The organism is Pseudomonas sp. GW821-FHT03A09, from assembly GCF_059421065.1.
Window position 1 is genome coordinate 1 of the sequence record NZ_JBWKUX010000009.1, and the last position, 229,786, is coordinate 229,786.

The following is a 229,786-nucleotide window of genomic DNA, read 5'->3' on the forward strand; positions in this document are numbered from 1 at the left end:
GTTTAAAAAGGAGTTTTCCGTTTCGACTGCGCCGGAAGTGGGGCGAATTATAGACAGATATAATTCGCCGTCAACACCTAATTTGGATTTTCTAACAAGTAGCTCAAAACACCCTCACCCCTCCCCTCTATCTATATAGAAGAAAGAGCCTCAAGTGAACACGACAATAAAGAGAGAGGGTGGACAACACGCCAATCAGCGAACACCTATAGCTAGATGCCCTGAATATAGATGGTGTCCCAGGGCCGGTTCGAACGGCCAACCTTCCCCTTAGGAGGGGGATGCTCTATCCAATTGAGCTACTGGGACAAATACCCACCGCCAAACCAAAAGCCCAGCGACGGACGGCGTGCATGTTAACGGCCAAGGTAGGTTTTGTCATGTCGTCCGTAGGCTTTTCGAGTGTAGGCCGATCCCTGTACAAACAATCGAGCTTTCACCCTGCAAAGCCGAGCCATGAATGACATCGTGCAAATTGCATCAACCCAAAAAGCCATCATTGCAAATTGCAATCATACGACCGTTAAAAACAAACACAACTCATTGATTTTGATGAAATAAAGTATTGGCATGACATCTGCTGTATCCCCCTTCACAAAGAAGCCAACCTGACAAAACCCTCAGTGGAGAAGATGACCATGAGCAGCGCCGTCCTGTTAGCCCTCAACACTGCAGCCCTGGCCGTGCTGGTGACTTTTCATTTCCAGCCTACCAACGACCGAAGCACAACACAGATCAGCCAAGTTTCTCCGCACTACCTTCAACAACGCCCGCAATTGGCAGTAATGAGCGCCAAACCATCCCCTCCCATTCACCTGACCCAAGACACTCAAACCACAACTGAGTCCGGGCACTGGGTTTTCTAAGGAATCAATCATGTCCAAACCCGCCTGGTTATTCCTCTGCTTGATGCTTTCGACAGCTCTCACAGGTCTCTGTACACGCCCTCATAACGACCCAACCACAGAATTTATCGCCAGTGCAGTGTTCGGTAGCGCGCTGATCCTCACATTGATCAGGGGCCGCCAAATCAAATTCGACCCGATACTGCGCTAGGGCACGCCCGCCTACCTTACGTCGCCTGACGCTAGTAAATCGGCAAACTGCCACTAGTCTTAAGATTGAGGGCAAAAGGCCATATTGCTATAGGATGTGCGCCCTTCAACCCGCTTTCGGCCTGGGCTTGCGCGATGATCAAAAACCCAGATCCCGCGCAAAAAGTTTTCCAACCAGTCCGCAAAATTGCAAATGAGTGCTGGCATAAAGCCTTTAGGCGGTTCAATATTTGTCACAGAATTGACGCCAAGGAAATGTCAAATCTGAGGCATGATGCGGCCTCTTTGCAATTCGGGTTGAACTTTGGTCGTGAGCCTTGTCTTAACACTCATCTTGCGGCCAATTCCAAAAACCGCTCCTCTGAACTAACCGGTTAAATATATGCGCCCATTGAAACAGGCAATTTATTCCAGCCGTACGGCTGACAAGTTCGTCGTACGTCTGCCAGACGGAATGCGGGAACGCATTGCCGAGGTGGCTCGCAATCATCACCGCAGCATGAACTCCGAAATCATCGCACGCCTGGAACAGAGCCTTATTCAGGAAGGTGCGCTGGGCGAAGAGCTGAGCATGCGCCTGGACAGCCCCGAGCTGTCACTGCACGAACGCGAACTGCTACAGCGTTTTCGTCAGCTCTCCCACCGCCAGCAAAATGCTCTCGTCTCGCTTATCGCGCACGACGTTGAGGCGGCCGCAGAAGCCAATTGATCACTCCTTGAAAGCCGAGCCAGCCAAGTGCTGGCTTTTTTTTGCATGGGATTTGGGAAATGAATACAGAAGGGGGGGGCAGAATTGCCCCCCCGCGAGAAAAAGTCAGAGCAGGAAGATTGTCGCCAACCCCAAGAAGATAAAGAAACCGCCGCTGTCGGTCATAGCGGTAATCATCACACTGGCCCCCATTGCCGGGTCGCGCCCCAATCGCGCCAGCGTCATAGGGATCAGCACTCCCATCAAAGCAGCCAACAACAGGTTGAGGGTCATGGCAGCCGTCATCACGATACCCAGCGACCAACTGCCATAAAGCAGGTAGGCCACCACACCGATCACTCCGCCCCACACCAAACCGTTGATCAGACCCACAGCCAACTCTTTACGCAGCAGACGCGAAGAGTTGGCTGTACTCACCTGGTCCAGCGCCATCGCGCGCACGATCATGGTAATGGTCTGATTACCGGAGTTACCGCCGATACCGGCCACAATCGGCATCAGCGCTGCAAGGGCCACTAGCTTCTCAATAGAGCCTTCAAACAACCCAATCACACGCGAGGCGATGAAGGCCGTGATCAGGTTGATAGCCAGCCAGGCCCAACGGTTATGCAGTGAACGCCAGACCGATGCAAAAATGTCTTCCTCTTCACGCAAGCCCGCCATGTTGAGGACTTCGGTTTCACTCTCTTCACGAATAAGGTCGACCATTTCATCGATGGTCAAACGGCCAATCAACTTACCGTTTTTGTCGACAACCGGTGCCGAGATCAAGTCATAACGTTCAAACGCTTGCGCCGCCTCATAGGCATCCTCATCCGGATGGAAACTCACCGGGTCACTGGCCATCACCTCCGCGACTTTCTTCTCTGGATCGTTGACCAGCAGACGCTTAATCGGCAATACGCCCTTCAGGATGCCTTCGTAGTCGACAACAAACAGCTTGTCAGTGTGACCAGGTAGTTCTTTCAGGCGACGCAGGTAACGCAACACCACTTCCAGGCTGACATCTTCGCGGATGGTAACCATCTCGAAGTCCATCAGCGCGCCGACCTGGTCCTCATCATAAGACAACGCCGAACGCACACGCTCGCGCTGCTGGCCGTCGAGAGCCTCCATCAGCTCATGGACAACGTCACGGGGAAGCTCAGGGGCAAGGTCAGCCAGCTCGTCGGCATCCATCTCCTTGGCCGCAGCCAGGAGTTCGTGATCATCCATGTCGGCGATCAGGGTTTCACGGACCGAGTCGGATACTTCGAGGAGGATGTCGCCGTCGCGATCGGCCTTGACCAACTGCCAGAGAGTCAGTCGATCATCCAGCGGCAAGGCTTCGAGGATATAAGCAATGTCGGCAGAGTGCAGGTCGTCGAGCTTACGTTGCAACTCGACGAGGTTTTGCCGGTGAACCAGGTTTTCGACGCGGTCGTGATGCGCGCCTTCCTGGCGATGCGTGAGGTCTTCGACCACGCGCTGACGCTGCAGCAGCTCGATGACTTGAGCCAGTCGATCCTGCAGGCTGTCTTGTGTTTTCTTTACTTCTACTTCGGTCATAGGCGAACTCCACTCCCAGCAGCGGGGCACGCCGGGAGGATCAATCAGTCAATTCATGATTGGTAAAGCGGGGTACTGAGTAACTACTGGGTAAGTCCATGGAGGTATTCCACAAGCCCCGGCGGGGCTGACGGGCGCAATGATACACGCTGCGTACGCTTTTAACGTCAAAAAACTGGAAAGAACAAGCGCTTGCGAGGCAAAGCTCAGCATTGGCCGCATCTATGAACTGCGACGCACCGCCCTGAAAGGAAAACACATGAGGCGAGCGAAAAAGACAACGCTTGCGATAATTCCTACACAAACGCCAGACGGCAAAAAGCCCGCACTAGGCGGGCTTTTTGTTTGTATGTGGTGCACTCGACAGGATTCGAACCTGTGACCGCTCGGTTCGTAGCCGAGTACTCTATCCAGCTGAGCTACGAGTGCAAGTTGTGTTTTTAGACCAGATCACAACTGGTTGAAGCCGAGCCACCTGCATCACTGCAACTAACTCTTAAATGGTGCACTCGACAGGATTCGAACCTGTGACCGCTCGGTTCGTAGCCGAGTACTCTATCCAGCTGAGCTACGAGTGCATTTGTTGCCGCGCATTATAGGCCGTTCAATCTCTATGTAAAGCTATTTTTTCGTTTAATTTCAACCACTTAACGAAAAAACCAGATTGCAACGTACTAAGCAAATAATGGCGGAGAACGGGGGATTCGAACCCCCGACACCCTTTTGAGGTGTACTCCCTTAGCAGGGGAGCGCCTTCGGCCACTCGGCCAGCTCTCCGCAACACGGGGCGTATATTAACCACGTTCATCCCCGTTTGCAAACATAAAAAACGATAAAAATTAAAGGCTTGGTTCTTCGTCCTTCTCTTTCTTGATCCGCAGGTAAATTTCCTCGCGGTGGACGGCCACCTCTTTCGGAGCATTAACCCCAATACGCACTTGATTGCCTTTGACGCCGAGCACGGTCACGGTGATTTCGCCATCACCGATAATCAGGCTTTCTGCGCAACGACGAGTCAGAATCAACATACCTTTCACCTCACGCATTTCAGTTCAGGAACAACAGTCTGCAAAAAAGGCCTTCAATCTACGACCCGAAGGCCATAGTCGTACCGCCTAAGTATTGTCGAGCCCACACAAAAGAACATGGACTCCACAAAAAATGAAAGGCGCGGTAAACCGCGCCTTCCGGGCATTACATCACTCGCCCTGTCGGGCCGGAGCGTCCAGCTCAAAAGCGGTATGCAGCGCGCGTACAGCCAGTTCCAGGTACTTCTCTTCGATCACCACCGAGACCTTGATTTCCGAAGTGGAGATCATCTGGATGTTGATGCTCTCCTTGGCCAGTGCCTCGAACATGCGACTGGCAACGCCAGCATGGGAACGCATGCCCACACCCACGATCGACACCTTGGCAATCTTGGTATCGCCGACCACTTCACGGGCGCCAATCTCGCTCGCGGTGTTCTGCAGGATACGCTCCGCCGCATCGTACTCGTTACGGTGCACAGTGAAGGTGAAATCCGTGGTGTTATCGTGCGAAACGTTCTGCACGATCATGTCGACTTCAATGTTGGCACTACTGATCGGGCCGAGGATCTTGAAGGCCACGCCCGGGGTATCCGGCACGCCACGGATCGTCAGCTTGGCTTCATCGCGGTTGAAAGCGATGCCGGAAATGATCGGCTGTTCCATGGATTCCTCTTCATCAATAGTAATGAGGGTGCCCGGACCCTCTTTGAAGCTGTGCAATACGCGCAGCGGAACGTTGTACTTACCGGCGAACTCTACCGCGCGGATCTGCAACACCTTGGAACCGAGGCTGGCCATTTCCAGCATTTCTTCAAAGGTGATCTTCTCCAGGCGCTGAGCCACCGACACCACACGCGGGTCAGTGGTATAGACGCCATCCACATCCGTATAGATCTGGCATTCATCAGCCTTGAGAGCTGCAGCCAGCGCCACACCAGTAGTGTCCGAACCACCACGACCCAAAGTGGTGATGTTGCCCTGCTCATCCACACCCTGGAAGCCCGCTACAACTACCACGCGCCCGGCTTTCAGATCAGTGCGGATTTTCTGATCATCGATTTGCAGGATGCGCGCCTTGGTGTGTGCACTGTCGGTCAGGATGCGCACCTGACTGCCAGTGTAGGACACTGCTGGCACGCCACGCTTGTTCAGCGCCATGGCCAGCAACGCAATGGTCACTTGCTCGCCGGTCGACACGATCACATCCAGCTCACGCGGCAACGGCTGTTGATCACCGCTGATTGCCTTGGCCAGATCGATCAGGCGATTGGTTTCGCCGCTCATGGCCGACAGCACCACCACCAGGTCATCACCGGCATCGCGGAACTTCTTAACCTTGTCGGCGACCTGCTCGATTCTTTCGACAGAGCCGACCGAGGTGCCTCCAAATTTCTGTACGATCAAAGCCATTTCTAAGCCGCCTCAGCCCGTAAAGGGGCGCCCAATAAACAAATTTTCCAGCACCTAAGCGAGCCCATGACTAGACCATGGGCTCATTCACAGCGCCTTAAATACCAGCCTCGACAAACGGCACGGTCAGGGCCAGGGCCGCGTCCAGGCTGCCGGCGTCTACACCGCCGCCTTGCGCCATGTCCGGACGACCACCACCCTTCCCGCCCACTGCCGCAGCGGCTTGTTTCATCAAATCACCGGCCTTGAGTTGGCCAGTCAGGTCTTTGGTTACACCGGCAACCAGAACGACCTTATCCTCATGGACACCGCCGAGCAGGATCACTGCGCGGCCGAGCTTGTTCTTCAACTGATCGACCAAGGCCAACAGCGCCTTGCCATCCTGACCGTCCAGACGCACAGCCAGCACGTTCACACCCTTGACGTCCAACGCTTGAGCGGACAAATCGTCACCCGCCGCGCTGGCTGCCTTGGCCTGCAACTGCTCCAGCTGTTTCTCCAGCGCACGGTTGCGCTCCAGGACGGCGGACAGTTTGTCGATCAGGTTGTCGCGGCTGCCCTTGACCAGGCCGGCCGCTTCCTTGAGTTGTTCTTCTGCCGCATTGAGGTAGGCCAGGGCCGCAGCGCCAGTTACCGCCTCGATACGACGTACACCGGACGCCACACCGCCTTCGCTGATGATTTTCAGCAGGCCGATGTCACCGGTACGGTTTGCGTGAATACCGCCACACAGTTCCACCGAGAAGCTGCCGCCCATGCTCAGCACGCGCACTTCATCACCGTACTTCTCGCCAAACAGCGCCATGGCGCCTTTCTTCTTGGCGGTCTCGATATCGGTTTCTTCGGTCTCAACCGGAGTGTTCTTACGAATCTCGGTGTTGACGATATCTTCCAGGGCTTTGATCTGCTCAGGCTTGATCGCTTCAAAGTGGCTGAAGTCGAAACGCAGGCGCTGGCTATCGACCAACGACCCCTTCTGCTGAACGTGCTCGCCCAACACCTGGCGCAACGCAGCGTGCAGCAAGTGAGTGGCCGAGTGGTTCAACGCTGTAGCGTGGCGCACGTCGGCATCGACCTGGGTGTCGACCGGCGCACCGACCGTCAAGTTACCCAGCACCAGCACACCGTGGTGCAGGAAAGCACCGCCGGTCTTGGTGGTGTCGCGCACTTCAAAACGACCGGACGTCGAGCTCAGGAAGCCACAGTCACCGACCTGCCCACCAGACTCGGCGTAGAACGGCGTCTGGTCGAGGACCACCACCGCTTCCTCGCCTTCGTTCAACACGTCGACCGACTTGCCGTCTTTATAGATGGCAACGATCTTGGCCGAGCCAACGGTCGCCTTGTAGCCGGTGAACTCAGTAGGCACGTCCACCTTGACCAGGGTGTTGTAGTCCAGGCCAAAGGAGCTGGCGGAACGTGCACGCACACGCTGGGCTTCCATCTCACGCTCAAAACCCGCTTCATCGATAGTCAGCTCACGCTCACGGGCAATGTCGGCGGTCAGGTCCATCGGGAAACCATAGGTGTCGTACAGCTTGAACACGATATCGCCCGGCACCACAGTGCCTTTGAGTTCAGCCAGATCCTGCTCCAGGATCTTCAGGCCGTGCTCCAGGGTCTTGGAGAACTGCTCTTCCTCGGCCTTGAGCACGCGCTCGATGTTTGCTTGCTGCTGCTTCAGTTCTGGAAACGCGTCGCCCATTTCTGCGACCAACGCTGCCACGATCTTGTAGAAGAAGCTGCCGGTGGCGCCGAGTTTGTTACCGTGGCGGCAGGCGCGACGGATGATACGACGCAGCACATAACCACGACCTTCGTTCGACGGCAGCACGCCATCGGCGATCAGGAAGCCGCAGGAACGGATGTGGTCCGAAACGACCTTGAGCGAAGACTGGTTGTCGTTGGCGCAACCAATGGCCGCAGCCGACGCGCGCAGCAAGTTGGTGAACAGGTCGATTTCGTAGTTGGAGTGAACGTGCTGCATCACCGCACTGATCCGCTCCAGGCCCATGCCGGTATCCACCGATGGCGCCGGCAACGGATGCAACACGCCATCGGCGGTGCGGTTGAACTGCATGAACACGTTGTTCCAGATTTCGATGTAACGGTCGCCGTCTTCTTCCGGCGAGCCCGGTGGGCCGCCCCAGATGTCCGCGCCGTGATCGTAGAAAATCTCGGTACATGGGCCGCACGGGCCGGTATCGCCCATGGTCCAGAAGTTATCGGACGCGTAAGGCGCGCCCTTGTTGTCGCCGATACGGATCATGCGTTCGACGGGCACGCCGATTTCTTGGGTCCAGATGTCATAGGCTTCGTCGTCTGTCGCGTAGACGGTAACCCAGAGCTTTTCCTTGGGCAGCTTCAACACGCCGGTGAGGAAGGTCCAGGCGAAGGTGATCGCATCTTTCTTGAAATAGTCGCCGAAGCTGAAGTTACCCAGCATTTCGAAGAAGGTGTGGTGGCGTGCGGTGTAACCCACGTTTTCCAGGTCACTGTTCTTGCCGCCGGCACGTACGCATTTCTGACTGCTGGTGGCGCGGGTATAGGCGCGCTTTTCCTGGCCCAGGAAGCAGTCCTTGAACTGGTTCATCCCCGCGTTGGTGAACAGCAGGGTTGGGTCATTGCCTGGGATCAAGGAGCTGGAGGCTACACGGGTGTGACCTTGCTCTTCGAAGAAGCGAAGGAAGGCTTCACGGATTTCTGCGCTTTTCATTAGGTTCTTCCACGGAGTCTGCGGCCAAAGGCCAGTGCGCAACATCATCAGACGGAGCGACGGCAAAGGGCCGCATTATATCGGCCCTTTGCCGGTGGTACAGCGTGTTTATGCGATAGAAACAGTCAATTAGACGGTCTGCACTGTCATTTTCGGGAAAACTCGACGAATACCTGTGCGACTTGCTCGATCTGCGTCCGGCTGACATCCAGATGAGTGACCATGCGCAGGCGGGACGCGGCGCTCAACTTGATCCCACGTTCGGCGGCAAAGGCCTTCAAGGCCTGGGCCTGTTCGCCGATCTGCACGTAGACCATATTGGTCTGCACTGGCTCCACCTCATAACCAGCCTTGCGCAACTCATCGCCCAGCCATTGCGCATTGGCATGATCGTCGGCCAGGCGCTGCACCTGATGATCCAGGGCATACAGCCCCGCCGCCGCCAGCGAACCCGCCTGGCGCATACCGCCGCCGACCATCTTGCGCAGGCGCCGTGCCTTGGCGATCAACGCCGTGGAGCCGCACAACACCGAACCAATCGGCGCGCCGAGGCCCTTGGACAGGCACACCGAGACCGAATCGAAATGCCGGGCAATCTCTCGTGCGTCCACACCCAGCTTGACCGCAGCGTTGTAGATCCGCGCGCCATCCAGATGCAGGGCCAAGCCATGCTCACGGGTAAACGCCCGCGCCTTCGCCAGGTACTCCAGCGGCAGCACCTTGCCCTGCATGGTGTTTTCCAGCGCCAGCAGGCGCGTGCGGGCAAAGTGGAAATCATCGGGCTTGATCGCCGCCAGCACGTGATCCAGGTCCAGGGAGCCGTCCGCCTGCACTTCCAAAGGCTGCGGCTGGATCGAGCCCAACACGGCCGCACCACCCCCTTCGTACTTGTAGGTGTGGGCCTGCTGGCCGACGATGTATTCCTCGCCGCGCTCGCAATGGGCCATCAATGCCAGCAGGTTGCTCATGGTGCCGGTGGGCACGAACAACGCGGCAGCAAAGCCCAGCCGCTTGGCCAGCTTAGTTTCCAGATGATTGACGCTCGGATCTTCGCCGTAGACGTCGTCACCGCTGGCCGCATTGGCCATCGCGTCCCGCATGCCGGGCGTGGGTTGGGTCACGGTATCGCTGCGCAGGTCGATCACAGACATGAAACTAGCCTCTGAGGGGATGGATAAGTCCTTTTGAAAGTGATTACTGCGGGCAAAGCCACGGGATATCAAGCCCCACGTGCATTCAAATGAATACCAACCAAATAAACCGATATAGCTTATCGATACAGCGGTCGTGCAGTTTTGGAAAAACCGTGTTAAAAACTCTCCGCCGCCAGGGTTCTGGTGGCAACGTTCTCAGGGCGGGGTGCAATTCCCCACCGGCGGTAATTGCACGCAATGTGCATAGCCCGCGAGCGCTTGGCGCCTCGAACTGCTCACGCAGGACGGCGACAAGGTCAGCAGACCCGGTGTGATCCCGGGGCCGACGGTCATAGTCCGGATGAAGAGAGAACGGGATTGGCACCTAAGGGCCGCTTATCGTGCGTACCCTTAAATCCCATTCGATTCATATCGCCCTGTTTTTTTCTTAAACAGGAGTCAGAACATGCAACCCACCGCAATCGACAGCAAAAGCAAAAACCATCACGGCGAGCGCGTCGCGTTTATCCAGGCCTGCTGGCACAAGGATATTGTCGACCAATCCCGCAAAGGCTTCCTCGCCGAAATGATCGCCCAGGGCTACCAGGAATCGGACATCGATTTCTTCGAAGTCGGCGGCGCCTTTGAAATGCCCCTGCACGCCAAACTGCTGGCCAAGACCGGCCGTTACGCCGGTATCGTCGCTGCCGCGCTGGTGGTGGACGGTGGCATCTACCGTCATGAATTCGTGGCCCAATCGGTGGTCAGCGGCCTGATGCAGGTACAGCTGGAAACTGAAGTACCGGTGTTCTCGGTGTCCCTGACCCCGCATCACTTCCATGCCGGCAGCGAGCACCACACTTTCTTCTACGAGCACTTCGTGCACAAAGGTCAGGAAGCCGCGCGCACCTGCGCCGACACCCTGCAAAAGGTGCGTGCCATCCGCCGTAGCGAGCCGCGTGCCGTAGCGGTCTAATCATCACCGCAAAACCAATGTGGGAGGGGGCTTGCTCCCGATGGCAGTATGTCAGTCAACTCATCTGTAGTTGAGACACCGCCATCGGGAGCAAGCCCCCTCCCACATTTAGATTCCGGTAAACCTTGAGACCTATATCAGGCCCACATCCGTCGTCGGCACAATCAAGATTCCTGCCCGCAAACCATTCTTCACTTTCGGGTTGGGGAAGATAATGCGTGCGCCCTCCTCCTCGATCACCCAACGTGTCTTGGCAACGTCTTCGGCCAGTAAATAGCCCTTTTCCAATTCCGAAAAGTTTTCCACATCCGCCGGCAGGTGCATCAGGAACGCATCACTGTGCTTGATCACTTCGCGTGATACCGCAAACAGTTGCAGGCCATCGAGGCTGGCAGTCTCAGGCTCAGTGCCTTCGATGATCTGCTTCAGCCGTGTTTCCAGGCGTGACACGTCCACGCCCTGGTTCTGGCCGAACGGTCGGGCTTTACCCAGTTCCAGTGTGAAAGCCTCGGCGTCCAGTTGCTCGTAGGTGAACGCACTGAAGGTAATTGAAGTCTTGTTCTGCAACAGCACCGCGTCCATACCGGCAGCACGCAAACGCTCCAGCTCACGGCGCGAATGCTGGCGCCCCTCCTTCCACGGGTACAGGGCGAACTGCTCGATCTTCGAGCCACGAATGGCCGTATGCAGATCGTAATGCAGGCGCGAACGGCCAGGCAGGCTGAAGAAACTGCGGGCCAGTTGCTCAAGCTCGGCGGCGCGCATGGCTTCGGGGCCGATGTTTTTTTCATGACGGCCGTTGAACAGCCGGTTGACGTCCAGCTCGAGATAACGCTCACCGCGGCGCATGGCCTCGGGGTTGCCGAACAGGAACAGAATACGGGTGCGGGGTTTGATTTCCCCACGGGCGATGCCATGCAACAGGCGGTCGAGCAGTTCGATCGGCGCCGTTTCGTTGCCATGGATGCCGGACGACAACAGCAGGTCGCTGCCATTGTCCATGGCCTGCGGCGGGCGCACTTCAAGTGCGCCCTCGCTGAGCCAGCGCATCTGCACGCCGTCGACAGTCAGTTGAATTTTTTGCGCCGGTTCGCGACCGGCGAGGGTCAGTTCAAGCAATTTGCCGAGGGCGAGCATACGCAGCTTCCTTAGTGGTTGCAGCCTGGGCCGTGGACGTGATCGTCGTCGCCTTCAACGTCGGCCGGTTCCATTTCCAGTTGCAGGCTCATCAGGTTGGTGGCCAGTGGGCGCATCAACAGGTTGGCGTACTCGGCGTCGCCTTCTTCCACATCCACACCGATCAGCAGTTGGCCACGGCCATCGTGCTGGATCCAGATCTCCTTGCCCTGCCAGACCACGGCGACGCGGGTGCAGGAGGTTTCCAGCTGGGTGCCGTCGGTGTCTTCAAGGATCAGTTTCAGGGTGTCGGTGGTCATAAATAATTCTCTGCCGTGCGGCGTTAATTGATCTGGAAAGGATAAACCGAGCCCAGTTTAAGGATTTGCGTCAGTTCATCCAGTGCCGTCCGGCACTCAAGCAACAATTGCGGGTCAGCCAGGTCGCTTTCACGCAGGCTGTCGCGGTAGTGCTTGTCAACCCACTGGGTCAGCGTGTCGTACAACGGCGCGGTCATGATAACGCCTGGATTCACCGCCGCCAGTTCCGTTTCATTCAAGGCCACGCGCAAACGCAGGCACGCCGGGCCACCGCCGTTCTGCATGCTTTGCTTGAGGTCAAACACCTTCACTTCGCGTATCAGCCCACCGGAAGCGGTCAGGCCCTGCAGGTACTGCCAAACGCGCTCGTTGCCGCGGCATTCCTCCGGCACGATCAGCAGCATCGAACCGTCGGCGCGGGTCAGCAATTGGCTGTTGAACAAGTAGGACCGTACCGCGTCCTCGACACTGACCAAAGCACGGGGCACGCACACCGACTGGAAGTTACCGCCCAGCTTGCCCAACTTGCCGTGTAATTCGGCCAGCATCTGTTCGGTGTTGAGGAAGGCGTCCTCGTGATAGAACAGCACTTCGCCGTTGCCCACCGCGATCACGTCATTGTGGAACACACCGGCATCGATTACCGCCGGGTTCTGCTGGCCGTAGACGACACCCTCATCCTTCAAGCCATGCAGGCGCGCGACGGCCTGGGACGCCTCCAGGGTCTGGCGTGCCGGGTACTTCTGCGGTGCCGGGTAGCGGGTATCGAACGCACTGCGGCCAAACACGAAAAACTCCACCCCCGCCTCGCCGTATTCGCGGCAAAAACGTGTGTGGTTGGCCGCGCCTTCATCACCAAACTGCGCCACAGCCGGCAACGCGGCGTGATGGGCAAAATGCTTCTGGTCGGCAAACATCGCCCCCAGCACACGGCTGGTGGTCGGGTGTTCGATGCTGCGGTGGTATTTGCAATTGAGGTTGGCGGCGGTGAAATGCACCCGGCCGTCAACGGTATCGGCGCTTGGGCTGACAGTGGCGGCGTTAGCCACCCACATGCTCGACGCCGAGCAACTGGCAACCAGCAGCGGCATGGCCTGCTTGGCCGCTTGCTGGATGACTTGAGCATCGGTGCCGCTGAAACCCAGGTTGCGCAAGGCAGCCACGTCAGGTCGTTCCTGTGGCGCCAACACCCCTTGCACAAAGCCCATGTCCATCAGGGCTTTCATTTTCTGCAGGCCCTGCAACGCCGCTTCCTTCGGGTTCGAAGACTGCTGGCTGTTGCTCTGGGACGCGACGTTACCGTAGGACAAACCGCCGTAGTTATGGGTCGGCCCCACTAGACCGTCAAAATTGACTTCATAGGATTTCATCGGCGAGGCTCCACGAACATCTGTTTTTATAGGCATCAAATTACTTGAACACACCACTGACCAATGTGGGAGGGGGCTTGCCCCCGATGTGGGAGTATCAGTGGATACATCTGTGACTGCCCCACCGCTATCGGGGGCAAGCCCCCTCCCACATGTTTAAATCAGTGTTACCCCTGGGGTCAGTGTCGCTGGCAACACCAGGCTCGGGGTCTCAAGCGAGGCCACCGGATACGCGCAGTAATCCGCCGCGTAATACGCACTGGCGCGGTGGTTGCCCGAAGCCCCTACCCCACCGAACGGCGCAGTACTGGCAGCGCCGGTCAGTTGCTTGTTCCAGTTGACGATACCGGCTCGGCTTTCCAGCCAGAACTGCTGGTAACGCGCTTCGGAGTCCGACAACAAGCCAGCGGCCAAACCGTATTGCGTGTTGTTGGCCTCGGCAATCGCCCCGGCGAAATCAGCGTAGCGGATCACCTGCAACAGCGGGCCGAACAGTTCCTCATCTTCGCGCTCGGTCACCCCCGTCACATCGATGATGCCCGGCGTCAGCAACGCGGCCTGATCCTGCGGCTGAGTCATCTCCAACAGTGCCACAGCCCCCTTGGCCAACATCAGTTCCTGGGCGTCCATCAACGCTTTGGCGGCGCCAAGGGAAATCACCGAGCCCATGAACGGTGCTGGTTGCTGGTCGAACGCCCCGACTTCAATTGTCGAAGTGACCGCCACCAGCCGCGCCAGCAACGCATCGCCCCACGCGCCTTCCGGCACCAGCAAGCGGCGCGCACAGGTGCAACGCTGGCCGGCCGAGATAAACGCCGACTGGATGATGGTGTAGACCGCTGCATCCACGTCAGCCACTTCATCCACCACCAGTGGGTTATTGCCGCCCATTTCCAAGGCCAGGATCTTGTCCGGGCGCCCCGAGAACTGCTGGTGCAGGTGGTTGCCGGTGCGGCTGGAGCCGGTGAAGAACAAGCCGTCGATACCTGGGTTGGCCGCCAGCGCGATACCGGTTTCCCGTGCGCCTTGCAGCAGGTTCAACACGCCAGCCGGCAAACCGGCTTCGATCCAGCACTGTACGGTCAGCTCGGCGACTTTAGGGGTCAGCTCGCTGGGTTTGAACAACACGGTATTGCCCGCCAACAACGCCGGGACGATATGCCCGTTGGGCAGGTGGCCAGGGAAGTTATAGGGGCCGAAGACCGCCACCACACCGTGGGGCTTGTGGCGCAATACGGCGGTGGCGTCGCCCAAGGGGCCGCTCTTCTCGCCGGTACGCTCACGGTAGCTTTGCACCGAAATCGCGATCTTGTTGGCCATGCTGGTGACTTCGGTGGCCGACTCCCACAGCGGCTTGCCAGTTTCTTCGCCGATGCAGCGAGCGATTTCATCGGCGCGGCTTTTAAGAGTGGCAGCGAAGGTTTCCAGCAGGCTAATACGCTCTTCCAGCGGGCGTTTGGCCCAGGCCGGGAACGCCTGGCGAGCCGCCTGCACAGCAGACTCAACCTGCTCGGCAGTGGCACCATTACCGGTCCACAGCACCTGCTGGGTCACCGGGTTACGCGACTCAAACCGTTCACCCTGGCCGGCCAGCCAGCTACCTGCGATATACAGCGAATTCATTATTTCGACTCCCGAGCAGCGGACAACGGAACGGCACGCACTTGATCACCCACCACCAGTTGCAGGCGCTTGGCGGTCTGTGGATCGACCACCAGCGTGCCTGCCGCCAGACGGGCTGGAGCCGCAGTGATACGGCACTCCTCGCGCTTACGGTTGTGGATCAGGAACGGCGTGGCGTCGTCCCCCGGCGTGCCAATGGCGAGTACCAGTGACTGGCTGTCGCGCACGGCACGGATCTTGGTGGTTTCACACTCCACCGCAGGGCCGGCGTCGAAGATGTCGACATAGCCCTGGTAGCTGAAACCTTCGCTCTTGAGCATGCTCAGCGCAGGTTCAGTATCCGGATGGACCTTACCGATCACATTGCGCGCGTCTTCAGACAGGAAGCAGCTGTACAGCGGAAACTTCGGCATCAGCTCGGCGATAAACGCCTTGTTGCCCACGCCAGTGAGGTAGTCGGCCTGGCTGAATTCCATCTTGAAGAAATGACGGCCCAGGCTCTCCCAGAATGGCGAGCGACCCGCTTCGTTGGACACACCGCGCATCTCGGCGATGATCTTGTTGCCGAACAACTGCGGGAACTCAGCGATAAACAGCAAGCGCGCCTTGGCCAGCATGCGACCGTTGAGGCCGGTGCGGTAATCGGCGTGCAGGAACAACGAGCACAGCTCGGAATTGCCGGTGAGGTCGTTGGCCAGGAACAGCGTCGGAATCTCGCGATAGATATTCAGCTCCTGGGAAGCGCTGACGGTCAGGCCCACCCGGAAGTTGTACCAAGGCTCACGCAGGCCGACGGCGCCAGCGATGGCGGAAATACCCACTACGCGGCCTTCGTCGTTTTCCAGCACGAACAGGTAATCGGCATCACCGCGCCCGGCGTCGCCGCGAAAGGTTTTTTCCGCCCAGCCAACCCGGTGGGTCAGGCGCTCTTCGTTGGCCGGCAAGGTAGTGAGGCCGGTGCCGGTACTGCGCGCCAGATCAATCAGGGCCGGTAAATCGCTGCTGCGTACGGGACGAACGATCATGCTATCTCCTCAAACGGGCCGCTGCTTGGCAGCCACCCGCGACACTCAATTCTTTAAACCGCGACCAGACGCACGCTCGCGCCTTCGCCAACGCCCAGAGCCTCAGCCGCTGCCAGGTCCAACGTCACCGGTTTTCCGGGCGCGTAGTCCAGCTCCAACATCACCGCGCGGTAATCCTGCAACTGGCCGTTGCTCACCAGGTACTGGCGGCCGACACCCTTGACCATCTCACCGATCTTCACCGGCACCACGCGGCTCTGGGCGATAGAACGAATGCCCGACACCCGTGCGTGCAGCGTCGGGCCGCCGTCGAAGATGTCGATGTAGTGGTCAGTCTCGAAGCCTTCGCGCATCAGGATGTCGAAGGTGATCTGCGCACGCGGGTGCACCTGGCCCATCGCCTCTTGAGCTTCATCCGGCAACAGCGGCACGTAGATCGGGTAGTGCGGCATCAGCTCGGCGAGGAAGGTACGGCTTTTCAGCCCGCACAGGCGCTCGGCAGCGGCGTAGTTGAGGTCGAAGAAGTTGCGGCCGATGGCGTCCCAGAACGGTGAGTCACCGTGCTCGTCGCTGTAACCGACGATCTCGGTCACCACCGAGTCGGCAAAGCGCTCGGGATGGCTGGCGACGAACAACAGGCGGCCACGGGAATTAAGCTCAGACCAGGGCGAACCGACCAGCTCCGGCACCACATAGAAACTGGTGAGCAAGCTGTTGCCGGTAAGGTCGTGGCACTGGGAGAGCACGTGAATCTTGTTGTGGATCTTCAGCTCGCGGGAAGCGTGCACGAAGGTCTCGTTACGGAAACTGTAGAACGGCTCCGAGTAACCGGCCGAAGCGACGATGGCCGAGCAGCCGGCGAGCTTGCCGGTCTCGGTGTCTTCGAGCACGAAGAAGTAGCTCTCTTCACCGTTGAAACTTACTTCAGCGGCGAAGGATGCTTCGCTGGCGGCGATCTTGTCGCTGAGGCGTTCAACATCATCCGGCAAGGAGGTGACACCAATCGGGCTGTCCGCAGCCAGACGCTGTACCTCGCCCAGATCAGCCATTTGCGCGGGGCGCATCACCAGCATGGTGTCACTCCTTAACTCGAAAAACTCATAGGAAAAAATACCGGACAGTTCCTGATTCAACGCAGGTCAAATGTGGGAGGGGGCTTGCCCCCGATAGCAGTCTGTCAGTTGATAAATCAGGTGGCTGACCCATCGCTATCGGGGGCAAGCCCCCTCCCACATGACACGGTCCGGCAAATAAATGTGTATCAGGCTTGCGTCAGTGTTTTCACTGCACGCTCAAAACGGTCCAGGCCTTCCTTGATATCCGCCTCTTCCACCACCAGGCTCGGTGCGAAACGCACCACGTCCGGGCCGGCTTGCAGGATCATCAGGTTTTCTTTCTCGGCCGCGTTGAACACGTCCTTGGCCTTGCCCTTGAACGCATCGCTCAGCACACAACCGAGCAGCAGGCCCATGCCGCGCACTTCGGTGAAGATGCCATATTGCTTGCCTATCTGCTCCAGGCGCGCCTTGAACAGGTCGTGCTTGGCATTCACGCCAGCCAGCACTTCGGGAGTGTTGATCACGTCGATCACCGCTTCCGCCACCGCGCACGCCAGCGGGTTACCGCCGTAGGTGGTGCCGTGGGTGCCGACTACCAAGTGCTTGGCCAAGTCTTCACGGGTAAGCATCGCGGCAATCGGGAAACCGCCGCCCAGGCTCTTGGCGCTGGTGAGGATGTCCGGCACCACGCCGTAGTGTTGGTAGGCGAACAGGTGGCCGCTGCGGCCCATGCCGGTCTGCACTTCGTCGAACACCAGCAACGCGTTGTTCGCGTCGCATAGTTCGCGGGCACCTTGCAGGTAGGCCAGTTCGGCCGGCAGTACGCCGCCTTCACCCTGGATCGGCTCCAATACAACGGCGCAGGTCTTGTCCGACACGGCAGCTTTCAGCGCGGCCAGGTCGTTATAAGGAACATGGGTAATGCCAGTGATTTTAGGCCCGAAACCATCGGAGTACTTGGATTGGCCACCGACGTTGACGGTGAACAGGGTACGGCCGTGGAAGCTGTTCAGCGCGGCGATGATCTCGTACTTCTCAGTACCGAAGCGGTCGAACGCGACGCGACGGGCCAGCTTGAACGCAGCCTCGTTGGCCTCGGCGCCGGAGTTGCAGAAGAACACACGCTCGGCAAAGGTGGCGTCGATCAGCTTATGGGCCAGGCGCAGGGCCGGCTCATTGGTGAAGACGTTGGAGACGTGCCACAGCTTGTTGGCCTGTTCGGTCAGTGCACCGACCAGCGCCGGGTGGGCGTGGCCCAATACGTTGACCGCGATGCCGCCGGCAAAGTCGATCAGCTCGCGACCCGCCTGGTCCCACACGCGCGAACCTTCGCCGCGCACAGGAATGAATGCGGCCGGTGCGTAGTTAGGCACCATGACCTGGTCGAAATCGGCACGTTGCACCGGGGCTTGCTCAACGGACATCGGAGTCTCCTGAAGAGGAACGCCTGCCTGGAACTGGCGGGCGATGCAGGGATTGTAAGGACAGTTTTCAGTGCGGCCTTGTCGCCAAGCGACAACTTCTTATAGCGCCAACCCGCGTTTTTGGCGGGTTTACGCCAATGCGACAAATAGCGTCGCAATGGCGCAGTTTAAACTAACTATCTAGAGCAGGCGGCGGGAAACACGCTGATCTACTGATGCGCTTTACAGCTATTCAGAGTTCCGCCCATGAGCACACCGACGCCTTCCCTTGATACCGTTCAGCCCGACAGCCACTATCACCCGCTGCTAACCGCCATTCCTGACTGGCTCGGCAAGGCCTCCAGTGCCAAACGCCAGGCCTTCTCCCAAGCCAAACCCAAGCCACTGCACGCCAGCGCTGCGCTGCTAGCCGAACTCAAGCGCGTGAACGCCGCCCATTGGAACGCGCAGAACGCAGTAGATGACGCTCTCAAGCAGGTGCAAGACCCAAGGGCATACGCGCGAGGCATTCTGGAAGAAGCACTGCTGACCCGTTACGGTCTAGAACTGGACAGTGAAGCCACCTACTTACGCCTGTACATTCCCCAGACCGTGCCGTGGTTTCCGATCTCCTCCGGCGCCGCGCGCACCTGGACCGTGTCATTGCTGGACGCCGCTCTGCACAACTTCGAGCAAGGCGAAACCGTCGAAAGCGCCTATGAGTCCGACTCAACCTTCATCACCCGCCCCACACCCGGTGGCCAGTTCGACACCTTGCCCGCCATCAAGCAAACGCTCAGCGTCAGTGCTTTCACGCGCCTGTGCCGCGAGCTGGACATTGGTGCGGGCTACCAACGCTACCTGCGCACGCAACTGGGCCTCACCGAACCGGTGAGCGCTGCGCTCATGCAAAACAAAGTCGAGACCAGCCAGAAGGCCGCCCTGCGCGCTGCACTGCACCTCGCTAGAGTTCGCGCCGATATCCAGGACGACTTTGCGCAGCAGGTCGAGGGCCTGCTGCAAGGGCGCAGCGACTTGGCGCTCGGCAATCTGCCGCTGCGCACCCACTGCCTGACGCTGATGGACGCGCCACTAACCGGTATCCTGCTGTTGGCCCCGGATCTGGAAACCACGCGTACTGTGCAGCGCCTGGTTGCCTATGTGCCGGACGACCCGCTGCATCCGCTCAAGGAATACTCATCGCCACTAGCGTTCAAGCAGGAACTCACCCGTCAATTACGTGATGCCGATTACCAGACGTTTTTCAGCCGTTTCGTCCTCCATGAAAGTCGCGGGGTGTTCTTCGCAGACTTGAGCCAGCGCTTGGCGCGCATTACCTGGCACCCGACCGTGCCCGGTAGCAGCCTGGCGCCGTGGCGCAAGGAACCGACTGACGACCCCAAACTACAGTTCGTCACCACCCCGATTCAGGGCGATACCTGGCAACACCTCTATCAACAAAAACTCAATCAGATCCTGAACGATGCGCGCACTCAAGCCGTGTCGACCGCGGAAGTCGATCGCGCCGCGCGATGGGCGCGCTGGGATTCGTTCGTCAATGTGGCGTCGTCGATCCTCAACGCCGCGCTGTTTATCGTTGCACCATTCATTCCCGGTTTGGGCGAGCTGATGCTGGCGTACATGGCCTATCAACTGCTGGATGACATCTTCGAAGGTGTCATCGACTGGGCCGAAGGGCTTGGCAAAGAAGCCTTTGGCCACTTGATGAGCGTGCTGCAATCCTTTGTACAGCTGGGTATTTTCGGCCTGGGCGGCCACATTGGCGTCGCCGAGCTGCGCAAAGTTTTGCCTCAAGAAGTGCTGAACTTCATCGACCGCTTCAAGCCCGTCACTCTGGCCAATGGTGCCAAGCGCTATTGGAAACCCGACCTTACCCCCTATCAACAGAACGTCGAGCTGCCGCCACGCCTGGGTCATGACCACCTGGGCCTGCACCAGATGCGCGGCGAGCCCATGCTGAAGCTGGAAGACAAGCTGTACACCGTGCAAAAAGCTGCAGAGGGTGACGACTATAAGATCAAACACCCTGCCCGCCCCGATGCCTATACCCCACGCCTGCAACACAACGGCGCAGGCGCGTGGCACAGCGAACTGGACATGCCCTTGCAATGGGACGAACCCACCCTGCTGCGCCGCCTGGGGCATGGGGCACGTGGCCTGAGTGAGGCCGACCGGCGCCTGGCCTTGAACCTCAGCGACGTCAAGGAAAACGCCCTGCGCCAGATGCACGTGCAGGGGGAGCCGATACCGCCGCTGCTGGACGACACCCTTGAACGGCTGCGCATCGACCGCGACCTGCAAACCCTGATAGACCGGCTCGACAGCGACAACCCGGCCGACTATGCCCAGATCGACCCCCAGGATGCGCTCCAGTTGCTCACCACGCACGGAAACTGGCCCAGAACCCGCTCCCTGCGCATGCTCGACGCCCAAGGCAATACCGCCTGGGAGTTTGGCGACATGCGCATGCCGGTCGTGCAGATCCACGAAACCCAATTGGCCAATGGAGAACTGCTCAAGGTCGTACTGCAAACCCTGACTCCGGAAGAAATCCGCGACCAGTTCGGCGAAAGCGCCGCTGACCCGCAATTGAGCCTGGAGAATCGGGTCAAGCAACTGCGTAAAAAACTCGGGCGGCTCGCCGAACGCAATCGTACCGACCTGTTCGAGTCACGTTATGCCCAGCAGCAACTGGACCAGGATGCGTCGGCGCAGCAGTTGGCCCAAGCCGCGCCGGGCTTGCCGGCCAAGGTCATTACACACTTGCTGGACCACGCCAGCGGCAATGAACGAGTGGAGTTGAGCCACCAACGCACACCACCGCGCCTGGCAGACCTGGCAAGAGCTGCACTGGCCGAGCTGCGCCTTAACCGCGCCTACGAGGGCCAACACCTGACCATACCCCCCAATCTGGATAGCGAGCGGCTGGCCCTGAACACCCTGAGAGTCCAGCCGGGCTGGTCGCCAAACATGCGCCTTGAAGCCCGCCACCTGACCGCCGACGGGGAAAAGTGGCTGCAAATCGGCGCGGATGACGCGCCGCTTTTACGCACACTGGTGCGCACCGCCGACGGACGTTATGTCCCTCACGACGAAAAAGGTCCGCTGTTCGGCGAAACCGACCTGTATACCGCGACTCTCAACGCTCTGCCCGACGCACAACGCAACGCTCTTGGATTCCACGTCTATCAGGGCTCGGCTCTGCAACAACGCCTGCGGCAACGCCCACTGCCACGCGACGAGTTGCGCCAAGCGCTGACGCCTGAAGTAATCCGCCCACCCCGCCTGGAAACCCTGATCGTGCTGGGAAGCGATGCGGGCTACCCAGTCCAGGTAGGGCCTGTGGCGCTACCGCTGACCCTTGAGCAACGCGCGCGCGCACTGTACCCGGCATTCGACGCTCGACAAATCAACGACGTACTCACCATCTGCACACCCAGCCGGGCGGCACGGCCAACGGCCTCGCGGCACTGGCCGAAGAGTACCGCCAGCTGGACAGTGGCCTGAGTACCTGGCAGCGCCAGGTTATCGTGACCCACCCAGAGACGGGCCAGCCTTTATCTGCGTTCGAGCGCAGCAACGAGCACCAGAATCGGCGCATGATCGCCAAAGAATTACGACGCTGCTGGCGACGCGAAACCGCAGTCGACGACTACTTCGACGACCCCTCCGTCGATGGCCATAGCCTGCGACTGGAGTACCCGATACTCGGCGCGTTACCGGACCTGACAGCAAACTTCAACCATGTGTCGCTACTGACGCTGAGCGGACACCCCCAAACCACTGGCGCCAGCACGTTCATACAACGTTTCCGACAACTGCGTCACCTCTCAGTCAGAGGCTTCAACCTCGGCACCGTGCCAGACGGCATTTTTACCCTGCCGCGCTTGAACTCCCTGAGTTTGAGCAGTTGCCACATCAGCCTGACCCCGGAAAGCCAGACGCGGATTGCCTCGCTACGCAGCTTGCAAACGCTGGAGCTGCATGACAACCCTCTGGGCTTGGCACCCAGTGTCGAAAACATGCCCGACCTGATTCACCTCGACTTGTCGAACACTGGCATCGAGCAGTTGCCGACCGGCGCTTTGACCTGCCCTGAGCTGCAAGTCGCGCTGCTCAACGACAACCAGATCCAGACGCTGCCGCTTGGTTTTTTCGAGTTGCCCCCACACAAGGCCGACACCTTCCTCTTGAGTGACAACCCGTTGTCGCGAGCCACGCTGGAACAGGTCAAGCGCTACTATCAACGCCATGGCACCGCTTTCGGAGCCGACGCATTGCCCTCTGATGCACGCGATGCACATAGCCTGTATCCAAGCCTGGGAGAAACAGAGCTCAACCGATTGATCTACAGCCTGCCAGGCACACTCGAAGACGGCCAAATCGAATTGGCGCGCAGGGCTGCTGAGCTGGAAACACTGCAAGGGCAACTCACCCGGTGGGAACAGGCATCAGGCACTGCACCACAAGAGGTTGCACGGCGAATCGCACTGCGCCGGTTACTGGAAAACAGCTGGCGACGCGAGTTGAGCACCGGCAGCCGACAACGGCACTCGCTGATCATTCCCGGCAACCTGGCTGGCGAACTGCCCACTTTGGACGCTTCGTTCACGCACATTACCTCGCTGACGATCCGAGGCAACGACGTCCCCATCAACGTCGATAGCTTCCTCGACAGCTTTCCCGAACTGAGAGCGATCAGTCTTGATCGAGCGAGACTGGGCGATATTCCACCCGCGATTTGTGCACTCCCCAAACTCGAATTCCTGGATCTGGAAAACTGCTCAGTCCACCTGACGCAAACCAGCCGCGCGAACCTGGAGCGCATGACCCAACTCAAGCACTTGAGCCTGAGCAACAACCCTCTGGGCGAGACAGTGGACTTCAGTCAACTGACACAGCTGACTACCCTGTACCTGCGGGACACCGGACTTTCAGCCGTGCCTCCCAGCCTGTTGACGGAAACACCACGCGACCGCATCGATCTCACCGGGAACAGCATCACTCAACTGCCTCCCGAGCTTTTCGCGCTGCCAGGCCACATCAGCCAAGCATTCGACCTGTCTGCCAACCCACTGACGCGCCAAGCCCTTGAGCAGGTCAAAACCTACTGCCAGCGTACCGATGTGTTTTTTAATATCCAGACACCTGCCATGCAACGTGGCCGCGCCAAACAGCTCTATCCAAAAATGCAGGAAAAAGACCTGAACCAATTGATTTTTGGACTACCCGGCGACCTGGACGGCATTGATAACGCACTGACGGCACTTGAGGCCGACTACCATCAACTAGTCGCCGACCTGCAGCACTGGGTCGACGATATTCCCGCACAACATCCATTGGTTGGCGGTGCGCTTGAGGACGCTATCCGCGTCGAAGAGGAGCTCAATCGCCTGCGCCTGAAGCACCAGCTTGAAAAGGCGTGGCGCCGCGAAACCCCGGAAGACGCAGAAAGCCTGGATGACCGTTTCTCTCACGCCGTAGTGCTCAACGTGCCGATCATTGGCACACTGCCGGTACTGAGGGCACGTTTCGAACATGTGACATCGCTCGAAATCGCAGGAGCATTCACCATCACCGATGTGAATGGCACTCTCACCAGCTTCGGCGCCCTCCGGACCTTGATCGTCAACCATTGCACGCTCCGCGAGTTGCCGCCTGCGATCTTCAACATGCCCCATCTGGACACCCTGGACCTGTCCCACTGCGAGATCAGCCTGACAACAGCCGCGGCCCGCGCACTGGGTGACTTGCATGACCTTGAGTATCTGCACCTGGGTAACAACCCACTGAACAACGCGCCGGACGTCACCCACCTGCAGCAGTTGAATTCACTGCATTTACCGCACACGAAAATAAGCGAAGTACCCGCCGGGGTGTTCCAACTCCCCCTGCTGCAGAACCTCGACCTGAGCCATAACACCATCAAGAAGATTCCGCCGCAGCTGATGGAAATGCTGCAGGTGTTCGACAACGACTCGGATTTGAGAGGCAACCCCTGGTCGCCGAAAAGCCTGAGGCGCTTGCAAGAGTACTACCGGCAGACTGGGATCGATTTCCAGATCCACGAAATTACCGTGGCCGAAAACGGTGCCCCATTGATCCCGGAATCGGACGACGCCATGGATGAGGAGTAACGGTTACCCGCGCTCGGACGGTACAGACGACAGCTCGAACGGGCTGCTGCTGCGCCGCTGGTTGCGGTCTTCACGGGGGGTGGCGCCGAAGAAATTGCGGTAGGCGCTGGAGAAATGCGGCCCCGAGGAGAAGCCGCACGACAGGCCGATCTGGATGATCGACTTGCTGGTTTGCATGAGCATCTGGCGCGCCTTGTTCAGGCGCAGTTCCAAGTAGTACTGACTGGGAACGCGGTTGAGGTATTGCTTGAAGATACGTTCCAGTTGTCGTCGCGACACGCACACATGCTGGGCGATTTCGTCGGTGGTCAGCGGTTCTTCGATATTGGCTTCCATCAGCAACACCGCTTGGGTCAGCTTTGGATGGCTGGAACCCAGGCGGTTTTGCAGTGGAATGCGCTGACGCTCACCGCCTTCGCGGATGCGCTCCACCACCAGCTCTTCGGATACGGCACCGGCCAACTCGGCGCCGTGGTCACGGGCCAGCACCGCCAGCAGCAGGTCGAGTACCGACATACCACCGCAGGCGGTCAGGCGGTCGCGGTCCCAGTCGAACAAATGGCTGGTGGCGATGACCTTGGGGAAGCGCTCGGCGAAATCGTCCTGCCAGCGCCAATGGACCGCGGCGCGGTAGCCGTCGAGCAAACCCAGCTGGGCCAGCGGGTAGACACCGGCCGACAAGCCACCGATCACGCATCCGGCACGAACGAGTTGCTTAAGCGCGGTACTCAATTGCGAGGCGATGGCGGTCGGCGGCTCATCCGCCAACAGGAACAGCTTCTGGAAACCTTCAAGCTTGCCGGCCCACGGTTCGCCCGGTAGTTGCCAGGCACCGTCGCTGGCAGGCTCGGCGAGCAGGAACGACAACTCGTAGACCACATCCGGATGCACCCGCTGGGCAACGCGCAAGGCCTCCTCAGCCAGCGCAAGCGTCAGGGCTTTTGTGCTGGGCCAAATCAGGAAACCAATTTTGTGGGCGGTCATGGAGTGCTATCCGAAGCCAGTAACAGTAATGAAGACAAGGGCTAATGCTAGCCCGGAAACAAACACAAATCTCAAAACAACTGGAGATCAAATGTGGGAGCTGGCTTGCCTGCGATAGCGGTGGGTCAGTGGGCACATCTGTTTCTGATACACCGCAATCGCAGGCAAGCCAGCTCCCACAGGGGATCGAGGCTAAACTCAAGACTGCGAAGCATGCACTAATTCAGTGCACAAAAGCAGTCTTGATTATTTCAAACTGCCGGACAAGAACTGCTGCAAACGTTCGGATTGTGGGTTCACCAGCACTTCACGCGGGTTGCCGCGCTCTTCGACGATGCCTTTGTGCAAAAACACAAGCTGGTTCGACACTTCACGGGCAAAGCCCATTTCGTGGGTCACCACCACCATGGTACGGCCTTCCTGGGCCAGGTCCTGCATCACCTTGAGCACTTCGCCGACCAGCTCCGGGTCGAGGGCCGAGGTGGGTTCGTCGAACAGCATCACCTCCGGTTCCATCGCCAAGGCACGGGCAATGGCCACACGTTGCTGCTCGCCACCGGACATGTGGCCGGGGAACGCATCCTTACGATGGCCCACGCCAACCTTGGCCAAATAGTGCTCGGCCTTTTCACGGGCTTCTTTCTTCGACACGCCCAGCACATGCACCGGCGCTTCCATCACGTTTTCAATCGCGGTCATGTGCGACCACAGGTTGAAATGCTGGAACACCATGGACAGGCGCGAACGCATGCGTTGCAGTTGTTTCGGGTCGGCGGCCTTCATGGCGCCGTCCTTGTTGACCACCAGCTTCAGCTCTTCGTTGTTGAGCAGAATCTTGCCGGCGTGGGGTTGCTCCAGCAGATTGATGCAGCGCAAAAAGGTACTTTTGCCCGAACCACTGGAACCGATGATGCTGATCACATCACCGGCCGCCGCGGCCAGGGACACGCCTTTGAGCACTTCATGACTGCCATAGCGTTTATGCAGGTCTTGGACTTCAAGTTTGTACATGCGGTCGGTTCTCACAAAAACAGGTGGTCAGTCGTTGAGCAAGCGCCCGTGACGCAGCGCTTCGCGCCCCGCCACCTTGGCCAGCCAGAAACCCGCTTGGGCATAACGTAGCCGTTCAACGGCAAACAACACCCCGGACGTGCCCGCGCAGACAATGCTCACGCGGTCGGTCAAAGGATCAATCACTTCAAAAATCGGCTCGCCTTTTTCGATCCAGTCACCGGCTTTACGCAGGTAACTGATCACCCCGGCGTGGGGCGCGAACAACAACTCGGTGCCCTCGAAAGGCACGCCTTCACAAGGTTCGAATTGCGGCGCGGGCCATTCGCCCTTGATAAGACCCTGTTCGGCGAGGAACGCGAGAATACCTTCGGCGTGGAAGATCGCCTCGTCACGCCCGGTGTCGGCCTGGCCCCCCAGTTCCAGCGTAGTCGCCAGGCAAGCCAGTGGAATCTGCGCTTCGGGGAACGCTTGGGACAGACGCAGCCACGGCAGCGAACAGGCTTCATCGAACGAACTGCCGCCGGAGTCTTCCGCCAACAGGCCGACTTTGACATTCAGGTGCGCCGCAAGCGAACGCCACTGCGGCCAGTGCTGGGGCAGCGCGTACATGTGCAACGCGGCTTCTGCGTCGCAATGCAGGTCGAGCACCACGTCGGCGGTGCAGGCGTGGCTCAGCAGGATGCGCTGCATGCCCTGCAACTGGCTGCTCGGTTCGGGCAATGCGTTGAGCGAATCGCTCATGGCCTGGCGGATCATGCGCACGTTGACGTGGGCGTCATCACCCAGCTTGCCTTCGAGCAACGCGGCAACCGGCTCGCTCAACTCGACGAAATCGCGGTTGAAATTCTTGCCGCTGCCCACCTCGAATCGCCCCTGGTGGCTGCCTTGCAGCAGTTGACCCAGGCCCATCGGGTTGGCCACCGGTACCAGCTCGATCACGCCGTTGAGGGCGCCTTGCTGTTCAAGCTCGATAAGACGCTTTTTCAGTTCCCAGGCGGCGCGCATGCCGGGCAATTCATCGGCATGCAGGCTGGCCTGGATGTAGGCCTTGCGTTCGCCCTTGCCAAAACGAAATACGCTCAGCTGACGCTCGCAGCCCAGGTGGCCCCAGGGCAACAGATGATCGATACGTTCCATCTCAATGCTTCCGTGGAGCCAGGTAGCTCAGCCAGCGGCGCTCGGCCAACTTGAACAGGCGCACCAGGATGAAGGTCAGACACAGGTAGAACGCACCGGCCGTGATATAGGCTTCGAACGGCAGGTAGAACTGCGCGTTCACCGTGCGCGCGGCACCGGTGATGTCGATCAGGGTGACGATGGAGGCCAAGCTGGTGGTCTGCAGCATCATGATCACTTCGTTGCTGTATTGCGGCAGCGCACGACGCAGGGCCGACGGCAGCAGGATGCGGCGATACAGCTTGTAGCGCGACATGCCCATGGCCTTGGCCGCTTCGATCTCGCCATTGGGCGTGGCCTTGAGGCTGCCGGCGATGATTTCGGCGGTGTAGGCGCTAGTGTTGATCGCAAACGCCAGGCACGCACAGAACGTGGCGCTGGACAGCAGCGGCCACAGGAAGCTTTCGCGCACGGCGTCGAATTGCGCCAAGCCGTAGTAGATCAAGAACAACTGCACCAGCATTGGCGTGCCGCGAATCACATAGGTGAACAGCCAGGCCGCGCCGTTGACCAGCGGCTGCTTGGACACACGCATCAAGCCCAGGGGCAAAGCGGCGAGCAGGCCGAAGAACAGCGAGATGGCAAGCAGTTTCAGGGTGGTGACCAAACCGCCGAGGTACAGCGGCATGGCATCCCAGATGACGTTGTAGTCGAAGATCATAGATCAGCCGCCCTTACGCCTACCGAGTAGCGCTTCTCAAGATGACGCAAGGCCAGCAACGACACGCTGGTGATCACCAGGTACATCGCCGCCACCGCGAGGAAGAAGGTAAAAGGCTCGCGGGTGGCGTCTGCCGCCTGCTTGGCCTTGAACATCATGTCTTGCAGGCCCACCACCGAAATCAGCGCGGTAGCCTTGGTGAGTACCAGCCAGTTGTTGGTGAACCCGGGGATCGCCAGACGAATCATCTGCGGCACCATCACCCTGAAGAACACCTGGAACGGGCTCATGCCATACGCCATGCCGGCTTCGGCCTGGCCCTTGGGAATCGCCATGAAAGCGCCACGGAAAGTTTCCGAGAGGTAGGCGCCAAAGATGAAACCCAGGGTGCCGATACCGGCTGCCAAGGGGTTCAAGTCGATATAGTCGTCGTAGCCGAGCAGCGGCGCGACGCGGTTGAGCAAGTCCTGGCCGCCGTAGAAAATCAGCAAAATCAGCACCAGGTCGGGAATCCCGCGGATCACCGTGGAGTACAGATCGCCCAGCCAGGCCAACCAGCGCACCGGCGACAGGCGCAACGCGACCCCGATCAGACCCAGAACAATGGCCAAGGCCATGGACGACAAGGCGAGCTGAAGCGTCAACCATGCGCCATCGAGGATAACGGCCCCGTAGCCTTTCAACATGATTCAGGTCCTCGAAAAGGGGGATGAAAAAATGGCGCAAACCTCAGGAATTCTGTTGCTTGCGCCATTGCGGACAGACAGCTGCGACGAGTTACTTAGGGTCAGCGCCGTAAATATCGAAGTCGAAGTACTTGTCCTGGATTTTCTTGTATTCGCCGTTGGCACGGATCGCCGCGATGGCCGCGTTGATCTTGTCCAGTTCGGCCTTGTCGCCTTTGCGTACGGCGATGCCGATACCGTCACCGAAGTACTTGGCGTCGGTGAACTGTGGGCCCACGAACGCGTAGCCTTTACCGGCCGGGGTTTTCAGGAAGCCGTCTTGCAGCAGGGTGGCGTCAGCCACGGTGCCGTCGAGGCGACCGGCTTCCACGTCCAGGTAGATTTCGTTCTGCGAGCTGTAAGGCACAACCGTGGCGCCTTTAGGGGCCAGGACTTCCTTAGCGAAGCGATCGTGGATCGAACCGCGTTGCACGCCAATTTTCTTACCCTTCAACTCATCCAGGCTGTCGCTGACGGTGGTGCCTTCCTTCATCACCAGCTGCGCTGGGCTCAGGTAGTAGCGGTTGGTGAAGTCCACGGACTTCTTGCGGTCGTCAGTGATGGACATGGACGACAGGATCGCATCGATCTTGCGCACTTTGAGCGCAGGAATCAGGCCGTCGAACTCTTGCTCGACCCATACGCACTTGACCTTCATCTCTGCGCAAAGGGCGTTGCCGATGTCGTAGTCAAAACCCACGATGCTGCCATCCGGCGCCTTCGAGGCAAATGGAGGGTAAGCCGCTTCGATACCAATCTTCAGGGGTTTCTCATCAGCGAAGGCCTGCATGGACAGCACGGACAGCGCCAGGGCGCCCAACAGCACGAGTTTCTTCATCTTGGGACTCCATCGGTATAGGGCAAAAAACAGCAGTATGAGCCATGGCCCACGATGCGACGTAAGGGAAACCGAATAGCGGTGCTGCGTCCTACACCAGTTACACACTGGAGACGACGAGCGAGTGATCGGCATTCTAACGACAGGCCAGAAGCCGATATTTCCTCAATGCGACAACAATTTACAGAAGCACCGAGAAAGCGGTTCCAGCACATTGACAGCCTCTGTTTTTTATGCAGAGACAAAAGATATTAAACCTGTTGATGCTGCAAATTGCGGGCCTATTATTCGCAAACCCTTCTAGCACGGCAAGTCTAGCGTTTAATCTTATTTGTTGGGGTGTCTAAAACGCGCTTTTTCGGGGCGATGGCGTAGCACATTGCCTCAGGTTTGGGCGGCAGGTTACACATTTGTACCGCTCGGTAACATCCAGAAACGTCCTACGAGAGAAACCGATATTTATTGGCTTCGTGGTTACACAGCTTTTTCAGACGCCAAAATGCAATCACCCTGTGGGAGCTGGCTTGCCTGCGATGAGGGCGTGTCAGGCAAAGGTGGGCTGGCTGGCAGGCCGCTATCGCAGGCAAGCCAGCTCCCACACTTGATATTCGTTGGTTTCGAGATCCCACGAAAAAGCCCCACCCGGCCTACACCAAGTGGGGCTTTATCCGACTATCCCGCCTTACGCAGCGTTCATGGTCTTGTGCGTCTCGATCAAATGCGCCACCACGCCCGGATCTGCCAGGGTGGAGATATCTCCCAACCCGTCATATTCAGCCGTGGCAATCTTGCGCAGAATCCGCCGCATGATTTTCCCCGAACGGGTCTTCGGCAAGCCCGGTGCCCACTGGATCACGTCCGGCGAAGCAATCGGCCCGATTTCTTTACGCACCCAGTTTTTCAGCTCCAGGCGCAGCGCTTCGTTCGGCTCTTCGCCATTTTTCAGCGTGACATACACATAGATGCCCTGCCCCTTGATGTCATGCGGCACGCCCACTACCGCCGCTTCGGCGACTTTCGGGTGTGCAACCATGGCGCTTTCAATCTCGGCGGTGCCCATACGGTGGCCGGACACGTTCAACACGTCGTCCACACGCCCGGTGATCCACCAATAGCCATCTTCATCGCGACGGGCGCCGTCGCCAGTGAAGTACATGCCACGGAAGGTCTTGAAGTAGGTATCGACGAAACGGTCATGGTCGCCGTACAACGTGCGCGCCTGACCTGGCCACGAATCAAGGATCACCAGGTTGCCTTCGGCGGCGCCCTCGATGATGTTGCCCAGGTTGTCCACCAACGCCGGCACCACGCCGAAGAACGGACGTGCCGCCGAACCTGGTTTGAGCGCGTGAGCGCCCGGCAACGGGCTCATCAGGGTCGCGCCAGTTTCGGTTTGCCACCAGGTGTCGACGATCGGGCAACGGGATTGGCCGACGTTCTTGTAATACCAGTCCCACGCTTCCGGGTTGATCGGCTCACCTACCGAACCGAGCAGGCGCAGGCTGCTGCCGTCAGCCCCTTCGCAGGCGGCGGTGCCGGAGGCCATCATGGCGCGGATCGCGGTTGGCGCGGTGTAGAGGATATTGACCTTGTGCTTGTCGACGATCTTGGCCACCCGGGTAATGTCCGGATAGTTCGGCACGCCTTCGAACAACAGGGTAGTCGCACCGTTGGCCAGTGGGCCGTAGACAATATAAGTGTGGCCGGTGACCCAGCCGACGTCGGCGGTGCACCAGTAGATTTCTCCCGGGCGGTAGTCGAACACGCGCTCGTGGGTCAGTGCTGCGTAGAGCAGATAGCCGCCCGTGGTGTGCTGCACACCCTTCGGCTTACCGGTGGAACCCGAGGTGTAGAGGATGAACAACGCTTCTTCGGCGCCCATCTCTTTCGGCGCACACACGGTGCCCGCTACCTTCATCAGGTCTTCGTACCAGATGTCGCGATGTTGGTTCCACTTGATCGCGCCATTGGTGCGCTTGCACACAATGACCTTCTGGATACTGCTGGTTTCCGGGTTGGTCAGGGCGTCGTCGACATTGGCCTTCAGAGGAATCTTCTTACCCGCGCGAATGCCTTCGTCAGCAGTAATCACCACCTTCGACTTACAGTCGATGATGCGACCGGCCAAGGCTTCAGGGGAGAAACCGCCGAACACCACGGAATGAATCGCACCGATGCGGGTACAAGCCAGCATGGCGACCACGGCTTCGGGGATCATCGGCATATAGATAGTCACCACGTCGCCGCGATGCACATCCTGGCCGCGCAGGGCGTTGGCGAACTTGCAGACTTCTTCATGCAGCTCGCGGTAGGTGATGGTGCGGCTTTCGGAAGGGTCATCGCCTTCCCAGATGATGGCCGCTTGGTCGCCACGCTCGGCGAGGTGACGATCCAGGCAGTTGTAGGAAACGTTCAGGGTGCCATCGGCAAACCATTTGATGTCGACATGGTGGTCGTCGAAAGAGGTCTGCTTCACCGCGGTGAAAGGCTTGACCCAGTCAAGGCGCTTGGCTTGTTCGCGCCAGAAGCCATCGGGGTTGACCACCGACTGCTGGTACATGGCCTTGTAGGTCGCCTCGTCGGTCAGCGTGTTGGCTGCTACTTCGGGGCGAACGGGGTACAGGGAAGCCGCACTCATCTTTCTTACCTCGGTGACAATAGTTGTTTTTGTAGGCCCCGTTGTAGCCGGGGCGCCCCCATAGAACCATTCGACGATGGTAGTAACAAGCCCCTACAAACTGCCCTGCTTTGTCCGTATCTCCCTCTGGCCCACGGCCTGCGGGGCTTTGCCAGTGCATGAAAAAACCTTTACCACGGGATTGTTACAAAAACCGCCAATAGTGTTTATCAAAAGCACGGGTATATGAATATAACCCTCAAGCCTAAAATCACTTCCGCCAACAAGGCACTGTGATTAACAACGCAACAGCCCCCACGAAGGCAACGTTAATCCGAACTTTCCAATCCTAAGTTACACACGCGGCCTCACAAGGGCCCCGTGACCCCACTCGACCTAAATAAGGTAAATAGAGAAATGAAAGCTTTAGTAGTTATGGCCCTCAGCAGCTTGTGCGCCACCGCCGCCCTGGCCGATGAGGCCCCGACTGAGCTTGCGGGCAAGAACATCCCCGTTGTTGAGGAATACACTTACAGCACCCATCTGGACGTCGCCAAAGTACTGTCCATGAGTGAAATTCCGGAAGTTTGCCAAGTTGTACCGGTACAAATGGAATATGAAGACTCACAAGGTCAGCGGCATATTCTGAAGTATCAGGTGATGGGCAATGGTTGTTCCAACGGCTAATAATTTCTCAAGTTCGATTTAAACCCGGATCTTGGTCGCCGCAAGAAATCGTTCTTGCGGCCAAGAACCAACCTCTAGCCCACCCTCGATCCAATGTGGGAGCTGGCTTGCCTGCGATGGCGATTTCAGCCTTACACACCTTCAAATAACCCTCCACATCCCCACCTCCACCAGCCCTACAAAAACTCTCCCACCGCCCGTCAAAAACTTCCACCCCCAGCAAAGCCTTATAAACCCGCCCCTTGACCGAAAACCACGCCATTTTGGCGCGCCATCGTGACCATCCGCCGCAACACAAACCCGAATTTTTCCCTATAATGCGCGGGTAAATCGGGCCTGCAATATCCCTTTACACTGGGATGAAGAGCCAGACCTGAGGCCCCGCTGGAGCATGCACCTGTCGCTCCGCCCCTCAGCCTCAAGCAGACCACCCGTTACCCAATTCCGTTTAATGCCTGCGCGAGCTGTTGCAACAAACGATTCCTTAAGATCCACCGCGGCCTCAGGGCCGTGTGAACACCCAACCATCCGGTTTCACACGGGCACCTTTGAGCCCTCACGCAGGAGACGACACGTCATGCTGAGCTGGGACGAATTCGACAAAGAAGAAGAAGGCGAAGTAGCTGCCAAAGGCGCCAACGCCGGCCACGCCACCGAAGCCAACATGGACCGCCTCGACGGTGCCGGCGCTGCGGCTGCCGTCGAAGCCCGCGCCGTCACCGCCAATGACTCCGCCGCCATCGTGCGCGCCAAGGCCGCCCTCGACAAACTCGACATCGCCGAAGGCCTCGCCGAGCTGGAAGGCGCCTCCGCCCGCGTCGCCGTTGATGAAAAGCGCATGATCAACTGCCGCGCCGACCTCAACCAACTCGTGCCGTTCAAGTACGACTGGGCCTGGCAGAAGTACCTCGATGGCTGCGCCAACCACTGGATGCCGCAAGAGGTCAACATGACCGCCGACATCGCCCTGTGGAAAAACCCCGAAGGCCTGACCGACGACGAACGCCGCATCGTCATGCGCAACTTGGGCTTCTTCTCCACCGCCGATTCGCTGGTCGCCAACAACCTGGTGCTGGCCGTGTACCGCCTGATCACCAACCCGGAGTGCCGCCAGTACATCCTGCGCCAGGCTTTCGAAGAGGCGATCCACACCCACGCCTACCAGTACTGCATCGAATCGTTGGCCATGGATGAAGGCGAGATCTTCAACATGTACCACGAGATCCCATCGGTCGCTAAAAAAGCGGCGTGGGGCCTGAAGTACACCCGCTCGATCTCCGATCCGAAGTTCGAAACCGGCACCGTCGAGACCGACAAAGAACTGCTGCGCAACCTGGTCGCCTACTACTGCGTCCTGGAAGGCATCTTCTTCTACTGCGGCTTCACCCAGATCCTGTCCATGGGCCGTCGCAACAAAATGACCGGCGTGGCCGAGCAGTTCCAATACATCCTGCGCGACGAGTCGATGCACCTGAACTTCGGTATCGACGTGATCAACCAGATCAAGATCGAAAACCCACACCTGTGGGATGCCGAGATGAAGGAAGAAGCGACCCAGATGATCCTGCAAGGGACTCAGCTGGAGATCGAATACGCGCGTGACACCATGCCGCGCGGCGTACTCGGCATGAACGCGGCGATGATGGAGGACTACCTCAAGTTCATCGCTAACCGTCGCCTGTCGCAGATTGGCTTGAAGGAAGAGTACCCAGGGACGACTAACCCGTTCCCGTGGATGAGCGAGATCATGGACTTGAAGAAAGAGAAGAACTTCTTCGAGACCCGCGTGATCGAGTACCAGACTGGCGGCGCGTTGAGCTGGGATTGATTCCCAAGCCAAGCAACATGAATAAGCCCTGACTCGTTCAGGGCTTTTTTATACACGGTGATTTACCATTTATTGAAGCGCATGGCATCAAGCACCTCGCCCAGAAGGGTTCGGATCGCACCAGCAATGCTGTAGCCTTGTGCCCCAATTGCCATCAGCGTTGTCATCGGTCGACTGACAGGGAGGCTTTCACCGCTGGTCTTTACTCGAAAATCAAAAGATTGATACCGGAGTAAACGGCCGCTGTCACCGCTGATGCTTCAACAGAATGATTAGATAGGACCGAGGCCAACCCGTGAACCCAGACATGCTCGAAGCCGGCCCCGCTGACGCCAAAGTACTTTCCGTCTTTGACTTCGACGGCACCCTGACCCACCACGACAGTTTCGTGCCGTTCCTCAAGTTTGCCTTTGGCCCTGGCGAGTTCTATGGCCGGATGGTGAAGCTGGCGGTGCCTGGGTTGCGTTTTCTGGTGCGGCAGATCAGCCGGGATGAGTTGAAGGCGCAGTTGATCCGCACCTTTATGACCGGGGTAGAGAAAGCCTGGGTTCAACAGCAGGCTGAGGTGTATTGCCAGCGTTATTGGAACAAGCTGATGCGTCCCACTGGCTTGCAGTCGGTGGCGGATGAGGTGAAGTCCGGGGCCGTGGTGACGCTGTGTTCGGCGTCGCCAGCGTTGGTGTTGCAGCCGTTTGCGAATCGGCTGGGGATCAAGTTGATCGGCACTGAGCTTGAGGTGGTCGACGGGGTGTTGACCGGCAAGCTGACTGGAAATAATTGCCGGTGTGAGAACAAGGTGCTGCGGCTTGAGGCGGTGTATGGGGACCTGGGGGAGTATCGGCTGCGGGCCTGGGGCGATACGCGTGGGGATCGGGAGTTGTTGGCGGCGGCGCAGGATGCGCATTTTCGGCATTTTCATGCGAAGAAGAAGCGGGTTCGGTTGCAGCGGTGATGCGGGTGGGGTTGGCAGATACTCGCTAGGTGCCTATCCAGTTTTCCACAATCAAGCCATTTACGCGCTTGAACTCACCTTCATTGTTAGTCACCAACACCAAGCCTGAGCTTCTAGCGTGCCCGGCAATGTGTAGGTCATTGACGCCAATAGGCGTGCCCTTTTTCTCCAGGTCTGAACGGATCGAGCCGTAGTGAAAAGCCGCCTTGTCGTCGTAGCTAAGGACATCGAGCCGGGAAGAGAAGTCTTCCACGGCTCGCGTGTTTTTTTCTACAAGCTGACTCTTTTCTGCGCCATGCATCAGCTCTGCGAGGGTGATTGAAGAGATCACCATACGCCCTACGTTGGCGTTGAATTTCTCCAGTATCTCGATCGGCCGACGCTTGATGATGTAGATCACGATGTTGGTATCAAGCATGTACTTAATCATCAAAGGACTCTCGTTCTTGCTGAGTTTGATCGGCACGCTCCTCCATAAAATCCTCAGATACCGATTCACTGGCAAGAAAAAAGCTGTCCCAAGTGTTTTCTACGGGCGAAATGATCAGCTCTCTCCCTACAGCACGGACCTCGACAGTTTTTACTCCCGCAGGAAAACGCATGTCGGCAGGGATGCGGATATTTTGCGTCCGATTGTTAGTAAAGATGGTTCCAGAAGACATAGAGAACACCTCTCTGGGTAGGGAAAGACCAGGAAGAATGATAGTTCGAGGATGCTCTATTGCATAGCTCTATGGCAACCATCCGACGAATGTCTATTCTTAGCGCACTAGCATGGGGTACTAGGGGTCAATCATCCAATTCCCCCCTCCTGATAGCTGCTTGTTGCTTCCTGAGATCAGGAAAACGCTAATGCGTTCTGACATTCGCTAACAAATCGGCTATTCGCGTTGAAAACGATAACGGTCCGTAGAGAGGAGATATGAGGTTGTGGGCTCGACAGGGAAACCGAGTCGATTCCTTCGCAGCCTCGCTAAAGCTCGACAGCTCCCACATTTGATCTTCGCCAACCCCAGACCTGTGTTTGGCAGGAGGTCTATGCCGTGGCTTTGAGGTCTACGCCCAGCGCAGTGGCGAAGGCTTTTACCATTGGGCTGCGCGGGGCGTTGTGGCGCAGGATGAGGTTGAAGGCGGTGCTGAGGTGAACCTGTTCCGGGCACAGTGCGCGTAAGCGCCCTTCCCTTACCAAGGGCGTGGCGTAGTGCTCCGGCAGGAAACCGAGGAAGCGACCGGTGAGGATAAGGATCGCGACGGCCTCGACTTGCGACGCCGAGGCGGACTGGCTGTCGTAGGTGACGAAGTTGGCTTTGTCGCGATGGATCGCATAGCGATGGTTGACCACTTCGTACTGGCGCAACACTTCTGGCGTGACGTCACTCGCGTTGAAGAGTGGGTGACCTACAGCGCAGTAGGCGTGGGCCTTTTCTTCGTACAGCGGGAAGTAGTCGAATTCCTCTCGGCGTTGGTACACCGGCACGACGCCGACAATCAGCCGCCCTTCCACCACGCCACGTTCAACTTCATCTAATTGCGAGGCATGTAGGCGCAATCTAATCTTTGGCGATTCGTTATGTAATTTCCCCAGCGCGGTAATCAGAGGGGAATTAACGTCGGACACAGTGTTATCAATAACGCCGACACTAAGGTCGCCAATAAGCTCGTTTTGCGCCGAACTAAGCTTGTCGCGGAAACTGTCCACCGAGGTAAATAACTCGATGGAAGCTTGATACACCAGCTTGCCTTCTTCGGTCAGCCCAAACCCTTCCCTACCCCTTGTGCACAGGCGCATGCCGATACGGATTTCCAGGTCGGAGATTTGTTTGCTGATGGCCGCCAGGCCCACGTTCAGCTCATTTTGCGCAGCGCTGAAGCCTCCTGCTTCGACCACGGCCATGAACACGCGCAGCAATTTAAAGTCCAGCCCGCTCAGTTGCAGGGGCGGTCGTGTGCCGGGTTTTGGCGGTATGTTTCCAGAAGTGGAAAGTGGGGTTTCCATAATACGCGTTGACCTCAAGTGCCATATTCAACAGGCTTCAACCCAATCCTTGAACATAGCCAGGCGGCGATAATGAACATAAACATCCGCCCTTGGCAACCTTGAATACGGCGCGTCAGACGCTGGTTCAGTCTAGTTGAAAACTTATTTTTACTGCCTCCGACTCTTCTAAAAACAAGCGTGAGGAATACCCATGCCCCAGCCCACCGACCGCCTTTGGGGCGCTCGTTTCAAGACCGGTCCGTCTGCTGCATTGGCCGCGCTGTCCCGTTGCCCTGAGCGCTATTTTCGCCTGACACCCTACGACCTGGCCGGCTCTCGGGCCCATGCCCGTGAGTTGCAGCGCGCTGGTTTGCTGGATGAATCGGAGGCCCTGCGCACGCTGGAAGCCCTGGACGAGATCGGTGCGGACTTCGCTGCCGGCCACCTGCATCCGACACTGGATGATGAGGACGTGCACACCTTCATCGAACGCGTATTGACCGAGCGTCTCGGCGCCTTGGGCGGCAAGCTGCGCGCCGGGCGTTCGCGTAATGATCAGACAGCCAATGATCTGCGTCTTTTCCTGCGGGACCACGCACGCACCATCACCACCGAGGTGTTGGGTCTGCAACAGGCGTTGGTGGAGCAGGCGGAGCAACACGTGGAGAGCATCTGTCCAGGTTTCACACACTTGCAGCAAGCCCAACCGATTGTGTTTGCCCACCACTTGCTGGCGCATGCCCAATCGATGTTGCGGGATGTTCAGCGCCTCGTGGATTGGGATGCGCGTACGGCGTTGTCGCCGTTGGGTGCAGCCGCGATGGCAGGTTCCGCGATTGCGCGTCAGCCAGAGCACTCAGCCAAGGAAATGGGCTACGCCGGGCCGTGCGAAAACTCCATCGACGCCGTCGCCAGCCGTGACCATGTGGCGGAGTTCCTGTTTGTGGCGGGCATGCTCGGGGTGAATATCTCGCGTCTGTCCGAAGAGTTTTGCCTGTGGTCCTCACGCCAGTTTCGCTGGGTGGTGTTGGACGATGCCTACGCCACCGGTAGCTCTATCATGCCGCAGAAGAAGAACCCGGATATTGCCGAATTGGCGCGGGGTAAGGCTGGGCGGTTGATTGGCAACCTGACGGGGTTGATGTCCACGCTCAAGTCGTTGCCGCTGTCATACAACCGCGATTTGAGTGAGGACAAGCATAGCGTGCTAGACAGCGTGGACACCCTGCTGCTGGTGCTGCCGGCGATGGCCGGGATGGTGGCGACCATGAAGGTGCAGGTGGAAGAGCTGCGGCGTCAGGCGCCGATGGGCTTTACCTTGGCGACTGAGGTGGCGGATTGGTTGGCGACCCGTGGTGTGCCATTCAAGGAAGCTCATGAGATTACCGGCGCCTTGGTGCAGGCCTGTGAGAAGCATGAGATTGAGTTGTGGGAAGCCTCGCCGGCGATGTTGGCGGAGGTGGATGCACGGTTGCTGCCTGAGGTGCGCGACTGCCTGACCCTGGAAGCGGCGATTGCGGCGCGCAGTGGGTGGGGGGGGACGGCGCCGGAACGGGTTCGGGAGCAGATTGGGCGGCTGAAAACAGCATTGGCGGCTCAGCAGGAATGGACAGAGAGTTACCAGGGATTTCGGATTTAAGCCTGTGGGTGATGGGGTGTTGGGTAAGGCGCTTTCGCAGGCAAGCCAGCTCCCACATTTGATCGGGTTTCAACAGGTAGACCGAGTACAGCGGTAGTCGATTTTTTGGAGATTCACCATGAACCAAACCCCGGCAGAGCGCCTGGAAGCCGAGCGCAAGTTGTCCGAGAACCAGTTCGATATCACGCAGTACGAGCATGTGCCGCGTCGCTATTACGGGCGAATGTTTTTTGCCACCTTGATAGTGATTGCCCTGGCCGCGCTGTTGCGTGCATTCGCCAATGGTCAGATCGAATGGTCCTACATCGGTCAGTTCCTTACGTCTGAGGCCATTCTCTGGGGCTTGGTGAACACCATCGTCATGTCGATCCTGGCCATGGCATTGGGCGTGGTGATCGGGGTGATCACGGCGATCATGCGCATGTCGGCCAATCCGATCCTGCGGTATGTGGCCATTACCTACACTTGGCTGTTCCGTGGTACGCCGCTGATCCTACAACTGCTACTGTGGTTCAACCTGGCGTTGATCTTCCCGGTGATCGCGATTCCAGGCCTGTTCAGCATCGACACCGTCGACCTGATGACTCCGTTCGTGGCCGCCCTGCTCGGCCTTAGCATCAACCAGGGCGCGTATACCGCTGAGGTGGTGCGCGCCGGCTTGCTGTCGGTGGACACCGGCCAGTATGAAGCCGCCAAATCCATCGGCATGCCGAGCCTGCAAGCGCTGCGTAGGGTGATTCTGCCGCAGGCGATGCGCATGATCATTCCGCCCGTAGGCAATGAGTTCATCAGCATGGTGAAAATGACCAGCCTGGCCAGCGTGATCCAGTACTCGGAGCTGCTGCACAACGCACAAAACATCTACTACGCCAACGCCCGGGTCATGGAGCTGCTGATTGTGGCCGGTATCTGGTACCTGGCGGTGGTGACTGTTCTTTCATTTGGTCAAAGCCGCCTCGAGCGTCGTTTTGCCCGCGGCGCCGGCAAGCGTTCGTAAGCCTGGGTTGAGGAGATTTGCCCCATGAGAAGCATCGTCAAGGCCGTCAACTTGAACAAGTACTACGACCAGTATCACGCGCTGCGCGACATCAATATCGAGGTCGAACAAGGTGAAGTGATGTGCATCATCGGCCCGTCTGGCTCCGGTAAAAGCACGCTGCTGCGTTGCGTCAACCAACTGGAAAAAATCGACAAGGGCGGCCTGTGGGTCGACGGAGAACTGGTGGGCTACCGGGTGATCGGCAACAAGCTGCACGAGATGAACGAATCGCAGATCGCCCGCCAGCGCCTGGCTACCGGCATGGTGTTCCAACGCTTCAATTTGTTCCCGCATATGACCGTATTGCAGAACATCATCGAAGGACCGTGCCAGGTGCTCAAGCGCTCGCCCAAGGAGGCCATCGAAGATGCGCTGGAACTGCTGGCCCGCGTCGGCCTGGCAGACAAGCGCAATGCCTACCCGGTGGAATTGTCCGGCGGACAACAACAGCGTGTGGCGATTGCCCGAGCGTTGGCGATGCGCCCCAAGTTGATGCTGTTTGACGAACCCACGTCAGCCCTCGACCCGGAGCTGGTAGGCGAAGTGCTGTCGGTGATGCGTGATTTGGCCACCACCGGCATGACCATGATCGTGGTCACCCATGAATTGGGCTTTGCCCGCGAAGTCTCAAACCGCATGGTGTTTATGGATGCCGGCCAGATTGTGGAAGCCGGCAGCCCCGAAGAAATTCTAATAAGCCCACAAAACCCGCGTACCCAAAGCTTTATTTCTGCCGTTCGCACTTAACTAAAAAACAAACGAGAACGCCCCTATGAAAAAATTGTTTATCCCAACGTTGCTCGCAGGCCTGATGGCCTCCACTGCAGTTTTCGCGGCATTGCCGGCGGCAATCAAGGACAAGGGTGAGATCAGCGCGGCCATCGTGCCGAATTATCCGCCGATGGATTTCAAGGACACCGCTACCAATAAGCTCACCGGCCTGGATTTCGACCTGGGCAACGCCCTGGCCGAACGCCTGGGCGTGAAGATCAAGTGGCAGGAAACCGGCTTCGAACAGATGCTCAGCGGCCTGACCACCAAGCGCGTAGACATCGTGCTGTCAGGCATGACCGACACTGCCGAACGCCAGAAAGCAGTGACCTTCATCGACTACTTCACCAGCGGCCCGCAGCTGTACACCCTGGCCAAACGTGAAGACCTCAAGGAATTGACCGATCTGTGCGGTAAAAAAGTCGGCACCAGCCGCCGTACCACCTGGCCGTCGGAAATTGCCGCATGGAGCAAGGAACACTGCGAAGCGGCGGGTAAGCCGGCCATCGTGGTGATTGGCACCGAAGGCTCGGCGGATGCGCGGGCGCAGTTGCAGCAAAACCGCCTGGATGCGGCGATGCAAGGCAGCGAGACCATTCCGTACCTGATGTCGCTGGATAAGGGTAAATACAAACCGGTGGGCCTGGCGATTTCCAAGCAGTTCACAGGGCTTGGAATTGAGAAGAGCAACACTGAGCTGGTCGCGGCGATCAGTGAAGCGCTGCAAGGCATGATTGATGATGGAACGTACGGCAAGATCCTGAAGAAGTGGGATCTTGAGCAAGGTGCTGTCGAGAAGATCACCATCAACTCCGGCCAGTAAGTCGATCCAAGTGTGGGAGCTGGCTTGCCTGCGATGGCGGCAGGTCAGCTTGCATAATCAATGCCTGAACCACCGCTATCGCAGGCAAGCCAGCTCCCACATTTGATCCGTGTTCACATTTGATGTGTGTTGTCTTGAGAAAATAACAAGGACACTTGCCCCTACCGTGGCCACCTACTCCCTGGTAATCCGCCGCCTGATGATCTGCTCGGTGACCATCGTGGTCAGCCGCGCCATGACCAGCCCTTTGCTAGCCTTGCTACTCAGCACGCGCTTGGGTCTCAACCAGCAGGACATCGGCTTGCTGATGGGTATCGCCGTGTTTATCGCCACGTTGCTGGGCCTGTACGGCGGTTACATCATCGACCGTCTGGAAAAGCGCAAGCTGTTGATCCTGGCCATGCTCTCCAGCTCCATCGGTTTTCTGTTGCTGACGTTTGCCAGCAATCTCTACCTCACCACCTTGACCCTAGTGATCACCGAAGCCGCGTCGGCACTGTTCCTGATCGGCTCCAAGGCCATCATCAGCGAAAACCTGCCGGTGGGTGACCGCGCCAAGGTGTTTTCCCTACGTTACACCCTGACCAACGTTGGCTACGCCACCGGCCCGATGCTCGGCGTGGTAATTGCCGGTCACATGCAGCTGGCACCGTTCCTGATTGCCAGTGCCATTGCGTTCGGCAGCCTGTTCCTGATGATCGGCATCCCGCCGACCCAACGGGATGACAGCAACAAGCCCCTGAGTTTTATCACTACGCTGCGCACTTTGCGCAGCGATCGCACGCTGATCCTGTTCACCAGCGGTAGTCTGTTGAGCACCATTGTCCACGGGCGTTATACGCTTTATCTGTCGCAGTTTTTGCTGGTGGCCTACAAGCCCGCCGAGGCGCTGAAAATTTTGTCTGCCGTGCTGGCATGCAATGCCATCACGGTGATCCTGATGCAGTACCAGATCGGCCGTTTTCTAAAGCGAGAGCAACTGCGCTACTGGATTGTGCTGGGCACCTTGCTGTTTATCTGCGGCTTGATCGGCTTCAGCCTGGCAGACAGCCTGCTCACTTGGTGCCTGGCGATGTTCGTGTTCACCCTGGGCGAGATGATCATCTACCCGTCGGAATTTCTGTTTATCGACACCATCGCCCCCGATGCGCTACGCGGCAGTTACTACGGCGCGCAGAACCTGGCAGCGTTTGGCGGAGCAATGAGCCCGGTAATCTGTGGGTATCTGCTGATCAATGCAGCGCCGACCAGCATGTTCTACGCCCTCGGCGCACTGACAGCCATCGGTGGCAGCTTGTGCTTCTTGAGCGGGCGGCGAGTTGCAGGTTCTTGCTGATATTTGCGTAAGATCCGGCTATTAATAGCCAAACTTCTCACGGACCCGAGCCCCATGAAATTCGACACGGCCTACAGCCTGAGTCTCGACGACAAGCTGTCGATCTACGACGTACGAGACCTGAATTTCGACGAGACCACCGGCTTCGATTCCGACAAGGACAGCTTCCTGTGCCCTAACGACGAATGCCGTCGAGCATTCGATACGGGTAATTCGCTGAGCACTTTCAACGCGAAAAACGTCAACTATCAGCGCACGCCACACTTCAAAAACAAAACCAATACCCGGCATATCGACGGCTGCCGCTATGCCAGCACCCACAAGGCGTCGGTTGGAGAAAATGACGATGAGCGGGAGGAGAATTTCCCGTCGGAATTTGTACTGACGCGGCGTCAGTACGAACGTAAAAAACCGCTGGCGGGCATTGACGGAAGTGTCCCTCACGATCCAACGAAGGCCCCCTCAACTGGGGCCAGCTCCTCTGACAGCGCAAGCGACACAACCCCGGACAAAACCAGCGTTTTCGCCCACCCAGTGGAATGCTACGTATCGAATATCGACGACAAGGACAAACTCAAGTCCATGCCTTTGAAAATCGGCGAGCACACGGCGACCTATTGGACGTTTTTCAAGAGAATCGAATACCTGCAAGACAACAAGGGCCTGATCTACTGGGGCAAAATCAAAGAGATCAAGGACTACACCAACAGCTTTCGCATCGACTTCGAAAAGAAAGTATGGCTCGACAAAAAGCCTTACTCGGTCAATGTGTACCTAAGCAAAAAGCTCATCGAGAACTACCGCAAGCGCAAGGCGTTTCTGGAACAGATCAAGGCAGCAGTGGACAGCGAGCGAGCGTTGTATTGCTTTTTCTACGGGGTGACACCGGCGCTGAAACAGGTGCCCAGCAAAAAGAACCCCGAGCAGACGTTCGGGGTGTTCAGCGCGAACATAGAGAACTTGGATCATCTGATCATCAGGGAGGCGTCCGGATTGGAATAGGGGCTGTATAGGTATCCAGTCGATGAACGGCACAAACAACTGTACAAAAAACCAGTATAGTTTGCCCTCACCGTCAAATTCTGGAGAAACCCCATGTCCTCTTTGGCACTGAGCTCTTTCGTAGAACAGCAGATCGTACTGCACCAATTCACCACCCAGCACAGCGTGCAAGCCCGTGCCATGCTGGGCTGGAGCCAGGAAAAACTGGCTCTCCTGGCGGGTGTGACAGTGCAAGCGCTTCAACAGTTTGAAAACCAGGGCGACGCGGGTGATGACACCCGACTGGCACTGGCCTTCCGACTGGAGGCCGAAGGGCTGGTGTTTTTCCCGGGGTTTGCGCCGGGGTGGGGAATGAGTGTGCGCCAATACGACACAGCAACTGCCGAACCCGCTGCACGCTATGGATTGGCGAGCGCATGAGGCGTTGAAAGCTTGGGTTTGATGACGGCCTGGGTACCCTGTTCATAGCCATACGCCACCGCCAGCAGTTGAGCTTCAGAGCCACCCGTGCCGAAGAAGTAGGCACTGGTCGGCAGGCCGTCCTCGGTGATTCCGGACGGCACCGTGATCCCCGGGTAGCCGGCAGCGGCAACGCCAAAGTAACTGTTGGTGTCGAAGTCCGACACGATGGCGTCCAGCTTATGCTCTTTGATGGGGTCATCGACCGTACCGCGAAAATCCCGGATAAGCTCGTCCCATTGCGTTTGGCTTTGTTCTGCCGTGAGGGTGGAAGCGTCGATTTCCTTGAGGACCGGTTGATGCTCTGTTTCCGTCCCATCACGCTTTTCGTTGAACTCGATCAGTTCTTTAACCGACTTGACCGGCAATCCCTGACGATTGCCCAAATAGCCATTCAGTTCTTCCTTCACATCGGAAAGCAGCAATTCGTCGTAGCGTGAAGCGTCTGCCAGACGCATGTTGAACGGAACCAGAACCGCGCCTTGCTTGCGCAGTACCTCCAGTGTCTTGTTGAACTGCTCGCTGTTATCGACCGGCAGGGTTTCACCATCCTTGGAAAAGCTCGTGGGGTAACCGATACGCTTGCCCTTCAAGGCCCCTGGCACCAGCAATTTGGTGTAATCCACAGCCCCTGCACTGGTGGGCGCCTGAGGGTCGTAGCCTGCCATGGCGTTGAGCATCAGCGCGGCATCAAATACCGTGCGGGCCATCGGGCCGGGAGTGTCTTGCCTCTGGCTGGCGGGGATGATGCCATCGCGATTCAATAAACCAACACTAGGCTTGAGCCCGACCACACCATTGAATGCCGCTGGCACGATGATTGATCCGTTGGTCTCTGTCCCCACCGCCAAGGGCGCCAGCCCTGCTGCGACCGCCGCAGCCGAACCGGAGCTCGAACCTCCGACTTCCGCATTCGGATCATGGGGATTGCGTGTTTGCCCACCTCGGCGGCTATAGCCATCGGGACCGCCACGAAAGCCGGCCATTTCAGTCAGATTGGTGGTCCCCAGAACCACCGCACCCTGGTCGATCAGGCGTTGGATGATGGAGGCATTCTTGCTGGCGGGAGCCCCAACCAGACCGAATGCCCCTGCACTGGCTTGCATCCCTTCGACTTCCACGATGTCCTTGACCAAAATGGGAATGCCATGCAGCGGCCCCCGTACTTTGCCGCTGGCGCGCTCGCGATCCAGCTCGCGGGCCGCTTCCAGAGCCTTGGGATTGAGTTCAATCACCGAATTCAACGCAGGGTCCAACGTGCGGATGCGCGCCTGCAGGTAACTGACCAGATCCGCAGAGGTGAAGCCCCCTGGCCTGGCCATTTGCTCGCTCAGTTGCTGGACTGTGGCGTACTCCATTCCAGCTGGAACAGCGTTCGAACCTGTCCTCGGCCTATGTGCTGATTTAACCGACGCGGCGTAATGAACAAACACACTCACAGCATGACCAATTCCAAACATGAAACACCTCCTGGGAAGGGTAAGAAATGACGACGAATCAGCGTTGATCCGTACGCCATTCTAAAAACCGCCCCTCCTTCCCAGCAGCAAGCTCCAGCCCGTTCAAAGCGTAAGACTATTCAACGCCAGAGGTAGTTTTCCCTGCGCCGGCAGCGAGGCAAGCAACGTTATTCCTGTAGCTCTGCACCAATGCCCTCAGCGAATCCCGCGACCAGCGCGAGCCATAGAAATATAGCCTGCCGCCCCCTTCGAGCGGCTCTTCAAGGCGTGGATAACCACTCCAGCAAGCGGCATGAAAAGCCGTGCCGTGGCTGTCAGACACCAGCGCGTCGAGACGATAGGTCAACGCGTGGTCGTCGATTTCATTACGGGTGTGCAAGGAAAATTGAACGGCGTCATCCGTGCGTTGTGCGGCCACCGGCACCAGTTGTACGCCCGCCCTGCGCAGGATTTTCAGGGCGTGCATGAACGCTGCGCTGTGTTCAATCGGTTCATGCTCGCCACCACGGACATACCGATTGGCGAAGCCGACACGCCACCCTGGCGACGACTGGACAGTAGTGAACGAGCTGTTGTTCTGCACCAGGGGCACCTCGACCATCACTGGCCCCTCGGGTTCGACCCCACTCAAGGCAATCAGTGATAACGAAGGGTCACGCAGGGGCTTGATGGCAACCCCCGGCGCGTTGTACCCAGGAATGAGCAAGCCGCCTCCTGGGTGTCCGTGGGGGTGGGTATCAACGTCGAAGGCAATACCGCGTGGGCTCGCGCTATCGGTGGGAGGGCTGAGTGATGTCGGGGGCAATGCACAGGACTCTGCGGACGATGGCATCAGCTGACCCGGCCGACAAGGCAACCCCTGCGGCCAAATTTTCCTACACTTGCCTTCCATCAGAGCACCCTCCGGACAATTATGTTCCGGGGATCATCGCACCCTCTTCCTGCCTCTGTCGCAGTGCTGAAACACCCTGAAAACTCCTTTTTCCGATGCCTGTAAGGTCAACTTACGAGCGGCTCTTCAGCACCTTGGGTTTCCACCGCCAACCACCACGCGTGTCCACGCTCGGGCTGGTTCAAGTTGAACGCCTGCCCCATCGCTGGCGTGGTGATCGACACGTTGCGCTCCCAGGCCAGGGCCATGATGCGGTCGAACGGTTCATGCCAGGCATGGAATGCCAGATCAAAAGTGCCATTGTGGATGGGTAGCAGCCAGCGGCCCTTGAGATCGATGTGCGCTTGCAGGGTTTGCTCCGGCTGCATGTGCACATGAGGCCAGTCGACGTTGTAGGCACCGGTTTCCATCAGCGTCAGGTCGAACGGACCGTACTGCTCGCCGATACGCTTGAAGCCTTCGAAATAGCCGGTGTCACCGCTGAAAAAGATTCGCCGCGTACCGTCGATCATGACCCAGGAGCACCACAGCGTCTGGTTGGCATCGAACAGGCCACGCCCGGAAAAGTGTTGCGCAGGCGTGGCAATAAAACGAATGCCATCCACCTCGGTGCCCTGCCACCAATCCAGCTGACGGACTTTGCTGGCGTCTACGCCCCATTTGATCAGGATGTCCCCTACGCCCAATGGCGCCAGGAAGTATCGCGTCTTGTCAGCCAGTTGCACGACAGCCTTATGGTCCAAATGGTCGTAGTGATTGTGGGAAAGAATCACCGCTTCCAAGGGCGGCAGCTCTTCGAGGCTGATAGGAGGCTGGTGGAAACGCTTGGGGCCGGCCCAACTGAACGGTGAGGCCCGCTCGGCAAACACCGGGTCGGTCACCCAGAATTTACCGCGCATTTTCAGCAGTACGGTGGAATGCCCCAGGCGAAACACACTGTGGTCTGGGGCGGCCAACAGTTGCTCGCGGGTCAGCGGCTGTACCGGGATCGCTCCCACCGGACGCGTGCTGCGCGGTTTGTTGAACAGCATGTTCCAGAAGATACGCAACGTCTTGCCAAACCCACCCTGTTGGACAGGGGCGTCGTTGCTGAAGTGTCCTTGGTCCTGCTCGGCAGGCTTGAGCGCCGCTGGCGCTGGGTCGAGTCGGGTTGAAATCGTGGCCATTGCAGAGTGACTCCTGGGGTCCGCTCACTAATTACACTGCACAGTGTAGTTTCTACATTGCAACAAAACCCGGAACAAGTAAACTACCGAGTGTAATTTTCCTTTCAGAGCCGAATGCCATCCATGACTGCCCCTCAGCGCCTCACCGACCGCAAACGCGAAGCCATCGTAGCGGCTGCCATCACCGAATTCCGGGCAAATGGCTTTGAGGTCACCAGCATGGACAAGATCGCCGCTACCGCCGGCGTTTCCAAGCGCACGGTGTACAACCATTTCCCCAGCAAGGAAGAGTTGTTCGCAGAAATCCTCCACCAACTCTGGGCCAGCACCGTTGCCCAACTCGATGTGAGCTACGCCAGCGACCGCCCTTTGCGCGATCAATTGCGCGGGCTGCTGGAAGCCAAGATGAGGATGATGTCGGACGCCAACTTCCTCGACCTGGCCCGTGTCGCCATTGCCGCCACCATCCACTCCCCGGAACGCGCGCAGGACATGGTCAACCGTCTTAGCGAACGAGAAGAAGGCTTTACCCAGTGGGTGCGCGCTGCCCGGGACGATGGTCGTCTGTCCTGCACCGACCCGGCTTTCGCGGCCCACCAGATCCAGAGCCTGCTCAAGGCCTTTGCATTCTGGCCGCAGATCACCCTCGGCCAACCCATACTCGACGCCGCCGACCAGGCCGGTGTTATCGAATCTGCCATTGACTTGTTCCTGGCAGGTTACGAAATCCACGCCCCTCACCAGCACTGAACCTGTTGCGGGAACGACATTCCAGGTCGCTTTTAGCGTATTCGCCCGCTCCCTTGCACAAATGGCCTGGAAGGACACTGATTATTCCCACGCGAATAACTGACAATATTCACACCCATTATCCGATCAACGGTTCTACCCGCTGACGCTTGCTGCCGTACCTGCAAAAAAGAGCTGAACCAGGACACTATGGAAAACAGACGAGGCAAAGGGCTTTCATTTGCCAGGCGTATCTACAAGCCAAGGATCATCGGCCTGGGTATCGGCTGCATCAGCGTAATGGGTGGGTTGTACCCCTTATCGATGCCCGGCTGGGTCTGGGCTTTGCTGTTGTTCAACGGTTATGCCTGGGCGCATGTGGCGTACCTGCTTTCAACCCGCTCACCCTTTCCCTATCAGGCCGAACAACGCAACCTGCTCTATGACTCGCTGCTCGGTGGCTTCTGGGCCGCAGCCACCCAATTCACGCCACTGACGGCCGTGACCATTCTGTCGATGATGACCATGAACAACGTCGCCGCGGGTGGCAAGCGCTTGTTCCTGCGCGGGCTGGTGGCGCAAGCAGGCGGTATCGCCGTGGCGTGGTGGTTGTTTGGGATCACGTTCAACCCGTACGTCAGCCCCGTCCAGGTCTACACCTGCCTGCCGATGCTGACCCTCTACCCGATGGCCATCGGCATGGTCTGCTACCAGTTGGCGATCAAACTGTCCGAGCACAAACGCACCCTCAGCGCCCTGAGCCGCATCGACAGCCTGACCGGCCTGCTCAACCACGGGTCGTGGAAAGACCTGCTCAACCTCAAGTTCCACAAGTGCCAGCAGCAACAAGGCCAAGCCACCATCGCACTGATCGATATCGATCACTTCAAGCAAATCAACGACACCCACGGGCATATCGTCGGTGACGCGGTGCTACGCCAACTGAGCCAGCTATTGCGCCAGCACCTGCGGGAAAACGACTTGGCCGGACGTTACGGCGGCGATGAGTTCTGTGTGATCCTTCCGCAAATACCCCTGCAAGAAGCGGCGCTGGTGATGGAGCGAATGCGCGAAACCTTCAGTAACTATCGCAACCCGCAGATCCCCGAATTACGCGTGAGCCTGAGCATCGGCCTGGCGGACTTCCAACCCGTCTTCAGCGATGCCGTGATGTGGCTCAACGCTGCGGATCGTGCGCTGTACGCGGCCAAGGACACCGGACGCAACAAGGTCAAGGTCAGCGATTACGTGATCGCTCATTCCGCCTGATTTGTCCTACAACTACTCGTCTGAATCTTCTGCCGCCCCACTGTCGCAATAGCATAATGCCGCCACTGGTCGGCTGCCCAATAATGGTCCTGCTCCCGGGGCGAACTTCTTGGCACGCTGACGACTCTGAAACCGTTGTTCCACCCCCTCTGTCAGCACCAGGAAGCTGGCAATGAGCAAGTCAACCGTAAGGCTCTGTGCCCTACGGGGTCAGGCGCATATACATGGATACCTCATACGCATGCTTGCCCGAGCCCTCCAACATGCTATTCAACGCCCATAAAAAAGCCATCAATACCCTGCAACACACCAATGCCCAGCAAGCCAGCCTGCTGGACGCCATCGAGCGTTCCATGGCAGTCATCGAATTCGACCTGCAAGGCAACGTGCTGCGGGTCAACGATAACTTCCTCAAAACCATGGACTACCGCGCCGAACAGGTCCTGGGCCAGCCCCATCGGATGTTCTGCACACCAGCGTTCGCCCGCAGCGTCGAATACAATCAGCTGTGGACGCAACTGCGCAACGGCCAATTCAAGTCCGGCACCTTTGAGCGGGTGAGCGGCAGCGGGCAGCCGGTGTGGCTGGAGGCCAGTTACAACCCGGTGCGCGATGAAACTGGCACCGTGATCAAAGTGGTGAAGTACGCCATGGACGTCACCCCGCGCCTGCAAGCCGAGAGCGAAGCCAACGCCAAGCTGGAAGCCATCGACCGCGCCATGGCGATGATTGAGTTCAACCTCGACGGCACCATCATCACCGCCAATACGAATTTCCTGCAGCGCATGGGCTACAGCCTGGCGCAGATCCAGGGCAAGCATCACCGCCTGTTCTGCAAACCGGAGTTGGCCAACAGCACGGCATACAGCGAGTTCTGGAAACGTTTGAACCAGGGCGAACTGTTCAACGGTCTGTTCGAACGCATCGATAAACACGGCCAGACGCTGTGGCTGGAAGCCAACTACAACCCGGTGTATGACGCCAGCGGACGCTTGTGCAAAGTGGTCAAGTTCGCCTCGGACGTGACAGCCCGCGTAGAACAACATGCTGCCGATGCGCAAAGCGCGGCACAGGCCTATCACCTGTCCCTGAACACCCAGGACATGGCGGAAAAAGGTGCCGAGGTGATTCAGAAAACCGCCACGGGAATGCGTGAAATTGCCGTGGACATTGATGCCTCCTCGCAACTGATCGCCAAGCTCGGCGAGCGTTCGCAACAGATCACCGCCATCGTCAACACCATTCGCGGCATCGCCGACCAGACCAACCTGCTGGCCCTCAACGCCGCCATCGAAGCCGCGCGCGCCGGTGAGCAAGGCCGGGGTTTCGCCGTGGTGGCCGATGAAGTGCGACAACTGGCGGCACGCACCAGCGGCTCAACGGCAGAGATCTCCAGCATGATCGCCATGATTCAGGAAGAAACCCGCCAAGCCATCGACAGTATGGACGCCACCCGCGACCGTGCAGCCCTGGGCGTGGAGCTGGCCAACCAGGCCGGTACGGTGATCCTGCAGATTCGCGAGGGCACCAGTGAAGCGGTGCAGGCAGTGAGTGCGTTCGCCAATGAGCGCGGTCACAACTGACCCGTTCTTCATGCGCCCGGTCGGGGGCTCGGTCTATAGTGCTGACTGTCTTCACGCTAAGGATTCGAGCCCGCCATGACCCCAGACGAACCAGCAGCCGCCCCCGTCGATCACCTGCGCTTCCACCGAGGCCACGCCCACCTGGCACCCACCTTCGGCAACGACACCTTCGCCCTCAAGGCCGAAGCCTTTGCGCGTTTTTTTGGCACGCCGACCTTTCTCGGTGCGCAAACCGCAATCGTGGTGTTGTGGGTGGTGCTGAACATGACCGGTGTCACCCACTTCGACGTGTACCCGTTCATCCTGCTCAACCTGGCCTTCAGCCTGCAGTCAGCCTATGCAGCACCACTGATCCTGCTGGCCCAGACACGCCAGGCTGCACGGGACAAAGCCCAGTCAGACGCCGACGCGCAGCACCGCGAAGCCCTGGCCATTGCCAACACCGAACGCCAGGCCCAGGCCGCGCAGACCACCAAACAGCTGCTGGAACTGCTGGAACAAAACACTCGGCTGACGGAAATGACTAAGCAACTGACCGAGCGTATCGAAACCCTGACGTGCGAAATGCATGAGCAGTTTGTGCGAAAAACCTAACGCCGCGGCCAGCGTACATGCCGCCCCAACTCATCAAACAACGTCACCACTGAACGCAGCGCCCGGCAATCCGGGCGTGTCAGCAGCCACAGCGCCGTGTCACGTCCCGCCAATACGGGGCCGATAGGTTGCAGGCCATCTTCCAATAGAAAATCCGGCAGCGCCGCAACCCCCAACCCGGCGCGCACCAGTTCGGCAACCGACAACATGCTGTTGCAACGATAACTGGGGCGCACCCCCGGCAACTGTTCGCGGCGCCAGGCCACGGTGGCGTGATCGGGCAGGAAGTCATCCGGCGCAATCCAGGCCAGGTCGGCCAATTCACGGCCTTCGTGCTGGCGCGCATAACCGGTACTGGCACACACCTGATAGGCGACCGTGCCCAGGCAGCGTCCGACCAGATGCTCCGGCGGTGTGCGGGTCAGGCGCAGGGCGATATCCGCGTCACGCCGGCTGAGGTTGGCGAAATCATTGGAGGTGCTCAACTCCAGGGTCAGCGCCGGGTATTCGGGCATGAATTGCGCCAGGGCCGGCAACAACAAGCCTTGCAACACCGAGTCGGTACAGGTCAGGCGCACGGTGCCACTGATCACTTCACCGCCTTGCTCCACGCCGATGCGCGCAGCCTCCAGGGCTTGTTCGGCACGTTCAGCCTGTTGTGCGAGGTTGCTTGCCAGGCTGGTAGGCAAGTAACCGCTGCGGCTTTTCTCGAACAATGTCTGGCCCAAAGCGGCCTCCAACCGCCGCACGGCGCGGAACACCGTGGACACATCCACCCGCAGCAATGCTGCCGCCCGCGCGAGAGTGCCGCCGCGTACCAGAGCGAGGATCAGCGACAGGTCGGGATAATCGATTGAATAGTGCGCGGACGCATTGAGCATATGGGTAAATGCCAATATTGATTGCGTAGACGCCAATCTATAGTGCCCCTCAGGACACCACAAGCCATGGGCCGTACACGATGAAAACTTCCACCCTGCACCTCGCCTTGATCGGCGATTACAACCCCGACGTGATTGCCCACCAGGCCATTCCGCTAGCACTGCAACAGGCGGCCGAAGCCTTGAACCTGAACGTTCATGTGCACTGGCTCGATACGGACTCAATCACACCCGACATAGACCTGCACGCCTTCGACGGCTTCTGGTGCGTACCCGCCAGCCCCTACCGCGACGCCGACGGCGCACTGCGCGCGATTCGCTTTGCCCGCGAGCAAAAGCGCCCTTTCCTCGGCACCTGCGGCGGCTTTCAACACGCCGTGCTGGAATATGCCCGTAATGTACTGGGCTGGGCAGATGCCGAACATGGTGAACTGGCACCTGATGCCCAACGCGCCGTCATCGCCCCCCTGAGCTGTGCCTTGGTGGAAGCGACCGACACCGTGCGCCTGGCACCCTACACTCGCATCGCCGAAGCCTACGGCAGCCTGGAGATCCACGAAGGTTATCGTTGCCGCTATGGCATCAACCCCGAGTTTGCCAACGCGCTGCTGGAAGGCGACCTGATTCCCAGCGGCCATGACAGCGCGGGAGATCTGCGCGCCGTGGAACTGCTGGACCATCCGTTTTTCGTCGCCACCTTGTTCCAGCCGGAACGGGCAGCACTCAAGGGCACTATCCCGCCGCTGGCGCAAGCGTTGCTCCAGGCTTGCCTGGAAGTGTCGCGATGATCGCCAACACCCCTGCCCCACCCTACTACGCGGTGATTTTCAGTTCCCTGCGTACCGAGGGTGATCAAGGCTACGCCCAGGCAGCCGCACGCATGCTGGAACTGGCACACGAGCAACCGGGGTTTCTGGGGGTGGAATCGGCACGGGAAGATGGCCTGGGGATCACCGTGTCTTACTGGAGCAGCGAGGCGGCGATCCTGGCCTGGAAACAGCAGGCTGAACATCGCGCCGTGCGCGAGCAAGGCCGCAGTACCTGGTACTCGGCGTTTCACACACGGGTGTGCAAGGTGGAGCGAGCCTACGCATTTCCAGATTGAGTGTGGGAGCTGGCTTGTCTGCTCCCACACAAGCCCGCACACAGTTTGATCCTCGCATGGCTGAAGGAAGTGGAAAACTAACTGACCAGACTGCGCAACGCACTGATCTGCGGGATCTCCACCCGCCGCATGTACACCCGCAGCGGCTCCGTGATGTTGAGGCGGTCATCGATATTCTGGTCCAACAGCAACTGAATGCGCTCGCGGGACAAGATCATGGTGTGGTCGGCAGCCGGCAGCCAGACAAATTCGGCGGTGGGGATAATGCCGTCATCGGCGACGTCCATGCCGAAGGCATCTTCGCTGAAACGCACGATGTATTGGCCGGTCTTGCGGTTCAGGCCGACAAAACCGTGGAGTTGGTCGGCGGCCTGGCAGATAAGCTCGGAGGTGATGCGCATGGTAAACCTCACTGAAAAGTCCCATTGGGACTGGAAAGATGGTTTACACGCGTGGCACAAACTGCTGCCCTCTAATGGGGCAGCTTGGGCCAAGAGTACTGCAACGCCACACAAAAAAACCCAAAAATCAGCTCGTGCGCACGTTAATGTCGGTTTGGTGATAGCGCCTTTCGCAATCAATTGTTAAAAAGGACACCTTCTCAAAGTTACCTCCACGAAAGGACTTCGCATATGCCTGTCACGTTTTCCAAGAGTGCCTTGCTGCTCGCTCTGATGCTGGGCCTTGGCCAGGCACAGGCTGCCGATCCGATCAGCCCGGCTGAATTGGCAACAAACGAAGGCATTCCGTACCCGGCTGTCATCGCCCACCGTGGCGCTTCCTATGACGCCCCTGAGTCCACCGCTGCCGCTTACAAAGTCGCACGCGACCTGGGCGCCGACTACCTGGAAATGGACCTGCAGCGTAGCAAGGACGGCGTGCTGTTCGCCCTGCACGACAACAACCTGCAACGCACCACCGACGTGGCCACCAAATTCCCAGACCGCAAGGATGCCCCGGCCAACGAATTCACCTGGGCCGAGTTGCGCACCCTGGACGCCGGCAGCTGGTTCAACGCCGCCTACCCGGATCGCGCCCGTCCAGGTTTCGTCGGCCTGAAAATCCAGAGCCTGGACGACATCATCAAAATCGCCGAAGGCAACCCGCAGCACAAACCCGGCCTGTACATCGAGACCAAGGAGCCCAAGCAATTTCCGGGTATCGAAGCCGACCTGAAGAACAAGCTGCTGGACAAAGGCTGGCTGAGCTCCGCCGGTTCCAAACTGGGCAAGAGCAACACGGGCGTCGGCCAGGGCAAAGGCCGCGTGGTACTGCAGACGTTTGAAAAAGACAGCTTGAAAGAGTTGCAGAAAGAAATGCCCAACACCCCGAAAATCCTGTTGTTGTGGGTGGGTGCCGGCAGTATCGAGCCAAAATCCACACAGACGTTCGCTGAGTCTGGCGAACCGACCAAGGCCGCTTACTACGCCAAGCAAGAGCCGAAAGACGCTGCCGAATTCGAAAAATGGGTCGACGAAGCCAAGAGCCTCGGCGCCATCGGCACCGGCCCGTCGGCTGAGCTGACCAACCACGGCGACCAGAGCTACACGGACCTGGTCAAGCCTGAGATGAACAAGCTGACCCACGACAAGGGCCTGCTGGTGCACGTCTACACAGTGGATGAACCGGTGGACTTCAAGAAAGTCATGGACGCTGGCGTCGACGGTATCTTCACCAATCGCGCCGCTGAGCTGTTGAAGTTCTACAATCGCTTCCCGTCGTCGAACGTGCAGCAATTGCTGACGGACCACGGCTACTGAGTCAATCTGCCATTAAGGGTGAGTTAAGTTGCGCCGGTTAATCTGGCGCCACTTAAACAGCTCAACCCAGAAGGACATCGACCATGAAGACCCTGAACGCTCTGTTCGCCGCCACCGCCCTGACCCTGACTGCCGGCCTGGCTCAAGCCGACGTGCGCCCGGACCAGATTCCGAGCCTGCTCAAGTCCGGCGAAGTGATGGCATTCGAGAAACTCAACGCTGCCGCCCTGGCCAAACACCCTGGCGCGACCATCACCGACACCGAGCTGGATCACAAGAACGGCGTGCTGGTGTACGAAGTCGACGTGACCGATACCACCGGCAAGAAGTTTGACGTCAAGCTCGACGCCAAGACCGGTAACGTCCTGGAAGACAAGCAAGACACCTGAGTCGGACTCATGAAAAACCGCGTCACCTTCGGGTAGCGCGGTTTTTTTATGGGCGTTCGGATGCCTGGGGGAGCGTCAGCGTCCAGTCCTCGAATGAAATTACACCGACCGCGCGCAAGGTCGCTAGAATCTCATTTATTGGCCAGGGCAAAACGCCCAGTAGCCGCCTGTTCGAGACTGTCGCATGGGGCAAAGAGCCGCCGACATCGCCACCATTGGCCGCATCAGTGTCGTACCCGCGATGCTCAAAGTCATCAGCGACATGACCGGCCTGCGCTTCGCTGCCGTCGCCCGGGTGACCAATGACAACTGGACTGCCTGCGCCGTGCTCGACCAACTGGACTACGGCGTCGGGGTGGGTGGCGAGTTGGACCTGACCACCACGATTTGCTACGAAATTCACAGTTCGCATGAATCCGTGGTGATCGACAAGGCCAGTGAAGACCCGATCTACCGCACCCATCCCACTCCACGCCTCTACGTGTTTGAAAGCTACATTTCCGTGCCGGTGTTCCGTACCGATGGGAGTTTCTTCGGCACGATCTGCGCGCTCGACCCCAACCCCGCGCCCCTGCGCGGCAGCACCATCCAAGCAACCATGGAATCGTTTGCCCGGCTGCTCTCGCTGCAAATCGAAGCCGAAGAAAACCAGCAACAGACCGAAGTCGAGTTGCAGGAAGAACGCGGTACCGCCGAGCTGCGCGAGCAGTTCATCGCGGTGCTGGGGCATGACCTGCGCAACCCGCTGTTTGCCGTCAACTTCGGTGCCGAGCGGCTACTGCGCAAACATTCCAACCCCGCGACCGACCCGCTGGTACGCCATATCCTCGCCAGCGGGCAACGCGCGTCACAACTGGTCGAGGACGTACTCGACTTCGCCCGTGGCCGCATGGGCAGTGGCATTGCTCTACACCTCAACGACTGCGTGGATTTGCAGGAAGCTTTGCAGCAGGTGGTGGCCGAAATGCAAAGCGTACATCCGCAACGGTTGATCCACGCCGATATCGGCGACCTGAGCGGCGTGTATGGCGACCGCGAGCGCCTGATGCAATTGCTCTCCAACTTGGTCGCCAACGCGGTCCATCACGGCAACCAGAACAGCCCGGTGTATGTCACGGCACAGATTGAGCGTGATCACTTGTTCCTGACGGTGAAAAATGCCGGGCAGATCAGCGAGCAGGCCTTGCCGCGTCTGTTCCAGCCCTTTTCACGCCCGGTTTCCGGTACGCCCCAGGCCGGCCTGGGCCTGGGGTTGTATATCGTCAAGCAGATTGCCGATGCCCATGGCGCAGAGTTACACGTGACCACCCACGCACAATACGGCACCCAGTTCAGCTTCAGCTTGCCCCTGCCCTGATCACGCGCCCAATCGCGCCGTCACTTCGTTCAGCTCACCGGACAAGCTGCGCAGATTCTGGCTCGCCGCTTCAGTGCGCTGCACATTGTCCATGTTCGCCGTGGCCACGGTGGTGATCTGGGTGATGTTGCGCGAAATATCTTCGGCCACCGATGTTTGTTCCTCCGCCGCAGTGGCGATCTGACGGTTCATGTCGCGGATCGCTTCCACAGCCTGGGTGATATGACTGAGCATCGCCCCGGCCTGGGTGACTTTTGCCACGCTGTCATCGCTGCAGGATTGGCCGCTGACAATCGCCTCAGCCGCATCCACCGCGCCGGTTTGCACCGCCTCGATAATCTGGTTGATCTCGATGATCGACGATGCCGTACGTTGCGCCAGGCTGCGCACTTCATCGGCCACCACCGCAAAGCCACGCCCGGCCTCGCCCGCCCGCGCCGCTTCAATGGCCGCGTTGAGCGCCAGCAGGTTGGTTTGCTCGGCAATCCCGCGGATCACTTCCAAAACCTTGCCGATCCGCGCGCTGTCGGTTTCCAGGCGACGGATGATGGTGCCGGTATTGAGGATTTCCGTGCGCATCTGGCCGATGGTGGCAATGGTCACTTGCATCACTTCACCGCCTTCGCGGGCCGAATGATCCGCCTCATCGGCGGCCCGCGAAGCGCTGGCGGCGTGGCGCGCAACCTCCTGGGCAGTGGCGGACATCTCGGTCATGGCCGTCGCTACCTGGTCGGTGCGGCTGAATTGTTCGTGGGTGCCCGTCGCCATCTGACCGGCAATCGAATTCAACTCGCCACTGGCGCTGACCAGGTCGGTGGCACTGCGCTGCAACCGGCTGAAGGTTTCGGCCAGGAAGTCGCGCAAGGTATTGGCGGCGGCGGCCAAGTGGCCCAATTCATCCTGACGACGGCTGGCCACACGTTCGGCAAAACGCCCGTGGCTCAGTTGGGTGACGTAGTCGATCAAGCCACGAATCGGCAGGATCAAGTTGCGGTTGATCAAAAACAAACTGAACACACCAATGAGCACGCCGGACAGCAGCATGATCGCCAGGCCCAGCATCACCGTGCGCTCGGCATGGGCGCTGATGCTCAAGGATTGTTTCTGGCCTTGATCACGCAGGTCGCTGACCAGAGCGCTCATTTGCTCGCTGGTGTCGCGGTCCACACCTTTGACCGCCGTGTCGCCCGCAGTTGGGTCGGCGCCAGCGGCCAAGTAGGCATCACGTCCTTTTTCGTAAGCCAAGCCCAACTGCTGATGTTCCTGGCGCAGGGCCTCGATGCGTTTGCTCAACGCTGCGTCGTCGTGGGTCTGGGTGACCAGCCGTGTCAGGATGTTTTGCACATCACGCTGGCGGTCTTGGAACTGGCCCCAATACTTGGTCATGTCCTGGGGTTGCTTGCCGCGCAGCAGCACGTTTTTCCATTCCTGCACTTGCACCTTAAATTGCAGGTTGGCTTCGTCGATCAGCTGTGAAGTGAGCAAGGGCCCGTCGATCAAGCTGCGATAACTCTGCACCCCATTGGAGAGGAAGTTGAAACAGGCCAAGGCGATCAACAGCATCGCCAGCAAGCTGCCACCGAGCAGCGACAAGATTTGTGCTCTCAAGGAGGTTCGCAAAACATTCATCGGGGTAACGCCTCGATACAAGGGAAGTGGTGCATGCACGCCGCAACTTCCCTGTCATCAAAGGCACCGCTGCTCCACAGGGTGCTTATGCGCTGGATCGGCTGTTCCAGACACTTCTTGAGGCTAGCTGACCAGTGGTCAAAAAAGTGTCTTGAAGCGTCGCGCAAACCTTAAACGGTCACAAAATTGTCAAATATCCTTGCAATGATTCGCCCACGCGAACCTGTGAAACGTCCTACAGGCGCTTTCTCTGCGAGCCTCCATGAACCACAGCATCGACCACGGCCATCAGGATTCCGATCTGTTTGGCCTGCTTTACGGTTTTCGTTTTCGACCCGGCGAAAAGGGCGAGCAGATTGATTCGGCCACCGCGCTCAAGGCCTTGCAGGCACCGGACGATCCACAAGAGTTTCTGTGGCTGCATTTGAACCTGGCCCACGCAGCCTGCCAGCGCTGGATGCAGGCGCACCTGTCATTGCCCGAAGAGTTTTTCGAGGCCCTGCACGAAGGTTCGCGCTCCACCCGTATCGAGCACGTCGACTCGGCCTTGCTGGCGGTGGTCAACGACGTGGTGTTCAACTTCAGCAGTATGGTTTCGTCGGATATTTCCACGTTGTGGGTGTGCGCCCGCAGCCGCTTGCTGGTGAGCGCGCGCCTGCAACCGTTGCACTCGGTGGACAAGCTGCGTTCGTCGGTCAAGGCCGGTGAGCACTTCCGCTCCCCCCTCGAATTGCTGGTGCATTTGTTGCGCGATCAAGGCGAAGTACTGACGCAGATCGTGCGCAAGACCAGCCTCAGCGTCGACCATATCGAAGACCAGTTGCTGTCTTCGCGCTTGTCCACCAACCGTGCCGAACTGGGGGCCGCGCGTCGTGTGCTGGTGCGCCTGCAACGCCTGCTGGCGCTGGAGCCGGGTTCACTGTTGCGGCTGCTCAATCGCCCGCCGCAATGGCTGCAAAAAGAAGACGTGAAGGAGCTGCGCAAATCCACCGAGGAGTTTGCGCTGATCATCAACGACCTGACCGCTCTCGGGGAACGCATCAAGCTGTTGCAGGAAGAAATTGCCGCCAACTTGAACGAGCAAAGCAACCGCACACTGTTTACCCTCACCGTGGTGACGGTGCTGGCGCTGCCGATCAACATCATTGCCGGCTTTTTCGGCATGAACGTAGGCGGCGTGCCGCTTTCCACGGACCCGGAAGGGTTCTGGATCCTGGTGGCGTTGGTGGCGACGTTTACTTTGATCGCCGGGCGCTGGGCGTTCCGTAAACGCAAAGATTACTGACCTCAATCTCCACCTGAAATGAAATCTACTGTGGGAGCTGGCTTGCCTGCGATAACTGTGTAACAGCCACCGTTTCAGTGACTGATTCACCGCTATCGCAGGCAAGCCAGCTCCCACATGGGTTCTGCGGTGTTTATTGGACAGGTGGCACTCCCAATCCCCTAAACACTGACATATCGCAGCATCTCTGTAACATTCTGCAATGATCATGAACGACATCCTCCCCACACTGGATGCTCCGGCATGGCCACCCCTTCCCTGACTGCTTCCACCTCCGCGTCACACGCAGCCCCCAAACCCAGGCTGGACAAGAAACCCGGCCTGTTGACCGTGATCATTTTCTTCGCCGTGCTCGCCATGGGCCTGTTGTTCACGGCCTATAGCCTGATGCATGACATGAATGAGCTGGGCACGGTAGTCACCACCTGGACGCCCTTCCTGCTGTTGGGTGTGGCGCTGTTGATCGCCTTGGGCTTCGAGTTCGTCAACGGCTTCCACGACACCGCCAACGCCGTCGCCACGGTGATCTACACCAACTCACTACCGCCGCATTTTGCAGTGGTGTGGTCGGGCTTTTTCAACTTCCTCGGCGTGCTGCTTTCCAGCGGTGCCGTGGCGTTCGGCATCATTGCGTTGCTGCCGGTTGAGTTGATTTTGCAAGTCGGTTCGTCGGCCGGCTTCGCGATGATCTTCGCCCTGCTGATCGCGGCGATCTTGTGGAACCTCGGCACCTGGTGGCTGGGGTTGCCGGCGTCGTCGTCCCACACCCTGATCGGCTCGATTATCGGCGTCGGCGTGGCGAATGCCTTGATGCACGGACGTGACGGCACCAGTGGCGTGGATTGGAGCCAGGCGATCAAGATCGGCTACGCCTTGCTGCTGTCGCCTCTAATCGGCTTTGTCTTTGCCGCGATGCTGCTCCTGGCCCTGCGCGCCTTTGTGAAAAATCGCTCGCTGTACAAGGCCCCCAAGGGTGACACCCCGCCACCCTGGTGGATTCGCGGCATGTTGATCGCCACCTGCACTGGTGTGTCGTTCGCCCACGGCTCCAACGACGGCCAGAAGGGCATGGGCCTGATCATGCTGATCCTGGTGGGCACCCTGCCCATGGCCTATGCGCTGAACCGCACCATGCCCGCCGAGCAATCTGTGCAGTTCGCGGCGGTGGCCGAAGTAACCCAAGTGGCGCTGGTGAAAAGCGCGCCGCAGGTGTTGTCCGGCGACCCGCGACCGATTCTCTCGACCTACGTACGCACCAAGGAAGCCACGCCGGAACTGGTGCCCGCCCTCGCCGCCCTCGCCGGCCAGATCGGTGATGAAGTCAAAGGTTACGGTTCCCTGGCCAAAGTTCCCGCCGAATCTGTCGGCAACGTGCGTAACGACATGTACTTGACCAGCGAAACCATTCGCCTGATGGACAAAAGCAAGGTCGGCAACTTCGACGCCGACACTCAGAGCAAACTGAAGCTGTTCAAAGACCAGATCGACAACTCCACACGCTTTATCCCGCTGTGGGTGAAGATCGCCGTGGCTATCGCCCTGGGCCTGGGCACCATGGTCGGCTGGAAACGCATCGTGGTGACGGTGGGTGAAAAGATCGGCAAGACCCACCTGACTTACGCTCAGGGCGCGGCCGCGGAAACCGTGGCGATGCTGACCATCGGTGCGGCGGATATGTATGGCTTGCCGGTGTCGACCACCCATGTGTTGTCCTCTGGCGTGGCAGGGACCATGGTGGCGAATGGCGGTGGGTTGCAGATGAAGACCATCCGCAATCTGCTAATGGCATGGGTGCTGACATTACCAGCAGCGATTTTGCTGTCAGGCAGCCTGTACTGGCTGTTCACCAAACTGTTCTGACCCAACACCGTTCAACCTGTGGGAGCTGGCTTGCCTGCGATGGCGGTGGATCAGTCAACAAATCTGTTGAATGTTAATCCGCTATCGCAGGCAAGCCAGCTCCCACATGGATTTGCATGCATTCAGTTGTTGAAGAGTCCAGCCATCGCCTTCACGCGCTTTTTGTAGATACGCCGTGCCTCCAGCGCCTCCTCCAGGCTCACCGCCACAAACCCCGCCCGCTGGTTCGGCTGCATCTGCCCGATCAAGTCCAAGTCGGCGCTGATCACCGTGCCGATCATCGCGTAGCCCCCACCGGACACCGCATCCCGATGCAGCACAATCGGCTCCAGCCCCGCCGGCACCTGGATCGAGCCAATCGGGTAGCAACTGTCCACAATGTTCGACGGATCCGAGCCCGCGCCAAACGGCTGCTCCCGCGGCTGAAAGCTCAACGCACTGCCGCCCTTGAAGCGATAGCCGATACGGTCCGCTTCTGAACCTACGGTCCAGGGCTCGGCAAAGAAGCTGCTTTTCGCAGCGTCACTCAGTCGCTCGTAATACAGCCCGGGCACGACACGCAGCGTCACATCACCACCGACCGAACGACGCAACGCCATCGGTAAGCTGTTACCCGCCCGCCCCCGCCCACTGGCCTCTCCAATCAACAGCTCATCGCCCTCCTGCAAGCGCCGTCCCTGAAACCCACCGAGCCCGCCGAGGGTGTAGGTCGAGCGGCTGCCGAGTACCAGCGGCACATCGATGCCACCGGCCACCGCCAGGTACGTGCGGGCGCCAGCCCTGGGAAACTCAAAGCGCAACACCTGCCCGGCACGCACCTGAAAAGCGGTGTCCTGGTGCACCACTTCACCATCCAGGCGCGGCGACATCAGCGCGCCGCTGAGGGCCACCAGTGCGTCCTGTCGAAACTCAAGTTCCGGGCCGATCAGCGTGCATTCCAAGCCCGCCGCATCGGCCGGGTTGCCCACCAGGTGGTTGGCCGCGCTCAGGGCATATTGGTCCAGTGCACCCGACGGCGGGATGCCCAGGTGGTAATAACCTTCACGGCCGAGATCCTGCACAGAGGTGGCCAGGCCGGGTTTGAGCACCTTGATCATGCCAACACCTCCTGCAGGGTTTTCGGGTAGCCGATGGGATCGGCGAGAAAGGCGTCGAGGGAAAACTCCACGGGGCGGATACGCAGGTCGAAACGGCCGGCCTCCACTTCGGCGACAGCCAAGTCATAGGCATCGCGGTCCATGGGTTTGAACTGCACGATATCGCCCGGGCGGAAGAACACCATGTGCTCCTTGAGATAGGCCAATTGCTGCGCCGGGTCGTAGATCGGCGCCGGGGTCACGCCGAACATCTGGTAGCCACCAGCGCCGCGCACCGAGTAGATGCAGCCAAAGCAACCACCATGGCCCAGGGTGAGTTTGGGTGTGTCAGTGCGCGGGCGCAGGTACTTGGGTACCTGTAACTGCCGCTCACGCTCGACCATCTGAAACATGAATGGCAAGCCCGCGACAAACCCCACCATCGACACAAACCACGGCGCACCACTGTGGGCGGCGATAAACGCCTCCACATCGGCCAGGCCGTTGATGCGTGCGGCGTATTCCAGATCGGTGCCCGTGGGGTCTTGATGACGGTCACGAAAGCGCATCAGGGTTTCATGGGTCCAGGGGTCGTTGTAGAGCACCGGGATTTCGATGATGCGCGTGTGCAAGGTGCGTTCAGCCACGGCTTGGGCCTCGGCGCTTTGCACGGCGTCGAGCAGCACATGGGGTGCAATGCGGTCGGGGTCGAAGCGGATCTGGAACGACGCATTGGCCAGGCACACATCCAGCACGCCTTCCAGGGCCAGGCGCTCCACGGCGCGGGTCACGGCCATGCCTTTGAAAAACGCCTGCAAGGACATGCTGTCGCTGACCTCGGCAAATAAGTGTTCATCACCGCCGAAGCTGTAGCGGATGGGGGATGTTTCAGCCATGTCTGTTCCTCTTGGAATCATTGTAGAAAGGCAGGCGAAAAAATGATCGGGCGTTTTTATTGTGGCGTTTTGACGATGATGCCCGCCTCGTCCAAGGCTTCGCGGGTGGCCTCCACCAACTCCAGCGCACCAGGGGTGTCGCTGTGCAAGCAGATGGAATCGAACTCGATAAACAGGTCTTCGCCTTCTACGGTTCGCACCAGGTTGGTCTGACAGGCGCGCAAGACCCGTGCCGCCACCGTTGCAGGATCAAGCGCCCGTACATGGCGGGTAAACACGATGGAGCCGCTCAGATCGTATTCACGATCGGCGTAAAACTCCCGTACCACGGGTTGTCCCAACTCCTTGGCCACTCGCCAGATCACTGAGTTGGGCATGCAGTACAGCAGCAAGGTTGGCTCGACGATTTGCAGGTTTTGCACCAACAACCGTGCGGCTTCTTCGTCGCGGGCCAGGTGCATATACAGCGCGCCGTGGGGCTTGATGTGTTGCAGCGTCACGCCTTGGGCACGGGCCATTTCCCGCAGGGCGCCGAGTTGGTAGAGCATGTCGTCCACCAACTCCTGGGCCGGGGCGTTGATGTGCCGACGACCGAACCCCACCAGGTCACGAAAGCCCGGATGGGCGCCGATGGCAACGCCCAGTTGCTTGGCGCGCTCGACGGTGCGGCGCATGGTGCCCGGGTCGCCGGCGTGAAAGCCGGTGGCGATATTGGCCGAGCTGATGTAGGCCATCAGTTCCGCGTCGACACCATCGCCGATGGTCCAGGGGCCGAAGCCTTCGCCCATGTCCGAGTTGAAATCCACTGCCTGCATCAGGGTCACTCCCTCCAAGTTGATGCTGGAAAGTAGGCCGGGGCTTGACCCCTTGGGAAGATCTATTATCAGATGACCCATCTTCTGAAAAACAGATATCGCTATGTCCCTGACCTTGCGCCAAGTCCGCTATTTTGTCGCCACCGCCGAGATCGGCCAGATTTCCCAGGCGGCGATTCACCTGAACATTTCCCAGTCGGCGGTGACCACGGCGATCAAGGAATTGGAAGCCATGCTCGGCGTGCAATTGTTCGTGCGCTCGGCCCAGGGCATGAACCTCACCGACGCCGGGCGGCACTTCCTCAACCGCGCCTATGTCATCGTGCGCAGCGTGGAGGATGCACTGAACAGCCCTTTGCCCGACTACCGCGCCAGCGGTGTGCTGCGGGTGGCCGCCAGCTACACAGTGTTGGGTTACTTTCTGCCCCACCACCTGCAACGCATGGAACACTGGCACCCGGACGTGACCATCGAGGTCTTCGAACAGGAACGCCAGGCCATCGAACAGGGCCTGCTCGACGGCCAGTTCGACATGGCCGTGGTACTCACCGCCAACCTCACTCACCCGGATATCGTCTCCGAAATCCTGTTCAACTCAGAACGCCGCCTATGGCTGCCAAGCCATCACCCACTGTGCGAACGCGGCGCCGTGAGCCTTACGGATGTGGCGCAGGAACCCTACATTCTGCTCACCGTCGACGAGGCCGAACACAGTGCCATGCGCTACTGGGAACAGGCCGGGCAAACGCCCAGGGTGCGGCTACGCACCAGTTCGGTGGAGGCGGTGCGCAGCATGGTCGCCAACGGCAGCGGCGTGGCGATTCTGTCAGACCTGGTGCACCGGCCCTGGTCCCTGGAAGGCAAGCGCATTGAGACCCTGACCGTCACCGACCCGGTTCCCCCCATGAGCGTCGGCCTGGCTTGGCACCGCGAGCGGGCGTTCACCCCGGCGATGCAGGCGTTCCGGGATTACTTCCACGACGCCTTCCTGGCGCCGCAGCAGCTATCGGCGCGGCGTTAAAGATGGGACTGCAAAAGACCGGCCAGCCAATCCATGAACACCCGCACCCGCCGAGGTAAATGCCGTTGGCCGGCATACAGCAACGACACATCCAAGGGTGGTGCCGGGTAGTCGGGCAACAGCGCAACCAATTCGCCACTGGCCAGCAAATCGCGAATGCCCAGGGCGGGCACTTGGGTAATACCGAAACCGCCCAGGCACACCACTCGATACGCATCGGTACTGTTGACCGTGATCCGCCCGGCCATGGGCACCCGGTGTACCTTGTTGCCCTGCTGGTATTCAAAACCGGCCGAACGCGCACCCAGGGGCCGTACGTAATGCACCAATTGGTGGTGTGCCAGGTCGGCCAGGGTCGTGGGCACGCCATGCCGTTGCAGGTACGCCGCACTCGCACAGTTGATCATCGGCATGCTGCACAACAAGCGCGCCACCACCGTCTGGTCCGGCTGCGCGCCTACCCGAATCACGCAATCAAAACCTTCGGCAAGCAGGTCGACCTGACGGTCGGTGCTGCTGATTTCCAGCTCGATCAGCGGGTGTGCATCCATGAATTCCGGCAGGCGCGGCAGGATCAACTCCCGTGCCATGACGTTGGGCATGTCCACACGAATACGTCCGGAGAGTTGTGCTTCATCCTGGCGAAACAGCCCTTCCAATTCGTCCATGTGCGACAGCAAATCCTTGCTGCGCTCATACAACACCCGGCCATCCTGGGTCGCCTGCACCTTGCGCGTGGTGCGTTGCAGCAAGCGCGTGCCGAGCAGTTCTTCCAGGGCCTGCACATGTTCGGACACCGTGGAGCGCGGCAAGCCCAGGCTCTCGCCCGCCTGGGTGAAACTCGACAATTCGGTGACACGCACAAAGGTGCGCAACAGCTCAAGCTTATTCATGGGATTGTTCGCCTTATCCGGCCAGTGATTCCGGTTAAGCCCTGTTTATCACGTTATCAGCGGACAAATACACTCGATTCCACTATCAACCGAGTGGACCTTCATCATGACCCGTAAAATCGCACTGATCACCGGCGCCAGCCGCGGCCTGGGTAAAAGCGCCGCGCTGCACTTGGCGGCACAAGGCGTCGACATCATCGGCACCTACCACAGCGCCGCCGGCGAAGCCCAGGCCGTCGTCGAACACGTTAAGGCCTTGGGCGGCCGCGCCGCCATGTTGCAGCTGGACGTAAGCCGCAGTGACACGTTCGACGGCTTCGTCGGTGAAGTCACCAGCGTGCTCAAAGATGTTTTCGCACAGGATCACTTCGACTTTCTGATCAACAACGCCGGCATTGGTGCCCACGCCAGCTTTGCCGAAACCACCGAAGCACAGTTCGACCAAATGGTGGCGATCCACTTCAAGGCGCCATTTTTCCTCACTCAGAAACTGCTGCCGCTGATCAGCGATGGCGGGCGCATCATCAATATCTCCAGCGGCCTGGCGCGGTTCAGCCTGCCGGGATATGCGGCGTATGCAGCTACAAAAGGTGCGATGGAAGTACTCACCCGCTATCAGGCCAAGGAACTGGGTGGGCGTGGCATCACCGTGAACATCCTGGCACCCGGCGCCATCGAAACCGATTTCGGCGGTGGTGCCGTACGCGACAACACGGGCTTGAACGCCATGGTCGCCAACAACACCGCCCTGGGCCGCGCCGGCTTGCCGGACGATATCGGTGGGGCCATTTCCATCTTGCTGGCCGATGGCAGCAACTGGATCACCGGCCAGCGCATCGAGGCCTCGGGCGGCATGTTTCTGTAAGGCTCAAACGCCGCTGCGTTGCTCGTTCCGCGACTGGATAGCGTTTTTGCTGACGATTTTTTCCCGAATAACGTCATACCCCCAGTGATACACATAGGTGTACGGCAGGAAGAACAGCAACACACCGATGTCGAGGATGAAGGCCTCCAACAGGCTGGTCTTCATCAGCAGGGCAATCAGCGGCACCGCCATGAGAATCAGGCCACCTTCAAACAGCAGCGCGTGCACTACGCGGGTCCCGCCGCCGCTGGTCAGTTGCAGGCGCGCTTTGAGGCGGTCGAACAAGCTGTTGAAAATAACGTTCCAGGTCAGCGCCAACAGGCTGATGCCCAAGGTCACCGCGCCCATTTCCAGGGCCGGCCTGCCGGTGATCCACACCAACAGCGGTGTACAGATCAACAATGCCAACCCCTCAAACCCCAGGGCTTGGCCAACACGTTCAGTAATCGACTTGGTAGGGTGCATAACCCGTGCTCCGTGAATGACGATGGTTGCCATAATCACCCCTCTGCTCGATACTTCATAACCAGTAACCATCGACAAAGGCGATAGTCATGGCGTCCAATGAAGTGCTGCAGGCGTTTGTCCAAGCGGCCACCCAAGGCTCGTTTTCCGCAGCGGCGCGCAAGCTGGGCAAGAGCCAGTCCACTGTCAGTGCGGCCGTGGCGAGCCTGGAAATTGACCTGGATGTGGTGCTGTTCGACCGCAGCAGCCGCAAGCCCACGCTGACGCCCGCAGGCCATGTGCTGTTGCAACGTGCCGAGCAGGTGCTGGAAGCCAGCAGTCGCCTGGAGATGGCCGCCAATCAACTGGCCCAGGGGTTGGAACCGAAGCTGAGTATCGCCATGTCCGATACCTACCAGTCCGAACGTTTCGAACTCGCCCTCAAAGCCTTCGAACAACGCTACCCGGACCTGGAACTGGAATGGCTGATTGCCGAGTGCGAAGACTTGATCGACCTTGTGCAAAGCGGCCGCGCGCAGATTGCCTTCATTGAGGCCCAGGAGGTTTACCCGCCTGACCTGAGCCGTGCGCCCGTCGCAGAGCACGCCGAACTCGCCCTGTTCGTCGCACCCACCCACCCGCTGGCCAGCCTGGAGAACATCGACCAACGGGTGTTGCAGCAGCACCGCGAACTGCGCCTGGCGAGTATCATCAACCCCAATGAAACCCGCGCCACCGGCCGCGTGTGGTCGGCGCCGAGCTTTCTGATGCTGATGGAAATGGCCCAATTGGGTTTCGGTTGGGCGGCGCTGCCCCGCTGGATGGTAGAGCGCTTTGCCGACGTCGGGCTGGTTGAGCTCAACGTGCGCAGTTGGCCACGCTCGGTGGCGGTGGATGCATTGTGGTCGCGCCAACACCCACCCGGCCCGGCAGGCAGTTGGATGTTGAAGAAAATCCTCGAATAGCGTTCAAGTCCCCCAGCCTTCACTGCCTGGGGAGTTTGAGTTCGGCCAGGCGTCGCTCGATGAAGCGTTTTTCCGGCACTTGCTGGGTCAATGACAAGGCCTTTTCGTAAGCCGCATGCGCTTCTTCGATGCGTCCCAACTGTCGGCAAAACTCCCCCTGCGCCGCATGTGCCAAGTGATAATCCAGCAACTCACCGCGCTGCAAAATGCCCTCCACCAACCTCAACCCGGCCAGCGGCCCTTGCCACATCGCCACGGCTACGGCGCGGTTCAGCTCAATCACGGGCGACGGCACTTCCCGAAGTAACACATCGTAAAGCCCGACAATCTGCAACCAGTCGGTTTCCCCGGCGCTGGCCGCTTCAGCATGCACCGCGGCAATCGCCGCTTGCAGGCAATACGGCCCGAAACGACCCGTGGTCAGCGCCTGTTCCACCAGCGCGCAGCCTTCAGCGATCAAGGACGCGTCCCACAAACCGCGATCCTGTTCATACAACAACACCAACTCACCACTGGCCGAAGTACGCGCCGCTCGACGAGATTCGTGCAACAACATCAGCGCCAGCAAGCCCATGACTTCAGGCTCCGGCAACAGCTCCAGCAGCAGGCGAGCCAGGCGGATGGCTTCGCGAGTCAGGTCTTCCCGGGTGAGGTCCGCCCCCATGGAGGCTGAATAGCCTTCGTTGAACACCAGATAAACCACGCGCAATACGCTGTCGAGACGTTCCGGCAACTCGGCCAGGGACGGCACCTGGTAGGGGATTTTCGCGTCACGGATCTTGCCCTTGGCGCGCACGATACGCTGGGCAATGGTGGTGGGCGTAGCCAGAAAAGCGTGGGCGATCTCTTCGGTAGTAAGGTCACAGATCTCACGCAAGGTCAGCGCCGCCTGGGCATCGGACGCCAGCGCTGGGTGGCAGCAGGTGAAGATCAGGCGCAGGCGGTCGTCCTCCACGTCCTCATCACTCCAGTGCGCTGTTTCCAGCGCGTCGGCCTGCTCCTGCAGTAACGGGGTAAAACGCGCCTGCCGGCGCAGGCGGTCGATGGCTTTGAAACGGCCGGTGGAGACCAGCCACGCGTAGGGATTGTCCGGCACACCGTCCTGTGACCAACGCTGCACCGCGACGAAAAACGCTTCGTGCAGGGCTTCCTCCGCCAAGTCGAAATCACCGAGCAAGCGAATCAGCGTCGCCAGTACGCGCCGTGATTCGCTGCGGTAGATCGCCTCGATGGCTGGCGTCAATCGGTCATGCCCTGGGTCACCAGCGTCACCAGGCGGTCCAGGCTCTGCCCCCAGCCATCGTGAAACCCCATGGCTTCGTGGGCCTGTTTATCCTCAGCGTTCCAGTGCATGGCGCGAGCGGTGTAGCGGGTTTTACCGTCGACCTCCTCGAAGATGACTTCGGCGGTCATGAAGGGTTTGCCCGAGGGAATCCAACCAGGTGTAAAAGCGTCGGTAAATACCAAGCGGTTGGGCGCATCAATCTCCAGGAATACGCCCTGGGTTGGGTATTCACTGCCATCCGGGGCGCGCATGAGGGTACGAAACAGGCCACCGACCCACAGGTTCATTTCGCACTCAGGGGTGGTCATACCATGCGGCCCCCACCATTGTTGCAACAGCTCGGGCGTGGTCCAGGCACGGAAGACTCGGCTGCGCGGGGCGTCGATCAAGCGGCTGATGGACAGTTCGAAAGGTGCAGGGGTGCTCATCGCTTATCCTCTTGGGTTCTTATGATTGTGATGATCAGAGATTCAATTCACGCACGGGACGCACTTCCACACTGCCGACCCGCGCCGCCGGAATCCCACCAGCCACCTGGATCGCATCGTTCAGGTCCTTGGCCTCGATCAGGTAGAACCCGGCCAGCTGCTCCTTGGTTTCGGCAAACGGCCCGTCGGTGATCGACAACTTGCCATTGCGCAGACGCACGGTGGTAGCGGCGCTCACGGACTCCAGCGGCTCGGCGGCCAGCATGCGCCCGCTGGCCTGAACGACCTGGGCATAGGCGAAGCACTCCGGGTCTTTGGGACTGTCCGGGTCGGTGTGCAACACCTGTTCGTTGCTGTAGATCAGGCAGAGGTATTTCATGTGCGTCTCCGTTTTCGGACTACTGACTATAGTTCGTCGTGCTCAAGGTTTCAGCTCGAACAAAGCGCTTCCGCTTTCCATGTCGAAAGGTGCCGACCAATGCTCATGCACCACCTTCCATTGGCCATCGATGCGTTGGTAACCGGCAGTCACGCGCATCCAGCACGCCTTCACCACGCCATCCGGCCCGGCACCGCCGCAATGGGCCAGCCAGTGGGCAAATGCACTCTCTGGGGCTTCGACGATGCGCAGCTCATGAAACTCGAAAATACCCGGGCCAGGGCAGTGTTTCATGCACTCCTCCCAGTGGGCGCGGTAGGCGGCCTTGCCTTTGAATTGCAACGCAGACACGGCGTCGAATGAGACGATATCGTCGGCGTAATAGCTGACAATCTTGTCGATATCCCGGGCAAGTACGGCTTGCTTCCATTGATCGATCAGGGTGTGGATGGCAGTGCTCATGGCGATACTCCTTTTGGGTGGAAAATCACGAAAGACACCCTTAGTCGAATGGCGCTTCGGGAAATCGACAAGCCGCTTAAAAATAATGTCGCCCCGGCAAACCCGCTAGAATCCACGCCTCTTTGTAGGATTTCGGATACGTCCCCGATGGAAACCCGCCTCGCCCTCTATGAGACGCTGAGCCTTGTGCAGAAACAGCAGCTCAACTCCCTACAAGTGCATCCCGAGCAACTGGCGTACTCCGGTGATCTCTACTGTGCGCTGAACAGCCTGCTGGTCAACCCTCACCCTACCGCGATCAAAGGCTTCGCCCTGCTTGCCGATGAAACGCCCGTGGCCTTCCTCCTGCTCAAACGCCCACCTTGCCTGCCCCACTGGGCCGACGAACACAGCGCGACCTTGCATGCATTGCAGGTGGATCAACACCAGCAAGGCCGCGGATTCGGCAAGGCCTGCCTGCAGGCGCTGCCCGCAGCGGCATTGCAGGCGTGGCCGCAGATCAAGGGGCTGGAGTTGTCGGTGGACGCGGACAATGTGGCGGCGATGGGGTTGTATCTGCGGGCTGGGTGGGTAGACAGCGGGGAGGCATATAAGGGGCGGATTGGGTATGAACGGAGGCTGAGGTGGGCCTTTGACCAGGGTGTTCTTGACGCACTTAAAATGTAACGTATGCATCACTTACCTACCGTCAAGTAATGAATACGAGACATGGATGCTTCTGTAATTGCTCAACGACTCGGCACCCAACTGCGCACCATGCGTCTCAATAATCTCTGCTCTGGATTATCAACACATCTTGGGCGCTTGAACGCGCGCCCTTACTCATCCAAGGACAAGGTGACTCCATGCTGACAAGCCTCGAACAACTCGAAACCCTCTACGGCCTCCCCCACGAGCGCGCGGTGCGCAAGGAAATCCCGTTTCTCAACGAGGATTACCAAGCCATGGTGCGAGCTTCGCCGCTGGTGGTGGTGAGTTCATCAGGGCCGGACGGCATCGACGGTTCACCCCGCGGGGATGTACCGGGGTTTGTGCGGATTGTGGATGAACGCACTTTGGCGATTCCGGATCGGCCCGGGAATAACCGCGTGGATACGTTGCGCAATTTGGTGCAGGACCCGCGGATCGCCTTGCTGTTCATCATCCCAGGCATTGGCGAGACTTTGCGCGTAAACGGCCGGGCGCAGATTTCCATCGAGCCGCAGTTGCTGGAAAGTTTTGCGGTGAATGGCAAACCGGCGCGGTCGGTGATTCTGGTGCAAGTGGAGGCCGCGTTTTTTCACTGCTCCAAGGCTTTTGTGCGCTCGGACTGCTGGAACCCCGAAAAGCACCTGGACCGCTCGGCGTTACCGTCGGCGGGGGCGTTTCACAAGCGGCTCAATGATGGGCAGTTTGATGCCGAGGCGTATGACCGGGAGATGCCGGAGCGGGTCAGAAACACGTTGTACTGATACAGCTGTAGGAGCCGGCTTGCCGGCTCCTACAAAGAGCGGGTTCAACCTCTTTCGCCCACCGGCAACCAGATTTCCACCGTCCCGGTGCCCTTGTGCGCGTCGAAATCCGCGCTATAACGCTCGAAATCCGCGCCCATCACCTTGTAGCCCGAGTGCGGCAGCCATTCGAACATGATGCGCTCGTACGTTTGCTCAAGCGCCTGAACCGGCCCGTAATGCGGGAACACGGCATAGTTGAGCGGCGGGATCTCGATGCATTCGAAGTTGCTCGGCACGTCGCCCTTGGTGGGGACCTCTACACCGGCCATGTAGTCGAATTCGCCATGCTTGGGGTTATGGCAAACACCATACGTCACGCCGCCGACGCGCTTCTTAATGTCCCTGATGCAGGTATCGAACAACTCCCACAATTTTGGGATATCGCCCACGGTGGCCTTCGAATAGCGCCCTTGCACCCCGGCGATCACCAGGGCTTTACCGGCTTCCATGCGTGGCTCCAACGGTTGTTTTGTCTGCTGATCCATACGAACAGTCTCCTTCTTATGAGGGAACAAACCCGCATCGAGTATAGGGGCATAACCGCCCCGCGCTCCATGCAGAAATTTTTCCTACGCATCTGGACAACAGGCCATCATCGACCGTATTGTCTGCCCCGCAGGCCACCGCAGTGGCCGACGTCGCTCGGACGGTTCCGGGCGCTTACGTACTCCGAGGCAACAATGGCAGACCAAGGTTCGCCGCGCCGCTTTGCGCGCATAGATCGACTCCCCCCTTACGTTTTCAATATCACTGCCGAGCTGAAGATGGCTGCGCGTCGGCGCGGCGAAGACATCATCGACTTGAGCATGGGTAACCCCGACGGTGCTACACCGCCGCACATTGTCGAAAAACTCGTCCAGGTCGCCCAGCGCGAAGACACCCACGGCTACTCCACGTCCAAAGGCATTCCGCGCCTGCGCCGCGCCATTTCGCGCTGGTACAAGGACCGTTATGAAGTGGACATCGACCCCGAGTCGGAAGCCATCGTCACCATCGGTTCCAAGGAAGGCCTGGCGCACTTGATGCTGGCCACCCTGGACCAGGGCGATACCGTGCTGGTGCCGAACCCAAGCTACCCGATCCACATCTACGGTGCCGTGATTGCCGGCGCCCAGGTGCGGTCGGTGCCGCTGGTGCCCGGCGTGGACTTCTTCGCCGAACTGGAACGGGCGATTCGTGGCTCGATCCCCAAGCCGAAGATGATGATCCTGGGCTTTCCGTCCAACCCTACCGCGCAGTGCGTGGAGCTGGACTTCTTCGAACGCGTGATCGCCCTGGCCAAGCAGTACGACGTGCTGGTGATCCACGACCTGGCCTACGCCGACATCGTCTATGACGGCTGGAAAGCCCCGTCGATCATGCAGGTGCCGGGCGCCAAGGACATTGCGGTGGAGTTTTTCACCCTGTCCAAGAGCTACAACATGGCCGGCTGGCGCATCGGTTTCATGGTGGGTAACCCGGAACTGGTCAACGCCCTGGCGCGCATCAAGAGCTATCACGACTACGGCACGTTCACCCCACTGCAAGTCGCTGCCATTGCGGCATTGGAAGGCGATCAGCAGTGCGTGAAGGACATCGCCGAGCAGTACCGTCAGCGCCGCAACGTGCTGGTCAAAGGCTTGCACGAACTGGGCTGGATGGTAGAAAACCCGAAGGCGTCGATGTACGTCTGGGCGAAGATCCCCGAGGCGTATGCCGCCATGGGCTCGTTGGAATTTGCCAAGAAACTGCTGTTGGAAGCGAAGGTGTGCGTGTCGCCGGGGATTGGGTTTGGTGAGTACGGGGATGATCACGTGCGCTTTGCGCTGATCGAGAACCAGGACCGGATTCGCCAGGCGGTGCGGGGGATTCGCGGGATGTTCCGAGCGGATGGCCTAGTCGCCAAAGCCTGACCCTGACTACCTGTAGAAACCCAATCAATGTGGGAGCTGGCTTGCCTGCGATGGCGGCGGTGAATCCAACACCGCTATCGCAGGCAAGCCAGCTCCCACATTTGAACTCGTTCCCTCAGTAGAGTTGGTGGTGTGGCTTACACCACCAGCGACAACAGCATGATGAAGATCAACGCCACGATCGACAGAATCGTCTCCATCGCCGTCCACGTCTTGAACGTCTCGGCCACGGTCATGTTGAAGTACTGCTTCACCAGCCAGAACCCCGCATCGTTGACGTGAGACAGGATCAACGAACCCGCCCCCGTCGCCAGCACCAGCAGCTCACGATTGACCCCTGGGATCATCCCCACCACCGGTACCACAATGCCCGCGCCCGTGATGGTCGCCACTGTCGCCGAGCCGGTCGCTACGCGAATCACCGCCGCCACTAGCCACGCCAGCAGAATCGGGTTGATCTGTGCATTCACCGCCATATGGCCGATCACGTCACCCACGCCGCTGGTCACCAGCATCTGCTTGAAACCGCCACCAGCGCCAATGATCAGGATGATCGCGGCCGTCGGCGCCAGGCTGGCGTCGAGCAGCTTGAGGATTTGCTTGGAGCCGATACCTTGGCGATGGCCGAAGGTGTACAGCGACAGCAGCAACGCCAGCAACAAGGCAGTAATCGGGTGACCGATCATGTCCATCCAGTTGCGGATGGCATGGCCGTCCGGCAACGCGATGTCAGCGAAGGTCTTGAGCAGCATCAGGAACACCGGCAGCAGCACGGTGATCAGGGTCACGCTGAAGCTCGGCAGGTTTTTGTGCTCCGATTCACGGGCCAGTTGATCGACCAACTCCTGGGACGGATTGCCCGGAATGTACTTGGCGATAAACGTACCGAAGATCGGGCCGGCGATGATGGCGGTCGGCAGCGCGACGATCAGGCCGTAGAGGATGGTCTTGCCGATGTCTGCGCCAAACACGCCGATAGCCAGCAGTGGGCCCGGGTGCGGTGGCACCAGGCCGTGTACTGCCGAAAGGCCGGCCAGCAGCGGGATACCAATCTTGATCAGCGATACGCCAGTACGACGCGCGACGATAAACACCAGCGGAATCAGCAGCACAAAGCCAATCTCGAAGAACAGCGGGATGCCCACCAGGAACGCGGCGAACATCATGGCCCACTGGACCTTCTCCTTGCCGAAGGCGCGGATCAGGGTTTGGGCGATCTGATCGGCACCGCCGGACTCGGCCATCATCTTGCCGAGCATCGTGCCCAGGGCGAGGATAATGCCGACAAAGCCGAGCACCCCGCCAAAACCGTCCTGGAATGCCTTGATGATCTTGTCCACGGGCATGCCCGAGGTCAGGCCGAGGAAACCGGCCGCGATGATCAGGGCAATGAACGGGTGCACCTTGAACTTGGTGATCAGAACGATCAACCCAATGATTGTGACCACTGCATCGAGCAGCAGGTAAGACTCGTGGGACATGCCAAACATGGGGGGTCTCTCCTGTTTGTTGTTGTTATTAAAGCGGGTGTTGAATTTCTTGCCGGGGATAGCGCTATCTTTTCCGGCAAAAAATTAATGAGTAGGTTCAAAGCCGTGTTGCAGCCACCAGGCATGGGTCTGCCGGGCCAGGGCCTCGACGCTGTCTTCGCTGGCGTTGAGGGCCAGGGTCAGCGGCTCGCCCACGGGCGATTCAAGGGTGGCGAACTGGCTGTCGATCAGGCTTGCCGGCATGAAATGGCCGGGGCGATGGGACACGCGGTCGGCGGCCACGGCACGGGTCAGTTCCAGGAACACAAAACCCAGGCCCGGCGCGGCTTCGCGCAGGTGGTCGCGGTATTTCTTTTTAAGCGCCGAACAGGTGAGCACGGGATGCTCGCCGGCCTTGAGCGCACGGCGCAGTTCATCGCAGAGGATATCGAGCCAACCGGCGCGGTCGTCGTCGTTGAGCGGGTGGCCGGCACTCATCTTTTCGATGTTGGCGGCGGGGTGAAAGCTGTCGCCTTCAATGGCGGTGGCGCCGTTCAGGCGGCACAGGGCCTCGCTGACGCTGGACTTGCCACAGCCGGAAACACCCATGATGACCAGGGCGGTAACAGGTTGACTCATGAAACACCTCAGGACGCAGATAGCGCTACCTTTGCACGCTGTAAGGCTAGTGCAAAAACAGGCTTTTCCCGCGCCGTCTTGTCTTTTTTTATGGAGTGACGCGTGCATCCTCTCCAGCGATTTGAACGGGATCAGGCAACCCTTCGTTCAAGTATTTGCAGCCTTTTGGAGACAGCGCTACCTTAGTGCCTCGATTTTTGTTTGGCAAGCCGCCTGATGACCTCCAAGAACGATAAAAAATTGCGCACCACGGGTCGCCCGACCCTCAATGAAGTCGCCCGTCTCGCTGGCGTCAGCCCGATTACCGCCTCCCGCGCCCTGCGTGGCATCAGCACCGTGGCCACCGAACTGGTGGAAAAAGTGCAACGAGCCGCCAGTGAGCTGAATTACGTCGTCAACCCCGCCGCCCGTGCCCTGGCCTCGGCGCAAAGCCATTCGGTGGTGGTGCTGGTACCGTCGCTGTCCAACCTGCTGTTTATTGAAACCCTCGAAGCCATCCACCAAGTACTGCGGCCCAAGGGTTTTGAAGTACTGATCGGCAACTCCCACTATTCACGCGATGAAGAAGAGAACCTGCTGCGCAACTACATGGCCTATCAGCCACGGGGCTTGCTGCTGACTGGCTTTGATCGCACCGAAAGCGCGCGACGGATGGTCGAGGCCAGCAATGTGCCGTGCGTGTACATGATGGACCTGGACCCCAACGCCGGCGTGAACTGCGTGGGCTTTTCACAGTTGGCGGCCGGTGAAACCGCGGCGGCGCATTTGCTCTCCCGTGGCCGCAAACGTCTTGCCTACATCGGTGCGCAGTTGGACCAACGCACACTGTTGCGCGGTGAAGGCTTCCGCCGTGCCCTGCAACAAGCCTGCATGTACGACCCGGCGCTGGAACTGCTGACTCCGCGCCCGTCCTCCGTGGGCCTGGGCGGCGAGCTGTTCCTGCAGATGCTGGCAAGCCATCCCGACGTGGACGCGATCTTCTTCGGCAACGACGACCTGGCCCAGGGCGCACTGCTGGAAGCCCTGCGCCACGGCATCAAGGTACCGGAACGCATTGCCGTGATGGGCTTCAACGACTTGCCGGCATCGTCCTTCATGGTGCCGCGCCTGAGCAGCATCAGCACCCCGCGAGAGGCGATTGGCCGGCGTGCGGCGGAGCATTTGTTGACGATCATGGCGGGTAACAAGATCGCCAAGCCGGTAGTGGATATGGGGTTTGAGTTGCAGGTGCGGGAAAGTACCTGACCCTACAAAGCCGAACGCGTCAAAAATGTGGGAGGGGGCTTGCCCCCGATGACAGTGAGTCAGCCAATTAACTTGTAGCTGATACACCGCTATCGGGGGCAAGCCCCCTCCCACATTTTTTCCGTGTCCCCTTGGAAGTGTCGCTGTAGCGTCCTACGCCTGCTAGATTGGCTGCTTTCCAATGCCAGGGAAGCACCATGGGACACTCACTGAAAATCTTGGGCCGCACGTCCTCCATCAACGTGCGCAAGGTACTGTGGACCTGCCACGAACTCGGTATCGACTATCACCGCGAAGACTGGGGCATCGGCTACTCCCCTACCCAATCCCCCGAATTCCTTGCCCTTAACCCCAACGCCCAAGTGCCGGTGCTGATCGACGACCACGGCGTACTGTGGGAATCCAACACCATCTGTCGCTACCTCGTGGGCCTCTACCAACGCCACGATTTGCTGCCCGCCGAACCCGCCCCACGGGCCAAGGTGGAACAATGGATGGACTGGCAAGCCACCGAACTCAACCCTTCCTGGGGTTATGCATTCCATGCCTTGGTGCGCAAAAATCCCGACTACCAGGACCCACAACGCCTCAGCGCCGGCATAAAAGCCTGGAACGACAAAATGGGACTGCTGGAACAACAGTTGGCCAAAACCGGCGCCTACGTGGCCGGTGATGAGTTCACCCTGGCCGATATCCTCGTCGGCCTCTCGGTACACCGCTGGCGTAACGCACCGCTGGAGCACCCGCCCTACCCTGCGGTCGAGGCGTATTACCAGCGGCTCAGCCAGCGCCCCGGTTTCCAGGCCTTTGCACTCGACGGTCACAACTAACCCACGCCGCCTCGGAACTGCTCCCATGCTTTCATCCTCCGCCACAGACGGCGTCGATCCAATCCGCGCCGCCCACATCAGCGCACGCATCGACCGCTTGCCTGCCGTAGCCACTGTCTGGCGCCTGGTGGCGTTGCTGTCGATTGGGGGCTTTTTCGAGCTGTATGACTTGTTCCAGACCGCCTACATCAGCCCCGGCTTGATCAAGGACGGCCTGTTTGCCACCGGCAGTGGCGGTGTATTCGGTTTTTCCGACCAGGCCGCGTTCGCCTCGGCCACCTTCCTGGGTCTGTTCCTCGGCGCCAGCCTGCTCAGCCCCATCGCCGACCGCTTCGGGCGGCGGGCGATCTTCACCTTTGCGCTGATCTGGTACACGGTCGCCACCGTGTTGATGGGCATTCAGACATCGGCGCTGGGCATCATCTGCATGCGCTTTCTGGTGGGTATTGGCTTGGGCATCGAACTGGTGACCATCGACGCGTATCTCTCGGAACTGGTGCCCAAGCGCATGCGCAGCTCGGCGTTTGCCTTTGCATTTTTCATCCAGTTCCTGTCAGTGCCCGCGGTGGCCTTGATGTCGTGGTGGCTGGTGCCTCAGGCACCTTTCGGGGTTTCCGGCTGGCGCTGGGTGGTGTTGTCGAGTGCAGTGTTTGCGCTGTTTATCTGGTGGTTGCGCAAGCGCTTGCCGGAGTCACCCCGCTGGCTCGCGCAAAAAGGCCGCTTCAAGGAGGCCAATGCAATCATGGAAAGCTTGGAGGCACGCTGCCAGAAAGATCATGGCAAACCGTTGGATGAGCCCGAGCCCGAAGCGGTCAGCGTGCAAGGCAATGGTCGATTTGCCGACATCTGGCAGCCACCCTATCGGCGCCGCGCGTTGATGCTGATCGTGTTCCACGTATTCCAGGCCATCGGCTTTTTCGGCTTTGGCAACTGGTTGCCGGCGCTGTTGTCGGGTCAAGGTGTCAGCGTGACCCATAGCTTGCTCTACGCCTTCATCATCACCCTCGCCTACCCGCTGGGGCCGCTGCTGTTCGTGAAGGTGGCCAACCGCTTTGAAAACAAATGGCAGATTGTCGGCTCGGCCCTCGGCGCGATGATCTTCGGCAGCCTGTTCGCCCTGCAAACGACGGCGGTGGGGCTGGTGATCTGCGGGGTGATGATCACCTTCTGCAATGCCTGGCTGAGCTTCAGCTATCACTCGTATCAAAGCGAGCTGTTCCCCACCAATATCCGAGCGCGGGCCGTGGGGTTCTGTTATTCGTTCAGCCGCTTGTCCACGGTGTTCAGCAGCCTGTTGATCGGCTTTATCCTCGAACACCTGGGCACGCCGGGGGTGCTGGCGTTCATCGCCAGCAGCATGTTGATCGTGATGATCACCATCAGTTGGTTCGGGCCGCGCACACGTAACCTGGCGCTGGAAAATATCGCCCACTGACGGCAACGGTTGGCCGCCGGCGGGACAATGTTTGCCACGCCGACGGCGCCATCCCCAGTAAAAATGGGCACGTCACACCCGGCACGCTATTTGCTCAACCTGTGGCACACGAACATTTCCACAGGTGACCGATCATGCTGGTTAATAACAACGCCCAAGCCGTGTCGACGATCCAACATATCAAGCGCCCCGACATGGACCCCGCCAACGCTGCCGCCAGCACGCTGTACAGCGGTGCCCTGCAAGCGGCGCAGCAAAGCGTCACGGTGCCGGCCGCGCAAAAGGACTTGGACAAAGCCAACGACCGTATCGATGAAGCCTTCGCCAAGACCCGCGTACAGTTGCAGGCCACCACGGCAGCGACGAGCGCGACCTCGGGTGTGCCGGCCACCGACTCGACCGGCAAAACGGCACGTGAAGATTTTACCGACTACATGAGCAAATCCCCGGCCGAGCGCATTCGCGAACAGTTGCTCAAGGAGCAGGGGTTGACCGAAGCAGATGTGCAGAAGCTGCCGCAGGAAAAACAGGACGCGATTTCCAAGGCCGTGGCTGAACGCCTCAAGCAGCAACAGGATCAGCAGGTAGCGGCAAAAACCACCGACCCGCAGGTGCAGGCGGTGAAAGAAACCCTCGCCGCGATCTAAAAATGTGGGAGGGGGCTTGCTCCCGATAGCGGTGAATCAGCTACAGATGAGTAACCTGACACACTGCAATCGGGGGCAAGCCCCCTCCCACATTGGATCTTCTTTCACATTAGATCTGCCGTGTTCTAGAGATCAGCTACTGCAGTTGCAGGGTGGAATTGAACTGACTGATCGCATCCACCACATGCCGTGAGCCTTCCTGAATCTCCAGGATCACCTGCCCCGCCTCATTCGCCAATTCCACCCCCAGCCCGGTGCGGCTCAAGCTCGATTGCATGCTCGACACCGCGCTCAGCGACAGGTCGTGGTTCTTGCGCACCACATCGACAATCTCCACCGTCGCCTGGCTGGTGCGTGCCGCAAGGCTGCGCACTTCATCAGCCACCACTGCAAACCCGCGTCCGTGCTCGCCAGCCCGCGCCGCTTCAATCGCCGCGTTGAGCGCCAACATATTGGTTTGCTCGGCAATGCTGCGAATGGTTTGCACAATGGCGCCGATAATGTCCGACTGTTTGTTTACTGCGTCGATACTCTGGGCCGCCTGGTTCAGGTCGCTGGAAATCTCTTCGATGATCTGCACGGTTTGCTGCACCACCTCCGAGCCCTTGCGTGCGCAGGCATCGTTTTGCACCGAGGTGGCATGGGCCGAATCGGCGGCGGTGCGCAGGGTGGTGACTTGGTCAGTGATGTCGCTGGCGAACTTCACCACTTTGTACAGGCGGCCGTTGGCGTCGAAGATCGGGTTGTAGGAGGCTTCCAAAAACAGGGTCTTGCCGTATTTGTTTTTGCGCTCGAACCGATGGGAGTGGTATTCGCCACGGTTGAGGGACGCCCAGAACGCCTTGTACGCCGGCGATTCGACCTCGGCGCGATGGCAAAACATGCTGTGGTGCTGGCCGGTGATTTCTTCACGCGTGTACTGCACGGTGCGCAGGAAGTTGTCGTTGGCGTTGAGGATCTGGCCCTGCGGGGTGAACTCGATCACCGCCATGGAGCGGCCGATGGCATCGATCAAGCTCTGGTTCTCGTGTTCATGGTGGACCCGTGCGGAAATATCCGACGCGACCTTGATCACGCTCTGCACCTGGTTGTTGCTGTCCAGCACCGGCATGTAGCTGGCCTCCAGCCAGACTTCCTGGCCGCGCTTGTTCAAGCGCATGAAGGTGCCGCTCAACGCCTCGCCCCGGGCCAGGTCGCGCCACAGCTTGGCGTAGGCTTCAGTGTGGGTAAACGCCTCGTCGCAGAAGATACGGTGATGTTTGCCGCGAATCTCCTCGACGTTGTAGCCCATGGCTTTGCAGAAGTTGTCGTTGGCATCGAGGATCACGCCATTGCGATCGAATTCGATCATCGCCATGGAACGGCTGATGGCGGCGAGTTTGGCGTTGGCTTCGGTCAGGGCATAGGAAAAGCGTTCGATTTCTTGCAGGTCGGATTTGTGATGGCGGTTGAACATGGTCAGATCACCCTTGATTCCCGGCGCCTGGAAGGCGCATTCCATTCATAAGTTGGATATTACTGGTGCACTTTCATGGGGAAATAACCATCCGAAACGCTTTAAATGGCAAACGTCATCAACGGTTCAGGATGAGCATAGACAGGGGTTGGCGCTATGCAAGGCCACTAGTCCGCCAGCATTTTTAACAATGCCTGGGCAGCCGCGGATGGCCCACGATTTGGCGAAACTACCAAAGAGAACTCGCGGTGCACGGGAACGCTGAGCGGCATCACACGCAGCCCATCGCGCTGAACCGGCAGGGTCATTTCCGGCACCAGGGTCACGCCAATGCCCTCGCGCACCAGGCTGAAGGCGCTGCTCCATTCACGCACTTCCACACGGACATCCCGCAACGCCAAACCGGCGTCGGCGCTCAGGCTTCTGGCGTTGGCGGTGCAGCCGCCTGTGGCGAGTACAAAGGGTTGTTCCAACAATTCTGCCAATGTCACGGTGGCACCCGTCGGGCGCTGGGCCAGCTCGTGCTGCGCGGGCACCACCGCCAGCCAATTATCGCGCCCCAGTACCGTGGCATTGCGCTCGGGCTTGGGGTTGAGCACCACGCCCAAGTCGATCAAGTCGGCGTCGAGCAAAGCGTTCACTTCGTTGTCAGTGACTTCCAGAGTGGTGACCTCGATACCGGGGTACAGCCGCTTGAAACGCTGCAACAGCGGGCTCAGAAAGGTATCCAGCACGATGGGGAAGCTGGCAACGCGCAGCGTCCCACGCAACATGGGCTTGGCTTCATCCACGGTGCTACGGATGGTCTGCAGCGCGCTCATCATCACCCGCGCCTGTTCAATCACACTCAGCCCCAGTGCAGTGGGCAGGGTCTTGCGCGGTTCACGGGTAAACAATTGCGCGCCCAGCGTCGCCTCCATGCCGGCCATGGCCTGGCTGGCAGCGGACTGGGTCATGCCCACACACTCGGCGGCGGCGGTGATGCTGCCGTGGTCCGCGACGGCGACCAGCAAGCGCCAGTGCATCAGGTTCATCATGACAGTAGCTGTCCTTATGGCAGGGGTCTGAAGGTTTAATTTTACGCACGGTGCCATGCCCGCGAGACTGGCGCAAATTCAACGGAGTTGTCCCTGATGAAACTGTATTACTTACCCAACGCCTGCTCCCTCGCCTCCCATATTGTATTGCGCGAATTGGCGTTGCCGTTCGAACTGGTGCTGGTCGACAACCAGGCCAAGACCACCGCCCACGGCGAGGACTTCCTGCAGATCAACCCCAAGGGCTATGTGGCCGCGCTGCAACTGGACAACGGCCAGGTACTGACCGAAGCCAGTGCGATCCTGCAATACCTGGCCGACCTCAAATCCGCTGTCGGCCTGGCCCCTGCCAATGGCAGCTGGGAACGCGTACGGTTGCAGGAGTGGCTGAACTTTGTCGCCACCGAAATTCATGGTGGGCTGGCGGTGTTCTTCAACAGCGCAATCCCGGATGAAGTGAAAGCGCTGTTCAAGGCCACGCTGTTCAAGCGCTTTGCGATCCTGGTGCAGACCTTGGAGCGTCAGGATTACCTGCTGGGTTCACAGTTCTCGGTGGCCGATGCCTACCTGTTCGTGGTGCTGCGTTGGGCGGCGTTTCACGACATCGACTTGCGGGAATGGCCGGCGCTGGCTGCGTTTCAACAGCGCGTCAGTGAGCGGCCAGCCGTGACGACTGCACTGGCCACCGAAGCCGCCTGACCTGAAACGCAATTCACTGTGGGAGCTGGCTTGCCTGCGATGGCGGTACACCCGGTACAAAGGTGTTAGATGTCAGACCGCTATCGCAGGCAAGCCAGCTCCCACAATTGATCTTCATTCATTTAGAGAGAAGGGGTCAGGCTGCCATTGCTGATGAAAGCGCTTAACGCCAACACATCCACCGAACCCGAACGGTCCTGTTCCAGATGCGCCACGTTGCGGCGCACCGTCTCATGAATCTGCCGTGCGCCCTTCCCCAGCCGCAGCGGGCCGCGCAGGTCCACGGCCTGCGCGGCGACGATCAACTCGATGCTGGCCACCCACAGCACCCGCTCGGTCAAACGGCGGGTCTTGTCGACCACCGCCAGCGCTTGCCCGGCGTAATCTTCCACGCGATCGGCCACCGGCACACTCACCGCAGGCAATGGGTTGGCCAGATGCCCGATCTCGGCGACCAGGGCCGAGCTGGTGCGTTGCAAGGCTGCCATCCCGACATGCCCCGGCTGGGTGATCAGGAACCGTGGCAAATCGCTGGACGCGGGCGATAACAACTTGGCGATGCGTTCGGCACTGCACGCCGCCAGCCGGCTCAAAGCCAACCCCACCCCTTCGGCAGCCAGTGCCAGATGGGTGCTGTCAAAGTTCGCCGTGGCCAACGCCATCGCTTCTTCGCTGATCAACGCCGGGTTGTCCGCACCACTGCGCAGTTCCAGCTCGACCAACTCATGCAATTGCTGCAACGCCTGTTGCGCCGCGCCTTGTACGACCGTGGCACAGCGAAAGCTCAGCGGGTCCTGCAATCGGCGCGGGTTACCTGCCAGTTCACCGCCCGCAAGCAAGCGCAACAACGCTGCCGACTGCTCGGTTTGCCCCGGTGCCGGTCGCAGGCGCGAAGCCCAGGGCTGGAACGGACTGAGATTGGCCCGATAGCCTTCGCACGACAACGCCAACGCTGCCAGCAGAGCCTCCAACACCTGCTGCACCTCAGCCACCAACAGGGCACCCAGCCCGACGCTGGCAGCATTCGCCGAGACCAGCGCCAGGCCATCCTTGCCGGTCAGCGGTACGGACAATGCCAGGCTCAAGTGCGCCAAGGGCGCCAGGTCACTCTCACCCAATGAGCCCAGCAACGGCACCTCGGGCTCGACACCGGTGTTCAGCAAATCCAGCAGTGCCTGTGCGGCTGCCAGCGAAATACCCGAGCGCCCCTGAGCCAACCCAGCCAAGCGAGTGGCCGTGATGGCACGAATCTCCTGCCGATTGGCCAGGCGCCCGACGCCCACGGCACGGCCCAACGGAATGTTCGCCTGTACGGGGGCAACCGGTGTATCCACCGCCGCGCCCAGGCCGGTGGTCACGCCATAGATGGGCGTGCCTTCAGCCGTCAGTTTCAGCAGCAGCCGGTGACCTGCGTCGATGCGTTGGCGTGCCTGCGCGGTGAAGTCTGCCGGTGTGTCCTGCCGCGCAATCGCCAGCAAGTCCACCAGTGCCAGCCCTTGGGGACCAATAGCAATCATGCCCAACGCAACCGCTGACCAATCCCCAGGCGCCAGGCTTTTTCCAGCAGTGCGTGGCCCAGGGCAATGTCGCTGAGGCTCAAGCCACGGTGCCAGAACAAAATGGTTTCTTCAGGGGTTTCACGACCGTTTTTCAAGCCGGCGACAATCTGCCCAAGTTCGGCGTACAAGGTTTCAGCACTGAGTTTCCCGGCGTCGACGTGGGCGCGCAGTGCGCCAAACATCCCACCCTTGCATTGGCCCCAATCGTCCACCACCAACTTGCTCATGATGTCGGTGAGCGACAGCTCCACCGCGCTCATGGTGCCGTAGGGCACCACGAAAGCGCCGGGCTTGATCCATTCGGTGCGCAACAACGGCGTGGGCTGGTCCAGCCGCGAGGCCTCGACCACGATGTCGGCGCCGCGTACGGTGGCCTCCCAATCCTCGGTGACGATCACCGGCTTGCCCAGGTCGCGACGCAGGCGTTCGGCAAAGGCTTCGCGGCTTTCGCTGCGTCGCGAATGCACGCGGATTTCCTCGAAATCGAACAGATGGTCCAGCAGCCGCACATTCCAGTACGCCGTGCCGCGCGCACCGATATGCGCCAGCACTTTACTGTCGGGCCGGGCCAGGTATTTGGCACCGATGGCGGTGACGGCCCCGGTGCGCATGTCGGTGATCGCCGAGGCGTCGAGGATGGCTTTGGGAATGCCTGTGGCTGGGTCCAACAGGTTGAGGATCGCCAATTCCGAGGGCAGGCTCTTGCGGTAGTTGTCGACAAAATCGCCCACCACCTTGACCCCGGCATAACCGATATCGCCACCGAGCACACCACGCAGCACGTTGAAGTGGCCGTTGATTTCGCCGCCGGGAATCAGGTGGGTGCGCGGCTCGATCACCGCCTCGCCCCGGCCCTGGATCGCCAGGCTGGCTTCGATGGCGGTGAGGATCTCGTCGTTGGTCAGGCCCAGCTCTTCGATGTCCAGGCCGTTGAGAAAGTCGATGTAGATCGGTTGCATGATCAAGGCGCCTTGAACACGATTTGCTGCACATCGACCTTTTTCGGGATCAGGCCGTTGGCGAAGAACAGATCGGCGGTGCGTTGCTGGTTGGCGATATCGACGGCTTCCAGCGGGCGAATCGGCGCGGGCGAACGATGTTCGAAATAGCTGCGGACCACGGCCGGTGGTAGGCCGAGGGTCTTGGCCATCAGTGCGATGCTGTCGTCAGGCTGGTCCAGGGACAGGCGCTGTGCCTTGGCCAGGGTCTGGATGATCGTGGCGACAACGTGCGGGTGTTGCTGGGCGAAGGGCCGGTTGACCACAAAGAAACTCCCGGCCGGGTTGAGGCCCTGACCATCACCCAACACCCGGGCAGAACCGTCGACCACGGCGGCGGAGTAGTACGGGTCCCACACCACCCAGGCGTCGACCTTGCCTTGCTCGAACGCGGCGCGGCCGTCGGAGGGTGACAGGTACACCACATTCACATCCTTCCACTGCAAGCCGGCGCGCAGCAGGCTTTTCAAGAACAGGTTGTGGGCGCTGGAACCCTTGAGCAGCGCTACGCGCTTGCCCTTGAGTTCGGCCACGCTCTGAATCGCACTGGCCTTGGGCACTAGCACTGCTTCCGTCTTGCCTTCATTGGGTTCGACGGCGAAGTACTGCAGATCGATGCCGGCGGCCTGGGCGAAGATCGGCGGAATGTCGCCGATATTGCCGATATCCAGGCTGCCGCCGTTCAGCGCTTCGATCAGCGGTGGACCGCCGAGGAACTCGACCCACTGCACTTGGGTGCCAGGCAATGCGGCTTCGAAAAGCTTGTGTTCACGGGCCAGCACCATGCTCACCGAGCTTTTCTGGTAACCGATACGCAGGGTGGACGGTTCGGCTGCCAGCACTTGGCCGGCCACCAGCGAAAGGACGAGGGTAGCGAGGATCTTCAGCATCACAGCGCTCCCTTGACCTTGACCGCCACGTCCGCCGGTACCCACGCTTGCCAGACCTGTGGCTGTTCTTTAAGGAACGCCAGCGCGACTTGGCGTGGCTGTTCCCGTTTCTCGCTCATCTGCGCCAGCGTGGTGTTGAGCAAGTCGATCGGCAAGTCGACTTTTTCAAAGAAACTCACCAGTTGCGGGTACTGCGCCTTGAACGGCGCCGACACGCCAATTGCCAGGTGCGCAGGCAGCGAACGGGTGCCGATGGGGTGCGGATTGTTGGCGTCGGCCAGGGTCTTCCAGGCTTCGGCGTTGAACGGCGGCTCTTCCAGTTTGATCAGCTTGAAGCGCCCCAGCAGTGGCGTGGGCGACCAGTAGTAGAACAACACCGGTTTGCCACGACGCACCGATGACGCCACCTCGGCATCCAGCGCAGCGCCGGAGCCGGTACGGAAGTTGACGAAGGTGTCGGTCAAGCCGTACGCCTTGAGCTTCTGACTGTTGACGATTTCCGAGGTCCAGCCAGTGGGGCTGTTGAGGAAGCGGCCGCGGCTCGGGTCTTCGGGGTCGCGGAACACATCCTTGTAGCGCGGTAGGTCGGTCACCGACTTGAGATCCGGCGCCAGGGGTTTGATGCCGCGTGCCGCGTCCCCCTTGATCACGTATTCCGGCACCCACCAGCCTTCGGTGGCGCCTTTGACGGTATCGCCCAGGCCAAACACTTTGCCTTCGTTTTCCGCCTTGACCCACGCCGGACTGCGCCCGGCCCACTCTTCACCTATCACTTGGATATCGTCCTTGGCCAGGGCGGCTTCCAGGCTCACGGTGCTGCCGGGCAAGGTGTCGGTGGGCAGGTCGTAGCCTTTCTCGACGATCAGGCGCAACACCTCGGTGATCAGGCTCCCGCTTTCCCAGGTGATATCGCCGAAGTGAATCGGTTTGACCGCTTCGGCGGCGGGAGCTTGCTGGGCCACAAGGGCCAGTGTCAGTAGCGAGCCACCGAGCAGACTTTTTAGTTTTTTCATGCAGAACCTCATGGTGAATCAATTTCAAAAACACAGGAGATCCAGTGCGGGAGGGGGCTTGCCCCCGAAAGCAGTGGGTCAGCCAAAGCTGCTCCACCTGAACCACCGCCATCGGGGGCAAGCCCCCTCCCACATGTGATCTACGCCATGCACTTAAAAGTCATAACTGAGCCGTGTGTAATAGAACGCCCCTTCCGGCGCGGTCGGTGACAGGTAGCTGTATTGCTGGCCCGGGGTCTGGCGCAGGCGGCTGTTGAAGTCGTCGGGCTTGCTGTCGAACAGGTTGTTCACGCCCACGGAGACGCGCAGTTGTTTGGTGAACGCGTAGTTCACGTCCAGGTCGGTGGTCCATTGCGCACTGAAGGTCTGGTCGTACTGGGCGTTGGCTTCGGCGGCCGCGTACTTGCGGTACTTGCCGTAGCGGGTTTCGTTGAGGGCGATGGTCCATTGGTTGAGCGTGTGCACGGCGCCGAACACCAGCTTGTCTTCGGGGTAGCCATGCTCGATAAAGCCACGGGCTTCGCGGGTCAGCACTTCGAAACCGTTGGGGTTTTCGTGGACCTTCTCAATCGTGGTGCGGGCCTTGGTATACCCGGCCGACAGCACCAGGCCACCGAACTGCGCCAGGTCCAGGTTGTACTTGCCGACGATGTCGACGCCGCGGGTACGGGTGTCGGCGGCGTTGGTCATGAACTGCGCCCAGGAGTACTGGCCGTAGCCGGCGTTGGTGAGAATCTGCTCGGCCAACGGCCCGGAGATGCCACCGCTGAACAGCAACCGGTCGCGGATCGTTATCTGGTAGGCGTCGATGGTCAGCGAAGCATTTTCAGCCGGTCGCAGCACCAGGCCCAACGAGTAGTTGGTGGACTTTTCCGGCTTGAGCGGCTGCGCGCCGAGGGCCCGGGCGGCCGGGTTGTCGGCCGGCAGCATGCGGGTCAACACCGGATTGCCATTGGCGTCGAGGTTGGTGGTGGTGGTCCACGAGGTGCCGATCTGTCCCAGGCTGGGAGCGTGGTAAGCGTTGTTGATCGTACCGCGCAAGGCCACTTGCGGGGTGAAGTCATAACGCGCCGAGAGCTTGCCGGTGGTGGCCGAACCGAAGTCCGAGTAATGCTCGGTACGCCCGGCCACGCCCACTTGCAGCTTATCGGTGACTTGGTTCTCCAAGCCGAAATACACGCCGCCCACGTCACGCTTGAAGGTGCCGGCATCGTCCGGGGTCAGGCCAGAGGCTTGCACCGCACCCACTTGCACGCCATCGATGCCACCAAAGGAATACGAGCTGTAGTCACCGGCTTCCAGGCGATATTGTTCGTGCCGGTAGGCCACTCCGGCCGAGACGGTCAGCGGGTGGCTGGACCAGTTCACGTCCAGGTCCTTGGCGTAATCGAGGGTAAGGTTGGTCTGGTCGTTGACCAGCGTGGCGACGTTGAACTTGGTCGGGCTGTTGGCGCCGTAGCTCGGGTTGACGGTGTTGAAGGCCAATTCATCGTGCTCGTCGCGGCCATAGGTGGCGCTCAGGTCGAAGCGGCCGATGCTCTCGTCTTCATACCGGGTGCCCACGGTGATGGCGCCGTCTTCATAGCGGTAGCGGTATTTGGGAATGGTGCCGTTGGGGTAGATCGAGGCCACGTTGTTCGGGCTGCTGGCCAGCAACGGCGGGGTGTTGTTCACCGAGGTGTCCTGGCCAAACGTCGCAAAACTGTAGAGGCGCCACTGATCGTTCAGGCCGATTTCGGCGTTGGCCGCCAGGTTGTATTTGTCGCGCCCGGCACCGCCCCAGCGCGGGTCTTGGACCCGGCCGTCGGCCACGTATTTATCACCGATATCGTCGGGTTTGTTGTTGAGGGTATTGAAGCTCAGGGTCAGGAAGCCATCGCCCGGCAGGCCCACGCCGTACCAGCCATCGGTGGTCTTGCTGAAGCCATCGCCCTGGGCGTATTTGCCCAGTTGGGTATTGATGCCGCCACCGCTGTCGCGCTCCTTGAGCACAATGTTGACCACACCGGCCACCGCGTCGGAGCCGTACTGCGCGGAGGCGCCATCGCGCAGCACTTCGACGTGGTCGATGGCGCTGATGGGAATCATGTCCAGGTCCACCGGCTGGGCGCCAATGAACGGCACGCCGCCGGAGATATTCACCACCGCCGAAGTGTGCCGGCGCTTGCCGTTGATCAACACCAAGGTCTGGTCGGGTGACAGGCCGCGCAGTGAAGCCCCCTTGGGATCTTGCCCGCGCGTGGCGCTGTTGTTCTGTGGAAAGTTGAACGACGGCAGCAACTGGAACAGCGCCTGGTTGAGGCTAGTGGCGCCGGTTTGCTTGAGTTCTTCGGCGTTGATCACATCCACCGGGGCGCTGCTGGTCAGGGCGGTGGCGTTGCTGCGGCGGGTGCCAATGGCGACCACACGGTCGAGGGTCGGCGCCTGGGCGGCGCTGGTTTGTGCCTTCACATTACTGCCGGCCTGGGTGCCCTCCTTGATGATGAATGCACCGTCCGGGCTGACTTGCACGCGCAAACCCGTCCCCTTGAGCGCGGCGTCTACCGCTTGTTGCGCCGACAGCGAACCGTCGACCTGCGCCGAGGAGTACTGACCCAACTGCGGCGTAAAAGAGATCACCTGACCGCTTTGGCGACTGATGTTGAGCAGTACCTCATCCAGCGGACCAGGGGCGATGTGGTAGACCTGGCGCGCCTCTTCGGCGCTGGCGGCAAATGAGAAAAACAGGCTGGCCAACGGCACCAGGGCAAAGGTTCGAAGCGGCACACGGTTGAACTGATTCACTTTGGCTCCCCCCAAGGAAACTCCTGAACGCTGCTCCCCGCAGCGCTTACGGGAGGGATGTGGGCTGGCGAGGGGAAAACTTGCAGACCGTTTGGTTATGTCCTTAGAACCCACACTTGAGCCTGAAGCGGTCACCCAATCAGTGTGGGAGCTGGCTTGCCTGCGATGCGAGCCATTCGGTTCTCCAGGCAAACCGAGTCGATCCCTTCGCAGCCTCGCTAACGCTCGACAGCTCCCACATTTGACCGAGTGACCGCCCCCTTCACGCTGCATTGACGGTCACCCACAGGCCGGTGCGGCGGGTGATGTGGATCGGCAAGGTGCGCGCCAGGGTGTCGAGGATTTGCCCAGGGTTGTCCAAGCGGTAGAGGCCACTGACGCGCAACCCGGCCACGGCGGGGTCCAGGCGCAGCACGCCATTATGGTAGGGACGCAGGGCGTCGATGACTTCGGCCAGCGGGCGGTCGCGCACTTGCAGGAAGCCGTCGACCCAGGCCGTGGCGCCGGCAGCACTGGTTAGCACCGGGCCGAACCCCGTACGGTCATAAAGCACTTGATGACCGGCGGCCAGTTGCAGGTGTTCACCGTTGTGGCGGTTGATGGCCACTGCACCATTGAGCGCAACGACCTGGCCCTGCCCTTCCCGCTCACGCACCAGCAAGCGATTGCCATAGGCGTGCAGGCGCGCCTGGTCGGTCTGGATCAGAAAAGGTCGGTGACGGTCGCCAGCGACGTTGGCCAGCACCTCGCCTTCGCGCAGGCGCACCAGGCGTTGTTGCGGGTCGAACTGGATATCCGCCGCACTTTGCGCGTTGAACAACAACGCACTGCCATCGGTCAACGTGACGCTGCGCCGCTCGGCGGTGCCGGTGCGGATATCCGCGGTTAGTTCGGAGAGCCCTAGGGGCTTGGCCAACAGCGTCGCGCCCAAGACCACGCCGGCCCCCGCCAGCGCGACCTGCAACACCTGGCGGCGGCTGGACGGTGCCTCCTGCAGTGTCCGGTGCAAGACCTGGCCGCTGACGCCTTGAGCCTGGGGAATCTGAAACACGCCCAAGCGCGTTTCCAATTGCAGGCACAACGCATCATGGCGTGGGTCGGCTGCACGCCACTGGTGGTAGCGCTGCCAATCCACCGCACTCGCCTGGCCGGAACGCAACAGCACGTACCAACGTGTGGCACTGTCGATCAGTTCGTCATTCATTCCAGACACAGCCGCAAACAACGGTTGAAGGCACGGGCCATGTAGTCGCTGACCGAACGCTGGGAAATCCCCAGTTCGGCGGCGATCTCCGGATAGGTCAGGCCATTGAGTTGGGACAACAGGAAGGTCGCCTTGACCTTGGCCGGCAAGCCGTCGAGTAACTGGTCGATGGTTTGCAAGGCTTCGATCATTTGCGCCAAGTCTTCGGGGGACGGCGTGCTGCACGCTTCGTCGTGGTCCAGGGCGTCGAGGTAGGCGCGTTCCAGGTCGCGGCGGCGCCACAGTTGATACATCAGACGTTGGGCAATGGTGGTGAGCAATGCACGGGGTTGGCGGATCGGCACCACACCCGGCGCGCCCAGCAGTTGGACGAAGGTGTCGGCAGCGATGTCTTCGGCGTGTGCACGGGAGTCGAGATGGCGGTGCAGGCGGCTGCACAGCCAGTCGTAATGACTGCGGAACAATCCGCCCACGTAATCGCTGTGAGAAGTGTCGGCGCCGGACATAGTGGCTCCATTTGAGTAGGTTGCGCGTTATGTCCGGTGTTCCGGTGGAGCGATCCTAGCAAGGCCTCTTATTCTTTAATAATATTTAAAATGCATTTTTATATAACCTTATTGAAGCTTTGAATAACCGGCATCGGCGGCTTCCTGCTGAAAGCGCAAAAGCACTTGGTAGTCGTCTTCGCTGGCGGGCAGGACGGCCTGGATACCCAGCATTTCAACCACTTGCGGCAAGTCCCGCAACGCCAGGTTCATCGCCTCCCGTATCTGCGTGATGCGTTCGTCACTCAAGGTCGAAGAGCCGATGTAGGGCAAGGTCGGGCTCGGCGCACTCTGGGTAACGATGCGCAGCCCGGCCACTTCCTGCGGGGCGAAGCGGGCCAGGTAGTCGTAGGTGACGCTGTCGATCGCGGCCAAGTCCGCGCGGCCTTCGCGCAACCAGCGCAGGCTTTCACGGTGGGCACCGCTGATGTCGACGCTGGCGAAGAAGCGGCCGTCGCGTTGCAACGGCGCCAGGCGTTCGCGCAGCAGGTTCATGCCGCTGTTGGAGTCGTGGCCGTTGATCACGCCGCGGCTGTTGTGAAAGCCCGCCAGGGTGGTGCGCGGGTTGTCGTCGCGGGTGAGCAACAGGCTGCAATGGTCGCCATGGCTGCTATGGGGGAGTTCGTAGCGTGGGCGGCCAATCACACGCACCTGGCCGCGCAGTTGGGTCATCAGCGGGTAGCCGCAGGTTTGGGTCACGAGCAGTTCGGGCGCCAGCCACAGGCTGTGCAGATCGAGGTGGTCGGCATTTCGACGGCTCAGGCCCAAACGCTCAAGGATGCGTGTCAGCCATTGTTGATTGGCCTGTTGCACGGCGGCGGGCGCGACGTACATCAGCAGCTCCGCGTAGTGATCACTCATGGTCGTCTCTCAAGCGAAAGGATGCCGGGGGCTGTCGATGGCCTTGAGGCCGTGGCGGCTGATCAACTGGCCGTAACCCTGCACCAGGAAACCACCGCTGCGCGCCACCCATTGCTCGCGCCGGGCGCGGTAGACCTGGGGCAGCAAATACCAAGGCAACTTCGGCAAGTCATGGTGCACCAGGTGCAGGTTGTTGTTGAGGAACAGCCAGGTCCAGGGCCAGGACGCTTCATTGAGTACCGTGCGCTGTTCCGGTTGCAGATGCGGGCGGTGTTCATAGTAGGAACGGATCGAGGCCAGCGACAAGGCCGGCGCGGTGACCAGCAGCAGGTAGTGCCACACCGGCAGTACGCTGTAGCGGGCGATGAAGGTCAACATCAGCAGGGTGACGGCACCATGGGCCAGCCACATCGGCCACACCTGGGGCAGGCGTTGGAACTCATGGCGAGCCAGTCGCCCTATCGCCAGCGGTGCCGCCAGCAGGAAACGTCCAAGCACGGTTTTGGTCAACCAATGCACGCCACGCTCGAACAGCGAGCTGTTGTCCCATTGGTGTTGGTTCAGGTAGCGGCTTTCCGGGTCGACACCGGGCAGCGTCAGGTCTTCATCGTTGTGGTGCAACAGGTGGCTGTCGCGATACAGCGTGTAGGGATACCACACGGCAAACGGTGCATAGCCGAGCAGTTTGTTGATCAGCGGGGAACGGGTGGGATGGCCGTGGAGCAGCTCGTGTTGCACCGACAGCCACAACGTCACCAGGGGAACCAGCAACAGTGTGCTCAACCACAGGCCCAGCCAGTGGCTGCCGAGGATCACGGCGAACCAGCCGGCATACACGCCGATCAACAGCAGCCAGGTCGGCCACTCGGTTTTTGCGGTAAAGCTTTGGGCCAGGGCTTCGATTTCCCGGCGTTGGGTCAGATCAAGATAGTTGGCCATTGGCAGCTCAGAGCAGGTGTTTCCTGCTCTGTGCATTGAGGCCGGATAATCTTGCAGATCGTTTGGTTCTAAGCTTGGAACTTAATGGCCGAACACCCCGGTTTCGGATTTTTTGGCTTTCTTTTCGGCGCGTTTTTCATCGGCGGTCTTTACCGGTTTTTTCTTCGCCGCTTTCTTTGAATCCATACCTTTGGCCATGATGCGTACTCCACATGCAGAGGATGTAGCATTGGGTATAACACCTATTGCGCTATAGAAGGCGCTTATAATCTTCGCCCCTTGATTACGTTGCCTGAACACTATGTCCGAGTTGACCATCGATCTGCTGGCAGAGCCTCTATGGCCGCTGCTGAACAAGTTTTACCGCAGCCATGATTCGTCGATGAAGGCGCTCAAGGGCGGGCATTTGTGGGTGGCCCGAGACGGCGAGATTGTGGGTGGCCTGTGTTTGACGCCGGTGATCGGTGGACAGTGGTTGACCGGGGTGTTTGTGGACCCTGCCTATCGAGGCAAAGGGTTGGCGGCACGCTTGATTCTTCAGGCGGTGGCTTCAGTGGAGGGCACGGTGTGGCTGCTGTGCCACCCGGATCTGGAAGCGTTGTATCAACGTATGGGGTTCACCCAAGACACGGTGCTGCCCCAATCCCTCAGCGAACGACTGGTACGCTACAAGCGCAACAAGCCAATGATCGCCATGGGCTTAGATCGTTTGGTGAGGTCGACCTCGCATAATGTGTGATCAGCCGAGCGTGGGCCCATGCTAGCCTCGACGGCACAGTGGCCCACTTATCGGATGATCATGAAAACGACGTTTGCAGTGCTGTCCCTTACCGCCCTCCTCCTCCCCACCTTCAGCCAGGCCGCCGACGCGCCGATCAGCGCCAAGCAGTACCAAAGCGTACTCGCTGGCAGCTGGCGCGACCCGGCCAACAGCGCGCGCGATGGTTATCGCCATCCGCAGCAGACCTTGGAGTTCTTTGGCTTGAGCGCCCAGCAACGTGTGATCGAAATCACCCCCGGCGGTGGTTGGTACAGCGAAGTGCTGGCGCCGTTGCTCAAGGATCACGGGCAGTACATCGCTGCCGTGCAAGCCGCCACCAGCAGTGCCTATGCGCGCACGTCCGAAGAAAACCTGAAAAAGAAATTCGCGGCTGACCCGGCGCGCTACGCCAAGGCCGAAGTGGTGGAGTTCGATCCCAAGGCACCAGTCTTCGGCAAACCGGCCTCGGCCGACGCCGTGCTGACTTTTCGCAATGTGCATAACTGGGTAGCGGCCGATACGGCCGCAGCGACCTTCAGCGCGTTCTACACCGTGTTGAAACCGGGCGGTGTATTGGGTGTGGAAGATCACCGGGCCAAGGACGGAGCAGACCTGGAGGCGATCAAGGACAGTGGTTACCTGACCACTGCGCAGGTGGTAAAGCTGGCGACGGATGCCGGGTTCCAACTGGCTGGGCAAAGTGAAGTGAATGCCAACCCGAAGGACACCAAGGATTACCCCGGTGGCGTGTGGACCTTGCCGCCGACGTTGAAACTGGGCGAACAGGATAAGGCCAAGTACCTGGCGATTGGGGAGTCCGATCGGATGACGTTGCGGTTCGTCAAACCGGCCAAGTAATCTGAATGAATGCAACACCAATGTGGGAGGGGCTTGCCCCCGATAGCGGTGGATCAGTCACCCGATGCAGTGACTGACACTCTGCAATCGGGGGCAAGCCCCCTCCCACATTTGGATCTCAGTGTGCCTGACAGTTATTCGTCGGCTGTGGGGTCCATGTCGGGAAACATCACTTCGATAAACCCGAACTTGCTGAAGTCGGTAATGCGCGACGGGTATAACCGGCCAATCAGGTGATCGCATTCGTGCTGCACCACCCGCGCATGGAACCCGTCGGCAACCCGCACAATCGGCTCGCCCTTGGGGTCGAAACCCTCGTAGCGAATCTGCTGGTAACGGTTCACCGCACCGCGCAGGCCGGGCACGGACAGGCAGCCTTCGTAACCCTCTTCCAGCACCGGGCTGAGCGGCGTGATCAGCGGGTTGATCAGGATGGTCTGCGGTACCGGAGGCGCGTCCGGGTAGCGCTCACTGGCCTCGAAACCAAAGATCACCAATTGCAGGTCGACACCGATCTGCGGTGCGGCCAGGCCGACGCCGCCGACGTGCTCCATGGTCTGGAACATGTCATCGATCAATTGCCACAGCTCAGGGCTGTCGAACATTTCCGGTGGGACCGGTGGCGCGATACGCAGCAGGCGCTCGTCGCCCATTTTCAGGATTTCACGGATCATCGATCAGACTTCGTCGGCAGTGGGTTTGGAGTGGTCCCGGCCTAGGCCTGAGACATGCTGTTTTTCATCCGTGTCCATGTGTTCATCGAACGCCTTTTCCCCTGGGTCCTTGCCTTCGGCCGACATGTGTTCGATCACGGCATTCATCTCCGCGCCCAGCAGCAGCACGGCGGCGGAAATGTAGAAGTACAGGAGCAGGACGATGATCGCACCGATACTGCCATACATCGCGTTGTAATCGGCGAAGGTTTTCACGTAGTAGCCGAAGCCCAGAGAGGCGACGATCCATACCACCACGGCCAGCACAGAGCCTGGGGTGATGAAACGGAATTTCTGCTCCACGTCGGGCATCACGTAGTACATGAGGGCTACGGCGAACATCAGCAAAATCACGATCAACGGCCAACGCAGGATCGTCCACAGGGTGACCACGAATTCTTCCATGCCGATCTGCCCGGCGAGCCACTCCATCACTTGCGGGCCCAGCACCATCAACGCGGCAGCGGCAAGCAACATGCCGGCGATGCCGACGGTGTAGAAAACCGACAACGGGAAACGCTTCCAGATCGGCCGACCTTCGACCACGTCGTAAGCCGCATTCATCGCACTCATCATCAGGCGTACGCCAGCGGAGGCGGTCCACAAGGCGATCACGATACCCACTGAAAGCAGGCCACCCTTGGACTGCTGCAACTGGTCGATCACCGGGTTGACCTGCTCCAGGGCCTGGGGCGGCAGCACCAGCTCCGACTGCATGCGCAGCCAGGTGAAGAAGTCCGGCAAGTGCAGGAAACCGATCAGGGCAATCAGGAACAGCAGGAAGGGAAACAGGGAGAACAGCATCTGGTAGGCCAGTGCCGAGGCGTAGGTGGGCATTTCGTCATCGAGGAATTCCTTGACGGTGCGCACCAGCACTTTGTGTAGCTTGAGACCATCGAGTAGCGGAAAAATCATAGCGTCTCCTTTCGCCGCAAAAGATTGAGTTCGTGGGCGACTCAGGGGCCGTTTTCTACATCAAGGTAGCCCATTTCGCGACCTTGAAACAATTTCGAAACTTTATTCACTGCATGTGACATAAAAACGGCCATCCGTGGATGGCCGTCAGACAGCAAGATTGCGAACTTATTTTGTCGCTTTCTTGACCGCGTCCTTAGTGTCGCCAATCGCTTTTTCGACTTGGCCTTTCTTTTCCTGCACCACGCCTTCAGCGCGCAGCTTGTCGTTACCGGTGACTTTGCCGATGCCTTGCTTGATGTTGCCAATGGCTTCGTCTTTCAAACCTTTTACCTTATCCGCTGTGCTGCCCATGGTATTTCTCCGAAAGAACAATCAAGGGTTTTGGTCGTTACCTAGAGATTGACCCAAGGCCGTTCGGCGGAGTTTCAATTATTTTTCGGCACGCATTTCATCGAAAGCCGCAGGTTTGGCTTTATGTTTTACAGCCAACCCACGAGAATGCCCCGCACATTCAGGCTATAACGCTGAATAACAGATCCCGTAGGAAGGTTATGAAACTCAATAAAGCACAGGCCATCGCCCGCAGAAACACCGAACTGGGCGGTGCCGTACTCGGCGTCAACAACTGCCACTTCACCGACCTGGACCGCAAGCGCAACATCTGGTGGTTCGACCTGCCGGTGGGCCGCATTGCCGTGGGCCAGTACGAGTGGATTCATCTGTTGATGCACAACGCCGAGACCGACCAGTTGCTGCACCTGAAGGTGCCGACGGTATTCCTTCGCGAGAAGCTCGAAGGGCTGGTGGTGCGCAATGCGGGCAAGCGCAAGCCAGAGATCACCCTGGAGCTGAGCGCAGACAAGGATTCGTTCTTGAAGGATGTGCGGCCGGCGGGTGCAGGCGTGAGCTTCGCCCAATTCGCCCTGTAGAACCCGGATTAAAAATGTGGGAGGGGGCTTGCCCCCGATTGCAGTGTGTCAGCTACATACAAGCTGGCTGATACACCGCTATCGGGGGCAAGCCCCCTCCCACATTTAGAGCATGTTTAGCGCAATTACTTTTTCAGACCGAGTTTCTTCAGCTCTTCGTCACGCAACTCACGCCGCAGGATCTTGCCCACGTTGGTGGTCGGCAGCGCATCGCGGAACTCCACGGCCTTGGGCACCTTGTAACCGGTGACGTTGGCGCGCATATGTTCCATCACCTGGTCCTTGGTCAGGGTGGCCCCTGGCTTGACCACGATGAAGATCTTGATGTGTTCCCCGGACTTCTCATCCGGCACACCGATGGCCGCGCACTGCAGCACGCCCGGCAGGCCTGCCAGTACGTCCTCCAGTTCGTTCGGGTACACGTTGAAACCCGAGACCAGGATCATGTCCTTCTTGCGATCGACAATGCGCATGTAGCCGTCAGGCTGGATGATCGCGATGTCACCGGTCTTCAGCCAGCCTTCGCTGTCGAGCATCTCGTCGGTGGCGTCCTGGCGCTGCCAGTAGCCCTTCATCACTTGCGGGCCCTTGACGCACAGTTCGCCGGTTTCACCCAGCGCCAGCTCAGTACCGTCATCGGCGATGACTTTGCACACGGTGGACGGCACCGGAATGCCGATGGTGCCGATCTGGATGTGCTGGATCGGGTTCACAGTGGCTACCGGGCTGGTTTCGGTCATGCCATAACCTTCGCAGATGCCGCAGCCGGTCACGGCTTTCCAACGCTCGGCAGCGGCCAGTTGCAGGGCCATGCCGCCCGACAGGGTGACTTTCAGCGCAGAGAAGTCCAGCTTGCGGAACGCTTCGTTATTGCACAGCGCCACGAACAGGGTATTCAGCCCGACGAAGCCGCTGAACTTCCACTTCGACAGTTCCTTGACCATCGCCGGCAAATCACGCGGGTTGCTGATCAGGATGTTGTGGTTGCCGATCAGCATCATCGCCATGCAATGAAAGGTGAAGGCATAGATGTGATACAGCGGCAGTGGCGTGATCAGGATTTCGCAGCCCTCGTTGAGGTTGGAACCCATCAACGCCTTGCACTGCAACATATTGGCGACCAGGTTGCGGTGAGTGAGCATCGCACCCTTGGCCACACCGGTGGTGCCACCGGTGTATTGCAGTACGGCGACATCATTGCTGGCCGGGCTGGCGTCGTTGACCGGTTGCCCGTGCCCCTTGGCCAGCACGTCGTTGAACTTGATCGCGTTGGGCAAGTGGTAAGCCGGGACCATCTTCTTCACGTACTTGATGACGCTGTTGATCAGCAAGCGCTTGAAAGGCGAGAGCAAGTCGGCGACTTCGGTGACGATGACATGCTTGACGGCAGTCTTGGGCACGACTTTTTCAGCCAGGTGCGCCATGTTGGCCAGGCAGACCAGAGCCTTGGCCCCGGAATCATTGAATTGGTGTTCCATTTCCCGCGCGGTGTACAGCGGGTTGGTGTTGACCACGATCAGGCCAGCACGGATGGCGCCGAACACGGCGACCGGATACTGCAGGACGTTGGGCAGTTGCACGGCGATTCTGTCACCGGGCTTCAAGTCAGTATGCTGTTGCAGGTAGGCGGCGAAGGCGCCGGACAATTCGTACAGTTCACCGTAGGTGACGGTCTTGCCCAGGTTGCTGAAAGCCGGTTTGTCGGCGAAGCGTTGGCAGGACTGTTTCAGTACCGCCTGAATATTCTGATACTCGTCTGGATTGATTTCTGCAGCAATCCCGGCGGGGTATTTATCCTTCCAAAAGTCTTCGTTCATGGAAGCCCACTCCTCAGCGACGCGAATTCATCATCGCATTTGATGCGATTATTATTGGTGTATGTTTTTTTAAGGTGAGTCTGGCGCTTTCAAGCAGGCCGAGAAGTCACAAAGCGCGCCGAGAGTAGCAGCTTTGCCAAGAGTCGCCTAGAGCCAAAGGTTGGCCCCACAGTCATAAACACGACTGTCCTACAATATTTGGTCACACTTTAAACCCAGCAGAAATACCCTCTGGAAAGGCTCTGTAACGGACCTTTCAGACCAATGAACAACAATGTGGGAGGGGGCTTGCCCCCGATTGCAGTGTGTCAGCTACATACAAGCTGGCTGATACACCGCTATCGGGGGGCAAGCCCCCTCCCACATTTTTGAACCGCATTTCACATCAGGCGATGTCGCGAAGCTCACGTCGCAATATCTTGCCCACCGGTGTCATCGGCAACGACTCGCGCAACACAATATGCTTGGGCACCTTGTACCCGGTGAAGTTGGTCTTGCAGTACGCCTTCAGCTCTTCAAGGCTCACTCCCTGGGCCCGCGCCACCACAAACAGTTTCACCGCCTCCCCCGTGCGCTCATCCGGTACGCCGATCACCGCACAATTGGCCACGGCTGGGTGGGCCATCACCACATCTTCGATCTCGTTGGGGTACACGTTGAAACCCGAGACGATGATCAGGTCTTTCTTGCGGTCGACGATACTGACGAAACCATCGGTGTCGATGACCGCAATGTCGCCAGTCTTGAGCCAGCCTTCGGCGTCCAGGGTCTCGGCGGTGGCCTCCGGTTGTTGCCAGTAGCCCTTCATCACTTGTGGACCCTTGATGCACAGCTCGCCCCGCTCACCCAATGGCAACTCATGGCCTTCATCGTCGATGACTTTCATCGCGGTGCCCGGCACCGGGATACCCACGGTGCCCAGTCGCGACTGGCTGCCATAGGGGTTGGTGCTCGCCACCGGTGAGGTTTCAGTCAGGCCGTAGCCTTCGCCGATGGAGCAACCGGTGAGTGCCTTCCAGCGTTCTGCAGTGGCTTTGATCAGTGCGGTGCCACCAGAGTTGGTGATCTTCAGATGAGAGAAGTCCAGGGTCTTGAAGTCCGGGTGGTCCATCAACGCCACAAACAGCGTGTTGAGCCCCAGCAGGCAGGAGAACCGCCACTTCTTCAGCTCCTTGATAAAGCCGCCGATGTCCCGCGGGTTGGTGATCAGCACGTTGTGGTTGCCGGTCACCATCATGCACATGCAGTTCGCCGTGAAGGCATAGATATGATAGAGCGGCAACGGCGCAATCATCACCTCCTGCCCCTCCTTCACCAGCGGCTGGCCGTCATCGGTAACCTGGGACATGCACGCCCGCGCCTGTTGCATGTTCGCCACCAAGTTTCCATGGGTGAGCATCGCGCCCTTGGCCAGGCCGGTGGTGCCACCGGTGTATTGCAGCACCGCGATGTCGTCCAGGCTCACCGGATGGCGCGTCACGCCCAGGCCAGCGCCCATGCGCAAGGCGCGCTTGAAGGAGACGGCCCGAGGCAGGCTGTAGGCCGGGACCATCTTCTTCACCTTGTCGACCACGGTGTTGACCAGCCAGCCTTTGGCGGTGGGCATGAAGTCGCCCATCTTGGCTTCGATCAGGTAGTCGATCTCGGTATCACTGCACACTTCCTGCACCCGCGAGCCGAACAGGTTGAGGTAGACCAGCGCACGCACGCCGGCGTCCTTGAACTGGTGGCGCATCTCGCGGGGGGTGTACAGCGGGTTGGTGTTGACCACGATCAGCCCGGCGCGCAGTGCGCCAAATACGGCAATGGGATAATGCAGCACGTTGGGCATCTGCACCGCGATGCGTTCACCGGGCTTGAGGTCGGTATGGTTTTGCAGGTAGCCGGCGAATGCCGCACTCTGGCGCTCAAGCTCGGCGTAGGTCAGGGTGATGCCCATGTTGCTGAATGCCGGACGGTCGGCAAAGGTCTTGCAGGAGCGTTCGAAGACTTCGATCACCGATTTATAGCTGGTGAGGTCGATGACGTTGGGGACACCCGCAGCGCGTTTGTCATTCCAGAAATCAGGTTGCATTATTCTTGTCCTCTTACCTGAGTGTGTCCGACCGCTGCAGCTGCAAATATCAGGCAGCTATAAAAAGCGGAGCTTTGGGGACGTTAGCAGCTATGGCCAATCAGGCAAATATGCCAAACCGTGTCATTGATTGTATGAATCTTGTATCTGACGCGTAGGCAGATACCCCAGCCTCTGGCGGATGAGCTATACACTGCATCGACCCCGAGCAAAGGAATCGCCATGAATCACAGCACCTTCTGGCTGACCGCGAATGACCGCAGCCGCCTGTACGTCAATCAATGGCTGCCGGAAGGCCCTGCCAAGGCCATGATCATGCTGTCCCATGGCATGGCCGAGCACAGTGGTCGCTACGCGCGCCTGGCCCAAGCGTTGTGCGCCGCCGGCTACGGGCTGTATGCGCCGGACCAGCGTGGTCATGGCCGCACAGCCGATGAAGGCACTTTGGGGTTGTACGCCGAGCACGATGGCTGGAGCAAAGTCGTGGGCGACCTCGCCAGCCTCAATCAGCACATCGCGCTTAAACAGCCGGGGCTGCCGATCATTCTGCTGGGCCACAGCATGGGCAGTTATATCGCCCAGGCCTACCTGCTGCACCACAGCGCCAGCCTGGACGGGGTGATTCTCAGCGGGTCGAATTTCCAGCCAGTGATGTTGTACCGCGCTGCCGGGGTGATCGCCCGCATCGAGCGGGCACGGCAGGGCTTGCGCGGGCGCAGCGCATTGATCGACTTTTTGTCGTTTGGCTCATTCAACAAGGCGTTCAAGCCCAACCGTACGGCGTTTGACTGGCTCAGCCGTGACCCGGACGAAGTGGACAAGTACATCAACGATCCACTCTGTGGATTCCGTTGCACCAACCAACTGTGGATCGACCTGCTGGGCGGCTTGCAGCAAATCAGCAAAGCGTCCAATCTCGCCCAGATCGACCCGGGCCTGCCGATCCTGGTGATGGGCGGCGAATGTGATCCGGTCAGTGAAGGCAAACGTCTCAAAAGCCTGGCCCATGCCCTGCGTGAGGCCGGCTGCCAGCACCTGCAATTGAATATCTACCCGCAGGCGCGCCATGAAGTGTTCAATGAAACCAACCGCGATGAAGTCACCGCCGATGTGCTGACGTGGCTCGACCAGGCCCTGGCCTTATGCCGGCCGACCCGCTGCGAGTAACTTCTTTTTGAGAGTAAACCGTTTAAAATCAGTCTATTAATTTACCGATTAGCCACAGGATGCACCTTTAGATGACCCAGGTTACCAACACCCCGTACGAAGCCCTCGAAGTCGGCCAGACCGCCAGCTACAGCAAAACCGTCGAAGAGCGTGATATCCAGCTGTTTGCCGCGATGTCTGGCGACCACAACCCGGTGCACCTGGATGCCGAGTACGCCAAGGCGACCATGTTCAAGGAGCGTATTGCCCACGGCATGTTCAGCGGCGCCCTGATCAGCGCGGCGGTCGCTTGTGAACTGCCTGGACCGGGCACTATCTACATCGGCCAGCAGATGAGCTTCCAGAAACCGGTGAAGATCGGCGACACCCTGACCGTGCGTCTGGAAATCCTCGAAAAACTGCCGAAGTTCCGCGTGCGCATCGCCACCCGTGTATTCAACCAGCGCGATGAGCTGGTAGTGGACGGCGAGGCGGAAATTCTTGCGCCACGCAAGCAGCAGGTGGTGGAGTTGACTGAATTGCCGCCGATCAGCATCGGCTGATAGCAATTTCAGGCTCTACACCATACAAATGTGGGAGGGGGCTTGCTCCCGATTGGGGTGTGTCTGTCACGGAAATGTCGACTGCCCCATCGCAATCGGGAGCAAGCCCCCTCCCACATTTGTTACACAGCAGGCTGTGTTGATCGCTTCTTTATAAGCCTTCAGAGCGTCGTCTTCACCGCACTCGGCTTCTTGGTCTCCATGCAGAATGCCTGTATTTTCCAAGGTCTCGACCCCATCACCTGAAGCCCATGAACCCGGAAAAACTCGAACTGCTGATCACCCGCGAAATGCCCTTCGGCAAATACAAGGGACGGATCATTGCCGACCTGCCCGGCCCTTACCTGAACTGGTTCGCCCGTGAAGGTTTCCCCCACGGAGAACTGGGCGGCTTACTGGCACTTATGCAGGAAATTGACCACAACGGTTTGTCCGAACTACTCGAGCCGCTGCGTGTGAAACACGGCAAACCCGCCCCTCGCCACTAAGAGCCCTGTCATGCCACGGAATGCGCACAACGAAGATCATTGGCAAACCATCGCCCAGCGCTATGAACTGGCCCCTGGCCCCATCAACCTGGAAAACGGCTACTTCGGGCGCATGAGCCGTACGGTAAACGCGCAATATCTGGAGCACGTTGCGTTTATCAACCGCAGCAATTCGGTGTATGTACGCCAGCGCTTCGAACAAGGTGAAAACGTTGAGATACGCCGCCAACTGGCCGGGCTGATCGACGTTGATCCGCAATCGATTGCCTTCACTCGCAATGCCACCGAAGCCTTGCAGTCGCTGATCCGTAACTACAACCGCCTGCAACCGGGCGATCAGGTGCTGATCAGTGACCTGGAGTACGACACGGTCAAAGGGGCCATGCGTTGGTTGGCAGGTTATCGCGGCGTGGAAGTGATCGAGATTTCCCACACCCACCCGGCCAGTTTTGACAGCCTGGTGCAAACCTATCGCCAGGCATTTACCCAGTATCCGCGTCTCAAGCTGATGGCCCTGACCCATGTCACCCACCGCACCGGGCTGGTGATGCCCGTCGAAGCCATTGCCAAAGCCGCCCGTGAACAGGGTATCGATGTGATCCTCGATGGCGCCCATGCCCTGGGCCAGATCGAGTTCAACCTGGCTGAGCTTGGCATCCAGTTCGCCGGCTTCAACCTGCACAAGTGGATCGGCGCCCCGCTGACCCTGGGCTTTCTCTATATAGCCCCCGAGCGCCTGGCAGACATCGACCCGGACATGGGCGAGTTTCACTACCCGATGACCGATGTGCGCGCACGGACGTCCTACAGCACGCCCAACTTTCCCGCGCTGATGACCTTGCCCTTGGTGTTTGAAGAACATCGCGCCTTGGGTGGCGCGGCAGCCAAAGGTGCTCGGGTGAATTACCTGCGTGATCTGTGGGTGAGCCAGGTGCGGCCGTTGCCGGGGATTGAGGTGCTGACGTCGGACGATCCTCGGCTGTATTGCGGGATCACGGCTTTCAAGTTCATCGGGCGCGATCAGCAGGCGATGGCGGATCGCTTGCTCAACGACTATGGCCTGTCCACGACGACCCGTGTCGGGGCGACGTTTGGCACCTGTATCCGGGTGACTCCGGGGTTGGTCACCTCAGCGGCGGACATCAATATCTTGGTCAACGCCATCACCGAACTTTGCACCGATTAACACTGTGGGAGGGGGCTTGCCCCCGATAGTAGTCTGTCAGTTGATACAACTGGCACTGATCCTCCGCAATCGGGGGCAAGCCCCCTCCCACATTTAGCGCTATGTTGACCTTGTGTTTTCTACGGGCAAAAAAAAGCGGTACACCGACCAAGTGCACCGCAAAAATGCCGTTAAGCACAGCAACAACGATTCGATGAATCAGATCAATCCAGCAGTGCCAGCGCCTGTGCGGTGACTTCCTGGATACGGGCCCAGTCGCCGTTCTTGACCCACTCAGGATCAAGCATCCAGCTACCACCCACGCACATCACGTTTTTCAACGCCATGTAGTTTTTGATGTTGGCCGGGCCAACGCCGCCAGTCGGGCAGAATTTCACTTCGCCAAACGGACCGCCCAGGGCCTTGATGGCGGCCACGCCACCGCTGACTTCAGCAGGGAACAGCTTGAAGCGGCGATAGCCCAGGCCATAGCCTTCCATGATGCCAGAGGCGTTGCTGATGCCCGGCAGCAGCGGGATCGGGCTGTGCACCGAGGCTTCCAGCAAGTCACGGGTAATGCCTGGGGTGACGATGAACTGCGAGCCAGCCACTTCGGCCGCTTCGAGCATGTGACGGTCGAGCACGGTGCCCGCGCCAGTGCACAGTTCAGGGCGCTGCTCACGCAGTACCTGAATGGCCTTGAGGCCGAACTCGGAGCGCAGGGTCACTTCCAATGCGGTCAAACCACCGGCTGCCAGGGCATCGGCCAGCGGTAGGATGTCCTGTTCGCGGGCGATGGTGATCACCGGCAGAATCCGCGCCTTGGCGCAGAGGCTGTCGATCAGGGCAACTTTATCCGCCATGGATACGGTCGGTTGAGGGCTTTTCATAGCGGCTGATCCTTGGCTCATGGGCACCAGTAAATCTCTAAAGTAGGTTGCAGAAACGCGCGAATCGGCATGGCAGCAACGTCGTCACTGGCCAGCGCGGCGCTCAAGGTGGTCAATTTCGAACTGCCGGCAATCGACAGTACGGCGTAGTTCGCCGTGGCCAGCAATGCGCGACTCATGGTCAGGCGCTGGTGTGGCACGGTCGGCGCCAGCATCGGCCAGCAACGGCGGGTACCGTCGGCCTTCAGTGCTTCGGTCAGGTTCGGGCTGTTTGGAAACAGCGACGCGGTGTGGCCGTCATCGCCCATGCCCAGCACCAGCACATCAATGGCTGGCAACTCACCCAGCAGGCGATCAGCCTGCTCGGCGGCTTCTTCAAGATTGGCTGCGGCGCTGTACAGGCTGAGGAACTTGGCCTTGGCTGCCGGGCCTTGCAGCAGGTATTGCTTCAACAGGCCGGCATTGCTGTCGGCATGTTCCACCGGTACCCAGCGTTCGTCGGCCAGGGTGATGGTGACCTTGGACCAGTCCAGGCCTTGCTTGGCCAGGTTCTGGAAAAACGCCACGGGGCTGCGGCCACCGGACACCACCAGGGTCGCTTCGCCACGGGCGCTGATAGCCGTGCGCAGTTGTTCTGCCACATCGTTGGCCAGGCCTTCCGCCAACAGCACCGGTGTACGGTACTCGTGAGGCGTTACGCCCTGGGGCAGTTTCAAATCAGATATCGCCATACCACGACCTCCCATCCCGCGTGATCAGTGCAATGGAGCTCATCGGCCCCCAGGAACCCGCCGCATACGGCTTGGGCGCATCACCAGACTTTTTCCACCCGGCGATCAACTGGTCACACCACTTCCACGCGGCTTCGATTTCATCTTTGCGAACAAACAGGTTCTGATTGCCGCGCATCACTTCCAGCAACAACCGCTCGTAGGCATCGGGAATCCGTGCGCTGCGGTAGGTGTCGGAAAAATTCAGTTGCAGCGGGCCACTGCGCAGTTGCATGCCCTTGTCCAAGCCCTGTTCCTTGGTCATCACGCGCAAGGAAATGCCTTCGTCCGGCTGCAGGCGGATGATCAGTTTGTTGCTGATCTGCAAGCGCTGCTCGGGGGCGAAGATATAGTGGGACGGTTCCTTGAAATGGATGACGATCTGCGACAACTTTTGCGGCATGCGCTTGCCGGTACGCAGGTAGAACGGCACCCCGGCCCAACGCCAGTTACGGATGTCGGCACGCAGGGCGACGAAGGTTTCGGTATCGCTCTGGGTGTTGGAGTTCTCTTCTTCCAGGTACCCGGGCACCGGCTTGCCGGCGCTGTAGCCGGCGATGTACTGGCCGCGCACCACTTGGGTGGTCAGGCCGTCCGGGCTGATCGGTGCCAGGGCCTTAAGCACCTTGACCTTCTCGTCACGGATGCTGTCGGCGGACAGGTCGGCCGGTGGGTCCATGGCAATCAGGCAAAGCAGTTGCAGCAGGTGATTCTGGATCATGTCCCGCAGTTGGCCGGCCTTGTCGAAGTAACCCCAGCGGCCTTCGATACCGACCTGCTCGGCCACGGTGATTTCCACATGGGAGATGTAGTTCTGGTTCCACTGGGTTTCGAACAGGCTGTTGGCGAAACGCAGGGCGATCAGGTTCTGGACGGTCTCTTTACCCAGGTAGTGGTCGATGCGATAGGTGCGGTTTTCCGGGAAAAACTGCGCCACGGCGTCGTTCACCTTGCGCGAGGATTCCAGATCCGAACCGATGGGTTTTTCCAGCACCACACGGGTGTTTTCCGCCAGGCCGACTTTGGCCAGGTTCTCGCAAATCGCGCCATACACCGCCGCTGGGGTGGCGAAATAGGCGATCAAGCGTTGTTCGCCTCCGACTTTTTCGGCAAGGGCGACATAGTCATCAGCCTTCATGAAATCGACGTGCACATAAGCCAGGCGCGCGAGGAAGCGCTGGGCCACGGCCTCGTCCAATTCCTTGCCGACGTAGTTGCGCAGTTCTTTTTCGATATGGGCCAGGTGCTCTTGCTCGGTGCCAGCTTCACGGGCCAGGGCCATGATGCGGGTGTCGTCGTGCAAGAGCCCGGCGCCATCGAGTTGATAGAGGGCAGGAAATAACTTGCGCAGCGCCAGATCACCCAAGGCGCCAAACAGGGCAAAGGTGCAGGGTTCTACCGTTATCGAAGGCATGATGTTTGTTCTTTTATCAAGTTAAGCTACAAATACCTTTTTTCAAGGCATCATTCAAGGAAAAATGTAGTAATAACCACAACATTTTCCCGAAATACGCATTCCGAGTGGTGGTGTTCAGCTACCCTCAGTAGGATAGGCCACCTCAAAGGGCCGCTCGTCGATGGGTTGCCGCCCTTAATTTGCATCGTCGCCCGAAGGAAAGACTGAATGGACCGCGTGCGAAATCTTCTGGAACAGATCCAGAACCGCCTCGAAGAATTGAACAAGGCCGAGCGCAAAGTCGCTGAAGTGATCCTGCTCAACCCCCAGCAGGCTACACGTTTTTCGATCGCCGCCCTCGCCCAGGCCGCTTCGGTCAGTGAACCGACGGTCAACCGTTTTTGCCGTTCGTTCGGTGTCAGCGGTTACCCTGAACTGAAATTGCAGCTGGCGCAAAGCTTGGCCAGTGGCGCGGCGTATGTCAGCCGTGCCGTGGAGGCCGATGATAACCCGGAGGCCTATACCCAGAAGATCTTTGGCAGCGCCATTGCATCGTTGGACAGTGCCTGCCAGGCCCTGGACCCCGCCTTGATCAGCAAGGCCGTGGACTTGTTGATCCAGGCGCGGCAGATCCACTTTTTCGGCCTGGGTGCCTCGGCCCCGGTGGCGATGGACGCGCTGCACAAGTTTTTCCGCTTCAATCTGGCGGTGACCGCCCATGCCGATGTGCTGATGCAGCGCATGATCGCTTCGGTGGCCCATACGGGCGAGCTGTTCGTGATTATTTCCTACACCGGGCGTACCCGTGAGCTGGTGGAAGTGGCGCGCATCGCCCGCAGCAACGGCGCCTCGGTACTGGGCGTGACCGCCGAGAACTCACCGCTGGCCAAGGCCAGTACCGTGAGCCTGAACATTCCGCTGCCGGAAGACACCGACATCTACATGCCGATGACGTCACGGATCATTCAGTTGACGGTGTTGGATGTGTTGGCGACCGGCATGACCTTGCGTCGCGGGGTGGATTTCCAGCCGCATTTGCGCAAGATCAAAGAGAGTTTGAATGACAGCCGGTATCCGGTTGGGGATGAGTTCAACTAGCAGGTATCTCTGCCAGCAGTACCGGCCCTTTCGCGGGCAAGCCCGCTCCCACATTTGATCTTCAGTGCTAACAGATTTTGTGAGTGACAAAGACCCCTGTGGGAGCGGGCTTGCCCGCGAAGACGCCATCAGCCACTTCGCTAAACCCCTGCTCTAGCCTGCAAACTCAAATGCGCCCTCTCCCCCGGCGCCAAACTGGCCCCGGCCATCGCCGACTCCACGCACACAAACCCCGACGCCTCGTTGAAGCTCACACCCAGCAGCGGCCGGCTGCCCGGGTGCCACACCACAGTGTCGGCGCTGTCGCCGGTGTCGATGCACAGTTCGCGCTGCCAGGCGTGGTCCTTGAGCTGCAATTCGCCCTCGTGCTGGAACACCCGCTGGCAACCGCCCTCCACCCGTAGCTCACCTTCTTGCAGGCAAACCTGGCGATTGAGCTGGTCGTAACCTTGCGCACCGTCGAGCCCAGACAGCGCTATCTCATCGACGTGACCAATACGCCAGTAAGCGTGCAAAGCATGGCTCAACTGGCAAGGGAGTTCGTCCTGATGCTCAGTGCTCAGGCGCAGCTCCAGGGTTTCACCCAGGTGCGCATGCAGGTCGACCTGCCAGTCGCATAGCTGTAACTGCCAGTGCAGGCGCACGCCATCGTCGTCCGTGCTGCTGTCGAGCAGTTTCCAGTCGATCAGCCGCGCCCAACCATGGGACGGCCACGCGTTTTCACTCGGGTGACGACCATACCAAGGCCAGCACACCGGCACGCCACCCCGAATGGCACCGACCTGCGGCCACTTGGCCGCGCACCACAACCAGGGCTTCTGACCACGCGGCTGGAAATGCAACAGTTGCGCGCCCTGGCGACTGAACACCGCCTGGCACAACGGATGGTCGATCACCAACACGTCGCGCATCTGAAAACGCTCCCAGGCGAACACCGGACGCTCGCGCAGGGATTTGAAAAAGCGTTGCAGCGGATGCTCATGCATGTGCCACGGTCCTGAATATCATCACAGTGCAGCCCAAAAAAAAGCGGATAGCCATGGCTACCCGCAAAATGCGCACAGAGAGAAGGAGCTTATCGCAACAGCGTTAGAACGTAGACTGAATTTTCAGGCCCGCTACCAGCGCGTTGTCGACCTGGTCCACGCCACCTGGGTTCTTGATGTATTGCAGGTTAGGACGCACGGTCAGCCAGTTGGTGACGTGGAAGCCGTAGTTGAGTTCGACGTTGTACTCAGTGTTACGCAGTGGCGTGTAACCCGCTTGACTGTAGTCGGTGAAACCGCCGGCCTCATTGAGCAGCTCGGAGTTTTTCTTCACGTCGCTGTTGGCATGGATACGCGAAATACCGATACCGACGTCATCTTTGGCACGCGCGTCGAATGGGCCTTTGTACACCAGCATCAGCGACTGGTAGTTGTCGACCAGGTTGGTGTCTTTATCGTGGAAGGTGGCGTTGGCCGCAATGTTCAAGCCGCGGGTAGCGTCGCCGTTATGGGTGGTGAGCTGCTGTTGCGCCACGAACCAGTAGCCGGTTTTGCTGCTGCGAATACGGTAGGCCGAGCCAGTAGTGGCCGCATCGTTGCCATTGACGTCTTCACGTACGTCGCTCGCATCGGCGGCGCTCTTGTAGTAACCCACACGGTATTCGCCCGGCAGGCCATTGACCTTCGGCGACCAGACCAATTCCACCGGGATCACGGTGCCCTTGGTGCCGCTGCCGCTGAGTTTGAAGCCGTTACCATGCTCCAACTGCGACGGGTTCTGGTTGTAGGCACCGATTTGCGCATACAGCTCAGGCGTGATGTTGTACTTCACGCGGATAGCGGCCTGGGCCACCGGCCAGTTGTACCAGGTGTTTACATAGTTACCCACTTGGGAGCCGCAGAACGACAGGTTCTGGAAGTCGCACGGGAAGGTGTTGAAGTCTTCACCCTCACCGAAGTAACCGAGTTTCACGTCCAGCTTGTTGTCGAACATCTGGTGCTGGATCCAGAACTGGGTCAGACGCACCATGTGGCCTCGGCCGTACACTTCTTGAGACGAACTCAGGGTGCCGGCACGCGGGTCGCCAATACGGTCATTGGAGATGTTCTGGCCATTACGATTGGTCAGTTGGATCTTGGCCTGGGTGTTATCCCAGCCCCACAGTTTTTGCAGGTCCAGCGCTACGCCGAGACCGAACTGGTCAGAGTAGCGACCGGTCTTGTCATCGTTGTAGCCGCCGTGCAGGTTGGCGGCAGCCTCACCGACGTAGTCGGCCTTGATGTCGATACCTTGTTCGATCAGCTTGGTCCGCTCGCCGCCCCAATCGCCAGTCATCCATTTGGAATTGGCGCTGAACGCATCATCCGCCATCGCATTGGCGGACAATACCAGAGCGGCTGCTGCTGACAGTTGGCAGATCAGCCGAGTGTTGTTGTGTTGCTTTTTCATCCCTACATCCTCGTCTTTATTGTTATTAAACTGTTTTTATCTAACGCGGGTTACATTTTTTATCTAAAACAATGAGTTATTGAATCAGCGGCCTTTAAATTGGGCCACGTTGCCGGTATGCCCATGTGCAGGCGATGCGGCTGCAGTGCCCAAGCGCTCGCCAGTATTGGCGTCGAACAACAAGACTTTGGCCGGATCGAATTGCAGGGTCAGGGTCTCGCCGACTTGCGGCGCTACATCGGGGGCCAGGCGGCAGCAGACCTTGGTGTCGTTGAGTTGCACGAACACCAAGGTGTCCGGGCCGGTCGGTTCGGTGACCTGGACTTCGGCACGAATGCTCGACGCACTGTCGCCTTCGCTGGTCGCCAGCATGATTTGCTCCGGGCGCAGGCCCAGGATCACATCACGGTCTTCAAGGCCGGCGTCCGACACGTTAAGCGCCAACTCGCAACGGGCCTGGCCGCTGTCGAGCAGCGCCACCAGGCGACCGTCCTTGCGCTGCAACCGCAGAGGCACGAAGTTCATCGGTGGCGAACCGATAAAGCTCGCCACGAACTGGTTGGCCGGGTCGTTGTAGATCTCTTTTGGTGTACCGAACTGCTGGATGATGCCGTCCTTCATCACCGCCACTTTGTCGCCCAGGGTCATCGCTTCGATCTGGTCGTGGGTGACATAGACGGTGGTGGTTTTCAGACGCTGGTGCATCAGCTTCATTTCGGTACGCATCTCGACCCGCAGCTTGGCGTCGAGGTTGGACAACGGTTCGTCGAACAGGTAGATCTTCGGTCGGCGCGCCAGGGCACGGCCCATGGCCACACGCTGTTGCTGGCCACCGGACAACTGGCCCGGCTTGCGATTAAGCAGGTGTTCGATCTGCAGCAGCTTGGCCACGCGCGCCACTTCGGCGTCGATATCGGCCTGAGGCATCTTGCGGATCTTGAGGCCGAACTCGATGTTCTCGCGCACGCTCATGGTCGGGTACAGCGCGTAGGACTGGAACACCATGGCGATGTCACGATCCTTGGGGCTCATGCCACTGACGTCTTGATCACCGATCATGATCGCACCGCCGGTGATAGTCTCCAGCCCTGCGATGCAGTTCATCAGCGTGGACTTACCGCAACCCGAAGGGCCGACCAGAATCAGGAACTCGCCCTCTTTGATCGACAGTTCGATGTTCTTCAAGGTGTCGGGCAGGCCGGCGCCATAGGTCTTGTTTACATTGCGAAGTTCAAGCGTAGCCATGATTACCCCTTGACCGCGCCAGCCGTGAGGCCGCGCACGAAATACTTGCCTGCGATCACATAGACCAGCAGGGTCGGCAGCCCGGCGATCATCGCCGCCGCCATGTCCACGTTATATTCCTTGGCCCCGGTGCTGGTGTTGACCAGATTGTTCAGCGCCACTGTGATGGGCTGCGAGTCACCGCTGGAGAACACCACACCGAACAGGAAGTCGTTCCAGATCTGGGTGAACTGCCAGATCAGGCAGACCATGATGATCGGCGTCGACATCGGCAGAATGATCTGGCGGAAGATGGTGAAGAAACCTGCTCCGTCCAGCCTTGCGGCCTTGATCAGCGCGTCGGGAATGCTCACGTAGTAGTTACGGAAAAACAGTGTAGTAAACGCCAGCCCGTAGACCACGTGTACAAACACCAGGCCCGTGGTGGTGCTGGCCAACCCCATCTTGCCGAGGGTGAAAGAGGCAGGTAGCAGCACGGTCTGGAACGGCAGGAAGCAGCCGAACAGCAGCAGGCCGAAAAACAGCTGCGAGCCTTTGAAGCGCCAGAACGACAACACATAGCCGTTCAATGCACCGATGGCGGTGGAGATCAGTACGGCGGGAACGGTGATCTTGATCGAGTTCCAGAAGTAACCATCCACCGTGGCCCAGGCCTTGACCCAGCCGATGCCGGTGACCACGGTCGGCCAGCTCAGCAGGTTGCCGGTGCTGATGTCTTCCGGGGTCTTGAAGCTGGTCAGCAGCATCACCACCAGCGGCACCAGGTACAGCAGCACAGCGAGAATCAGCACCGCGTAGATCGCGATGCGGCTCAGGCTGATGGCAGGTTTGGAGGCGAGACTAGTCATTGCGCTTGGTCCTCAGCTCGGAATACAGGTAAGGCACGATGATCGCGAGGATCGCGCCGAGCATCAGGATCGCACTCGCCGAGCCCATGCCCATCTGGCCACGGCTGAAGGTGAACGAGTACATGAACATGGCGGGCAGGTCGGACGAGTAGCCCGGGCCACCGGCGGTCATGGCTGCGACCAGGTCGAAGCTCTTGATCGCAATGTGCGCCAGGATCATCACCGCACTAAAGAACACCGGGCGCAGGCTGGGCAGCACCACGCTCCAGTAGATACGCGGCAGGCTCGCGCCGTCGATCTGCGCGGCCCGCACGATCGATTGGTCCACGCCCCGCAGGCCGGCGAGGAACATCGCCATGATGAAGCCGGAGGCTTGCCACACAGCAGCAATCACCAAGCAGTAAACGACGCGATCAGGGTCGATCAGCCAGTCGAGACGGAAGCCTTCCCAGCCCCAGTCACGCAGGAGTTTGTCCAGGCCCATGCCCGGGTTGAGCAGCCATTTCCAGGCCGTACCGGTGACGATCATCGAGAGCGCCATCGGGTACAAATAAATGGTGCGGATAAAACCTTCGCGGCGGATCTTCTGGTCGAGGAAAATCGCCAGCGTCACGCCAATCACCAAGGTGATGCCAATGAACATCCCGCCGAACACTGCCAGGTTCTTGCTCGCCACCCACCAGCGGTCGTTGTCGAACAAGCGCGCGTATTGCGCAAGGCCGGCCCAAGTGTAGTTAGGCAGGAACGTGGAGGTGGTGAACGACAGCACGAACGTCCACAGGATGTAGCCGTAGAAGCCCACCAGAACGATAAACATGCTGGGCGCCAGCACCAGTTTGGGGAGCCAGCGCTGCAGTGCATCGAACGGCGAGGCCTTGCTGAACACAGCAACAGAACTCATGGGAAAATCCAGTACAGGGAAAAGGGCTACAACGCGGATCATGTGGGAGCTGGCTTGCCTGCGATGCAGGCACCTCGGTCTAACCGACACACCGAGTTGCCTGCATCGCGGGCAAGCCCGGCTCCCACAGAAAGCCGCTACCAACCGTTACTTCGCAGACTTGATCGCAGCGCCGAGTTTCTTGGCGGTGTCGGCCGGGTCGGCTTTCGGGTCATTGATGTAGTTGGTCACGACATCAAAGAACGCACCTTGCACGGCCAGGGTGGTGGCCATGTTGTGCGCCATGCTCGGCTGCAGGCCACCGGTCTGGGCGTCGGCCAGGAAGTCCTTGGCCGCCGTCTGGGCGCAGGAATCGAAGCCGAGCTTGTCCATTTCGTGGAGCATGTCGTTACGAACCGGAATCGAGCCTTTGTTGATGCTGAAGACTTTCTGGAAGTTTTCACCCAACACGACTTTGGCGATGTCCTGCTGGCCGGCCTGGGTGCCCTTGTCTTTCACCTTGAACACCGCCAGGGAGTCGATGTTGTAGGTGAAGGCTTTGTCGGTGCCCGGGAAGGCTACGCACTCATAGTCTTTGCCGGCGACTTTCTTGGCGGCGGTCCACTCGGACTTGGCCCAGTCACCCATGATCTGCATACCGGCCTTGCCGTTGATGACCTTGCCGGCTTCCAGGTTCCAGTCCTGGCCTTTGCCGTCGACGTCCATGTAGGTCGCGACTTTCTTCAGCTCGGTCAGTGCCTTGACCATTTCCGGGCCGGTCAGCGCAGCGTTGTCGAGGTCAACCAGGGCTTTCTTGTAGCCATCGGCCCCCATCACCGACAGGACAACCGCTTCGAACACGGTGCTGTCCTGCCAAGGCTGGCCACCATGGGCGAGCGGAATGAAACCCGCGGCCTTGAGCTTGTCGCCGGCTGCGTAGAATTCTGCGAGGGTGGTCGGGTTCTTGGTGATGCCGGCTTTCTTGAAGACTTCCGGGTTGATCCACAGCCAGTTCACGCGGTGGATGTTCACCGGTACGGCGACGTAGTTGCCGTTGTACTTCACGGTGTCGGAGACTTTCTTGTCGAGCAGGGAGTCCCACTTCTCTTCTTTGGCGACGTCTTTGAGCACGTCGGTGTCGAGCAGGCCAGTCGACGCCCACTCCTGGATATCCGGGCCTTTGATCTGGGCAACGCCTGGCGGGTTACCGGCGACCGCACGGCTTTTCAACACGGTCATGGCGGTAGCGCCACCACCGCCTGCAACAGCGCCGTCTTTCCAGACGAAGCCATCTTTCTCAACTTGGGCCTTCAGGACATCTACGGCCGCCTTTTCACCGCCCGAGGTCCACCAATGCACAACTTCAACCGTCCCTTTCGAGTCGGCGGCAAATGCACTGAGGGGAAACAACGAGGCAATGGAAATAGCGACGGCGAGGCGATTAATCGCGTTCATCTGAGTACCTTTTCTTGTTGTTATGCATGCAAGTCTGGAGCTTGCGCTGCACGGAGTTTAAACATGGATGTTCAGGGCGCAGGTAACAAAGGGACGTACAAATGTCACCACTTTGTGACATAGAAGCCCCGACCTAAAGCACTGGTCATACTCGGAGACAAGGGTAGTACAGGCAGCACCACCGCTTGCCAGGCATGGTATAGGTCCGGTTTGCCCCCCCAGATGTTGCTGCTGGGTTGGTTGTGCGGGCTGAGTTCGTGATGCCAACTGCCGTTGACCCTGTCGATAAAGTGGCTTTCGCAGAATTCCCAGAACCTTCGATACCAAATCTCGTAATGCGGGTCAGCGGTGCGTTTGAGCAGCGCCTGGGCAGCGGCACTGGCCTCGGCGTGGGTCCAGTGCAGGCGTTCACGCACCACTGGACGATGGCTCCAATCCAGGGTGTAGACGATGCCGGGAGCACCGTCCACGGCCCAGGCGTACTCACAGGCACTGGCGAACAAGCCTTTGGCGTCGCTCAGCAACCAGTCCGGCGTGACCAGCCCGGCCGCTAGCCGTGCGGCCTCCAGGTGCAATACCAACCGCGCCCACTCGAAACCATGGCCGGGGGTGATGCCGTAAGGGCGAAAGCCGTCGGCGGGGTTGTCTTCGTTGTAACCGAGCAGCGGCTGCCAGTGGGTATCGAAATGTTCGATCACCATGAACTGATTAGCCGCCGCGTGCGTATGGATGACCCGCTCGACGATGCGTAGCGCCCGATCCAGCCAGCGCGTATCGCCGGTCACATCCGCCAGGGCCAGGAAGGCCTCGGTGGCGTGCATGTTGCTGTTGGCCCCGCGATAGGCCTCGACACCGGTCCAGTCCCGGGCAAAGGATTCGAGCATCACGCCCTCTTCTTCGCTCCAGAAAAACTGGTCGATGATATGGATGGCGTCGTTCAACAGGTTCTGCGCACCCGGCGCGCCGGCCACCACCGCCGAGCTGGCGGCCAGGGCGACAAAGGCATGCAAGTAAGCCGCCTTGCCGCTGTTGCCATCGCGGGCATTGGGCGCGGCGAACCAGCCTCCGTGCTCACTGTCGTGCAGGGGACCACTGAGCGCCTCGACGCCGTGGGCGACCAAGTCAGCGTAACCCGGCAACCCCATGGCATGGGCCATGGCGAAACTGTGGGTCATGCGTGCGGTGTTCATGGTCTCGGCGTAGGCAGTGGCTGGCAGTTGGCCCTTGTCATTCAGGTTACCGAACCCCTCAGGCACTCGGGAGGCTTTGGCGAAGGACAGCAGGCGCTGGCCTTCACTGGCAAGCCAGGCGTGATGGGCAGGTGCGTTCAGCCAACTGCTGGCAGGCAGTGGTTGCGTGGTCATGGATGGCCCTTATTATTTTTTATGGGATGACCGAAGTCTAAACAAGGGCGAGGTGGCGGCAAGTAACGAAGGAGGAGGGAAATGTCACCGAGTGGTGACATTGATACAGGCAGCCATTATCTAACTCCTGGTCACTATTCAACTGTGGGAGCTGGCTTGCCTGCGATAGCGGTCTACCAACCCCTCCATTGATAACTGCCCCACCGCAATCGCAGGCAAGCCAGCTCCCACAGTTTTAACCGGTTCACTGCCCAAGAGGTGTGATCTTCGCTGGCGCGTTGAGCTGTTGTTGCAGGTTCTGCACCTGGCTCTGCAAGGTGGTGATGTTGCGCGTGGTCTGGATACGGAACACGTCGAACTCTTTATTGGTCGGTGCGTCGCTGTTGGCGGGCTGGTTTTCCTGTGCACTCTTGAGTACCAGAAGGTCCTGCTCCAGGCGGGCGATGGCCGCACTCGGGTTGCCTTGTTTCTTCAAGGCCGCCACGTCGGTCGCCAGGTCCTTGGTCTCCCCCTGCGCCGCCTTGAGGCTGGCGACGGCGTCGGTCAAGGCTTGCACCTGGCCTTGCAACTTGGCATTGGCACTCGCCAGCTCAGTGGTGCTGGTGGTCATTTGCGCCAGGCGCTGGTCCAGTTCGCTCGCCTGGCCGGCCACGCCGACCTGCTGCTTGCCCTGCTCCAGCAGTTGGGTTTCCAACTGCTTGATCTGCAACTTGAGCGCTTCGCTGCCGTTGTTCACGTTGGCTTCACTCGCCACGACCTTGCCGGAAATATCCTGCAGGCGCCCCGCCGCTTCCTCGCTGATGCGCGCAAAACTTTCCTGGGTGGCGACCAACTGCTGGCCCATCAGGGAGATCTGCTGGAAGCTCCACCAGGCGAGGCCGGCAAAGGCGATCAGCAGCGCACCGACCAAGGCCCACAATGGACCGGTGCTGGCCCGCTTGACCTTGACTACCGGGGTATTGCGCGAGCGCACGGAGGTGGCGGGAGTCGGCACGAAATCATCGTCGTCCCCTGGATCAGCCCGCAGGCTGGGAACATTGTCGAAGTCGTCGTTAGCATCGTTACGCATGAATCTACCTTGAATCAATGAGATGGCTAGCTGAAAGGCCGAGCACCGGGAGTATAAACCGCGCTCCCCGCGCACAGGTCGACCCGGAACCACGCATTCGGTTCCCGATGTGTTGCCAGTTATGAGACTACTTCAGGCCGGGGCCCTGGGCCTTCCACCAACTACAGAACTCGTCGAGCGCGGTCCACAGACTGACTTTGGGCTCGTAGTCGAGATAATGCCTTGCCCGACTGATGTCTAGGGTGAAATCTTTGTTCATGACTTGCATCCCCAGACGCGACAACGCCGGTTCCGGACGACCCGGCCACATTGCGCAGAATGCTTCGTTCAGCGCCGCCACGCTGTAGGACAAGCCGTAAGACCGATAGCGGGTGACCTGCGGCAAGTCCATCTGGCGCATCACGTAGTTCACCACGTCCCACACCGGCACCGGCGTGCCGTTGCTGATGTTATAGGCCCGACCCAATGCCGAACCGGGGGCCAGCAAGCTGCTGAGGAGGGCTTCGTTCAGGTTGTGCACGCTGGTGAAGTCGACCTTGTTCAAACCGTCGCCAACAATGGCCAGACGGTTCTTGCGTTGCATCTTCAGCAAACGCGGGAAGATGCTCATATCACCGGCACCGGTCACAAACCTGGGGCGCAGGGCCAGCACTTCAAGGCCAAACTCCTGGGCGCCGAAGACTTTCTGTTCGGCCAGGTATTTGGTGGCGGCGTAAGGATGCTTGAAGCGCTTGGGCACCTGTTCTTCGGTCAAGCCCAGGTGATCGCGTCCGTCAAAGTAGATCGACGGCGACGACAAATGCACCAGGCGCCCCACCCGCTGTTTGAGGCAGGCTTCGACGACGTTTTCGGTCACCAACACATTACCTTGGTGAAAGTCCTGGTACTTGCCCCACAGGCCCACGGCGCCGGCGCAATGCACCACGGCTTCGACGTCACGGCACAGCTCGCGCACCAGGTCTGCATCATTCAAATCACCCTGGATAAACTCGGCGCCGCGCCGTACCAGGTGCTCGACACCCTCGGCGCGCCGCCCGTTGACCCGTACGTCCAGGCCCTGCTCCAGGGCGAAACGCGCAAAGCGCCCGCCAATGAAGCCGCTTGCGCCGGTGACCAGAATCTTCATGTATTACCCCATGTGCTTTCGTTTTTCATCGCTGCTGCCTTGACGCGCGCCATCACTCCAACGGCACTAACCATTGACCACACGCCTGGGCCAGATGGTCGGTCAGCAAGCCCAACAGTTGCCCGCCACTGCGCCAATGATGCCAGTACAACGGCACATCGATGGGCTTATCTGGCAATAACTCGACCAATATGCCCTTTTCCAGTTGGTCGCGAACCTGCAACTCCGGCACCAGCCCCCAGCCCAAGCCCGCCTCTGTCAGGCGGATAAAGCCTTCGGACGATGGGCATAAATGATGCTCGAAACCGCCGTCCACACCGAGGGAGGCCAGGTAGCGGTGCTGCAGGAAATCATCCGGCCCGAACACCAATGCCGGGGTGCGCGCCAGTTGATCCGCACGTACGCCTTGGGGAAAATGCCGGGCGATAAACGCAGGGCTGGCCAGCGCCCGATAGCGCATGGCGCCCAGCAACAGGCTTCGCGCCCCCGCCACCGGTCGCTCGCTGGCGCAGATGCAGGCTGCCACCTCACCGGCGCGCATGCGTTTGAGGCCGACGGTCTGGTCTTCCACCACTAGGTCCAGCAACAGGTGCTGTTCGGCGCAAAAGCCACTGACGGCCTCGGCCCACCAGGTGGCAAGGCTGTCGGCATTCAACGCGATGCGCAGGCGCTCAGGCATGCCTTCCTCATCCAGCGCCGGCACCTGGCTTTGCAAGTCACGCTCCAGCAGGCGCACCTGTTGCACATGGTTGAGCAGGCGCCGGCCGATATCGGTGGGCGTCGGCGGCGTGGCCCGCACCAGTACCGGCTGGCCAATACGTGCCTCCAGCAACTTGATGCGCTGTGAGATTGCCGATTGCGACAGTCCCAGCACCTGGGCGGCGCGTTCAAAGCCCGCCTGTTCCACCACTGCCGCCAGGGCAGAGAGCAATTTATAGTCGAACATCAGTTTCCCTAATGAGCGATCAGCAATATTGGTTTTTCTTATACAGCCTGCCCCCTGAGAATAGCCAGCATCGCGTCTCTCTTTATAAGGAACCCCACATGGCTGGCGAAACCGCCCTGGCAACCCTGCTGCGCAGCATGAGCCCCCAGCTCAATGAAGGCGACTATGTGTTCTGCACCGTGCCCGACAACCGCATCCCTGCCGGCTGCGAAGTGATCGGCAGCTTTCGCGAGCAGGAAGGCCTGACCCTGATCGTTGAACGCCAACAAGCGGAACAGGCCGGCCTGGCATTTGACTACGTCGCCGCGTGGATCACCTTGAACGTGCATTCGGCCCTGGAAGCCGTGGGCCTCACCGCCGCCTTCGCCAGTGCGCTGGGCCTGGCCGGCATCAGTTGCAATGTGATTGCCGGCTATTACCACGACCACCTGTTCGTCGGGCGTGCCGATGCCGAGCGCGCCCTGCAGGTGTTGCGGCAACTGGCAGCAGACGCGGAGTAAATCCTATGTGGCAGAGTTATCTGAATGGTTTGCTGGTGGCGCTGGGCCTGATCATGGCCATTGGCACTCAGAATGCCTTTGTACTGGCGCAGAGCCTGCGTCGTGAACATCACTTACCCGTGGCGGCATTGTGTGTGGTGTGTGATGCCCTGTTGGTGGCCGCCGGGGTGTTCGGCCTGGCGACGGTGCTGGCGCAAAGCCCCATGCTGTTGGCGATGGCCCGCTGGGGCGGCGCGGCGTTCCTGATCTGGTACGGCGCATGTGCACTGCGCCGCGCTTGTTCGAAACAGAGCCTGGACCAGGGCGACACGCTCAAGGTGCGCTCACTGCGTGCGGTGTTGTTGAGCGCGCTGGCCGTGACCCTGCTCAACCCGCACGTGTACTTGGACACCGTGCTGCTGATCGGCTCACTCGGCGCCCAACAGACCGAACCCGGCGCCTACGTGGCCGGTGCCGCCAGCGCGTCGTTCCTGTGGTTCGCCACCCTGGCACTCGGCGCGGCGTGGCTGGCGCCCTGGCTGGCACGCCCGGCTACCTGGCGTTTGCTGGACCTGTTGGTGGCCGTAATGATGTTCAGCGTGGCCTATCAACTGATCAGCGCCTGAGGAATATTCCAAAACGCTCTGGAACCTCTATCCCACACAGTTGTTGCGTGGTTTTGCCGCACCCCCGGTGCTATGATCCGGACCCTGCGCCGCAAAGAGTACAAACTCCCCGGCGCTTGTTTGGCCGCCCGTGATCGGCCTTGCGCTCACCGCAACTGACCTGATTAGGAGAATCATCATGGCTTTCGAATTGCCGCCGCTGCCCTACGCACACGATGCCCTGCAGCCGCACATCTCCAAGGAAACCTTGGAATACCACCACGACAAGCACCACAACACCTATGTCGTGAACCTGAACAACCTGGTGCCAGGCACCGAGTTCGAAGGCAAGACCTTGGAAGAGATCGTCAAATCCTCCTCGGGCGGTATCTTCAACAACGCCGCTCAGGTCTGGAACCACACTTTCTACTGGAACTGCCTGGCGCCAAACGCCGGTGGCCAACCGACCGGCGCGCTGGCTGAAGCCATCAACGCCGCGTTCGGTTCGTTCGACAAGTTCAAGGAAGAGTTCACCAAGACTTCCGTCGGCACCTTCGGTTCCGGTTGGGGCTGGCTGGTGAAAAAGGCTGACGGTTCCCTGGCCCTGGCCAGCACCATCGGCGCCGGCAACCCGCTGACCAGCGGCGACACCCCGCTGCTGACTTGCGACGTGTGGGAACACGCTTACTACATCGACTACCGCAACGTGCGTCCAAAGTATGTGGAAGCGTTCTGGAACCTGGTCAACTGGAAGTTCGTGGCTGAGCAGTTCGAAGGCAAGACCTTCACTGCCTAAGCAACGCTTGCAGTAGAAAGAGCCCGGCATTGCCGGGCTTTTTTGTGGACGATGGAACCAGAGCCATGGCGCCACCCACGCAGACAGCGAGGGAGAGGAATTGACCTCTTCTACCTGTCGGAGAATTCAATATGTCCATTGCAGCAGCAACCGCTATTCCACTGGTTGGCGATATCGTGAAAATGGCACTTCCTGTAGCGGGAGAAGTTGTCAAAGCGGCCACAGCACTCCTGCAACCCTTCGCCAATGGTGCAGCCAAGAAGATATTTGGCGAGGAGACCCCAGCGTCGACCAAGACCATCAGCTTTGCTACCACTGTCGATAAAAAAATTACTTTCGACCTTCCCAAGTCGGCGTAACCGTCCTTCGTGATTGAGGCGCCGCTGATCAGCGGGTATGTCTCTTCAGGCAGGCGGATGCCATTCCGCCTTGCCCTACCTTCCCCCCACCCGAACATCTTTAACCCGCCTTTGTCCCAATGTTCCTTTGACTGCCACCCCGAGATTGCCAATACTCGTGGCATATTGAAGGCTACCCGCATGAGACAAGGAATGCCCCTTTGAAGCTGGAACTCAAGAACAGCTTGTCGGTGAAGTTGCTACGGGTTGTGCTGCTGTCGGCATTGATCGTGGGCGTGGCGTTGAGCGTGGCGCAGATCGTTTTCGATGCCTATAAGACACGCCAGGCCGTGGCGGGCGACGCCCAGCGTATTCTCGACATGTTTCGCGACCCCTCGACCCAGGCTGTCTACAGCCTGGACCGTGAAATGGGTATGCAGGTCATCGAGGGTCTGTTCCAGGACGACGCCGTGCGCATGGCCTCCATCGGCCACCCCAACGAAACCATGCTCGCCGAAAAGACCCGCGCCCTGCAGCAATCTCCTACCCGTTGGCTGACCGACCTGATTCTCGGCCAGGAACGCACCTTCACCACGGCCCTGGTCGGCAAAGGCCCCTATAGCGAGTATTACGGCGACCTGAGCATTACCCTGGACACCGCCACCTACGGCAAAGGTTTTATTGTCAGTTCGGTGATCATCTTTATTTCCGGTGTGCTGCGCGCCCTGGCCATGGGCCTGGTGCTGTACCTGGTTTATCACTGGCTGCTGACCAAACCGCTGTCGCGGATTATCGAGCATTTGACGTCGATCAACCCGGACCGACCCAGCGAGCACAAAATCCCCCAGCTCAAGGGCCATGAACGCAATGAACTGGGGCTGTGGATCAACACCGCCAACCAATTGCTGGAATCCATCGAACGCAATACGCACCTGCGCCATGAAGCGGAATCCAGCCTGCTGCGCATGGCCCAGTACGACTTCCTCACCGGCCTGCCGAACCGCCAGAAACTGCAGGAACAACTGGACAAGATCCTCATCGACGCCGGCCGCCGCCAACGCCGCGTGGCCGTGCTGTGTGTAGGGTTGGACGACTTCAAGAGCGTCAACGAACAGTTCACCTATCAGGCCGGCGACAAATTGCTGCTGGCGTTGGCCGACCGCCTGCGCGCCCACAGTGGCCGCCTCGGCGCGCTGGCCCGCCTGGGTGGTGACCAGTTCGCGCTGGTGCAAGCCGACATCGACCAGCCTTACGAAGCCGCCGAACTGGCACAAAGCATCCTGGACGACCTGGAGGCGGAGTTTGCCCTCGATCAGGATCAGATTCGCCTGCGTGCCACCATCGGCATCACCCTGTTCCCGGAGGACGGCGACAGCACCGAAAAGCTGCTGCAGAAAGCCGAACAGACCATGACCCTGGCCAAGAGCCGCTCACGCAACCGCTATCAGTTCTATATCGCCAGCGTCGACAGCGAAATGCGCCGCCGTCGCGAACTGGAAAAAGACTTGCGCGATGCCTTGAGTCGAGACCAGTTCCACTTGGTGTACCAACCACAGATCAGCTACCGCGACCATCGTGTGGTGGGTGTAGAAGCCTTGATCCGCTGGCAACACCCGGAACACGGCCTGGTGCCACCCGACCTGTTCATCCCGTTGGCTGAACAGAACGGCACGATTATCCCGATTGGCGAATGGGTTCTGGACCAGGCCTGCCGGCAATTGCGCGAATGGCATGACTTGGGTTTCACCACCCTGCGCATGGCGGTCAACCTGTCCACCGTGCAACTGCACCACACCGAGTTGCCGCGAGTGGTCAACAACCTGATGCAGATCTACCGCCTGCCGCCTCGCAGCCTGGAATTGGAAGTCACCGAGACAGGCCTGATGGAGGACATCAGCACCGCCGCCCAGCACTTGCTAAGCCTGCGTCGTTCCGGAGCGCTGATTGCCATTGATGACTTCGGCACCGGTTATTCATCCTTGAGTTACCTCAAGAGCCTGCCCCTGGACAAGATCAAGATCGACAAGAGCTTCGTGCAGGACCTGTTGGACGACGACGATGATGCCACCATCGTGCGCGCCATCATCCAACTGGGTAAAAGCCTGGGCATGCAAGTGATCGCCGAAGGCGTGGAAACCGCCGAACAGGAGGCTTACATCATTTCCGAGGGCTGCCACGAGGGCCAGGGCTACCACTACAGCAAACCGCTGCAAGCGCGGGAGCTGGCGGCTTATTTGAAACAGTCCGAACGCAACAACGCGACGATTCTCTGAGGCGGCAAAACGATACCAAATATTTCCCGCGTATAAGCCTTTACACAAAATGCAAATCTTTCGCATTATGTCGCAGTTTTTGCGCCCCCTCGTGCGCCCCATCAACAACCGAAGCAGGATGTTCGCCATGATTCGTATGCCCCTGGCCACCGCCAGTCTGCTGGCCATTGCCATTTCTCTCGCCGGTTGCGGCGAAGGTAAAGACAAGGCCGCCGCGCCCCAGGCGCCCGCCGCTGCCAGCACTCCCGCGCCTGCGGCCGCTCCGGCAGGCCAGGTCGACGAGGCTGCCGCCAAGGCTGTGGTCGCGCATTACGCCGACATGGTATTCGCGGTGTACAGCGACGCCGAATCCACCGCGAAAACCCTGCAGACCGCGATCGACACTTTCCTCGCCAACCCGAGCGACGAAACCCTGAAAGCGGCCCGCACCGCCTGGATCGCAGCCCGTGTGCCGTACCTGCAGAGCGAAGTGTTCCGTTTCGGCAACACCATCATCGACGACTGGGAAGGTCAGGTGAATTCCTGGCCGCTGGATGAAGGCCTGATCGACTACGTCGACAAATCCTACGAGCACGCCCTGGGCAACCCGGGGGCCAACGCCAACATCATTGCCAACACCCAGATCCAGGTCGGCGAAGACAAGGTCGACGTCAAGGACATCACCCCGGAAAAACTCGCCAGCCTCAATGAACTGGGCGGTTCCGAGGCCAACGTCGCCACCGGCTACCACGCCATCGAATTCCTGCTCTGGGGCCAAGACCTCAACGGTACCGGCCCAGGCGCAGGCAATCGCCCGGCGTCGGACTACATGACCGGTGACGGTGCCACCGGCGGTCACAACGAGCGCCGCCGCACCTACCTGCGCGCCGTGACCCAATTGCTGGTCAGCGACCTGGAGGAAATGGTCGGCAACTGGAAACCCAACGTCGAAGACAATTACCGCGCCACCCTGGAATCGGAACCGGCCACTGACGGCCTGCGCAAAATGTTGTTCGGCATGGGCAGCCTGTCCCTCGGTGAGCTGGCCGGTGAGCGCATGAAGGTGTCCCTGGAAGCCAACTCGCCGGAAGACGAGCAGGACTGCTTCAGCGACAACACCCACAACTCGCACTTCTACGACGCCAAGGGCATCCGCAACGTCTACCTGGGCGAGTACACCCGTACCGATGGCACCAAAATGACCGGCGCCAGCCTGTCGTCCCTGGTCGCCAAGGTTGACCCGGCTGCCGACGCGACGCTGAAGGCTGACCTGGCTACCACCGAAGCGAAGATCCAGGTCATGGTCGATCACGCCAACAACGGTGAGCACTACGACCAACTGATCGCCGCTGGCAACGACAAGGGCAATCAGATCGTGCGTGACGCGATTGCCGCACTGGTCAAGCAGACCGGCTCGATCGAAGCCGCCGCAGGCAAGCTGGGCATCAGCGACCTGAACCCGGATAACGCTGATCACGAGTTCTGATCGGCGCCGGATTGAACAAGGCGACCTTCGGGTCGCCTTTTTTATGCGCGGACGATCAGTCACCGCATTCCCCCTGTGGGAGCTGGCTTGCCTGCGATAGTGGTGGAACAGTCACACCTTCATCAACTGATACACCGCTATCGCAGGCAAGCCAGCTCCCACATTTGATCTGTGTTGCTCTCAAGCCCGGTTTACATACCCTGCCCCCTAGGTAGAATGGCGCCTCTGCCCTAACACCCGAGCGAACTTCATGGCGTTGCCGACACTACGCATCATCGGTTTCATCATCGGCATCTTCCTGATCACCCTCGCGATCGCCATGGTCGTCCCGATGGCCACCCTGGTGATCTTCGAACGCACCAGCGACCTGCCTTCGTTCCTGTGGGCCAGCCTGATCACCTTTCTCGCCGGCCTGGCCCTGGTTATCCCCGGGCGCCCCGAACACGTCCACCTGCGCCCCCGGGACATGTACCTGCTGACTGTCAGCAGTTGGCTGGTGGTGTGCATCTTCGCCGCGTTGCCGTTTTTGCTGACCCAGCACATCAGCTACACCGACTCGTTTTTTGAAAGCATGTCCGGCATCACCGCCACCGGTTCCACCGTGTTGAGCGGCCTGGACAGTATGTCCCCGGGCATTCTGATGTGGCGCTCGCTCCTGCACTGGCTAGGCGGTATTGGCTTTATTGGCATGGCGGTAGCGATCCTGCCGCTGTTGCGCATCGGTGGCATGCGTCTGTTCCAGACCGAATCCTCGGACCGTTCGGAGAAGGTCATGCCGCGCTCGCACATGGTGGCGCGGCTCATCGTGGCAACGTATGTCGGTATCACCATCTTCGGCAGCCTGGCGTTCTGGTGGGCTGGGATGGGCCTGTTCGATGCGATCAACCATGCAATGTCAGCGATTTCCACCGGAGGGTTCTCCACCTCCGACGAATCCCTGGCCCACTGGAAACAACCGGCGGTGCATTGGGTGGCGGTGGTGGTGATGATTCTTGGCAGCTTGCCATTCACCCTGTATGTGGCCACATTGCGCGGCAATCGCCGGGCGCTGATCAAGGATCAGCAAGTGCAAGGCCTGCTCGCGCTGTTGATCGTGACCTGGCTGGTACTCGGCACCTGGTATTGGTGGACCACCGACTTGCATTGGCTGGATGCGCTGCGCCATGTGGCGGTGAACGTCACCTCGGTGGTCACCACGACTGGCTTTGCGTTGGGGGACTACAGCATCTGGGGCAACTTCTCACTGATGCTGTTCTTCTACCTGGGTTTTGTCGGCGGCTGCTCGGGCTCCACGGCGGGCGGGATCAAGATCTTCCGCTTCCAGGTCGCCTACATCCTGCTCAAAGCCAACTTGAACCAATTGATTCACCCACGGGCGGTGATCAAACAGAAGTACAACGGCCATCGTCTCGACGAAGAAATCGTGCGCTCGATTCTGACGTTCTCGTTTTTCTTCGCCATCACCATCTGTGCCATCGCCCTGGCCCTGTCGCTGCTGGGCCTGGATTGGATGACCGCATTGACGGGCGCCGCCAGTACCGTATCCGGCGTCGGTCCAGGCCTGGGCGAAACCATCGGCCCGTCCGGCAACTTCGCCAGCCTGCCGGACGCGGCCAAGTGGATCCTATCGCTCGGCATGCTGCTGGGACGGCTGGAGATTATTACGGTGTTTGTACTGTGTATTCCGGCGTTCTGGCGTCACTGATCTTCGGCGCCTGCAGCAGCCGCGCGCGGTATTCGCCGGGCGTGACATCGAACCAGCGACGAAACGCGCGAAAGAAATTGCTCGGGTCGGCAAAACCCAACAGGTAGGCAATTTCCAGCAGGGTCATGCTGGGCTGCGCCAGGTACTGCTCGGCCAGTTCGCGACGGGTGTCGTCAAGCAAGGTCTGGAAGCTGGTGCCCTCCTCCTGCAAGCGCCGTTGCAAGGTGCGCTGGGACAGATGCAGGGTCTGGGCCACAATTTCACGCTTGGGCTCGCCCTGGGGCAACAGGCGGCACAGCACCTGACGGGCCTTGTGAGTCACTCGGCTTTCGGAAAAACGTGCCAGGTATTCACCGGCAAACCGATCATGCAACAGCGCCATGGCTTCGTTGGCCGTTGGCAGCGGTGCGTCCATGTCGGCCTGCTCGAAAATCAGCGCGTCATAGGGCGCGTTGAACTCCAGAGGTGCATGGAAGGCTTGTTTGTAGGGCGCCAGATCCGCTGGCTGGGCACCTTGCAACAATACTTTGCGCGGTTGCAGGGTACGGCCGGTGAGCCAGCCGCACAGCGCCAACGCACTGGCCAGCGAGGCTTCGGCACTTTGCCGGGTGGGCGGCAGGTGATCACCATGCACCGTCAGAATCAGCGCATAGCCTTCGGGTAACAGTCGGAAACTCAAGTCGGCGCTTTCGGCGATGATGCGTTGGTAGCGCACCAGGCGCATAAAGCCTTCAGCCAGGGTGTTGCTGGACATCAACGCATAACCGGCCACGTGAAACGACGCCGGGCGCACCACCTTGCCCATGTTCAGGCCAATTGCCGGGTTGCCCGACAACTCCACCGCCCGCTGCCACAGCCGAGTCATGGAGTCTTGCGGAAAACGTGCATCGGGGTCGCTGAGGGCGCTGTAATCCAGGCCCAATTGCTTGAACAACACACGGCAATCCAGGCCGTCCATTTCCAACGCCTTGACTATACCCATCGCCCAGCTTGCAGAAGTTGTTCGTTCGCTCATGGCGTCGTCTTATAAAAGCAGGCTTATCCGGCAGCCAGGAAGCCAAGGATACTAAAGTGGCATCTATTGTCACTGGCTGTTACCACTGATCACTCTAGACTCAAATAAGCTACCCGCCGAACATCTGCTGAGCGGCATGACCGCCAAAGGGTCGACCACCGTGGAAAACGTCAAGCAATTCAATAGCTTCGCCGAGTTCTATCCGTATTACCTGAGCGAACACGGCAACAGCACCTGCCGGCGACTGCACTTTGTCGGCACCACGCTGGTCATCGGGATCCTGGCCTATGCCATTGGCCGTGGCTCTTTGGGCCTGCTGTTGGCCTTACCGATCGCCGGCTACAGCTTTGCCTGGATCGGCCACTTCTTCTTCGAAAAGAACCGCCCGGCGACCTTTCAACACCCGTTCTACAGCCTGTTGGGCGACTTTGTGATGTACCGCGACATGATTCTGGGCAAGGTGCCTTTCTGACCGCTCGACCGTTTCTACAATGAAAGTTCATACATCCGGCGACATAAAAATCTTTTTGTCATTTTCAGTGCTGTATCCTGCCAAGGCTTTTTGAGAGCGCGGAATCACCTGCGATTGAAAAAACAGACCTTGCGAGGAGCGACCCACATGCACGAGATCCCTAATCTCCCCTTCCCAAGCCTGCACCCAACCGAGCAGCCAACACCGCAGCAGGCCAGCAACAAACAGCCTGAGGCCAAAGAAGCAAAACCAGTCGACAGCAAACGCCAGGACTGACGCCGTACCAGACCGTGTGGAAAGCGCAACGTTGAGCGCTTTCCACACTGCCTGAACCGCCCGAGATACCCGCCATGACCGATACCCTCCCTGATTCCCCTGACGCCGCTGTGCTCGACGCTGCCTTGCAGATGGTCGAAGTCTGGAACCGCCTCAGCAGCGAGAAACAAGCTGTACTGCTCAAACGCTTCGGCACCCAGGAAAACGCCTTGGCCGCCCTGGTGACCACGCAACTGCTGGCCCCGACAAAATCCTGATGTGTTCTTGCTTCATCCTTTTTGATATTTGCCGCCCCGCCCGGCCCAAGCGCCGGTATCATTAGCAGCCTATCTTTACCTGCTGCGACAGTGGACCTCTCCCATGCCAGATACCCAGCGCCCCATGGCGGTCACGCTGCAAGTCGTTTCCATCGTGCTGTTCACCTTCATCGGCTACCTCAATATCGGCATTCCACTGGCCGTGTTGCCGGGCTATGTCCATAGTCAGCTGGGCTATGGCGCGGTGATTGCCGGCTTGGTGATCAGCGTGCAGTACCTGGCCACCCTGTTGAGCCGCCCGTATGCGGGCAAGATCATCGACAACCTGGGCAGCAAGCGCGCCGTGTTGATCGGCCTGGTCGGCTGCGGCCTGAGTGGTGTGTTCATGCTGCTCGCCGCCTGGTTTTCCAGCCTGCCGGTCGTCAGCCTGGGTAGCCTGCTGATCGGCCGACTGGTGCTGGGCAGCGCCGAAAGCCTGGTGGGCTCGGGTGCAATCGGTTGGGGCATCGGCCGGGTCGGCGCGGCGAATACGGCCAAGGTCATTTCGTGGAACGGCATCGCCAGTTATGGCGCCCTGGCCGTCGGCGCACCGCTGGGGGTGACACTGGTCGGCCATTTCGGCCTGTGGAGCATGGGCGTCAGCATCATTCTGCTCGCAGTGCTGGGAGTGCTGCTGGCCTGGAACAAGGAGGCAGCTCCGATTGTGGCCGGTGTGCGCCTGCCGTTCATGAATGTGCTGGGGCGCGTGCTGCCCCATGGCTGTGCACTGGCGCTGGGCTCGATAGGCTTTGGCACCATCGCCACCTTCATTACCCTGTATTACACCACCCAACACTGGGATAACGCGGTATGGGCCTTGAGCCTGTTCGGCGCCAGCTTTATCGGCGCACGTTTGCTGTTCGGTAATCTGATCAACCGCATGGGTGGCTTTCGCGTGGCGATTGCCTGTCTGTCGGTGGAAGTCCTCGGCCTGCTGTTGCTGTGGCTCGCACCGGATGCGCACCTGGCCTTGGCCGGCGCGGCGTTGAGCGGATTCGGCTTCTCCCTGGTGTTTCCGGCCTTGGGTGTGGAGGCAGTCAACCTGGTGCCCGCGTCCAGCCGAGGCGCAGCGGTGGGTGCCTATTCGTTGTTCATCGATTTGTCGTTGGGGATCACCGGCCCGCTGGCTGGGGCAGTGGCGTCAGGCTTCGGCTTTGCGTCGATTTTCCTGTTCGCCGCCCTCGCCGCCGCTGGTGGTTTGCTACTGAGCGTGTACCTGTACCGCCAAGCGCCCAAGGCCCGCGAGACACGGGACGCCTAGAAATCAACCTTGCCGCGCCCAGCCTTGATGCTGCCGCGCTTGGTCTTGGACTCCAGGCGACGCTTCTTGGAGCCCAATGTCGGCTTGGTCGGGCGACGTTTCTTCTCAACCTTGGTGGCGCTGAGGATCAGTTCCACCAGACGCTCCAGCGCATCCGCGCGGTTCTGCTCCTGAGTCCGGTATTGCTGGGCCTTGAGCACCAGCACACCGTCGCTGGTGATACGACTGTCACGCAGCGCCAGCAGCCGCTCCTTGTAAAACTCCGGCAGCGATGACGCCGGAATATCAAAACGCAGATGCACCGCGCTCGACACCTTGTTGACGTTCTGCCCACCGGCGCCTTGGGCGCGGATGGCAGTCAGCTCGATCTCGGCGTCGGGCAGGTGGACGTTGTTGGAAATCACCAGCATTGAGGCAGGTCCGCAATTCAGAGGGGCCAGCATACCCGAACCAGCCAATGCCCGACTCACTGTTACCGGTTGGCAAAGGCCTTGTCCAACAGGACCTGGGCCAGCAGTGTCGACCTGATCATGGCCTGGCGATCCGTTGGGTTTTCATTGTTCAGTGTCATCTCGACCCCCGTCACCACTTCAGGGTAGGAATGGGAAAAGATCAGTGCAGGGTCAACCTTTTTAGGCGACAAGCCGTGCAGGTCGTCGCGCATTTTGTCGTAGAAGCCTTGAGCATTGTCTGTAACCTGGTTGCGCATCAGATGGAACACCAATCCCATCAAGGCTTCCCGGCCGCTTTTTTCATCCATCCCACTTGGCCACATTGATTGGCTTTGTGACTGGGCCGCATGCCGAATGGTCGAGGCGACATCCGACGCACCACCCGAAGTACCCAGCATGACGGGCACACCTAGCTCATCGCGCACCTTAGTACCCAGATCGTTGCGCAAATCCGTGCCATGAAGGCTGGTGAAATGATGGGTCTTCACGCCATCCACAACCCGGTTCGACCCCACACGATGCTTAACGGTGTAGGCCTCGACGTCACTGAGCATCGGGTCATGTTCTTTGAGCGCCTCGGCAATCGCCTTGATGCCAAACGCCATTTCTGCACCTTGCTGCGCATGCTCACGGGTCAATGGTCCCTGCTCACCGCAAACCAGCATGGCGTGCAGATTTTTCATGCCCAAGTACAGCCCCCCCTTGCCCTCGCCCGCCAATAGAACATTACCGGGATCATTGCTCGGCGCCAGCAATTCCTTGTGCAGCGCTTCGCGGAACGCAGGATCACTTTTTGAATGAGTCCATAGGCCGCGAACAAGGTGTGCCATATGCGATGACAGTTGTGATGGCGCGGAGTCGTCACGTTGTAAGTCTTTCTCGACACCCATGCCAATGGCCATCTCGGACTCTATGTGTTTGAAGAAATTCTTGGCCCGACGCTCAAGGCTCGATTGGCTTTCGTAGTTGGAGTTCTGCAACGTGTCTTTGACAAAAGCACTGACCAAAGCGTCTTTCTCGGTAGGGGAGTAATTTTCTCCCGCAATCGATACTCCAGTGTGCGGTGTAACTGCATGATTTCCCGGGCTGAGGCGTTTCGTATGATCGCGGCCGAGATCAAAAGATGGTGCTTGTTCGAATGCCAGATTGAAAGGTTGCCCGATAGTAGAACTCACATCTCTCATACGTACCCCCAAGTGATCAGATATTGTTAAAAAACCAACATCTGTTTATGGGCGGCCACGGAATTAGAGTTCCGGAAGCCGGGCAGTCCAATGTAACAAGCAGAGTCATTAACGCTTCAAACACCCGCAAAAAACCCGGCAGTACGCCGGGTTTATTGAATAACGCGAAGGCCCTACTCCAAAACCGTCCCCGCGGCGTCCAAGGCTGCCTGAGCCTTGCGCTTGTTCTTGATCCAGTAACACACCGCCATGAACGCCACCCATACCGGAATCGCATACACCGACACCTGGATGCCCGGAATCATCAGCATGATCACCAGGATAAACGCCACGAACGCCAGGCAGATGTAGTTGCCGTACGGATACCACAGCGCCTTGAACAACGGCACCTGGCCGGTGCGGTTCATGTGCTGGCGGAACTTGAAGTGGGAATAGCTGATCATCGCCCAGTTGATCACCAATGTGGCCACCACCAGCGACATCAACAGCTCCAAGGCATGCTGCGGGATCAGGTAGTTCATCAGTACCGCGACCAAGGTGATCGCCGCCGAGGCAAGGATCGAACGCACCGGCACACCGCGCTTGTCGATTTTCGCCAAGGCCCGTGGTGCATCGCCCTGCTCGGCCATGCCCAGCAGCATGCGACTGTTGCAGTAGGTGCCGCTGTTGTACACCGACAGTGCTGCGGTCAACACCACGAAGTTGAGGATATGCGCAGCGGTGTTGCTACCCAGCATCGAGAACACCTGCACGAACGGGCTGCCGCTGTAGGCATCGCCGGAGGCATTGAGGGTCGCCAGCAGGCTGTCCCACGGTGTCAGCGACAACAGCACCACCAGGGCGCCGATGTAGAAAATCAGGATGCGGTAGATCACCTGATTGATCGCCTTGGGGATCACCGTACGTGGCTGGTCGGCTTCGGCGGCGGTAAAACCGAGCATTTCCAGGCCGCCGAAGGAGAACATGATGATCGCCATGGCCATCACCAGACCGCTGACGCCGTTGGGGAAAAAGCCGCCGTGATCCCACAGGTTGCTGACCGAGGCCTGTGGGCCGCCGCTGCCGCTGACCAGCAGGTAGCTGCCCAAGGCAATCATACCGACGATGGCCACGACCTTGATGATAGCGAACCAGAACTCGGCTTCACCAAAGACTTTGACGTTAGCCAGGTTGATCAAGTTGATCAGCACGAAGAACGCCGCCGCCGAGACCCAGGTCGGGATCTCCGGCCACCAGTAGTGCACATATTTGCCGACGGCCGTCAGCTCGGACATGCCCACCAGAATGTACAAGATCCAGCAGTTCCAGCCCGACAGGAAGCCGGCGAAACCGCCCCAGTACTTGTGGGCAAAGTGGCTGAAGGAACCGGCGACTGGCTCTTCGACGATCATTTCGCCGAGCTGGCGCATGATCATGAAGGCGATGAAGCCGCAAATGGCATAGCCCAGGATCATCGACGGGCCGGCGGATTTGAGCACCCCGGCCGAGCCCAGGAACAGGCCGGTGCCGATGGCGCCGCCGAGGGCGATCAACTGGATATGCCGATTTTTCAGGCCGCGTTTCAGCTCGCCTGAAGAGGAATGGGGTCCACTCATGAAAAGGGTCTCACGCAAGGTTTGATGATGTTGAATGCACGTTGCTGTCTTGAATCTCGACTCAAGCAGCGCCGCTCAAACCCCAGCGCAGGCACCAGGAGTACAGCGTCTTTCTAACGGTCATGCGTCACCTGTTTGTTTTTATCTGTGACGAAATCGAACCCGCCAGGCTCGTGGCCGGGCGGAGTGATCAGGGGTGATGAACCCTGAGGTCTTGGCCTTTTGCGTGGGTACGCAAGGGGGTCACAGTAAAACGCGGCGCATTGTACACCGCTCGACAGCTTCGGGCCGCCCTCTGCGGGTGCACGCGGTAATCTGTCAGGCATTCCTTACAACGTCGCCATACCTAAGAATACGGCGATTTTCTCGTAAATTAATCGTTACAGCGCGGAAAATAAGCGTTACATCTGTCAACAAGCGGAAAAATGTCAGTGGGAAACTTCCGACAAATTACCTTCGCCAGAACGTTGTTTTTTCTCAATAAAAAATTCCAGCGCAAAAACAGAACAAAAAATCCAAATGAGACCGTGTCAATAAATATTTTGCATTCCGAAACACTCTCTCCTAGGTTCTTCCCACTTGCCCAGCGAAGCCCGCTGGCAAGCCGTTCTCAAACAACGTCCTCTAGGAGAAACACCATGCAAGCACTGGAAAACGACCTGGAAACCGAATTGCAACTCGACGATTGGTTTGAAGCACCGACCCATGAGGCCGCCGTTGAAATGATGCAAGCCGATGCCGTTGTGCCATTTGGCACCGCGATGTGGCCTTTCTAAGAAACGGCAGGCATCCGGCAGGTGCCGTGCACGGCACCTGCCCCTTACCCAAGGCACCAAAGGAAGTACGTCATGGACAAGGCCCGCGCCGTCGAACACTTTCTCTACTACCTCGCTCATCACCCCGCCCTCAACGGCCTGAACCGCCCTACCGTGCTGCTGGGCCACACCGAACGCTATGACGCCATCGCCCAGGCGATCACTCACGGCAGCACCGCCCGTTTCAATTTCCAGTTACAGCGCCTGGACCTGGCCGCCAGCGACACCCTGGCCCAAGCCATCGAGGCCTGCGACCTCTACTTGTTTCTCTACGATTCCTCGACCTTGCCCAACCCACGCGCCGAAGGCCCGGACTTTGTCCGCGCACTACAAGGCGTCATGGCCGAGCACTGGAAGAAATCCCTGCTGTTCAAGGATTACGGCGACTACTTCTACGACACTTTCAGCGTAGAGCCCCAGCGTATCGCTGACCTCAACGCCACGCTGATCCGGCGCATGTCCCAGGCCAGCGTGCTGAGTTTTACCGACAAGCACGGCTCGCGCCTGGAGGCCCCGCTGAGCAGCATCAAGAAGTGGACCAATATCAACGGCGTCGGCAACCACGACCTGGCCCCCGGTGAGATTGCCACCCACAGCGAGGCCATCAACGGCCAGGTACGCTTTGTCGGCACCTTCCTCAGCACCATCCCGTTCGCACGTAAATATGGCGTGCTGGCGTCACCGCTGGAGTTGTGGATCGAGAACTCGACCATCTGTAGCGTGGCCAGTGACGTGCCAGGGCTGGCAGATGATTTCAACAAGTACCTGAATGCCAATCCATCGAACCGACGGGTCGAGGAGCTGGGGATTGGTACCAATGAAGGCGTGAAAGATCTGTACGCGCGCAATGCCGGGTTTGAGGAGCGCCACTGCGGGTTGCACCTGGGTTTGGGTGGCGGGCAGAAAGGCAGTCATCACTTGGACCTGATCTTTGCCAGTGGCGTGTTGGCGCTGGATGACAAGCCGGTGTTTGATGGCAACTTTGCCTTTTAGAACCTGAATACCAGAAACGCCGAGATCACTGTGGGAGCTGGCTTGCCTGCGATACAGACACCTCGGTATGCCGATAGACCGCAGTGATGCGATCGCAGGCAAGCCAGCTCCCACACAAACCTGTTTGTACAGTTGAATTGGGCTAGCAGATCTGAGATCAAAAAAAAAACGCCAACCCGAGGGTTGGCGTTTTTTATGCGGCGATTAAATCACTGCGGCTTCTTGCGACCAAAACCAGGACGCTGACCGGAACCGGCCGGAGCGCCACGGCGCTTGCCCGACGGCTCGTCCGCGACCAGTTTTGGGCCTGGGCGCTTGTTCGCCGCGGGCTTGGCTGGACGCTTGGTGCTGGCGTTGTCGGCTGGGCGATCCGCTTCACCACGGTTACTGCGACCACCTGCTGGGGCAGGACGTGGCGCACGTGGAGCACGCTCGCCTTCCTGACGCGATGGCGCGGTTGGGCGGCGCTCGCCTTCGATGTTCGGCTCGCGGGAAATACGACCGCCGGTCGCCGGTGCATTCAGTGCCGGGCGCAGAGTGCGGGCAACGCGTTCGGTACGGGCCACAGGGCGCGACGATTTACGCTGCATACGCTCGAGCTTGTCTTTGCTCTTGGCGTTCATCTGCGGCATCGCGACCGGCGTCAGGCCCACTTCGGCGCTGAGGATGTCGACTTCGTACTGGCTCATTTCGCGCCAGCGGCCCATCGGCAGGTCGGAGTTCAAGAACACCGGGCCGAAACGCACGCGCTTCAAGCGGCTGACCACCAGGCCCTGGGATTCCCACAGTCGACGTACTTCACGGTTACGACCTTCCATCACCACGCAGTGATACCAGTGGTTGAAACCTTCGCCACCCGGTGCCTGCTTGATGTCAGTGAACTTGGCCGGGCCGTCTTCCAGCACCACGCCCGCCTTGAGGCGTTCGATCATCTCGTCATCGACTTCACCGCGTACACGCACGGCGTATTCACGATCCATCTCGTAGGACGGGTGCATCAGGCGGTTGGCCAGCTCACCGTCAGTGGTGAACATCAGCAAGCCGGTGGTGTTGATGTCGAGACGGCCGATGTTGATCCAACGACCTTCTTTCGGTTTTGGCATCTTGTCGAACACGGTTGGACGACCTTCCGGGTCGTCACGGGTGCAGATCTCGCCATCAGGCTTGTTGTACATGATCACGCGGCGCACCGATTCGGCGGCCTCTTCACGCTTGATGACCTTGCCATCAATGGTGATTGCATCGTGCAGGTCGACGCGCTGGCCGAGGGTAGCCTCGACGCCGTTGACCTTGATGCGCTTCTGGGTGATCCAGGCTTCGACGTCGCGGCGCGAGCCCACGCCGATACGCGCCAGCACCTTTTGCAGTTTTTCGCCTGCTGGGCCGATTTCCTGGCTGTCGTTCTGGTCTTTGTCATTCATCTTAAGCACCTCCCGGTGGGTCGATTCAGGCATGGCCTGAAGAGTATTGAAAGCGGGGCTTTGGCCGAATAGATCGGCAAAGGGTCGCGAATCATACGCGCATGACGCGCGTTGCGCATCATAGACTAGTCGATTAGCACCAAGTCATTAACTTTTCCGCCGATCGGTGAGCCTACAGCAGATCAAAATGTGGGAGGGGGCTTGCCCCCGATGGCGGAGGGTCAGTTGATGCATGTGTTGATTGACACACGGCTATCGGGGGCAAGCCCCCTCCCACATGGGTTCTGTGGTGGCCGTTGGATTGGAGTCAGTCTTCGAACTGGCGGCGTTCGTTTTCGATGGCTTCGGCCAGGGCGCGGGCTTCCTCTTCTTCGTCGCTCAGTGGCGGCTGTTCAAGAGCGGCGACGGCGGCCAGGAGTTTTTCCCGGGCTTCGGCGACGCCGAGGATGTCTTCCTCCGGCTCGGGTTCGGGCTCTGGCTCAACGTGTTCCTGAGGTTCAGGCTCGACCGCACCATCACGCAGCAAATCATCGAAATCGGTCTTGATGCCCTGCTCCATGTCGTCCAGTTCCAGCAACAAGGTATGGAAACTGGTCTCGTCCTTGGGCTCCTCCGGCTCGGCGCTGGCATCGGCCAATTCCTGCAGGCTTGCCGGGACCGGAGCGTCGTCGAAATCCAGAACCGGCTCGGCTTCCATCTCACGCAGCTCGGCGAGCGGCGGCAGGTCGTCGAGATTTTTCAGGTTGAAGTGGTCGAGAAACACCTTGGTGGTGGCGAACATCGCCGGTTTGCCGGGCACGTCACGGTAGCCAACGATGCGAATCCACTCGCGCTCCAGCAAGGTCTTGACGATATGGCTGTTGACCGCAACGCCACGTACATCCTCGATCTCGCCCCGGGTTATAGGCTGGCGATAGGCGATCAGCGCCATGGTTTCCAGCATCGCTCGCGAATAACGCTGTGGGCGCTCTTCCCACAAACGACCGACCCACGGGGAGAATTTCTCACGGATCTGCAAGCGATAACCCGACGCCACTTCACGCAGTTCAAACGCACGGCCTTCGCAGGACTTGCGCAGAATCTCCAGCGCCTTCTTGAACACTGGCGGCTCAGGACGCTCGGCTTCTTCAAACAGTTCGAACAGGCGCTCCAGGGATTGCGGCTTGCCCGAGGCCAGGAGAAAGGCTTCCAGCAAGGGCGCCAGTTCGCGGGGTTCAGTCAAATTCATCGATTCAGCTCTTTATTCGGCTCGCGCCCGCACGTGGATAGCCGCAAAAGGCTCATTCTGGACCAGCTCGACCAAGGACTCCTTGACCAGCTCGAGGATCGCCATAAAGGTCACCACCACCCCCAGACGCCCTTCTTCAGCGGTGAACAGCTCAACAAAGGGTACGAAGCCACCGCCCTTCAGACGCTCAAGCACATCGCTCATGCGTTCGCGTGTCGACAGCGCCTCGCGACTGACCTGGTGACTTTCGAACATGTCGCCACGGCGCAGCACTTCGGCCATGGACATCAATAGCTCTTCCAGGCTCACGTCCGGCAACAGCTTGCGCGCCCGCGCTTCCGGTGCATCCAGCTTGGGCACCACCACGTCGCGACCGACCCGGCTCAGGCCGTCGATGCCTTCGGCGGCGGCCTTGAAGCGTTCATACTCCTGCAGGCGGCGGATCAGTTCGGCACGCGGGTCATCCTCTTCGGCTTCGACCGTCTCCGAGCGCGGCAACAGCATGCGTGACTTGATCTCGGCGAGCATGGCCGCCATCACCAGATACTCGGCAGCCAGCTCCAGACGCACCGACTGCATCAATTCGACATAGCCCATGTACTGGCGGGTGATTTCCGCCACCGGGATATCGAGGATGTTGATGTTCTGCTTGCGGATCAGGTACAGCAGCAAGTCCAACGGACCTTCGAAAGCCTCAAGGAAGACTTCCAGGGCGTCCGGCGGAATGTACAGGTCCAGGGGCATTTCCATGACCGCCTGGCCATAGACCATGGCGAACGGCAGTTCCTGCTGGGCGCCGGCCTGGGGATCGACGGTTTCCACGGCCGACATTCAGGCCTCGACCATGAACGGCGTGGGGTCGCCGCAGCCAACACGCACCACTTCCGGTTCGCCGTCGGCCAGGTTGATCACGGTGGAAGCCTTGTTGCCGCCATAGCCGCCGTCAATGATCAAATCGACATGTTTTTCCAGCAGGCGACGCATTTCATAGGGGTCGTACAACGGCTCTTCTTCACCCGGCAGGATCAGCGACACACTCATCAACGGCTCGCCCAGCTCAGCCAACAACGCCAGGGCAATCGGATGTTCCGGTACCCGCAGGCCGATGGTGCGCTTTTTCGGGTGCAGCAACAGGCGCGGCACTTCGCGGGTGGCATTGAGGATGAAGGTGTACGGCCCCGGCGTATGCGCCTTGAGCAGGCGGAAGGTGCCGGTGTCGACCTTGGCGAACAGCCCCAACTGGGACAGGTCGCTGCAGATCAGCGCAAAGTTGTGATTCTTGTCCAGATCACGCAGGCGCCTGACCCGCTCGACCGCACTCTTGTCGCCAATCTGACAACCGATAGCGTAGGAAGAATCCGTTGGGTAGATCACCACACCACCGGCGCGAATAATCTCCACGGCCTGTTTGATCAGGCGCGCTTGCGGGTTTTCCGGATGAATCTGGAAGAATTGACTCACGTGTTCTACCTGTTCAGACGGTGGCAGTAATGGGGTCATGTTTGAATCGCACCGACAAGAGCGGCAGGTCTTCAGGTACCTGGCGATACTCGCCGATTTCGGACCACCCACCTGGACCATGAAAATCACTGCCGGCGCTGACCAGCAGACCAAATTCGCGGGCAAGAATCGCCAGGCTGCCGACCTGCTCGGCGGGTTGGTGCCCGTTGACCACTTCGATTGCGTGGCCGCCCGCTCCAATATAGTCGCCAATCAGCTTGCGGCGCTTGCTGCGGGTGAAATCGTAATGCCAGGGATGCGCCAGGCTGACCCAGGCCCCGGAGGCCCGCAGGGTCTCGACGGTGTCTTCCAGGGTCGGCCAATGCAACTTCACATCGCCCAACTTGCCGGCGCCCAGCCACTTGCGAAAGGCTTCGGCACGGTCTTTGACAAAACCTTCACGCACCATCCAGTCAGCAAAGTGCGGCCGGGCCGGTGCGTTGCCGCTGTCGCCCAGCTCCTGTTGGATAGCGCGGGCACCGTCGAGGGCGTTGGGCATGCCTTTGAGGCTGAGCTTGCGGCTTATTTCTTCGGACCGCAGCCAGCGGCCATCGTGCAATTGAGCGATGGCCTTCACCAGTGGCGGGGCGGCTTGATCGAAACCGTAGCCCAGCACATGAATGGTGGCGCCGCCCCAGGTGCAGGACAATTCCACGCCATTGACCAGTTGCATGCCCAGGGCGTGGGCGGCTTGGCGGGCCTCATCCAGGCCTTCAAGGGTGTCGTGGTCGGTCAACGACAGGACTCGCACGCCTTTTTCAAACGCACGCGCAACCAGTACCGCGGGCGCCAGGGCGCCGTCGGAGGCCGTGCTGTGGCAGTGCAAATCAACATTCACGGGGGTATGTAACCTCAAGTCAGCTGGCGCTTTCGCTACCAAGGATGTTTGTTATTATGCCGCCACATCCAGCTTCTGGCTCTTACTGTGAAACAATTCATCGACTTCATCCCGCTGTTGCTGTTTTTCATCGTTACCAAACTCGACCCCAGGGTCATCGATATCGCCGGCCATGAGCTGTCGTTCGGGGGCATCTACAGCGCCACCGCCGTACTGATCGTCAGCTCGATCGTGGTCTATGGAGCCATCTTCATCTCCCAGCGCAAGCTGGAGAAAAGCCAATGGCTGACCTTGGTTGCGTGCCTCGTATTCGGCGGCTTGACCCTGGCCTTCCACAGCGAAACCTTCCTTAAATGGAAAGCCCCCGTGGTGAACTGGCTGTTCGCCCTGGTGTTTATCGGCAGCCACTTCATCGGTGACCGCCTGTTGATCAAGCGAATCATGGGCCATGCACTGACCCTGCCGGAACCGGTGTGGACACGTTTGAACGTGGCCTGGATCGTGTTCTTCCTGTTTTGTGGTGCCGCCAACCTGTTCGTGGCCTTTACCTTCCAGGACTACTGGGTCGACTTCAAGGTCTTCGGCAGCCTGGGCATGACCGTATTGTTCCTGATCGGCCAGGGTATCTACCTGTCGCGTCACCTGCATGACACCGCCCCTACCACGCCGAAAACCGAGGACTGACATGCTCTACGCCATCATCGCCACCGACGTCGCCAACTCCCTGGAAAAACGCCTGGGCGTACGCCCCGCCCACCTGGAGCGTCTGAACGTGCTGCAAGCCGAAGGTCGCCTCGTGCTGGCTGGCCCGCACCCGGCTGTCGACAGCAATGACCCGGGCGCGGCCGGTTTCACCGGCAGCCTGGTCGTTGCCGAGTTCGCCTCCCTGGAGGCAGCACAGGCGTGGGCCAAAGCCGATCCGTATGTGGCGGCAGGTGTCTACGCTGACGTCGTGATCAAGCCGTTCAAACAAGTCCTGCCGTAACCCAAGGAACGTCGAACCTATTCGGTTCGGCGTACTCCTAATGACTCATCATTCCCGGTAACCTGCCGACAACGTTCTGAATATTCGTGTGGAATCAGGAGTTCCGATGCGCTTACGTCAGTTGTGTCTGTTGGCAGTGTTAATGATCGGGGCTACGGCCCACGCTGAAGAAACCTCGAACACCGGCAGCTCCACGCCCCTGTCCTTGAGTGCCAGCGCCCAGATCACCGAGTTGCAGCAACGCTTGAAAGAAAGCGAACGGCTGCGGGATGAACTGAGCAAACAACTGCAAAGCGCAGATGCTGCCCGCGAAAGCGCCCAACTGAATCGCTTGCGCCAGGAGAACCAACGCCTGGCCCAGCAACTCAAAGAAACACAGGGCGGTGCCTTGACCCGTTGGCTGACCGAACAACAACAGTGGTTCGTCACCGGCGGGGCAGTCGCGCTGATCGCCTTACTGTGCGGGATCTTCGCCAGCGGTGGGCACCGTCGCCGTCGACAATGGCTAAATTGAGTGAGTCATGAGCGAGCTGTTACTGATAGATGATGACCAGGAGCTCTGCGAGCTGCTGACCAGTTGGCTGAGCCAGGAAGGCTTTCACGTGCGCGCCTGCCACGACGGCTTGAGCGCCCGCAAAGCCTTGGCCGACGCAGCCCCAGCGGCCGTAGTGCTCGACGTGATGCTGCCCGACGGCAGCGGCCTGGAATTGCTCAAGCAATTGCGCAACGACCACCCGGAGCTGCCAGTACTGATGCTCTCGGCCCGTGGCGAACCGCTGGACCGCATCCTTGGCCTGGAGCTCGGTGCCGACGATTACCTGGCCAAACCCTGCGACCCGCGGGAACTCACCGCCCGTCTGCGCGCCGTGCTGCGCCGCAGCCACCCGGCGGCCGTGTCGACGCAGATGGAACTCGGCGACCTGTGCTTCAGCCCGGTACGCGGTGTAGTCAGCATTGATGAACAGGAGTTCGCCCTCACCGTCTCTGAAAGCCGCCTGCTGGAAGCCTTGCTGCGCCAACCCGGCGAGCCGCTGGACAAGCAGGAACTGGCGCAGATTGCCCTGGGGCGCAAGTTGACGTTGTACGACCGCAGCCTGGACATGCACGTCAGCAACCTGCGCAGGAAGATCGGCCCACACCCGGATGGCCGGCCACGGATCGTGGCGCTGCGCAGCCGCGGCTATTACTACAGCCTCTGAACACGCTGCAGAACCTCTGTGGGAGCTGGCTTGCCTGCGATGGCGGTGGGTCAGCCAGCATCAATGTGATTGAAAGACCGCTATCGCAGGCAAGCCAGCTCCCACATTTGACCTCCTTGATCTCTAGGGTTTTGTCAGCCTCGATAAAAACCCTCTTTACCCAAGCTTTACCGTCCCCTGACCGCCGCTGACCTTGATCTCCGTAATCTACTCACATCCGGACTCACCGGAATAGAGACAGGAGAATCACCATGCGCAAGACCCTTATCGCTCTGATGTTCGCCGCTGCCCTGCCGACCGTTGCCATGGCCGCCATGCCAGAAGGCCCAGGCCCGATGGGCGGCCCTGAAGGTCACATGATGGGTGGCCCGGGCCACGGCGGTGAACACGGTCCACGCGGCAAAGGCGGCCCATTCAGCCAATTGGATCTGAGCAAAGAGCAGCGCCAGCAAATCGGCAAACTGATGGGCGACCAATGGCACGCTCGCAAAGACCTGGTCAAAAAGTACCTGGACAAACTCCCGGCCGCCGACCAGAAAGCCATGCAGGATGAGATTGCCGCCGGCAAGCAGAAAACCCAGGCCGACATCCGTGCCGTGCTGAAACCCGATCAACAGAAGAAATTAGACGAGATCGTGAAAAAACAAGCCGAGCGCCGTGCCGAGTGGAAGGAATTCCAGGCCTGGAAAGCCCAACAGCCGCAAAAAGCGCAATAATGATCTAGCTTTACCTCCCCAGCCCAGCGGCCCCCCGCTGGGCTTTTCCTGTTTGAGGGTTTCCTGTGCGCTCATTGTTCTGGCGGATTCTGGCCAGTTTCTGGCTGGCCATCGCCCTGGTTGCCGGGTTATCGATCCTGCTTGGGCACATGTTGAATCAAGATGCCTGGATTCTCAGCCGTCATCCGGGCCTCAACAACCTGGCGCAGGAGTGGACACAGCTCTATGAAGCCCAGGGCGAGGATGCTGCCCAGGACCTGCTGCAACAGCGCAAGCGCCAATACCACATCGACGTGCAAGTGCTGAACGAAAGCGGCGACCCGGTGGTACGTGGCACCTTCCCACGTCGTGCCGCCGCGTTCGAAGCCCGGCAGAACGACAGCAAGGACGGCCACCTGCCATGGCGACGACTGACGGCCGAGTACACCAGCGAAAAAACCGGTGACACCTACCTGCTGATCTACCGCATTCCTCACCCGGAACTGGATGCCTGGCACCGCAGCAGTCTGATGTGGCCGCTGAGTGCCTTGGCGATTGCCCTGGTGGTGCTGACCTTGTTCAGCCTGCTGGTGACGCTGTCCATTACCCGTCCGCTCAGCCGTCTACGCGGCGCGGTGCATGATCTCGGCCAGGCCACTTACCAGCAAAACAGCCTGGCGCAACTGGCCAACCGCCGCGATGAGTTCGGTGTGCTGGCCACTGATTTCAACCGTATGGGCGCGCGCCTGCAAAGCCTGATCGGCAGCCAGCGCCAGTTGCTGCGCGATGTGTCCCACGAACTGCGCTCGCCCCTGGCCCGCTTGCGCATCGCCCTGGCCCTGGCCGAACGCTCCAGCCCCGAAGAGCGCGAGCGCCTGTGGCCACGCCTGACCCGCGAATGCGACCGCCTGGAAGCGCTGATCAGCGAAATCCTGGTGCTGGCCCGCGTGGATGCGGACAACGCCAGTGCCGAAGAGGTCGACCTGAACCCGCTGCTCAAAACCTTGCAAAAGGACGCCCAACTCGGCGCACCGGAGCAGGAAGTCGCCCTGAGCGCCGACACCGACCTGCACCTCAAAGGCTGGCCGACCATGATCGAGCGGGCCGTGGATAACCTGCTGCGCAATGCCCAGCGCTTCAACCCACCGGGGCAGCCCATCGAGTTGCAGGCCCAACGCCAGGGTGAGCGCATTCTGATCAGCGTGCGCGACCATGGCCCCGGCGTTGAGGCCGAACACCTGAGCCAATTGGGCGAGCCGTTCTACCGCGCGCCCGGCCAGACCGCCCAGGGCCACGGCCTCGGCCTGGCCATCGCCCGGCGTGCAGCAGAACGCCATGGCGGCAGCCTGCTGCTGGCCAACCACCCCGACGGCGGTTTTATCGCCCGTATCGACCTGCCGTTGGAACCGGGGGTTGTCACACCGGTGTGATGATCTTCTATAGTGGCCCTTCTCTTACGGAGGGCCTTTGATGACTGACCTGCTGACTCCCATCCAAGCCGCACTCGATCTGCCGCAAACACCACCAACTTTTACGGAAACGGGCGCCCTGCCCTCAACGTTTGCCGTGACCGATTTGGCCAGCGCCAGCATCGGCGCCGCCGGCCAGGCCGTCGCGCAACTTATCCAACAACAGACCGGGCGCTTGCCCAGTGTCACGGTGGACCGGCGCCTGGCGTCCTTCTGGTTCTCGTCTTCGATTCGCCCGGTGGGCTGGCAAGTGCCGCCGCTGTGGGACCCAGTGGCAGGCGACTATGCCAGTGCCGATGGCTGGATTCGGCTGCACACCAATGCGCCTCATCATCGTGCAGCCGCCGAGCGGGTGTTGGGCAAAGTCGCCGACCGTACCGACATGGCCAGCAAAGTAACTGCATGGAACGCCGCCGAGCTGGAACAGGCGATTGTCGACGCCGGCGGTTGCGCCGCACAGATGCGCTCCTGGCAAGCCTGGCAAACCCACCCTCAAGGGCAGGCGGTGAATGCCGAGGCATTGGTGCAGCGACGAATCTTCGACACCCTCAGCGATAAACCCTGGCTCGGCTCGGTCGCGCGCCCCTTGGCCGGCGTCAAGGTGCTGGACCTCACCCGCGTATTGGCCGGCCCCGCCGCCAGCCGCTTCCTGGCGGGGCTCGGCGCCGACGTGCTGCGCATCGACTCACCCAGCTGGAACGAACCCGGCGTGGTACCGGAAATGACCCTGGGCAAACGCTGCGCCCGTCTTGACCTGAAAAGCACCGGGGGCCGACTGCTTTTCGAAAACTTGCTCAAGGACGCCGACATCCTGTTCCACGGCTACCGCGCCGACGCCCTGGAGCAATTAGGCTACAGCGCCGATGAACTGCAACGGCTGGCTCCCGGCCTGATCGACGCCAGCCTCAACGCTTACGGCTGGAGCGGGCCGTGGCGCAACCGTCGTGGTTTCGACAGCCTGGTGCAGATGAGCAGTGGGATTGCCGATGCGGGCATGGCTTGGCAACAGGCGAATAAACCGGTGCCGCTGCCGTTGCAGGCGCTGGATCACGCCACCGGGTATTTGCTGGCGGCCAGTGCGATTCAGGCGTTGAGTGAGCGCCTGAAAACCGGGCGTGGCGGTTCGACGCGGTTGTCGTTGGCGCGCACGGCGAAGTTGTTGGTGGATGCGGGACAAGTCCCCGAACAGCCGGCACTTCGCGCTGAGGCACCGAACGATCAAGGCTTGGTGGTGGAGCAGACGGCCTGGGGCCCTGCGCATCGCCTACTGGCGCCGTTGTCCATCAGTGGGACGCCATTGCAGTGGGATTTGCCTGCAGGGGAATTGGGTTCACACCGACCGCAGTGGTGATCTGAGGAGCGCTATAGGGGGCAAGCCCCCTCCCACACTTGAATGTGCTCACCAATCAAAATGTGGGAGGGGGCTTGCCCCCGATGAGGCCAGTACAAGCACCCTCAATCCCCTCGGCTCAGTGATGTCCATAAATGCTGCGCCGCATAAGCCCGCAACGGCCGCCAAGCCTCAGCGCGCGCCAACAACTGCCGCGCCGTAACCGGCCCACCCTCCAGCGCCGCCAGCGCATTGATCAAGCCGATATCGCCCGACGCAAACGCATCCGCCTCGCGCATCTGGCGCATGGCGATGTACTGCGCGGTCCAGTCACCAATCCCCGGCAGAGCCACCAGCCGCGCCACGCCTTCCTTGAGGCTGGCCTTGGGCTCGAACACATCGGGATCATCCAGCAGGGCCTGGGCAACCCCCGACAAGGTACGCCCTCGTGCCTTGGGCATGCCCAAAGTCGCCAGGTCTGCCTCTGCCAGGACTTGGGCCGTGGGGAAAACGTGTGTGATCCCGGCATGGGGCGTTTCTACTGGCTGACCGTATTGCGCCACCAACTTGCCCGCCAAACGAATCGCCGCAACCACCGTAATCTGCTGCCCCAACACCGCACGAATGGCCAGCTCCAACCCATCCCAAGAGCCCGGAACACGAAGGCCGGGACGTGTGGCAAGCAGCGCGGCCATCAACGGGTCGACGGCCAGTTGCGCGTGGATCAACGCGGGCTGGGCATCCAGATCGAACATCGTCCTCAAGCGCCTCTCGATCTCGGGGAACGCCTGAGCATCAGGCAACGCCACGTCGACCTCCAGCCAATCACCCGCGCCCGGCGCCACACTGATCCAGCCCTGCTGCCCGCCGACACTGATGCTGCGCCGATAAATGCCGTCGGCTACCGTCTCCAACCCGGTAATCGCGCGCATCGCCAGAAAATCCACCATCGCCGTCCAGTCATAGGGCGGCTGATACGCCAGTCTCACAACGACAACACCCCGCTGTACAACCCGTACGCCGCCAACCCTGCGCCGGCGATCACGCCGCTGAAAATGCCTTTTTCCATCAGGGTAAACAAGGGACGACCCTGCTCGCGCTTGGCCAAGGCGAACAGAATCACTCCCGGCGCGTATAGCAATGCCGACAGCAGCAGGTATTTCAGCCCCCCGGCGTAGAGCAGCCAGACGGCATAGCTGAGAGCGATCAACCCCACCAGCAAATCCTGCATGCGTCGGCGTTGGGCGCCTTCATAGGTTTCACCGCGTCCGCTCAGTAGCACGGCATAGGCCGCCGACCACAGGTACGGCACCAGAATCATCGAAGACGCGAGGTAGATCAGCGTGGTGTAGGTGCTTTGGGAAAACAGCGTAATCACCAGGAACACCTGGATCATCACGTTGGTGAGCCACAGGGCGTTGACCGGCACCTGGTTGGCGTTTTCCTTTTTCAGGAAGGCCGGCATGGTATTGTCCTGGGCTGTGGCGTAAAGGATCTCGGCGCAGAGCAACGCCCACGACAGCAAAGCCCCCAGCAATGACACCGCGAGCCCGATGCTGATTGCCATCGCGCCCCACGGCCCGACGATATGCTCCAGCACGCCCGCCAGAGACGGGTTCTGCAGTTGCGCCAACTCCGGCTGGCTCATGATGCCCAGGGACAACACATTCACCAGCACCAGCAGCGCCAGCACGCCGAGAAAGCCGATCACCGTGGCCCGCCCCACATCGGCGCGTTTCTCGGCTCGCGCCGAGTACACGCTGGCGCCTTCGATGCCGATAAACACGAACACCGTGACCAGCATCATGTGGCGCACCTGATCCACCACGCTGCCGATCTGCGGGTTGCCCAGGCCCCAGATGTCGCGGGTGAAAACATCCGCCTTGAACGCCACGGCGGCGATCACGATAAACATCAACAGCGGCACAATCTTCGCCACCGTGGTGATCTGGTTGATGAACGCCGCCTCCTTGATTCCGCGCATCACCAAAAAATGTACCGCCCACAGCAGCAACGACGCGCAGCCGATGGCGACCGGCGTATTGCCCTGGCCGAACACCGGAAAAAAGTAGCCGAGGGTGCTGAACAGCAACACGAAATAACCGACATTGCCCATCCACGCACTGATCCAGTAACCCCACGCCGACGAAAATCCCATGTAGTCGCCGAACCCGGCCTTGGCATAGGCATACACCCCGGAATCCAGCTCGGGCTTGCGGTTGGCGAGGGTCTGGAACACAAAAGCGAGGGTCAGCATGCCGACCGCGGTGATGGCCCAACCGATCAACACCGCCCCCACCTCGGCGCGGGCGGCCATGTTCTGTGGCAGGGAGAAAATCCCACCACCAATCATCGACCCCACCACCAAGGCAATCAGGGCACTGAGTCGCAGTTTCTGCGCCGGTTGGGACATGAACACTCCTGAATGAACAACAACTTGAGCTGACAACTGCGCACTCAGCTAATTAACTCAGCGAGTGTAGCGTTTATTAGAGATGGCGATAAAACCCATACGCTCATAACGTAATGGCATGTCATTTAATAAAGTTTAGGCTTATTTAGAATTTAAATACTGCAATCTTGAGCACCCCACAAACATCCTTCAAAAAGTTTGCACATTCGAAAATACGGTCTAGCTTCAAACGTCCATGCCCCTGACTAATTGATTAACCACAAGGGAGATAGCGCTCTAAAAAGCGCCTCTTCGAGGATTTTCATCGCCCACGAACTCCCACCCTAAGTCATTAATTCACAATGGAATGTGCCAATGAAGTGATCTGAGTCAGCTGTTTGATTAGCGCACGGAATTATTCTGTGGTCTCTCTTCTCCTGCATTGGAGTCATGCAATGTCTGAAACTCCCGGAAAACTTCGACTCGGCGCGTTGGTTGCACTTGTCGTGGGCTCGATGATTGGTGGAGGGATCTTTTCCTTACCCCAAAACATGGCTGCCAGCGCCGATGTAGGCGCTGTTTTGATCGGCTGGTTCATCACCGCCATCGGCATGCTGACCCTCGCTTTCGTATTCCAGACCCTCGCCAATCGCAAACCCGACCTCGACGGTGGTGTCTACGCCTACGCCAAGGCCGGTTTCGGCGACTACATGGGTTTCTCCTCCGCCTGGGGTTACTGGATCAGTGCCTGGCTGGGTAACGTCGGCTATTTCGTCTTGCTGTTCAGCACCCTCGGTTACTTCTTCCCGATCTTCGGCGAAGGCAATACGCCTGCCGCCGTGATCGGTGCATCGGTGCTGCTGTGGGCCGTGCACTTCCTGGTGCTGCGCGGGATCAAGGAAGCGGCGTTCATCAACCTGGTGACCACCGTCGCCAAGGTGGTACCGCTGCTGCTGTTCGTACTGATCGCGCTGTTCGCGTTCAAGCTGGACATCTTCACCGCCGACATCTGGGGTGTGAAAAACCCGGACCTGGGCAGCGTGATGAACCAGGTGCGCAACATGATGCTGGTCACTGTGTGGGTGTTCATCGGCATCGAAGGCGCGAGCATCTTCTCGTCCCGAGCGGAAAAACGCAGCGACGTGGGCAAGGCCACCGTGATCGGTTTTATCACCGTGCTGCTGTTCTTGATGCTGGTGAACGTACTGTCCCTGGGCATCATGACCCAGCCGGAACTGGCCAAGCTGCAAAACCCATCGATGGCTGCCGTGCTGGAACATGTGGTGGGCCACTGGGGCGCAGTGCTGATCAGCGTCGGCTTGATCATCTCGCTGCTGGGGGCGTTGTTGTCGTGGGTGCTGCTGTGTGCGGAGATCATGTTCGCCGCCGCCAAGGACCACACCATGCCGGAGTTCCTGCGCAAGGAAAACGCCAACCATGTACCGGTCAACGCCCTGTGGCTGACCAACGCGATGGTGCAGCTGTTCCTGGTGATCACGCTGTTTTCCGCCAGCACCTACCTGTCGCTGATCTACCTCGCCACCTCGATGATCCTGGTGCCTTACCTCTGGTCGGCGGCTTACGCCCTGCTGCTGGCGGTGCGCGGCGAGACCTACGAAAACGCCCTGCGCGAACGCAAGAAAGACCTGTTCATCGGCGCCATCGCCCTGATCTACGCGATCTGGCTGCTCTACGCCGGAGGCACCAAATACCTGCTGCTCTCCGCCCTGCTCTATGCCCCCGGCGCGATCCTGTTCGCCAAGGCCAAGCATGAATTGGGCAAACCGATTTTCACCAACGTCGAGAAGCTGATTTTCGCCGCAGTGGTCATTGGCGCCCTGGTGGCGGCCTATGGACTCTACGACGGCTTCCTGACCCTGTAACACCCGAATCTTTTTGTTCACTGGAGGATCTGTAATGACCACGGAAAAAGTGAAGTACGGCGTACATTCCGAAGCCGGCAAACTGCGCAAAGTCATGGTGTGCTCCCCAGGTTTGGCCCATCAGCGGCTGACCCCCAACAACTGCGATGAACTGCTGTTCGATGACGTGTTGTGGGTCGCCCAGGCCAAACGCGACCATTTCGACTTCGTGACCAAGATGCGCGAGCGCGACATCGATGTACTGGAAATGCACAACCTGCTGACCGATATCGTCGCCATCCCCGAAGCGCTGGACTGGATCCTGGAACGCAAGATCACCGCTAATACGGTTGGCCTAGGCTTGGTCAATGAAGTCGGCTCCTGGCTACGCAGCCTGGAGCCACGCAAGACAGCCGAGTTCCTGATCGGTGGCGTGTCGGCCGATGATCTGCCCGGCACCTTCGGTGGCAAGACCATCGAGATGTTCCGCGATTTCCTGGGCCACGCAAGCTTCATCCTGCCACCGTTGCCCAACACCCAGTTCACCCGCGATACCACCTGCTGGATCTACGGCGGCGTCACGCTGAACCCGATGTACTGGCCGGCGCGCCGCCAGGAAACCCTACTGGCCGCCGCCATCTACAAATTCCATCCCGAGTTCACCAACGCCGACTTCCAGATCTGGTACGGCGACCCCGACCAGGAACACGGCGCCTCCACCCTGGAAGGCGGCGACGTGATGCCGATTGGCAACGGCGTGGTATTGATTGGCATGGGCGAACGCTCGTCCCACCAGGCGATCGGCCAACTGGCGCGCAACCTGTTCAAGAACAAAGCCGTGGAGCGAGTGATCGTTGCGGGCCTGCCGAAATCCCGCGCGGCAATGCACCTGGACACCGTGTTCAGCTTCTGCGACCGCGACCTCGTCACCATCTTCCCCGAAGTGGTCAACCAGATCGTCGCGTTCACCCTGCGTCCCGATGAGAGCAAGCCCCACGGTATCGACATCCAACGGGAGAAAACCAACTTCCTCGACACCGTCGCAGCAGCGCTCAACCTCAAGGCCCTGCGGGTCGTCGAAACCGGCGGCAACAGCTTCGCCGCCGAGCGCGAGCAGTGGGACGACGGCAACAACGTGGTGGCCGTGGAGCCAGGCGTGGTGATCGGTTACGACCGCAACACCTACACCAACACCCTGCTGCGCAAAGCCGGTGTGGAAGTCATCACCATCAGTGCCGGTGAACTGGGCCGTGGCCGTGGCGGCGGCCACTGCATGACCTGCCCGATCATCCGCGATCCTATCGACTATTAAGGAGATTCATCATGGCTTTTAACATGCGCAACCGCAGCCTGCTGTCGCTGATGCACCACACTACCCGCGAGCTGCATTACCTGCTGGACCTGTCCCGCGACCTCAAACGCGCCAAATACACCGGCACCGAGCGTCCGCACCTACAGGGAAAAAACATCGCGCTGATCTTCGAGAAAACCTCGACCCGCACCCGTTGCGCGTTCGAAGTGGCGGCCCACGACCAAGGCGCCCACGTCACCTACATCGACCCGGTGTCGTCGCAGATCGGTCACAAAGAAAGCATGAAAGACACCGCCCGCGTGCTCGGTCGTATGTTCGACGCGATTGAGTACCGAGGCTTCGAACAGGAAATTGTCGAAGAGCTGGCCAAGTTCGCTGGCGTGCCGGTGTTCAACGGCCTCACCGCCGAATTCCACCCGACGCAAATGATCGCCGACACCCTGACCATGCGCGAACACAGCGACAAGCCGCTGCATGACATCAGCTACGCCTACCTCGGTGACGCCCGTTACAACATGGGCAATTCGCTGCTGATGATCGGCGCCAAGCTGGGCATGGACGTGCGCATCGGCGCACCAAAAGCCCTGTGGCCTCATGAAGATTTCATCAAACAGTGCCAAGCGTTTGCCGAGGAAAGCGGCGCGCGCATCACCATCACCGAAGATCCGAAAGAGGCGGTGAAAGGCGTGGACTTCATCCACACCGATATATGGGTGTCGATGGGTGAGCCGGTGGAAGCTTGGGACGAGCGTATCGAGCAACTGCTGCCTTACCAAGTCAACGCCAAGATGATGAAAGCCTCGGGCAACCCGCGCGTGAAGTTCATGCACTGCCTGCCGGCGTTCCATAACAGCGAAACCAAAGTAGGCAAGGACATCGCCGCGCGATATCCGAACCTGGCCAATGGCGTGGAAGTGACGGAGGAAGTGTTCGAGTCGCCGGCCAACATCGCGTTTGAGCAGGCGGAAAACCGCATGCATACCATCAAGGCGATTCTGGTGTCGGCACTCGCTGATATCTAAAGTCAACACGGTCAAATGTGGGAGGGGGCTTGCCCCCGATGGCGGTGTGTCAGCCAGCACTTCTATTACTGATGTACTGCTATCGGGGGCAAGCCCCCTCCCACACTAACCGCGTTCACAACGATGAATTTCAGAAGGACATTTTGTATGCGTATCGTCGTTGCACTGGGCGGTAACGCCCTGCTCCGCCGTGGTGAACCCATGACAGCGGACAACCAACGCGCCAACATCCGGATCGCCACCGAACAGATCGCCAAGATCCATCCCGGCAACGAGCTGGTGATTGCCCACGGCAATGGCCCGCAAGTCGGCCTGCTGTCATTGCAGGCGGCGGCTTACACCCAGGTTTCGCCGTACCCGCTGGACGTGCTCGGCGCCGAAACCGAAGGCATGATCGGCTACATCATCGAACAGGAACTGGGCAACCTGCTGGACTTCGAAGTGCCCTTCGCCACCCTGCTTACCCAGGTCGAAGTGGACGCCCAGGACCCTGCTTTCAAGAACCCGACCAAGCCTATCGGCCCGGTGTACTCCAAGGCCGAGGCAGAAAAACTCGCAGCTGAAAAAGGCTGGGCCATCGCGCCGGACGGCGACAAATATCGCCGTGTGGTCGCCAGCCCGCGTCCGAAACGCATCTTCGAAATCCGCCCGATCAAGTGGCTGCTGGAGAAAAGCAGCATCGTGATCTGCGCCGGTGGTGGCGGTATCCCGACGATGTACGGCGAAGACGGCAAGCTGCGTGGCATTGAGGCCGTGATCGACAAAGACCTGTGCTCTTCGCTGCTGGCGTCGCAACTGGAGGCCGACTTGCTGGTGATCGCCACCGACGTGAATGCCGCCTTTATCGACTATGGCAAGCCAACCCAAAAGGCCATCGGCCAGGCCCATCCGGACGAAATCGAGAAACTCGGCTTCGCTGCCGGCTCCATGGGGCCTAAGGTGCAAGCGGCTTGTGAGTTCGCCCGCAAGACTGGCAAAACCGCAGTCATCGGTTCACTCTCGGACATCGAAGCCATCGTCCAGGGCAGCGCCGGTACACGCATCAGTACAGCCAAGTCTGGGATCAGTTACCTGTGAAGTAGAGGAGAAACGCCTATGGCCACCTTTGAACCCGGTCACTTGCATGTTGAACGTCACGCGCTAAATGCTCAGGACTACAGCTACAACCTGTGCATCGACTATGAAGTCAGCCAAGACCCAAAGGAAGGCAAGGGAATGCTCTTCAAGCTGCACGGTTCGGTGCAGGGCAAGGACCTCAAGGAAGAGTTTTTCCTGCCCAAGGACCAAGCGTTCGACTTTGCGCGGCATGCGATGAACATCGCGCAGAAATACGGGATGCCGAAGATCGCTGTACTCAATGGTTCCATGCACAAGCAGTACGACTTGATGTTCGAGGATGTGCGGCATCAGTTGGATGTGAAACCCGGCGATCCGATCAAACCCGAGCACCTGGAATAACACGCTTGCACTGACACAATACAGGTCAAAATGTGGGAGGGGGCTTGCCCCCGATTGCGGTGGATCAGCTAATAAATCTGTGGCTGACACACAGCCATCGGGGGCAAGCCCCCTCCCACATTTTGCTCTCCATCATTTGTCAGATTTCACCTGCGCCCCGCTCCAAGGCATACTTGCCGCCTCTGCTCTCCAGAACTGCCAATCACCCCATGCGTATCCACGTCAGCTTCATCGACCGCGTCGGCATTACCCAGGAAGTCCTGGCCCTGCTCGGTGGACGTAATCTCAACCTGGATGCGGTGGAAATGGTGCCGCCCAACGTCTATATCGACGCGCCGACCTTGAGCGCCGAAGTGTTGGAGGAACTGCGCGACGCGCTGTTCAGCGTGCAGGGCGTGCAGGCTGTGACGGTGGTGGACATCCTCCCCGGCCAGCGCCGCCACCTGCAACTCGACGCGTTGCTGGCCGCCATGACCGACCCGGTATTGGCCCTGGACAGCGCCGGCAAGATCCTGCTGGCCAACCCGGCACTGATCGCCCTGTACGGTCGCGAACCGGCTGGAGAAAGCATCAGCGAGCTGTTCAACGACCCCGCGCTGCTGGAAACCCTGCTGGAGCAAGGCTTCCGCTTGCCACTGCGCGAGATCAGCGTCAATGGCCAGACCCTGCTGCTGGACGCCACGCCCATCACCGACGCCGGCGCCCTGCTCACCCTGTATCAACCCAACCGCATCGGCGAACAACTGTCCGCATTGCACCACGACCATGCCGAAGGGTTTGATGCGCTGCTGGGCGAGTCGCCGGTGATCCGCACGCTCAAGGCCCGGGCGCAACGGGTAGCCGCGCTGGACGCGCCATTGTTGATCCAGGGTGAAACCGGCACGGGCAAAGAGTTGGTGGCACGCGCTTGCCACGCGATCAGTTCGCGGCACAGTGCGCCGTTCTTGGCCTTGAACTGTGCGGCGCTGCCGGAAAACCTCGCCGAGAGTGAGTTGTTCGGTTATGCACCGGGCGCCTTCACCGGTGCCCAACGCGGCGGCAAGCCGGGGCTGATGGAACTGGCCAACCAGGGCACCGTATTCCTGGATGAGATTGGCGAGATGTCGCCGTATTTGCAGGCCAAGCTGCTGCGTTTCCTGAATGACGGCAGCTTCCGCCGCGTGGGCGGTGACCGTGAAGTGAAGGTCAATGTACGCATCCTCAGCGCCACTCACCGTGACCTGGAAAAGATGGTCAGCGAGGGCACCTTCCGCGAAGACCTGTTTTATCGACTCAATGTGCTCAACGTCGAAGTACCGCCGCTGCGTGAACGCGGCCAGGACATCCTGTTGCTGGCCCGCTACTTCATGCAGCAGGCTTGCGCACAGATCCAGCGCCCGGTATGCCGCTTGGCGCCCGGCACCTATCCGGCACTGCTCGGCAACCGCTGGCCGGGCAATGTGCGCCAGTTGCAAAATGTGATCTTCCGCGCTGCCGCCATCTGCGAAAGCAGCCTGGTGGACATCGGCGACCTGGACATCGCCGGTACTTCGGTGGCACGCCAAAACGACGGCGAAGTCGACAGCCTGGAGCAGGCGGTGGAAGACTTCGAACGCGGCTTGCTGGAAACGCTCTACACAAGTTATCCCTCGACCCGCCAACTGGCCAGCCGCCTGCAAACCTCCCACACGGCCATCGCCCATCGTCTGCGTAAATACGGCATTCCCAATAAGCCCTGAAGCCAGCTCCCACAGGAATTGCACTTCGAGCTTTAAGTTTTGGTCCAGGAACGACATTCAGTGTACTGAAAGCGCTACAGTGGAACGAAATCGCTACAACCCTGTTTTTTGCGCGCCATGCAAGGCTTTGATCCACATAGGCTTTTTTTCGCGGGGCCAGCTGTATCGAAATCGCTACAGCTGAATTTTATATCCTCATAACCAAAAACAATAACTCGTTGATTTATAACGAAATAATAAATTTGGCCGCGATATTGCTAAGCAACTCCCCATTATTCCAATCCCGTCCACCAGACGAATCTGGCCCTGAGGAGTTTCCATGAGCGAGTTGCGTTTCACTGAAGATCACGAATGGCTGCGCGCCGAAGCTGACGGCAGTGTCACCGTGGGTATCACCGCTTTTGCGCAGAACGCGCTGGGTGATGTGGTTTTCGTGCAACTGCCGGAGTTGCAGGCCTACGACAAGGGCGCCGAAGCGTCCACCGTTGAGTCCGTAAAAGCGGCCAGCGGTGTGTACATGCCTTTGGACGGTGAAGTTCTCGAAGTGAACGACAAATTGGATGGCAGCCCGGAGCTGGTCAACGAAGACCCGATGGGCGAAGGCTGGTTCTTCCGCTTCAAACCGGCCGATGCCGGTGCAGTGGCTAAACTGTTGGATCAGGACGCGTACGACCGCCTGATCAAAGCCAACGCTGAAGCCTGAGGAGCGCGCCATGACTAACCTGACCACCGCCAACGAGTTCATCGCCCGCCACATCGGCCCGCGTCCCTCCGATGAGCAACAAATGCTCGCCAGCCTGGGCTTCGATTCCCTGGAAGCCCTCAGCGCCAGCGTGATCCCGGAAAGCATCAAGGGCACCAGCGTACTCGGCCTGGAAGACGGCCTGAGCGAAGCCGAGGCCCTGGCCAAGATCAAGGCCATCGCCGGCAAGAACCAGCTGTTCAAGACCTACATCGGCCAGGGCTACTACAACTGCCACACACCGTCGCCGATCTTGCGCAACCTGCTGGAAAACCCGGCCTGGTACACCGCCTACACGCCATACCAGCCAGAAATTTCCCAAGGCCGCCTGGAAGCGCTATTGAACTTCCAGACCTTGATCAGCGACCTCACCGGCCTGCCGATCGCCAACGCATCCCTGCTCGATGAAGCCACCGCCGCCGCCGAAGCCATGACCTTCTGCAAGCGCCTGAGCAAGAACAAGGGCAGCAACGCCTTCTTCGCGTCGATCCACAGCCACCCGCAAACCCTCGATGTACTGCGTACCCGTGCCGAGCCGTTGGGCATCGACGTGGTGGTGGGCGATGAGCGCGAACTGACCGACGCCAGCCCGTTCTTCGGCGCCCTGCTGCAATACCCGGCCAGCAACGGTGACGTGTTCAACTACCGCGAACTGACCGAACGCTTCCACACCGCCAACGCCCTGGTGGCCGTGGCCGCCGACCTGCTGGCCCTGACCCTGCTCACCCCGCCGGGCGAGTTCGACGCCGACGTGGCTATCGGCAGCGCACAACGCTTCGGCGTGCCGCTGGGCTTCGGTGGCCCGCACGCGGCCTACTTCTCTACCAAGGATGCGTTCAAACGCGACATGCCGGGCCGCCTGGTCGGTGTGTCCGTCGACCGTTTCGGCAAGCCGGCCCTGCGCCTGGCCATGCAGACCCGCGAGCAACATATCCGCCGCGAGAAAGCCACGTCGAACATCTGCACCGCCCAGGTGCTGCTGGCCAACATCGCCAGCATGTATGCCGTGTACCACGGCCCTCAAGGCCTGACCCAGATTGCCCAGCGTGTGCACCAGCTGACCGCGATCCTGGCCAAGGGCCTGACCGCCCTGGGCTTGAAGGTCGAGCAGGAAAACTTCTTCGACACCATCACCCTCAACACCGGCGCCAACACCGCCGCGCTGCATGACAAGGCCCGCGCCCAGCGCATCAACCTACGTGTGGTGGATAGCGAGCGCCTGGGTGTGTCGGTGGACGAAACCACCACCCAGGCCGATATCGAGACCCTGTGGGCGATCTTTGCCGATGGCAAGGCCCTGCCAGCTTTCACCCAAACTGAAAGCACGCTGCCAGCCGCCCTGCTGCGTCAGTCGCCAGTCCTCAGCCATCCGGTTTTCAACCGCTATCACTCCGAAACCGAGCTGATGCGCTACCTGCGCAAGCTGGCCGACAAGGACCTGGCACTGGACCGCACCATGATCCCGCTGGGCTCTTGCACCATGAAACTCAACGCCGCCAGCGAAATGATCCCGGTGACCTGGGCCGAGTTCGGTGCCCTGCACCCGTTCGCCCCGGCGGATCAAAGCGCCGGCTACCAGCAACTGACTTCCGAGCTGGAAGCCATGCTCTGCGCGGCCACCGGCTACGACGCAATCTCGCTGCAACCGAACGCCGGTTCCCAGGGTGAGTACGCGGGCCTGCTGGCGATCCGTGCCTATCACCAGAGCCGTGGCGAAGAGCGCCGCGACATCTGCCTGATCCCATCGTCGGCCCATGGTACCAACCCCGCCACCGCCAACATGGCCGGTATGCGCGTGGTCGTCACCGCCTGCGATGCACGTGGCAACGTCGACATCGAAGACCTGCGCGCCAAGGCCATCGAGCACCGCGAGCACCTCGCCGCGCTGATGATCACCTACCCATCCACCCACGGCGTGTTCGAAGAAGGTATCCGCGAAATCTGCGGGATCATCCACGACAACGGCGGCCAGGTGTACATCGATGGCGCCAACATGAACGCCATGGTCGGCCTCTGCGCCCCGGGCAAGTTCGGCGGCGACGTATCCCACCTGAACCTGCACAAGACCTTCTGCATTCCACACGGCGGCGGCGGCCCGGGCGTTGGCCCGATTGGCGTGAAATCTCACCTCACGCCATTCCTGCCAGGCCACGCCGCCATGGAGCGCAAGGAAGGCGCCGTGTGCGCGGCACCGTTCGGCAGCGCGAGCATCCTGCCGATCACCTGGATGTACATCAGCATGATGGGCGGTGCGGGCCTCAAGCGCGCTTCGCAACTGGCCATCCTGAATGCCAACTACATCTCCCGTCGCCTCGAAGAGCACTACCCAGTCCTCTACACCGGCAGCAACGGCCTGGTGGCACATGAATGCATCCTCGACCTGCGCCCGCTGAAAGACAGCAGCGGCATCAGCGTGGATGACGTTGCCAAGCGCCTGATCGACTTCGGTTTCCATGCGCCAACCATGTCCTTCCCGGTGGCCGGCACCCTGATGATCGAGCCGACCGAAAGCGAATCCAAGGAAGAACTGGACCGCTTCTGCAACGCGATGATCGCCATCCGCGAAGAAATCCGCGCGGTGGAAAATGGCACCCTGGACAAGGACGATAACCCGCTGAAAAACGCGCCGCACACCGCTGCTGAACTGGTGAGTGAGTGGACGCATCCCTACACCCGTGAACAGGCGGTGTACCCAGTGCCGTCGTTGATCGAAGGCAAGTACTGGCCGCCGGTTGGGCGTGTGGACAACGTGTTTGGTGATCGCAACCTGGTGTGTGCGTGCCCTTCCATCGAGAGCTACGCGTAACCTGACTGAAGAAACGCGGTCAGTGTGGGAGCTGGCTTGCCTGCGATAGCGATGTATCAGTGACAGTAATGTTGTCTGAGCCACCGCTATCGCGGGCAAGCCCGGCTCCCACATTGACCGGGTCGGTCCTCATAAAATAATAAGAAACCGGAGAACAACCATGTCCTTAAGCGTGTTCGACCTGTTCAAGATTGGCATCGGCCCCTCCAGTTCCCACACCGTCGGCCCGATGCGCGCCGCTGCTCGATTCGTCGAGGGCCTCAAGCGTGACAACCTGTTGAGCGCCACCACCTGCGTCAAGGTGGAGCTTTATGGGTCGCTGGGCGCCACCGGTAAAGGCCACGGCAGCGACAAGGCCGTGCTGCTGGGCCTGGAAGGCGAACACCCGGACACCGTGAATACCGAAACCGTGGCCACCCGCCTGGCGCAGATGCGCAAGGATGGCCGCCTGAATCTGCTCGGCGAACACAGCATTGCGTTCAACGAGAAAGAACACCTGGCGATGATTCGCAAACCCCTCGCCTACCATCCCAACGGCATGATTTTTCGTGCCTTCGACGCCGCCAACATTCAGATCCGCAGCCGCGAGTACTACTCGGTCGGTGGTGGTTTTGTGGTGGATGAGGACGCGGCCGGCGCGGACCGGATCGTCGAGGACGCCACCCCCCTCACCTTCCCGTTCAAGAACGCCAAGGACTTGCTTGGCCACTGCGCCACCTACGGGCTGTCCATCAGCCAGGTGATGCTGACCAATGAAAGTGCCTGGCGCCCCGAAGCGGAAACCCGCGCCGGCCTGCTGAAAATCTGGCAGGTGATGCAGGACTGCGTGGATGCCGGTTGTCGCAACGAAGGGATCTTGCCTGGAGGTTTGAAGGTCAAGCGCCGTGCGGCTGCGCTGCACCGCCAACTGTGCAAAAACCCGGAATCGGCACTGCGTGATCCGCTGTCGGTGCTCGATTGGGTCAATCTGTATGCACTGGCCGTCAACGAAGAAAACGCCAACGGTGGGCGCGTAGTCACGGCGCCCACCAATGGTGCGGCCGGGATTGTGCCGGCGGTGCTGCATTACTACATGCGCTTTATCCCCGGTGCGAATGAGGACGGCGTGGTGCGCTTTCTGCTCACGGCCGCCGCCATCGGCATTCTGTACAAGGAAAACGCGTCGATCTCCGGGGCCGAAGTCGGCTGCCAAGGCGAAGTCGGCGTGGCCTGTTCCATGGCGGCAGGTGCGCTCTGTGAAGTGTTGGGCGGCAGCGTGTCCCAAGTGGAAAACGCCGCCGAGATCGGCATGGAACACAACCTCGGCCTGACCTGTGACCCGATTGGCGGGCTGGTTCAAGTGCCCTGCATCGAGCGCAATGCGATGGGCTCGGTCAAGGCAATCAATGCGGTGCGCATGGCGTTGCGCGGCGACGGGCAGCATTTTGTATCCCTCGACAAAGTCATCCGCACCATGCGCCAGACCGGCGCCGACATGAAAAGCAAATACAAGGAAACCGCCCGTGGCGGTTTGGCGGTCAACATTATCGAGTGCTGACGCCCAAAGGCGCGCCAGCACGTTTTTTCAGGAGCTGAATATGTCCACCGAAACCCTGTTGAAAACCCCTCTGCATGCACTGCACCTCGAACTCGGCGCACGCATGGTGCCTTTCGCCGGCTATGACATGCCGGTGCAATACCCGCTGGGCGTGATGAAGGAACACCAGCACACCCGCGATCAGGCCGGGTTGTTCGACGTGTCCCACATGGGCCAGATCCGTCTGACCGGCGCGAATGCCGCAAAAGCCCTGGAAACCCTGGTGCCGGTCGACATCATCGACTTGCCAGTGGGCATGCAGCGCTACGCGATGTTCACCAATGAACAGGGCGGCATCCTCGACGACCTGATGGTCGCCAACCTGGGCAACGACGAGCTGTTCCTGGTGGTCAACGCGGCCTGCAAAGACCAGGATTTGGCACACCTGCGCAAGCATATCGGCGACCAGTGCACGATCGAGCCGCTGTTCGAAGAACGCGCCCTGCTGGCCCTGCAAGGCCCAGCAGCAGTTAAAGTCTTGGCGCGCCTGGCACCGGAAGTCACCCAGATGACCTTCATGCAGTTCGCCTCCCTGCGCCTGCTGGGGGTGGACTGCTACGTCAGCCGCTCCGGCTACACCGGTGAGGACGGCTTCGAAATCTCGGTGCCTGCCGCCAACGCCGAAAGCCTTGCCCGTAGCCTGCTGGCCGAAACCGAAGTGCAAGCCATCGGCCTGGGCGCCCGCGACTCCCTGCGCCTGGAAGCCGGCCTGTGCCTGTACGGCCATGACATGAACACCGACACCACGCCAATCGAAGCCAGCCTGCTGTGGGCGATCTCCAAGGCTCGCCGTGCCGATGGCGCACGTGCCGGTGGTTTCCCGGGCGCAGACCGCATCTTCACTCAACAACAAGCCGGTGTGAGCCGCAAGCGTGTCGGCCTGCTGCCCCAGGAACGTACGCCTGTACGTGAGGGCGCGGAAATCGTCGACGAACACGGCACGGTGATCGGCAGCGTGTGCAGTGGCGGCTTCGGCCCAACCTTGGGTGGCCCGTTGGCCATGGGTTATCTGGACAGTGCATTCATCGCACTGGATACCCAAGTGTCTGCGTTGGTACGTGGGAAAAAAGTGCCACTTCGTGTAAGTAAAATGCCATTCGTACCGCAACGTTACTACCGTGGCTGATTGACTGTTTCTATAAGTAACGCGGTTGCGTTAAGGTGCACTAAACTGTAACGCAACCGCCATAAAACAGTGCATTGACGATAGTCAATTCAATAGAGACAAACCTATAACAAGTGACCCCTTCTATCGAATAAGCCCGCCACACTAAGTGTCATGAAGCCAAGCAAAACCTGGGCTTTTGGCAGGGCTTGTTTTTTCTGCATTAGTTGGCGTAGAGTTTGGTTACTGTGTTTGCATGGGTCGCTTGGAACCTGGACCTGGGCAGTAGCCAAAGAAGTTCGCTACAACCCGTTCGACGTCTCTTACTTTCCTGCAACCCAGCCCAGTACTCTTTCATGTGAAAGGGGCTGTCATTAATTTTTAGCGTCAAAGGAAAGAAGAAAATGTCTGATCGTCAGAGCGGCACCGTCAAGTGGTTTAACGACGAGAAAGGGTTTGGTTTTATCACTCCAGAAAGCGGTCCGGATCTGTTCGTGCATTTCCGCGCTATCCAGGGCAACGGCTTCAAGAGCCTGAAAGAAGGCCAGAAGGTCACCTTCAAAGCCGTGCAGGGCCAAAAAGGCATGCAGGCTGACGAAGTACAAGCAGAAGGCTGATCCTTCCTGCGACAAAAAGCCCCTGATGGTGACATCAGGGGCTTTTTTATGTGCGTTTGCTCGTAAAATGGCTTTTTTCCCAGAGAGCCCTGCCATGTCCAAGCCCCTGCTGAGCCCCCAAGGCGAGTTCCCCGCCGTTGGCCTGGGCCGTCGCCTGGCGGCGATGTTCTATGACTTCCTGCTGTGCACCGCCCTGCTGATCGTCACGGCGTTTATCTACAAGCTGGTATGGATCGCGTTTATCGGCGAAGCCAAGATGCGCACACTCACTGAGTCCGGCTCGCTGGACGGTGACCCACTGTTGTCGACGATTCTGTTCTTCGTGCTGTTTGGCTTCTTCGCCAAGTTCTGGACCCATTCCGGGCAAACCCTGGGTATGCAGGTGTGGGGCGTGCGCGTACAGAACGCCGACGGCTCGCGCATCAGCCTATGGCAGGCACTGCTGCGCTTTGTGGTGTCGATTGCGTCGTGGTTGTGTGTGGGGCTGGGGTTTGTCTGGTCGTTGTTTGATAAGCGTAAACGCAGCTGGCATGACATCTATTCGGATACGCAGTTGGTGCGCATCCCAAAGCAGAAGAAATAATCTCAGGCAACACACATCAAATGTGGGAGAGGGCTTGCCCCCGATAGCGCTGGGTCAGCTACATCAATGTTGGCTGGCACACTGCAATCGGGGGCAAGCCTCCTCCCACATGTTGACCTGACCAGACTCGAGTCAGGCGTTACCAGCCAGTTTTAGACGCGCCGCCTGGGTAAAATCCAGCATGCGCTTGAGCGGTCGCACAGCCTGTGGGATCACCGAGGGCTCGACGAAGATCTCATTGCTGCCCTCTCGCAGGCATTGCAGCGTGCGCTCCAGGGTATTCATCGCCATCCACGGGCAGTGCGCACAGCTGCGGCACGCTGCGCCGTTGCCAGCGGTAGGCGCCTCGACAAAGACTTTGTCCGGGCACAACTGCTGCATCTTGTAGAAGATGCCGCGGTCGGTGGCGACAATGAAAGTCTTGTTCGGCAAACGCTGGGCAGCGGCAATCAGTTGGCTGGTAGAACCCACGGCGTCCGCCAGTTCGATCACCGACGTCGGCGACTCCGGGTGCACCAAAATCGCAGCGTCCGGATACAGCGCCTTCATGTCTTCCAACTGCTTGGACTTGAACTCTTCGTGAACGATGCAGGCACCGTCCCACAACAGCATGTCGGCACCGGTCTGGCGCTGGATGTAAGTGCCCAGGTGCTTGTCTGGGCCCCAGATAATAGTCTCGCCGTTATCCATCAGGCTTTCGACGATTTCCAGCGCGCAACTGGACGTCACAACCCAGTCCGCCCGGGCCTTGACCGCCGCCGACGTGTTGGCATACACCACCACGGTGCGCTCGGGATGCTGGTCGCAGAACGCTGAAAACTCATCCACCGGGCAGCCCAGGTCCAGGGAGCACGTAGCTTCCAGGGTGGGCATGAGGATGCGTTTTTCAGGCGTGAGGATTTTGGCGGTCTCGCCCATGAAGCGCACACCGGCGACCAGTACTGTCTTGGCCGGGTGGGCTGCGCCGAAGCGAGCCATTTCCAGGGAGTCGGAAACACAACCACCGGTTTCTTCGGCCAGGGCCTGAATCACCGGGTCGCAATAGAAGTGGGCAACCAGCACCGCGTCCTGAGCCTTGAGCTCGGCGGCGATGGCGGCACGCAGGGCCGCCTCTTCATCGGCGCTGAGAGCCTTGGGCTGCTTGGCGTCGAGGTGGGCTTGAACCAGTAGGCGTTCAGAAATTTGCGTCATGTTCGCAAGACCTGCAGGCGCAGTTGCGCGAAAGTCGAGTGTACCACCGGCTCTGGGGCCCTTCGGGCGCCGCCGGACGAAGTGATTGTGTTCATCAAGCACGGGTGAAGCTGCGCAAGGCTACAGAATATCGAATCGATTCAAAAGCCTAATCTGGCTTTCTAACGACGCACCTGCCGGGCAATAACGGCGGGGCGTCCTGCAGCAGAATCGAGTCTTGCAAGCCGGCCAGGATTTCCTGGGATTTTTTGCTGGCCTGGGCCGCCTGTTCAAACAGCGCCAAGTAGTGGCGTCTGGACAAGCCTTCCTTAGGCACCACTGAAGTCAACTTAGCCGGCAAAGAGCCATGCCACATCGCCGTTAAGGGGGATCGCTGTTCACGATCTATAAACACGTCAATTAAGCTCTTTCAATGCAACAATCGAAACCCGTCCTCCCGCCTCCGTTTCTCACTCAGCCTGAAAAATCGAGCCTTCCAGACTCAAATCAGCCCTTTGCGCACCAAAAAAGCGCATTTATTTGCTGAATAACGCGGCATTCCTCACGTTTTATGTAATAAATCCTACAGCCGATGTAACAAACCGTTTAATGATGGCTCAAGTGTGGCACGTCCCCTGGGTTCATGGTTTTGGCTCTGGGGCACTGATCGTGTGTATTTCTACGTTAAGGATGTCGAGTGCCAAGTCAGCCCTCAATCGAACGCCCCTATTACATCCCATTGTTGGGCGCCACCCTGCTCTGCCTCTGCGCGCTGCAGGCGACTGCCGCCGATGGCCCGCAACCCGGCCAGGAAGCCCTGCGTTTGCAGCAGCAACAACAGCGCGACCTGCAACAATTGCAACTGGAACAACGCCAGCGCCAGTTGCAACGAGGTAGTTTCGGTACACCACCGGCCACCCCCACCTCGCCCCAAGTCATTGCCAAAGATGAACGCTGCTGGCCCTTGAGCGGTACGCGCCTGGCCGGAGTCACCCTGTTCAACAAGGCGCAGTTGAACAAACGCATCGAGCCCTACGTGGCCCCGTGCATGGGCGTCACCCAGATCAACCGCTTGTTGGCCGAGATCACCCGCCTGTACGTCGACGCGGGTTACATCGCCAGCCGCCCGTACCTGATCAGTACGCCGGCAACCGGCCACCCGCTGGATATTCACGTCGAGGAAGGCTACCTCGAAGCGATCGAGCTGCCCGACCAGAGCTTGCCGGTGTCGTTGGGCGGTGCGTTCCCCGGCATGCTTGGCAAACCGCTGAACCTGCGTGACCTGGAACAAGGCCTGGACCAGCTCAACCGCCTGCGTTCGGTCGATCTGACCGCCGACATCGCCCCAGGCAGTGAGCCCGGCGCCTCGCGCATCATCCTGCGTTCACGCAGCACGGCTTCGCGCTGGTCGCTCGGGCTTGGGGTGGACAACCTCGGCAGCGCCGGCACCGGACGCGATCGCAATGCCATCAGCCTGAGCCTGGACAGCCCGCTGGAGCTCAACGATTCGCTCAACCTGAGCTTCAGCGACACCCTCAACCATGGCCCGCGCTACAGCCGCAGTCACAGTCTGTTTTATGCGATCCCTTACGGGTACTGGACCTACAGCCTGTTCGCCAGCCACGCCGAATACCGCTCGCCGTTCAAGCTCAGCAAGACCACGCTGTATAACAGCGGCCGCACCGATCAGGTCAGCCTGCGCAGCGACCGCGTGTTGTGGCGCGACCAGGGTCATCAACTCAGCGCCAACCTGCAACTGGCCTACAAGGACGTCGACAGCTACCTGCAAAAGGCCCACCTGGGAATCCAGAGCCCGACGCTGACGGTGGCCGAGGCCGGCGTGAACCTGTTCTGGCTCAACAGTGCGGTGTGGAACCTCGACGTCAATTACGCCCAGGGCCTGACCTGGTTCGGCGCCGATCGCGATGCTGACCAGACGCAGAAAAACCTGCCCCAGGCGCAATTCCACAAATACCGCGCCAACCTGACCCAATGGCGCAACGGCCAATGGGCCGGGCAGCCGTGGCAGTGGCAGAGCCAGCTGTCCGTGCAATACAGCCCGGATGCGTTACCCGCCATCGAACAACTGCTGGGCACCGACGATTCCGCGGTGCGCGGCTATCGCGAAAACAGTGCGTCCGGTGCCATCGGCACGGTGTGGCGCAACACCCTGCGCCTGCCACTCAACAGTGACCTGCCAGTGAAAATCACCCCGCGCCTGGGCCTAGACAACGGCTGGGTCAAGCGTGAGCACGGAGCCCAGGGCCAACGCCTGAGCAGTGCCAGTGCAGGGCTCAACCTGAGCTGGAAAAACGTGCAGCTCGACTTCGATTACCAACACAGCCTCAACACCCCCGCAGGTTTTGGCCAAGAGCCGGATGTCTGGCTGACACGCCTGAGCCTGCAGATTTAAGCCGAGATTAGCCTGAAACAACCGCCGTACCTGACTACCACAGCAGCGTTGCAACGAACAACGCACGTCGCGGATCAGCCAACACAGAGCGAAATTATTTATGCCAAATGACACACACGCGTTTCACCTTTCTCCCCAGGGCAAACTGCGCTGGGCCATCGCCAGCCTGTTCCTGCTGCCCCAACTGGTATTGGCCGGTGGTGTGATCGTCGCCGAAGGCCCTGGCGGTATCCCGCAGCTGCAAAACCAGGGCGGCGTGCCGATCGTCAACATCGTCGCGCCGAATGCCGGTGGCCTGTCCCATAACCAGTTCCTGGACTACAACGTCGACCGCCAGGGCCTGGTGCTGAACAACGCCTTGCAAGCCGGCCAATCCCAACTCGCCGGTCAACTGGCGGCCAACCCACAGTTCCAGGGCCAGGCAGCGAGCGTGATTCTCAACGAAGTGATCAGTCGCAACGCCTCGACCCTGAACGGCGCCCAGGAGATTTTCGGCCGGGCCGCCGATTACGTGCTGGCCAACCCTAACGGCATTTCCGTGAATGGCGGTAGTTTCATCAACACGCCGAATGCCAACCTGGTGGTGGGTCGTCCTGAGCTCCAAGACGGCAAGCTGCAAGCCTTGAGCACCCGGGACGCCCACGGCCAACTGACGGTACAAGGCCAGGGTCTGCAAAACCGCGAGGGCTCCATCAACCTGATCGCGCCGCGCATCGACAGCGACGGTCGCCTCAGCGCCCGAGATCAATTGAACCTCACCGTCGGCCGCAACCAAGTCGACTTCGCCAGTGGGCAAGTGCGCCAAGTGGACCCGGCCGGCAAAGCGCAGGACCAGCGCATCGACGCCAGCCTGTTCGGCGCGATGCAGGCGGGGCGCATCAACATCATCAGCACCGCCGAAGGTGCGGGCGTGCGCGTGGGCGCCGTGCAAGTGGAAGGCCGCGACGGCGTGAAGATCAGCTCGGCGGGCGACCTCGATATCAACGGCCAGGTCCACGCCAACAGCCTCGATGCTACCCGCGCCGGCGTGCAAAGCCGCCAGGGCGATGTGGACTTGCACGGTGCCAGGGACTTGAACCTGGCGGCCACCGATGTCGGCGGGCGCAACGTCAAACTCGACGCCGGGCGCAACCTGACCCTCAGCAGCCTGGAAAGTCGCAAGCTCCAGGAGAAGCGCGAACAGTGGAACAACAGCAACTTCCTCTTCACCTACGAAACCTACGACCGCACCACTACCGACAAGGACTCGCGCCAGCACGGCAACAACGTCGTCGCGCAACAGAACGCCGCGTTGTCTTCCGGCGCCAAGACCGAGATCAAGGCCAGCCACGTGAACGCGGGGGCTGATTTACACGTCAACAGCGGCGCTGACCTGCAACTGAGTGCCGCCACCGAAACCCACGAAACCCGTGATCAGGGCAACCATCGCAAGCACCTGTGGAAGGCCAACTGGGACAAATCCAGCAGCGAACAGCGCAACATCACCAGCAGCCTCAAGGCCGGCAAGGCGCTTGAGCTGACCAGCCAACAGACCCTGCAACTGCAAGGCGCCGAGCTGAAAACCCCAGGCGACATTCAATTAGCTGCCCGCCACGTGGACATCACCAGCGCCAGCCGCACCCAGAGCAGCAGCGACAACGCCTACTCTGGCGACCTGGTCGGCGGCAGCTTCTTTGGCAAGAACGGCGATGGCAACCAAGGCAAGACCTTGAACACCGGCAGCAAGGTGAATGCCGACGGCAAGCTGATCGTCAAGGCGGACGACGTGCGCATCAGCGGCAGCCAGGCGCGCGGCGGCAAACAGGCCAGCGTCATCAGCGACAAAGGTTCGCTGGTGATCGACGGTGTACAAGACACGTCCCACGACAACCGCTACAGCAACGACAGCAAATTCTTCGGCATCTCCAAGGATGAAAGCCGCAAGAACCTCAAGGACAGCACCGTCGTCGCCAGTAACCTGCGCTCGGACAGCAACCTGAAGCTGCAAAGTGCCAAAGACATCGAAGTCAGCGGCTCAACAGTGTCTGCCGCCGGTGAACTGCAGGCTGAAGCCAAGGGCGATATCAAGGTCGCGTCGGCTGAAAACACCACCCACGACACCACCAGCACCCACACTCGCGGGTTCGACGGTTACGCCAAGGAAACCGCCGATGGCAGCCGCCAGTACCGGGCCGGTATCCGTTATGAAGACCAGCAGCACACCCGCAAGACCGACACCACCCGGCAACAGGCTTCCAACCTCAGCGGCGCCAGAGTGGCCGTCACGACCGAGGGTGATGTGAGCATCAAGGGTTCCAACCTCAAGGCCACACAAGGCGATGCAACCTTGAGCGGCAAAAATGTCGAACTGCTGGCCGCCCACGACAGCACTCACAACGATACCAAGCAGACCACCACCGGCGGCGGCGTGTACTACACCGGTGGCCTGGACAAGGCCGGCAGCGGCGCGCAGTTCAGCCATCAAAGCAGCCACGACAGCAGCGACAAGACCACGGCGCAAACCAGCAACGTCGCAGCGAGCGGCAAGCTGACCATCAACGCCGGCAACACCCTCACCAGCCAAGGTGCACAGGTCAAGGCCGGTACCGAGTTGCAGGTCAATGCCGCAGCTGTCGATAACCAAGCGGCGCATAACAGCGAAATCAGCACTCACAAAGAGAATGGCTGGACCGCAGACATCGGCGCCAATGTCGAATACAAAGGCGTCACCCGTCCCATCGAAAAAGCCGTCGAAGGTGTGGCCCAGGCCAAATTCCACCAGCCCGGTCTGCTCGATGCGTTCGAGCAACCCAACGTCGGCTTGGACGTGGAAGTGGGCCATACCAACAAGACCCGCGCCCAGCAGGACAGCACCGCAGTCGTCAGCCAGTTCAGTGGCGGTACGGTACAGGTGAATGTCGCGGGCAAGTTGCAGGACGAAGGGACGCAATACCAGGCCACCGGTGGCGCGCTGAAGATCAACGCTGATGAGCATGTCGCCACGGCGGCGGCCAATACCCACAGCAGTAGCGAGCAAGGCGTGGATGCCAAGGTGGGTGTGCGCATCTACACCACCACCGGCGAAGACCTGAACGTGCGCGGCAGCGGTAGCGGTGGCAGCAGTGATGTGCGCGAATCCAGCAGCACGGCGGTGGTGGGCAGCTACGTCGCAAGCCAAGGCGTGAACATCACGGCCAAGGGCGACGCGCGTTATGAAGGCAGCCAGTTCGATGGCGGTCAGGCGGGCGTCAACCTCAAGGCGGGCGGTGAGTTGGCCCTGAATCAAGCCAACGATACCCAGAGCACAACCAGCAACAGCCTGCGCGGCAATGGTTCGTTGACGGTCGGTACGGCGCCAGGCACCAGCGGTACAAACGTCAACCTCGGCGCCGGCGTGCAACTGGACCATAAGCAGCTCGACACCCAGGACAGCCAAGCCCGGGTGGCGGCGATTCAGGGCAACGGTCCGATCCAACTCAGCAGCGGCGGCGACATGACCCTGCAAGGCACCCGGATCGGTAGCAGCACCGACAAAACCGGTGACATCAGCCTCAATGCCGGCGGCAAGCTGGACCTGCAAGCAGCCACAAATACTCACCTGAGCACTGGCAGCAACCTGGGCGGCGGCCTGACCGTCGGCGCCGGCAAGACCAGCAGCGCCGAAAGCAGAGGCAAGACCGGCAGCCTGAGCGCCAACTTCAACATCGGCAAAGTGTCCGAGAACGATACGGGCGTGACCGTCGGGCAGTTGCACAGCAACGGCAACGTGAGCCTCACCAGCGCTGCAAGCAGCGCGGATGCCATTCACCTGCAAGGCACGCAGGTCACGGCTGCCAACGTCAATCTCGACGCGCGCAACGGCGGCATCCTGCAAGAGTCCGCGCAAACCACTCAGGCTCACAACAGTTGGGGCGTGGCCCTGGGCGCGGGCGGCAGTGGTGGTAAGACCACCCTGGCCGACGCCGGTGAACACGACACCCCCAAGACCCAGTTCGGCATCAACGCCCGAGCCAAGGTCGATGTGGATCACCTGCAAGGCACCACGCAAAACGACAGCCTGATCAAGGCCGACAGTGTGGTGATCAACAGTGCCGGCGATACCCATCTGGCCGGCGCACGCATCGAAGCCAACCAGGTCAGCGGCAAGGTGGGCGGCGATTTGCTGGTCGAGAGCCGCAAGGATCACGTCAGCAGCACCCAGGTCAACGTCGATGCCAAGCTGGATGTCGAGAAGAACCAGCCCGGGGTGGTCAACAAGTTGGCCAAGACCACTGGCCCGCTCAAGGACAAGGTGCAAGCCAAGGCCGAAGGCGCGTTCGACAAACACCGCGAAAAACTGGAAAACGCCGTCGACAAGGGCACTGGGCACCTGGCCTCGGCCAAGGACACGGTGGTCGACAGCGTCGTCAACGCCAAGGAACGCCTGGGGGAAAAATTCACGCGTAGTGGCAGCTACGACGTCAACCCAGAGCCTCGTGGCGCCTTCGGCACTCGCGTGGACCAGGCCAAGGCCTACCTCGCGGACAAGAAAGACGCCGTGGGCTCGCGCCTGTCCAGCTTCAAGGACAAGGTCTGGCCAAAAACCAGTGACAGTTACACCGTCAGCGGCAAGAACACCACCGGCAGCTCGGTGGCCGATACCACACAAAACGTGCTGTTCGGTGACAAGAGCGGCAACACCAACTACACCCCGACGCTGAACCTGGACGTCAGCCACGTGGTTAAGGACAGCGTCGCCCAGGCCTCGGGCATCCGTGGTACTCAGGGCGTCAGCCTGCAGGTCGGTGGCGATACTCGCCTCACCGGCAGCCGGATCAGCGCGCAGGACGGCCAGGTCAACCTGGGCGGCTCCACGGTGACGGCAACCACATTGACGGGCAGCGGCTATCGCGCCGATGTCGGGCTGAACCTGTCGAAGTCACCGGTCAACCTGGCGCTGGGTGCCAAGGACGAACTGACCCAGAAACAGGACGATGCCACGCGCAAGGATCAAGCGTTCAACCTTGGGCCGCTGCGGGCTGGCGGGCACAGTGACAGTCAGGAGCTACAAGCTGGAATCGATCAGAACACCCACTAAGTAGCACGGCTTCGGTGGGGGCAGGTGAGCCTGTTTCCACCGAAGCAAACATTTCTAAATGTTTCTTCATAAAGCCAAATCGTCATTAAACAGACACATATCAGGAATTAAATCGTCACGTCCTAGACAGGTGGACCCTTCCACTTACCCCTTCCCATGAGGTGTTGTCGTGATGTTGCCGACTAAAAAAAGTCTGTCTGTTTTGTTGACCGCCCTATGCCTGAGCGGCGTGGCCCACGCCACGGACGTTACCGGTGCCGGCTCCAGCTTCGTCTATCCGGTGCTGTCCAAGTGGTCCCAGGACTACAGCAAGAATTCCAGCAACCGCATCAACTATCAATCGATTGGCTCTGGTGGCGGCATCGCCCAGATCAAGGCGGCTACCGTTGACTTCGGCGCATCCGACGCCCCGCTGTCAGCCGATGATCTCAAAGCCGGTGGCCTGGGCCAGTTCCCTAGCGTGATCGGCGGTATCGTGCCGGTGATGAACGTCGAAGGCGTGGCCGCAGGCCAGTTGAAGCTCGATGGCGATACCCTGGCAAAAATCTTCCTGGGTGACATCAAGGCCTGGAACGATCCGGCCATCGCCGCGCTCAACCCTGGCGTGAAACTGCCCAGCGCAAACATCACCGTTGTACACCGCTCTGACGGTTCCGGCACTTCGTACAACTTCACCAACTACCTGGCCAAAGTCAGCGACAGCTGGAAAACCAAGATCGGTTTCGGCACCACCGTACCGTGGCCGGTCGGCGTAGGCGGCAAGGGCAACGAAGGTGTTTCGGCCTACGTGAAGCAGATCAAGAACTCGATCGGCTTCGTGGAATACGCCTACGCCCTGCAGAACAAGATGACCTACGCCTCGCTGAAGAATGCTTCGGGCAAGTTCGTCGAGCCTAACGCCAAGGCGTTCCAGGCCGCAGCGGATACCGCCGACTGGGCCAGCGCGAAAGACTTCAACCTGATCATGACCAACGCGCCAGGCGAAGGCGCATGGCCGATCACGGCCACCACCTGGATCATCATGTACAAGCAGCCCAAGAATGCCGAGCAAAGCCAGGCGGCCTTCAACTTCTTCAAGTGGTCCCTGGAAAAAGGCCAGCAGCAGGCCGCAGCGCTGGATTACGTAGCACTGCCGTCCTCCCTGGTGACGCGAATCGAAGATTACTGGAAGTCTGACTTCACTCACTGATTCGCCCTATGACCCCCTTCCCCTTTCACTGTCGGTGATTGGGGAAGGCGGTGAGCACATCCGATATGAACGACACGGTCCAACCGCTGGTTATGACAACTCATGCGAGCGACACACGGGGCGACAGCCGCGCCGCCCGTGATCAACGCCACGACCTGTGGTTCAAACGCTCTATGTTCGGCGCCGCCATGCTGGTGTTGGTGCTGCTGGGTGCTATTGCAGCCTCGACCCTTTGGGGCGGAGGGCTGGCCTTCAAGACCTTCGGGTTCGATTTCATTACCAGTACCGAGTGGGATGCGGTCAATAACCACTTTGGTGCCGTGGTGCCGATCTATGGCACGTTGGTCACCTCGTTTCTGGCTTTGCTGATTGCCGTTCCGGTGAGCTTTGGCATTGCGATTTTTCTTACGGAGGTCGCACCGCCCTGGTTGAAAATGCCGGTCGCGTCGGCCATCGAGCTACTTGCCGGTATCCCTTCAATCATCTACGGCATGTGGGGCCTGTTCGTGTTCGGACCGTTTATGGCCGAACATCTCTCCCCCCTGATCAACGACTACCTGGGCGCCCTGCCTTTTGTCGGCTCGCTGTTCCAGGGCCCGCCACTGGGGATTGGCATGCTGACCGCAGGCATCGTGCTGGCGGTAATGATCATGCCGTTTATCACCTCGGTGATGCATGAGGTGTTCCGCAGTGTGCCGACGCAGTTGAAAGAATCGGCCTACGCCTTGGGCAGCACCACCTGGGAAGTGGTGTGGGACATCGTCTTGCCCTACACCCGCTCGGCGGTGGTCGGCGGTATCTTTCTCGGCCTGGGTCGCGCCCTTGGCGAGACCATGGCAGTCACCTTCGTACTGGGTAACGCCCAACAGTTTTCCGCCTCGTTGCTGATGCCCAGCAGCTCCATTGCGTCGGTGATCGCCAACGAATTCAGCGAGGCCTACACCGACCTGCACCGCTCCGCGCTGATTGCCTTGGGCTTCCTGCTGTTTATCGTGACCTTCGTCGTGCTGGCGGCGGCGCGATTGCTGCTGATGCGCCTGTCACGCAAGGAAGGCCTATGAACGCCAACGAACGCCTGTACCGCAAACGTGCGCTGAAAAATGGTGTGGCCATGTTCCTCAGCTGCGGCGCAACCGCCTTTGGCTTGCTGTGGCTGGCGTGGATTCTGCTGACCACCATCATCAACGGCTTCCAGGCGCTCAACCTGCGTCTGTTCAGCCAGATGACCCCACCGCCCGGCACCGAAGGCGGCTTGGCCAACGCGTTTTATGGCAGCGCGCTGATGTCCGCCATTGCCTTGCTGATTGGCACGCCCATCGGGCTGATGGCTGGCATCTGGCTGGCAGAATTCGCACGGCATTCGCGCCTGGGCACTACCGTGCGTTTTATCAACGACATCCTGCTGTCCGCACCGTCGATTGTGCTGGGGTTGTTCGTGTATACCGCCGTCATTCTGCCGCTGAACCAACTGACCAATCACCAAGTGGGTTTTTCCGCCATCGCCGGCGCCTTGGCCCTGGCGCTGTTGGTGATTCCGGTGGTGGTGCGCACCACCGATGAAATGCTTCAACTGCAACCCTCGACCATGCGTGAAGCGGCCTTGGCACTCGGTGTGCCGCAGTGGAAGTTGACGCTACAGATCGTGTTGCGAGCAGCCAAGGCCGGCGTCGTGACTGGCATCCTGCTCGCCCTGGCCAGGATCACCGGGGAAACCGCGCCCCTGTTGTTCACCGCCTTCGGCAACCAGTTCTGGAGCAGCAACCTGCTCAAGCCGATCGCCAGCGTCCCTGTGGTTATTTTCCAGTACGCCATGAGCCCGTTCGACGACTGGCACTCACTTGCCTGGGCCGGTGCACTGGTCCTGACGCTGTTCGTGCTGGTACTCAGCCTGGCATCTCGCCTGATTCTTTTACGCAATAGGTCCCACTGATGGACACCACCCGTACCGAACCCGAAAAAACCAAAATCCAAGTCCGTGGACTGGAGTTTTTCTACAACAACCAGCGCTCCCTGAAATCCATCGACATCGATATCCCGGAAAAACGCATCACCGCCATCATCGGCCCTTCGGGCTGCGGCAAGTCCACGTTGCTGCGTGTGTTCAACCGCATCTATTCGATGTACCCCAAGCAAGAAGCGCGTGGTGAAGTACTGCTCAATGGCGAAAACATCCTCGCCCCCGGCTACTCGATGAACCGCCTGCGCAGCCACGTGGGTATGGTGTTCCAGAAACCCGTGCCGTTCCCGATGTCGATTTACGACAACATCGCCTACGCCGTACGCCACCACGAAAAGCTGTCACGCCGGGAAATGGATGAACGTGTCGAGCAGGCCCTACGCGGCGGCGCCCTGTGGGATGAGGTGAAAGACAAACTCAACCAGAGCGCACAAAGCCTCTCCGGCGGCCAGCAACAGCGCCTGTGCATCGCCCGTACCATTGCGCTGCGCCCACAGGTATTGCTACTGGACGAACCCACGTCGGCACTCGACCCGATCTCCACCGGACGCATCGAGCAATTGATCACCGAATTGAAGACCCAATACACGGTGATCATCGTGACCCACAACATGCAGCAAGCCGCGCGGGTGTCGGACAACACCGCATTCATGTTCATGGGGGAATTGATTGAGCATGGAAATACCGACGAGATCTTCACCAAGCCGAAGATGAAGCAGACGGAGGACTATATTACTGGGCGCTTTGGCTAAGCGCCCCTTGTCGGCATATGGCAGAGAGCGTCATGCCGCTGGCACGTAATGACAAGTAAACGTTGAGGAAATGACCGATAAAAGGATGTCAGCCTACGGGTGAGAGTTCGACAGAAACCTGCCCGGTGGTTGTTCTCCCTAAACAATAAACGAGGACATCGATATGCCGAGTCTGTTGCGGTCACTACTGTTCTGTATGGTCCTTTCCTGTTCGGGAGCCATTCTGGCGGAACAGGCGCCCCAGCCTTACCTGGCGGCGAATGCGTTTCGGCTGGCCGACTACCTGTCACCGCCTCCAGCAGTCGATTCATCATTACAACAAAGTGATTTAAACGCAGTGCTGGCGGCCCAGGTGGCGCGCAGCAATGCTCAGGTGAGTGAAGTCCAGCAGGATGATGAATGGGACGATAGCGTGTTCCACTTTGCCAGGGAGTCTCTCGGTGCCGGGTTCAGTGTCGAGCGCCTCCCCCTGACCCGCGCCTTCTTCCGGCGGGCACAGCAAGATCTGGTACAACTCCTGATGCCGGCCAAGCATTACTATGGCCGACCACGCCCTTATGAAGCCTCGCCGCTGGTGAAACCGGTACTGCCGCCACCAGAGGGGGATTCCTACCCCAGCGGTCACTCGATGAATGGTTATCTCAACGCCACCTTGCTAAGCATGGTGTTGCCGGAGAAACGTAGCGAGTTGTTCAACCGTGCGCAGATCAATGCCGAAAGCCGGGTCATCGCCGGGGTGCACTTCCCCAGCGACCTGGAAGGAGGAAGGGTAAGTGCTGCCGTATTGGTAGCCAGACTGCTGGACGATCCCAAAGCAGCGGCAGATTTTGAAGCGGTAAAAAAAGAGATTGGGGGCGCCTTGGTCTCTGCCTATTGAGTAGGCACTCGCGCAGCAGGGGTTGAAGGTTTGCTTCGATGAGGAGATAGATCGCCTCCCAATCAAGCAGTGTTGCCACGGCCCTGATTGCGGCTGAGCTGGGTACTCAAATGAGTTTGCAAGGTGCCTGGATAACCTAGGGCGATTCATCCAGACCCGCGCAGCCACCTTATTTCAGGCAAAAAAAAACCCGGAAATCCTCACTTTCGTGGGCCTTCCGGATTTTCTAAACCGCCAAATATGGTGGGTCGTGTGGGATTCGAACCTACGACCAATTGGTTAAAAGCCAACTGCTCTACCAACTGAGCTAACGACCCGCTGTGTGGTGGCGCGTATAATACTGATTTTTAAGGACTATTCAACACTTTATTTAAAATAAATCAGAAATAATGCGTTTGAGCGATTATTCCGGCTGATTTAGCGCCCCGGTTCGTCATTCCACAGGTATTTGTGCAGCTGTAATTGCAGACGTACCGGCAGATTATCGGCCACCACCCAGTCAGCCAGGTCACGGGCGTTCAAGTCATGGTGGCTTGGCGAGAACAACACCTCGCCCGCCCTGCGCTCCAGGCCGTACTGGATCAGCTTGGAAGTGGCCCAGTCGTAGTCGTCACGGGAGCAGATCACGAACTTGACCTGGTCGTTGGGCGTCAGCAGGTCCAGGTTCGCGTACAGGTTACGGTGCGCCTCCTTGGAGCCTGGGGTCTTGAGATCGACCACACGACTTACGCGCGAGTCGACGGCGGAGATATCCAGCGCGCCACTGGTCTCCAGTGAAACCTCGTAACCGGCATCACATAGCTGCTTGAGCAAAGGGATGGCATTGGGTTGGGCCAGAGGCTCGCCACCCGTCACACAGACGTAGCGCGGCTTGAAACCCGCTACCTGCTCCAGGATGTCGTCGAGGGTGCGCACCGTGCCGCCACTGAAGGCGTAGGCGCTGTCGCAGTATTGGCAACGCAAAGGGCAGCCGGTCAACCGTACAAATACGGTGGGCAGGCCAGCAGTTCGCGTTTCACCCTGCAAAGAGTAAAAAACTTCGGTGATGCGTAATGTGTCTTGCATAGTCGCCACGGGCGTAACAGCTAAACAGGCTGTCCGCCTCCGTCAGGCACTTCACGGGATTGCGCCAACGCGCCGACCCCAGGAAGCGTGTTTCATAAAAGGGCGTGGATTCTAACGAAAAAACCCGCGTCAGGCGCGGGTTTCTTCTAAACGGGCAGCATTGCTTACAAGCGTTGCAGATCCCGCTGTGCCAACTGAGCAGCCGAAGTACCCGGGTATTGGGCAACTACTTGCTGCAGAATGCCTTTTACCTTGTCGGTATGACCCAGGCGGCGTTCTACGTCAGCGAGTTTGTACAGCGAATCCGGCACCTTGGCGTGCTTGGGGTACAGCTGGCTGACCTTGGCAAATGCCTGGCCTGCCGCTTGCAAATCACCCTTGGCCAGGTTGACCTCACCCAACCAATACTGGGCATTGCCCGCGTATTGGCTATTCGGGTATTTGCGCAGGAATGCGGTAAAGGCCTGGCTGGCCTTATCGAAGTCCTTGGCCTTGATCAGGTCGAAGGCTGCATCGTAATACAGTTTTTCCTTCGCCGGATCACCCGGTTCGCTGCTCGCGGCAGGGGCTTGGCTGGCAGCCGCCCCTGCTGCTGCACCACCGGCAGCAGCGCTTGGCGCGCCACCGGCAGAAGAATTATCAGGAGTTGCGGCAGGTGTACCACCGGCTCCAATGCGTCGATCAAGATCCTGGTAACGCTCCAGGCCTTCTTGCTTCAGCTGGTTCACTTGGTTCTGCAAGATCTCAATGGTGCCTTGTTGCTGCGACAATTGATCCTGCATGCGTTGCAGCTGGTTGAACAGCTCGCCCTGTGCCGAGGGAGCGGCAGTCGCCGGCCCCCCAGCATAGGCGCCGTTCGTGCCATAACCCGCTGGCGGATAACTGCTCCCGCTATTGTTATAGCCAGAGTTGCTATCTTCCACAGGAACCGCAGCCCACACCGCAAGCGGCGCGAGGCTGAGAGCCAAGACAGTTAGAGCACGACGGCACGTTCGCATGACGAATTACTTACGCAGTTCGACGCGACGGTTTTGAGCCCAGGACTGCTCGTCGTGGCCAGTAGCAACTGGACGCTCTTTACCGTAGGAAACCAGTTCCAGTTGGCCTGGAGCAACACCTTGCAGTACCAGGTAGCGCTGAACGGCTTTCGCACGACGCTCGCCCAGAGCCATGTTGTACTCACGAGTACCACGTTCGTCAGTGTTACCTTCCAGAACAACGCGAGCGCCGTTAGCTTTCAGGTCCTTGGCGTGAACGTCCAGAGCGCGCATGGCTTCTGGCTTCAGGTCAGAACTGTCGTATTCGAAGTAGAAAGTGGTGATAGCGCGCAGAGCAGCTTCTTCGCTCAGGGAGCCGTCAACTGCACCAGTGTTAGCGCCGTAACCAGCGTTTGGATCAACAGCTGCGCCTTCACCGGCATTGTCGCCGCCTTTAGACGAGCAACCAACGGCTACGGACAGAGCCAGAGCCAGAGCAGCAAACTTACCAAACTTCAGCATTTCCATCGTGAAACTCCTAATGAACCCCAGTGTGTTAAGCAAATCTTTTTGTAGCGCCGCGTCAGTTCAGGTAAGGGGACCAGGATGGTTCTCTGACTTCGCCTTGTGCGGTAGGAAGTGGGAGCCTTACACGTCCATTAATGGACACGAGCATCAAGACTCCCCGGCCCTGCTGGCGGGTGGCGTAGATTACCATGGTGCCGTTGGGCGCAACAGTAGCTGACTCATCAAGGTTGGTATCTGTAAGGATTTTTACGGTTCCGCGCTGCAAATCCTGGGCCGCAACCCGGAAATTAGTGAAACCATCCTGACGGTGAATCATCACCAACGTCTTTTCATCAGCCGAAAGTTTAGGGTTGGCGTTGTAGTTACCGATAAAAGTAACGCGCTCCGCACCACCACCATTCACGTTCGCCTTGTAGACCTGCGGCTTGCCGCCACGGTCGGAGGTGAAGTAGATGGTCGAACCATCCTTGCCCCAGAACGGTTCGGTGTTGATGCCCGGGCCTGCGGTCACGCGGTTGATCTGGCGCGAAGCCATGTTCATCACGTAGATATCCGGGTTGCCGTCCTTGGACAGTACGAATGCCAGGCGCGAACCATCCGGCGACCAGGCCGGTGCACCGTTGAGGCCTTCGAAGTTGGTGATCTGCTCACGACGGCCAGTATCGATATGCTGGACGAAGATGCGCGGACGCTTCTGCTCAAAGGACACATAGGCAATACGCTTGCCGTCCGGCGCAAAACGCGGCGACAGGATTGGCTCACGGGACTGCAGCAAGGTCACGGCGCGCGCACCGTCGTAGTCCGACCGCTGCAAGGTGTAGCGGGTGTTGTCGACGGAGAAACGCTCAGCGGTTACATACAGCAGACGCGTCGAGAAAGCACCTTTGATACCGGTGAGCTTTTCAAACGACTGGTCGGAGATGTAGTGAGCCATGTCACGCAGTTGTTCGGCGGTGCCCGATACGCTGCCGGTCAGGACCTGCTGCTCGGTGGCCACGTTGAACAACGCGTACTGGATCTGCAGGCGACCGCCAGCCGGCACGATGCTACCGACCATCAGGTACTGCGCCCCCACGGCCTTCCAGTCACGGAAGATGACTTCGCTGGCCTGGGTAGGCTGGCTGATCATGTTGCCTTTTGGAATCGGTGCGTAGTAGCCGGAGTTGCGCAGGTCGTCGCTGACGATCTGGGCCATGTCGTCCGGCAGCACGCTGCCGCCCTGCCAGCCAAATGGTACTACCGCGATTGGGGTTGCCCGATCGCTACCGCTGGTAACCAGGATGTTCTTTTCATCCGCCGCCGCTATCCCTGCCATACAGCAAATAACGACAAGCATTCCTCGAAGAAGGTTTCTCACAAGGCTAGATCCTCAGGTGTGAATGTCATCTTGAATGAACGATAGGGAGCGAAGTCGCTTGGTTTCATTCCCTGCATCTCGGTCAACCGGCCAATGTTCTTGACCGCGGCAACCGCCGAACTGTCGAACGAACCGTCACCACTGGACTTGGCCACGCTGACCGAAGTCACCGTACCGTCCGGCAACATGCCGATCTGCAGCACTACTGTCATGCCTTTACGTGCCGAAGGTGGACGTGTCCAGCCTTCTGCTGCCCGTGCCCGAATCAGGTCGTCGAAACTGCCCGCGACTTGATCACCACGCTCATCGGCCAAGGCTTGCTGACGCTGCGGCGTGTCGGAGAGCAAATCTGCCAAGGCCTGGGCCTTTTTCTCTTCGGCGGATTTACGTGCTGCTTCCTGGGCCTTTTTCTTCTGGGCGTCGGCGGCAGCTTTCTTCTTCGCGTCGTCGGCGACTTTCTTCTTCGCCTCGTCTGCTTCAGCTTTTTTCTTGGCGTCTTCGGCGGCTTTCTTCTTCGCGTCTTCGACTATCTTTTTCTTGGCCTCTTCAGCGGCCTTTTTCTTGGCCTCTTCTTCGGCAGCCTTTTTGGCTTCTTCTTCAGATTTCTTCTTGGCTATATCAGCCAATTGTTTCTCTTCGGCCTTTTTCGCTTCGGCAGCTTTCTCGGCTTTCTTGGCTTCATCAGCCTTTTTCGCCTCGTCAGCTTTCTTGGCTTCGTCAGCCTTTTTCGATTCCTCGGCCTTTTGAGCCGCCTCTTCTTTCTTTTGTTCCGCAGCAGCCTTCACCGCTTCCTGCTCGACCTTCTTCTGTTCCATCTGTTCGACTTCAGTCTGGCGCGCAGCCGACTTCTGGGCCTCACCCGCAATCTTCTGATTGGTCTGGGTGGTGGCCTGACTTTTCGATTTCAGCTGATACAGGGTCGCCTGCACGATCGGCTTGGCTGGCGGCAGGTCCGGTGTCATGGCGAAGCTGACGAACAGCATGCCAAACACCAGGACGTGCAGGGCAATTGCCCAGACGCTAGGCCAGAAGTAGCTTTCCGAGGCGGACGGCTCTCGCTGTTGCTGCATCAGGGCGCCTCGGTAATCAAGCCAACATTACCGACGCCAGCCTTCTGCAGCCCGCCCATGGCGCCCATGACGGAACCGTAGTCGACCGCCTTGTCGCCGCGGATGAAGACCTGGGTGTGCTTGCCACCTTCGTTGCCGGAGCGAATGATCTTGGTCACCGCGTCGGTCATCGCCGGCAAGGTCAGCGCCTTGTCCTGCTGCTTCTGAGTATCGACTTCACTGCCAAGGTTCCAGTAATAGGTCTTGTCGGACTTGATCGAAATCGTCAGCACCTGGGTGTTGTTGTCCTGGGGCAAGGCTTCGCTGGAAACCTTGGGCAGGTCAACCTTCACACCCTGGTTGAGCATCGGCGCGGTCACCATGAAGATCACCAGCAGCACCAGCATCACGTCGATGTAAGGCACTACGTTCATCTCGGCGACCGGCTTGCGCTTGGTTCGAGCTCGAGTGATTAAAGCCATCGGGAAGTACCTGCTTATTCTTCGCTGGTGTGCACTTTACGGTGCAGGATCGCCTGGAACTCATCGGCGAAGGTGTAGTAACGGCCAATCAGGTTTTCACCGCGAGCGGCAAAACGGTTGTAGGCGATTACTGCGGGGATAGCAGCGAACAGGCCGATCGCCGTGGCGATCAGGGCTTCGGCAATACCCGGGGCCACGGTGGCCAGGGTCGCTTGCTGCGCCTGGGCCAGGCCACGGAAGGAGTTCATGATCCCCCACACGGTACCGAACAGGCCGATGTACGGGCTGACGGAACCTACGGTGGCGAGGAACGGCAAGCTCTGCTCCAGCTTCTCTTCTTCGCGGGAGATGGCAACGCGCATGGCGCGTGCCACGCCTTCCATCACCGCTTCCGGGTCAACGCCGGGTTGCTGGCGCAGGCGGGAGAACTCCTTGAAACCGGCGCGGAAGATCTGCTCGACGCCCGAATCCGGGTCCGGGTTGCTACCGGCCTGGCGATACAGCTTGGACAGGTCGATACCCGACCAGAAGCGCTCTTCAAAGCTCTCCAGGGCACGTCGACCGGCACGCAGCAGGTTGCTGCGCTGAAAAATCATGACCCAAGAGGTAACCGATGCGGCTACCAGGGTCAGCATGACCAGTTGAACCACGACACTGGCATTGCTGACCAGGCTCCACATGGAGGAATGGTCGACGACGGTAGGTTCCACGCTAAATCTCCTGCTTTGATTGTTTACCCGCGCCGCTTACGCCGGCAAAGGCCGCACGTAGAGCTTCGGGAATGGCCCGGGGTTTCAAACTATTGGTGCGCACACAGGCCACCAGGAACTGCCCCTCACAGAGCAGCGTTGCATCCGTTGCCCGCCTGACCTGCTGCTTGAAACGCAGGCTGGCACGGTTCAATTCGACTACTTCAGCGCTTACCAACAGTTCGTCGTCCAACCGCGCCGGCGCGTGGTAGCGCGCCTCGCTGGAGTGCACGACGAATAACAGGTCCTCCCCTACCAGCTCGGATTGGGCAAAGCCCAGCTCCCGTAGCCGCTCGGTTCGAGCCCGCTCCATGAACTTGAGGTAATTGACGTAATACACGATGCCGCCTGCATCGGTGTCCTCGTAATAAACGCGACAGCGATGTGCGAACGACTGATCCCCGTTTTGCGCGCGCATACTCTAGTGCTTACTCCTCAGGTTGCCAATCCGGCTGGGCAACTGTTTTTCATTGTCTGAAACATTTTTAACGACTGAATGACGACACCAGCCACTAGGACAGCACAAACCTCGGATAAATCGTCTGGCGTGAAGCTTTTAATCGTCCACTGCGTCGAGGAATTCGTCTACTACAGGCATCTCGCCCAATCGTGACGGAATGTTTAACCCGAAGTGCAGATAGGCGTGGCGCGTGACGACTCGCCCCCTCGGGGTACGCATGATGTAACCCTGCTGGATCAGATACGGCTCCAGCACATCCTCGATGGTATGGCGTTCTTCGCTGATCGCCGCCGCCAAGCTGTCCACACCTACCGGGCCACCGTCGAACTTCTCGATCATGGTCAAGAGTAGACGCCGATCCTGATGATCGAAGCCATGCTCATCCACATCCAGCAGGTTCAAGGCCAGATCCGCCACCGCCTTGGTGATGTGCCCCTTGGCACGCACCTCGGCAAAGTCGCGTACCCGACGCAGTAAACGGTTGGCAATCCGTGGCGTGCCCCGGGCCCGGCGGGCAATTTCAAACGCTCCTTCCGGGTCCAGCGGCAAACCGAGAATGCTCGCCGAACGGCTGACAATGGTCGCCAGATCGGCAGTGCTGTAGAACTCTAGACGTTGAACGATGCCGAAACGGTCTCGCAGCGGGTTGGTCAACATACCCGCGCGGGTCGTCGCTCCCACCAGGGTGAATGGCGGCAAGTCCAGTTTGATCGAACGGGCTGCGGGGCCTTCGCCGATCATGATGTCCAGCTGGAAATCTTCCATGGCCGGGTACAGCACTTCCTCGACAATCGGCGAGAGCCGGTGGATCTCGTCGATAAACAGCACATCGTGGGGCTCAAGATTGGTCAACAGCGCCGCCAGGTCACCTGGTCGCTCCAACACCGGGCCGGAGGTGGACTTGATCGACACGCCCATTTCCTGGGCGATGATATTGGCCAAGGTGGTCTTACCCAGCCCCGGTGGGCCGAAGATCAGCGTGTGGTCCAGGGATTCGCTGCGCCCGCGTGCAGCCTGGATGAACAGTTCCATTTGCTCGCGCACGGTAGGCTGGCCGATATATTCGGCCAGGCTCAGGGGGCGAATGGCCCGGTCCTGGATTTCTTCACGGTCGCGTGGGCCGGTGGCCGCGATCAGACGATCAGCTTCAATCACTTAAATCATTCCCTTCAGGGCTCGGCGGATCATGTCTTCAGCGCTCAGGTTCTTATCCTTGATGGCCGACACCGCCTTGCTCGCCTCCTGCGGCTTATAGCCTAGGGAAATGAGCGCATTGACGGCATCGCTTTCGGCACTGGCGACCTGGGCCGCCGGCATATCCGGCTGGTTCGGCACCAGTGCGAACATGCTGGGTACGACCTCCCAGGCTTTGAAACGATCCTTGAGTTCCACCAGCAGGCGTTCTGCGGTTTTCTTGCCGACACCCGGCACCTTGGTCAATGCCGAGGTGTCCTGGGCCGAAACCGCGCGTACCAGCTCATCCACCTCCAGGCTGGACATCAGCGCCAGCGCAAGTTTTGGCCCCACGCCATTCAGGCGGATCAGCTCGCGGAAGAAGTCACGGTCGCGCTTGCCAATGAAACCATAAAGTAATTGCGCGTCTTCGCGTACCACCAGATGAGTGTGCAGTGTAATCGGCTCACCGACCGACGGCAGGCGATAGAGGGTGGTCATGGGCACTTCCAGCTCATACCCCAGCCCATTGACATCCAGAATCAGGTGCGGCGGCTGTTTCTCAGCCAGGGTGCCGCGCAAGCGTCCAATCACGGTTCGATCCTTAAAGCTTGGGGTCAGATCAAAGCCTGACCGGAAATAACGATTGCGCTGATGCTATCAGAGACGCAGCCGCCCGCCACGACTGCGTGCCGTGCCGAGGCCATGGGGCAGCAGGCTTGAACGGGTGTGCGCGTGACAAATGGCGATGGCCAAGGCGTCGGAGGCGTCGATCTGTGGCTTGGAGGTAAGTTTGAGCATGTGCATGACCATCATCTGCACTTGCTCTTTGTTAGCCGCACCGGTACCAACCACGGCCTGCTTGACCTGGGTTGCAGTGTACTCGGCGATCTCCATACCCTCTTCTGCACCCGCGACGATGGCGGCGCCACGGGCCTGGCCAAGCTTCAGGGCCGAATCGGCGTTCTTGGCCATGAAGACTTTTTCGATGCCCATGGTGACCGGCCCGTAGGTCTGGATCACTTCACGCACGCCGCGATAGACGATCTGCAGACGCTCGGCCAACTCGCCCGCGCCAGTACGGATGCAGCCCGAGGCCACGTACACGCAGCCACGCGGGGTCTGTTGCACCACGCCAAAACCGGTGATGCGCGAACCGGGGTCGATACCTAGGATTAAAGTCATAACGCCTGCAGGTTGGTAAACACAATTTCTGGCACAGTAAATATCCAATGTGGGAGGGGGCTTGCCCCCGATTGCAGTGTGTCAGTTACTTATGAATCGACTGAACCACCGCTATCGGGGGCAAGCCCCCTCCCACATTTGGATCTATATCATCCTTCAGACTAGCTGTGCCGCGACTTCTTCCGGGATGTCGGCGTTCGAATACACGTTCTGCACATCGTCCAGGTCTTCGAGCATATCCAGCATCTTCAACACCTTCTGCGCACCATCCAAATCCAGCTCGGCACTGGTGGTCGGCAGCATCACGATTTCCGCGTCAGTGCCTTTGAAACCAGCGGTTTCCAGAGCGTTACGCACGGCATAGAAGCTGGCGAACGAGGTGAACACGTCAATGGAACCGTCTTCGTTGGTCACCACGTCGTCGGCGTCCGCCTCCATCGCAGCCTCCATCAACGCATCTTCATCCGTGCCGGATGCGAAGGTAATCTGCCCCTTGCGCTCGAACAGATAAGCCACCGAACCGTCGGTGCCAAGGTTACCGCCACACTTGCTGAATGCATGGCGCACGGCAGCAGCGGTACGGTTGCGGTTGTCGGTCATGCACTCGACCATTACCGCCACACCACCCGGGCCGTAGCCTTCGTAGCTCAATTCGACCATGTCGTCGGTGTCGGCAGCACCGGCACCGCGGGCCACGGCACGATCGATGATGTCGCGACTCATATTGGCGCCGAGGGCCTTGTCCAACGCCAGGCGCAGGCGCGGGTTAGAACCAGGGTCACCACCGCCCTGGCGGGCAGCGACGGTCAGCTCGCGAATCCACTTGGTGAAGATCTTGCCTTTCTTGGCATCCTGACGCTCTTTGCGGTGCTTGATGTTCGCCCACTTGGAATGGCCAGCCATAACACAACTCCGAAATTCTGTAGAAACCTTATCAACCCCACCCTTGGTGGGATACAACCCTTGTAACGCAAAGGCGCATCCGAAGATGCGCCTTTTTAGACTGCGTAAACCTCAGTGCGCTTTCACGCAGCGGCCTTACTCAGCCTTCGGCGTCTCGCGCAGACGGATGTGCAGCTCGCGCAGCGCCTTGGCATCCACCACACCCGGAGCCTGGGTCATGACGTCCGCAGCACTCTGGGTTTTCGGGAAGGCAATCACTTCACGGATCGACTGGGCGCCGGTCATCAGCATCACCAGACGGTCCAGGCCGAAGGCCAGGCCACCATGCGGCGGCGCACCGTACTTCAGGGCGTCGAGCAGGAAGCCGAACTTCTCTTCCTGTTCCGCTTCGTTGATGCCCAACAGGCGGAAGACCGCTTGTTGCATCTCTTTGCGGTGGATACGGATCGAACCGCCACCCAGCTCGGTACCGTTGAGCACCATGTCGTAGGCGCGGGACAGAGCGCCAGCCGGGTTGGCTTCCAGCTCGGCCGGGGAGCACTTCGGCGCGGTGAACGGGTGGTGCAAGGCGCTGAAGCTGCCGTCGTCGTTCTCTTCGAACATCGGGAAGTCAACGACCCACATCGGAGCCCATTCGCAGGTCAGCAGGTTCAGGTCGTGACCGAGCTTGATGCGCAGTGCGCCCAGGGCTTCGCTGACGATCTTGGCCTTGTCGGCACCGAAGAACACGATGTCGCCATCGACCGCGCCGACGCGATCGAGGATCGCGTTCAGGTTCTCCAGCGGAATGTTTTTCACGATCGGCGATTGCAGACCGTCAACACCGTTGGCGCGCTCGTTGACCTTGATGTACGCCAGGCCCTTGGCACCGTAGATGCCGACGAACTTGGTGTAGTCGTCGATCTGCTTGCGCGGCATGCTCGCGCCGCCTGGCACGCGCAGGGCGGCGATGCGGCATTTAGGGTCGTTGGCCGGGCCGCTGAACACCTTGAAGTCGACTTCTTTCAACTGGTCGGCCACGTCCACCAGTTCCAGCGGGTTACGCAGGTCTGGCTTGTCGGAACCGTAGCGGCGCATGGCTTCTTCGAAGGTCATGTGCGGGAAATCACCGAACTCCAGGTTCAGCACTTCCTTGAACAGGTTGCGGATCATCTGCTCGGTCAGGCCCATGATCTCTTTTTCATCGAGGAAGCTGGTCTCGATGTCGATCTGGGTGAATTCCGGCTGACGGTCGGCGCGCAGGTCTTCGTCACGGAAGCACTTGGCGATCTGGTAGTAACGGTCGAAGCCGGCGACCATCAGCAGTTGCTTGAACAGCTGCGGCGATTGCGGCAGGGCAAAGAAGGAACCAGCGTGGGTACGGCTCGGCACCAGGTAATCACGTGCACCTTCCGGGGTGGCCCGGGTCAGGATCGGTGTTTCAACATCGAGGAAGCCGTTTTCGTCGAGGAAGCGACGGATGCTGGTGGTCATGCGCGAGCGCAGGCGCAGCTTCTCGGCCATTTCCGGACGACGCAGGTCCAGGAAGCGGTAGCGCAGGCGGGTTTCTTCGCCCACATCGGAGTATTCGTTGAGCGGGAACGGCGGGGTTTCCGACTCGTTCAACACTTCCAGCTCGTAGCCCAGCACTTCGATGCCGCCGGACGCCATGTTCTTGTTCACGGCACCGGCCGGACGCAGGCGAACCTTGCCGGTGATCTTCACGACGTACTCACTGCGCACACGGTCGGCGGCAGCAAAGCTCTCGGCGCGATCCGGGTCGAACACCACCTGGGCCAGACCATCACGATCACGGATATCGAGGAAAATCACCCCGCCGTGGTCGCGACGACGGTGAACCCATCCGCAAAGGGTGATTTCCTGACCTTCCAGGGTCTCGTTCAGTTGGCCGCAATAGTGGCTGCGCATCATGGTAGTGGTTTCACTTCTCGTAATTCGAAATTCGGTGGAGGCCCGCCTCGTCACCGTACATTAAAGCAGGGGACGGATAATGCAGGAGCCTGCGCGTAGAGTTCAACTCAGTCTGCTTTGTCGCCGCCCGCCAGATTCTTCTTGGAACCGGTCTTGAAGTCGGTTTCGTACCAGCCGCTGCCGCTCAGGCGGAAGCCCGGCATGGACAACATCTTCTTCAGCTCAGGTGCCTGGCAAGCAGGGCAATCGACCAGCCGCGCGGCGCTGATCTTCTGAATGGCTTCCAACTGATGACCACAGGAGGCACATTGATAGTCGTACATGGGCATGGAGATGTCTCGGCGATCAGATCATTACTGCGCCGCGCCCTGCCGATTGCATAAAACCCGGGCATGCGCAGCAAAGCGCGGGATTATATCTGGTAAATCGAGGCAGCGCAGCCGGCTTTCTGCCCGAAGCCCGGCCCGCCTTGACGGTGGGCCGGCTCCGCAACCGCCAGGCTAATCGGGGTACACAGGGGTGACACGGTCTTTTAACAGGTGAACTACGCAGACCACCCTGACCAGCCCACTGAAGTTTTTAACCCTGCCATAACGCAAATGCACTTCCCGATCGACATAGGACAGCAATGCACTGACCGAGCACGCATTGATCCTGGCTATTTCCGTGAGGATATTCCAATAGATCTGTTCAAGTCGCAGGCAGGTGGAAAACCCATTGAGCCTGACCGACCTGGACAGCGGCTTGGCCAGCCCCATGTCGAAACCCTTAGCAAAGGGATCGACCTTTATCTTGTGAAAACCGCAGGTCTCCATCACTCCCTTACCCATTCCACGTGACATACACCTGACACTCCATTGCCAAACAGCAGCCCATGGGCTTCTCCCATCGGGCAGTGGGCCTATAAAACAGCAGGACGCGAGGGGCAGCCAGAAGACGGGGCGTTGATCGTCGTAGGACAACGCCAGGAAGTACGCGGAAACAAGCGAGCAGCGCCAGGAAGGCGCCGCCCTGGCTCAACCCTTACTTGTTTTCAAGCAGGGAACGCAGCATCCACGCCGTTTTCTCGTGGATTTGCATGCGCTGGGTCAACAGGTCAGCCGTCGGCTCATCACTGACCTTGTCAAGCAATGGGAAGATGCCCCGTGCAGTGCGCGTTACCGCTTCCTGGCCGGCTACCAGTTGCTGGATCATCGCTTCGGCACTCGGCACACCCTCCTCTTCCTTGATGGAAGAAAGACGGGCATAGATCGAATAGGCACCCGGCGCCGGAAAACCCAGGGCACGGATACGCTCGGCAATGGAGTCCACCGCCAGTGCCAGTTCGTTGTACTGTTCTTCAAACATCAAGTGCAGCGTACGGAACATGGGGCCCGTGACGTTCCAATGGAAGTTGTGGGTCTTCAGATACAACACGTAGGTATCGGACAGCAGCCGCGAAAGTCCGTCGACGATGGATTTACGGTCTTCTTCACTGATACCAATATCGATTGCCATGTTTTTCCCCTTCAATTGACGAGCATTCATTGATCAGGTGCAGGACCACTCTAGCAAGTGTGTCGGTCGCGTGCAGCCCGGTGGTCCAAGGTGGCGTGCGGCAAATCGTCCCCTACAGCTTGTTGACCAAAGACGACAAGCCATCAGGCAGTAGGAAAATGCTCAAAATGCCGCGTAAAAAACCCGCACCTGTCTAGGACAAGTGTTTGGCGCGAAAATGCCCAAGCAGCTGCAACACCCCAAAATGCTTGATTTGAGTAGGCACAGCCTTTGCTGTTAAATAGACGGCGTGTGGTGGCCGTTCATTTCTGCGGCCCACCCCATAGGCTGATACCCGCGCACGTGCTCAACGCCTCCCATTGTTCAGAAGCGAACCGTGCCAGTCAGCTCTTCCTTGTGATCCGTCTTAACGTGAGTTAATCAAAATGTTGAAAATCGTCCACCTGCTAACGGGCGTTGCAGCTTTGCTGCTGTCCTTTATCCCGAGCCTGCAGCCTGAAAGCCTGCCGTACCTGGAACAACACGACGCCCTGTACCTGGCCTTGTTCGGCCTTCTCAACCTGACGCTGGCACCGGTAATCCCTTACTGGAACAAAGGCACGCGTCATCAACTGCAAAACCTGGTCAGCGCGCTGCTGGTACTGACCGTTGTCGTTCAAACCCTCACCCTCCTGGCACCGATGCCTGAAGTGGGCGGCCATCCAGCCATCCTGCTCAGCCTGGTGATTGCTGTGGTCGCCATCGTTCTTCATCTGGCCATCAGCTTCTACCGTTCGTCCCCTGCGGCCGCGTCGCAAAACTACGACATGACCAATCGGGATACCGGTACCGTCAAGTGGTTCAACACCTCCAAAGGCTTCGGCTTCATATCCCGCGATTCGGGCGACGATATCTTCGTCCACTTCCGGGCTATCCGTGGCGAAGGCCATCGCGTTCTGGTCGAAGGCCAGCGTGTGGAGTTCTCTGTCATGAACCGTGACAAAGGCCTGCAAGCCGAAGATGTCATCGCTGCACTGCCGCGTCGCTGACCCCAGCCTTCGCAGCATAAAAAAACCGCGATCCAGCCTGGCTGGGTCGCGGTTTTTTTATACGCGTCTCGTCATTAATAGTGCGGCGGCGGTGCTTCTTCTTCGGATGTTTCGAACTGGCCGCCCATTTCTTCCTGGCGCTTGAGCAGCGCGGTCATCTGCAATTGCAGGCGCTCGACGGCGCGCTGCTGGGTGACCAGGATGTCATTGAGGGTTTCGATGGTGTCGTCCTGGAAGGCCAGGCGGCTTTCCAGATCGGTGACGCGGTCTTGCAAGTCCATGATTCAATCCTGGGTAAAAATGAAACCGGCAGGCAACAGATCGCGCAGTCGGCTGCGAATCGCCGCCACTTGCTCTTCGGTATAAGGCCGCGCCGGATGCTTGCCCCAGACCGGTGCTGGCCAGGCGGCGTCATCGCGCTTGCGCACAATCACATGCACATGTAATTGGCTGACGACGTTACCCAGCGCGCCGATGTTCATCTTATCGGCCGCCAGCCCTTCATTGAGCAACTGCGCCAGTGCTGTCGTTTCCTGCCACAACGTGTGCTGATCGGCGACATCCAGTTGAAACACTTCGCTGATACCGTCGATGCGCGGCACCAGGATGAACCAAGGGTAATTCGAGTCATTGGACAGCAGTAGCCGGCACAGCGGGAAGTCCCCGATAACCAGTGTGTCTTGTTGCAGACGTTGATCTAAGGCGAACACCGTGGGCACTCCGTTTGGCAGGTCAGTTTCAGGCGCCCAGCATACCTTCGATTGCGCCCGGCTTCACGGCGAATGCGCAGAGCCTTGGGTTGACCCGACAAAAAAACATGCCCCCTTTCGATGCACTCAAATAGTTGAGCTACGCTAATCCGGGCCTCGAAGGGATGCACCAAAATGACCCACCTGTGCTTCAAAGGGATCCGCCGATTACCCACTGATGAGGGTGAACCGGTAACGTTTTGTCCTGGAACAGGATTTATGTACCACCCAAGGGGCGAATCACCCGGGCGTCAAGCCCAAACCAATCTGCGTAAAAAGCCCGTGCTTATGCGGTTTTTACAGTGCCGTAATGTTTTTCACGAAAAAATGACATTCGGTTACCCCTTTGTGCACGCTTGTTGCATTCACACCCATATCGTCGGCAACGACACCCGCTTGGAAGCCAGTGTTTCGCGATAAAAAACAGCAGCGTTTCAATACGCGGCAGGGATGAATTCAAACTTCGAAGGGTGGTTTGAATGAGTATTGAAGTTGTCAGTCTGGTTACATTCGGACTGTGAATTTGCGACATGGAACTAGCAATTTACGACAGCCTCGTAAAGAAGCTGAAAGGAAAGATGGGTAAGTATCGTCAATAGAGTCTGCGTGATATAACTTTGCGCCGACACAAAAAAGAAAGAGCCGCCCAGATAAAAATACAGGTGGGACGGCAGTACTCTTCCTAAAACCAAAGGAGCAAATCACGATGCGCGTGATGAAGTGGAGCATGATCGCCCTGGCTGTTTCAGCAGGCACCTCGCAGTACGCAATGGCGTCCGCCCAAGATGATGCCAAGGGCTTTATTGAAGACAGCACTTTCAGCATCAACACACGCTTGCTGTATTTCAGCCGTGACAAACGCAACAATGACACCGGCCAAAGCCGCAGCGAAGAAACCGGCCTCGGTTTCAACGGCCTGTACCAGTCCGGCTTTACTCAAGGCACCATCGGTGTCGGTGTTGATGCCATTGGCCTGCTGGGCGTCAAGCTCGACAGCGGCAAAGGGCGCGCCGGTACCGGCCTGTTCCCTACCGGCTCTGATGGTCGTTCGGCAGACGATTACTCCAAGGGCGGTGCCGCGATCAAGTTCCGCCTTTCCAACACAGTGCTTAAAGTAGGTGATCAGTACACCACCGCACCTGTGTTCGCCTCCGATGACAGTCGTTTGCTGCCAGAGCTGCCACAAGGTATCTCCCTGACCAGCAACGAAATCAAGGACCTGAAACTTGAAGCAGGTCACTTCACTTCGATCGTTGCCCAGGACCATACCTACAAGGACAGTATCGGCAGCTACGAGCCGAACACAGGTCGCGGCCTGAGAGATGCCAACTTCATTGGCGGCGTTTACGCATGGACTCCTGAGTTCACTACCAGCCTTTACTACTCGAAAGTCGAAGACTACTGGAAGAAGCTCTACGCCAACGTGAACTGGACCCACGCGATCAGCGAAGACCAGTCGGTGGCTGTTGACTTCAACATCTACAGCACCAAAAGCGATGGCGCCGGTCTGCAACGTGCCGAAAAAGACAACACCACCAAGCTCGACAACCGTGCGTACAGCCTGCAAGGCGCGTACACCATCGACGCTCACACCTTTACCCTTGCTTATCAAAAGGTTAGCGGTGACGGCGACTATGGCTACGGCGTAGACGGCGGTGGCACCATCTTCCTCGCTAACTCCGTTGCTCGTTCCGACTTCAACGCCGAGGGTGAAAAATCCTGGCAAGCTCGTTACGACCTGAACATGGCCAAATTCGGCGTGCCAGGCCTGAGCTTCATGACTCGTTATGTCACGGGCAGCGGCGCTGACAACGGCGTCACTAGCAACGCAAAAGAGTGGGAACGCGACATCGAAGCCAAATACGTGATCCAGAGCGGCCCAGCCAAAGACCTGAGCCTGCGCGTACGTCAAGCGACCTATCGTTCGTCTGACGGCGTGTACTACGGTTCGGCGTCCATCGACGAACTGCGTCTGATCGCGCAATACCCGCTGAACATCTTGTAATTAGCCGCTTGATTACAACGATGATCTAAGGCCTCGGCCTTAACTAAAAAGCCGCTCCCCTATTCACAAGGGAGCGGCTTTTTTATTGCAGTTTTATTTCACTCAAAAAAACAACTAGCAAGCTAACTAACGAGATTAATCCTACACGCCGAACCTGACCATTCCGCCAAGTTCGATGGCATCACGCTTAGTTACTTAGTAGCACTTTCCTGCATCACGCGAATTACCCGCTGCGGGAACGGAATATCAATACCCGCCGCTTTCAAACGATCACGCGCCAGTTCATTGAGCATGAACACCACATCCCAATAATCCGCCGTCTTGGTCCAGCAACGCAGGGAAACAGTGATTGAACTGTCACCCAAGGTCGACACCACCGCCACCGCCGCAGGGTCTGCCAATACGCGCGGGTCCTTGGCCAGCTCCAGCAGCACTTCACGGGCTTTCTGCAGGTCGGCGTCATAGTCCACACCCACATCAAACACCACCTTGCGCGTCGGCTGACGGTTGGTGTTGGTGATGAGACCGTTGGACAGGCTGCCGTTAGGAATGATCACCGTCTTGTTGTCGCCGGTGCGCAATACGGTGTGGAAAATCTGGATGCTATCGACCGTACCCGAAGTGCCCTGGGCTTCGATCCAGTCACCAATACGGAAAGGGCGGAACAGCAGGATCAGCACGCCACCAGCGAAGTTCGCCAGACTGCCTTGCAATGCCAGGCCAATGGCCAGGGTTGCAGCACCAATCGCGGCGACGAACGAGGTGGTTGCCACGCCGATCATCGAGGCCACGTTGACCACCAGCATGACCTTGAGCGCGATGTTCGCCAGGCTGGTGATGAAATGTTGCAGCGCCAGGTCCGCATTACGCAGCGCCAGCAAACGCCCCACTCGGTGGGTCAACACGTTGATCAGCCACCAACCGATGGCCAGGGTGAGCACAGCCAGCAAAAACCGGCTGCCATATTCCATGATCATCGGAATCCACGACTGGGACGTCTTGATCAGTTGATCCACTTCAGCGTTCAAATCCATCTACTTTCTCCTGTTGCGCGGATGTGCGACTTAATTGAGTTCCCAGTAACGCAATTGAGCCCCGAAGGGCTCAAGCGTAGGCGCAGGTTCTGGGGCCTGGGACGTCAAAAACGCCCATGGGTTCCCCAAAGTGCCATTAGTCGCGGAAGTTATTGAACTGCAGCGGCATGTCGAAGGTCTTGGCGCGCAGGGCAGCGATCGCTTCTTGCAAGTCATCACGCTTCTTGCCGGTGACGCGAACCTGCTCACCCTGGATGGCAGCCTGGACTTTGAGCTTGGCATCCTTGATGTGGGCAACGATTTTCTTGGCCAGCTCTTTGTCGATGCCTTCCTTGAGGACGGCTTCCTGCTTCATCAGTTTGCCCGAAGCATAAGCATCCTTGATTTCAAGGCATTGTGCGTCGATCTTGCGCTTGACCAGGGACAGCTTGAGGATCTCGATCATCGCTTCCAGCTGGAAATCGGCTTCAGCGGTCAGGTTGACGGTCAGTTCCTTTTCCTTGAATTCGAAGCTGCCCTTGCCTTTCAAATCATAGCGACGGTCCAGCTCCTTGACGGCGTTCTCGACGGCGTTGGTGACTTCGTGTTTGTCCAGTTCGGATACCACGTCGAACGAAGGCATGTCATTTCTCCAATATAAGGGGCGGGCTCAGTAGAGATGGAGCGCGCCCGAGCTAAAATGCCGGGGCATTATAGCGGTTCTTTCGCCGCGTTCACTGCGAGCGGCCCTACGGAGTACAAACTGATGTCGACCACCTGGCACATTCTCGGCGCCGGCAGCCTGGGCACCCTCTGGGCTTCGCGCCTGGTTCGCGCGGGCGTGCCCGTGAGGTTGATCCTGCGAGACGATGCGCGCCTGGCCAGCTATCAGGCGGGGCCAGGGTTGACGCTGATCGAGCATGGCGTAGAGCACACCTATCCGGTGATCGGCGAAACGCCTGACAGCCCGACGCCGATTCATCGCCTGCTGGTCGCGTGCAAAGCCTACGACGCACAAGACGCCATCGCCCAATTGCAACATCGCCTGGTGCCAGACGCCGAACTGATCCTGTTGCAAAACGGCCTCGGCAGCCAGGACGCCGTTGCCGCCCAACTGCCCCAGGCCCGCTGCATTTTTGCCTCCAGCACCGAGGGCGCCTTCCGCGACAGCGACTGGCGCGTGGTATTTGCCGGCCACGGCTACACCTGGCTGGGAGACGCCAGCCACCCTACTCCACCGCTATGGCTGGATGACCTGAACGCTGCCGGCATCCCCCACGCGTGGAGCCCCGAGATTCTCACGCGCCTATGGCGCAAGCTGGCCCTCAACTGCGCGATCAACCCACTGACCGTGCTGTACCAATGCCGCAACGGCGGTCTGCAAGAGCATCAATGTGAAGTCGCGACCTTGTGCGCCGAGCTGGCCGAACTGCTCGAATGCAGTGGCCAGCCCGCCGCTGCCGAGGATTTGCACAGCGAAGTGGAACGGGTGATCCAAGCCACCGCCGCCAACTATTCCTCCATGTATCAGGACGTGGCCAACGGCCGCCGTACCGAAATCAGCTACCTGTTGGGCTACGCCTGCGAAGCGGCTGCCCGCCACCAGTTGGTCTTGCCCCACCTGCAACAAGTGCAGACGCGCTTGGTCGAGCACTTACGGGCACACGGATTGGCCAGCGACTGAGGCACGCGCTACCCTGCCTACCTGTCTATCACCTGGAAAAACCCTGATGCCACTGCGCCAGCGTCTTGAAAATCTACCGGTAGGGCAGAAACTGCTGGCCGCCCTGCTGGTGTTGTTGACCACCGTATTGCTGGTGGCCAACCTGACGTTCATCAGTGCGGCCTACTGGATCTCCCAGGAAAGCATGGCCCCTCAGGCATTGCAGGCCATCGGACGATTGGTATCCAACCCGTCGCTTGCCGCTGACGCCCTCGAATCGCCGGCCAAGGCCGAAGCCCTGCTCAATGAGCTGACCAGCTATTCACCGCTGCGCGCCGCCGCGCTGTATGACGGCGAAGGCACCCGCCTGGCGCAGATGCAGCACAGCAACCGCCTGCACCTGCCGGATAACTACCGGCACATCGAGGCCTGGCGCCTCACTGAGTTTCGCAGCAACCAGGTCATCACCCTGCCCCGTGCCGGCCAACCTTCCGGGCACCTGCTACTGGTGGCCAGCAGCGAGCTACCGGTGGCGTTTTATACCGGCACGCTGACGGCGAGCCTGGGCATCCTGATTTTCAGTGTGCTGCTGTGGCTGGTCATCGCCCGGCAGATCAAGCGCCTTATCACTCGCCCTATCCACGAACTGGAAGAACTGTCGCGCCAAGTGACCCGCGAAGAGAACTACGCCCTGCGCGCCGGTCGCGGCAACCACGATGAAATCGGCAGCCTGGCCGAAGCCTTCAACACCATGCTGTCGCGCATCGAAGCCCGCGAGCAGCAACTCAAGCGCGCCCGCGATGATTCCCAGGCCGCTTACGACCAAGCCCAGGGCCTGGCCGAAGAAACCCGCCACACCAACCGCAAACTCGAACTGGAAGTACAGGTTCGCAGCAAGATCGAGAAAAAACTCACCGGTTTCCAGAACTACCTGAACAGCATCATCGACTCAATGCCCTCGGCGCTGATCGCCCTGGACGAACAGCTCTACGTCACCCAGTGGAACCAGGAGGCCAGCGCGCTTTCCGGAACCCGCCTGGATGAGGCGCTCAACCAACCGATCTTCCTCGCCTTCCAGCCACTCAAGCCCTACCTGACGCAGCTCAAGGCCGCCGTCGAACAGCACACCGTGGAGCGCATCGAGCGCGTCACCTGGATAAAAGATGACGAACCCAAGCACTACGCCCTGACGTTCTACCCATTGATGGGCGGCGCCGGGCGCGGCGTGGTGATCCGAATCGACGACATCACCCAGCGTCTGTCGCTGGAAGAAATGATGGTGCAGTCGGAAAAAATGCTTTCCGTTGGCGGGCTTGCTGCGGGCATGGCCCACGAGATCAATAACCCACTCGGGGCAATCTTGCATAACGTGCAGAACATCCGCCGCCGCCTGTCGCCCGACCTGCCCAAAAACCTGGAACATGCCGAACAAGCAGGTATCGAGCTGGACACAGTCAACCGCTACCTGCAGAGCCGCGAAGTGCCACAACTGCTGGATGGCATCCAACAAGCCGGCGCGCGGGCGGCGAAGATCGTCACCCACATGCTCAGTTTCAGCCGCCGCAGCAATCGGCAGATGGCCCCCTGCGATCTGCCTGCGCTGATCGACCAAGCGGTAGAAATCGCCGGTAACGACTTCGACCTGACCATCGGTTTCGACTTCAAGGGCCAGGCGATCATCCGCCAATTCGATCCACAATTAGGCCCTGTGCCCGGCACCGCCAACGAGCTGGAACAGGTACTGCTCAATTTGCTGAAAAACGCCGCCCAGGCCATTCACCTGCGTGAAGACGACAGCGAGCCCGGCCGTATCATCCTGCGCACTCGCCTGAATCCGCCATGGGCGGAGATCCAAGTGGAAGACAACGGCATCGGCATGAGTGAGAACGTGCGCAAGCGCACCTTCGAACCGTTCTTCACCACCAAGGAAATCGGCCAGGGCACCGGTCTTGGGCTGTCGGTCTCGTATTTCATCGTCACCAACAACCACAAAGGCCAGATGGAAGTACAGTCCACCCTTGGCCAAGGCACCTGTTTCACCCTGCGACTGCCCCTGGCGGGCAGCCAGCTGCCGCCTTACGAACTCACCCAACTGGAGCAATGACCATGGGCTTTCGCCTGTCGAAGATCTACACCCGTACCGGCGACAAGGGCGAGACCGGCCTCGGTGACGGCCGTCGTGTGCCCAAGGACCACCCGCGAGTGGAGGCGATTGGCGAGGTCGATACGCTGAACAGTCAGTTGGGGTTGTTACTGGCCAACCTTGAGGAACAGAGCGACAAACATCCTGAGCTCAAGGATGTGATTGAGGTGCTCACGCCTTGCCAACATCGTTTGTTCGACCTGGGCGGTGAACTGGCAATGCCGGTGTACAAAGCCTTGAATGCAGCGGAAGTCGATCGGCTGGAAGCGGCGATTGACCGCTGGAATGAGGAAGTCGGGCCGCTGGAGAACTTTATCCTGCCCGGTGGTTCGGCACTGATCGCCCAAGCCCATATCTGTCGCAGCCTGGCGCGCAGTGCGGAACGGCGGTGCCAGCAGTTGAATGCGGTTGAGCCACTGGAAGGCGTAGGATTGGCGTATATCAATCGGTTGTCGGATTTGCTGTTTGTGGCGGCGCGGGTGATTGCCAAGCGCCAGGGTGTTGCCGAGGTTTTGTGGCAGGCGGCCGCTAAGCCACATTGATAATTGGATGGTGACTGATTTGGCCTCATCGCAGGCAAGCCAGCTCCCACACTTGAATGTATTCACAAATCAAATGTGGGAGCTGGCTTGCCTGCGATGGGCCCGTCAGAACGACATCAAACTTCAGGCCAGAACGCCCGAATACCGGCAACACCTTGGGCGCCGGCTTCCCAAGCCTGCTCCCGCTCGGCAGGCCCAAGCCCGCCCAACAGAAACACTGGCTTGCTGAATCCCTTGATCAACTCCGCCGCCTGCTCCCAACCCAAAGGCTGCGCATCAGGATGAGTCTGGGTCGGCTGCACCGGTGACAGCGTGACGAAATCCACGTCCATCAGTTCCGCCAGCGCCAGTTCCTCAGCATTGTGGCAAGAAGCCGCCAACCAGCGGTCCTTGGGCAATGGCCGACCTTTGCTCGCATATTTGCGCAGTTGCGCCGAGGTCATGTGCCAGCCTGCCGAAGGGAAATCCCCCAGCCACTCAAAGGGCCCCTTGAGCATCAATTGCGCCTTGCCAGCACACAGGCCCACTGCATCCACCGCCAAGTCACGGTATTTAGGGTCGTAGCCGTTGGGCGCACGCAGTTGAACCAGCTTGATGCCACCCGCAATAGCTTTCTGAAGGCCCCGCAGCAGAGTCGGGGTTTCCAGTTCGCCAGGGGTGATCAGGTATTCGGCAGGCAAACGAGCAGCAGCCACAATCGGCGCATTGGCCGCCGGGAATTCATAGTTGAGCAAGTCCCGAGGCGCGACCCATTCCAGCGGCTGCCCTTCGGCCCCATGAGGCTCACCGGTAAACGCCGACACCTCCCAGACATCCAGCAACACCTGTTTGTCCGGGTAGTCATGCTGCACCTTGATCAGCGGTCGCGCCGTAGTGACCTGGATGCCCAGTTCCTCCTGCAATTCGCGCGACAAGGCGGTTGCGACCGACTCATCGGCCTCCACCTTGCCGCCGGGAAACTCCCAGAGGCCGCCCTGATGCTGGGTGTCGGCACGGCGCGCCAGCAGAATCCTGCCGTCGACACCGCGGATCACCGCTGCTGCTACATGCACTCGTTTCACCGCGCTTTTCCTCTTGGCTATCAGGTACGGTATTCCGCGTTGATCTTCACGTACTCGTGGGACAGGTCGGTGGTCCAGATGGTTTCGCTGCACGCGCCGCGACCCAGCTCGATACGGATGGTGATTTCTTCTTGCTGCATCACCGCCGAGCCCTGGGCCTCGGTGTAGGTTTCGGCACGGGCACCACGGCTGGCGATGCACACCTCACCCAGGAACACGTCGATCTTGCTCACATCCAGATCCGGTACGCCGGCACGGCCGACGGCGGCCAGGATACGGCCCCAGTTCGGGTCGGAGGCGAACAGCGCGGTCTTGATCAACGGCGAATGGGCTACGGTGTAACCCACATCCAGGCATTCCTGGTGATTGGCGCCGCCGTTGACTTCAACGGTGACGAACTTGGTGGCACCTTCGCCATCGCGCACGATGGCCTGGGCCACGTCCATGCACACTTCAAACACCGCCTTTTTCAACGCCTCGAACAATGGGCCTTCAGTGGTGGTGATTTCCGGCAGGTTGGCCTTGCCGGTAGCGATCAGCATGCAGCAGTCGTTGGTGGAGGTGTCGCCATCGATGGTGATGCGGTTGAACGACTTGTTGGCACCGTCCAGCATCAGCTTGTGCAGCACCTCACGGGAGACCTTGGCATCGGTGGCGATGTAGCCGAGCATGGTGGCCATGTTCGGGCGGATCATGCCCGCGCCCTTGCTGATACCGGTCACGGTGACGGTCACGCCTTCGTGCATGAACTGGCGGCTTGCGCCCTTTGGCAGCGTGTCGGTGGTCATGATGCCAGTGGCAGCAGCGGCCCAGTTATCCACAGACAGATCATCCAGCGCAGCTTGCAGGGCGCCTTCGATTTTTTCTACAGGCAGTGGCTCACCGATTACGCCGGTGGAGTACGGCAGCACTTGGCTGGCATCCACTCCCGCCAGTTGGGCCAGCTTGGCGCAAGTGCGCGCCGCAGCAACCAGGCCCGGCTCGCCGGTGCCGGCGTTGGCATTGCCGGTGTTGGTCAGCAGGTAACGGATGTTGCCGGCAACGCGTTGCTTGGCCAGGATCACCGGTGCTGCGCAGAACGCGTTGAGGGTGAACACACCTGCCACGGTCGAGCCTTCGGCACAGCGCATCACCACCACATCCTTGCGCCCCGGGCGCTTGATGCCGGCCGAAGCGATACCGAGTTCAAAACCGGCAACCGGGTGCAATGTGGGCAAAGGACCAAGACCAACAGCCATGAATGCGCTCCTTAAAAATAGGTGATGTCTGTGCCGTCGTGATCGACGGTGAAATTAATGGCAAAACGCCGCGACGGCATAAGCCGGTCGCGGCGCGGGGTGTTGCAGCGTCAGGCAAAAATCTTAGTTGATTTCGCCGTGGCAGTGTTTGAACTTCTTGCCCGAACCGCACCAGCACAGTTCGTTGCGGCCCAGCTTCTGATCGTTGCGAACTGGTGTTTGAGCCAAGGCCACATCGACCTCTTCGCCCAATACTTCCGGCTGCTCGAGACCCGGTGCTTCGTCATGCTGGAACTGCATGCGGGCAGCCAGCGCTTCGGCTTCCTGACGCAGGCGAGCCTCTTCCTCGATCGGGTCTTCGCGACGCACCTGAACGTGGGACAGCACGCGAATCGAGTCGCGCTTGATCGAATCCAGCAGCTCGGAGAACAGCGTGAACGACTCGCGCTTGTACTCCTGCTTCGGGTTCTTCTGGGCGTAGCCACGCAGGTGGATGCCGTGACGCAGGTGGTCCATGGTCGACAGGTGGTCTTTCCACAGGTCGTCCAGCACGCGCAGTACGATTTGTTTCTCGAAGGTGCGCAGTGCTTCGGCACTCGCCTGTTCTTCTTTCTCGTTGTACGCGGCCAGCAGCTCGGTCATCAGCTTCTCGCGCAGTGTCTCTTCGTACAGGTGATCGTCTTCGTCCAGCCACTGCTGGACCGGCAGGTCGACACCGAAGTCGCTCTTGAGCGCCGCTTCCAGGCCGGCAACATCCCACTGCTCAGGCAGGGACTGTGGTGGAATGTGGGCACTGACGGTGGCGTTCAGCACGTCCTGACGGAAATCAGCGATGGTCTCGCCAATGTTGTCGGCGGCCAGCAACGTGTTACGCATGTGATAGATCACTTTACGCTGTTCGTTGTTGACGTCATCGAACTCGAGCAGTTGCTTACGAATGTCGAAGTTGCGGCCTTCAACCTTGCGCTGGGCCTTCTCGATGGCGTTGGTCACCATGCGGTGCTCGATCGCTTCACCGGACTGCATGCCCAGGGCCTTCATGAAGTTCTTCACCCGGTCCGAGGCGAAGATACGCATCAGGCTGTCTTCCAGGGACAGGTAGAAACGGCTGGAACCAGCGTCGCCCTGACGACCGGCACGACCACGCAGCTGGTTGTCGATACGGCGAGATTCGTGGCGCTCGGATGCAATCACCTGCAAACCACCGGACTCCAGTACGGCCTGGTGACGCTTCTGCCAGTCGGCCTTGATCTGGGCGATCTGCTCAGGGCTCGGGTTTTCCAGTGCCGCGACTTCGACTTCCCAGTTACCGCCCAACAGGATGTCGGTACCACGACCGGCCATGTTGGTGGCGATGGTCAGTGCGCCTGGGCGACCGGCCTGGGCGATGATCTCGGCTTCTTTTTCGTGGAACTTGGCGTTCAGTACCTTGTGCTCGATGCCTTCCTTGTTGAGCAGGTTGGACACGTGCTCGGAAGTTTCGATGGTGGCGGTACCTACCAGGATCGGACGACCCTGGGCCATGCCGTCCTTGATGTCGTTGATGATTGCCGCGTATTTCTCTTCGGCAGTCAGGAACACCAGGTCGTTGAAGTCTTTACGCGCCAGCGGCTTGTTCGGTGGAATCACCATCACTGCCAGGTTGTAGATCTGGTGGAATTCGAACGCTTCGGTGTCGGCCGTACCGGTCATACCGGACAGTTTGTTGTACAGACGGAAGTAGTTCTGGAAGGTAGTGGACGCCAACGTCTGGCTTTCAGCCTGGATATTGAGGTTTTCCTTGGCTTCGATGGCCTGGTGCAGGCCTTCGGACAGGCGACGACCCGGCATGGTACGACCGGTGTGTTCGTCGACCAGCACGACCTGGCCGTCCTGCACGATGTATTCAACGTTGCGATGGAACAGTTTGTGGGCACGCAGGCCGGCGTACACGTGGGTCAACAGGCCCAGGTTGTGTGCCGAGTACAGGCTTTCGCCCTCGGCCAGTTCGCCGATCTGGGTCAGCATCTCTTCGACAAACTGGTGACCGGCTTCGTTGAGCTCGACCTGGCGGGTCTTCTCGTCGATGGTGAAGTGACCTTCTTTGGTCACGACGCCTTCGACTTCTTCGATGTGCTGGGTCAGGCGCGGAATCAGCTTGTTGATTTCGGTGTACAGGCGCGAGCTGTCTTCGGCCTGGCCGGAGATGATCAGCGGGGTACGGGCTTCGTCGATCAGGATGGAGTCGACTTCGTCGATCACGGCAAAATTGAGTTCACGCTGGAATTTTTCTTCCATGCTGAACGCCATGTTGTCGCGCAGGTAGTCGAAACCGAATTCGTTGTTGGTGCCGTAGGTGATGTCGGCAGCGTAGGCGGCACGCTTCTCTTCCGGCGGCTGGAACGGCGTTACCACGCCGACGGTCAGGCCGAGGAATTCATAGAGCGGGCGCATCCAGTTGGCGTCCCGGCGAGCCAGGTAGTCGTTCACCGTCACCACGTGCACGCCCTTGCCGGACAGTGCGTTGAGGTAAACACCCAGGGTTGCCACCAGGGTCTTGCCTTCACCTGTACGCATTTCGGCAATCATGCCTTCATGCAAGGTCATGCCGCCGATCAACTGAACGTCGAAGTGGCGCATGCCCATGACACGCTTACCGGCTTCACGGGCGACCGCAAAGGCTTCGGGAAGCAGCTTGTCGAGGGTTTCACCTTTGGCTATGCGGGCCTTGAACTCTTGGGTCTTGGCGCGCAATTGGTCGTCCGAAAGGGCAACCATCTGCTCTTCGAAGGCATTGACCAGCTGCACCGTCTTGAGCATGCGTTTGACTTCGCGCTCATTCTTGCTTCCAAAAAGTTTCTTTAACAAAGGCGCAAACATATCGGCAGGTTCTTCCACACATAGGGATGGAGGGCGCACCGTGAGTGGCCCGAGCAGCCCTCACGGCCGCATGCGAACGCGCATTCTACCCGGAATCGTGGGTGAGGAAAGTGGCGTTATTCCCAGATGCTGGCATGGTGCTGTGAGAGGGCCTGTTTAAAATAAGGGCTTTTACTGGAACTTCAACCCATGGAGCGCAGAAGTTACCGATTGATTTCACGGGTAAAACTGCGCCGATGCGTGGCCAGGGGGCATACAGGCGCTTTCTGCTAAGATGGCCGCTCTGTTACTTTAGGTGTCTAAACATGGCATTTCGCCCACTTTCAGCCCGCGCCCCTGGCGTGTTGCTCCGCGAAGCCAAGCCCTTGAAAGCCATCTTTGGGCACGCGCAACGCCTGGGCCATTTGCAACGTTTGCTCGAAAGCCAGCTGCAACCCGCTGCACGGGAACATTGTCATGTGGCGTCCTGGCGCGAAGGACATTTGCTATTAATTGTCACAGACGGCCATTGGGCGACCCGCTTGCGCTATCAGCAAAAACGTTTGCTGCGACAATTGATGGCATTTGATGAGTTTGCCAGCTTGACGCGTATTCAGTTCAAGGTGCAGCCATCCACCCAGCCGCAAAGCGCGACGGGCCAGACAATGGACCTGTCGGAAAATGCGGCCGAAACCATTCAGGCAACGGCCGACGGGATCAACGATCCGGGCTTGCGCGCGGCCTTGGAGCGGCTGGCCGCCCATGCCAGGCCCAAGCCCTGAACCGCTACTTGCGCTTACTGCCGCCCAACAAAGACCCCAGCAAGCCACGCACCAACTGACGCCCCATCTGATTGGCCGCCTGCTGCATCGCTGACTTCAGCGCCTTGCCTGCCGTCGTCCCGAGGAATGCACCGGCCTTGTCGGTGAAACTCGGTTCCTCGGCCGCCGGCGTGGCTGGCTCCTCGCTCCCAAGCTCCTTGCGGGCCATCAGCACTTCATAGGCCGATTCACGATCTATTGGCTTGTCGTACCGCCCCAACAAAGGCGAACTGGCGATCAACGCCGCACGTTCGGCTTCGCTAAGCGGCCCGATCCGCGATTGCGGAGGCGCGACCAGTACCCGCTGGACCACTTCCGGCGTACCTTTTTCCTGCAAGGTGCCCACCAACGCCTCACCGGTGCCCAGTTCAGTCAGCACCGACAAGGTATCGAATGCCGGGTTGGGGCGAAAACCGTCCGCTACCGCGCGCAGGGACTTCTGCTCCTTGGTGGTAAATGCACGCAAGCCGTGCTGTATACGCAGCCCGAGTTGTGCAAGTACTGTGTCCGGCAGGTCTCCCGGGGATTGCGTGACAAAGTACACGCCCACCCCTTTGGAGCGAATCAAGCGCACCACTTGCTCCAAACGGTCCTGCAGGGCCTTGGGCGTATCCGCGAATAACAAATGCGCCTCGTCGAAAAACAACGCCAGCAGCGGTTTGTCGGCGTCGCCGCGCTCGGGGAGTTGCTCGAACAACTCAGCCAGAAGCCACAACAAGAAGGTCGCGTAGACTTTCGGCGCCTCGTGCACCAAGCGGCTGGCATCCAGCAGGTGAATCCGCCCGCGCCCATCGCTGGCGGGCTGCAAGATATCTTCGAGTTGCAGCGCCGGCTCGCCAAACAAGGCCTCTGCGCCCTGCTGTTCCAACACAGCGAGGCGTCGCAACAACGCCTGGCTGGAGCCGGTGGTCATCAACGCTGCATCGTCGCCCAGCAGCTCCGGGTGATAGCGCAAGTGGTTGAGCAGTGCCTTGAGGTCCTTGAGATCCAGCAGCAACAGGCCTTCACGGTCCGCTACCTTGAAGGTTGCATAGAGCGCTGACTGCTGGCTGTCGGTGAGTTCCAGCAGGCTGCCGAGCAATAGCGGCCCCATCTCACTGATGGTCGTACGCAACGGATGACCGGATTGCCCGAGGATATCCCACAGCGTTACCGGGTAGGCCTTGGCCGTGTAATTAAGGAAAGGCATACCGGCGATACGCTCGGCCACTTTGCCCTGGGGGTTGGCTGCGGCACCCAGGCCGCAGAGATCGCCCTTGATGTCGGCGGCAAATACCGCCACGCCCGCGTCGCTGAAGGCTTCCGCCAGACGCTGCAGGGTAACGGTCTTGCCCGTGCCCGTGGCACCGGCAATCAAACCGTGGCGGTTGGCCAGGCGCATGGCCTGGGCGATGGGCTGGCCGTCAAGGCCGGCACCGATAAGAAGTTGCGTGGAGTCAGGCATTTCGTCACCTATGGTTAATCTTTAGTGCAGCCAAGCCGATACAGGCAGATGTGAGACCCACAAAGTCTAAAAATAGGTCAGACAGCTCCTACAAAAATACAAAGAGCTATCACCAGAAGTATCACACCTTTTTTGACGCTGCCATTTCGCGCCTCCCAAAAGGACGCGCTTCGGATATATAAGACCTTAGCGGACCCTACAAGCCATGAATAAAAACCTGCGCTTCAGCCATAAAATCCTGCTTGCAGCCTCCCTTATCGTCATCGCCGCCTTCGCGCTGTTTACCCTCTATAACGACTATCTGCAACGCAACGCGATCCGCGACGACCTCAATAACTACCTGCATGAAATGGGCAATGTAACAGCCAGCAACATTCAAACCTGGCTCACCGGGCGTATCGTCCTGGTGGAAAACGCCGCCCAGAACATTGCCATCAATCCTGAACCGTCCGCCGTCGCCAGCCTGCTGGAACAGAAAGCGCTGACATCCTCATTCATGGCGACCTACGTCGGCGACAGTAAAGGCGCCTTCACCATCCGCCCCGACACCAAGATGCCGGATGGTTTCGACCCGCGTGTCCGTCCCTGGTACAAGGGCGCCCAGAGCAGCAACGGCTCGACGCTGACCGAACCCTATATCGACGCGGCAACCGGGCAACTGATCATTTCCATCGCCACACCCAGCGCCAAGGGCGGCCAGAGTATTGGTGTGGTGGGTGGAGACCTGAGCCTGCAAACCCTGGTGGATAACATCAGTGCGCTGAACTTCGGCGGCATGGGTTACGCGTTCCTGGTCAGTGCCGACGGCAAAGTGCTGGTGCACCCGGACAAGAACCTGGTGATGAAGGCCCTGGCCGACGTGTACCCGAAAAACACGCCGAAGATCAGCGCTGATTTCAGCGAAGTGGATGCCAACGGCAAAACCAATATCGTGACCTTCACCCCGATCAAAGGCTTGCCATCGGTGAACTGGTACTTGGGTATTTCGGTGGATAAGAACAAATCCTTCGCGATGCTCAGCCAGTTCCGCACTTCGGCGGTGATCGCGACGATCATTGCGGTGGTGATCATCATCGCCCTTCTGGGCATGCTCATCCGCGTCTTGCTGCAACCGTTGCACGTGATGACCCGGGCCATGGAGGACATCGCCGATGGCGAAGGCGACCTGACCCGCCGCCTGAGTATCCAGAACAATGATGAGTTCGGCACCCTGGGCAAGGCGTTCAACCGTTTCGTGGAACGTATCCATACCTCGATTCGCGAAGTGTCCTCGGCCACCGAGCAGGTCAACGAAGTGGCCTTGCGGGTGGTCAGCGCCTCCAACTCGTCAATGGTCAATTCGGACGAGCAGGCCAATCGCACCAACAGCGTCGCCGCCGCCATCAACGAGCTGGGCGCCGCCGCCCAGGAAATCGCCCGCAATGCGGCGCAAGCCTCGCAGCAAGCCAGTGACGCACGGAGTTTGGCCGAAGACGGCCAGCAGGTCGTGGAACGCAACATCAAGGCGATGAACCTGCTGTCCGAGATGATCAGCGCTTCCGGCAGCAATATCGAAGCGCTGAACAGCAAGACGGTCAATATCGGCCAGATCCTTGAGGTGATCACCAGCATCTCCCAGCAGACTAATCTCTTGGCCCTCAACGCTGCCATCGAAGCGGCCCGGGCCGGGGAAGCCGGTCGAGGGTTTGCGGTCGTGGCCGACGAAGTGCGCAACCTGGCCCATCGCACCCAGGAATCGGCGCAACAAGTACAGAAGATGATCGAAGAACTTCAGGTCGGGGCTCGGGACTCCGTCAGCACCATGAGTGAAAGCCAGCGCCACAGCCAAGACAGCGTGGACATCGCCAACCAGGCCGGCGAACGCTTGAACAGCGTGACTCAGCGCATTGGCGAGATCGACGGCATGAACCAGTCAGTCGCGACCGCCACCGAGGAGCAGACCTCCGTGGTGGAGTCGATCAACATGGACATCACAGAGATCAACACGCTCAATCAGGAAGGCGTGGAAAACCTGCAATCCACACTGCGTGCCTGCACTGACCTGGAGCAACAGGCATCACGACTGAAGCAGTTGGTGGGCAGCTTCCGGATCTGACACCTGCGCCCGCCGCCTAAAGAACGGCGGGCCTCTATTTCTCCCGGGTCTCGTCTTTATTCTGCTCCTGCTCCCACAGCTCGGCGGCGCCGGGGAATTCGGTGCCGTCTTCAGCGTCCAGGTCATCCGGGTCATACCGGCTCAAACAGCCCTCCCCCAAGGTGGCTGGGGCTTTTGATGTGGCTTTGTCCAGTGGGTCGCTCATCATTCAAGTCCTGTGCAGCAGGCAAAAAAAAGGCCTGGGTCGATTTAACGCCCAAGCCCTTGGTACTTCAATCACCACGCGGGATCAGAACACGACCGTCTTGTTGCCGTGCACCAGTACGCGGTCTTCCAAGTGGTAACGCAGGCCACGGGCCAGGACCATTTTCTCGACGTCACGGCCGAAACGCACCATGTCTTCAATACTGTCACTGTGGCTGACGCGGACCACGTCCTGCTCGATGATCGGACCTGCGTCCAACTCTTCGGTAACGTAGTGGCAGGTTGCGCCAATCAACTTCACGCCACGCAGGGAAGCCTGGTGATACGGCTTGGCCCCGACGAACGACGGCAGGAAGCTATGGTGAATGTTGATCACCTTGCCGGCGTATTCGCGGCACAGCTCCGGCGGCAGGATCTGCATGTAGCGCGCCAGTACCACCACGTCGGCTTCATGCTGCTTGACCAGGCGGGACACCTCGGCGAACGCTGGCTCCTTGTCCTGCGGGTTGACCGGCACGTGGTAGTACGGGATGCCATGCCACTCGACCATGCTACGCAGGTCATCATGGTTGGAAATCACACAGGCAATCTCGCAGTCCAGCTCATCACTGTGCCAGCGGTGCAACAAGTCTGCGAGGCAGTGGGACTCACGGCTGGCCATCAGCACGACACGTTTTTTCTGTTCGGTGTCGGTGATGTGCCATGTCATCGAAAACTCTTCGGCGATCGGCGCAAACGCCTCACGGAAGGCTTCAAGACCAAAGGGTAGTGTGTCGGCACGAATTTCGTGACGCATGAAAAACCATCCGCTGAGATCGTCCGAGTGATGGCTCGCCTCGGTGATCCAACCGTTATGGGAGGCCAGAAAGTTACTGACTTTGGCAACGATGCCAACCCGGTCCGGGCAAGCAATCACCAGCCGAAAAGTGCGCATTAGGGGGAAACTCCAGAACTTCGCAAAGGCCGCCATTCTAGCGATTGCGCAGAAAAACTGCAGTATTCCTTGCGCCTTATTCTGAACCCCGCCGTGGGGACACCCCTTAATAACGTATGGTTTTACCACCGTAATATGACCGTATAACGGCACGCTCAAGCATTTATCAAAAAACAAACGAGATTATCTTTAGGCCTACGACCTACTAATTAACTCGAATGCGTAGCTTTGCGACAAACATTCAAAGTAATTCACATAAATGCCTGCTTAAATGTTTACTTGATGAAATTGCCTGACTATTATTGGGCCACTCTCCCTGTCAATCAGCGCTCTACATAAGGTAGTCCACATGTCTCTGATCAACGAATACCGTGCCACCGAAGAAGCTATTAAAGAGCTGCAAGCCCGTTTGAAGAACCTGTCCCAAGACGACAAGCTGAAAACCGAGCTGGAATTCGAAGGCAAACTGCGCACTCTGATGGGTGAATACTCCAAATCCCTGCGTGACATCATCGCGCTGCTGGACCCAGAGTCTAAAGTTAAAGCACCCCGTGGCGCCGTAAAAACTACCGGCACCAAGCGTGCTCGCAAGGTCAAGCAATACAAGAACCCGCACAACGGCGAAGTGATTGAAACCAAAGGTGGCAACCACAAGACTCTGAAAGAGTGGAAAGCCAAGTGGGGCGGCGATGTGGTTGAAGGCTGGGCTACCCTGCTGGGCTAAGCCGAGTCGGGCTCGCGCCAGATACGCGACACATAAAAAAACGCCAGCTTGCTGGCGTTTTTTTATGCCTGAATACGCGACAATTACCGACTAGGGGTTCAAGCGGGCAGCCAACGCATCGGCATATTCCTGCCATTGGCCCAGTACCTGGCACTGAAACGATGTAGCACTAATAGCCAACTCCGCACACGCCTGCTTAAATGCCAACAGAGTATTCGGTGCTCCCCACTCCGGATTTGACAAACGTTGCTGGCAGAAAAGTTTCCAACGTTGTTGCTCTTCATTGTCCAAGGTGTCAGGAAAGTTACGGGCACGGTAGCGAAACAATAATTCCGGCAAGCGATGATCATCGAAAGGCCACTGCTGGCGCGCTAGTTGTGCAGGCTCTGCCCCACGGACTTGCTCGCATAAACGACGATCGCGGTCACCAATAAAACCATCGTAAAGCTGCTGCTCCGGGTCAACACTCGGAGCAAAATCCTCTTCGGTATAAACAGCCGCCAACTTGTCACGCCAAACTTCCTGTGCGTCAGTTAGTCGCAGCGCACGAGCCTGACAGACATCCATATCCAACTGAAGCCGCTCACGGTCCTGCGCTCGCAACACATTCATTGGGGCAACGACTGGGCACCGGTTGATATGCAGCAACTTGAGAGGAACCGGCAGCTCGCCTTCGGCCAGGTCATCACGGCGCGTGTAGAGGCGCTGACGCAAAGCATCGGCGTCCAGCTCCAGCAAAGCCTGTGAGTCGAGCCCAAGGTCACAGACGATCAACGCATTGCGATTGCGCGGGTGCCAGGCCAATGGCAGTACCACACCCAGGTAGTGGCGCTCGGCGGAAAACCGCCCGGAAATATGCACCATCGGTTGCAGCAGACGCACCTGGTCCATCACCCGTTGCTTACTGCGCAGTTGAAATAGCCATTCGTACAACTTGGGCTGCTTTTCTCGAACCAGCCGCGCCAAGGCGATGGTCGCCCGCACATCGGACAACGCATCATGGGCCTGTCCGTGATCGATGCCATTAGCCTGGGTCAGGCGCTCAAGCTTAAGGGTCACCCGCCCATCCTGCTCTGGCCAGACAATCCCTTCAGGGCGCAGGGCATAGGCGGTGCGCACCACGTCAATCAAGTCCCAACGGCTGTTCCCCCCCTGCCACTCCCGTGCGTAAGGGTCGAAAAAATTGCGATACAGGCTGTAGCGCGTCATTTCATCATCAAACCGCAGGGTGTTGTAGCCAGCGCCGCACGTGCCGGGAGCCGCCAGTTCGGCGTGCACCCGCGTCATGAAATCGGCTTCGGCCAAGCCCTTCTCCGCGAGCACGCCTGGGGTAATACCGGTAATCATGCAGGCCGCCGGATGGGGCAGGATATCGTCGCTTGGCCGGCAATAAAGATTGAGCGGCGGGCCGATCTCGTTGAGTTCGAGGTCGGTACGAATACCGGCTACCTGGAGCGGGCGATCGCTGCGCGGGTTGATGCCGGTGGTTTCATAGTCGTACCAGAAAATGGAGGTCACGGGCTATTCCTGTGCTGAAGATCGACAAAGTCTAGGCGCAGGCAGGCGTCCGGGGCCAGCAATACATATACTGTACAAATATCCAGCAAAACTTTGAATGGTTGCTTCCACCGTCGACACTGCTAGCATCCGTGTCTCTTAACCGCTCAGCACTGCCAAGGATCGCAATGCCATCAGCTCCGTTGGATACCCGCTACCAGATCGAGACCCCGGAGGGTATCGACCTGCCCTTGCGCCCCGCCGGCCTGCTGGCGCGCGCATTGGCCTTTGCTTTCGACCTGGGTTTGCGTGGGCTGCTCCTAGGTATCCTGATTGTGCCGCTGGCGCTGCTTGGCAACATCGGGATTGGCCTGGGCTCGTTGCTCCTGTTCTTGGTCAGTTGGTGGTACATGGTGCTGTTTGAAGTCCTCAATCAGGGCTGCTCACCCGGCAAGCAGGTCATGGGCCTGCGTGTGGTACAAGACGACGGCACACCTATCGGTTGGTCGGCGTCCCTGATCCGTAACCTATTACGTTTTGTCGACATGCTGCCTTTCGGCTACTTTCTCGGCGCCATCAGTTGCCTGCAACATCCGCATTTCAAACGGCTCGGCGATCTGGCGGCCGGTACGCTGGTGGTCTACCGCGAGCAACCGCTGGTTCGGCCTCGCATTCCTCAAGCCGCAGCGCTGCGCCTGCCCTTTGCACTGGACCTGATCGAACAACGCGCCATCCTCGGTTTCGCCGAACGCCAAGGCGAACTGTCGGCCGAGCGAGCACATGAACTGGCCTCCATCCTCGCAGCCCCCCTGCAAGTGTCCCCGGCTCGTGCCGTGGAACAACTCAACGGTGTGGCCCGTGGCTTGTTGGGGCCGACATGAAGCAGAGCCAGTTTGAAAGCCGCCACCAGCAGCAATGGCAAACCTTCGCCAAACAACTTGAACAGTTGGAACAAGGAAAAGCGAAGGCCGGTGACGTCACTGACTTCCCCTATCAGTATCGACGTTTGTGCCAACACCTGGCCCTGGCCCAGGAGCGCGGCTATAGCAGTTACCTGGTGGACCCGCTGCAGCAACTTGCACTGCGCGGACACCAACAGCTGTACCGCCACCGCAGCCAGTTGGCAGCGAACGTACTGGCGTTCATCCTGGCCGGCTTCCCCCGGCTGGTACGCGAACAATGGCGTTTTGTGCTGATCGCCAGCCTGCTGTTTTTGGGCAGCCTGGCGGGAGTAGCCCTGCTGGTCTATTTGTTCCCCGATCTGATCTACAGCATCGTCAGCCCCCAACAGGTCGCCGAGATGCAAGGCATGTACGACCCCGATGCCAGCCACCTGGGGCGCTCGGTCGAACGGGCCTCCAGCGAAGACTGGATGATGTTTGGCTACTACGTGATGCACAACATCGGGATTGCCTTCCAGACGTTTGCCGCCGGCTTGCTGTTTGGCTTGGGCAGTGTGTTCTTCCTGATTTTCAACGGTCTGATCATCGGCGCGATTTCTGGGCACCTGACCGAAATCGGCTATGGCCAGACGTTCTGGTCATTTGTGATCGGTCACGGCGCATTCGAACTCAGCGCTATCGCCCTGGCCGGTGCGGCAGGCTTGCAACTGGGCTGGTCACTGATAGCCCCCGGGCATTTGGCACGCAGCGAATCCCTGCGACTGGCGGCACGCAAAAGCGTGCAAATGCTCTGTGGTGTGATGGTCTTCCTGTTGATCGCTGCGTTTATCGAAGCCTATTGGTCGTCCATCGCCACGATCGCCCCTTGGATCAAATACCTAGTGGGCGCTGTACTTTGGCTATTGGTGGCGGCTTACCTGAGCCTGGCTGGACGGACTCGTCATGCGCCTGACTGACGCCAGCGTAGTCATTCGCCCACGCACCTCCTGGGAAGCCATGGACCTTGGCGTGCTGATGGCCAGGGAACATCGCGTCCTGTTGATGGGCAGTTGGGCGATGGTCACCTTGCCCATATTTACCCTGCTCACAGTGCTGCTCTGGGAGTATCCGTCCTTCGCGCTGTTCCTGTTCTGGTGGCTCAAGCCGGCCTTCGACCGCTTGCCGCTGTACATCCTTTCCAAGACCTTGTTTGGTGAAACGCCACGCATCAAACAGGCCGTGCGCCATTGGCCATCCCTGCTCAAGGACCAACTGCTGGCCAGCCTGACTTGGCGCCGGCTGAGCCTGAGCCGCAGCTTTGTAATGCCGGTAAGCCAGCTTGAGGGCCTCAGTGGCCTGGCACGCCAGAAGCGCCTGGGGGTATTGCTGCAACACAACGCGGGAGCCGCACGCTGGCTGACCACCATCGGGGTACACCTGGAAATCGGCCTTTGGTTTGGTTGCATGGCCTTGTTCTATCTATTCATTCCGGAACAGATAGAACTGGACTGGGACTGGCAACAAATGGCATTGGCATCAGGCCCGAACGACTTGTGGCTGGAACACCTGGGCAATGCTTTCTACGCCCTGATCCTGGTCTTCTGGGAACCCATTTACGTCGCCTGTGGTTTCAGCCTGTACCTCAATCGCCGTACTGTTTTGGAAGCCTGGGACCTGGAACTGATATTCCGCAACCTGCGCCAACGCCTGAGCGGGATAGCACCGCTGTTACTGCTGGTCGCCGGACTGATGCTGCTGCAAGTCACTCCACAGGCCATGGCAAACGCCCCCGTTGGAACCCAACAGCTCAGCACTCGATCCGCCAGCCAATCCATTCAAGAGGTGTTGGAACAGCCCCCCTTCAAGAACCCTGAGACCGTCACCCGCTATCGCTTTGGCGACGAAAAAACAGCCACCAAGAGCAAGGCAAAGGGCGACGGTAAATTGCCAGCCTGGCTGCAAGCGCTGCTGGACAATCTCAACAGCAATGTCTTCAAGCAGGTCGCCCAAGGCTTGGAAATACTCCTGTGGAGTCTATTGATTGGCGGTGTTGCCCTATTGGTGTGGCGTTATCGTGAGTGGCTGCGCACTTTTGTCAGTCGTAGCCGGCAGCCTTTCCCGAAAGCAGTCAAACCGGTTCCGGCTCAATTGTTCGGGCTGGAACTGGAGGTTGAAACCTTGCCGGCAGACATCGCCAGCACCGCCGAACAACTCTGGCCCACCCACCCCAGGGAAGCCCTGGGCTTGCTGTATCGCGGCCTGCTCAGCCAGTTGCTGCATGAGTTCAACCTGCCGCTGAAAAATGCCGATACCGAAGGGCAGGTACTGGAGCATGTCCATCGTTTGCAGCAACCACAATTGCTGGCGTTCAGCGATGAACTGACACGCCATTGGCAAAACCTCGCTTATGGCCACCGCCTGCCGCCTACCGCAGCCCAACAACAGCTGTGCAACGATTGGCGTGCACTCTTCAGTTCGGGAGTGCACCCATGAATCGGCCATTACTGTGGGTGGCGCTGTTGCTGGCTTGCCTGCTGGGAGCCGGCGGTTTATACGCCTGGCACAAGGCAATTCCTTATGACGAAGTGATAGATCGCGGCCCGTCTGCGCAAGCACAGGCCAATCCCTATCTGGCCGCCGAGTATTTTCTACGCCAACAAGGCCTGGCCGTGAAGCACGCCAATGGCATTGAACAACTGGCCGATTTGCCGGCTAAAGGTCAAAGCCTGCTTCTGCTGGGTGAACGTAGCAACATGACCCCGCGCCAGGTCGAGCAACTGTTGGACTGGACAAAAGCTGGAGGCCACTTGCTGGTGGTAGCCGAAGCCTTGTGGGATGAGGAAATGAGCAAAAGCGGCGACCTGCTGCTTGATCGCGTGGAGATCCATCAGGCCTTGAGTGACACATTCGGCAAACCGGCATCACCCCGTAAAAAGAAAGCGCCGGACTTGACCAAGCTCTACGTCGACAATGAAACCGCCCCGGCCTACGTCAGTTTCGATACCGACTTCAACCTCACCGACCCTAAACACCTGGCCCAGTTTTCAGCCAATAGCGCCAAGTCCAGCCACCTGATGCAGGTCGACCTCGGGCAAGGCCATGTGACGGTGGTGACCGACAGCGACCTGTGGAAAACCCCGAACATCGGCAAACACGATAACGCCTGGTTGCTGTGGTACCTCAACCAGAACACCGATGTGACCTTGTTGTTCAACCACGACGTGGACAATTTGCTGACGCTGTTGGCGCGCTACTTTCCACAGGCCCTGGTGGCACTCGTAGCACTGGTCGCCTTGGCGCTCTGGCGAGCCGGCATGCGCCAAGGTCCGATTCAGCCGCCCGTCCCCAAGGCACGCCGGCAGTTGCAAGAGCACTTGAAAGCCAGCGCCGATTTTCTACTGCGTCGCGGTGGGCAAGGCGCATTGTTGCAAGCGTTGCAACGCGACATCCTGCGCACCGCCCGCAACCGCCATCCAGGCTTTGAACACCTCGATACCGCAGCACAATGGCAGGTGCTGGAACACCTGACGCGACAACCCTCCCATGCCATCAGCCAGGCGCTTGGCCCACTCCCGCGCAAACGGCTCTCCAGTGCCGATTTCAGCCGACAAGTGACGTGCCTGCAAACCCTCAGGAATGCCCTATGAGCGAATATCCACCGACCACAGCCACGGCCAGCGACAACCTGCGGCATGCCAGCCAACAGGCCCAGGCTTTACGGGTTGAATTGCGCAAAGCCGTGATCGGCCAGGACCAGGTCATTGAAGACGTACTCACGGCACTGATCGCCGGAGGCCATGTACTACTCGAAGGTGTACCCGGCCTGGGCAAGACCCTGTTGGTACGTGCCCTGGCCCGGTGTTTTGGTGGCGATTTTGCACGCATTCAGTTCACCCCCGACCTGATGCCCAGTGATGTCACCGGTCATGCCGTGTACGACCTGCATACCCAACAATTCAAGCTACGCAAGGGACCAGTGTTTACCCACCTGCTGCTCGCCGATGAGATCAACCGTGCTCCGGCCAAGACCCAAGCGGCATTACTTGAGGCCATGCAGGAGCGTCAAGTCACCCTTGAGGGCGAAGCCTTGCCCATCGGCCAGCCGTTCATGGTATTGGCCACCCAGAACCCCATCGAACAGGAAGGCACCTACCCACTGCCGGAAGCCGAGTTGGATCGCTTTATGCTCAAGGTACGCATGGACTATCCCGACGCTCAGCACGAGCTGGATATGGTGCGCGAAGTAACACGGTCATCCAGAGCGGACATGTTGGACGTGCAACCCTTACGCACTCTGCTTCAAGCCGACGATGTGGTGCAGATGCAACAGATCGCCAGTGACATGCCCCTGGATGAACAAGTGCTCGATTATGCCGTACGCATGGCACGCGCCACACGTAGCTGGCCTGGGCTGACCCTAGGCGCCGGCCCGCGGGCTTCCATCGCCCTGGTACGCGGTGCTCGGGCTCGAGCGTTGTTGCGCGGTGGTGAGTTCGTCACGCCAGACGACATCAAGGGCTGCGCCTTGGCTGTACTGCGTCATCGGGTACGCATTGCACCGGAACTGGACATCGAAGGTTTGGAAGTGGACCAGGTACTCAAGCAGTTGCTTGATCAGATTCCTGCACCAAGACAATGACCCGACCATGAAACCGACCCGTCTGCTTCTGGCCTGGCTTGGCGTGCTGCTAGGTGTGAATACCCTGCTAGGTACTGCGACGGCCTTGCAGCTAAAGGTTCCCAACACCTTGCAATCGGTAGCCTGGGGCCTGCTGCTGGCATTGTTGCTGCTAGCCCTGTTGGACGCATTACGCCTGCGCCGTCGCCCTTCGCCAAGAATCGAAAGGCATGTACCTGGCAGCCTGGCACTGGGACGCTGGGGTGAAGTCCGTCTGTCAGTGGAGCACAGTTACCCACAACCATTGACCTTGATAGTGTTCGATCACGTCCCTGATGGCTTGAGTGTGGAGAACCTGCCGCAATCCATCGAACTGCGCCCCGGTGAACGCTGCGAGCTGGGCTATCGTGTTCGTCCCTTGCGACGAGGGCATTTCAGTTTCATCCATTGTGAAGTCCACCTGACCAGCCCCCTGGGATTGTGGTCGGCGCGACGCTTGATTGAGGCACGGGATGCGACCCGCGTTTACCCGGATTTCGCCCGTTTATACGGCGCGCAGTTGCAGGGTGTGGACAACTGGCTGAGCCAACTCGGCGTACGCCAACGCCAGCGACGCGGGTTGGGGCTGGAATTTCATCAGTTACGCGAGTTTCGCGAAGGTGACAGCCTGCGCCAGATCGATTGGAAGGCGACCGCGCGGCAACGCACGCCAATTGCCAGGGAATATCAGGACGAGCGCGACCAGCAAATAGTGTTCATGCTCGACTGCGGTCGTCGCATGCGCAGCCAGGACGACGAACTATCCCATTTCGATCACGCCCTCAACGCCTGCCTGTTACTCAGCTACGTCGCGTTGCGGCAGGGGGATGCCGTGGGGCTGTGTACCTATGCCAGCGACCAACCGCGTTACCTGACACCGGTCAAGGGCAGTGGTCAACTGAACGTCTTGCTCAACACGGTCTACGACTTGGATACCACCCGTAAAACAGCCGACTATGAAGCCGCCGCCAGCCAGCTGCTGGCACGACAAAAACGTCGGGCGCTGGTGATCGTGATCACCAATTTACGGGATGAGGACGATGAGGCACTCATGACCGCCGTCAAACGCATCAGTCGGCAACATCGGGTGATGGTTGCCAGCCTGCGAGAGCACGTCCTCGACCAACTGCGCCAAGCCCCCGTACAAACCCTGCCGGAAGCACTGGCTTACAGTGGCACGATTGATTACCTCAACAACCGCAACGAACTCCATGATCGTCTGAACGCGCACGGACTATCAGTGCTCGATGTCCTACCATCCGAGCTGGGAGCCAAACTGGTCACGCGTTATCTGGGCTGGAAGAAAGCCGGGACTTTCTAAAGAGGACGCACGGCTACGGTCGGGCAAGAGCAGCCTGACCGAGCCGGTGACATGCGATGTTCAAGCAGAGGCCTGTAGCGGATCGAAGCTGAAGTAATGCAAAAGAGCGGTGATCAACTGACCATACTCTTCGGGCGCCTGCCGCACGTGGAAGCCCGAATCATAATGCTGCGGGTTGATGTCCTCATGGCTCCACAAACACGTTGCCGTGAGGTCAATAGCCTGGAACCCACCTTCCAAGCCTGGAATTTTCAAACGCAGTTCAAAGTCCACGTCGACCATCATCGGTATTTGACTGATCAACATCAGCCCTTCTTCAGACACATTTCCCAGAAAGCCGATCGGCTTGTCGGTTAGGCGATTGAACACCTGCAAAAAGCAAGGCAGTTGATGCCGCTCGATCCGTCGTTCGGTAAACATGGTGAGATCGCCATCCAGTAGCCAGGAACCTGGCCGTGCCAGTGATTCGGAACGAGCCGATGGCTCGCTCTCCCGGGAACTCGGCACGGCAAAAACTATCGTTTTGCCACGAGAAAACCGCCGAGTCCGGGTCTCGCATCCGTTCGAATAGAAACTTGTACAAACGGACATTCAAAGGATAGCCCAAGACTGGCAACGGGCCAGCAATGGAATGACAAATATAATTACAAAGACGCCGGGCGTGGCTGCGCCGCGCTGGCACCGGGGTAATGCCCCAGTTGTTGCAAGGTGTCGAGCCTGGCGCGAGCTCGGTAAGCGTACTCGCTCGACGGGTATTGATTGATGATGAACTGATAGGTTTGCACGGCGTCAACGAACAACTTCTGCCGCTCCAGGCACTGACCGCGCAACATCGAGACCTCCGGCTGTACATAGCGACGCGTGCGGCTTTCACGGTCGACCTGGGATAACTCCAGGGTGACGCGCTCGCAATCACCTACCCCGTAGGCACGGTAAGCATTGTTCAAATGGTGGTCCATCGACCAGCGGGTACAGCCGACAACACTGACGGCCAAGGCTGCAACGAGCAAAATTCGCATGGGGGTTCTCCTGTCTTGTGCAGTGTATCGACCCCTCGTCGAAAATCTTCAAGGATGTTCGCCTATTCAACCGCAACGAAAACAAGCCAATCGTCGATAAGTAGTGCAAACGAACAATGACTACAACGAAAGAGCATAGTAGCCTTCCCCAGCGCTTGAACTCAGGAGTCTGTGCATGTCCGTCCGTCGTACCAAAATCGTCGCCACCCTTGGCCCGGCCAGTAACTCGCCGGAAGTCCTCGAACAGCTGATTCTGGCTGGTTTGGACGTCGCCCGTCTGAACTTCTCCCACGGCACCCCGGACGAGCACAAGGCTCGCGCCAAGTTGGTGCGTGACCTGGCCGCCAAGCACGGCCGTTTCGTGGCACTGCTGGGTGACTTGCAAGGCCCGAAAATCCGTATCGCCAAATTCGCCAACAAGCGGATCGAGCTGAAGATCGGTGACAAGTTCACCTTCTCCACCAGCCACCCGCTGACCGAAGGTAACCAGCAAGTCGTGGGTATCGACTACCCGGACCTGGTCAAGGACTGCGGCGTCGGTGACGAACTGCTGCTGGACGATGGCCGCGTGGTCATGCGCGTCGATACCGCGACGCCGACCGAACTGCATTGCACCGTGATCATCGGCGGCCCGCTGTCCGACCACAAAGGCATCAACCGTCGTGGTGGCGGCCTGACCGCGCCAGCCCTGACTGAAAAAGACAAGGCCGACATCATTCTCGCCGCCGAAATGGAAGTGGACTACCTCGCCGTGTCCTTCCCACGCGACGCCGCCGACATGGAATACGCCCGTAAACTGCGCGACGAAGCCGGTGGTACTGCCTGGCTGGTGGCGAAGATCGAACGCGCCGAAGCCGTGGCCGATGACGAAACCCTCGACGGCCTGATCAACGCCTCCGACGCGGTGATGGTTGCTCGTGGTGACCTGGGTGTGGAAATCGGCGATGCCGAGCTGATCGGTATCCAGAAGAAGATCATCCTGCACGCTCGCCGCCACAACAAAGCTGTCATCGTGGCGACCCAGATGATGGAGTCGATGATCCAGAACCCGATGCCGACCCGTGCTGAAGTGTCCGACGTGGCCAACGCCGTGCTCGACTACACCGACGCCGTGATGCTCTCGGCGGAAAGTGCTGCCGGCCCATACCCGTTGGAAGCCGTACAGGCCATGGCGCGTATCTGCGTCGGTGCCGAAAAGCACCCGACCAGCAAGACCTCCAGCCACCGCATTGGCAAAGTATTTGAAAGTTGCGACCAGAGCATCGCCCTGGCCGCCATGTACACCGCCAACCACTTTCCGGGTGTCAAAGCGATCATCGCCTTGACCGAAAGTGGCTACACGCCATTGATCATGTCGCGCATCCGCTCGTCGGTGCCGATTTACGCGTTCACCCCGCACCGTGAAGCCCAGGCTCGCACGGCGCTGTTCCGTGGCGTGTACACCGTTCCGTTCGATCCGGCTTCGCTGGCACCGAACGAAGTCAGCCAAAAGGCGATCGACGAGTTGGTCAAGCGCGGCGTCGTGGAAAAAGGCGACTGGGTCATCCTGACCAAGGGCGACAGCTACCACACCACCGGTGGCACCAATGGCATGAAGATCCTGCATGTGGGCGACCCACAGGTCTGAGTGACACGCTGAAAAAAAGCCCCGCCATGTGAATGGCGGGGCTTTTTGCATTTCAGATCAGGATGATCTGTTGGCTATCAGGGCCTCATCGCAGGCAAGCCAGCTCCCACATTGGAATGCGGTCAACTGTGGGAGCCGGGCTTGCTCGCGATGAGGCCCAGGCGGCCAATACAACTTTCATCGCCGGGTGATAAACGCCGACAACGCCGCAATCGCCTCCGGCGACCTCAACCGCTGGGTGAACAAAGCGCCCTCCTCCTCGATCACCTGCCGCAACTGCTCACGATCGACACTCTTCATCAGTTGTTTGGTCACCTGAACCGCCCCTGGCGCCAGGGTTTCAAAGCGCTCTGCCATTTCCCGCGCCTTGGCCAACGCCGCTGCGCCACTACCCAATGCCTCGGTAGCCATTCCCCAGGCGGCCGCCTGTTCACCGCTAAAGCCCTCGCCCAACAGCAACAACTCAGCCGCCTTCGCATGCCCCAACAGACGCGGCAGGATCAGGCTCGATCCAAACTCAGGGCACAGCCCCAAGTTGACGAACGGCATGCGCAACCGTGCATCGCGGCTGATATACACCAAGTCACAATGCAGCAGCAGCGTCGTGCCAATCCCCACCGCCGCGCCCGCCACGCCGGCAACCACTGGCTTACGACAATTGAGCAAGCTTTTCATAAAGTGAAACGGTGGGCTGTCGAGGTCGTTGGGGGGCTGTTCGAGAAAGTCAGCGAGATCGTTGCCGGCGGTAAAACATTCGCTGCTGCCTTGAAGCAGTACCGCGCTGACGCCAGCGTCCGCATCAGCCTGCTCCAGCGCTTCGGCCAGTTGCGTGTACATGGCGCGGGTCAGGGCGTTTTTCTTGTCCGGGCGATTGAGCTGCAAGATCAGCAGCCCGCGTTCACGCAACAATTGGATGGCGTCGGTCATGGCGAGTCTCGCAACGATGGGGTTCAGCGCTCAACCACGGGGCACAAACACATCGGCCAGCAGTTGATTGCGCGGCAATCCGGCCAGGAACAGACGCTTGGAAAACGCCTCGACGCTGGCAGGGTGCCCGCAGAGTAAGGCCAGAGTTTGCCGTGAAACAAGCCGCAGTTGCGCCAATGCCTGGGTCGACTCGGCCGCTGTCCACAGCTCCACCGCCAGGTTGGGATGCTGCGCTGCCAGCTGCGACAGGGGTTCGGCGAGGTAATGCCCGTTGGCATCATGGGCCAGGTGAATCACGCGGATGGCGCCTTGATGATCCTGGCGCAACGCCTCACGCAATACTCCCCACAAGGGCCCCAAGCCGGTGCCGGAGGCCAGCAACCATAACGGCCGGGAGTGCCAGTCGGGATCGTATTGCAGCGCTCCACCCCGCAACTCGCCCAGTCGCAAGGCGTCACCGACCTGCAACTGCCGGGCAATATCGCTGAACTCGCCGGGCTGACGGCAATCGAGGTGAAACTCCAGGAAGGGATCTTCCTGAGGCAGACTGGCCAGGGAGTACGGGCGCGCCACCTGCCCTGCCCACAACACTAAATGTTGCCCGGCCCGATAACGCAGGCCGCGCTCCGGTTGCAGACGCAGACGCAGCACACTCGCGTTCAACCAGTCGGCACCCACCACTTGGGCCGCCAAGCCGTCTTGTAGCGGATCAAAAGTCTCAACGTTCAGATCACCGGCAACCTGGCACTGACACGCCAAGCGCCAGCCGTCCTGGCGTTGCGCCGGGCTCAAGGCCTCGGGCTGCTTGTCTTCGACCTCCCCCAGGCATCGCACCAGGCACGCATGGCAACTACCCGCCCGGCAACTGTAGGGCACGCCCACACCCGCCTGGTTCAAGGCATCCAGCAGGTTGCTGCCGGTAGATACCGACCAATGGCGTTCGCCGACGTACAGTTCAGGCATATAAGGACTCAATCACAAGGGGCGCGCACAGGGAATCATGCCTGCGACAGTTTGACCATAGTCGGGTGTATCGGCCACCGAGCCGGGTTATACTGCCGCGCCTTTTTAGCGTCGCGCCTGCACCACTTTGGCGTGCCTTGGAAAGATGGCTTCAGCCGACCGATGCAACACTGAAGCCACCTTTATTGAATGTTCCCTTATAGAGGAGCGCGACTCATGACCGTGATCAAGCAAGACGACCTGATTCAGAGCGTTGCCGACGCCCTGCAATTCATTTCCTACTACCACCCCGTGGATTTCATCCAGGCCATGCATGAAGCCTACCTGCGCGAAGAATCGCCAGCAGCCCGTGACTCCATCGCCCAGATCCTGATCAACTCGCGCATGTGCGCCACCGGCCATCGCCCGATCTGCCAGGACACCGGTATCGTCACCGTGTTCGTGCGCGTGGGCATGGACGTGCGTTGGGACGGCGCCACCATGGGCCTGGACGACATGATCAACGAAGGCGTGCGTCGCGCCTACAACCTGCCGGAAAACGTCCTGCGTGCGTCCATCCTGGCCGACCCGGCCGGCGCGCGTAAGAACACCAAGGACAACACCCCAGCGGTCATCCACTACTCCATCGTCCCGGGCAACACCGTGGAAGTGGACGTGGCGGCCAAGGGTGGCGGTTCCGAGAACAAGTCGAAAATGGTCATGCTCAACCCGTCCGACTCGATCGTCGACTGGGTACTCAAGACCGTTCCGACCATGGGCGCCGGCTGGTGCCCACCGGGCATGCTGGGCATCGGCATTGGCGGCACCGCTGAGAAAGCGGCGGTGATGGCCAAGGAAGTGTTGATGGAATCCATCGACATCCACGAGCTGAAAAAGCGCGGCCCGCAGAACCGTATCGAAGAGATGCGCCTGGAGCTGTTCGAGAAGGTCAACCAGTTGGGCATCGGCGCCCAGGGCCTGGGCGGCCTGACCACCGTGCTCGACGTGAAGATCATGGACTACCCGACCCACGCCGCGTCCCTGCCGGTGTGCATGATCCCCAACTGTGCCGCCACCCGTCACGCACACTTCGTGCTCGATGGTTCGGGCCCGGCATCGCTGGAAGCGCCACCGCTGGACGCCTACCCGGAAATCGTCTGGGAAGCCGGCCCATCGGCCCGTCGCGTCAACCTCGACACCCTGACCCCGGAAGAAGTGCAGAGCTGGAAGCCGGGCGAAACCGTGTTGCTCAACGGCAAGATGCTCACCGGTCGCGACGCAGCGCACAAACGCATGGTCGAGATGCTGAACAAGGGCGAAAGCCTGCCGGTGGACCTCAAAGGCCGCTTCATCTACTACGTCGGCCCGGTTGATCCAGTGCGCGAAGAAGTGGTTGGCCCGGCGGGCCCGACCACCGCGACGCGGATGGACAAGTTCACCCGTCAGATCCTCGAGCAAACCGGCCTGCTGGGCATGATCGGCAAATCCGAGCGCGGCCCGACCGCCATCGAAGCGATCAAGGACCACAAGGCCGTGTACCTGATGGCCGTGGGCGGCGCCGCTTACCTAGTGGCGCAAGCCATCAAGAAGTCGCGTGTGGTGGCCTTCGCCGAGCTGGGCATGGAAGCGATCTACGAGTTCGACGTGAAAGACATGCCGGTCACCGTTGCGGTGGACAGCAAGGGTGAATCCGTACACATCACCGGTCCAGCCATCTGGCAGAAAAAGATCAGTGAAAGCCTGGCGGTAGAAGTGCAGTAAGCACTTAACCGTTTGGATAAAGGCGACTGCGGCCCTGGCCCCAGTCGCCTTTTTTATGCCAGCAGCTATTGCCATGATGTACGTGGACATGTGGGAGCTGGCTTGCCTGCGATGCAGGCACCTCGGTTTTTCAGTGACACCGAGGTGATGCCATCGCAGGCAAGCCAGCTCCCACAAAAACGGGCTCGCCACAAGATCCTGGCAGCTCATGGTATGGTGCTACCCCCTTACTGTGCCTGCCCATCACCGTATGATCGTGATCCCTCGCCCCCTGCGTCTGACCTTCTACTCCCTGTTGATCATTGCCGGTGCGCTGCTGGCTGCAGCCTTGGCGACGCGCCATGCCGAGCGCCAGGCCCTGGTGGACGATGCCACCCGCGCCAAACAACAACTGACGCTCTATGGCAACTCCCTGCACACCCTGATCGAGCGCTACCGCGCCCTGCCCGCCGTGCTGGCGTTGGACTCGGAGATGATCAACGCGTTGAAGAGCCCGCTGGATACCGCCACCCAGGACGTGCTCAACCGCAAGCTGGAACGTATCAACGGTGCCGCACAATCCTCCACCCTGGAGCTGATGGACCGTACCGGCCTCGCCGTGGCGGCCAGCAACTGGAACCTGCCCAGCAGCTATGTTGGCCATAACTATGCATTTCGCCCGTATTTCAGCCAAACCTTGAGCCAGGGCACCGGACGCTTTTATGCGGTGGGCGTGACCACCGGCATTCCCGGTTACTTCCTGTCCAGCGCAGTGGTGGATGAACACG

Annotated in this window: 213 protein-coding genes, 5 tRNA genes, 5 pseudogenes and 1 riboswitch (1 of these 224 cut by a window edge); of the genes and pseudogenes, 104 read left to right on the top strand and 119 right to left on the bottom strand. The window is 59.5% G+C overall.

Annotated elements, in window-relative coordinates:
* Nucleotides 1–232: 232 nt before the first annotated feature.
* Nucleotides 233–309: transfer RNA gene (locus AC07V4_RS17205), tRNA-Arg, on the bottom strand.
* 329 nt (nt 310–638) lie between these two features.
* On the opposite strand from AC07V4_RS17205, the gene AC07V4_RS17210 reads away from it, so the two are divergent.
* The 3 genes from AC07V4_RS17210 (at nt 639) to AC07V4_RS17220 (ending at nt 1,764) form a co-directional block, all read left to right on the top strand.
* A complete protein-coding gene (locus AC07V4_RS17210) occupies nt 639–866 on the top strand; it encodes a hypothetical protein (RefSeq protein WP_492637777.1) in 228 nt (75 codons plus the stop codon).
* A gap of 10 nt (nt 867–876) precedes the next feature.
* Entirely contained in the window at nt 877–1,056 is a 180-nt protein-coding gene (locus tag AC07V4_RS17215) for a PA3371 family protein (protein WP_492637778.1), read from the top strand.
* Nucleotides 1,057–1,437: 381 nt separating this feature from the next.
* Nucleotides 1,438–1,764 carry an Arc family DNA-binding protein gene (locus tag AC07V4_RS17220; protein WP_003193592.1) on the top strand — a complete coding sequence of 109 codons (327 nt, stop codon included), beginning with the start codon at nt 1,438–1,440 and terminating at the stop codon, nt 1,762–1,764.
* 105 nt (nt 1,765–1,869) lie between these two features.
* On the opposite strand, the gene mgtE is transcribed toward AC07V4_RS17220, so the two are convergent.
* From mgtE to ltaE, 8 genes are all read right to left on the bottom strand, one after another.
* A complete protein-coding gene (gene mgtE / locus AC07V4_RS17225; protein WP_492637779.1) occupies nt 1,870–3,312 on the bottom strand; it encodes a magnesium transporter in 1,443 nt (480 codons plus the stop codon).
* A 352-nt stretch (nt 3,313–3,664) separates the two neighbouring features.
* Nucleotides 3,665–3,741, bottom strand: a tRNA-Arg gene (locus AC07V4_RS17230).
* A 72-nt stretch (nt 3,742–3,813) separates the two neighbouring features.
* Nucleotides 3,814–3,890: transfer RNA gene (locus AC07V4_RS17235), tRNA-Arg, on the bottom strand.
* A 108-nt stretch (nt 3,891–3,998) separates the two neighbouring features.
* Nucleotides 3,999–4,089, bottom strand: a tRNA-Ser gene (locus AC07V4_RS17240).
* A 62-nt stretch (nt 4,090–4,151) separates the two neighbouring features.
* Complete coding sequence (gene csrA, locus AC07V4_RS17245) at nt 4,152–4,340, bottom strand: carbon storage regulator CsrA (protein WP_003175645.1); 189 nt, start codon at nt 4,338–4,340, stop codon at nt 4,152–4,154.
* A gap of 171 nt (nt 4,341–4,511) precedes the next feature.
* The gene (locus AC07V4_RS17250) at nt 4,512–5,753 is read right to left on the bottom strand and encodes an aspartate kinase (protein WP_016973712.1); all 1,242 of its coding nucleotides are present in this window, start codon (nt 5,751–5,753) and stop codon (nt 4,512–4,514) included.
* A 97-nt stretch (nt 5,754–5,850) separates the two neighbouring features.
* Nucleotides 5,851–8,469 carry an alanine--tRNA ligase gene (gene alaS / locus AC07V4_RS17255; RefSeq protein WP_492637780.1) on the bottom strand — a complete coding sequence of 873 codons (2,619 nt, stop codon included), beginning with the start codon at nt 8,467–8,469 and terminating at the stop codon, nt 5,851–5,853.
* Between the two features lie 146 nt (nt 8,470–8,615).
* A complete protein-coding gene (ltaE, locus tag AC07V4_RS17260) occupies nt 8,616–9,620 on the bottom strand; it encodes a low-specificity L-threonine aldolase (protein WP_492637781.1) in 1,005 nt (334 codons plus the stop codon).
* 190 nt (nt 9,621–9,810) lie between these two features.
* A riboswitch (FMN riboswitch) is annotated at nt 9,811–9,980 on the top strand.
* A gap of 88 nt (nt 9,981–10,068) precedes the next feature.
* Between ltaE and AC07V4_RS17265 the strand changes: the two genes are divergently transcribed.
* Nucleotides 10,069–10,578: a 6,7-dimethyl-8-ribityllumazine synthase gene (locus AC07V4_RS17265; protein ID WP_492637782.1), complete on the top strand. Its 510-nt coding sequence runs from the start codon at nt 10,069–10,071 to the stop codon at nt 10,576–10,578.
* Nucleotides 10,579–10,710: 132 nt separating this feature from the next.
* On the opposite strand, the gene astE is transcribed toward AC07V4_RS17265, so the two are convergent.
* From astE to AC07V4_RS17300, 7 genes are all read right to left on the bottom strand, one after another.
* A complete protein-coding gene (gene astE, locus AC07V4_RS17270; RefSeq protein WP_492637783.1) occupies nt 10,711–11,715 on the bottom strand; it encodes a succinylglutamate desuccinylase in 1,005 nt (334 codons plus the stop codon).
* A gap of 11 nt (nt 11,716–11,726) precedes the next feature.
* Nucleotides 11,727–12,014: a topoisomerase II gene (locus AC07V4_RS17275; RefSeq protein ID WP_177013231.1), complete on the bottom strand. Its 288-nt coding sequence runs from the start codon at nt 12,012–12,014 to the stop codon at nt 11,727–11,729.
* A gap of 23 nt (nt 12,015–12,037) precedes the next feature.
* On the bottom strand, nt 12,038–13,384 hold the full coding sequence (astB, locus tag AC07V4_RS17280) for an N-succinylarginine dihydrolase (RefSeq protein WP_492637784.1): 1,347 nt from the start codon (nt 13,382–13,384) through the stop codon (nt 12,038–12,040).
* A gap of 156 nt (nt 13,385–13,540) precedes the next feature.
* Complete coding sequence (astD, locus tag AC07V4_RS17285) at nt 13,541–15,010, bottom strand: succinylglutamate-semialdehyde dehydrogenase (RefSeq protein ID WP_492637945.1); 1,470 nt, start codon at nt 15,008–15,010, stop codon at nt 13,541–13,543.
* Nucleotides 15,007–16,032: an arginine N-succinyltransferase gene (gene astA / locus AC07V4_RS17290; protein WP_177114079.1), complete on the bottom strand. Its 1,026-nt coding sequence runs from the start codon at nt 16,030–16,032 to the stop codon at nt 15,007–15,009. Before astA ends, astD begins: the two co-directional genes overlap by 4 nt.
* A 53-nt stretch (nt 16,033–16,085) precedes the next feature.
* A complete protein-coding gene (aruF, locus tag AC07V4_RS17295) occupies nt 16,086–17,105 on the bottom strand; it encodes an arginine/ornithine succinyltransferase subunit alpha (RefSeq protein ID WP_492637785.1) in 1,020 nt (339 codons plus the stop codon).
* 188 nt (nt 17,106–17,293) lie between these two features.
* On the bottom strand, nt 17,294–18,514 hold the full coding sequence (locus AC07V4_RS17300) for an aspartate aminotransferase family protein (RefSeq protein ID WP_431749353.1): 1,221 nt from the start codon (nt 18,512–18,514) through the stop codon (nt 17,294–17,296).
* 246 nt (nt 18,515–18,760) lie between these two features.
* Here AC07V4_RS17300 and AC07V4_RS17305 point away from each other — a divergent pair, with 246 nt between their 5' ends.
* Entirely contained in the window at nt 18,761–22,021 is a 3,261-nt protein-coding gene (locus AC07V4_RS17305) for a dermonecrotic toxin domain-containing protein (protein ID WP_492637786.1), read from the top strand.
* A gap of 92 nt (nt 22,022–22,113) precedes the next feature.
* Nucleotides 22,114–24,651: a leucine-rich repeat domain-containing protein gene (locus AC07V4_RS17310; protein ID WP_492637787.1), complete on the top strand. Its 2,538-nt coding sequence runs from the start codon at nt 22,114–22,116 to the stop codon at nt 24,649–24,651.
* A 3-nt stretch (nt 24,652–24,654) separates the two neighbouring features.
* Here AC07V4_RS17310 and argR read toward each other — a convergent pair whose 3' ends face one another.
* The 7 genes from argR to acs all read right to left on the bottom strand — a co-directional run bounded on the left by argR (nt 24,655) and on the right by acs (nt 32,687).
* A complete protein-coding gene (argR, locus tag AC07V4_RS17315) occupies nt 24,655–25,635 on the bottom strand; it encodes a transcriptional regulator ArgR (RefSeq protein ID WP_431751896.1) in 981 nt (326 codons plus the stop codon).
* Between the two features lie 246 nt (nt 25,636–25,881).
* On the bottom strand, nt 25,882–26,646 hold the full coding sequence (locus AC07V4_RS17320; protein WP_492637788.1) for an ABC transporter ATP-binding protein: 765 nt from the start codon (nt 26,644–26,646) through the stop codon (nt 25,882–25,884).
* 27 nt (nt 26,647–26,673) lie between these two features.
* Nucleotides 26,674–27,786: a succinylglutamate desuccinylase/aspartoacylase family protein gene (locus AC07V4_RS17325; protein WP_492637789.1), complete on the bottom strand. Its 1,113-nt coding sequence runs from the start codon at nt 27,784–27,786 to the stop codon at nt 26,674–26,676.
* Nucleotide 27,787: 1 nt separating this feature from the next.
* Complete coding sequence (locus AC07V4_RS17330; protein WP_431751898.1) at nt 27,788–28,486, bottom strand: ABC transporter permease; 699 nt, start codon at nt 28,484–28,486, stop codon at nt 27,788–27,790.
* The gene (locus tag AC07V4_RS17335; protein WP_492637790.1) at nt 28,483–29,172 is read right to left on the bottom strand and encodes an ABC transporter permease; all 690 of its coding nucleotides are present in this window, start codon (nt 29,170–29,172) and stop codon (nt 28,483–28,485) included. Before AC07V4_RS17335 ends, AC07V4_RS17330 begins: the two co-directional genes overlap by 4 nt.
* A 91-nt stretch (nt 29,173–29,263) precedes the next feature.
* A complete protein-coding gene (locus tag AC07V4_RS17340; protein WP_071483227.1) occupies nt 29,264–30,049 on the bottom strand; it encodes an ABC transporter substrate-binding protein in 786 nt (261 codons plus the stop codon).
* A gap of 682 nt (nt 30,050–30,731) precedes the next feature.
* Nucleotides 30,732–32,687, bottom strand: a complete 1,956-nt coding sequence (acs, locus tag AC07V4_RS17345; RefSeq protein ID WP_492637791.1) for an acetate--CoA ligase — start codon at nt 32,685–32,687, stop codon at nt 30,732–30,734.
* 396 nt (nt 32,688–33,083) lie between these two features.
* Here acs and AC07V4_RS17350 point away from each other — a divergent pair, with 396 nt between their 5' ends.
* The 4 genes and pseudogenes from AC07V4_RS17350 (at nt 33,084) to AC07V4_RS17365 (ending at nt 36,133) form a co-directional block, all read left to right on the top strand.
* A complete protein-coding gene (locus AC07V4_RS17350; RefSeq protein ID WP_431751366.1) occupies nt 33,084–33,353 on the top strand; it encodes a DUF2790 domain-containing protein in 270 nt (89 codons plus the stop codon).
* 577 nt (nt 33,354–33,930) lie between these two features.
* A complete protein-coding gene (locus AC07V4_RS17355; protein WP_492637792.1) occupies nt 33,931–35,181 on the top strand; it encodes a ribonucleotide-diphosphate reductase subunit beta in 1,251 nt (416 codons plus the stop codon).
* A gap of 62 nt (nt 35,182–35,243) precedes the next feature.
* A pseudogene (locus tag AC07V4_RS17360) lies at nt 35,244–35,417 on the top strand (HNH endonuclease); the annotation flags it as partial.
* Between the two features lie 71 nt (nt 35,418–35,488).
* On the top strand, nt 35,489–36,133 hold the full coding sequence (locus AC07V4_RS17365; RefSeq protein WP_431751368.1) for an HAD-IB family hydrolase: 645 nt from the start codon (nt 35,489–35,491) through the stop codon (nt 36,131–36,133).
* Nucleotides 36,134–36,158: 25 nt separating this feature from the next.
* Here AC07V4_RS17365 and vapC read toward each other — a convergent pair whose 3' ends face one another.
* From vapC to AC07V4_RS17380, 3 genes are all read right to left on the bottom strand, one after another.
* Nucleotides 36,159–36,563 (bottom strand): type II toxin-antitoxin system tRNA(fMet)-specific endonuclease VapC, encoded by a 405-nt coding sequence (gene vapC / locus AC07V4_RS17370; RefSeq protein ID WP_492637946.1) that lies wholly within the window; start codon nt 36,561–36,563, stop codon nt 36,159–36,161.
* Nucleotides 36,556–36,795 (bottom strand): type II toxin-antitoxin system VapB family antitoxin, encoded by a 240-nt coding sequence (gene vapB, locus AC07V4_RS17375; protein WP_080589294.1) that lies wholly within the window; start codon nt 36,793–36,795, stop codon nt 36,556–36,558. The genes vapC and vapB overlap by 8 nt, the downstream gene beginning before the upstream one ends.
* Nucleotides 36,796–37,169: 374 nt before the next feature.
* A complete protein-coding gene (locus AC07V4_RS17380) occupies nt 37,170–38,129 on the bottom strand; it encodes a LysR family transcriptional regulator (RefSeq protein ID WP_492637793.1) in 960 nt (319 codons plus the stop codon).
* A 193-nt stretch (nt 38,130–38,322) separates the two neighbouring features.
* On the opposite strand from AC07V4_RS17380, the gene argH reads away from it, so the two are divergent.
* The 7 genes from argH to AC07V4_RS17415 all read left to right on the top strand — a co-directional run bounded on the left by argH (nt 38,323) and on the right by AC07V4_RS17415 (nt 45,141).
* Nucleotides 38,323–39,750, top strand: coding sequence for an argininosuccinate lyase (argH, locus tag AC07V4_RS17385; protein WP_492637794.1), 1,428 nt, complete (start codon nt 38,323–38,325; stop codon nt 39,748–39,750).
* Between the two features lie 118 nt (nt 39,751–39,868).
* Entirely contained in the window at nt 39,869–40,747 is an 879-nt protein-coding gene (locus AC07V4_RS17390; RefSeq protein WP_492637795.1) for an amino acid ABC transporter permease, read from the top strand.
* 24 nt (nt 40,748–40,771) lie between these two features.
* A complete protein-coding gene (locus AC07V4_RS17395; RefSeq protein WP_431749559.1) occupies nt 40,772–41,536 on the top strand; it encodes an amino acid ABC transporter ATP-binding protein in 765 nt (254 codons plus the stop codon).
* A gap of 25 nt (nt 41,537–41,561) precedes the next feature.
* Entirely contained in the window at nt 41,562–42,383 is an 822-nt protein-coding gene (locus tag AC07V4_RS17400; RefSeq protein WP_492637796.1) for an ABC transporter substrate-binding protein, read from the top strand.
* A gap of 166 nt (nt 42,384–42,549) precedes the next feature.
* The gene (locus AC07V4_RS17405) at nt 42,550–43,719 is read left to right on the top strand and encodes an MFS transporter (RefSeq protein WP_492637797.1); all 1,170 of its coding nucleotides are present in this window, start codon (nt 42,550–42,552) and stop codon (nt 43,717–43,719) included.
* Between the two features lie 54 nt (nt 43,720–43,773).
* Nucleotides 43,774–44,721 (top strand): hypothetical protein, encoded by a 948-nt coding sequence (locus AC07V4_RS17410; RefSeq protein WP_492637798.1) that lies wholly within the window; start codon nt 43,774–43,776, stop codon nt 44,719–44,721.
* Nucleotides 44,722–44,814: 93 nt separating this feature from the next.
* Nucleotides 44,815–45,141, top strand: a complete 327-nt coding sequence (locus tag AC07V4_RS17415) for a helix-turn-helix transcriptional regulator (RefSeq protein WP_492637799.1) — start codon at nt 44,815–44,817, stop codon at nt 45,139–45,141.
* Here the strand turns inward: AC07V4_RS17415 and AC07V4_RS17420 are convergent.
* From AC07V4_RS17420 to AC07V4_RS17430, 3 genes are all read right to left on the bottom strand, one after another.
* Complete coding sequence (locus tag AC07V4_RS17420; RefSeq protein WP_492637800.1) at nt 45,120–46,502, bottom strand: amidase family protein; 1,383 nt, start codon at nt 46,500–46,502, stop codon at nt 45,120–45,122. The two genes, AC07V4_RS17415 and AC07V4_RS17420, sit on opposite strands and share 22 nt — an antisense overlap.
* Nucleotides 46,503–46,755: 253 nt before the next feature.
* Nucleotides 46,756–47,346: a hypothetical protein gene (locus AC07V4_RS17425; RefSeq protein ID WP_492637801.1), complete on the bottom strand. Its 591-nt coding sequence runs from the start codon at nt 47,344–47,346 to the stop codon at nt 46,756–46,758.
* 293 nt (nt 47,347–47,639) lie between these two features.
* Nucleotides 47,640–48,698 carry an MBL fold metallo-hydrolase gene (locus AC07V4_RS17430; RefSeq protein ID WP_492637802.1) on the bottom strand — a complete coding sequence of 353 codons (1,059 nt, stop codon included), beginning with the start codon at nt 48,696–48,698 and terminating at the stop codon, nt 47,640–47,642.
* A gap of 123 nt (nt 48,699–48,821) precedes the next feature.
* Between AC07V4_RS17430 and AC07V4_RS17435 the strand changes: the two genes are divergently transcribed.
* The 5 genes and pseudogenes from AC07V4_RS17435 to AC07V4_RS17455 all read left to right on the top strand — a co-directional run bounded on the left by AC07V4_RS17435 (nt 48,822) and on the right by AC07V4_RS17455 (nt 52,873).
* On the top strand, nt 48,822–49,448 hold the full coding sequence (locus tag AC07V4_RS17435) for a TetR/AcrR family transcriptional regulator (protein WP_492637803.1): 627 nt from the start codon (nt 48,822–48,824) through the stop codon (nt 49,446–49,448).
* Between the two features lie 189 nt (nt 49,449–49,637).
* Complete coding sequence (locus AC07V4_RS17440) at nt 49,638–50,696, top strand: diguanylate cyclase (RefSeq protein ID WP_492637804.1); 1,059 nt, start codon at nt 49,638–49,640, stop codon at nt 50,694–50,696.
* 263 nt (nt 50,697–50,959) lie between these two features.
* Nucleotides 50,960–51,730: pseudogene (locus AC07V4_RS17445) on the top strand (PAS domain-containing protein); the annotation flags it as partial.
* Between the two features lie 111 nt (nt 51,731–51,841).
* Nucleotides 51,842–52,279 (top strand): annotated as a pseudogene (locus tag AC07V4_RS17450) (methyl-accepting chemotaxis protein); the annotation flags it as partial.
* A 75-nt stretch (nt 52,280–52,354) separates the two neighbouring features.
* Nucleotides 52,355–52,873: a DUF1003 domain-containing protein gene (locus AC07V4_RS17455; protein WP_492637805.1), complete on the top strand. Its 519-nt coding sequence runs from the start codon at nt 52,355–52,357 to the stop codon at nt 52,871–52,873.
* On the opposite strand, the gene AC07V4_RS17460 is transcribed toward AC07V4_RS17455, so the two are convergent.
* Entirely contained in the window at nt 52,870–53,754 is an 885-nt protein-coding gene (locus tag AC07V4_RS17460) for a LysR family transcriptional regulator (RefSeq protein WP_492637806.1), read from the bottom strand. The two genes, AC07V4_RS17455 and AC07V4_RS17460, sit on opposite strands and share 4 nt — an antisense overlap.
* An 80-nt stretch (nt 53,755–53,834) precedes the next feature.
* Here AC07V4_RS17460 and AC07V4_RS17465 point away from each other — a divergent pair, with 80 nt between their 5' ends.
* Together AC07V4_RS17465 and AC07V4_RS17470 are read left to right on the top strand one after the other, a co-directional pair.
* The gene (locus tag AC07V4_RS17465) at nt 53,835–54,542 is read left to right on the top strand and encodes a CTP synthase C-terminal region-related (seleno)protein (RefSeq protein WP_492637807.1); all 708 of its coding nucleotides are present in this window, start codon (nt 53,835–53,837) and stop codon (nt 54,540–54,542) included.
* Nucleotides 54,539–54,859 (top strand): antibiotic biosynthesis monooxygenase family protein, encoded by a 321-nt coding sequence (locus AC07V4_RS17470; protein ID WP_492637808.1) that lies wholly within the window; start codon nt 54,539–54,541, stop codon nt 54,857–54,859. Before AC07V4_RS17465 ends, AC07V4_RS17470 begins: the two co-directional genes overlap by 4 nt.
* Nucleotides 54,860–54,936: 77 nt before the next feature.
* Here AC07V4_RS17470 and AC07V4_RS17475 read toward each other — a convergent pair whose 3' ends face one another.
* Nucleotides 54,937–55,260 carry a DUF2025 family protein gene (locus tag AC07V4_RS17475; protein WP_492637809.1) on the bottom strand — a complete coding sequence of 108 codons (324 nt, stop codon included), beginning with the start codon at nt 55,258–55,260 and terminating at the stop codon, nt 54,937–54,939.
* Between the two features lie 231 nt (nt 55,261–55,491).
* On the opposite strand from AC07V4_RS17475, the gene AC07V4_RS17480 reads away from it, so the two are divergent.
* From AC07V4_RS17480 to AC07V4_RS17490, 3 genes are all read left to right on the top strand, one after another.
* Nucleotides 55,492–56,619 (top strand): glycerophosphodiester phosphodiesterase, encoded by a 1,128-nt coding sequence (locus tag AC07V4_RS17480; RefSeq protein ID WP_492637810.1) that lies wholly within the window; start codon nt 55,492–55,494, stop codon nt 56,617–56,619.
* Between the two features lie 83 nt (nt 56,620–56,702).
* Complete coding sequence (locus AC07V4_RS17485) at nt 56,703–57,008, top strand: PepSY domain-containing protein (protein WP_492637811.1); 306 nt, start codon at nt 56,703–56,705, stop codon at nt 57,006–57,008.
* Between the two features lie 184 nt (nt 57,009–57,192).
* Nucleotides 57,193–58,365 (top strand): GAF domain-containing sensor histidine kinase, encoded by a 1,173-nt coding sequence (locus tag AC07V4_RS17490; RefSeq protein ID WP_492637812.1) that lies wholly within the window; start codon nt 57,193–57,195, stop codon nt 58,363–58,365.
* Here the strand turns inward: AC07V4_RS17490 and AC07V4_RS17495 are convergent, their stop codons facing one another.
* Entirely contained in the window at nt 58,366–59,994 is a 1,629-nt protein-coding gene (locus AC07V4_RS17495; protein ID WP_492637813.1) for a methyl-accepting chemotaxis protein, read from the bottom strand.
* Between the two features lie 262 nt (nt 59,995–60,256).
* Between AC07V4_RS17495 and AC07V4_RS17500 the strand changes: the two genes are divergently transcribed.
* On the top strand, nt 60,257–61,279 hold the full coding sequence (locus AC07V4_RS17500) for a transporter (RefSeq protein ID WP_431753206.1): 1,023 nt from the start codon (nt 60,257–60,259) through the stop codon (nt 61,277–61,279).
* A gap of 243 nt (nt 61,280–61,522) precedes the next feature.
* The gene (locus AC07V4_RS17505; protein WP_492637814.1) at nt 61,523–63,139 is read left to right on the top strand and encodes an inorganic phosphate transporter; all 1,617 of its coding nucleotides are present in this window, start codon (nt 61,523–61,525) and stop codon (nt 63,137–63,139) included.
* Between the two features lie 122 nt (nt 63,140–63,261).
* Here AC07V4_RS17505 and AC07V4_RS17510 read toward each other — a convergent pair whose 3' ends face one another.
* From AC07V4_RS17510 to AC07V4_RS17520, 3 genes are read right to left on the bottom strand one after another with little or no spacing between them, the layout of a single operon-like run.
* On the bottom strand, nt 63,262–64,236 hold the full coding sequence (locus AC07V4_RS17510) for a 5-oxoprolinase subunit C family protein (RefSeq protein ID WP_492637815.1): 975 nt from the start codon (nt 64,234–64,236) through the stop codon (nt 63,262–63,264).
* Nucleotides 64,233–65,111: a 5-oxoprolinase subunit B family protein gene (locus tag AC07V4_RS17515; RefSeq protein ID WP_492637816.1), complete on the bottom strand. Its 879-nt coding sequence runs from the start codon at nt 65,109–65,111 to the stop codon at nt 64,233–64,235. The genes AC07V4_RS17510 and AC07V4_RS17515 overlap by 4 nt, the downstream gene beginning before the upstream one ends.
* Before the next feature lie 56 nt (nt 65,112–65,167).
* Nucleotides 65,168–65,926, bottom strand: coding sequence for a 5-oxoprolinase subunit PxpA (locus AC07V4_RS17520; RefSeq protein WP_431750471.1), 759 nt, complete (start codon nt 65,924–65,926; stop codon nt 65,168–65,170).
* A gap of 103 nt (nt 65,927–66,029) precedes the next feature.
* Between AC07V4_RS17520 and AC07V4_RS17525 the strand changes: the two genes are divergently transcribed.
* Nucleotides 66,030–66,947: a LysR family transcriptional regulator gene (locus AC07V4_RS17525; protein WP_431750470.1), complete on the top strand. Its 918-nt coding sequence runs from the start codon at nt 66,030–66,032 to the stop codon at nt 66,945–66,947.
* Here AC07V4_RS17525 and AC07V4_RS17530 read toward each other — a convergent pair.
* A complete protein-coding gene (locus AC07V4_RS17530; protein ID WP_492637817.1) occupies nt 66,944–67,840 on the bottom strand; it encodes a LysR family transcriptional regulator in 897 nt (298 codons plus the stop codon). The two genes, AC07V4_RS17525 and AC07V4_RS17530, sit on opposite strands and share 4 nt — an antisense overlap.
* A 106-nt stretch (nt 67,841–67,946) precedes the next feature.
* Between AC07V4_RS17530 and AC07V4_RS17535 the strand changes: the two genes are divergently transcribed.
* On the top strand, nt 67,947–68,705 hold the full coding sequence (locus AC07V4_RS17535; protein ID WP_492637818.1) for an SDR family NAD(P)-dependent oxidoreductase: 759 nt from the start codon (nt 67,947–67,949) through the stop codon (nt 68,703–68,705).
* A gap of 3 nt (nt 68,706–68,708) precedes the next feature.
* Here AC07V4_RS17535 and AC07V4_RS17540 read toward each other — a convergent pair whose 3' ends face one another.
* On the bottom strand, nt 68,709–69,170 hold the full coding sequence (locus AC07V4_RS17540; protein WP_492637819.1) for a multidrug/biocide efflux PACE transporter: 462 nt from the start codon (nt 69,168–69,170) through the stop codon (nt 68,709–68,711).
* 89 nt (nt 69,171–69,259) lie between these two features.
* Between AC07V4_RS17540 and AC07V4_RS17545 the strand changes: the two genes are divergently transcribed.
* Nucleotides 69,260–70,114, top strand: coding sequence for a LysR family transcriptional regulator (locus AC07V4_RS17545; protein WP_431750466.1), 855 nt, complete (start codon nt 69,260–69,262; stop codon nt 70,112–70,114).
* Between the two features lie 19 nt (nt 70,115–70,133).
* Here AC07V4_RS17545 and AC07V4_RS17550 read toward each other — a convergent pair whose 3' ends face one another.
* From AC07V4_RS17550 to AC07V4_RS17565, 4 genes are read right to left on the bottom strand one after another with little or no spacing between them, the layout of a single operon-like run.
* On the bottom strand, nt 70,134–71,357 hold the full coding sequence (locus tag AC07V4_RS17550; RefSeq protein WP_492637820.1) for an RNA polymerase sigma factor: 1,224 nt from the start codon (nt 71,355–71,357) through the stop codon (nt 70,134–70,136).
* Nucleotides 71,354–71,827, bottom strand: a complete 474-nt coding sequence (locus AC07V4_RS17555) for an SRPBCC family protein (RefSeq protein WP_431750464.1) — start codon at nt 71,825–71,827, stop codon at nt 71,354–71,356. The genes AC07V4_RS17550 and AC07V4_RS17555 overlap by 4 nt, the downstream gene beginning before the upstream one ends.
* A gap of 34 nt (nt 71,828–71,861) precedes the next feature.
* Nucleotides 71,862–72,206 (bottom strand): YciI family protein, encoded by a 345-nt coding sequence (locus tag AC07V4_RS17560; RefSeq protein ID WP_492637821.1) that lies wholly within the window; start codon nt 72,204–72,206, stop codon nt 71,862–71,864.
* Between the two features lie 42 nt (nt 72,207–72,248).
* Nucleotides 72,249–72,668, bottom strand: a complete 420-nt coding sequence (locus AC07V4_RS17565; protein ID WP_492637822.1) for a YybH family protein — start codon at nt 72,666–72,668, stop codon at nt 72,249–72,251.
* Between the two features lie 147 nt (nt 72,669–72,815).
* On the opposite strand from AC07V4_RS17565, the gene AC07V4_RS17570 reads away from it, so the two are divergent.
* On the top strand, nt 72,816–73,334 hold the full coding sequence (locus tag AC07V4_RS17570) for a GNAT family N-acetyltransferase (RefSeq protein WP_492637823.1): 519 nt from the start codon (nt 72,816–72,818) through the stop codon (nt 73,332–73,334).
* 179 nt (nt 73,335–73,513) lie between these two features.
* Nucleotides 73,514–74,119 (top strand): pyridoxamine 5'-phosphate oxidase family protein, encoded by a 606-nt coding sequence (locus AC07V4_RS17575; RefSeq protein ID WP_492637824.1) that lies wholly within the window; start codon nt 73,514–73,516, stop codon nt 74,117–74,119.
* A 44-nt stretch (nt 74,120–74,163) separates the two neighbouring features.
* On the opposite strand, the gene AC07V4_RS17580 is transcribed toward AC07V4_RS17575, so the two are convergent.
* Nucleotides 74,164–74,646 carry a GyrI-like domain-containing protein gene (locus tag AC07V4_RS17580; RefSeq protein ID WP_492637825.1) on the bottom strand — a complete coding sequence of 161 codons (483 nt, stop codon included), beginning with the start codon at nt 74,644–74,646 and terminating at the stop codon, nt 74,164–74,166.
* A 195-nt stretch (nt 74,647–74,841) separates the two neighbouring features.
* Between AC07V4_RS17580 and alaC the strand changes: the two genes are divergently transcribed.
* Complete coding sequence (alaC, locus tag AC07V4_RS17585; RefSeq protein ID WP_492637826.1) at nt 74,842–76,053, top strand: alanine transaminase; 1,212 nt, start codon at nt 74,842–74,844, stop codon at nt 76,051–76,053.
* 137 nt (nt 76,054–76,190) lie between these two features.
* On the opposite strand, the gene AC07V4_RS17590 is transcribed toward alaC, so the two are convergent.
* Both AC07V4_RS17590 and AC07V4_RS17595 read right to left on the bottom strand, forming a co-directional pair.
* Nucleotides 76,191–77,543: a GntP family permease gene (locus AC07V4_RS17590; RefSeq protein WP_492637827.1), complete on the bottom strand. Its 1,353-nt coding sequence runs from the start codon at nt 77,541–77,543 to the stop codon at nt 76,191–76,193.
* A gap of 84 nt (nt 77,544–77,627) precedes the next feature.
* Entirely contained in the window at nt 77,628–78,161 is a 534-nt protein-coding gene (locus AC07V4_RS17595) for a gluconokinase (RefSeq protein WP_431753526.1), read from the bottom strand.
* A gap of 213 nt (nt 78,162–78,374) precedes the next feature.
* Between AC07V4_RS17595 and gntR the strand changes: the two genes are divergently transcribed.
* From gntR to AC07V4_RS17615, 4 genes are all read left to right on the top strand, one after another.
* Nucleotides 78,375–79,406 (top strand): HTH-type transcriptional regulator GntR, encoded by a 1,032-nt coding sequence (gntR, locus tag AC07V4_RS17600; RefSeq protein WP_492637947.1) that lies wholly within the window; start codon nt 78,375–78,377, stop codon nt 79,404–79,406.
* A gap of 197 nt (nt 79,407–79,603) precedes the next feature.
* Nucleotides 79,604–80,236, top strand: a complete 633-nt coding sequence (locus tag AC07V4_RS17605; protein WP_492637828.1) for a glutathione S-transferase family protein — start codon at nt 79,604–79,606, stop codon at nt 80,234–80,236.
* Nucleotides 80,237–80,261: 25 nt separating this feature from the next.
* On the top strand, nt 80,262–81,671 hold the full coding sequence (locus AC07V4_RS17610; protein ID WP_492637829.1) for an MFS transporter: 1,410 nt from the start codon (nt 80,262–80,264) through the stop codon (nt 81,669–81,671).
* Nucleotides 81,672–81,805: 134 nt separating this feature from the next.
* Nucleotides 81,806–82,318, top strand: coding sequence for a hypothetical protein (locus AC07V4_RS17615; RefSeq protein ID WP_492637830.1), 513 nt, complete (start codon nt 81,806–81,808; stop codon nt 82,316–82,318).
* Nucleotides 82,319–82,454: 136 nt separating this feature from the next.
* On the opposite strand, the gene AC07V4_RS17620 is transcribed toward AC07V4_RS17615, so the two are convergent.
* The 3 genes and pseudogenes from AC07V4_RS17620 to AC07V4_RS17630 all read right to left on the bottom strand — a co-directional run bounded on the left by AC07V4_RS17620 (nt 82,455) and on the right by AC07V4_RS17630 (nt 84,811).
* The gene (locus tag AC07V4_RS17620; protein WP_492637948.1) at nt 82,455–83,024 is read right to left on the bottom strand and encodes a methyl-accepting chemotaxis protein; all 570 of its coding nucleotides are present in this window, start codon (nt 83,022–83,024) and stop codon (nt 82,455–82,457) included.
* Nucleotides 82,998–83,819 (bottom strand): annotated as a pseudogene (locus AC07V4_RS17625) (PAS domain-containing protein); the annotation flags it as partial. The gene AC07V4_RS17620 and the pseudogene AC07V4_RS17625, both read right to left, overlap by 27 nt.
* Nucleotides 83,820–83,941: 122 nt before the next feature.
* Nucleotides 83,942–84,811, bottom strand: coding sequence for a LysR family transcriptional regulator (locus AC07V4_RS17630; protein WP_492637831.1), 870 nt, complete (start codon nt 84,809–84,811; stop codon nt 83,942–83,944).
* Nucleotides 84,812–84,907: 96 nt separating this feature from the next.
* Here AC07V4_RS17630 and gstA point away from each other — a divergent pair, with 96 nt between their 5' ends.
* The gene (gene gstA, locus AC07V4_RS17635; RefSeq protein ID WP_492637832.1) at nt 84,908–85,510 is read left to right on the top strand and encodes a glutathione transferase GstA; all 603 of its coding nucleotides are present in this window, start codon (nt 84,908–84,910) and stop codon (nt 85,508–85,510) included.
* 122 nt (nt 85,511–85,632) lie between these two features.
* Here gstA and AC07V4_RS17640 read toward each other — a convergent pair whose 3' ends face one another.
* The 9 genes from AC07V4_RS17640 to AC07V4_RS17680 all read right to left on the bottom strand — a co-directional run bounded on the left by AC07V4_RS17640 (nt 85,633) and on the right by AC07V4_RS17680 (nt 96,303).
* Nucleotides 85,633–87,027, bottom strand: coding sequence for an aromatic amino acid lyase (locus tag AC07V4_RS17640; RefSeq protein ID WP_492637833.1), 1,395 nt, complete (start codon nt 87,025–87,027; stop codon nt 85,633–85,635).
* Nucleotides 87,024–88,028 (bottom strand): ornithine cyclodeaminase family protein, encoded by a 1,005-nt coding sequence (locus tag AC07V4_RS17645; protein WP_492637834.1) that lies wholly within the window; start codon nt 88,026–88,028, stop codon nt 87,024–87,026. The genes AC07V4_RS17640 and AC07V4_RS17645 overlap by 4 nt, the downstream gene beginning before the upstream one ends.
* A 2-nt stretch (nt 88,029–88,030) precedes the next feature.
* A complete protein-coding gene (locus tag AC07V4_RS17650) occupies nt 88,031–88,957 on the bottom strand; it encodes an aliphatic sulfonate ABC transporter substrate-binding protein (protein WP_492637835.1) in 927 nt (308 codons plus the stop codon).
* Complete coding sequence (locus AC07V4_RS17655; RefSeq protein WP_492637836.1) at nt 88,957–89,970, bottom strand: ABC transporter substrate-binding protein; 1,014 nt, start codon at nt 89,968–89,970, stop codon at nt 88,957–88,959. Before AC07V4_RS17655 ends, AC07V4_RS17650 begins: the two co-directional genes overlap by 1 nt.
* A 153-nt stretch (nt 89,971–90,123) precedes the next feature.
* Nucleotides 90,124–92,754 (bottom strand): TonB-dependent receptor domain-containing protein, encoded by a 2,631-nt coding sequence (locus AC07V4_RS17660; protein ID WP_492637837.1) that lies wholly within the window; start codon nt 92,752–92,754, stop codon nt 90,124–90,126.
* A 262-nt stretch (nt 92,755–93,016) separates the two neighbouring features.
* Nucleotides 93,017–93,958: a FecR domain-containing protein gene (locus AC07V4_RS17665; RefSeq protein WP_492637838.1), complete on the bottom strand. Its 942-nt coding sequence runs from the start codon at nt 93,956–93,958 to the stop codon at nt 93,017–93,019.
* Nucleotides 93,955–94,464 carry a sigma-70 family RNA polymerase sigma factor gene (locus AC07V4_RS17670; protein WP_492637839.1) on the bottom strand — a complete coding sequence of 170 codons (510 nt, stop codon included), beginning with the start codon at nt 94,462–94,464 and terminating at the stop codon, nt 93,955–93,957. The genes AC07V4_RS17665 and AC07V4_RS17670 overlap by 4 nt, the downstream gene beginning before the upstream one ends.
* 108 nt (nt 94,465–94,572) lie before the next feature.
* Nucleotides 94,573–95,364: a phosphate/phosphite/phosphonate ABC transporter substrate-binding protein gene (locus AC07V4_RS17675; RefSeq protein ID WP_492637840.1), complete on the bottom strand. Its 792-nt coding sequence runs from the start codon at nt 95,362–95,364 to the stop codon at nt 94,573–94,575.
* A gap of 9 nt (nt 95,365–95,373) precedes the next feature.
* Nucleotides 95,374–96,303 (bottom strand): fatty acid desaturase, encoded by a 930-nt coding sequence (locus AC07V4_RS17680; protein WP_492637841.1) that lies wholly within the window; start codon nt 96,301–96,303, stop codon nt 95,374–95,376.
* Between the two features lie 301 nt (nt 96,304–96,604).
* Here AC07V4_RS17680 and AC07V4_RS17685 point away from each other — a divergent pair, with 301 nt between their 5' ends.
* Nucleotides 96,605–97,042, top strand: coding sequence for a GNAT family N-acetyltransferase (locus AC07V4_RS17685; protein ID WP_492637842.1), 438 nt, complete (start codon nt 96,605–96,607; stop codon nt 97,040–97,042).
* A gap of 60 nt (nt 97,043–97,102) precedes the next feature.
* Complete coding sequence (locus AC07V4_RS17690) at nt 97,103–97,921, top strand: class I SAM-dependent methyltransferase (protein ID WP_492637843.1); 819 nt, start codon at nt 97,103–97,105, stop codon at nt 97,919–97,921.
* Nucleotides 97,922–98,055: 134 nt separating this feature from the next.
* On the opposite strand, the gene def is transcribed toward AC07V4_RS17690, so the two are convergent.
* From def to AC07V4_RS17705, 3 genes are all read right to left on the bottom strand, one after another.
* Nucleotides 98,056–98,595, bottom strand: a complete 540-nt coding sequence (gene def, locus AC07V4_RS17695) for a peptide deformylase (RefSeq protein WP_492637844.1) — start codon at nt 98,593–98,595, stop codon at nt 98,056–98,058.
* Between the two features lie 3 nt (nt 98,596–98,598).
* On the bottom strand, nt 98,599–99,549 hold the full coding sequence (locus AC07V4_RS17700) for a YihY/virulence factor BrkB family protein (RefSeq protein WP_492637845.1): 951 nt from the start codon (nt 99,547–99,549) through the stop codon (nt 98,599–98,601).
* A 168-nt stretch (nt 99,550–99,717) separates the two neighbouring features.
* A complete protein-coding gene (locus AC07V4_RS17705) occupies nt 99,718–99,903 on the bottom strand; it encodes a CsbD family protein (protein ID WP_492637846.1) in 186 nt (61 codons plus the stop codon).
* Nucleotides 99,904–100,103: 200 nt separating this feature from the next.
* On the opposite strand from AC07V4_RS17705, the gene AC07V4_RS17710 reads away from it, so the two are divergent.
* Nucleotides 100,104–100,481, top strand: a complete 378-nt coding sequence (locus AC07V4_RS17710; protein ID WP_016973105.1) for a hypothetical protein — start codon at nt 100,104–100,106, stop codon at nt 100,479–100,481.
* A 125-nt stretch (nt 100,482–100,606) separates the two neighbouring features.
* On the opposite strand, the gene fadD1 is transcribed toward AC07V4_RS17710, so the two are convergent.
* Together fadD1 and fadD2 are read right to left on the bottom strand one after the other, a co-directional pair.
* Complete coding sequence (gene fadD1, locus AC07V4_RS17715) at nt 100,607–102,298, bottom strand: long-chain-fatty-acid--CoA ligase FadD1 (protein ID WP_492637847.1); 1,692 nt, start codon at nt 102,296–102,298, stop codon at nt 100,607–100,609.
* Between the two features lie 385 nt (nt 102,299–102,683).
* Nucleotides 102,684–104,372, bottom strand: a complete 1,689-nt coding sequence (gene fadD2, locus AC07V4_RS17720) for a long-chain-fatty-acid--CoA ligase FadD2 (RefSeq protein WP_492637848.1) — start codon at nt 104,370–104,372, stop codon at nt 102,684–102,686.
* 222 nt (nt 104,373–104,594) lie between these two features.
* On the opposite strand from fadD2, the gene AC07V4_RS17725 reads away from it, so the two are divergent.
* The 4 genes from AC07V4_RS17725 to AC07V4_RS17740 all read left to right on the top strand — a co-directional run bounded on the left by AC07V4_RS17725 (nt 104,595) and on the right by AC07V4_RS17740 (nt 107,755).
* Entirely contained in the window at nt 104,595–105,539 is a 945-nt protein-coding gene (locus AC07V4_RS17725) for an alpha/beta hydrolase (RefSeq protein ID WP_492637849.1), read from the top strand.
* Between the two features lie 71 nt (nt 105,540–105,610).
* Nucleotides 105,611–106,081, top strand: a complete 471-nt coding sequence (locus AC07V4_RS17730) for a MaoC family dehydratase (RefSeq protein ID WP_431750805.1) — start codon at nt 105,611–105,613, stop codon at nt 106,079–106,081.
* Nucleotides 106,082–106,332: 251 nt separating this feature from the next.
* Nucleotides 106,333–106,569: a DUF3820 family protein gene (locus AC07V4_RS17735; protein ID WP_017139191.1), complete on the top strand. Its 237-nt coding sequence runs from the start codon at nt 106,333–106,335 to the stop codon at nt 106,567–106,569.
* Between the two features lie 10 nt (nt 106,570–106,579).
* Nucleotides 106,580–107,755: an aminotransferase class V-fold PLP-dependent enzyme gene (locus tag AC07V4_RS17740; RefSeq protein ID WP_492637850.1), complete on the top strand. Its 1,176-nt coding sequence runs from the start codon at nt 106,580–106,582 to the stop codon at nt 107,753–107,755.
* Nucleotides 107,756–107,958: 203 nt separating this feature from the next.
* On the opposite strand, the gene AC07V4_RS17745 is transcribed toward AC07V4_RS17740, so the two are convergent.
* The 3 genes from AC07V4_RS17745 to zwf are packed head-to-tail and all read right to left on the bottom strand — an operon-like array spanning nt 107,959 to nt 110,808.
* A complete protein-coding gene (locus AC07V4_RS17745) occupies nt 107,959–108,624 on the bottom strand; it encodes a bifunctional 4-hydroxy-2-oxoglutarate aldolase/2-dehydro-3-deoxy-phosphogluconate aldolase (protein WP_026013852.1) in 666 nt (221 codons plus the stop codon).
* 17 nt (nt 108,625–108,641) lie between these two features.
* Complete coding sequence (pgl, locus tag AC07V4_RS17750) at nt 108,642–109,355, bottom strand: 6-phosphogluconolactonase (protein WP_492637851.1); 714 nt, start codon at nt 109,353–109,355, stop codon at nt 108,642–108,644.
* Nucleotides 109,342–110,808, bottom strand: coding sequence for a glucose-6-phosphate dehydrogenase (gene zwf / locus AC07V4_RS17755; protein ID WP_431753587.1), 1,467 nt, complete (start codon nt 110,806–110,808; stop codon nt 109,342–109,344). The genes pgl and zwf overlap by 14 nt, the downstream gene beginning before the upstream one ends.
* A 219-nt stretch (nt 110,809–111,027) precedes the next feature.
* On the opposite strand from zwf, the gene AC07V4_RS17760 reads away from it, so the two are divergent.
* A complete protein-coding gene (locus AC07V4_RS17760) occupies nt 111,028–111,888 on the top strand; it encodes a MurR/RpiR family transcriptional regulator (RefSeq protein ID WP_174554056.1) in 861 nt (286 codons plus the stop codon).
* Between the two features lie 140 nt (nt 111,889–112,028).
* Here AC07V4_RS17760 and AC07V4_RS17765 read toward each other — a convergent pair whose 3' ends face one another.
* The 10 genes from AC07V4_RS17765 to AC07V4_RS17810 all read right to left on the bottom strand — a co-directional run bounded on the left by AC07V4_RS17765 (nt 112,029) and on the right by AC07V4_RS17810 (nt 123,257).
* Nucleotides 112,029–112,874 (bottom strand): D-hexose-6-phosphate mutarotase, encoded by an 846-nt coding sequence (locus tag AC07V4_RS17765; protein ID WP_492637852.1) that lies wholly within the window; start codon nt 112,872–112,874, stop codon nt 112,029–112,031.
* A 103-nt stretch (nt 112,875–112,977) separates the two neighbouring features.
* Nucleotides 112,978–114,324 carry a carbohydrate porin gene (locus AC07V4_RS17770; RefSeq protein ID WP_492637853.1) on the bottom strand — a complete coding sequence of 449 codons (1,347 nt, stop codon included), beginning with the start codon at nt 114,322–114,324 and terminating at the stop codon, nt 112,978–112,980.
* An 84-nt stretch (nt 114,325–114,408) separates the two neighbouring features.
* Nucleotides 114,409–115,569, bottom strand: coding sequence for an ABC transporter ATP-binding protein (locus AC07V4_RS17775; protein ID WP_431751185.1), 1,161 nt, complete (start codon nt 115,567–115,569; stop codon nt 114,409–114,411).
* A gap of 2 nt (nt 115,570–115,571) precedes the next feature.
* Entirely contained in the window at nt 115,572–116,417 is an 846-nt protein-coding gene (locus AC07V4_RS17780; protein ID WP_058421424.1) for a carbohydrate ABC transporter permease, read from the bottom strand.
* Complete coding sequence (locus AC07V4_RS17785; RefSeq protein ID WP_431751187.1) at nt 116,410–117,318, bottom strand: carbohydrate ABC transporter permease; 909 nt, start codon at nt 117,316–117,318, stop codon at nt 116,410–116,412. Before AC07V4_RS17785 ends, AC07V4_RS17780 begins: the two co-directional genes overlap by 8 nt.
* Nucleotides 117,319–117,465: 147 nt before the next feature.
* Nucleotides 117,466–118,752 carry an ABC transporter substrate-binding protein gene (locus tag AC07V4_RS17790; RefSeq protein ID WP_492637854.1) on the bottom strand — a complete coding sequence of 429 codons (1,287 nt, stop codon included), beginning with the start codon at nt 118,750–118,752 and terminating at the stop codon, nt 117,466–117,468.
* 104 nt (nt 118,753–118,856) lie between these two features.
* Nucleotides 118,857–120,116 (bottom strand): D-mannose isomerase, encoded by a 1,260-nt coding sequence (locus AC07V4_RS17795; protein WP_492637855.1) that lies wholly within the window; start codon nt 120,114–120,116, stop codon nt 118,857–118,859.
* A gap of 244 nt (nt 120,117–120,360) precedes the next feature.
* Complete coding sequence (locus AC07V4_RS17800) at nt 120,361–121,185, bottom strand: BAR domain-containing protein (protein WP_492637856.1); 825 nt, start codon at nt 121,183–121,185, stop codon at nt 120,361–120,363.
* A 127-nt stretch (nt 121,186–121,312) separates the two neighbouring features.
* Nucleotides 121,313–122,311 (bottom strand): NAD-dependent epimerase/dehydratase family protein, encoded by a 999-nt coding sequence (locus tag AC07V4_RS17805; RefSeq protein ID WP_492637857.1) that lies wholly within the window; start codon nt 122,309–122,311, stop codon nt 121,313–121,315.
* A gap of 52 nt (nt 122,312–122,363) precedes the next feature.
* Nucleotides 122,364–123,257, bottom strand: a complete 894-nt coding sequence (locus tag AC07V4_RS17810; protein ID WP_016975403.1) for a LysR family transcriptional regulator ArgP — start codon at nt 123,255–123,257, stop codon at nt 122,364–122,366.
* 98 nt (nt 123,258–123,355) lie between these two features.
* Here AC07V4_RS17810 and AC07V4_RS17815 point away from each other — a divergent pair, with 98 nt between their 5' ends.
* From AC07V4_RS17815 to AC07V4_RS17845, 7 genes are all read left to right on the top strand, one after another.
* Nucleotides 123,356–123,757 (top strand): ACT domain-containing protein, encoded by a 402-nt coding sequence (locus tag AC07V4_RS17815; RefSeq protein WP_492637858.1) that lies wholly within the window; start codon nt 123,356–123,358, stop codon nt 123,755–123,757.
* 5 nt (nt 123,758–123,762) lie between these two features.
* Nucleotides 123,763–124,362 carry a LysE/ArgO family amino acid transporter gene (locus AC07V4_RS17820; protein WP_492637859.1) on the top strand — a complete coding sequence of 200 codons (600 nt, stop codon included), beginning with the start codon at nt 123,763–123,765 and terminating at the stop codon, nt 124,360–124,362.
* A gap of 178 nt (nt 124,363–124,540) precedes the next feature.
* Nucleotides 124,541–125,137, top strand: coding sequence for a superoxide dismutase (locus AC07V4_RS17825; RefSeq protein WP_003212997.1), 597 nt, complete (start codon nt 124,541–124,543; stop codon nt 125,135–125,137).
* Nucleotides 125,138–125,268: 131 nt separating this feature from the next.
* Nucleotides 125,269–125,496: a hypothetical protein gene (locus AC07V4_RS17830; RefSeq protein ID WP_492637860.1), complete on the top strand. Its 228-nt coding sequence runs from the start codon at nt 125,269–125,271 to the stop codon at nt 125,494–125,496.
* A gap of 200 nt (nt 125,497–125,696) precedes the next feature.
* Nucleotides 125,697–127,748 (top strand): putative bifunctional diguanylate cyclase/phosphodiesterase, encoded by a 2,052-nt coding sequence (locus tag AC07V4_RS17835; protein WP_492637861.1) that lies wholly within the window; start codon nt 125,697–125,699, stop codon nt 127,746–127,748.
* A gap of 127 nt (nt 127,749–127,875) precedes the next feature.
* Nucleotides 127,876–129,213: an imelysin family protein gene (locus AC07V4_RS17840; protein ID WP_492637862.1), complete on the top strand. Its 1,338-nt coding sequence runs from the start codon at nt 127,876–127,878 to the stop codon at nt 129,211–129,213.
* A 250-nt stretch (nt 129,214–129,463) separates the two neighbouring features.
* Nucleotides 129,464–130,918: a TrkH family potassium uptake protein gene (locus tag AC07V4_RS17845; RefSeq protein ID WP_492637863.1), complete on the top strand. Its 1,455-nt coding sequence runs from the start codon at nt 129,464–129,466 to the stop codon at nt 130,916–130,918.
* On the opposite strand, the gene AC07V4_RS17850 is transcribed toward AC07V4_RS17845, so the two are convergent.
* Nucleotides 130,875–131,933, bottom strand: a complete 1,059-nt coding sequence (locus AC07V4_RS17850; protein ID WP_492637864.1) for an AraC family transcriptional regulator — start codon at nt 131,931–131,933, stop codon at nt 130,875–130,877. The two genes, AC07V4_RS17845 and AC07V4_RS17850, sit on opposite strands and share 44 nt — an antisense overlap.
* 160 nt (nt 131,934–132,093) lie before the next feature.
* Between AC07V4_RS17850 and AC07V4_RS17855 the strand changes: the two genes are divergently transcribed.
* Nucleotides 132,094–132,405 carry an Mpo1-like protein gene (locus AC07V4_RS17855; RefSeq protein ID WP_492637949.1) on the top strand — a complete coding sequence of 104 codons (312 nt, stop codon included), beginning with the start codon at nt 132,094–132,096 and terminating at the stop codon, nt 132,403–132,405.
* Between the two features lie 27 nt (nt 132,406–132,432).
* Here AC07V4_RS17855 and AC07V4_RS17860 read toward each other — a convergent pair whose 3' ends face one another.
* The gene (locus tag AC07V4_RS17860) at nt 132,433–132,729 is read right to left on the bottom strand and encodes a hypothetical protein (RefSeq protein WP_492637955.1); all 297 of its coding nucleotides are present in this window, start codon (nt 132,727–132,729) and stop codon (nt 132,433–132,435) included.
* A 26-nt stretch (nt 132,730–132,755) separates the two neighbouring features.
* Between AC07V4_RS17860 and AC07V4_RS17865 the strand changes: the two genes are divergently transcribed.
* Entirely contained in the window at nt 132,756–132,938 is a 183-nt protein-coding gene (locus AC07V4_RS17865; protein WP_431751437.1) for a hypothetical protein, read from the top strand.
* A 103-nt stretch (nt 132,939–133,041) separates the two neighbouring features.
* Nucleotides 133,042–134,238 carry an MFS transporter gene (locus AC07V4_RS17870; protein WP_492637865.1) on the top strand — a complete coding sequence of 399 codons (1,197 nt, stop codon included), beginning with the start codon at nt 133,042–133,044 and terminating at the stop codon, nt 134,236–134,238.
* On the opposite strand, the gene arfB is transcribed toward AC07V4_RS17870, so the two are convergent.
* From arfB to AC07V4_RS17885, 3 genes are all read right to left on the bottom strand, one after another.
* Nucleotides 134,235–134,648, bottom strand: a complete 414-nt coding sequence (gene arfB, locus AC07V4_RS17875) for an alternative ribosome rescue aminoacyl-tRNA hydrolase ArfB (RefSeq protein WP_017847165.1) — start codon at nt 134,646–134,648, stop codon at nt 134,235–134,237. The genes AC07V4_RS17870 and arfB overlap by 4 nt on opposite strands.
* A gap of 62 nt (nt 134,649–134,710) precedes the next feature.
* Nucleotides 134,711–135,865: a hypothetical protein gene (locus AC07V4_RS17880; RefSeq protein ID WP_492637866.1), complete on the bottom strand. Its 1,155-nt coding sequence runs from the start codon at nt 135,863–135,865 to the stop codon at nt 134,711–134,713.
* A 182-nt stretch (nt 135,866–136,047) separates the two neighbouring features.
* A complete protein-coding gene (locus AC07V4_RS17885; protein WP_492637867.1) occupies nt 136,048–137,469 on the bottom strand; it encodes an amino acid permease in 1,422 nt (473 codons plus the stop codon).
* Nucleotides 137,470–138,107: 638 nt separating this feature from the next.
* Here AC07V4_RS17885 and AC07V4_RS17890 point away from each other — a divergent pair.
* Both AC07V4_RS17890 and AC07V4_RS17895 read left to right on the top strand, forming a co-directional pair.
* Nucleotides 138,108–138,245: a hypothetical protein gene (locus AC07V4_RS17890; protein WP_003175756.1), complete on the top strand. Its 138-nt coding sequence runs from the start codon at nt 138,108–138,110 to the stop codon at nt 138,243–138,245.
* A 72-nt stretch (nt 138,246–138,317) separates the two neighbouring features.
* A complete protein-coding gene (locus AC07V4_RS17895) occupies nt 138,318–139,277 on the top strand; it encodes a CgnE/CgnB domain-containing protein (RefSeq protein WP_492637868.1) in 960 nt (319 codons plus the stop codon).
* Between the two features lie 209 nt (nt 139,278–139,486).
* Here AC07V4_RS17895 and rluB read toward each other — a convergent pair whose 3' ends face one another.
* From rluB to AC07V4_RS17920, 5 genes are all read right to left on the bottom strand, one after another.
* Nucleotides 139,487–140,698, bottom strand: a complete 1,212-nt coding sequence (rluB, locus tag AC07V4_RS17900; RefSeq protein WP_492637869.1) for a 23S rRNA pseudouridine(2605) synthase RluB — start codon at nt 140,696–140,698, stop codon at nt 139,487–139,489.
* 307 nt (nt 140,699–141,005) lie between these two features.
* Nucleotides 141,006–141,926, bottom strand: a complete 921-nt coding sequence (scpB, locus tag AC07V4_RS17905; RefSeq protein ID WP_492637870.1) for an SMC-Scp complex subunit ScpB — start codon at nt 141,924–141,926, stop codon at nt 141,006–141,008.
* A gap of 12 nt (nt 141,927–141,938) precedes the next feature.
* Complete coding sequence (locus AC07V4_RS17910; protein WP_010208145.1) at nt 141,939–142,757, bottom strand: segregation and condensation protein A; 819 nt, start codon at nt 142,755–142,757, stop codon at nt 141,939–141,941.
* Nucleotides 142,758–143,387: an L-threonylcarbamoyladenylate synthase gene (locus AC07V4_RS17915; protein WP_017139161.1), complete on the bottom strand. Its 630-nt coding sequence runs from the start codon at nt 143,385–143,387 to the stop codon at nt 142,758–142,760.
* 13 nt (nt 143,388–143,400) lie between these two features.
* A complete protein-coding gene (locus AC07V4_RS17920; protein ID WP_431749688.1) occupies nt 143,401–144,264 on the bottom strand; it encodes a PHP domain-containing protein in 864 nt (287 codons plus the stop codon).
* Between the two features lie 87 nt (nt 144,265–144,351).
* On the opposite strand from AC07V4_RS17920, the gene AC07V4_RS17925 reads away from it, so the two are divergent.
* The 7 genes from AC07V4_RS17925 (at nt 144,352) to AC07V4_RS17955 (ending at nt 149,963) form a co-directional block, all read left to right on the top strand.
* Nucleotides 144,352–144,948, top strand: a complete 597-nt coding sequence (locus AC07V4_RS17925) for a septation protein A (RefSeq protein ID WP_431749687.1) — start codon at nt 144,352–144,354, stop codon at nt 144,946–144,948.
* 1 nt (nt 144,949) lies between these two features.
* Nucleotides 144,950–145,249 carry a YciI family protein gene (locus AC07V4_RS17930; protein ID WP_431749686.1) on the top strand — a complete coding sequence of 100 codons (300 nt, stop codon included), beginning with the start codon at nt 144,950–144,952 and terminating at the stop codon, nt 145,247–145,249.
* Nucleotides 145,250–145,355: 106 nt separating this feature from the next.
* Nucleotides 145,356–145,763 (top strand): SH3 domain-containing protein, encoded by a 408-nt coding sequence (locus tag AC07V4_RS17935; RefSeq protein WP_492637871.1) that lies wholly within the window; start codon nt 145,356–145,358, stop codon nt 145,761–145,763.
* Nucleotides 145,764–145,770: 7 nt separating this feature from the next.
* The gene (locus AC07V4_RS17940; protein ID WP_431749684.1) at nt 145,771–146,448 is read left to right on the top strand and encodes a response regulator transcription factor; all 678 of its coding nucleotides are present in this window, start codon (nt 145,771–145,773) and stop codon (nt 146,446–146,448) included.
* A 251-nt stretch (nt 146,449–146,699) separates the two neighbouring features.
* Nucleotides 146,700–147,164: an LTXXQ domain protein gene (locus AC07V4_RS17945; RefSeq protein ID WP_492637872.1), complete on the top strand. Its 465-nt coding sequence runs from the start codon at nt 146,700–146,702 to the stop codon at nt 147,162–147,164.
* A 65-nt stretch (nt 147,165–147,229) separates the two neighbouring features.
* Entirely contained in the window at nt 147,230–148,573 is a 1,344-nt protein-coding gene (locus AC07V4_RS17950) for a sensor histidine kinase (protein WP_492637873.1), read from the top strand.
* Nucleotides 148,574–148,613: 40 nt separating this feature from the next.
* Nucleotides 148,614–149,963: a CoA transferase gene (locus AC07V4_RS17955; RefSeq protein WP_492637874.1), complete on the top strand. Its 1,350-nt coding sequence runs from the start codon at nt 148,614–148,616 to the stop codon at nt 149,961–149,963.
* Between the two features lie 104 nt (nt 149,964–150,067).
* On the opposite strand, the gene AC07V4_RS17960 is transcribed toward AC07V4_RS17955, so the two are convergent.
* Both AC07V4_RS17960 and arcD (AC07V4_RS17965) read right to left on the bottom strand, forming a co-directional pair.
* Nucleotides 150,068–150,931 carry a DNA-3-methyladenine glycosylase family protein gene (locus AC07V4_RS17960; RefSeq protein WP_492637875.1) on the bottom strand — a complete coding sequence of 288 codons (864 nt, stop codon included), beginning with the start codon at nt 150,929–150,931 and terminating at the stop codon, nt 150,068–150,070.
* Entirely contained in the window at nt 150,928–152,355 is a 1,428-nt protein-coding gene (gene arcD / locus AC07V4_RS17965) for an arginine-ornithine antiporter (RefSeq protein WP_492637876.1), read from the bottom strand. Before arcD (AC07V4_RS17965) ends, AC07V4_RS17960 begins: the two co-directional genes overlap by 4 nt.
* A gap of 434 nt (nt 152,356–152,789) precedes the next feature.
* Between arcD (AC07V4_RS17965) and arcD (AC07V4_RS17970) the strand changes: the two genes are divergently transcribed.
* The 12 genes from arcD (AC07V4_RS17970) to AC07V4_RS18025 all read left to right on the top strand — a co-directional run bounded on the left by arcD (AC07V4_RS17970) (nt 152,790) and on the right by AC07V4_RS18025 (nt 167,135).
* Nucleotides 152,790–154,217, top strand: a complete 1,428-nt coding sequence (gene arcD / locus AC07V4_RS17970) for an arginine-ornithine antiporter (RefSeq protein ID WP_492637877.1) — start codon at nt 152,790–152,792, stop codon at nt 154,215–154,217.
* A gap of 34 nt (nt 154,218–154,251) precedes the next feature.
* On the top strand, nt 154,252–155,508 hold the full coding sequence (gene arcA / locus AC07V4_RS17975; RefSeq protein WP_492637878.1) for an arginine deiminase: 1,257 nt from the start codon (nt 154,252–154,254) through the stop codon (nt 155,506–155,508).
* Between the two features lie 11 nt (nt 155,509–155,519).
* Nucleotides 155,520–156,530 (top strand): ornithine carbamoyltransferase, encoded by a 1,011-nt coding sequence (locus AC07V4_RS17980; protein ID WP_027605559.1) that lies wholly within the window; start codon nt 155,520–155,522, stop codon nt 156,528–156,530.
* A 147-nt stretch (nt 156,531–156,677) separates the two neighbouring features.
* Nucleotides 156,678–157,607 carry a carbamate kinase gene (arcC, locus tag AC07V4_RS17985; RefSeq protein WP_431752012.1) on the top strand — a complete coding sequence of 310 codons (930 nt, stop codon included), beginning with the start codon at nt 156,678–156,680 and terminating at the stop codon, nt 157,605–157,607.
* A gap of 18 nt (nt 157,608–157,625) precedes the next feature.
* Nucleotides 157,626–157,988: a DUF5064 family protein gene (locus AC07V4_RS17990; RefSeq protein WP_492637879.1), complete on the top strand. Its 363-nt coding sequence runs from the start codon at nt 157,626–157,628 to the stop codon at nt 157,986–157,988.
* 209 nt (nt 157,989–158,197) lie between these two features.
* Nucleotides 158,198–159,706, top strand: coding sequence for a transcriptional regulator GcsR (gene gcsR, locus AC07V4_RS17995; protein WP_492637880.1), 1,509 nt, complete (start codon nt 158,198–158,200; stop codon nt 159,704–159,706).
* Between the two features lie 319 nt (nt 159,707–160,025).
* Nucleotides 160,026–160,409 (top strand): glycine cleavage system protein GcvH, encoded by a 384-nt coding sequence (gcvH, locus tag AC07V4_RS18000; RefSeq protein WP_010208126.1) that lies wholly within the window; start codon nt 160,026–160,028, stop codon nt 160,407–160,409.
* 10 nt (nt 160,410–160,419) lie between these two features.
* Entirely contained in the window at nt 160,420–163,254 is a 2,835-nt protein-coding gene (gene gcvP / locus AC07V4_RS18005) for an aminomethyl-transferring glycine dehydrogenase (protein WP_492637881.1), read from the top strand.
* 160 nt (nt 163,255–163,414) lie between these two features.
* Complete coding sequence (locus tag AC07V4_RS18010) at nt 163,415–164,791, top strand: L-serine ammonia-lyase (protein ID WP_492637882.1); 1,377 nt, start codon at nt 163,415–163,417, stop codon at nt 164,789–164,791.
* 40 nt (nt 164,792–164,831) lie between these two features.
* Nucleotides 164,832–165,956 (top strand): glycine cleavage system aminomethyltransferase GcvT, encoded by a 1,125-nt coding sequence (gene gcvT, locus AC07V4_RS18015; RefSeq protein WP_492637883.1) that lies wholly within the window; start codon nt 164,832–164,834, stop codon nt 165,954–165,956.
* Nucleotides 165,957–166,339: 383 nt separating this feature from the next.
* Nucleotides 166,340–166,552 carry a cold-shock protein gene (locus tag AC07V4_RS18020; protein WP_034109143.1) on the top strand — a complete coding sequence of 71 codons (213 nt, stop codon included), beginning with the start codon at nt 166,340–166,342 and terminating at the stop codon, nt 166,550–166,552.
* A 94-nt stretch (nt 166,553–166,646) separates the two neighbouring features.
* Entirely contained in the window at nt 166,647–167,135 is a 489-nt protein-coding gene (locus AC07V4_RS18025) for an RDD family protein (RefSeq protein ID WP_492637884.1), read from the top strand.
* Between the two features lie 132 nt (nt 167,136–167,267).
* Here AC07V4_RS18025 and nadA read toward each other — a convergent pair whose 3' ends face one another.
* Nucleotides 167,268–168,326 (bottom strand): quinolinate synthase NadA, encoded by a 1,059-nt coding sequence (gene nadA, locus AC07V4_RS18030; RefSeq protein WP_431752363.1) that lies wholly within the window; start codon nt 168,324–168,326, stop codon nt 167,268–167,270.
* Between the two features lie 676 nt (nt 168,327–169,002).
* Here nadA and AC07V4_RS18035 point away from each other — a divergent pair.
* From AC07V4_RS18035 to AC07V4_RS18065, 7 genes are all read left to right on the top strand, one after another.
* Nucleotides 169,003–170,718, top strand: a complete 1,716-nt coding sequence (locus tag AC07V4_RS18035) for a ShlB/FhaC/HecB family hemolysin secretion/activation protein (protein ID WP_492637885.1) — start codon at nt 169,003–169,005, stop codon at nt 170,716–170,718.
* A gap of 100 nt (nt 170,719–170,818) precedes the next feature.
* Nucleotides 170,819–175,774 carry a hemagglutinin repeat-containing protein gene (locus AC07V4_RS18040; RefSeq protein ID WP_492637886.1) on the top strand — a complete coding sequence of 1,652 codons (4,956 nt, stop codon included), beginning with the start codon at nt 170,819–170,821 and terminating at the stop codon, nt 175,772–175,774.
* A gap of 172 nt (nt 175,775–175,946) precedes the next feature.
* Nucleotides 175,947–176,963, top strand: coding sequence for a phosphate ABC transporter substrate-binding protein PstS (pstS, locus tag AC07V4_RS18045; protein WP_492637887.1), 1,017 nt, complete (start codon nt 175,947–175,949; stop codon nt 176,961–176,963).
* Between the two features lie 65 nt (nt 176,964–177,028).
* Nucleotides 177,029–178,024 carry a phosphate ABC transporter permease subunit PstC gene (gene pstC / locus AC07V4_RS18050; RefSeq protein WP_492637888.1) on the top strand — a complete coding sequence of 332 codons (996 nt, stop codon included), beginning with the start codon at nt 177,029–177,031 and terminating at the stop codon, nt 178,022–178,024.
* Nucleotides 178,021–178,893: a phosphate ABC transporter permease PstA gene (pstA, locus tag AC07V4_RS18055; RefSeq protein WP_431750771.1), complete on the top strand. Its 873-nt coding sequence runs from the start codon at nt 178,021–178,023 to the stop codon at nt 178,891–178,893. The genes pstC and pstA overlap by 4 nt, the downstream gene beginning before the upstream one ends.
* Nucleotides 178,893–179,672 (top strand): phosphate ABC transporter ATP-binding protein PstB, encoded by a 780-nt coding sequence (gene pstB / locus AC07V4_RS18060; RefSeq protein WP_492637889.1) that lies wholly within the window; start codon nt 178,893–178,895, stop codon nt 179,670–179,672. The genes pstA and pstB overlap by 1 nt, the downstream gene beginning before the upstream one ends.
* A gap of 163 nt (nt 179,673–179,835) precedes the next feature.
* On the top strand, nt 179,836–180,549 hold the full coding sequence (locus AC07V4_RS18065; protein WP_492637890.1) for an acid phosphatase: 714 nt from the start codon (nt 179,836–179,838) through the stop codon (nt 180,547–180,549).
* Nucleotides 180,550–180,790: 241 nt separating this feature from the next.
* Here AC07V4_RS18065 and AC07V4_RS18070 read toward each other — a convergent pair.
* The 17 genes from AC07V4_RS18070 to AC07V4_RS18150 all read right to left on the bottom strand — a co-directional run bounded on the left by AC07V4_RS18070 (nt 180,791) and on the right by AC07V4_RS18150 (nt 193,885).
* A tRNA-Lys gene (locus AC07V4_RS18070) sits at nt 180,791–180,866 on the bottom strand.
* Nucleotides 180,867–180,966: 100 nt separating this feature from the next.
* Complete coding sequence (gene queE / locus AC07V4_RS18075) at nt 180,967–181,614, bottom strand: 7-carboxy-7-deazaguanine synthase QueE (protein WP_492637891.1); 648 nt, start codon at nt 181,612–181,614, stop codon at nt 180,967–180,969.
* 164 nt (nt 181,615–181,778) lie between these two features.
* Nucleotides 181,779–182,612: a tol-pal system protein YbgF gene (gene ybgF / locus AC07V4_RS18080; protein WP_492637892.1), complete on the bottom strand. Its 834-nt coding sequence runs from the start codon at nt 182,610–182,612 to the stop codon at nt 181,779–181,781.
* Between the two features lie 6 nt (nt 182,613–182,618).
* Complete coding sequence (gene pal, locus AC07V4_RS18085) at nt 182,619–183,119, bottom strand: peptidoglycan-associated lipoprotein Pal (RefSeq protein ID WP_003209827.1); 501 nt, start codon at nt 183,117–183,119, stop codon at nt 182,619–182,621.
* A 55-nt stretch (nt 183,120–183,174) separates the two neighbouring features.
* Complete coding sequence (gene tolB, locus AC07V4_RS18090) at nt 183,175–184,455, bottom strand: Tol-Pal system beta propeller repeat protein TolB (protein ID WP_492637893.1); 1,281 nt, start codon at nt 184,453–184,455, stop codon at nt 183,175–183,177.
* 17 nt (nt 184,456–184,472) lie between these two features.
* Nucleotides 184,473–185,546: a cell envelope integrity protein TolA gene (tolA, locus tag AC07V4_RS18095; protein WP_431749135.1), complete on the bottom strand. Its 1,074-nt coding sequence runs from the start codon at nt 185,544–185,546 to the stop codon at nt 184,473–184,475.
* Entirely contained in the window at nt 185,546–185,998 is a 453-nt protein-coding gene (gene tolR, locus AC07V4_RS18100; RefSeq protein ID WP_161634127.1) for a protein TolR, read from the bottom strand. The genes tolA and tolR overlap by 1 nt, the downstream gene beginning before the upstream one ends.
* A gap of 23 nt (nt 185,999–186,021) precedes the next feature.
* Nucleotides 186,022–186,717, bottom strand: a complete 696-nt coding sequence (gene tolQ / locus AC07V4_RS18105; protein ID WP_010208111.1) for a protein TolQ — start codon at nt 186,715–186,717, stop codon at nt 186,022–186,024.
* Between the two features lies 1 nt (nt 186,718).
* A complete protein-coding gene (ybgC, locus tag AC07V4_RS18110; RefSeq protein ID WP_177013342.1) occupies nt 186,719–187,174 on the bottom strand; it encodes a tol-pal system-associated acyl-CoA thioesterase in 456 nt (151 codons plus the stop codon).
* Between the two features lie 138 nt (nt 187,175–187,312).
* Entirely contained in the window at nt 187,313–188,371 is a 1,059-nt protein-coding gene (gene ruvB / locus AC07V4_RS18115) for a Holliday junction branch migration DNA helicase RuvB (protein WP_034109150.1), read from the bottom strand.
* Nucleotides 188,372–188,983: a Holliday junction branch migration protein RuvA gene (ruvA, locus tag AC07V4_RS18120; protein ID WP_003193868.1), complete on the bottom strand. Its 612-nt coding sequence runs from the start codon at nt 188,981–188,983 to the stop codon at nt 188,372–188,374. It lies immediately after the preceding gene.
* 66 nt (nt 188,984–189,049) lie between these two features.
* A complete protein-coding gene (gene ruvC, locus AC07V4_RS18125) occupies nt 189,050–189,574 on the bottom strand; it encodes a crossover junction endodeoxyribonuclease RuvC (RefSeq protein ID WP_016975450.1) in 525 nt (174 codons plus the stop codon).
* A gap of 156 nt (nt 189,575–189,730) precedes the next feature.
* Nucleotides 189,731–190,477: a YebC/PmpR family DNA-binding transcriptional regulator gene (locus AC07V4_RS18130; protein ID WP_492637894.1), complete on the bottom strand. Its 747-nt coding sequence runs from the start codon at nt 190,475–190,477 to the stop codon at nt 189,731–189,733.
* A 135-nt stretch (nt 190,478–190,612) separates the two neighbouring features.
* Nucleotides 190,613–192,388: an aspartate--tRNA ligase gene (aspS, locus tag AC07V4_RS18135; protein ID WP_431749773.1), complete on the bottom strand. Its 1,776-nt coding sequence runs from the start codon at nt 192,386–192,388 to the stop codon at nt 190,613–190,615.
* A gap of 107 nt (nt 192,389–192,495) precedes the next feature.
* Nucleotides 192,496–192,717, bottom strand: coding sequence for an FmdB family zinc ribbon protein (locus tag AC07V4_RS18140; protein WP_492637895.1), 222 nt, complete (start codon nt 192,715–192,717; stop codon nt 192,496–192,498).
* A 171-nt stretch (nt 192,718–192,888) separates the two neighbouring features.
* The gene (locus AC07V4_RS18145; protein WP_492637896.1) at nt 192,889–193,230 is read right to left on the bottom strand and encodes a ribbon-helix-helix domain-containing protein; all 342 of its coding nucleotides are present in this window, start codon (nt 193,228–193,230) and stop codon (nt 192,889–192,891) included.
* Between the two features lie 181 nt (nt 193,231–193,411).
* On the bottom strand, nt 193,412–193,885 hold the full coding sequence (locus tag AC07V4_RS18150) for a Dps family protein (protein WP_492637897.1): 474 nt from the start codon (nt 193,883–193,885) through the stop codon (nt 193,412–193,414).
* Between the two features lie 425 nt (nt 193,886–194,310).
* On the opposite strand from AC07V4_RS18150, the gene AC07V4_RS18155 reads away from it, so the two are divergent.
* Nucleotides 194,311–194,913: a cold-shock protein gene (locus AC07V4_RS18155; RefSeq protein WP_003193875.1), complete on the top strand. Its 603-nt coding sequence runs from the start codon at nt 194,311–194,313 to the stop codon at nt 194,911–194,913.
* A 74-nt stretch (nt 194,914–194,987) separates the two neighbouring features.
* On the opposite strand, the gene AC07V4_RS18160 is transcribed toward AC07V4_RS18155, so the two are convergent.
* Together AC07V4_RS18160 and AC07V4_RS18165 are read right to left on the bottom strand one after the other, a co-directional pair.
* The gene (locus AC07V4_RS18160) at nt 194,988–195,194 is read right to left on the bottom strand and encodes a SlyX family protein (RefSeq protein WP_015885618.1); all 207 of its coding nucleotides are present in this window, start codon (nt 195,192–195,194) and stop codon (nt 194,988–194,990) included.
* A 3-nt stretch (nt 195,195–195,197) separates the two neighbouring features.
* Nucleotides 195,198–195,623 (bottom strand): HIT domain-containing protein, encoded by a 426-nt coding sequence (locus AC07V4_RS18165; protein WP_492637898.1) that lies wholly within the window; start codon nt 195,621–195,623, stop codon nt 195,198–195,200.
* Between the two features lie 745 nt (nt 195,624–196,368).
* On the opposite strand from AC07V4_RS18165, the gene AC07V4_RS18170 reads away from it, so the two are divergent.
* Nucleotides 196,369–197,667, top strand: coding sequence for an OprD family porin (locus AC07V4_RS18170; RefSeq protein ID WP_492637899.1), 1,299 nt, complete (start codon nt 196,369–196,371; stop codon nt 197,665–197,667).
* Nucleotides 197,668–197,858: 191 nt separating this feature from the next.
* On the opposite strand, the gene AC07V4_RS18175 is transcribed toward AC07V4_RS18170, so the two are convergent.
* The gene (locus tag AC07V4_RS18175; RefSeq protein WP_492637900.1) at nt 197,859–198,701 is read right to left on the bottom strand and encodes a mechanosensitive ion channel family protein; all 843 of its coding nucleotides are present in this window, start codon (nt 198,699–198,701) and stop codon (nt 197,859–197,861) included.
* Between the two features lie 136 nt (nt 198,702–198,837).
* Complete coding sequence (locus tag AC07V4_RS18180) at nt 198,838–199,323, bottom strand: YajQ family cyclic di-GMP-binding protein (RefSeq protein ID WP_003175814.1); 486 nt, start codon at nt 199,321–199,323, stop codon at nt 198,838–198,840.
* 123 nt (nt 199,324–199,446) lie between these two features.
* Between AC07V4_RS18180 and AC07V4_RS18185 the strand changes: the two genes are divergently transcribed.
* The 3 genes from AC07V4_RS18185 to AC07V4_RS18195 are packed head-to-tail and all read left to right on the top strand — an operon-like array spanning nt 199,447 to nt 203,028.
* Nucleotides 199,447–200,364 (top strand): putative 2-dehydropantoate 2-reductase, encoded by a 918-nt coding sequence (locus AC07V4_RS18185; RefSeq protein ID WP_492637901.1) that lies wholly within the window; start codon nt 199,447–199,449, stop codon nt 200,362–200,364.
* A 46-nt stretch (nt 200,365–200,410) separates the two neighbouring features.
* Nucleotides 200,411–202,447 (top strand): sensor histidine kinase, encoded by a 2,037-nt coding sequence (locus tag AC07V4_RS18190; RefSeq protein ID WP_431752741.1) that lies wholly within the window; start codon nt 200,411–200,413, stop codon nt 202,445–202,447.
* Nucleotides 202,448–202,449: 2 nt separating this feature from the next.
* Nucleotides 202,450–203,028, top strand: coding sequence for a cob(I)yrinic acid a,c-diamide adenosyltransferase (locus tag AC07V4_RS18195; protein WP_492637902.1), 579 nt, complete (start codon nt 202,450–202,452; stop codon nt 203,026–203,028).
* Between the two features lie 116 nt (nt 203,029–203,144).
* On the opposite strand, the gene AC07V4_RS18200 is transcribed toward AC07V4_RS18195, so the two are convergent.
* The 3 genes from AC07V4_RS18200 to secA form a co-directional block, all read right to left on the bottom strand.
* On the bottom strand, nt 203,145–204,089 hold the full coding sequence (locus AC07V4_RS18200; RefSeq protein ID WP_492637903.1) for a Nudix family hydrolase: 945 nt from the start codon (nt 204,087–204,089) through the stop codon (nt 203,145–203,147).
* A gap of 20 nt (nt 204,090–204,109) precedes the next feature.
* Nucleotides 204,110–205,327, bottom strand: coding sequence for a bifunctional glutamate N-acetyltransferase/amino-acid acetyltransferase ArgJ (gene argJ, locus AC07V4_RS18205; protein ID WP_492637904.1), 1,218 nt, complete (start codon nt 205,325–205,327; stop codon nt 204,110–204,112).
* A gap of 123 nt (nt 205,328–205,450) precedes the next feature.
* A complete protein-coding gene (secA, locus tag AC07V4_RS18210) occupies nt 205,451–208,186 on the bottom strand; it encodes a preprotein translocase subunit SecA (RefSeq protein ID WP_492637905.1) in 2,736 nt (911 codons plus the stop codon).
* 305 nt (nt 208,187–208,491) lie between these two features.
* Between secA and AC07V4_RS18215 the strand changes: the two genes are divergently transcribed.
* The gene (locus AC07V4_RS18215; protein WP_492637906.1) at nt 208,492–208,947 is read left to right on the top strand and encodes a DUF721 domain-containing protein; all 456 of its coding nucleotides are present in this window, start codon (nt 208,492–208,494) and stop codon (nt 208,945–208,947) included.
* Nucleotides 208,948–208,951: 4 nt separating this feature from the next.
* Here AC07V4_RS18215 and AC07V4_RS18220 read toward each other — a convergent pair whose 3' ends face one another.
* A complete protein-coding gene (locus AC07V4_RS18220; RefSeq protein WP_492637907.1) occupies nt 208,952–210,430 on the bottom strand; it encodes a helicase HerA-like domain-containing protein in 1,479 nt (492 codons plus the stop codon).
* A 205-nt stretch (nt 210,431–210,635) separates the two neighbouring features.
* Here AC07V4_RS18220 and AC07V4_RS18225 point away from each other — a divergent pair.
* Nucleotides 210,636–211,667: pseudogene (locus tag AC07V4_RS18225) on the top strand (HAMP domain-containing protein); the annotation flags it as partial.
* A gap of 93 nt (nt 211,668–211,760) precedes the next feature.
* A complete protein-coding gene (locus tag AC07V4_RS18230) occupies nt 211,761–212,525 on the top strand; it encodes a methyl-accepting chemotaxis protein (protein WP_492637950.1) in 765 nt (254 codons plus the stop codon).
* A 34-nt stretch (nt 212,526–212,559) separates the two neighbouring features.
* Here AC07V4_RS18230 and AC07V4_RS18235 read toward each other — a convergent pair whose 3' ends face one another.
* A complete protein-coding gene (locus tag AC07V4_RS18235; RefSeq protein ID WP_492637908.1) occupies nt 212,560–212,730 on the bottom strand; it encodes a hypothetical protein in 171 nt (56 codons plus the stop codon).
* A gap of 84 nt (nt 212,731–212,814) precedes the next feature.
* The gene (gene purU / locus AC07V4_RS18240; protein ID WP_005790961.1) at nt 212,815–213,663 is read right to left on the bottom strand and encodes a formyltetrahydrofolate deformylase; all 849 of its coding nucleotides are present in this window, start codon (nt 213,661–213,663) and stop codon (nt 212,815–212,817) included.
* 349 nt (nt 213,664–214,012) lie between these two features.
* On the opposite strand from purU, the gene mvaT reads away from it, so the two are divergent.
* Nucleotides 214,013–214,387, top strand: coding sequence for a histone-like nucleoid-structuring protein MvaT (gene mvaT / locus AC07V4_RS18245; protein ID WP_003175830.1), 375 nt, complete (start codon nt 214,013–214,015; stop codon nt 214,385–214,387).
* A 90-nt stretch (nt 214,388–214,477) separates the two neighbouring features.
* Here mvaT and sbcB read toward each other — a convergent pair whose 3' ends face one another.
* A complete protein-coding gene (gene sbcB / locus AC07V4_RS18250; protein ID WP_492637909.1) occupies nt 214,478–215,905 on the bottom strand; it encodes an exodeoxyribonuclease I in 1,428 nt (475 codons plus the stop codon).
* Between the two features lie 167 nt (nt 215,906–216,072).
* Here sbcB and AC07V4_RS18255 point away from each other — a divergent pair, with 167 nt between their 5' ends.
* From AC07V4_RS18255 to AC07V4_RS18280, 6 genes are read left to right on the top strand one after another with little or no spacing between them, the layout of a single operon-like run.
* The gene (locus tag AC07V4_RS18255) at nt 216,073–216,765 is read left to right on the top strand and encodes an RDD family protein (RefSeq protein WP_431749561.1); all 693 of its coding nucleotides are present in this window, start codon (nt 216,073–216,075) and stop codon (nt 216,763–216,765) included.
* Nucleotides 216,762–217,742, top strand: a complete 981-nt coding sequence (locus AC07V4_RS18260) for a stage II sporulation protein M (protein ID WP_492637910.1) — start codon at nt 216,762–216,764, stop codon at nt 217,740–217,742. The genes AC07V4_RS18255 and AC07V4_RS18260 overlap by 4 nt, the downstream gene beginning before the upstream one ends.
* Nucleotides 217,729–219,258, top strand: a complete 1,530-nt coding sequence (locus AC07V4_RS18265; RefSeq protein WP_492637911.1) for a DUF4129 domain-containing protein — start codon at nt 217,729–217,731, stop codon at nt 219,256–219,258. Before AC07V4_RS18260 ends, AC07V4_RS18265 begins: the two co-directional genes overlap by 14 nt.
* Entirely contained in the window at nt 219,255–220,412 is a 1,158-nt protein-coding gene (locus tag AC07V4_RS18270) for a DUF4350 domain-containing protein (protein ID WP_492637912.1), read from the top strand. Before AC07V4_RS18265 ends, AC07V4_RS18270 begins: the two co-directional genes overlap by 4 nt.
* Entirely contained in the window at nt 220,409–221,404 is a 996-nt protein-coding gene (locus AC07V4_RS18275) for an AAA family ATPase (RefSeq protein WP_492637913.1), read from the top strand. The genes AC07V4_RS18270 and AC07V4_RS18275 overlap by 4 nt, the downstream gene beginning before the upstream one ends.
* Nucleotides 221,405–221,411: 7 nt before the next feature.
* Complete coding sequence (locus tag AC07V4_RS18280) at nt 221,412–222,743, top strand: DUF58 domain-containing protein (RefSeq protein ID WP_492637914.1); 1,332 nt, start codon at nt 221,412–221,414, stop codon at nt 222,741–222,743.
* A gap of 60 nt (nt 222,744–222,803) precedes the next feature.
* Here AC07V4_RS18280 and AC07V4_RS18285 read toward each other — a convergent pair whose 3' ends face one another.
* Both AC07V4_RS18285 and AC07V4_RS18290 read right to left on the bottom strand, forming a co-directional pair.
* Nucleotides 222,804–223,163, bottom strand: coding sequence for a PilZ domain-containing protein (locus AC07V4_RS18285; RefSeq protein ID WP_492637915.1), 360 nt, complete (start codon nt 223,161–223,163; stop codon nt 222,804–222,806).
* 224 nt (nt 223,164–223,387) lie between these two features.
* Nucleotides 223,388–223,762: a tetratricopeptide repeat protein gene (locus tag AC07V4_RS18290; RefSeq protein WP_431749345.1), complete on the bottom strand. Its 375-nt coding sequence runs from the start codon at nt 223,760–223,762 to the stop codon at nt 223,388–223,390.
* A 175-nt stretch (nt 223,763–223,937) separates the two neighbouring features.
* Here AC07V4_RS18290 and pyk point away from each other — a divergent pair, with 175 nt between their 5' ends.
* Nucleotides 223,938–225,389 carry a pyruvate kinase gene (pyk, locus tag AC07V4_RS18295; protein WP_431749344.1) on the top strand — a complete coding sequence of 484 codons (1,452 nt, stop codon included), beginning with the start codon at nt 223,938–223,940 and terminating at the stop codon, nt 225,387–225,389.
* Nucleotides 225,390–225,566: 177 nt separating this feature from the next.
* Here pyk and AC07V4_RS18300 read toward each other — a convergent pair whose 3' ends face one another.
* Nucleotides 225,567–226,316, bottom strand: a complete 750-nt coding sequence (locus AC07V4_RS18300; RefSeq protein WP_492637916.1) for an enoyl-CoA hydratase-related protein — start codon at nt 226,314–226,316, stop codon at nt 225,567–225,569.
* Nucleotides 226,317–226,346: 30 nt separating this feature from the next.
* Nucleotides 226,347–227,279, bottom strand: coding sequence for an iron-sulfur-binding ferredoxin reductase (locus AC07V4_RS18305; RefSeq protein WP_492637917.1), 933 nt, complete (start codon nt 227,277–227,279; stop codon nt 226,347–226,349).
* A gap of 216 nt (nt 227,280–227,495) precedes the next feature.
* On the opposite strand from AC07V4_RS18305, the gene AC07V4_RS18310 reads away from it, so the two are divergent.
* Together AC07V4_RS18310 and AC07V4_RS18315 are read left to right on the top strand one after the other, a co-directional pair.
* Entirely contained in the window at nt 227,496–229,019 is a 1,524-nt protein-coding gene (locus AC07V4_RS18310; RefSeq protein ID WP_492637918.1) for a fumarate hydratase, read from the top strand.
* Between the two features lie 250 nt (nt 229,020–229,269).
* Nucleotides 229,270–229,786: the 5' end (the start) of an ATP-binding protein gene (locus AC07V4_RS18315; protein ID WP_492637919.1), read on the top strand. The gene runs 1,250 nt beyond the window's last position; the window shows 517 of its 1,767 coding nt (coding positions 1–517); the start codon lies at nt 229,270–229,272; its stop codon lies off the right edge, out of view.

Bases quoted from the DNA above. Each gene is read 5' to 3' on its own strand.
- gstA (WP_492637832.1), top strand. From the start codon at position 84,908: ATGAAACTGTATTACTTACCCAACGCCTGCTCCCTCGCCTCCCATATT.
- argR (WP_431751896.1), bottom strand. From the start codon at position 25,635: ATGACCGCCCACAAAATTGGTTTCCTGATTTGGCCCAGCACAAAAGCC.
- nadA (WP_431752363.1), bottom strand. From the start codon at position 168,326: ATGACGCAAATTTCTGAACGCCTACTGGTTCAAGCCCACCTCGACGCC.
- AC07V4_RS17565 (WP_492637822.1), bottom strand. From the start codon at position 72,668: ATGAGCACTGCCATCCACACCCTGATCGATCAATGGAAGCAAGCCGTA.
- fadD1 (WP_492637847.1), bottom strand. From the start codon at position 102,298: ATGAACGAAGACTTTTGGAAGGATAAATACCCCGCCGGGATTGCTGCA.
- pal (WP_003209827.1), bottom strand. From the start codon at position 183,119: ATGGAAATGCTGAAGTTTGGTAAGTTTGCTGCTCTGGCTCTGGCTCTG.
- mvaT (WP_003175830.1), top strand. From the start codon at position 214,013: ATGTCTCTGATCAACGAATACCGTGCCACCGAAGAAGCTATTAAAGAG.
- AC07V4_RS17220 (WP_003193592.1), top strand. From the start codon at position 1,438: ATGCGCCCATTGAAACAGGCAATTTATTCCAGCCGTACGGCTGACAAG.
- AC07V4_RS17820 (WP_492637859.1), top strand. From the start codon at position 123,763: ATGTGGCAGAGTTATCTGAATGGTTTGCTGGTGGCGCTGGGCCTGATC.
- AC07V4_RS17265 (WP_492637782.1), top strand. From the start codon at position 10,069: ATGCAACCCACCGCAATCGACAGCAAAAGCAAAAACCATCACGGCGAG.
- aspS (WP_431749773.1), bottom strand. From the start codon at position 192,388: ATGATGCGCAGCCACTATTGCGGCCAACTGAACGAGACCCTGGAAGGT.
- mgtE (WP_492637779.1), bottom strand. From the start codon at position 3,312: ATGACCGAAGTAGAAGTAAAGAAAACACAAGACAGCCTGCAGGATCGA.
- AC07V4_RS18025 (WP_492637884.1), top strand. From the start codon at position 166,647: ATGTCCAAGCCCCTGCTGAGCCCCCAAGGCGAGTTCCCCGCCGTTGGC.
- AC07V4_RS17335 (WP_492637790.1), bottom strand. From the start codon at position 29,172: ATGTTGAAAGGCTACGGGGCCGTTATCCTCGATGGCGCATGGTTGACG.
- AC07V4_RS17705 (WP_492637846.1), bottom strand. From the start codon at position 99,903: ATGGGCAGCACAGCGGATAAGGTAAAAGGTTTGAAAGACGAAGCCATT.
- AC07V4_RS17355 (WP_492637792.1), top strand. From the start codon at position 33,931: ATGCTGAGCTGGGACGAATTCGACAAAGAAGAAGAAGGCGAAGTAGCT.
- AC07V4_RS17930 (WP_431749686.1), top strand. From the start codon at position 144,950: ATGCTCTACGCCATCATCGCCACCGACGTCGCCAACTCCCTGGAAAAA.
- AC07V4_RS17380 (WP_492637793.1), bottom strand. From the start codon at position 38,129: ATGGAAACCCCACTTTCCACTTCTGGAAACATACCGCCAAAACCCGGC.
- AC07V4_RS17785 (WP_431751187.1), bottom strand. From the start codon at position 117,318: ATGAGTTCTGTTGCTGTGTTCAGCAAGGCCTCGCCGTTCGATGCACTG.
- ybgF (WP_492637892.1), bottom strand. From the start codon at position 182,612: ATGCGAACGTGCCGTCGTGCTCTAACTGTCTTGGCTCTCAGCCTCGCG.
- gcvH (WP_010208126.1), top strand. From the start codon at position 160,026: ATGAGCGAGTTGCGTTTCACTGAAGATCACGAATGGCTGCGCGCCGAA.
- AC07V4_RS17365 (WP_431751368.1), top strand. From the start codon at position 35,489: ATGCTCGAAGCCGGCCCCGCTGACGCCAAAGTACTTTCCGTCTTTGAC.
- AC07V4_RS17850 (WP_492637864.1), bottom strand. From the start codon at position 131,933: ATGAGCGAACGAACAACTTCTGCAAGCTGGGCGATGGGTATAGTCAAG.
- AC07V4_RS17420 (WP_492637800.1), bottom strand. From the start codon at position 46,502: ATGGCCAGGCCAGGGGGCTTCACCTCTGCGGATCTGGTCAGTTACCTG.
- def (WP_492637844.1), bottom strand. From the start codon at position 98,595: ATGATCCGTGAAATCCTGAAAATGGGCGACGAGCGCCTGCTGCGTATC.
- alaS (WP_492637780.1), bottom strand. From the start codon at position 8,469: ATGAAAAGCGCAGAAATCCGTGAAGCCTTCCTTCGCTTCTTCGAAGAG.
- AC07V4_RS17480 (WP_492637810.1), top strand. From the start codon at position 55,492: ATGCCTGTCACGTTTTCCAAGAGTGCCTTGCTGCTCGCTCTGATGCTG.
- AC07V4_RS18180 (WP_003175814.1), bottom strand. From the start codon at position 199,323: ATGCCTTCGTTCGACGTGGTATCCGAACTGGACAAACACGAAGTCACC.
- AC07V4_RS17980 (WP_027605559.1), top strand. From the start codon at position 155,520: ATGGCTTTTAACATGCGCAACCGCAGCCTGCTGTCGCTGATGCACCAC.
- purU (WP_005790961.1), bottom strand. From the start codon at position 213,663: ATGCGCACTTTTCGGCTGGTGATTGCTTGCCCGGACCGGGTTGGCATC.
- arfB (WP_017847165.1), bottom strand. From the start codon at position 134,648: ATGCTGGTGATTTCCAACAACGTCCACCTGCCCGACGCCGAGATCGAG.
- AC07V4_RS18310 (WP_492637918.1), top strand. From the start codon at position 227,496: ATGACCGTGATCAAGCAAGACGACCTGATTCAGAGCGTTGCCGACGCC.
- tolB (WP_492637893.1), bottom strand. From the start codon at position 184,455: ATGCTTGTCGTTATTTGCTGTATGGCAGGGATAGCGGCGGCGGATGAA.
- AC07V4_RS17710 (WP_016973105.1), top strand. From the start codon at position 100,104: ATGAAACTCAATAAAGCACAGGCCATCGCCCGCAGAAACACCGAACTG.
- AC07V4_RS17865 (WP_431751437.1), top strand. From the start codon at position 132,756: ATGACCGATACCCTCCCTGATTCCCCTGACGCCGCTGTGCTCGACGCT.
- AC07V4_RS18190 (WP_431752741.1), top strand. From the start codon at position 200,411: ATGCCACTGCGCCAGCGTCTTGAAAATCTACCGGTAGGGCAGAAACTG.
- gcvP (WP_492637881.1), top strand. From the start codon at position 160,420: ATGACTAACCTGACCACCGCCAACGAGTTCATCGCCCGCCACATCGGC.
- pstB (WP_492637889.1), top strand. From the start codon at position 178,893: ATGGACACCACCCGTACCGAACCCGAAAAAACCAAAATCCAAGTCCGT.
- AC07V4_RS18140 (WP_492637895.1), bottom strand. From the start codon at position 192,717: ATGCCCATGTACGACTATCAATGTGCCTCCTGTGGTCATCAGTTGGAA.
- AC07V4_RS17910 (WP_010208145.1), bottom strand. From the start codon at position 142,757: ATGTCGGCCGTGGAAACCGTCGATCCCCAGGCCGGCGCCCAGCAGGAA.
- AC07V4_RS17650 (WP_492637835.1), bottom strand. From the start codon at position 88,957: ATGCTGAAGATCCTCGCTACCCTCGTCCTTTCGCTGGTGGCCGGCCAA.
- AC07V4_RS17805 (WP_492637857.1), bottom strand. From the start codon at position 122,311: ATGAAGATTCTGGTCACCGGCGCAAGCGGCTTCATTGGCGGGCGCTTT.
- astE (WP_492637783.1), bottom strand. From the start codon at position 11,715: ATGCTCGCCCTCGGCAAATTGCTTGAACTGACCCTCGCCGGTCGCGAA.
- AC07V4_RS17455 (WP_492637805.1), top strand. From the start codon at position 52,355: ATGACCCCAGACGAACCAGCAGCCGCCCCCGTCGATCACCTGCGCTTC.
- AC07V4_RS17460 (WP_492637806.1), bottom strand. From the start codon at position 53,754: ATGCTCAATGCGTCCGCGCACTATTCAATCGATTATCCCGACCTGTCG.
- AC07V4_RS17465 (WP_492637807.1), top strand. From the start codon at position 53,835: ATGAAAACTTCCACCCTGCACCTCGCCTTGATCGGCGATTACAACCCC.
- AC07V4_RS17500 (WP_431753206.1), top strand. From the start codon at position 60,257: ATGAACCACAGCATCGACCACGGCCATCAGGATTCCGATCTGTTTGGC.
- AC07V4_RS17390 (WP_492637795.1), top strand. From the start codon at position 39,869: ATGAACCAAACCCCGGCAGAGCGCCTGGAAGCCGAGCGCAAGTTGTCC.
- AC07V4_RS17745 (WP_026013852.1), bottom strand. From the start codon at position 108,624: ATGAAAAGCCCTCAACCGACCGTATCCATGGCGGATAAAGTTGCCCTG.
- pstA (WP_431750771.1), top strand. From the start codon at position 178,021: ATGAACGCCAACGAACGCCTGTACCGCAAACGTGCGCTGAAAAATGGT.
- pyk (WP_431749344.1), top strand. From the start codon at position 223,938: ATGTCCGTCCGTCGTACCAAAATCGTCGCCACCCTTGGCCCGGCCAGT.
- AC07V4_RS17520 (WP_431750471.1), bottom strand. From the start codon at position 65,926: ATGCAGGCAGTGGATTTCAACTCGGACATGGGCGAAGGCTTCGGCCCC.
- AC07V4_RS17310 (WP_492637787.1), top strand. From the start codon at position 22,114: ATGATCGCCAAAGAATTACGACGCTGCTGGCGACGCGAAACCGCAGTC.
- AC07V4_RS17955 (WP_492637874.1), top strand. From the start codon at position 148,614: ATGACTGACCTGCTGACTCCCATCCAAGCCGCACTCGATCTGCCGCAA.
- pstS (WP_492637887.1), top strand. From the start codon at position 175,947: ATGTTGCCGACTAAAAAAAGTCTGTCTGTTTTGTTGACCGCCCTATGC.
- argH (WP_492637794.1), top strand. From the start codon at position 38,323: ATGCCCCAGCCCACCGACCGCCTTTGGGGCGCTCGTTTCAAGACCGGT.
- AC07V4_RS17495 (WP_492637813.1), bottom strand. From the start codon at position 59,994: ATGAATGTTTTGCGAACCTCCTTGAGAGCACAAATCTTGTCGCTGCTC.
- AC07V4_RS17250 (WP_016973712.1), bottom strand. From the start codon at position 5,753: ATGGCTTTGATCGTACAGAAATTTGGAGGCACCTCGGTCGGCTCTGTC.
- AC07V4_RS17580 (WP_492637825.1), bottom strand. From the start codon at position 74,646: ATGGATCAGCAGACAAAACAACCGTTGGAGCCACGCATGGAAGCCGGT.
- AC07V4_RS17680 (WP_492637841.1), bottom strand. From the start codon at position 96,303: ATGGCCAACTATCTTGATCTGACCCAACGCCGGGAAATCGAAGCCCTG.
- AC07V4_RS18300 (WP_492637916.1), bottom strand. From the start codon at position 226,316: ATGACCGACGCCATCCAATTGTTGCGTGAACGCGGGCTGCTGATCTTG.
- AC07V4_RS17640 (WP_492637833.1), bottom strand. From the start codon at position 87,027: ATGATTGCTATTGGTCCCCAAGGGCTGGCACTGGTGGACTTGCTGGCG.
- pgl (WP_492637851.1), bottom strand. From the start codon at position 109,355: ATGGCGATATCTGATTTGAAACTGCCCCAGGGCGTAACGCCTCACGAG.
- AC07V4_RS17645 (WP_492637834.1), bottom strand. From the start codon at position 88,028: ATGCAACCGATCTACATCGACTTTCTCAACGGCCTGGACATCGAAGAG.
- AC07V4_RS17610 (WP_492637829.1), top strand. From the start codon at position 80,262: ATGCTTTCATCCTCCGCCACAGACGGCGTCGATCCAATCCGCGCCGCC.
- AC07V4_RS17685 (WP_492637842.1), top strand. From the start codon at position 96,605: ATGTCCGAGTTGACCATCGATCTGCTGGCAGAGCCTCTATGGCCGCTG.
- AC07V4_RS17690 (WP_492637843.1), top strand. From the start codon at position 97,103: ATGAAAACGACGTTTGCAGTGCTGTCCCTTACCGCCCTCCTCCTCCCC.
- AC07V4_RS17800 (WP_492637856.1), bottom strand. From the start codon at position 121,185: ATGCGTAACGATGCTAACGACGACTTCGACAATGTTCCCAGCCTGCGG.
- AC07V4_RS17890 (WP_003175756.1), top strand. From the start codon at position 138,108: ATGCAAGCACTGGAAAACGACCTGGAAACCGAATTGCAACTCGACGAT.
- AC07V4_RS17525 (WP_431750470.1), top strand. From the start codon at position 66,030: ATGTCCCTGACCTTGCGCCAAGTCCGCTATTTTGTCGCCACCGCCGAG.
- ltaE (WP_492637781.1), bottom strand. From the start codon at position 9,620: ATGTCTGTGATCGACCTGCGCAGCGATACCGTGACCCAACCCACGCCC.
- AC07V4_RS17540 (WP_492637819.1), bottom strand. From the start codon at position 69,170: ATGCACCCTACCAAGTCGATTACTGAACGTGTTGGCCAAGCCCTGGGG.
- AC07V4_RS17725 (WP_492637849.1), top strand. From the start codon at position 104,595: ATGAATCACAGCACCTTCTGGCTGACCGCGAATGACCGCAGCCGCCTG.
- AC07V4_RS18010 (WP_492637882.1), top strand. From the start codon at position 163,415: ATGTCCTTAAGCGTGTTCGACCTGTTCAAGATTGGCATCGGCCCCTCC.
- AC07V4_RS17560 (WP_492637821.1), bottom strand. From the start codon at position 72,206: ATGAAATACCTCTGCCTGATCTACAGCAACGAACAGGTGTTGCACACC.
- AC07V4_RS17340 (WP_071483227.1), bottom strand. From the start codon at position 30,049: ATGAAGAAACTCGTGCTGTTGGGCGCCCTGGCGCTGTCCGTGCTGTCC.
- AC07V4_RS18260 (WP_492637910.1), top strand. From the start codon at position 216,762: ATGAAGCAGAGCCAGTTTGAAAGCCGCCACCAGCAGCAATGGCAAACC.
- AC07V4_RS17415 (WP_492637799.1), top strand. From the start codon at position 44,815: ATGTCCTCTTTGGCACTGAGCTCTTTCGTAGAACAGCAGATCGTACTG.
- AC07V4_RS18040 (WP_492637886.1), top strand. From the start codon at position 170,819: ATGCCAAATGACACACACGCGTTTCACCTTTCTCCCCAGGGCAAACTG.
- acs (WP_492637791.1), bottom strand. From the start codon at position 32,687: ATGAGTGCGGCTTCCCTGTACCCCGTTCGCCCCGAAGTAGCAGCCAAC.
- AC07V4_RS18150 (WP_492637897.1), bottom strand. From the start codon at position 193,885: ATGGCAATCGATATTGGTATCAGTGAAGAAGACCGTAAATCCATCGTC.
- AC07V4_RS17775 (WP_431751185.1), bottom strand. From the start codon at position 115,569: ATGGCTACGCTTGAACTTCGCAATGTAAACAAGACCTATGGCGCCGGC.
- AC07V4_RS17780 (WP_058421424.1), bottom strand. From the start codon at position 116,417: ATGACTAGTCTCGCCTCCAAACCTGCCATCAGCCTGAGCCGCATCGCG.
- arcD (WP_492637877.1), top strand. From the start codon at position 152,790: ATGTCTGAAACTCCCGGAAAACTTCGACTCGGCGCGTTGGTTGCACTT.
- AC07V4_RS17765 (WP_492637852.1), bottom strand. From the start codon at position 112,874: ATGCATGAGCATCCGCTGCAACGCTTTTTCAAATCCCTGCGCGAGCGT.
- AC07V4_RS17605 (WP_492637828.1), top strand. From the start codon at position 79,604: ATGGGACACTCACTGAAAATCTTGGGCCGCACGTCCTCCATCAACGTG.
- AC07V4_RS17885 (WP_492637867.1), bottom strand. From the start codon at position 137,469: ATGAGTGGACCCCATTCCTCTTCAGGCGAGCTGAAACGCGGCCTGAAA.
- AC07V4_RS17940 (WP_431749684.1), top strand. From the start codon at position 145,771: ATGAGCGAGCTGTTACTGATAGATGATGACCAGGAGCTCTGCGAGCTG.
- AC07V4_RS17740 (WP_492637850.1), top strand. From the start codon at position 106,580: ATGCCACGGAATGCGCACAACGAAGATCATTGGCAAACCATCGCCCAG.
- AC07V4_RS17430 (WP_492637802.1), bottom strand. From the start codon at position 48,698: ATGGCCACGATTTCAACCCGACTCGACCCAGCGCCAGCGGCGCTCAAG.
- AC07V4_RS17215 (WP_492637778.1), top strand. From the start codon at position 877: ATGTCCAAACCCGCCTGGTTATTCCTCTGCTTGATGCTTTCGACAGCT.
- AC07V4_RS17485 (WP_492637811.1), top strand. From the start codon at position 56,703: ATGAAGACCCTGAACGCTCTGTTCGCCGCCACCGCCCTGACCCTGACT.
- AC07V4_RS17350 (WP_431751366.1), top strand. From the start codon at position 33,084: ATGAAAGCTTTAGTAGTTATGGCCCTCAGCAGCTTGTGCGCCACCGCC.
- AC07V4_RS17700 (WP_492637845.1), bottom strand. From the start codon at position 99,549: ATGATTTTTCCGCTACTCGATGGTCTCAAGCTACACAAAGTGCTGGTG.
- AC07V4_RS17275 (WP_177013231.1), bottom strand. From the start codon at position 12,014: ATGACCACCGACACCCTGAAACTGATCCTTGAAGACACCGACGGCACC.
- pstC (WP_492637888.1), top strand. From the start codon at position 177,029: ATGAACGACACGGTCCAACCGCTGGTTATGACAACTCATGCGAGCGAC.
- AC07V4_RS17530 (WP_492637817.1), bottom strand. From the start codon at position 67,840: ATGAATAAGCTTGAGCTGTTGCGCACCTTTGTGCGTGTCACCGAATTG.
- AC07V4_RS17665 (WP_492637838.1), bottom strand. From the start codon at position 93,958: ATGAATGACGAACTGATCGACAGTGCCACACGTTGGTACGTGCTGTTG.
- queE (WP_492637891.1), bottom strand. From the start codon at position 181,614: ATGCAAGACACATTACGCATCACCGAAGTTTTTTACTCTTTGCAGGGT.
- AC07V4_RS17510 (WP_492637815.1), bottom strand. From the start codon at position 64,236: ATGATCAAGGTGCTCAAACCCGGCCTGGCCACCTCTGTGCAGGATCTC.
- AC07V4_RS17730 (WP_431750805.1), top strand. From the start codon at position 105,611: ATGACCCAGGTTACCAACACCCCGTACGAAGCCCTCGAAGTCGGCCAG.
- AC07V4_RS18220 (WP_492637907.1), bottom strand. From the start codon at position 210,430: ATGCCTGACTCCACGCAACTTCTTATCGGTGCCGGCCTTGACGGCCAG.
- ruvC (WP_016975450.1), bottom strand. From the start codon at position 189,574: ATGACTTTAATCCTAGGTATCGACCCCGGTTCGCGCATCACCGGTTTT.
- AC07V4_RS18195 (WP_492637902.1), top strand. From the start codon at position 202,450: ATGGGCTTTCGCCTGTCGAAGATCTACACCCGTACCGGCGACAAGGGC.
- AC07V4_RS17475 (WP_492637809.1), bottom strand. From the start codon at position 55,260: ATGCGCATCACCTCCGAGCTTATCTGCCAGGCCGCCGACCAACTCCAC.
- AC07V4_RS17615 (WP_492637830.1), top strand. From the start codon at position 81,806: ATGCTGGTTAATAACAACGCCCAAGCCGTGTCGACGATCCAACATATC.
- AC07V4_RS17410 (WP_492637798.1), top strand. From the start codon at position 43,774: ATGAAATTCGACACGGCCTACAGCCTGAGTCTCGACGACAAGCTGTCG.
- AC07V4_RS17575 (WP_492637824.1), top strand. From the start codon at position 73,514: ATGCTGACAAGCCTCGAACAACTCGAAACCCTCTACGGCCTCCCCCAC.
- AC07V4_RS18215 (WP_492637906.1), top strand. From the start codon at position 208,492: ATGGCATTTCGCCCACTTTCAGCCCGCGCCCCTGGCGTGTTGCTCCGC.
- AC07V4_RS18265 (WP_492637911.1), top strand. From the start codon at position 217,729: ATGCGCCTGACTGACGCCAGCGTAGTCATTCGCCCACGCACCTCCTGG.
- AC07V4_RS17490 (WP_492637812.1), top strand. From the start codon at position 57,193: ATGGGGCAAAGAGCCGCCGACATCGCCACCATTGGCCGCATCAGTGTC.
- AC07V4_RS17830 (WP_492637860.1), top strand. From the start codon at position 125,269: ATGTCCATTGCAGCAGCAACCGCTATTCCACTGGTTGGCGATATCGTG.
- AC07V4_RS17320 (WP_492637788.1), bottom strand. From the start codon at position 26,646: ATGTACAAACTTGAAGTCCAAGACCTGCATAAACGCTATGGCAGTCAT.
- AC07V4_RS18160 (WP_015885618.1), bottom strand. From the start codon at position 195,194: ATGGACTTGCAAGACCGCGTCACCGATCTGGAAAGCCGCCTGGCCTTC.
- AC07V4_RS17770 (WP_492637853.1), bottom strand. From the start codon at position 114,324: ATGAAAAAGCAACACAACAACACTCGGCTGATCTGCCAACTGTCAGCA.
- AC07V4_RS18275 (WP_492637913.1), top strand. From the start codon at position 220,409: ATGAGCGAATATCCACCGACCACAGCCACGGCCAGCGACAACCTGCGG.
- AC07V4_RS17870 (WP_492637865.1), top strand. From the start codon at position 133,042: ATGCCAGATACCCAGCGCCCCATGGCGGTCACGCTGCAAGTCGTTTCC.
- scpB (WP_492637870.1), bottom strand. From the start codon at position 141,926: ATGAATTTGACTGAACCCCGCGAACTGGCGCCCTTGCTGGAAGCCTTT.
- csrA (WP_003175645.1), bottom strand. From the start codon at position 4,340: ATGTTGATTCTGACTCGTCGTTGCGCAGAAAGCCTGATTATCGGTGAT.
- AC07V4_RS17330 (WP_431751898.1), bottom strand. From the start codon at position 28,486: ATGATCTTCGACTACAACGTCATCTGGGATGCCATGCCGCTGTACCTC.
- AC07V4_RS17790 (WP_492637854.1), bottom strand. From the start codon at position 118,752: ATGAACGCGATTAATCGCCTCGCCGTCGCTATTTCCATTGCCTCGTTG.
- aruF (WP_492637785.1), bottom strand. From the start codon at position 17,105: ATGCTGGTGATGCGCCCCGCGCAAATGGCTGATCTGGGCGAGGTACAG.
- gcvT (WP_492637883.1), top strand. From the start codon at position 164,832: ATGTCCACCGAAACCCTGTTGAAAACCCCTCTGCATGCACTGCACCTC.
- AC07V4_RS18020 (WP_034109143.1), top strand. From the start codon at position 166,340: ATGTCTGATCGTCAGAGCGGCACCGTCAAGTGGTTTAACGACGAGAAA.
- AC07V4_RS17845 (WP_492637863.1), top strand. From the start codon at position 129,464: ATGGCGTTGCCGACACTACGCATCATCGGTTTCATCATCGGCATCTTC.
- AC07V4_RS18285 (WP_492637915.1), bottom strand. From the start codon at position 223,163: ATGTTTACCGAACGACGGATCGAGCGGCATCAACTGCCTTGCTTTTTG.
- AC07V4_RS18255 (WP_431749561.1), top strand. From the start codon at position 216,073: ATGCCATCAGCTCCGTTGGATACCCGCTACCAGATCGAGACCCCGGAG.
- AC07V4_RS18235 (WP_492637908.1), bottom strand. From the start codon at position 212,730: ATGAGCGACCCACTGGACAAAGCCACATCAAAAGCCCCAGCCACCTTG.
- vapC (WP_492637946.1), bottom strand. From the start codon at position 36,563: ATGATTAAGTACATGCTTGATACCAACATCGTGATCTACATCATCAAG.
- astA (WP_177114079.1), bottom strand. From the start codon at position 16,032: ATGATCGTTCGTCCCGTACGCAGCAGCGATTTACCGGCCCTGATTGAT.
- AC07V4_RS17210 (WP_492637777.1), top strand. From the start codon at position 639: ATGAGCAGCGCCGTCCTGTTAGCCCTCAACACTGCAGCCCTGGCCGTG.
- AC07V4_RS17795 (WP_492637855.1), bottom strand. From the start codon at position 120,116: ATGACCACGCAACCACTGCCTGCCAGCAGTTGGCTGAACGCACCTGCC.
- AC07V4_RS17630 (WP_492637831.1), bottom strand. From the start codon at position 84,811: ATGATGAACCTGATGCACTGGCGCTTGCTGGTCGCCGTCGCGGACCAC.
- ybgC (WP_177013342.1), bottom strand. From the start codon at position 187,174: ATGCGCGCGCAAAACGGGGATCAGTCGTTCGCACATCGCTGTCGCGTT.
- gcsR (WP_492637880.1), top strand. From the start codon at position 158,198: ATGCGTATCCACGTCAGCTTCATCGACCGCGTCGGCATTACCCAGGAA.
- AC07V4_RS17300 (WP_431749353.1), bottom strand. From the start codon at position 18,514: ATGTCCGTTGAGCAAGCCCCGGTGCAACGTGCCGATTTCGACCAGGTC.
- AC07V4_RS18230 (WP_492637950.1), top strand. From the start codon at position 211,761: ATGGTCAATTCGGACGAGCAGGCCAATCGCACCAACAGCGTCGCCGCC.
- AC07V4_RS17595 (WP_431753526.1), bottom strand. From the start codon at position 78,161: ATGAGTCAACCTGTTACCGCCCTGGTCATCATGGGTGTTTCCGGCTGT.
- astB (WP_492637784.1), bottom strand. From the start codon at position 13,384: ATGAAATCCTATGAAGTCAATTTTGACGGTCTAGTGGGGCCGACCCAT.
- AC07V4_RS17545 (WP_431750466.1), top strand. From the start codon at position 69,260: ATGGCGTCCAATGAAGTGCTGCAGGCGTTTGTCCAAGCGGCCACCCAA.
- AC07V4_RS17840 (WP_492637862.1), top strand. From the start codon at position 127,876: ATGATTCGTATGCCCCTGGCCACCGCCAGTCTGCTGGCCATTGCCATT.
- argJ (WP_492637904.1), bottom strand. From the start codon at position 205,327: ATGGCTGTTGGTCTTGGTCCTTTGCCCACATTGCACCCGGTTGCCGGT.
- AC07V4_RS17990 (WP_492637879.1), top strand. From the start codon at position 157,626: ATGGCCACCTTTGAACCCGGTCACTTGCATGTTGAACGTCACGCGCTA.
- AC07V4_RS17505 (WP_492637814.1), top strand. From the start codon at position 61,523: ATGGCCACCCCTTCCCTGACTGCTTCCACCTCCGCGTCACACGCAGCC.
- AC07V4_RS18145 (WP_492637896.1), bottom strand. From the start codon at position 193,230: ATGTCACGTGGAATGGGTAAGGGAGTGATGGAGACCTGCGGTTTTCAC.
- AC07V4_RS18155 (WP_003193875.1), top strand. From the start codon at position 194,311: ATGTTGAAAATCGTCCACCTGCTAACGGGCGTTGCAGCTTTGCTGCTG.
- AC07V4_RS18270 (WP_492637912.1), top strand. From the start codon at position 219,255: ATGAATCGGCCATTACTGTGGGTGGCGCTGTTGCTGGCTTGCCTGCTG.
- AC07V4_RS18170 (WP_492637899.1), top strand. From the start codon at position 196,369: ATGCGCGTGATGAAGTGGAGCATGATCGCCCTGGCTGTTTCAGCAGGC.
- AC07V4_RS18305 (WP_492637917.1), bottom strand. From the start codon at position 227,279: ATGCCTGAACTGTACGTCGGCGAACGCCATTGGTCGGTATCTACCGGC.
- AC07V4_RS17810 (WP_016975403.1), bottom strand. From the start codon at position 123,257: ATGTTCGACTATAAATTGCTCTCTGCCCTGGCGGCAGTGGTGGAACAG.
- AC07V4_RS17305 (WP_492637786.1), top strand. From the start codon at position 18,761: ATGAGCACACCGACGCCTTCCCTTGATACCGTTCAGCCCGACAGCCAC.
- alaC (WP_492637826.1), top strand. From the start codon at position 74,842: ATGGCAGACCAAGGTTCGCCGCGCCGCTTTGCGCGCATAGATCGACTC.
- AC07V4_RS18175 (WP_492637900.1), bottom strand. From the start codon at position 198,701: ATGGATTTGAACGCTGAAGTGGATCAACTGATCAAGACGTCCCAGTCG.
- AC07V4_RS17945 (WP_492637872.1), top strand. From the start codon at position 146,700: ATGCGCAAGACCCTTATCGCTCTGATGTTCGCCGCTGCCCTGCCGACC.
- vapB (WP_080589294.1), bottom strand. From the start codon at position 36,795: ATGTCTTCTGGAACCATCTTTACTAACAATCGGACGCAAAATATCCGC.
- AC07V4_RS17670 (WP_492637839.1), bottom strand. From the start codon at position 94,464: ATGTCCGGCGCCGACACTTCTCACAGCGATTACGTGGGCGGATTGTTC.
- AC07V4_RS17825 (WP_003212997.1), top strand. From the start codon at position 124,541: ATGGCTTTCGAATTGCCGCCGCTGCCCTACGCACACGATGCCCTGCAG.
- AC07V4_RS17555 (WP_431750464.1), bottom strand. From the start codon at position 71,827: ATGAGCACCCCTGCACCTTTCGAACTGTCCATCAGCCGCTTGATCGAC.
- arcD (WP_492637876.1), bottom strand. From the start codon at position 152,355: ATGTCCCAACCGGCGCAGAAACTGCGACTCAGTGCCCTGATTGCCTTG.
- secA (WP_492637905.1), bottom strand. From the start codon at position 208,186: ATGTTTGCGCCTTTGTTAAAGAAACTTTTTGGAAGCAAGAATGAGCGC.
- tolA (WP_431749135.1), bottom strand. From the start codon at position 185,546: ATGCAGCAACAGCGAGAGCCGTCCGCCTCGGAAAGCTACTTCTGGCCT.
- AC07V4_RS17440 (WP_492637804.1), top strand. From the start codon at position 49,638: ATGGAAAACAGACGAGGCAAAGGGCTTTCATTTGCCAGGCGTATCTAC.
- arcA (WP_492637878.1), top strand. From the start codon at position 154,252: ATGACCACGGAAAAAGTGAAGTACGGCGTACATTCCGAAGCCGGCAAA.
- AC07V4_RS18130 (WP_492637894.1), bottom strand. From the start codon at position 190,477: ATGGCTGGCCATTCCAAGTGGGCGAACATCAAGCACCGCAAAGAGCGT.
- AC07V4_RS17935 (WP_492637871.1), top strand. From the start codon at position 145,356: ATGCGCTTACGTCAGTTGTGTCTGTTGGCAGTGTTAATGATCGGGGCT.
- AC07V4_RS17470 (WP_492637808.1), top strand. From the start codon at position 54,539: ATGATCGCCAACACCCCTGCCCCACCCTACTACGCGGTGATTTTCAGT.
- fadD2 (WP_492637848.1), bottom strand. From the start codon at position 104,372: ATGCAACCTGATTTCTGGAATGACAAACGCGCTGCGGGTGTCCCCAAC.
- AC07V4_RS17735 (WP_017139191.1), top strand. From the start codon at position 106,333: ATGAACCCGGAAAAACTCGAACTGCTGATCACCCGCGAAATGCCCTTC.
- AC07V4_RS18290 (WP_431749345.1), bottom strand. From the start codon at position 223,762: ATGCGAATTTTGCTCGTTGCAGCCTTGGCCGTCAGTGTTGTCGGCTGT.
- AC07V4_RS18280 (WP_492637914.1), top strand. From the start codon at position 221,412: ATGAAACCGACCCGTCTGCTTCTGGCCTGGCTTGGCGTGCTGCTAGGT.
- AC07V4_RS18065 (WP_492637890.1), top strand. From the start codon at position 179,836: ATGCCGAGTCTGTTGCGGTCACTACTGTTCTGTATGGTCCTTTCCTGT.
- AC07V4_RS17515 (WP_492637816.1), bottom strand. From the start codon at position 65,111: ATGGCTGAAACATCCCCCATCCGCTACAGCTTCGGCGGTGATGAACAC.
- AC07V4_RS17535 (WP_492637818.1), top strand. From the start codon at position 67,947: ATGACCCGTAAAATCGCACTGATCACCGGCGCCAGCCGCGGCCTGGGT.
- AC07V4_RS17895 (WP_492637868.1), top strand. From the start codon at position 138,318: ATGGACAAGGCCCGCGCCGTCGAACACTTTCTCTACTACCTCGCTCAT.
- AC07V4_RS18185 (WP_492637901.1), top strand. From the start codon at position 199,447: ATGTCGACCACCTGGCACATTCTCGGCGCCGGCAGCCTGGGCACCCTC.
- AC07V4_RS17590 (WP_492637827.1), bottom strand. From the start codon at position 77,543: ATGTTTGGCATGTCCCACGAGTCTTACCTGCTGCTCGATGCAGTGGTC.
- AC07V4_RS17400 (WP_492637796.1), top strand. From the start codon at position 41,562: ATGAAAAAATTGTTTATCCCAACGTTGCTCGCAGGCCTGATGGCCTCC.
- AC07V4_RS17395 (WP_431749559.1), top strand. From the start codon at position 40,772: ATGAGAAGCATCGTCAAGGCCGTCAACTTGAACAAGTACTACGACCAG.
- rluB (WP_492637869.1), bottom strand. From the start codon at position 140,698: ATGAATGACAAAGACCAGAACGACAGCCAGGAAATCGGCCCAGCAGGC.
- AC07V4_RS17570 (WP_492637823.1), top strand. From the start codon at position 72,816: ATGGAAACCCGCCTCGCCCTCTATGAGACGCTGAGCCTTGTGCAGAAA.
- AC07V4_RS17325 (WP_492637789.1), bottom strand. From the start codon at position 27,786: ATGGAACGTATCGATCATCTGTTGCCCTGGGGCCACCTGGGCTGCGAG.
- zwf (WP_431753587.1), bottom strand. From the start codon at position 110,808: ATGCCTTCGATAACGGTAGAACCCTGCACCTTTGCCCTGTTTGGCGCC.
- AC07V4_RS17675 (WP_492637840.1), bottom strand. From the start codon at position 95,364: ATGAGTGATCACTACGCGGAGCTGCTGATGTACGTCGCGCCCGCCGCC.
- AC07V4_RS17815 (WP_492637858.1), top strand. From the start codon at position 123,356: ATGGCTGGCGAAACCGCCCTGGCAACCCTGCTGCGCAGCATGAGCCCC.
- arcC (WP_431752012.1), top strand. From the start codon at position 156,678: ATGCGTATCGTCGTTGCACTGGGCGGTAACGCCCTGCTCCGCCGTGGT.
- AC07V4_RS17655 (WP_492637836.1), bottom strand. From the start codon at position 89,970: ATGAAAAAACTAAAAAGTCTGCTCGGTGGCTCGCTACTGACACTGGCC.
- AC07V4_RS17435 (WP_492637803.1), top strand. From the start codon at position 48,822: ATGACTGCCCCTCAGCGCCTCACCGACCGCAAACGCGAAGCCATCGTA.